The following is a 188,527-nucleotide window of genomic DNA, read 5'->3' on the forward strand; positions in this document are numbered from 1 at the left end:
CGAGCCTGACCTATTGGATGTCGGTCAACGGCCGCTCGCTGCCCGCCGGCGCCACGCCACCCGAGCACGACCTCGCCTGGTACAAGGCGCAGCGGTTCGACTATGCGCCGGGTCATCCGGAGTGACGCCCCTTGCGGCGGTGACATACGCCGCCGTAACGTCCCGCGCGAAAGGATTTTCATGAAGGAAAGCCGCGGTTCGCGTCGTCAGCGCAATGCCCCCACGATCAGCGACGTCGCGCGTCACGCGGGCGTCTCGCCGATGACGGTGAGCCGGGTCATCAACGCCGAGAGCAACGTGCGCGCCGAGACGCGCCGCCGCGTGCAGGAGGCGATCGCGACGCTCCATTACGCGCCGTCCGCCGCGGCGCGGACTCTGGCGGGCGGCGAGGAGTTCCGCCTCGGCGTGCTCCACACGAACACCAGCCTGTTCTACTTCAGCGAGTTCCTGGTCGGCTGTCTCGATCAGGGCAGCCGCCAGAACTGCACGATCGTGATCGAGAAATGCGAGGAGGGCACCGAGCTGGCGGCGATCGAGCACCTGCTGCGCGGCCGGGTCGACGGCGTGCTGCTGCCACCGCCGCTCGGCGATTCCGCCACCGCGCTGGAGGCATTGCGCGCGCGCGACGTGCCGGTGGTGGCGGTCTCGACCGGGCGCGCGCCCGAGTGGGCGCTGTCGGTGAGCATCGACGATCGCAAGGCGGCCTACGAGATGACGCGCCACCTCGGCGCGCTCGGCCATCGTCGCATCGGCTTCATCACCGGTGCGGCCAACCAGACCGCGAGCGCCGAGCGGCTCGCCGGCTACCGCGACGCACTCGCCGAGATGGCGCTGGCCGCGGACGAGGAACTGGTCGCCGAGGGCTGGTTCACCTACCGCTCCGGGCTCGACGCCGCCGAGCAGCTGCTCGAGCTCGCCGAGGCGCCGAGCGCGGTCTTCGCCGCCAACGACGACATGGCCGCCGCGACCGTCGCGATCGCGCACCGCCGCGGGCTCGACGTGCCGGGGGACCTCACCGTCGTGGGGTTCGATGACTCAGCGCTGGCGACGACGATCTGGCCCGAGCTGACGACGATCCGTCAGCCGGTCAGCGCGATGGCACGCACCGCGGTGGACCTGCTCGCGCGCGAGATCCGCGCGCGCAAGACGAGCGACGCCGGCCTCGACCACCCGCACCTGCTGGCGGACTATCAGCTGGTCCGCCGCCAGTCCGACGCCGCACCGCGCCGTCGGCCCAACGCCGCACCACGGCGCGTGCGGGCGGGAGCGGTTTAGCTCAGGCCTCGTCCCCAGCACCCCTCTTCTCGCACCATTCGTGCTGAGGAGAAACTGAGCTTGTCGAGGTGCCGTCTCGAAGTACTTGGCGGAACGTCCGCGGCGGCGCTTCGCGACGAGGCTTCGACAAGCTCAGCTTCTCCTCAGCGCAGACGGGGACGAGTAGCGCACGACGAGCGAAGAGATAGCGGCACGAAAGCGGCCGGCCGCCCCCAGGGGCAACCGGCCGCTCTCACACCGATCTCGGCGCCGCCTGCGAAGGGGCGACGCCGAGTCGCTCACCCCACCATGTCCTCGAGCTCGCGCCCGCGCGTCTCGTGCACCATCTTGCGGACGAAGAAGAACGACACCGCCGCGAAGAAGGCATAGCCGGTGTAGGTCACCGCCAAGCCCGGCGAGACCGCCAGCGCCGGGAAGCTCACCGAGATCGCGGCATTGGCGATCCACTGCGCGAAGCCCGCGACCGCCAGCCCCGACCCGCGGATCTGGTTCGGGAACATCTCGCCCAGCATCACCCACATCACCGGGCCCCAGCTGGCGTTGAAGAAGATCACGTAGAGGTTGGCCGCCACCAGCGCGATCACGCCATTGTTGCCCGGCAGGCTCACCGCGCCCGCGGCGTCCGTCACCGCGGTGGAGAAAGCCCAGGCGACCACCGCCAGCGTCACCGCCATGCCGGCCGAGCCGACCAGCAGCAGTGGCTTGCGCCCGATCTTGTCGACCGTGAGGATCGTGAACAGGCACGCGCCGATCGACAGCACGCCCGACAGGATGTTGGTCTGCAGCGCATAATCCTCGGAGAAGCCGACCGCTTCCCACAGCGTCGCGCCGTAATAGAAGACGACGTTGATGCCGACGAGCTGCTGGAACACCGCCAGGCCGATGCCGGCCCAGACGATCGGGCGGATCTTGCCCGAGCCGCGGTCGACCAGATCGGACAGCTTGGGGCGGTGATGGTCGCCCGCGAGGCTGGCGCGGATCTCGCCGACCTTGCGGTCCGCCTCCGCGCGGCCGAACAGCCGGGTGAGCACCGCGTGCGCCCGGTCATCGTGACCCTTGGCGACGAGATAGCGCGGGCTCTCCGGGATGATCAGCAGCGCGAGCAGATAGACCAAAGCCGGGATCGCCTGCAGCCAGAACATCCAGCGCCACGCCGAGAAACCGAACCAGAAGTCGGCGGTCGACCCGCCGGCGTAGCGCGCCAGCGCGAAGTTGGCGACGAACGCGCCGGTGAGCCCGGTGATGATCATGATCTGCTGCACGCTCGACAGGCGCCCGCGCACCGCGGCGGGGGTCACCTCAGAGATATAGACCGGCGAGATCACGCTCGCGGCGCCGACGCCCAGACCGCCGATGATGCGCGCGAAGATGAAGATCGCCGAGGTCGAGGCCGCGCCGGCCAGCAGCGCGCTGAAGAGGAACAGCGCCGCCGACAGCATCATCACGCTGCGCCGCCCGATCCGATCGGCCAAGCGCCCCGCGCTGAACGCACCGATCGACGAGCCGATCAGGATCGCGCCGACGTTGACGCCGATCCCGAGCTTGCCGAGATCGAAGGCGGCCTCCAACCCCTTTTGGGTGCCGTTGATCACCCCCGAGTCATAGCCGAACATGAAACCGCCGATCGTCGCCACCGCCACGATCGCGGCGATGAAGCCCATGTTGACGCGACCCGCGTCACCCTCACCTAAAGCCGTTGCCATCCTCACCCGCTCCCACTCGTATCTTTTCCGTTATACTGTCGCCTCGACCGTCGCGACGCCGGCCACCCCCGGCTCGAACGCGAACAGGTCGCCCGCGAGCGGCTGGTCGGCGAGCGCCGCCGCGTCGAGCCCCTTGCGCGCCGTCGTCGCAAAAGCGGTGCGCAGCCCCGCGCCGCCGAACGCGATCTTGGTCACGTTGGCGCAGGGGAAGCGCACCGTCGTCATCAGTCTGCCCGTCGGGTCGTAGCGCCGCACGCCCCAGCCGCCGAACAGGCCGACCCACAGGCAATCTTCTGAGTCGAGCGTCGAGCCGTCGGGATAGCCGCCGCCGTCCTCGATCGTCACGTGGTGCTCGGGCGTGCCCAGCGTGCCGTCGTCGCGCAGCGGCACGCGCCAGATCGTCTTGCCCAGCGTGTCGGTGTGATACAGCGCGGTCGCGTCGGCGCTGATCGCAGGGCCGTTCGTGATCACCACCGGCGCGAGTCCGCTGTCGGCGCAGGCCTCGCCCGCGTGGCAGTAGAGGCGGCCGGTCTCGGCGCCCTCGTCGTCGTCCATCGAGCCGAACCACAGCCGCCCCGTCGCGTCGACCGCGGCGTCGTTGAGCCGGTTGCCGGTCAGATGCGTCTCGGGTGCGTGCAGCGGCGTGAACGTGCCGGCGGCAGGATCGAAGCGGTGCAGGCCAGTCTTCACGCCAGCGATCAGGTCGCCGCGTGCGCTCGGCAGCACCCAGCCGACCTGGTCGGGCGCGGTCCAGCGCTCGTGCGCGCCGGCGGCGGGATCGAAGCGGTGAACGTGGTGCTGCTTAATGTCGACGAACCACAGAGCGTCGCGCGCCCACACCGGCCCCTCGCCCAGCGTCGCGCCGACCCGCAGGACCGACCGCGGCACCATCTCAGCGCCAGCCCGCGTCGACGAAATAGTCGTGACCGGTGCACATCCGCGCGTCGTCCGAGGCGAGGAACAGCGCCAGCGCGGCGACGTCGGCGGGCTGGATCCGCCCGTCGAGACACTGCGCCGCGACGATCTCTGCCTCACCCTCGGGCGTGTACCATTGCTCCTGGCGCGGCGTCTGGACATTGCCGGGCACGATCGTCGTGACCCGGATGTTGTCGCGCCCGAGGTCGCGCGCCATGCTCCGCGTCATGCCCTCGATCGCGGCCTTGGCGGTCTGGTAGAGCACCAGGTCGGGCAGGCCGAGATGCCAGCTGATCGAACCGAAGTTGACGATCGAGCCCCCGCCCGCGCGCCTCATGTGCGCCACCGTCGCCTGCGCGACGAAGAAGAGGTGGCGCAGGTTGACCGCCATCCGCTCGTCCCAATAGGCCGGGGTCACCTCGGCGATGGTGTGACGGTCGTCGTTGGCGGCGTTGTTGATCAGCACGTCGAGGCCGCCCAGCGTCGCGGCGATCTCGTCCACCATCGCGGGCAGCGCGGCGACGTCGGTGAGGTCGCAGCCGCGGAACAGCGGGGCGCCCTCCAGCCTGGCGGCGAGCGCCTCCCCCGCGGCAGCGTTGACGTCGACGAAGGCCACCTTGGCGCCCTGGCGTGTGAACGCCTCGACCAGTCCGGCGCCGATCCCGGTAGCGCCGCCGGTGACCAGAACCTTCTTGTCGCGCAGCGACGGGTAGATCGCGCGGTGATTCACGCGGCAGTCCCCAGCAGCCCACGCGCCGCAAGGTTGCGGATCAGGCCGCCGATGCCGAGCTCCCATGGGGCGGCGTCCTTCGAGGTCACCACGCGGTTGGTCAGCCGGCCGAGCCGCTCGCTCTCGATCGTCACGCGATCGCCGACCTTGTGGGTGAAACCGCGGCCGGGCTCGTCGCGGTCCTGTACCGGCGCGAACAGGGTGCCGAGAAACAGCACGAAGCCGTCGGGATATTGGTGCTCGGAGAGCGTCTGGCGCACCAGGTCCAGCGGGTCGCGGCTGATCTCGGCCATGTTGCTCTTGCCGTCGAGCACATAGCCGTCCTCGCCCTCGATCCGCAGCCGCACCTCGGCGCCACGCACGTCGTCGATCGTGAAGCTGTCGTCGAACAGCCGCACCAGTGGGCCGAGCGAGCAGGACGCGTTATTGTCCTTGGCCTTGCCGAGCAGCAGCGCCGAGCGCCCCTCGAAGTCGCGGAGGTTAACGTCATTGCCGAGCGTCGCGCCCAGCGCGATGCCGCGGCTGTCGACCAGCAGCGCGACCTCCGGCTCGGGGTTGTTCCAGCTCGAGTCGGAGCGGATGCCGATCTCGGCGTCCGGCCCGACGGTGGCGAGCACCGGCGCCTTGGTGAACACCTCGGCATCGGGCCCGATCGCCACCTCGAGATACTGCGACCAGAGCCCGTCCTCGATCAGCGCCGCCTTGAGCGCCGCCGCCTCGGCGGTGCCGGGCACGACCGAACGGATCGAGCCGCCGACGCGCGATTCCAGCCGGCCGCGGATCTCGGCCGCGGCCGACCAGTCGCCGCGCGCGCGCTCCTCGATGACCCGCTCGATCGCCGACACCGCGAAAGTGACGCCGCACGCCTTGACGCATTGGAGATCGACCGGGCTGAGCAACGCGAGCCCGGCGGCGTCGAGCCCGCCGAGCGAGCGTCCGCCCGCGCCGGAGAAGTCACCGGCCTCGACCAGCATCGCCACGGTGGGTGCCACCGCCGACATGTCGAACGCCTCGCCGCGCACCACGAGCAGCGGGATCGGGCCTTCGGCGGTCGCCGCGCGGCCGATGAAGCGGCCTTCCTCCCAGTCAAGCGGCAGACTTGACGCGGTCGCGTCCTGTTCGAGCGCCATCACCCCTCCCCAACTCATCGGCTATCTTGATAGCGCTACCAACACGCTTGCGAGGGAAGTGTCAAGACGGTGCCCACGCGCCCCGGCGGGGCTCCGCGAAGCGGGCGTCGAGGCTAAGCGATCATTCCCGCATACGCGGCCGAACGCAAGACCGTTTCGAGGCGCTCGGGGCGGCCGAGCAGATAGCCCTGCACCTGCGGGAAGCCCCAGCGGCGCAGCAGGGCGAGCTGCTCCTCGGTCTCCACCCCCTCGGCCGTGACCGGCACGCCGAGGCTTTCCCCCAGCGCGGCGATACTGCGGACGATCGAGGCCGAGGGCGCGTGGTCGAGCATCGCCGAGACGAAGCTGCGATCGACCTTGAGCTTGTCGAAGCGGAAGTCGCGCAGATTGCCGAGCGAGGAATAGCCCGTCCCGAAATCGTCCATGACGATGCGCGCGCCGCGATCCTGCAACGCGCGCAGCGCCTCCAGCACCGCGTCGCGGCGATGACCGAGCAGCGTCGCGCTCTCGGTCACCTCGAACTCCAGTCGCTCGGGCGCGAGACCGTGGCGTTCCGCGAGCGCGAGCAGGTCGGCGGCGAGATCGGCCTGGCGGAACTGCACCGGAGACAGATTAAGTGCGACGATAGCGTGGTCGGGCCATCCCCGCGCCGCCGCCATCGCCTGTTCCGCCACCCACAGCCCGAGCGAGTCGATCCGTCCGCTCGACTCGGCCAGTGGGATGAACTGGTCGGGACGCACGTCGCCCAGCTCGGGGTGGCGCCAACGCAACAGCGCCTCATAACCGATGACGCGCAGCGTCCGCGCGTCGGCCATCGGCTGATAGACCAGTGACATCTCGCCGCGCTCGACCGCACCCTCGAGATCGCGCGACAGCCGCCAGCGCAGCCGCGTCTCTTCCTTCAGCGCCTCGTCGAAAAAGCGGGCGGTGTGGCGACCTTCCGATTTGGCACGATACATCGCCATATCGGCGAGATTGTACAGCTCCTCACGTGCCTGATCCGCGCCCGAGAGCGCGACGCCGACGCTCATCTGCACCGGCACCTCGTCGCCGGCGGTGGCATCGCAGGCGCGGAAGATCCGCATCAGCAGCGCCTCGGCGGCACGCGGCTGATCCGGAGCGACCTGGATGATCGCGAACTCGTCGCCGCCGAGCCGCGCCACCATGTCGCCCGACCGGACGCAGCCGGTCAGCAGCTCTGCGGCGTGGTTCAGCGCGCGGTCGCCGCCGGCATGGCCGAAGCGGTCGTTGACGGACTTGAAGTCGTCGAGATCGATCGCGAACACCGCGACACGCTGGCCAGTCCGCGTCGCACGCGCGAGGTCCTGCGCCAGCCGCTCCTCGAACAGCAGTCGGTTGGGCAGTGAGGTGAGCATGTCATGGTGCGCGAGGAACTCGATGCGCCGCTCGGCACGACGGCGCTGCTCCACCGCGTCGCGATACTCGCCCAACCCGCGCGCGAGGTCGCCGATCTCGTCGGCACGGTCGCACCCTGGAACGCGCATCTCACCGTCCGCGGTGCCGAACTGGCGCAGCTGGTCGGCGATCGCGACGATCGGGTGCAGCACCTGGCGCCGCAGCCATAGGAAGGAGGCGAGCAACAGCAGCAGCACGCCGAGCACGCCGAAGACGATGCGCGAGATGCTGGCATATAGCTCGCGCGAGCTGCGCGCCACTGCGGCGTCGATGCGGTCGACCAGCCGGCGCCGCGCCTCGGCGCGCTCGCGTTCCAGCAGGCGCAGCGCGGCGAGGAACTGCGGCATGTCGTGCGCGATCTGGCGCGGCTCGGCGCGCGCGTCGACGATCAGGTTCGCCGCCAGTCGCGCGAAGGCGATCGCCGCCGCGTCGCGCGCCGGACCGGCCGCAGCCGGCGCGCGGTAGCTCGCTCGGAAGGCGGCGAGCGTCTGCTCCACGCGCGTCCACTGCGCCGGGGTGACCTGGCGCGGCTGCTCGGCCGCGCGGGTCACCTCGCCGATCGCGAGCCGCAGCTGCTGCTGCGCGCGGTCCTGCGCGTCCTCGACGCGGAGCCGCTCGCTCAGCAGCCGCACCGACTGATTGGCGTGGCGCACGTCGCCCGCGACCATCCAGCCGGCGGCGAGCAGCAGCAGCACCACCGTCACGACGGTTCCGAACGCGGCAATCACACGGGTCGAGATCGAGGTCGGCAGCACAGCTCCTCCGGGGACAAGCACATTATACGTCAAGGCTTACTCAATGATGAGCGGCGCCGATCGCTTGCTTACCCCGCCTCGCCCCGTCACACACGCGGAGCATAGGGAGAAGCTCTTGATGAACAGGCGTGATTTCATCGGCGGGGCGGCCGCCGGTGCGGCCATCGCGGCGCTGCCGGCCGTGGCCGTGACTCCGGCCGGCGGCGACGCGGCGCTGCGCGCGACGCTCGACCGCTTCTTCTACGCACGGCTCGATGAGAGCCCCGAGCAGGCGACGCGGCTCGGCCTCGACAGCGGCGCGCGCGCGGGGCTCAAGCGCCGGCTCGACGACGGCTCGTCCGCCGGTCAGGCCCGCGCCCTGGTCCGCGCGAGACAGGAACTCGCCGAGCTTCGGCGCTTCGATCGCGCCGCGCTCTCGCCCGCGGCGCAGCTCGACCTCGACGTCGTCACCTATCAGCTCAGCCGCGCGATCGGCGGCAGCGAGCGCTTCCGCTACGGCGCGACGATGGGACGGTTTGCGCCCTATATCCTGAGCCAGCTCACCGGCGCCTATCGCGACGTGCCTGACTTCCTTGAGTCGCAGCACCGCGTCCGCGATGCCGCCGAGGCCGACGCCTATCTCGCGCGGGTCGAGGCGCTCGCCGGCGCGATCGAGGACGACACCGCGCGCCAGCGCGCCGACGCCGCGCGCGGCGTGTTCGCGCCCGACTATATCCTCGACACGACGCTCAAGCAGCTCGCCGCCTTCCGCGACCAGGCACCCGAGCAGACCGTGGCGGTAGTCTCCTTCACCGCCAAGCTCGCCGCGGCGGGGCTGCCGGCCGAGCGCGCCGCGCGGGCGCGCGCGCTGGTGGCGGAGAAGGTCTTCCCCGCGCTCGACCGCCAGCGCGCACTCGTCACCGAGCTGCGCGCGCGCGCCACGCACGACGCCGGCTGCTGGCGCCTGCCCGACGGCGACGCTTATTACGCGGCCGCGGCCGAGGCGGCGACCACGGTGCCGATCTCGGGCGACGAGATCCACCGGCTCGGCCTCGCCCAGGTCGAGGAGATGTCCGGCCGCATCGACGCGATCCTGAAGGCGCAGGGCATGACGCAGGGCAGCGTCGGCGAGCGGCTGGTCGCGCTCAACAAGCGCCCCGACCAGCTCTTCCCCAACACCGATCCCGGGCGCGAGGCGCTGCTGGCGCAACTCACCCGCCAGATCGCGGCGATGCAGAAGCGTCTGCCCGAAGCCTTCGCCTCACTGCCCAAGGCGCCGGTCGAGGTGCGGCGGGTGCCCGCCTCGATCCAGGCGGGCGCGCCGGGCGGCTATTATGAGAACGCCTCGCTCGACGGCTCCCGCCCCGCGATCTACTATATCAACCTGCGCGACACGTTCGATCGGCCCAAGTTCGGGCTCGCCACGCTGACGCATCACGAAGCGGTACCGGGACACCACCTCCAAGTGATGCTGGCGCTGGAGAGCGAGGACATCCCGCTGATCCGACGCCGCGGCTTCTTCTCGGGCTATTCGGAAGGTTGGGCGCTCTACGCCGAGCAGCTCGCCGACGAGATGGGCATGTACGAGGGCGATCCGCTCGGCCAGGTCGGCTATCTCCAGTCGCTGCTGTTCCGCGCCACGCGGCTGGTGGTGGACAGCGGCATGCACGCCAAGCGCTGGAGCCGCGAGCAAGCGACCGACTATCTGATCGCCACCACCGGCATCGCGCGCGGGCGAAGCCAGGGCGAGATCGATCGCTACACTGTCTGGCCCGGCCAGGCATGCAGCTACAAGATCGGCCACACCGTGTGGACCCGGCTGCGCGACGAGGCGAAGGCGAAGCCGGGGTTCGACCTGAAACGCTTCCACGAGGTGCTGCGGCTCGGCGCGATGCCGCTGACGGTGCTCGAGCGCGTGGTGCGCGAGCGCTTCTCGTAATTCACTGCCGTCATCCTGAGCTGGTCTCAGGATCCACCGTGCCGCGAACTGAGGCGTGCTGGCTCCAGCGGCACGGTGGATTCTGAAGCAAGTTCAGGAAGACGGCGGGTACGAGTAAATAGCGGCGCCTTGCCTCACGCCGCCCCCGCCGCGGTCACGCGGCCGCTGCGCTCGAGCTTGCCCCAGCCGACCAGCCAACCGCCGATCGCCGCCGCGATCGCGCGCAGCACCACCCAATACATGATCTGGCGATACACTAGCCGCTGCGCCACCAGCAGGTGCGCGGGATAGCGCGCGCGATGGCCGTCGAGGCGATAGGCGATCCAGCCGCACAGCACGTCGATCGCGGTGAAGGCGATCCAATAGAGCCCCATCCGTGCGACGTCGCCGCTGGTCTGCGCCCAACCGTGCTGCGCCACGCGGAGCGCGGTTCCGCCGATCGAGACGAGCAGCGCGAGGTCGATCAGCGGCGAGATCGCGGCGAATGCAATCTGGAACAGCCACGCCTGCGGCAGACCCACCAGCGCCAGTCCCGAGGGCTTGCGCGTGCGCAGCACCGCGCGGTGCTTCCACAGGCATTGCAGCGTGCCGAAGGCCCAGCGGAAGCGCTGCTTGGCGAGCGAGCGGAAGCTCTCGGGCGCCTCGGTCCAGGCGATCGCGCTCGGATCATAGGTCACCCGCCAGCCCGCGCGCTGGATCGCGATAGTGAGATCCTGGTCCTCCGCCAGCGTGTCCTCGGGATAACCGCCGACCGCGTCGAGCGCGGCGCGCCGCCAGGCGCCGACCGCGCCGGGTACCACCGTCATCGCGTCGAAGCCCGCGAGGGCGCGACGCTCGAGGTTCTGCGCGGTGATATATTCCACCGCCTGCCAGCGGGTGACGAGGTTGACGCGGTTGCCGACGCGCGCGTCACCCGCGACCGCGCCGATACGCTCGTCGGCGAACCAGCGCGCGAGGCGGCGGATCGTCGCCGGCTCGAACTGCGTGTCGGCGTCGAGCGCGATCACCACCTCGCCGGTCGCCGACAAGAGCGCGCGGTTGAGCGCCGCCGCTTTGCCGCCGTTGACCAAGGTGAGGAGCCGCACGCGCGGGTCGTTCGCGAAGGCGGCCTGGACCACCGCGCTGGTGCGGTCCTTCGATCCGTCATCGGCGACGATCACCTCGAGCTGGGGATAGTCGCTCGCCAGCACGCGCTCGATCGACGAGACGATCACGCGTTCCTCGTTATAGGCGGGAATCACCACCGAGACGCTGGGCGCGAATACCGGCGGCTCGGGCCGCTTGCGCCGCGCCTGCACCCAGGCGAGCCCCGCCAGCAGCACCGCGCGCGCGATGCCGAGCGAGATGGCGAGGTAGAACAGCCAGGCCAGCGCCGCCGCCAGCGCGGCGAGGACGACGAAGACCGCCACGTCGGTCCGCACCGCCCAGAGATCGCCCTCGGCCACCGGCGGCATCGCCTGCGCTGGGCTGGCGCCGACCAGCTGCGACGCGGTGACGAACGTATAGCCCTCGCCGCGCAGCTGGCGGATGATGCGCGGCAGCGCCGCCACGGTCTGGGACCGGTCACCGCCGCCGTCGTGGAGCAGGATGACGTTGCCCGACTTCTCCGGCGTGGCCGAGTGGACCTGATCGAGCACCTGCTGGACGATCGCGTCCTCGCCCGGCCGCTGCCAGTCGTTCGGGTCGACGTGGAGGCCGACCACCGTGTAGCCCGCCTGCTGCGCCTGCAGCGCGGGTTCGAGCTCGTCGGTCGTGGTCGGCTCGGCGTCACCGAAATAAGGCGCGCGGAACAGCGTCATCGAGCGGCCGGTATAGGCCTCCACCAGCCGCTGCGTGGCGTTGAGCTCGAGCGCGGTCTCGCGCGGCCCCAGCCGCGCCATGTTCGGGTGCGTGTAGCTGTGATTGCCGATCTCGTCGCCGTCGCGCACGATGCGGTTGAGCAGCGCGGGGTGCTGCAGCGCGTTGCCGCCGATCACGAAGAAGGTCGCGGGTACGCGCGCCGCCTCGAGCACGTCGAGGATGCGCGGCGTCCAGGTCGCGTCGGGACCGTCGTCGAAGGTCAGCGCGAGCTTCTTCGGGTCGGCGGCGCCGGCGCGGCGGACGACATAGGGGGTCGGCAGCGCGTCGTAGCGCTCGCGCCGGATCAGCCCCTGCGGGTCGGCCCAGAGCGTGCGCTGCCCCGGCGTCGGCGTCGCGGTGATGCGCAGGATCTCGCCCGAGCCCTCGATGTCGGTGTTGAGCAGCGAGGACGGGCGGCGCAGGTCGGGGCGGCCGCCCGTGCGCATCGCGACGAGGGCCGCCCAGAAGCCCTGGTCCTCGCTGCCCAGCCGCCACAGCGCGACGCCGCCGATGTTGAGCTGGCGCAGCACCTGCATCTCGTTCCAGCTGGTCGCGGCGTCGAGCATCCAGATGGTGTGGCGCTGGCCGTCCTCGTCATAGGCGAAATTGGCGTTTCCGCTCGCGGGATCGAAGCTGATCGGCGCCTCGCTGTCGTGCGCGGCGAGCCATGCCTCCTCGATCGACAGCGCGTCGGTCGAGTCCCCGTGCCAGTCATAGGCGTAGCTGCCGAGCGCGACGATCAGCTTGTCGGCCGGCACGACGCGGCGCGCCGCCTCGACCTCGCGGATGAACCAATCCTGGGCCGCGATCGGCCCCGCCGTGCCGCCCTCCCAATGCTGGTCATAGGCCATCAGGATGACCTTGTCGGTCGCCTGCGCGATGGCGGCGAGCGGCCAGCTGTCATCCTCGGCGGGCGCAGTCACCGCCAGTGTCGTGCCCTTCGGCATCGCGGCGTGGAGCGTGCGCAGGAAGGCGAGATAGGGGCGCATCGCGGTTTCGGGCAGCGACTCGAAGTCCATCACCAGGCCTCCGGCGCGGCGCTGCGCGACATAGGCCGCGAGCCGCTGCGCCAGCTCGTCCCGCGCGCGCGGGTCGGCGAGCAGCGCGGCGCTGCCCTTGCCGTCCCACTGCTCCTCACCGAGATTCTGCACCATCGGGAGCACCTTGGGCGCGTGCGGCAGCGCCGCGAGGCTGCGCTCGAAGGCGCCGTCGCGCTCCACGGTGACGCGATGCTGCGGCCCCGCGACGCTGATCAGCGCCGGCACGACCCAGTCGAGCGCGGCGGCGTTGCGGCGGAAGGAGGCGAGGCTGTCGTCGTTGCCCGGGACGTAGAAAGCGATGCTGAGCGGCGCGTCGCCCGCTCTCTTCGCCGCCGCGCGGCGGTGCGGCAGCCAGGCGGCGAGGCCGTGGCGGTGCTGCTCGCCGCGCGCGGCGGCGGCATGCGCGCGCGGTAGCGGCAGGCGCAGGTCGATCCCGCGCGGCACCGCCACCAGCGTGGTGGCGAATGCGATGGCCGCCGCGATCACCGCGATCAGCAGTGCCGCGATGACGCGCTTGGAGCGGCGGCTGCGGCGACCGGTGGGATCGAAGAAGACGGGGGCGGACATGGGCAGGCCTTCATGGGCGCGCGACGCGCGGGAACGATCGCCCCCTACCCAAGCCCGGATAATCGCCGCGTGGGCCGAGGCTTACAAGTTCGTCATGATCCAATTCGGCGGGGTCCCACGCCCGCCTCATGGTCGCCGTGCTAGCCTAAGATGCCCGAGCGATACCAGCGCCGGATCGCGGGCAATCGCGTCAACTCGCACCCGCAGCGCCGGCAGCGCGTGTGTGCGGCGCCGTTGCCGTCGATCGTCACGCGGCGATTCGGCAGGTGTCGGCCGGCGCGGCACTCCGCCGGCATCGGCTCGTCCCCTGCGCCGGCCTGCGCGCCACCGCTCGCACCCAGCCCGGCGGGTCTCACGACGACGCCAGGTTGAGCAGGGCGTCGACCGGGCGTGGCGGCGTCACCTGGAAGCGCGCCATCATCCCGCCCGCACGCGGCGCCGCGCTCGCCGCCGCGGACGGCTTGCCGACCAGCAGCGAGAGGTCGCGCAGCGCCTTGATCATCGCCAGTCCGCGCGGCGCGGCGATGTAGCGGGGCTCCCACTCGGGCGCGAACTTCTCTTTGTAGGTGCGCAATCCACGGAAGCCGTAGAAACGCTCGCCGTGGTGGAAGATCAGCGCCGCCGCGCGCGCCCAGGCGGGGGCGAGCCGCCGCCCGGCGATGCCGGAGAGCGGCGCGATGCCGAGCGAGAAGCGGCGGAAGCCGCGCTCGCGCGCCCAGTCGATCAGGTGCACGAACAGGAAGTCCATCGTCCCCGCCGGCATGTCGTCGCGGTGGCGCATCAGGTCGACCGAGGCCTCGCTCCGCCCCTCGGTGAGCCAGAGGTTGGCGAAGGCGACGATCTGGCCCGCGACGCAGACCAGCGCCACGTCGAAATGGCTGAGATAGTCGCGATCGAAGCGCCCGAGGCTGAAGCCCTTCTCATGGTGCCCCTTGGCGCGCATCCACTCGTCCGAGATGGCTTCGAGCTCGTCGATGATCACCGGCACCGCCGCGGCGGGAACGATGCGGAACTCGGCGCCCTTGCGCGCGGCGGCGCGCTCCGCCTTGCGCACCGAGCGCAGCCGCGGCACGTCGAGCGCGAAGGACGGCAGGTCGACGATCGCCTCTTCGCCGTATTTCACGATCTGCAGCCCCATGCCGATCGCGAGATCGAGCACCAGCCCGGTGACCTGATAGAGCAGCAGCCGGCCCTGCGCGCGGTCGGCGAGGTCGCGGATCCGCCACAGCAGCTCGCCCCAGGTCTCGGCCGGGCCGATCGGGTCGCCCATGATGATCCAGCTGGTGCCGCGCACCTGATACATCAACATCGCGCGCCCGTCCTCGGAGAGCAGGAAGCGCTTGTCACCGGTCAGCGCCAGCATCGCGTCGGTGCGCTCGGCGTTCGCGAGCACGCGCGTCACCGCGGCGGGATCGACGGGGACGTCGGGGACGCTGCGGGCGGGCCCGAGCAGCCGCCACAGGGCCACTGCCGCGAGCATCACCGCGACCGCCAGCGTGGCGCGCAGGAAACGCGGCGCATCGCCGTGCAGCGCGAAATGCCACCACAGATCGTCGTCGTACGGCACGTGGCGATAGGCGATCAGACCGGCCCAGGCGGCGACACCCACCGCCACGGCGACCGCCACCAGCCACGCGCCCGAGAGCGGTGCCTGCGTCAGCGCGGTGCGCCGATAGAAGGCGCCGCGGGTCCATTGCAGCAGCGCGGCGAGCGCGAGGCACACCGCGGCCTCCTCATAGTCGACCCCCTTCGCCAGCGAGAACACGGCACCGGCGAGCAGCAGCGCGCGCGTCGCGACGAAGGCGCCGTCGAGCCGGCGGTACAGACCAGGCGCGAGCAGCAGCAGCCCGGTGCCGACCAGGCTCGCGGCGACGTGGCTCGCCTCGATGAAGGGCAGCGGCAATAGTGCATGAAGCGCACCGATACGCGGCGCCAGCGCGGGCAGCGAGCCCGAGAGCAGCAGCATCGCACCGCCGGCGAAGCTGGCCGCGGCGAGCACCAGCGGTGCCACCTCGCTCGCCAGCGCGCTCGAGTCGCGCAGCAGCCGCGGCAGGCCGTGCTGACGGCGTCCCTCGTGCCACGCCAGCAGCGCCACGCCCAGCGCGAGCGGCAGCACGTAATAGGCCAGGCGATAGGCGATCAGCGCCGCCACCAGCGCGGTGCGGTCACCCGGCACCACCGCCAGCACCACCGCCTCGAACACGCCGATGCCGCCGGGGACATGAGTTATCAGCGCGACGACGATGCCGAGCGCATAGGCCAAGACGAAAGCGGGGAGCAGGGCGAGCGGCGCGTGCGGGATCAGCACGAACAGCGCGGCCGCGGCCGCGGCCGTGTCGACCAGCGCGATCGCGATCTGCGCCGCCGCCTGCGAGGCGCTCGGCAGCGGCAGCGTGAGTCGCCATATACGCAGCGGCCCGCGCGCCATGCCGCAGGCGACGACCAGCGCGACGACCCCGGCGAGCACCGCGGCACCGATCGCGTGCGCCGCGGCGGCGCTCAGCGTCACGTCCGCGAGCACGATCGGGCCGTCGCGCAGCGTCAGCGCCGCACACGCGACGGTAATGACACCGAGCCAGAAGGTCGCGCTGGCGATACCGACGACTCGCGCCACGTCCGGACCATCCAGCCCCGCGGCGGTATAGACGCGGTATCGCGCCGAGCCGCCGGTCAGCAGTCCCAACCCTAGATTGTGCGACAGCGTGTAGCTGGTGAAGGAGCCGAGCGCAGCGACTCGCCAAGGCAGCGGTCGCCCGATCACGCGCAGCGCCATCGCGTCGTAGAGCGTCAGCGCGAGATAGCTGAGCGCGGTGAAGCCGAGCGCCGCGGCGATCCGCGCGCCCGACAGTCCGTGGATCGCCGCGCGCACGTCCGCGAGCCGGATCTCGCGGGTGAGCCGCTCGACCGCGGCGAAGCCGAGCCCGAGCAGCAGCACCACCGCCGCCACGGTGACAGGGGTGCGATAGCGTTCGAGACGGGCGCGCAGCTCAGGCATGGGGCGGCTGCGCGACGCGGTGCCACAGCTGCGAGCGACACACGAGACCGTGGAGGATGCAGCCCTTCACGCGCAGACCGTCGCTGCCGACCGGCTCGATCTTCGAGTAGAAGCGCCGCCCCATGTCGGGGACGAAGACGGTGCCGACCCACCCACCCGAGGTCGGGCGGTAGTTCTCCAGCAGCTGGGTACCGATCAGCCCGGTGACGCCGCCCTCACGCGCGTCGGCCTGCGCCTCGGCACTGGCCCAGACGATCCAGCCGCACAGCCGGTCGCCGCAGGCGCCCGTCCGCACCGCCACCGATCCATAAGGGTTGAGCCACGTCCCCAGCGGGCTCGCGGTCGGCGCAGCCACCGCCGCGGCCGGGAGCGCGAACGCCGCCGCCACCGCGATCGTCGTCGCCAACACCCCGCGCATGCTTCTCACGTGTACAATCCCCTGCTCTGTTTGAGCGACCGTGTAGGACGGCGCGCATTGCGGGAGCTTCGTCGTCGACTGAATAATCGGTAATGTGGCGCTCAGCGGCCCTGGCGGACCGCCCGCCACACCGTCGCGCACAGCCGATCCGGGTCATGGTTGAGGTAATGGTCGCCGGGCAGCGCCACGGCGCGCACGTTGCGCTGGCGCCATAGCGGGCACAGGCTGTTCGCCTCGGTCGCACCATGGACGCAGAGCACGGGTACCCAGTCAACGCGGCGCGCGCTCGGCAGCGCGGCACGGTCGGGCGGTCCGTCGAACAGGCCGTTGGGGGTGGCGCGGAACAGCAAGGTGTTGCCGGGAACCGCGAGGATCAGCTGCGGCACGCGCGCGCGCAGCGGCAGTGGCAGCAGGCTCGCGCCATATTGCAGCATGTCGGCGCCGAACGATTGGCCGACCAGCAGCACCCGCTCTGCCCCCGGCAGCGCGAGCGCGCGGCGGGTCACCTCGGCGACCAGCGCGGCGGCTTCCGCAGGAGTGCGTCCCTCGCGGAAGGCGGTCAGCGAGTTGATCTCGAGGACGGGGATACCGTGCGCCGCCAGCGTACGCCCAATATGCGGGGTCATCCCGGCGTCGAAGCCGGAATCGCCCGAGAGCAGCACCGCCACCAGCCCGCGCTGCGCCGGAGAGGGCGCCCGTGCCGCCGGCACCAGCCGGTACATCGAGGCGTTATAGTAACCGAGCGAACCGAGATAGCCGAGCACCAGCAGCGCGATCCCGGCGAGCAGCGCCAGGGCGACGCCGAGCGGGTTGCGACGGCGCGGCGGCGCGGGGAAGTCAGTCATGGCTCAGGCACTCAGCGCGTAGGTGATGACGAAGCACGCCGCGGTGAGCAGCAGCATGGCGAGGATGAAGCAGGCGTCGGCGAGCTGCTCCATCAGGTGCAGCCGGCGGCGCGACGCGCCGCGCAGCGCCACGTAGGACGTCAGCGTCGCCACCAGGAACAGCAGCGAGTCGATCGCGAGCAGATCGTCCGCCACGCCGGCGCGCCGACCACCCGCGATGCCGAGATGGAGCAGGCCGATGCCGGTGAGGCACACGCCCACCATCGCCGAGGCGATCGGGCAGATCAGCCGGCAGATGCGCTCGTCCAGCGCGGCGCGCGGGGAAAGCGGCGGCTCCATGTCCTCCCCCCTGCCCGCCGCCGCCTGCCAGCGCGCTGACAAAAACATTAGCGATTCGTCATCTTATGCTCATCGCTCGAACAGCCCGGCGCGGGCACAAGAGGCTCGACGCCCCGCGCCGCGGCGTCAGCGGAGACCGTCGCGCATGGCCAGCCACCCCGTCCACGCTTTCGCCGCCCGGCTGCTCGGCAAGTCAGCGACGGCGCTGGACGCGGAGGAGCGCCGCGTCCTGACCAAGATCGAGGAGCGGCTGCCGATCTCGCGGGACGCCGGCGACGTCGACGAGGAGACAGCGACGCTCGGCGACCGGCTCGCCGACCGGGTCGCGGCGGTGGGCGGCTCCTGGGGCTTCATCCTGGCCTTCACGCTGCTGCTGGTCGGCTGGATGCTGCTCAACAGCGGCGTGCTGCCGCGGCTCGGCCACGCCTTCGACCCCTATCCCTACATTTTCCTCAACCTGATGCTGTCGACCCTGGCAGCGATCCAGGCGCCCGTGATCATGATGAGCCAGAATCGTCAGGCGGCGAAGGATCGGCTCGCAGCACGGCTCGACTATGAGGTGAACCTGCGCGCCGAGCTCGAGATCCTGCGGCTGCACGAGATGATCGAGCATGTCGTCACGGCGCGACTCGACGCACTGCTCGAGCACCGGCGGGAGGCGTCGTGACCCGGCTGCAACCGCTCGACCGCGCGGTGCTCGCCTCGGCGGTGCTCGCCGCGCTCGGCTCCGCGCTGGCGCTGCGCGGTGTCCACCAGCTCCATCACGCGCGCGGCGACTCGGTCGGCGCCACCTTCGTCTCCACCGCGCCCCCGCGCGGCGTATTGCCGATGGTGACCAGCCTGCGCGCGGGCGGCCCGGCGGAGCGTGCCGGCCTGCTGGTCGGCGACCTCGTCGAGAGGATCGACGGCCGCGCGCCCGCGACGCTTGCGGAAGTACAGCGCGAGATGGCAACACACCCGCTGGTGAAGCTGGTGGTGCGGCGCGGCGCGCGCGACCTGCCGATCGAGGTCCGCGGGCGATGAGAGGTACAGCGTGTCGCAGAAGATCCTGCTGATCGAGGACGATGCCACCACCGCCGACTTCGTCGCCAAGGGGCTGAGCGAGGAGGGCTTCGTGGTCGACCGCGCTGATAACGGGCGCGATGGCCTGTTCCACGCCACCGACGGCAGCTACGATTGCGTCGTGCTCGACCGCATGCTGCCCGGCATCGACGGCATGGCCGTGCTGGCGGCGATGCGCGGCGCCGGCATCGAGACGCCGGTGATCGTGCTCTCCGCGCTCGGCTCGCCCGAGGACAGGGTCAAAGGGCTCACCAACGGCTCCGACGACTACCTCGTCAAGCCGTTCGCCTTCGCCGAGCTGCTCGCGCGCATCCGGCTGCTGGTCCGTCGCGGCCGTAGCGCGCCGGCGGTGGAGACGGTGCTGCGCTGCGACGACCTCGAGGTCGACCTGCTCGCGCGCCGAGTCAGGCGCGCCGGCAAGACGATCGAGCTGCAGCCGCGCGAGTTCCGGCTGCTCGAGTTCATGCTGCGTCACGTCGAGCAGGTCGTCACCCGCACGATGCTGCTCGAGGGCGTGTGGGACTATCATTTCGACCCGGGCACCAACGTGATCGACGTGCATCTCAGCCGGCTGCGCAAGAAGGTCGACGAGGGCTTCGCGCGACCGCTGCTGCACACCGTGCGCGGTTCCGGCTACCGGCTCGGCGTGAACCCCTGAGATGCGCGCGCGCTGAGGTGCACTGGCGCTCGACCACGGCGCGCTTCGCCGCGCTGGTTTTCCTGCTGCAAGTCGCCGCGGCGGCGACGCTGCTGCTGACGCTGCGCGCGATCGTGCGCGGCCAGGTCTACGATCGCGCGCTCGCCACCGAGGAGGTGCTGCGCCAGGACCTGCTCGCGATCCAGAGCGACGCGGGCACCGCCGGCCTCGCGCGCGCGATCGAGCTGCGCGGTCTGCGGCCCGCGCGCGCGGGCGCGGTCGTGCTGTTGGCGGACGCGGCGGGCAACCGGCTGGCGGGCAATCTCTCTGCCTGGCCACCCAACATCCTCCCCGACGACGGCACGATCGCGGTGGAGCTCTACCGCCGCCGCCACGACGCGCCCGAGGCGATGCTGGTGCGCGCGACGCGGCTGCCCGGCGGCGCGCGGCTGCTCACCGGCAGTGTGGTGGAAGGCGAGCGTCGCACCGTGCGCCTGCTCGAGGCGGCGATGCTGGTCGCCCTCTCGCTCGCGATCGCCTTCGCCGCGCTGGCCGCCTGGCTGGCAGCGCGGATGATCGTCACGCGGCTCGACGACACGGTGGCGACATTGCGGGCGGTGCGCGGCGGGGACCTGTCGCGCCGCGTCGCCGACGATCGCAGTGGCGACGCCTTCGCCCTGCTCGCCGACTCGGTGAATTTGACGCTCGACCGCCTCGACATGCTGGTGAGCGAGCTGACGATCGCCACCGACACGCTGGCGCACGATCTCAAGTCGCCGCTGACGCGGTTGCGCTCGGCGCTCGAGCGCGCCGCCGCGCAGGTGAGCGAGCCCGCGGCGCAAGAAGCGGTCGACCGCGCGCTCAGCGAGGGCGAGCGGGTGCTCGCGCTGGTGGAGACCGCGCTGCGGATCACGCGCGCCGAGGCGGGGATCGGGCGCGAGTCCTTCGCCCCGGTCGATCTCGCCAACGAGCTCGAGCAGCTGGCCGAGATCTACGGTCCGGTCGCCGAGGACGCCGAGCGCGCGATCCGCGTCGTCGCGCCGATGCCGTTGACGATGCCGCTGCACCGCGAGCTGATCGCCCAGGCGCTCGGCAATCTGATCGACAATGCGCTGAAATATGGCGCCGGCACGATCACGCTGTCGCTCGCGGCGACGCCGCAGGCGGCGATCGTGAGCGTCGCCGACGAAGGCAGCGGCATCGCACCCGAGCATCGCGCGGTCGCGCTGAGTCGCTTCGGTCGGGTCGACGAGGCGCGCGGCGGCAACGGTGCCGGGCTGGGGCTCTCGCTGGTCGCCGCGGTCGCACGGCTGCACGGCGGGAGCGTCACGCTCGACGACGCCGCGCCCGGGCTGGTGGTGGCGCTGGAGCTGCCGCTGCGGTCGTGAGGTCAATCACGGGCGCGGAAGCCGTTGGGACCGGCAGGTCCGGTCGTGCAACCAAGCGAAGAGCAACACGACGTCGAGGCTCTACGTTTTCCCCGACTGTCCGCCCCCCCGCCTATCCCTGCCCGGAGGTGATCTTGGCGATCTCGCGCGCGACCATCTGCTCGACCAGCCGCGGCAGGTTGTGGTCGAGCCAGTCGCTCAGCATCGGGCGCAGCATGTCGCGCACCAGGCCTTCCAGCGTACCGTCGCTGTCCGGCTCGGGCTTGACCACCAGCCGCGACAAGGCACCGAGCGCGCCGCGCGTCGCCTCGACCGTCGCCGGTGAGACCGCCGGCTCGGGCGCCGCGGCGGCCACCGTCGCCGCCGGCGCGGGAACCGGTGACGGAGGCGGCGTGAAACTCGGCTCGGCCTGGGCGAAGGTCGGCACCGGCGGCTCGGCAGCGCGCTGCTCGGCCCCACGCTGCTCCGGGAAGCGCGAGGGCTCCGGGGGTGGCGTCGGCGCCGCCAGCGAGTCGTTGAGCTCGAGCACATGGTCGCGATCATGGCCGCCGAGCGGGCGCGGTGCCGGCCGGCGCGTCGGCTGGGTCTCACCCTCCTTGATCACGCGCTTGATCGAGGCGAGGATGTCCTCCATCGAGGGCTCGGCGTTCAGATCCGCCATCAATCGGTCCCCACAGCGTGTTTTCCCGCGCTAGATCAAGGGCGCGGTCGGTCCACACCTGTCGTCAACGCGGGCGATCTGTCAACATTGCTCTCGAGCAGAGGATCCAGCTGGCGCGTGACCGTGGCGTCCTGCGCGCCGATCGCGGCGGTGCTGCCGGCGACCGGCTCCGCCGCCCGGGTGCGCGCGAAATCGTTGAAGCGCCCGCGCGTGGCGCGATAGTTGACGGTGGGGTCGTACAGCGCACCGCCGTCGAGCCCGAGGTCCGCGGCCTCGGCGTGGCCCATCGCCGCGAGCAGCGAGAAGCCCGCGACATAAGCGTCGCGCCGCGCACTCACGAGCGTCACCTGGCTGTTGAGCAGCTCCTGCTCGGCGTTGAGGATGTCGAGGATGGTGCGCGTGCCGACGCTGTTCTCGGCGCGCACGCCCTCCAGGCTGAGCTTGTTGGCGTTGACCGCCGCCTCGGCCGAGGCGATCACCTCGAGCGACGAGCGCCAAACGGCATAGGCGGAGCGCGCCTGCGCCACCACCTGGCGCTCGGCGCCGGTCGCCTGCTCGATCGCCTGGCCGCGCAGTTCCTGCGCCTGACGCAGCTGCGCGGCGACGCGACCGCCTTGGAAGATCGGCAGGTTGATCGAGGCGCCGATCGCGGTGGCGGTGCCGGTCTGGCCGACTCCCAGCCCGGCGGCGTTGCCGCGCCCGAGCGTGCCGAGATAGTTGAAGTAGTTTTGCCCGACGGTGGCGCCGAGCTGCGGCAGGCGACCCGCGCGCGCGACCTTGACGTCATAGTCGGTCGCCTCACGCACCTTGCGTGCGGCGAGCAGGTTGGGATTGTCCTGCAGCGCGATCTCGACCGCGGCATCGGCGCTGTCGGGCAGCTTGGGGAGCGCGGGCGGCTGCTCGAGCGTGCCCGGGGGAGCGCCGACTAGCCGGACGTAATTTTCACGGCTGGCGATCAGCGTCGCCTGCGCCGACTGGAGCTGCGCGCGCGCGAGGCTGAGCCGCGCCTGCGACTGCGCCACGTCGGTGCGGGTGAGGTCGCCCACCTCGAACCGGTCGCGGCTGGCGCGCAGGTTGGTCTCCAGCACGCGCACGTTCTGCGCGTTGAGCGCGACGATCGCCTCGTCGCGGATCACGTTGTTATAGGCGCCGACCACGTCGGTGAAAGTGCTCGCCTCGACCCCGCGCAGGTTGGCCAGCCCGGCCTCGACCCGCGTCTCCGCGGCGCGGACGCCATATTTCACCCGTCCGCCCTGGTAGATCGGCAGCGTCACCCCGGCCGAAGCGCTCAGCTGGCGCTCGGGCGTGGTGAAGCTGTTGCCGCCGCGCAGCAGGTTCTCGTTGACCCCGGTCGAGGTCGACAGCACCGGCCGGCCGCCGGCGCGCGCGATCGGCACATTCTCGTCGTTGGCGCGCTGCGCCGCGCGCTGCGCGGTCAGCGTCGGGTTGTTCTCATAGGCCTTGGCCAATGCGTCGCGCAGCGTCTCGGCGGAGAGCGGCGCGCTCGCCAGCGCGAGCAGCGGGAGCAGCGGCAGCGAACGTCGGCGCAAGCGGATACCTCGATCAGAAGCTGAAGCTGCGCGGTTTGTCGAAACCGGGCAGGCGGACGGAGTCGATGTCGGCGAACGGCGTCAGCGCGGTCGCGGCGCCCCGGTGCGCGCCGGCGGCGAGGCGGAACACGCCGCGCTCGATCAGACCGGTCGCGATGCGACCGCCGTCGACCACCTGGGTGAGCAAGGTCGAGGGCAGTTCCTCGACCGCGCCGTCGACCAGCAGCACGTCGTACGGGGCGCCCGCGGCATGACCCTGCGCGAGCGGCGCCTCGACCAGCGTCATGTTGCGCTCGTCGCCGAGCGCGGCGCGCGCGTGCGCGACGAGATCGGACGATTCCTCCACCGCCACGACGTCCGCGACGATCCGGGCGAGCACCGCCGCGGTATAGCCCGCCGCCGCGCCGATCAGCAGCACGCGGTCGCTCGCGCGCAGCCGTGCCTCCACCAGCAGCCGCGCGGTGGCGAGCGGCGTGTTGAGCGCGCGCCCCTGCCCCAGCGCGATCGCGGTGTCGCGATAGGCCATCGCGGTCGACTGCGCGGGGACGAAGCGCTCGCGCGCCACCTCCGCCATCGCCGCCACCACGCGCGGATCGGTCACCGCGACCGTGCGCAGCTGACTCGCCACCATCGCCTGGCGCATCGCGGTGAAGTCGTCGTCACGAAGGGTGGCTGCGGCGGTCATCGGACGTTCCTGTGACATAGCTGTTTTAGTAATGCAACACACGTTGCGCGTGGCGGGCTTGTATCGCGCGGCGGCCGCTTCGCCAATCACTTTGCCGCGCGGCGGCGCTTGACAGCCGGCGCCGCTGCCCGCAGATGCGCGCCTCCACGGCATCGAGGCGCGATGGCGGAGTGGTGACGCAGAGGACTGCAAATCCTTGCACCCGGGTTCGATTCCCGGTCGCGCCTCCAGATGCAGTAGCTCAAACCCGCCCTACCGGCACGATATACCGCTCGCCCCGCGCGGTGACCCCCACCTCCACCGCCACCCCATAGGTCGCCGCGATCGCCTCGGGCGTGAGCACCGCCGCGGTGTCGCCCGCCGCCACCACGCGCCCGGCGCGCAGCAGCACGACCGAGTCCGCCAGCCGCGCCGCGAGGTTGAGGTCGTGCACCACCAGCACGACGCCCGCCCCCGCCGTCGCGACCGCGCGCAGCCGCGCGCCGACGTCGAGCTGGTGCGCCGGGTCGAGGCTGGCGAGCGGCTCGTCCGCCAGCAGCCACTCGGGCTCGCCCGCCAGCACGCGCGCCAGCAACGCGCGCGCTCGCTCGCCGCCGGAGAGCTGCTCGACCGGCCGCCCCGCCAACGCCGTCATCGCCGTCGCCTCCAGCGCCCGCTCCACCGCGGCGCGGTCCGCCGCGTCCGCCGCGCCGCGCCCGCGCCACGGCAACCGGCCGAGCGCCACCAGCGCGCGCACGTCGACGTCCCAGTGCACATCCGCCTGTTGCGGCAGGAAGCCGATGCGGCGGGCGCGCTCGCGCGCCGGCAGCGTCGCCACGTCCTTGCCGTCGAGCGTCGCCGCCCCCGAGTCGGGCCGGCGCAGCGCGGCGAGGCAGGCGAGCAGGCTGCTCTTGCCCGCGCCGTTGGGCCCGAGCAGCGCGGTGACGCGCCCGGGTGCGAGCGTGAGGGTCACCTCCTCGAGCACGCGCCGCCCCCCGAGCGACAGCGTCAGCGCCTCGGTCGTCAGCGCGCTCATGCCAGCCGCCGGCGCAGCCGCAGCAGCAGGTAGAGGAAGAAGGGCGCGCCGAGCAGCGACATGGCGATGCCGAGCCGCAGCTCGCTCGCGCTCGGCACCAGCCGCACCAATGTGTCCGCCACCGTCACCAGCAGCGCGCCCGCGAGCGCGCTCGGCCACAAGGTCGCGCCGGGCCGGTGGCGCGCGAGCGGGCGGACGAGATGCGGCACCATCAGTCCGACGAAGCCGATCACCCCCGCGGTCGCCACCGTCGCGCCGACCGTGAGCGCCACGCCGAGCACGATCGCGCGCTGCAGCCGCCGCGGCTCCACCCCGAGCGAGCGCGCCGCCGTCTCGCCCAGCGTCAGCGCGTCGAGCGCGGGGGCAGTGCGCGCCAGCACCGCGAGGCCGATCGTCACCAACGGGAGCGCGAGCCCGACGTCGTTCCAGCTGCGATCGGTCAGCGCGCCCATCAGCCAGGTGACGATCTCGGAAGCGACGAACGGCGTCGGCGCCAGGCTGATCGCCAGCGCGGTGAGCGAGCCGGTGAGGCTGGTCAACACCATCCCCGCGAGCGTGAACACCACCAGGCTGGCCGAGCGTCCCGCGATCAGCGCGAGCGCCGCCATCGTCGCGGCCGCTCCTGCCAGCGCGAACAGCGGCAGCAGCCAGGCCTGGGCGGCATAGCCGAAGAAGAGCGCGCAGACCGCGCCCAGCGCCGCGCCCGACGAGACGCCGAACAATCCTGGGTCGGCGAGCGGGTTGCGCAGATAGCCCTGCATCGCCGCGCCCGCGACGCCCAGCGCGGCGCCGACGATCAGCGCGAGGATCGTGCGCGGCAGGCGCAGCTCGACGATGATGATCGAGCGCGGGTCGGCGCTGGTCCAGGCGTCGAGCGGCACCCATACCTTGCCCGCGGCGAGCGAGCCCGCCGCGGCTAGCAGCAGCGCGAGCAGCAGCCACAACGTCGCTCGGCTCATCGTCCCTCTCCGAACTGTGTCCGCGCACCGCGCAACAGCGTCATGGCGTCGACGATCGTCGGCCCGCCGCAATTCATCAGCCGCGCCGGGAAGGGCACGGTGGCGAGCCGCGGCGCGAGCCGACGCAGCGCGGGATGGTGCTCGGCGCGCTCGCCCCCACCCTCCGCCGCGGCGACCGAGAAGAGCACGCGCGGCGGCGCGGCGACGAGATGCTCAAGCGGCAGTACGTCCCAGCGCGCTAGCCCGTAGGCGGCGCTGGCGTTGCGGAAACCGGCGCGGGTCAGCAGGTCATCGGGCAGCGTCCCCGCGCCGGGCACCAGCCCGCCCGCGCCGAAGATCAGCGCGGGCAGCGGCGTGACGTGCGCCGGCCGCGCCGCCGCCTCGATCCGCGCCGCGAGCGCCGCGCCGCGCCCCGGGTGGCCGACACGCGCGGCGAGGTCGCGCACCTGGGCGACGCTCTCCTCCACCGTCGCGGGCACCGCGAACTGCGCGAGCGGCACGCCCAGCCGCGCCAGCGCCGCGACGGTCGCGGGGGCGACATGGCCGCCCGCGACCACAAGATCGGGGCGCAGCGCCACCACCTCCTCCGCGGTCCCCGCGTTGGCGGGAAAGCGCCGCGCCAGCGCGAGCGGGATCGAGCTGGAGCGCGCGTCCTGCGAGTAAGCGCTGATCGAGGCGATCTGCGCGGGGTCGGCGACTCGCACCAGCACGGCGTCGAGGCAGGGATTGATCGAGACGATGCGCGGCGCGCGCGGCGTCGCGGCGGAGACCAGCGCGGGTGCCGCGAGCAGCAGCAGGAGAGCGCGCGCGCGCATGTCAGTAGCGCAGCCGCACCCCGCCGTAGGCGGCGCGCTTGGGATTGCCATAGTCCGCCGCCACCACGTAGCGCTGGTCGAAGGCATTCTCGAGCCGCGCGTACAGCTCGATGTTGTCGGTCAGCGGCAGCGCGGCGCGCAGGTCGGCGAGGACATAGCCGTCGAGCCGTACCTGGCCGACGTCGTAGCTGTCACCGACCGCGGTGAGCGTCACCCCGGTGGAGAGGCCGAACGGCCAGCGATAGTCGGCGTTGACGGTGGTGCTGTCGCGCGGGCGGCGCAGCAGCGGCAGGCCGAAGCTCGCGCCGGGCGAGCGGTTCTCGCCGTCGAGATAGGTGTAGGCGGCGGCGACGGTCAGCGCCTCGACCGGGCGCAGCGTGAGCGCGAACTCCAGCCCCTGCGCGCGGGTGCGCGCCACATTGTCGTAGATGCCGAACGGCCGCGTGTCGCAGATCGGCCCGTCCACCGCGGGGCTGCATGCGCGCGTGTTGATCAGGTCGCGCGAGACGCGGCGGAACCATGTCGCGCTCGCTTCCAGCGCGCCGTCGAGCGCGCGCTGGGTCACGCCGGCGTCCCAACCCTCGGATCGCTCGGGGCGCAGGTTGGGGTTGCCGGTGCTGCCGTTGAGCTGGAACAGCGTCGGCGCCTTGAAGCCCTGCGACCAGCTGCCGCGTAGCGAAGTGGCGCCGCCGTTCGGCGTCCAGGCGAGGCTCGCCGCGCCCACGGTAGCGCCGCCGAAGCGATCATGGTCGTCGTGGCGCACGCCGCCGGTCGCGGTCACGCCGGCGAGGGGGGTGAGCGCGAGCTGGCCGTAGAGGCTGAACAGCCGCGCGCGCCCACGATCGGTGCTGCCATAGCCGCGCGTGTAAAGCCGCGAGATCTCCCGCTCGGCGCCGAAGGTCGCGCGCGCGACCCCGCCGAGATCCGCGACACCTTGATAGTCGAGGCGATGGTTCTGCCCCTGCGAGCGATACGTCTCGCGCGGGGTGAGGTCGCGGTCGTAGCTGGTGCGCGCGATGTCGGTGCGCGCATAGCCCAGCCGGTTGCGCAGCGCGCCGTCGAACAGCGCGACGTTGACGCCGCCATAGCCGACCCACTGCTCGGCGTCGCTATACTCGCGCGTGTCGCCGAACGTGTAATTCGGCGGTGGGAAGCCGTCGAACTCGGTGCGACCGCTGGCGTAGAAGCCGCGCAGGTCGACCGAGACGTTGCTCGCCAGCGTCGCGGTCACGCTGGCATTGCCGCCGTAGTGGCGGAAGCCGTCGCGCTCGCTACCGCGCGCGTAGGACGAGATGCCGTCGGTGGTGTAATAGCCGCCGCCCAGGCTCGCCGCGATCACGCCGGCACGGCCCGACACGTTGGCGAAGGCCTGGGCGGTGCCCATCGATCCGCCCTCGGCGCGCGCGTTGACGCTCAGCCGCTCGGTCGGCTGGCGCGTGATCATGTTGACCACGCCGCCGATCGCCTGGCTGCCCCACAGCACCGAGGAGGCGCCGCGCAGCACCTCGACCCGCGCGATATTGCCGACCAGCAGCTCGCCGAAGTTGAAGCCACCGCCGGGCGCGGACGGGTCGTTGATCTTCACGCCGTCGATCAGCGCCGCGGTCTGGTCGCTCTCGGCGCCGCGGATGAACACCGAGGTGACACCGCCGACGCCGCCGGTGCGCGCCACCGCGATGCCAGGAGTCTGGCGCAGCAGGTCGGCGAGCACCACCGTCTGGCGCCGCTCGATCGTCGCGGTGTCGAGCACCGTCACCGCCTCGGCCACGCTGCCCGCCGGCGTGGCGGAACGCGCGGCGGTGACGATCACGTCGTCGCCCGCGCGGGTCGCCTGCTCCAGCGCCTCGGTCGACTGCGCGCTTTGCGCGTGCGCCGCGGGCGCGAGCAGCAGCAGCGGCAGCGCGGTCGCGATGCGGCGATAGGATATGGTCACGTCGTCCCCCACACGGTCGCGGGCGGACGCGCGGCACCGTGCCGCGGCGCTGCCGCCCGATCGTCGTCACGCGAGGACAAGACCTCGATCGCCCGGCACACCCCGTCCGCGCGAAGGACAACGGCGACGGGCAGGTCTCCTGGCTCCCGGGTCAGCGCCCCGGCTCCGGCCTTCCCGGACCATCGGTCCAGTGGCACGCGCGGGAGAGGGGCTCGCCGGTCACAGTTGCGGGGGCAGCGCCGGATCGCGTTCAAGCTACCGGCTTCCCTCTTACTTCCCCTCGCGGGGAACCTGTCGCGTCGGCGCCCCTAGGCCAGCGCGTCGCCGCGGGCAAGCGACTCGCGCAGCACGGCGAGCAGGGGGACGTCGACCGGCGGCATCGGCAGCGCGGCGAGCGCGTCGGGCTCGTCCCAGCGCAGCGCGGCGGCGGCGAGCGGGCGTGGCTCGCCCAGCCAGGCGCGCGCCACGTAGAGCAGCATGACCAGCGGGCACGCGTCGGGCGCCGCGTCTGCGGCGAAGGACAGCGGCATGAGCGCCGCGGGCTCCACCGTGACGGCGAGCTCCTCGGCGAGTTCGCGCACCAGCGCCTCGACGGGCGACTCGCCGGGCTCGACCTTGCCGCCCGGGAATTCCCACAGACCGCCGTGGCGTTTGCCGGCCGGCCGCTGCTGCATCAGGCAGCGCCCCGCCGGATCGAGTAGCGCCGCGGCGACGACCAGCATCGTCATCGAACCGATCCTTAACTAATTATGCACTAGGATCGCGCCATGGCACGCCCTCGACACCGACGCCCGCTCTTCTCGCGCCTCGGCCGCGACGGTCGTGGCGCGACAGCGGTGGAATATGCCCTGATCCTGGCCGCGATCGCGCTGGCGATCTCCGCGGGCCTCGGCCGCGTGTCCACCGCGCTCAGCGACGTTCTCACCACGGTGTCGACCAACCTGCGCGTCGGCCGCTGAGACTTGACCTGAACTAATCTACGTAAATTTCTGCGATCATTGGAACAGACTTAAGTCTTTCTCAACCGTCCCGGAGCTACACCGGACATCGCTGGAGCCCCAGAGGCTCATCGGCCGGGTAACTGAAGCCAATTTGTCTCGGAGATCGACATGCAGAAGATTCGCGCTTTCGTTAAGAACAACAAGGCCGCCACCGCGATCGAGTACGGCCTGATCGCCGCGCTGGTCGCCGTCGCCGCCATCACGGCGATGAAGGGCCTGGGCAACCAGCTGACCAACACCTTCACCAAGGTGCAGACCACGATGAGCACCAACGGCGCGTAATCCGCCGGTCAGCTCTTGTGTTAAGGGCGGCGGGACCTCGGTCCCGCCGCCTTTTTCTTGCTCGGGGCAAAGCGGCGTGGTCGTGCTCTCGCGAGAGCCTTCGAGCCAGGCCGTGCGCTGCCAAGCACTGACGTCACGCTGAACTCGCTTCAGGATCTACCGTCCCGCGAGCGCCTCACGCATGATGTACGCGGCACCGTGGATCCTGAAACGAGTTCAGCATGACGGAAGAAGTTGATACGAAAGCGGGCAGCGTCAGCTCAGCCGGCCCATGCGGAGGAACTTGTCGCGCCGATCCTGGCGCAGCGCCTCCGGCGTGAGCGGCGTCAGCTCGCCGAGCGCGCGCTCAAGCGAGTCACCCAGCGCCCGTATCGCTCCCGCGGGATCGCGGTGCGCGCCGCCGAGCGGCTCGGGAACGATCGAATCGATCACACCGAGTCCCTTGAGATCCTGCGCGGTCACCTTCATCGCCTCGGCGGCGTCGGGAGCGCGATCGGCGGTGCGCCACAGGATCGAGGCGCAGCCCTCGGGCGAGATCACCGAATAGACCGCGTGCTCGAACATCAGCACGCGATTGCCGCTGGCGAGCGCGATCGCGCCTCCCGAGCCGCCCTCGCCCACGATCGACGCGACCAGCGGCACGCCGAGCGCGAGGCACGCCTCGGTCGAGCGCGCGATCGCCTCGGCCTGGCCGCGCTCCTCCGCCTGGATGCCGGGGAAGGCGCCGGACGTGTCGACCAAGGTCACGACCGGCAGCCCGAAGCGATCGGCCAGCTCCATCAGCCGGATCGCCTTGCGATAGCCCTCGGGCTTGCCCATGCCGAAATTATGCTTGAGGCGGCTGGCGGTGTCGTCGCCCTTCTCATGGCCGAGCACCATGACCCGCTGGCCGCGGAAGGTGGCGAAGCCGCCGAGGATCGCCTGGTCGTCGCCGAACGCGCGATCCCCCGCGAGCGGCACGAACTCGTCGAACAGGCCGGCGACATAGTGGCGGAAGTGCGGGCGCTCGGGATGGCGCGCCACCTGCGTCTTCTGCCACGGCGTCAGCTTGGCGAACGTGTCCTTGAGCTGTTTGTCGGACTTCGCCTGGAGCTTGGCGATCTCCGCGGAGATGTCGATCGCGCCCTCGGCGCCGGTGTCGCGCAGCTCGTCGATGCGCGCCTGCAGCTCGGCGATGGGCTTCTCGAAGTCGAGGAAACTAGGCATCGGCCGCAGCTAGTCGCGGTGACGCAACGCGTCAACGAGCGGGTGCCGCTCGTTGACCAGCGCGACCAGTCGGCTGCTGTCGACATGCGTGTAGATCTCGGTGGTGGCGATGTCGGCATGGCCCAGCATCGTCTGCAGCGCGCGCAGGTCGGCGCCGCCCTCCAGCAGGTGAGTCGCGAAGGCGTGGCGCAGCACATGGGGGCTGATCCGATCGGGCGGGATCCCCGCCTCGGCGGCGAGCGCGCGCACCAGCTGGAACAATCGCACGCGCGACAGGTGAGTCGCGCCGGAGGGAAAGAGGAAGGCGCGATCGGTCGCGACATGCGCGCGCCACGCCGCCACCGCGGCGCGCGCACGATCTGAGAGGGGCACCAGCCGCTCCTTGCCGCCCTTGCCGCGCAGGATCAGGAACGGCCGGTCGGGGTGGATCGCGTTGCGCGGGAGCGACACCAGCTCGCTCGCTCTCAGCCCCGACCCATAGAGCAGCTCGATCAGCGCGGCGAGCCGCAGGTCGGTCGGGATCACGGGATCGCGCGCGAGTCGCTCGGCGATCGCGGCGAACAGCCGGTCGACGTCGGCGTGGCTCAGCGTGCGCGGCAGCGCGCGGCGCGCGGGGGGGCGCGGCAGCGCGGCCGAGGGATCGTCGGCACGCGCGCCCTCCTCCGCGAGGAAGGCGAAGAAGCGCCGCAGCGCCGAGGCCTTGCGCGCGACGCTGGCGCTGGCGAGCGCGGTCCAGCCGTCCGCGAGCCGGCCCAGCGCGACGGCGTCGGCGCGCGCCAGCCCGCCGTCGAGCGCCTGGGACGCGAGCGCGAGGTCGCGGCGATAGGCGGCGAGCGTGTTCGCGGCCGCCCCGGCCTGTGCCGCCAGCATCTCGAGGAAGCGCTCGATCGCCTGCCGGTCCTCCGCCGAGGCGCCCGCCCCAGTCGTGAGCCCGCGCCCGGCCATCAGAGCCGCGCGAGCGCCTCGGCCGCGATCATCCGCGCCTCGCCGTCGAGGCCGACCGCGCGCAACGCGGCGACGACGCGGTAGAGCGACGCCGCGGGCACCGTCTCCCAGCCGCGCGCCTGGAGACCGACGGCGGCAAGCAGCAGCACCGTTCCCTGCTGGCGCGCGGTCACCGCCTGGTCGAGCGCGCGCGTCCAGCTGTCGACGCGCGTGACCGGTACGCCGAAGCGCTCGCCCTCGTCCGCGAGGTCGGCGGCGGGCACCTCGCCCAGGCCGGCGAGCCCGGCGAAGAACAGCTGCTTCTTGCGCTCGGCATTGGCGCCGCTGGGGGCATAGTCGCGCGGGTTGGCGCCGCGCGCGCCGCCGTCGGGGTCGGCGAGCAGCAGCATCGCCCAGGCGTCGCTGCCGGCGCGGACGTGGCCGCGCCAGCGCTGCGCGGTGCGGTCCAGCCCCGCGCTCAGCATCGAGGCGACGAGCCGGTCGGCCTGCGCCACCTCGCCCGCGGGCAGCAGCCGCGCCGCGGCGCGCGCGGTGAGGATCAGGCGGCCGTAGCGTGCCGCCGGCGTCTCGGCCGCGTCCCACAGCCGCGCCATCGCCGCCAGCCGCGTGTCGAGGCTGTCGCCGACATAGGCGTCGCGCAGGTCATTGGCGATTCGCGCCAGCGGCGCAGGCACGTCGTCGCCATCGGCCAGCGCCGAGTAGAGATCGACCAGCGCCGCGCTCGACAGCGCACCCATCGCCGCGGCGCGGTCGGCGACCGCGGCGCGTTCGGCGAGCGGGATCGCCGGCGCGAGCGCGCGCCACGCGGTCACCTGCGGGCCGACCGTGCCGTACAGCTCGCCGGGCACCGCAACGCCAGTGGCGGTCGCGAGGCCGAAGCGCCACGCGGTGAGCTGAGTCACCGGCGCCCACTCGATCGTGATCGCCTGCCGGCTGTCGAGCCCGGCGCCCATCACCTTCTGCGCGAGCTGCAGGTCGATCCCGCTGGCGACACGACGGCGGCGCATGTCGGCGAGCAGGGGCTGCGTCTTACCGGTGCCGGTGAGGCCGGCGCACATCGCGCGCGCCACGATCCAGCCGGGCTCGCTGTCGCCCGCTCCCGGCGCCAGCGCGCACAGCGCGGCGGGGTCGGCGGTGGCGAGCGCCGCCTGCATCCACACCTGGCGCAGCTTGGGGGTGACGCGGTCGAGATCGACCGATTGCGCCACGGCGCGCGCGGTGATCGACTCGCCCATGCGCAGCAGCAGCCAGGCGCGCTCGGCGGCGAAATCGGCGCCGTTCACATGCGCGGGCGTGACCAGTTCGGCGGCGAGCAGCCGGCGCAGCGCGATCTGGAGCCAGCGCGACGGCAGCGGCGCGGACAGCCGCCGCATCAGCCGCTCGACGTAGCGGCCGTCGGCGCCGGCGAAGGCGTCGGCGGCGAAGCTGTCGCTGGGGCCGAGCTGTGCGAGCGAGCGCCGCGCGAAGGCGGGCATCTCATAGCGCGGCGCGGCCGGCGTCGGGGTCGCACCCGGCGTCGGCATCGCCAGCGGCGGGAGCGGCGGCAGCGGGCCGGCCGGCGTCGTCGCGGTGACGCGCGGCGCGGTCGGGGGCGCCGCGCCTGATCCAGCCACAGCAGGCGCCGCCGCGGCGGGCGCCGGGGACGGCGTCGGCGCGTTGTCGCTGAAGCCGGGCGGCAGCAGCGATTCGGGGCTCTGCTGCGCGGCCGCGGCGGCACCGATCGCGAGCGCGGCGGCGCCCGCGACGAGCGCGCGCCTAGTTCGCGAGGTTGCCAAGCTCGACCGCCTTCTCGACCCGGGTCGTCGGCTGCTCGGTCGCGCGCCCGGCGAGGAAGAACAAGGCGCCGAGCACGATCACCAGCAACACCACCACCGAGACGATCAACCGAGACATGGATACCCCATCGCGCACGCGCCCTACCGCCCCGGGAGAAGCGCGCGGCGCGCACGCTGTTGCCGGGGCATGAAGGCGCTGTATAGCCCTGCCGACGATGTTGCAAAGCCCGCCTGCCCCGCGCGAACGAGGAGCCGCCTGGATCGGCCAGCCGATCGTGCTGGTCGGGCTGATGGGCGCGGGCAAATCCACCGTCGGTCGTCGGCTGGCGACGCGGCTCGGCCTACCCTTCGTCGACGCCGACACCGAGATCGAGTCCGCCGCAGGTATGTCGATCAGCGACATCTTCGCGCAGTTCGGCGAGGCCTATTTCCGTGACGGTGAGCGCCGCGTGATCCAGCGCCTGATCGACGGCCGTCCGAAGGTGATCGCGACGGGTGGCGGCGCCTTCGTCAACGAGGAGACGCGCGCGCTGATCCTCGCCGAGGCACTGGCGATCTGGCTCGACGCGCCGGTGGAGGTGCTGGCCGAGCGCGTGCGCCGTCGCGACACCCGCCCGCTGCTGCGCGGGCGCGACCCGGCGGCGGTGCTGCGCGACCTCGCCGCCGTCCGCAACCCGCTCTACGCGCTGGCGCATCTCCGCATCGCCAGCGCCAACGCCCCGCATGAGACGACCGTGCGCGCGATCCTGGAGGCCCTGGGCAGATGAATATCGAACAGACCGGCGCTCGTGCGACCGTCCCCGTGCGACTGGGCGAGCGCAGCTACGACGTGGTGATCGAGCCCGGGCTGCTGAGCCGCGCCGGCGAGCTGCTGGCGCCGCTGGCCGGCCGGCGTCCGCTGGTCATCGTCGCCGACGTCAACGTCGCCGACCATCTCGCCGCGCTGGGCGGCGCGCTCGACTCGGTCGGGGTCGGGCATCGCTCGATCGTGCTCCCCGCCGGCGAGGCGTCGAAGAGCTGGGCCACGCTCGAGAAGCTGACCGACCAGCTGCTCGCGCTGGGGGTCGAGCGCGGCGACCATGTCGTGGCGCTCGGCGGCGGCGTGATCGGGGACCTCGTCGGCTTCGCCAGCGCGATCCTCAAGCGCGGCTGCCGCTTCGTCCAGATCCCGACCACCTTGCTGGCGCAGGTCGATTCCTCGGTCGGCGGCAAGACCGGGATCAACGCGCGCGCGGGCAAGAACCTGATCGGCGCCTTCCACCAGCCCCGCCTCGTCCTGATCGACCCCGACGTGCTCGACACCTTGCCCGCGCGCCAGGTGCGCGCCGGCTATGCCGAGGTGGTCAAATACGGGCTGATCGACGACGCCGACTTCTTCGCCTGGTGCGAGCGCCACGGCGCCGCGCTGCTCGCCGGCGACCCGGCGGCGCGCACCCACGCCATCGCCCATGCGGTCGCCTCCAAGGCGCGGATCGTCGCCGAGGACGAGCATGAGACCAATGGCCGTCGCGCCTTGCTCAATCTCGGCCACACTTTCGGCCACGCGCTCGAGGCGGAGGCGGGCTTCTCTGACCGGCTGCTCCACGGCGAGGCGGTCGCGGCGGGCTGCGCGCTCGCCTTCGCTTTCTCGGCCGCGACCGGGCGCTGCCCGACCGCTGACACCGAGCGCGTCGCGGCGCACTGGCGCGCCAGCGGTCTACCCGACGGGCTCGCCGCCGCGGGTATCGATGCCCCGGCCGAGCGTCTGGTCGATCATATGCGCCATGACAAGAAGATGGAGGCGGGCACCCTGCCCTTCCTGCTCGCACGCGGGATCGGCCAGACCTATCTCGATCGCGAGGTGACGCTCGGCGACGTGACGACGTTCCTCGCCGCCCAGCCGCGCGCCGCGGCCAACGTCCCCGCCGACGCGACCGGCTGAGCGGAACGGCGGCGCTGGGCAGAAGTTAACGTGGCTTAGTTTCCGATGGAGTGAGCCCTATGCCTTACGTCAAGACGCGCGACGGCACCGACCTCTACGTCAAGGACTGGGGCGAGGGTCGCCCGGTGGTGCTGCTGCACGGCTGGCCGCTCTCGTCGGACAGCTGGGATCCGCAGATGAAGGCGCTGGCCGACGCCGGCTTCCGCGCGATCGCCTATGACCGCCGCGGCTTCGGGCGGTCGGGCCAGCCGTGGTCGGGCTATGATTACGACACTCTGACCGACGATCTGAGCGATGTGCTCGAGGCGGCGGGTGCGACTCAGGACGTGACGCTCGTCGGCTTCTCGATGGGCGGCGGCGAGGTGGCGCGCTACCAGTCGCGCTACGACGGCAAGGGCGTGATCTCGGCCGCGCTGATCAGCTCGGTCGTGCCCTATATGCTCAAGACCGACGACAATCCCGACGGCGTGCCCGAGGACACGCTGCAGGGCATCGCTGACGGTATCGCGAAGGACCGGCCGAACTTCTTTCGCTCATTCTTCAAGGACTTCTTCGGTGTCGGCTATGTCACCAGCCCAGTCAGCGAGGCGACGCTCGACTGGGCATGGCGGCTCGCGATGCAGGCCGGTCTGCAGGCCACGCTGAAATGCGCGGAAAGCTTCGGTCACACCGACTTCCGCGGCGACCTGCCCGCGTTCCGCGTCCCCACGCTCGTCCTGCACGGCACCAGCGACAAGACGGTGCCGATCGACACGAGCGGGCGCCAGGCCGCGCGCGGCATCCAGGGCGCGCAGCTGGTGGAATATGACGGCGCCCCGCATGGCCTGTTCGCGACCGAGGGCGAGCGCCTGACGCGCGATTTGCTGACGTTCCTGGGGCGGTGAGAGGAGGGCGAGCGCGAGTTATCGGACACGCTCCCCATTCCGGCAAGGCTTTGTGCCCCGGCGACGGCCGGGGCGCAGTCGGGAGAGCCGAAGGGATGACTCACAACGGTCACCCACCTTGGCCCCGGCCTTCGCCGGCGCACCTCGTTGGGGCGCAAATGCCGCCCCACTCACGCCATCGTTCCTCAGTGGAGCGGGACGATCACCTCGTCGGGATGCGCCACGTTGAGCTGCTTGCGCACGAGTTCGTCGACCATGTCGGGGTTGGCGTGGCGCGGGTCGAGCAGCGCGACGCGGTTGCGCAGCATCTCGCGGCGCGCGTCGAGTGCCGAATATTGCCGCTCGCGCGTCGCCAGCTGGCGCTTGTAATCGCCCAGCGCCAGCACGCCGTTCGGCCCCAGGATCGCATAGGCCCCGAAGAACAGCATGATCGTCACCGCGAGCGCGGGCAGCGCGGCGGAGCGGAGAATGGTCCGGAGACGATCGGGTTTGCGGGCGGGCATGACGGCGCGATTCTCGCGCGCCGCCACGCCCTTGGCAAGCCCCCTCAGCGCGTGCGGAGCACGTCGCGCCCGGCGTAGCGCGCCACGTCGCCCAGTTCCTCCTCGATGCGGATCAATTGGTTGTACTTGGCGAGCCGGTCCGAACGCGCGAGGCTGCCCGTCTTGATCTGGCCGCAGTTGGTCGCGACCGCGAGGTCGGCGATCGTCGAATCCTCGGTCTCGCCCGAGCGGTGCGACATCACCGCGGTATAGCCGGCGCGCTCGGCGACGCGGATCGCCTCCAGTGTCTCGCTCAGTGTACCGATCTGGTTGACCTTGACCAGCAGCGAGTTGGCCAGGCCCTGGCGGATGCCGTCGCGCAGCCGCTTCGGGTTGGTGACGAACAGGTCGTCGCCGACCAGCTGCACCTTGTTGCCGATCGCCTCGGTCAGCGCCTTCCAGCCCGCGAAATCATCCTCGGCCATGCCGTCCTCGATCGAGAAGATCGGGTAGCGCGCGGCGAGATCGGCGAGATAGTCGGCCATCGCCTCCGGCTCGAGCGTGAGGTTCTCGCCCGAGATGACGTACTTGCCGTCCTTGAAGAACTCGGTCGCGGCGCAGTCGAGCGCCAGCATCACGTCGTCGCCCGGCGTGTAGCCGGCGCGCTCGATCGACGTCATGATGAAGTCGAGCGCGTCGGTGGTGCTGGCGAGATTGGGCGCGAAGCCGCCCTCGTCGCCGACCGCCGTGGCAAGCCCCTTCTCACTCAGCCCCTTCTTGAGCGTGTGGAAGATCTCCGATCCGCAGCGCACCGCCTCGGCGAGCGAGTCAGCGCCCACCGGCACCACCATGAATTCCTGGAAGTCGATCGGATTGTCGGCATGCTCGCCGCCGTTGATGATGTTCATCATCGGCACCGGCAGCACGTGCGCGGCGACGCCTCCGACGTAGCGGTAGAGCGGCAGGCCGCGCGCGTCCGCCGCCGCCTTGGCCGCCGCGAGGCTGACGCCGAGGATCGCGTTGGCGCCGAGCCGTCCCTTGTTCTCGGTGCCGTCCAGCTCGATCATTGCCTGATCGATCTCGAGCTGGTCCTCGGCGTCGAGCCCGACGATCGCCTCGGCGATCTCGCCGTTGATCGCCTCGATCGCGCGGTCGACGCCCTTGCCCGACCAGCGCGACTTGTCGCCATCGCGCTTCTCGACGGCCTCGTGCGCGCCGGTCGAGGCGCCCGAGGGAACCGCGGCCCGGCCGAAGCTGCCGTCGTCGAGCAGGACGTCGACCTCGACGGTCGGGTTGCCGCGGCTGTCGATGATCTGGCGGCCGTGCAGGTCGATGATTGCGGTCACGTTACGATCCTCTTAGCTTGCTGCCTCAACGGCGACGTCGCCGCGTGTAGCGATCACCGCGTTAGGCTGCAACGCGAGGGAACCCCCGCCAGCGGCGCCGGTTGTTCGACTTCGATCACGGAAGGATGGATCATGGCCGACCAGCAGGACCGCGATGCCGCGCAGCCGATCAGCGACGGTGACATCACCCCGCCGCCCGCCGACGCGAGCTTCACCCCCGCCGCCCCGCTCAAGGACGCAGGCGTGGATTTCTCACCCGAGAGCGGCTTGAGCGACAACACCGCCGAGCCCGGTAGCACTGTGGCGGGGGCGAAGCAGGCACTGCGTGACAATGTCGCCAAGGGCCGCGAGCAGGCCGTCGACAAGGCACGCCTCTTCGCCGAGGATGGCAAGGCCAAGGCGAGCGACGCACTCGGCCAGCTGTCACAGCTGCTCCGCGACGCCGCGCAGCAGGTCGACGACAAGTTGGGCGCGCAATACGGCGAATATGCACGCGGCGCCGCTGATCGCGTGCAGGGCCTCACCAGCGCGATCGATGAGAAGAGCGTCGACGACCTGCTCGCCGACGCGCGCGAGCTGGTGCGCAAGAGCCCTGCGGCGGCGGTGGGCGTCGCGGCGGGGCTAGGCTTCGTCGTCGCGCGGCTGCTGAGCGCGGGCCTCGACCAGCGCGACGCCTGACGCGATGGACCTTCGTGAACCGGTGATCGGGGAGCCCAGTATTCCCCATCTCGTCGCGCGGCTCACGCACGACGCGCGCGACGTGGCGCGTGCCGAGATCGCGCTCGCCAAGGCCAGGGCGGGCGCAGCGGCGACCCGATACAAGAAGGCGGCGGTGCTATTCGCAGCGGCGGGCATCCTCGCGCTCGCGGCGCTGATCACGTTGCTCATCGGCCTGGTGCTGACGCTGGCGACGTTGATCGGACCTGGTCTCGCGACCGGCGCGGTCGTAGGCGCGGCGCTGGTGGTGGCACTGGTGCTCGCGCTCGCGGGTCGGTCACGGCTGACCGCTAGGCCGGGGGCATGAGCGGCGCGGACGTCACTGCCGCCGAGGCGCGCGCGGCCGAGGCGCGCGCGCGGCTTAATGGCACTGTTGAGTCATTGCAGGCCGAGCTGGAGCCGCGCCGGCTCGTCACCGTCGTCAAGGGAAAGGTACTGGATGACGGCAATCGCGCCGCCCGTGCGGGCCTCGAGGCCGCGCGGCGCAACCCCGCCACTGTCGCGGGCGCAGGCGCGCTGCTGTTCGCTTTCCTCAACCGGAAGCGGATCGCGCGCGTGCTGAGCAGGAAGAAATCGTGACATCAACATCGTCCGCCAGGCCGAGAGGATAGAGACCATGACCGACCATCATCAGCATGATCATGACGATACCCACGGCCGTCTGCGCGACGGCGTGGAACAAGCACGCGACGTGGCGTCACACGCTTACGAGAGCGCACGCGACCGGGCGAGCGAGGCGGCGCACGCCACCGCCGAGACGCTCGAGGCCAACCCGCTCGGGCTCGTCGTCGGCGGGCTCGCGCTCGGCGCCCTGGTGGCGGCGGTGATCCCGCGCGGCCACCGCGAGAAGGAGCTGCTCGCGCCGGTGGGCAAGAAGGTGAGTGCGGCCGCAAGCGCGGCGTTCGCCGCGGCCAAGGAGGCCGGGCGCTCTGAGATCGAGCAGCTGGGGCTCACGCCGGATGGCGCGCGCGGCCAGGCCAAGTCGCTTTTCCAGGGCGTCCTCAAGGCGGCCACCAGCGCCGGCACCGCGGCCGCCAGGGCGGGCAAGGAGCAGGTGAAGACCGCCAGCTGACCCCTTCTATCGCGCGACGCGTGGCGCTAAGGCCGTATCACAACAGGTGACCGGCACCGCGGCATCGACAGCGCACGGGAATCAGGAGAGCAGTCTGGCGCGCCGCGTCGGCTGCTCTCTCCTGTTCGGGTCGCGCGGCGGCAGTCGGTCGCCGCTCACCCTCTCAGGAGCCGCCCCATGAGCAAGCTGCACCTCGTCTTCGGTGGACGCGTGACCGACCCGCGCACGCTCGACTTCGCCGACCTCTCCTCGATCGACATCGTCGGTGTCTTTCCCGACTACGCCAGTGCGGAGAAAGCGTGGCGCGCTGCCGCGCAGCGCACGGTCGACGACGCCGAGATGAAATACGTGGTAGTGCACCTGCACCGCTTGCTGGAGCCTGATCTCACCGCGTGAGCGAAAATGGGCTGAGGTCGGTCCTCGCCGACCTACCGAGCCGCTCGTATCGGCCGCGTCACCCGGTCGAGGGCGCAGGCGCGATCCTCGTGGCCTTCATCCTCACGGGTGGCAGCGGCATTCGGAATGCTCCTGTTAATCTTCACCTGCGAGGAGACGAGGCGAGACATGGCAGTCTGAAGGGGTGAAGAAGAGGTCTCACGCGCGATTTAGGCCGCCAATCCTCGCCTAACGCGACTCCCTAGGCCGCGCTGCTCGCGCGCCCCTACAAGTAAGGGATGATCCCCCGTCGGACGATCAGAGCCGTTCGATCTGGCTATTGACGTCCGCCCGCGCACAGCTCGGCGCGCGTCGCGCAGACAACGTCATCAACAATACTTGGTACGGGCGGTCGGACTCGAACCGACAAGGATTGCTCCGGCGGATTTTGAGTCCGCTGCGTCTACCATTCCGCCACGCCCGCGTGACGCGCGCGCCTTGGCACGACCTGGCGCCCGCGTCTAGAGTATGACCACTCAGCCCGCGCCGGGCTCCGGCGCACGCCGGGGCCCGGGGCCGCAAGGACAAGGTTAGTGCCTCCGGGCTCCTGCTTTCGCGGGAGCACATGGCGAGCCGTGTCTCCCTCGGCTCGTCGGCTACGTCAGTGATGGATGATCGCGGCCGGGTCGATCAGCTCGTCGAAGGCGATGCCGGCGCGCCGGTCGATCTGCCAGGCGATCCGTCCCGCGACCCAGCCCAGACCGGCGAGCTCGATCTCGACCGCGCTGTCGGGGGCGAGCGGGTGCGGCAGCTCGGCCATCAGGCCGCCACCCGAGACGTTGCGCACGCTGACGTCGAATCCGTCCGCCTGGCCCGCGAGCCGCAACCGCGCGAACATCGCGACCTCGTCGCGCCCGCGCAGGTCTCGCCGCTTGTCGGGCTGACTGCCCAGCGCCCGGATCTCGTCGTCTCGTCCGCTCATGCCACCCACCGTCGCCAGTCGCCCGTAATGCTCCATCCCGCCCACCACCTGCTAAACCCCGCCGAGCCTAGCCGGCGAACAGTTAAGCAGCCGTTAGCGCGCCGAGCCGAGGGGCGCGGCTCAGTCGTCGCGCGAGACCTTCTCGTTGCGCTCGTGGCGCTCCTGCGCCTCGACCGTCATCGTCGCGATGGGACGGGCCTCGAGCCGGCCGAGACTGATCGGCTCGCCGGTGACCTCGCAATAGCCATACTCGCCCTCGTCGATACGACGCAGCGCGGCCTCGATCTTGGAGATCAGCTTGCGTTGGCGGTCGCGCGTGCGCAGCTCCAGCGACCAGTCCGTCTCGCTCGCGGCACGGTCGGTAAGGTCGGCCTCCCGCAGCGAGTCGAGCTGGAGCTGCGACAGCGTACCCAGCGACTCCCGCAGGATCGCGTCCTTCCAGTCGAGCAACTTGCGGCGAAAATACGCCTGCTGCCGCGGGTTCATGAACGGTTCGTCGGGGCTCGGGCGATAGCCGTCGCTCGCCCCCCCGACCTCAGCCTCGTCATTCGCTGCCGCCAGTTTACCGGGCCCTTCACCGAAACGATTGATCGCCGTCGCCATCGACTTACTCCCGCTGCGCCCAGGATGTCGTTAGCACCGCTGTGCGCCCCCTGGGGCGCCTATAGTCACGCGGGACGGCCACCACAAGCGAACACGCGCGCTTAGCCGCGCCGCCCTGTCCTCGTCATGAACAGGGTAGCGCGGCATATGTGCAGGGATGGGAGGGCGCCGCGGCCGGCGCCGGTGCGCTCAGGCCGAGAGCAGCGCCTGTTCGATGTCGGGGATCGTATGCCCGGTCAGGTCCTTGCTCAGCTCGCCGGTAAGCCGCTGGCTGACCTCCTTGTGATAGTGTTTGCGCAGCTCGCCCAGCGTCTTGGGCGGCGCGACCACGATCAGCGACTCGAAATCGTTGGCGAGCGCGCGACGCTTCAGCAGGTCGGCGGCGTCGGCGGCGAAGCGGTCCTCCTCGAGCTGGTGGAAGTCGGTCTCCTCCATGCTGCCGCGCGAGGGTGCGAATTGCGCGCCGCCGCCCCGCGCATGGCCCGAGCCGCCCTGCGCCACGCGCGGCGCGCCGGCGCCGCTCTGCGTCGACGAGCTGCCGCCGGCGGCGTCGGTCTTCTGGTCGCGGTTGGCGGGGTTCACGCGCTCCTCGGCATGCTCGACGGTGAGGTTGGGGTGAACGTCGTCGCCCTCGTTGCGCAGGAACAGCAGCTTGCGCCCATCGGCGACCAGCACCACCGAGTCATGGGGGACCTGCATCGCTCTCTTCTCCTCTGTTCGTGCGGGGGTGGAGCATGAACGCGGCGGACGTGCGCCGGGTTGCCTCACCGCGACGCCCCCGCCATAGCGCGGCGCATGCACGACATCCGCCTGATCCGCGACGATCCCGACGCCTTCGACGCTGCGCTGGCGCGGCGCGGTGCCGCCCCCTCGGCCGCGGCGATCGTCGCGCTCGATCGGCGCCGGCGGGAGCTGATCACCGAGGCGCAGGCAGCGCAGGCACGGCGCAACGAGGCATCGAAAGCGATCGGCGCGGCCAAGGCGAGCCGCGACGAGGCGGCGGCACAGGCACTGATGGCCGAGGTCGCCGCGCTGAAGCAGCGGCTGCCCGAGTTGGAGGCCGAGGAAGCGCGGCTCGCCGCCGAGCTCGAGACCTTGCTCGCGGCGCTGCCCAACCTGCCCTATGCGGACGTGCCCGACGGCGCCGACGAGGACGACAACCAGCTGGTTCACGCGCGCGGCACGCGCCCCACCTTCGGCTTCGCGGCGCGCGAGCATGACTCAATCGGCCCGGCGCTCGGGCTCGATTTCGAGACCGGCGCGGCGATCGCGGGCTCGCGCTTCACGCTGGTGCGCGGCGCGGCGGCGCGGCTCCAGCGCGCGCTCGGCCAATTCATGCTCGACCGGCTGACGCGCGAGCACGGCTTCGAGGAAGTCGCACCGCCGCTGCTGGTGCGCGACGAGGCGGTGTTCGGCACCGGCCAGCTGCCCAAGTTCGCCGAGGACCTGTTCCGCACCACCGACGGGCGCTGGCTGATCCCCACCGCCGAGGTGTCGCTGACCAATATCGTGCGCGAGCAGATCCTGCCGCACGACGTGCTGCCGCTGCGCTTCGCCGCGCTGACGCCCTGCTTTCGCTCCGAGGCGGGCGCGGCGGGGCGCGACACGCGCGGCTACATCCGCCAGCACCAGTTCGACAAGGTCGAGATGGTGTCGATCGTCGCGCCCGAGGCGAGCGAGGAGGAGCACGAGCGAATGACCTCTTGCGCCGAGGACGCCCTCGACGCGCTCGGGCTCGCCTATCGCCGGATGAAATTGTGCGCGGGCGACATGGGCTTCACCGCGGCGCGCACCTACGACCTGGAGGTGTGGCTGCCGGGTCAGGCGCGCTACCGCGAGATCTCGAGCTGCTCGACCTGCACCGACTTCCAGGCGCGGCGGATGAACGCGCGCTACCGGCCGGAGGGGGAGAAAGCGACGCGCTTCGTCCATACGCTCAACGGCTCGGGGCTGGCGGTCGGGCGGACGCTGGTGGCGGTGCTGGAGAACTACCAGCAGGAAAATGGCGCGGTAGCGGTGCCCGAGGCGTTGTGGCCGTACCTCGGTGGCCTGACGCTGCTGGAGCCGCGGGCGTGAGGGCGGTGACGGGCGAAATCCTCCCCGGCACGGGGAGGATCTAGTTTCATGCGCATCCTTCTCAGCAACGACGACGGCTATCATGCCCCCGGCCTCGCCGTGCTCGAGCGCATCGCCGCCCGGCTCTCCGACGACGTCTGGATCTGCGCCCCCGCCGACGAACAGTCGGGCACCGGCCGCTCGCTCTCGCTGACCAAGCCGCTTCGCGTGCGTCGCTTCGACGCGCGCCGCTACGCCGTCGGCGGCACGCCCACCGACGCGGTCATGTTCGCGCTCGCCGAGGTAATGCGGGAGACGCCGCCCGATCTGATCCTCTCCGGCGTCAACCGCGGCGGCAATCTCGCCGAGGACGTGATGTACTCGGGCACCGTCTCGGCCGCGATGGAGGGTGCGCTCGCGGGCATCCGCTCGGTCGCGCTGAGCCAGAGATATAGCACCCGTGCGCCGGGCGAGGATGTCTCCTTCGCCGCCGCCGAGGACTGGGGCGAGCGCGTGCTGCGCCCGCTGCTCGACGCCGACTGGGCGCCGCGCACGATGGTCAACGTCAACTTTCCCGCGCCTGACGCGGGCGAGGTGCGCGGCATCCGCGTCGTGCCGCAGGGCCTGCGCGACTATGGACGGGCGCGCTTCGAGACCCGGACCGACCCGCGCGGCTACGACTATCACTGGCTCGCGCTCGGCAAGGTCGCCGCCGCGGCGCCGGGCGAGAGCGACCTCGCCTCGGTGACGGCGGGCTGGATCACGGTCACGCCGCTCCATCTCGACCTCACCCGTCACGCCTCGCTCGAGCCGCTCGCGCGCGCTTATGGCTGAGCCGGGTGCGTGAGCCGGCCGTGACTCGCGCGGCGGTGCTGCCGCTGCTGCTGGCCGGGTGCATCCCCGCCGCCGAGCGCCCCGCGCCTATCGTAGCGCCCGCGGTCACGTTCCCCGCCGAGCCGGTGATCGGACCCGCGCCAAAACCAGACCATCAGCGGCCACCGACGGCGCCACCGCAACGCGCTCACCGTGACGTGTCGAAGCTCCCCGCGCCGCGCCCCGCCTGGGAGGCACGCCAGGTTACGCCCGACGCGCGTTCGATCGCCGCGCAACGCTATACCGTCCGCCCCGGCGACACGCTCGGCGCGATCGCCGCGCGCACCGGCGCGGGCGCCGACGCGATCGCGCGCGCCAACGCGCTCGCCCCGCCCTTCCCCGTTCGCGCCGGTCAGACGCTCGCCATCCCGGGTGGTCGCTACCACCTCGTCCGCGCCGGCCAGACCGGCATCGCGATCGCGCGCGCTTATGGCGTGCCGTGGCGCGAGGTGATCGCCGCCAACGCGCTGGACGAACCCTATCTGCTCCGCGCCGGCCAGCGCGTGCTGATCCCGCACACGCCGGGCGGCGCGATCAGCGCGGCCGAGCGCGCCGCCGCCTTCACGCTCGACGTCGACACGATCCTCACCGGCGGCGAGCCCGCGGTGGTGGCCGGTCAGGCGCCCGCGACGCCGGTGGCGAGCCCGCGTCGCGTGCTCGCGCCGAGCGCCGCGACGGTGGCACCCGCCGCGCTGCCGGGCCGCTTCGTCTGGCCGGTCGACGGCACGATCGTGCGCCGGTTCGGCCCGGGCGCGACCGGCGAGCGCAACGACGGCATCAAGATCGCCGTCGCGCTGGACACGCCGATCCGCGCGATCGCCGACGGCACCGTCGCCTATGTCGGCTCGGAGGTGCCCGCGCTGGGTGGGCTGGTGATCGTGCGCCACGGCGGCGGCTGGACCTCGGTCTACGGTCACGCCGGCGCCTTGCTGGTCCAGCGCGGCCAGGCGGTGAGGAAGGGCCAGGTGATCGCGCGCAGCGGCGAGAGCGGCTTCGCCGACCGCCCCGAGCTCCACTTCGAGCTGCGTCGCGGCCGCACCCCGGTCGACCCGACGACGCAATTGCCGCACCGCTGACGCGCGTGTAACGCCCGCGGCACCATGACCGACTATCAGTCCGACCTGCTCCGCTTGCTCTCCGAGCGCGGTTATCTCCATCAGCTCACCGACGCCGGCGCGCTCGACGCGCTGGCGCGGCGCGAGGTGGTGCCGGGCTATATCGGCTTCGACCCGACCGCGCCCTCGCTCCACGTCGGCAATCTGGTGTCGGTGATGCTGCTGCGGCGCTTGCAGCAGGCCGGGCACAAGCCCATCGTGCTGATGGGCGGCGGCACGGGCAAGATCGGCGACCCCAGCTTCAAGGACGAGGCGCGCAAGCTCGCCGGCGAGGACGTGATCGCCGCCAATATCGCGAGCATCCAGCGCATCTTCGAGCGGTTTCTGACGTTGGGCGACGGCCCCAGCGACGCGGTGATGGTCAACAACGCCGAGTGGCTCGACCGGCTCGAATACATCCCCTTCCTCCGCGAGGTCGGGCAGCATTTCAGCGTCAATCGCATGCTCAGCTTCGACTCGGTCAAGCTAAGGCTCGACCGCGAGCAGTCGCTCAGCTTCCTCGAGTTCAACTACATGATCCTGCAGGGTTACGACTTCCGCGAGCTGGCGCGGCGGCAGGGCGTGCGGCTGCAGATGGGCGGCAGCGACCAGTGGGGCAATATCGTCAACGGCGTCGAGCTGGCGCGGCGCATGGACGGCACCGAGGTGTACGGCGTCACCACCCCGCTGCTCACCACCGCCGACGGGCAGAAGATGGGCAAGACCGTCGCGGGCGCGGTGTGGCTCCACGAGGATCAGCTGCCGCACTTCGATTACTGGCAGTTCTGGCGCAACGCCGACGATCGCGACGTCGGCCGCTTCCTGCGGCTGTTCACCGATCTGCCGCTCGACGAGATCGCGCGACTGGAGGCGCTCGAGGGCGCCGAGATCAACGACGCCAAGAAGGTGCTCGCGAACGAGGCGACCGCGCTGTGCCGCGGCCGTGCCGCCGCGGAGGAAGCGGCCGAGACCGCACGCCGCACCTTCGAGGAAGGCGCGAGCGGCGCGGCATTGCCGTCGATCACCGCCAGCGGCGCGCTGCCGCTGGTCGACGCGCTGGTGGCGCTCGGCTTCGCCGCCTCGAAGGGCGAGGCGCGGCGGCTGATCAAGGGCGGCGGCGCCCGCGTCGACGGCGAGAAGGTCGGCGACGAGGCCGCGGTGATCGCCGTGACGGACGCACCGGTGCGGGTCTCGGCAGGCAAGAAGCACCATGGCCTGGTGAATCCGGGCTAACCTTCTTCCTTCGCGTACCGCTCATCCTGCATTAACCGCGCGCCGGTACACCGCGAGGCTGGTAGAGCGGGAGAAGCCGGATGGTCGCGCGTTCAGCGATGATGGCCTATGAGGATCGCGTCGAGCCGCGCGACGAGACGTTGTGCCGCAGCTGGCTGTTCGACGCCACCGGCGCGCGCCACGCCGTGACGGTCGTCAACCTCTCGCTCAACGGCTTCATGGCGCGCACCGATGCGCCGCTGGCGAATGGCGAGCGGGTCGTGCTCACCCTGCCCGTGGTCGGCGACCGCACCGCCGAGATCCGCTGGTCGCTCGGCGGCCGCGTCGGTGCCAAGTTCGCGCAGGAACTGCCCGCCGCGCTGTACCCGTGCGCGCTCGCCGCGATGCGTTGAGCGGGGGCGGCTCAGCCGCGCCGCAGCAGCAGCGCGCCCGCGAGCACCAGCGCCACCCCGCCCAGCCGCGCGGGTGACAGCGGCTGCTGCGGCAGCCCGAGCCAGCCGAAGCGATCGACCACCAGCGCGGTGACGAGCTGGCTCGCGACCGCGATCGTCAGCGTCACCGCCAACCCGAGCCGCGGCGTCGCGAACGCCAGCGCGGCGACGAAGGCGGCGCCGTACACGCCGCCGAGCCACGCCCACCAGGGCGCACCGCGCAACGCCGCGAGCGGCGTGCGATCCGCCGCCGCCCAGACCGTCAGCAGCACCGCCACGCCGGTGGCGAAGGAGACCAGGGCGGCGAGCCACACCGAGCCGCCGGCCTTCGCGAGCGCGGCGTTGGTCGGCGGCTGCGCGGCGACGCCCACGCCGGCGAGGACGACTAGGAGGAGCGGGAGGAAGCTGGGCATGAGCGACAGGGCCTTCTGGTGATTCCGCCTGTAACAGGCCGGCCCGCCACGAAGTGCCGTGCGCGCTCACGCGGGCCGACCTTGGACCTGCGGAGCGACACCATCTGTCCATCGACCCATCGCGGTGAGTCTGCGCGCTGACGCGAAATTTCGCTAACGCAAGTATTTAGCACGACGAATCCATCGGCGCGCTAAACAAATTTCCAGCGAGATCACGTTTTTACCCGTCCTGATGATTGGCATTGACCGACGCGGGCACGCCCCACGCCTACCTTCATCACCTCTATATTGGAGCGGTGCTTACTGGTTTATCGAAAAGGAGAACGACATGCGCGAGGCCATTTACCCGCGGAGACGCCTGCACACGTTGGCGAGCCGCGGCAGTGCTCTGGCCCTGATGGTGGCGCTTTCCGGCACGTCATCGGCACAGGCACAGGACGCCTCGCCGAACTCACCGACGTCGCTGCCGGCGATCCGTTCGCTGGACAACAAGGGTGACGTGACCTTCTCGAACGATAAGGACATCCTGGTCGACCGCGGTGACGCCCTCGTGCTTGGCACGGAGGGCGGGCAGATCACGGCGCGCAATTCCGGCACCATCACGGGCGCGGTGGGCTTTCAATCCTTCTCGGGCGAAGGCGATGCCGCAACCCATCCGGTTGGCGTGACATTCGTGAATGTCGGATCGATCTCCAGCGCATCGGACGAGATCGTCGACGTCTCGGTCGGTGATCGAACGGGTGCGCCGGCCGTCCTCAATGTCACGAACGGCGGGACGATCAGCGCCTCTGCCGCCAACGCGGCCGCTTTGCACATCGTATATCCGAACGATAAAACTGCCGCGATCCCCCAAGACAGCCGGTCTATCAACATCATCAACAGCGGTCGGATCAGCAGCAACTCAGGCGCCCAGTACTTCGATAAGAACGGCGACGCCGGCAAACCATCGTCAGCGATCAGGATCGAATCGGGTGGAAATTATACTGCCGCTATCGACAACTCTACGACGGGCGTGATCGAGGCCACTGGCGAGCTATCAAGCGCGATCATATCGGCCGCGGCCTTGCGCCTCTCGAACGCAGGAATAGTCCTCGGCGGGGCGGGAGGAGCCATATGGTTGGGCGAGGAAGAACGTCGAGCTCAAGGGGTTGACTATATCGACCTGCCCGGCGCGATCCTTGGCTGGGACGGCGACGACCAGATCGTCAACACCGGCAGCATCGTCGGCGCGATCGACCTGCGCGACGGCGACAACCGCATCGACAATGCCGGCCTGATCGACGGCGACGTCACGTTCGGCAAAGGCGACGACATTTTCGCTGCCACGGGTCCGGGTCGTGTCACCGGGCTGATCGACGGCGGCGCCGGTACCAACCAGTTCCTCGTCAGCGGCGGCACCGCGGGCGCGCCCGCCGCGCTCACCGCCGTCCAGAACTTCCAGTCCTTCGTGGTAAGCCAGGGCTTCGCGACGATCGCGCGGCGCGCGGACGTGGGGCGGATCGAGCTCACCGGCGGCCTACTCGTCGGCCTGTCGGGCTCGACGATCACCGCCGGCGAGATCCTGGTCGGCAAGGACGCGACGTTCGGCTCGGCCGGCGTGGTCAACGCCAACATCACCGTCGCGGGGACGCTCAGCCCGGGCGCCTCGCCCGGCACGATGGTCGTCAACGGCGATGTCGCACTGGGCAAGGGCTCGGTCTCCCTGTTCGAGCTCGGGCCGGTCTCGGACAAGCTCCTGATCAACGGCAAATTGTCGATCGTGCCCGGGGCGACGCTGAAGCTCGTCGCGGTCGGGCCGGTGCGCCCTGGCCGCACCTTCGTATTGATCAACGCGTCGAACGGCACCACCGGCAGCTTCACCACCATCGACAAGGCCGCTGACGTCCCCGGCGCGCTGGTCGTCGGACCGCAGGGCCTCGAGTTGATCACGCTGTTTGAGGCGCCCAAGGGGGCGAACCGCGCGGTGAGCAGCACGATCGGCTACCTCAACACCCTGCTCACCGGTGATGCGAGCGACCGGCTGGTCGACGCGATACCGAAGCTGCTGACCGCCTCGGGTGAGGCCAACGCGGCTGCGCTCGCCCGGCTCACGCCCGAGCCCTACGCCCAGGCGACGCAGATCGGCACCGACGACGCGCTGCTGCTGATCCAGGCCGCGCGCGGCGCGGCGCTCGCGCCATACGGCGAGGACGCGGGCCTGTTCACCTTCGGGCAGGCACTCGGGCAGTGGCACAGGCTGCGCGGCTATGCCCCGGCAGGCAGCGCCAATGCGGTCGGCCAGACCTTCGGTACGATCGGCGGCCTCGGCTTCGCCGATCATGGCTGGGTGGTCGGCGCCTTCGGCGGCAATCTGACCAACCGCCAGCATGTCGTCGGTCGCGGCGCGCAGACTCGTGTCGAGAGCCTGATCACCGGCATCCATGGCCGCTTTGCCAGCGAGCAGGGCTTCGGCTTCTCCGCCGCGCTGATGTTCGACGGCGGCCGCGCCCGCACGCATCGCTGGCTGCCAGACGAGCGGCAGGTGTGGAGCCGGTACAAGCTCAACAGCGTCACGAGCGACCTGTCCGCCTACTACGCCGCCGACATGGGGCATGACTGGACGCTGACGCCCCGCCTCGGGCTCACCTATGTGCGCACTATCCGCGGCGCGCTGAGCGAGGACGGTGGCAGTGTGTTCGCGCTCGACGTCGCGCGCGAGCGCCACGTCGCAGGCTTCGCGGACGGCGGCCTCAGCTTCGCGCGCAGCGAGCGGTCGAGCGAGGCATGGCGCCCTTATGTGACGCTCGGGGCGCGGTACCAGCTGCAGGGGCAGCGCGTGCGAGCGGTCGGCGGGCTGGACGAGGGCGATCTCGACCTGATCGGCGTCGGGGCCAGCCGCGCGCGGCTGGTCGGCACCGCCCATGCCGGCGTGGGCTATCGCCCGAGCGACGCGATCGAGATCTTCGCCGGGGCCGCGGCGCAGACCGGGCGCGACGATCACCAGGAATCGATCACCGCGGGCGTTCGCGCTCGCCTCTGAACCGGACAAGCGGGTACGCGTCGAGGCGCGTGCCCGCCCCTCACGCGGTCGCTGCTCCGGGCCGCGCGGCAGCCTCCACGGCGCCCGCGACAACTTAGCCGGCCCGCGACAGCCTGTCGGCCCTGACCTCGTGACCCGATGCGATGGGCGGTATGATCGAGATCACGCCGGCGCCTCGAGCCACGCTCTGCCGCCGATGGGAGCGGCAGCGGCTGATGGACAAGCGGCGGTCATCTCCGCTCAGCCGGCGGGCGGCACTCGGCCCCTCACCCCGATCGCAGCAGCGCCACCCCCGCCTCGCGCTCGAACAGGTAGAGCGCCACCCGCGCGGCCTGCCCCCTCGTCCCCTCCAGACCGCCGTCGCGATCGATCAGCAGCCGCGCGTCGTCGGTCGCCGCGGGGAGTAGCTCACCCAGCAGCTCGGGGGTGGCGAGCCGGAACATCGCCTCACCCGACTGGCGCGTGCCGAGCAGCTCGCCCGCGCCGCGAAGGCGCAGGTCCTCCTCGGCGAGGCGGAAGCCGTCGTTGCTCTCGCGCATCAGCGCCAGCCGCGCCCGCGCGGTCTCGCTCAGCGACCCGCCGCGGAGCAGCAGGCACACCGACTTGCCCCCACCCCGCCCGACTCGCCCGCGCAGCTGGTGGAGCTGCGCCAGACCGAAACGGTCGGCGTGCTCGATCACGATCAGCGTCGCGTTGGGCACGTCGACGCCGACCTCGATCACCGTCGTCGCCACCAGCACGCCCGCCGCGTTGGCGGAGAACCGCGCCATCACCGCGTCCTTCTCCGCCCCGCGCATCCGGCCATGGACCAGCGCGACGCGGTCGCCGAAGCGCGCCTGCAACGAGGCCGCGCGCGCCTCCGCGGCCTGGAGGTCGCTGGTCGCGCTCTCCTCCACCAGCGGACAGACCCAATAGGCCTGCTTCCCGTCCGCGAGATGACGGCCGAGCGCGTTGACCACCTCGTCGATCCGCTCCTCCGAGACGACGCGGGTCTCGATCGGCTCCCGCCCCGGCGGCATCTCGTCGAGCCGGCTCTGGTCCATCTCGCCGTGAAGCGCGAGCGTCAGCGTGCGCGGGATCGGGGTCGCGGTCATCGCCAGCACGTGCGGCGGGGTCTGGCCCTTGGCCTGGAGGAGCATCCGCTCCGCCACCCCGAAGCGGTGCTGCTCGTCCACCACCACCAGCGCCAGGTCGCGGTAGCGCACCGCCTCCTGGAAGATCGCGTGCGTGCCGATCAGCAGCTGGATCGAGCCGTCCGCCAGCCCCATCAGCGTCGCCTCGCGCGCGCGACCCTTGTCGCGCCCGGTCAGCACCGCGATCTCGACCGGCAGCCCGGCGAGCAGTCGGCGCAGCGTGTCATAGTGCTGGCGCGCGAGGATCTCGGTCGGCGCGAGCAGCGCCCCCTGTGCCCCCGCCTCGATCGCGATCAGCAGCGCCATCGCCGCCACCAAGGTCTTGCCCGCGCCGACATCGCCTTGGAGCAGCCGCAGCATCGGCGCGCTCTGCGCCAGGTCGCCCTCGATCTCGCGCACGCTGCGCGCCTGCGCGCCGGTGAGCTGATAGGGCAGCCGCAGCAGGTCGCGCAGCCGCCCGTCGCCCTGCAACGAGCGCCCGCGGCGCTTGCGCGTGTCGGCGCGCACGAGCGAGAGCGCGAGCTGGTTGGCGAACAGCTCGTCATAGGCGAGCCGCGCGCGCGCCACGGCGTCCGCCGGGTCGGCGTGGATCCGCTCCACCGCCGCGCGCCAGTCGGGCCAGTCGTGCCGCGCCTTGAGGCTGGGCTCGATCCACTCGTCCAGCGCCGGCGCGCGCGCCAGCGCCTGCTCGACCAGCGCGGCGAGCCGGCGCGAGGTCAGCCCCTCGCTCAGCGGGTAGATCGCCTCGCGCGCGCGGAAGCCCTCCTCCTCGCCGCCGATCTCGGGATGAACGATCTGAAGCGCGTCGCCGTAGCGGTCGAGCCGGCCCGAGACTCGCTTGGGCTCGCCCAGCGGCAGCTGCTTGCGCGCCCAGCCCGAGCCGCCGCCGAAGAACACCAGGCTCGCGTGGTTGCCCGCCGCGTCGGTCGCCTGGACGCGGGTCGGCGCGCGCGGGCTGGAGCCGCTGCGATAATCGCGCGGGGTGAGCGTGATCGCGATCGTGCGGCCGACGTCGGCCTCGTCGAGCTCGTCGCGCGCCACCCGGTCGACCCAGCCCGAGGGCAGGTGGAACAGCAGGTCGACCGCGCGCGCGATACCCAGCCGGTCGAGCGGCTTGGCCAGCGCCGGGCCGACGCCCTTGAGCACGGCCACCTCGGCGAACAGCGGATTGAGGATCTCGGGTCGCATGACTATGTAGCGCCCGACTATTCTGCCTCCCGCCGCGGCGCCAGCGAAAGCTTGCGGCGGCGTCGTGGCAGCGCTCCGCTATGGCATAGACGGGCCGCGCGCGGCCGACGGGAGATCACGTGGACCAGGACATCCGGCTCAAGCGCCTGCGTTTCCGCGCCTGGCACCGCGGCACGCGCGAGGCCGATCTGATGATCGGCGGCTTCTTCGATACCCACGCCGCGAGCTGGACGCGCGAGCAGCTCGACTGGTTCGAGCGGCTGCTCGAGGAGCAGGACGTCGACATCATGGGCTGGGCGATCGGCTCGCTGCCCTGCCCGCCCGAGTGGGACGGCGAGATGATGGAAGTGATGCGGCGGGTGGATTTCGTGACGATCCCGTGAGGCTCGTCTCACGTGCTGCCGGACCCGACCGAGTCTCCCTCCCCCGTCATGCCGGGCTTGACCCGGCATGACGGTGCAGTGTGAGGCGACCGCCGTCTGAGACGGCGACGCCTCACAGCGGAGCCGTGAACCATCGACCGACCGCCCGACCAAGGACCCGAATGCCCGACCTCAGCAAGATCCTCCGCGCCACCAACCCGCTGACGCTCGCGGGCGTGCCCGCCGGCTTCCTGCCCGCGCTGCTCGCCGACCTCGCGCGCGCGGCGCCGCTGCGGGCGGTATTCGTCGCGGCGGACGAGGCGCAGATGCGCGGGCTCGCCGCCACCGCGCCCTTCTTCGCGCCCGAGCTCGAAGTGGTCCAGCTCCCCGCCTGGGACTGCTTGCCGTACGACCGCGCCTCGCCGACGCTGCGCGTGATGGCGGAGCGGATCGGCGCGCTCCACCGCCTCCAGCAGAAGCCGCGCGCGCCGCAGCTGGTGCTCACCACGGTCAACGCGCTGACCCAGCGCACCCTCACGCCCTTCCGCCTTCGCCAGCTCGTCGCCGAGCTCAAGCCGGGCGCGCGGATCGACCGCGACCGGCTGGCCGCGTTGCTCCAGGCCAACGGCTACGTCCGCACCGACACCGTCCACGACCAGGGCGAATATGCGGTGCGCGGCGGTATCGTCGACCTGTTCCCGAGCGGCGAGGAACAGGCGCTGCGGCTCGACTTCTTCGGCGACGAGATCGAGAGCGTCCGTAGCTTCGATCCCGCCGACCAGCGCACCACCGGGCGACTCGACGGCTTCGTGCTGCTTCCTGCCTCCGAGGCACTGCTGGACGAGGACAGCGTCAAGCGCTTCCGCGCGCGCTACCGTGAATCCTTCGGCGCCACCGCGACGGGCGACCCGCTCTACCAGGCAGTGAGCGAGGGGCGTCGCCTCGCGGGGATGGAGCATTGGCTGCCGCTGTTCGAGGAGAAGCTGGCGACCGTCTGGGATCATCTCGGCGACGACGCGATCGTGCTGCGCGACAGCGGCACGCCCGCGGCGGCCGAGAGCCGGCTCGACTCGATCGCGGACTATTACGAGAACCGCAAGCGCGCCGAGGCGGCCGAGCCCGGGAGCTATCGCGCGCTCCCCGCCAAGACGCTCTACCTCGACGCCGACGAATGGTCCCGCGAGGTGGCGGCGATGCCGGCGCATCTCACCACCGCCTTCCACGAGCCCGAGTCCGCCGCCGTGGTCGACTTCCAGGTCGACGGCCCGCGCGACTTCGCGCCCGAGCGCGCGGCGCAGGCCAACGTCTACGAGGCGGTGGTGGCGCATGTCGCCAAGTTGCGCCGCGACGGACGCAAGCCGGTGCTCGCCAGCTACTCGGTCGGCGCGCGCGAGCGGCTGCGCTCGCTGCTCGAGGACCATGGCCTCACCGGCGCGCGGTTGACCGAGACGTGGCAGGAGTCGCTCGGCGCCGCCGACCGCGGCGTGGCAATGGCGGTGATCGGGCTCGACCACGGCTTCACCGCGCCCGACGTGGCGGTGCTCACCGAGCAGGACATGCTGGGCGATCGGCTGGTGCGTCGCGCCAAGCGCCGCAAGTCGGCCGACGCCTTCCTCGCCGAACTGGCGACGCTGTCGCCGGGCGACCTCGTCGTCCACAGCGATCACGGCATCGGCCGCTACGTCGGGCTGACGCAGGTGCCGGTCGCGCGCGCGCCGCACGACTGCGTCGCGCTCGAATATGCCGGGGGCGACAAGCTCTACATCCCGGTCGAGAATCTCGAGGTTCTGTCGCGCTACGGCTCGTCGGAGGAGGGCGCCGCGCTCGACCGGCTCGGCGGCGAGGCGTGGCAGCGGCGCAAGTCGCGGATGAAGGAGCGGATCCGCGAGATCGCGGGCGAGCTGATCGCGGTCGCGGCGGAGCGCGCGTTGCGCCCCGGCGAGATCGCCGAACCCGACAGCGCGGGCTATCCCGCCTTCGTCGACCGCTTCCCCTATACCGAGACCGACGATCAGGACCGCGCGATCGAGGAGGTGCTGGCCGACCTGTCCGCGGGCAAGCCGATGGACCGGCTGATCGTCGGCGACGTCGGCTTCGGCAAGACCGAGATCGCGCTGCGCGCCGCCTTCGTCGCCGCCATGGCGGGGATGCAGGTCGCGGTAGTCTGCCCGACGACCTTGCTGGCGCGCCAGCATTACAACAACTTCACCGCGCGCTTCGAGGGCTTCCCGATCAACATCGGGCGGCTCTCCCGGCTCGTCCCCGCGGCCGAGGCGAAGCGGGTCAAGGACGGGCTCGCCAGCGGCGGGATCGACATCGTCATCGGCACCCACGCGCTGCTCGCCAAGACGATCGACTTCAAGCGGCTGGGCATGGTCATCGTCGACGAGGAGCAGCGCTTCGGCGTGACGCACAAGGAGCGGCTCAAGACGCTGCGTGCCGACGTCCACATGCTCACGCTGACCGCGACCCCGATCCCGCGCACGCTGCAGATGGCGATGAGCGGGCTGCGCGAGCTGTCGGTGATCCAGACCCCGCCGGTCGACCGGCTCGCGGTGCGCACCTATGTTATGCCATGGGATCCGGTGGTGCTGCGCGAGGCGCTGCTGCGCGAACATTATCGCGGCGGGCAGAGCTTCCTCGTCACCCCGCGCGTCGCCGACCTGCCCGACATCGAGGATTATCTGCGCCGCGAGGTGCCCGAGATCCGCTACGTCGTCGCGCACGGCCAGATGGCGCCGAGCGAGGTGGAGGAGCGGATGAGTGCCTTCTACGACAAGAAGTTCGAGGTGCTCGTCTCGACCACGATCATCGAGAGCGGGATCGACATCCCCTCCGCCAACACGATCATCGTCAATCGCGCCGACCGCTTTGGGCTGGCGCAGCTCTACCAGCTGCGCGGGCGCGTCGGCCGCTCCAAGACGCGCGCCTATGCCTATATGGTCGCGCCGCCGGAGCGGCAGATGACTGACGCCGCGGAGAAGCGCCTCAAGGTGCTGAGCGACCTCGACTCGCTCGGCGCGGGCTTCCAGCTGGCGAGCCACGACCTCGACATTCGCGGCGCGGGCAACCTGCTCGGCGACGAGCAGTCGGGGCACATCAAGGAGGTCGGCTACGAGCTCTACCAGTCTATGCTGGAGGAAGCGATCATGGAGGCCAAGGCCGGCGGCATCCGCGAGCGCCAGCGTGACTTCTCCCCGCAGATCAGCGTCGACGCGCCGATCCTGATCCCGGAGGAATATGTCCCCGACCTCGACCTGCGCATGGGCCTGTACCGCCGCCTCAACGAGATCGACGAGGTCGGCGGGCTGGAGAGCTTCGCCGCCGAGATGATCGACCGGTTCGGCGCGCTGCCCGAGGCGACCGACAATCTGGTCAAGGTCATGGAGATCAAGCTCAACGCGCGCACGGCGTGCGTGGCCAAGCTGGACGTCGGACCGAAGGGAGCGCTGGTCACCTTCCACGACGACAAGCCGCCCAACGTGCCGGGGCTGCTCGCCTATGTCGACCGGCTCGGCGGCGTGGCCAAGCTGCGGCCCGACAGCAAGCTGGCGCTGTCGCGTGCCTGGGGCGATCCCAAGGCGCGGCTGCACGGCGCGCTGCAATTGTCGAAGGGGCTGGCGAAGGCGGCGGCGTGAGGTTGACGGCGTGAGGGGCGGCGGAGCGCTCCTGTCGTGGGTAACCTCCCGCCTCTCCTCGCCGGCGGCGCCCAGCTGGGAAGGTCGTCGTGAGTTCCTCGACGGTCTTCCAACTGGACCGCGGGCGTTCGTCGGACTGGTAAGCTTTAGGTGAAGGCGTCCGACTGACGATCGATGAACTGCGCGCCCCTAACTTCCTTCGTTCCCCGGCGTAGGCCGGGGAACAGTTGGGAAGGTCCTGGTGAGACCGGCTGCCGTCACCCAATTGGACCCCGGCCTACGCCGGGGAACAGAGAGGGTGAGCGACGGAAACAGCCCCCTTCTCAGCTGCTGTGATCCGAGATGATCCGCCACCCCTCCCTGCGCCGCTCGAACAGCAAGGTCGTCAGCCCGGTCTGCGGCGCGGCGCCGTCCGGCGGCGTCAGCGTCCAGCGCGCGACATGGAGCAGGTGGACCGCGCTCAGCGGCCGCCACATAACGGGCGTGAAGCTCAGCCGCCCCCGCACATTGCCGCCCCCGACGAAGCTCTTGGCGTAGCGCGCCGCGATCGCCTCCCGGCCGCGCGCCACCTCGCCGCCGGCGACATAGACCGCGTCGGGCGCGTAGATCGCGGTGAAGCGCGCGAGGTCGCCCGCGTTCCAGCCGGCCGCGCTGTCCGCCATCACCGCCTCGACCTGCGCCTGCGGCGTCGCCGCCGCGACCGCCGCGGCCCAGATCAACATCGCCGCGCTCATCGTGCCACCTCCGCCCCGTCGCCGACCGCCTCGGCGAGTTCGTCCGCGTCGAACTGCTCGCGCGTCATCGCGAAGGTGCCGACATAGGTCGCGAAGGACCAATCGCCGCGCACCTCGGTGCCGCGCGCGTCCACGGTGCCGCGATAGTCGACCGCGTGCACCAGGACCTCGCCGTCATATTGCTTGACGAACGTCACCGCCGCGCCGTCGCGCCGGCCGCTCACCAGCGCGCGCCGCACCGGCTCCAGCCCCAGATCGTCGGGCTCGCTGATCGTCCCGCCGAGCTGGCCGCCGCGCTCGGTCAGGCGCGCGATGAAGCTGTTCGGTTGGCTGCCCCCGCCCTCGTAGCGCCCGTACCAGGTGCCGCCGAGGTCGCGCGGGTCGCTCACGCCAGCCGCGCCTGCAACGCGCCGTCCTCGAGCGGCCCCGCCCAGAGGAACCCCTGGTAGAAGGTGCAACCGCGCTGCGCCAGCAGCACGCGCTCGCGCTCGCTCTCCACGCCCTCGGCCACCGTCTCCAGCCCCAGCCCTGCGGCGATCGCGATCACGCCCTCGACGACGACGCGGTCACGCGCGTCGCCGGTGACGGTCTGCACCAGGCTGCGGTCGATCTTGAGATAGTCGAGCGGCAGACGGGTGAGATAGGACAGGCTGGAATAGCCCGTTCCGAAATCGTCGAGCGCGACGCGGCAGCCCGCGGCGCGCAGCGCGGTGAGCGAGGTCGCGGCGCCGTCGAGGTCGTCGATCAGCCCGGTCTCGGTGACCTCGGCGGTGACCCGCTCGAAGGCGATGCCCGAGGCGCGCACCCGCGCGAGGAAACGCTCGACGAAGGGCGCGCGCGCCATGTCGGCGGCGGTGACATTGACCGCGATGCGCAGCTCACCCATTCGCGCCGGCCAGCGCGCGGCGCGCTCGAGCGCCAGCGCCTGCACCTGATCCGACAGCGCCACGCCCAGGTCGGCGCGGTGCGCCGCCGCGAGCAGGGTCTCGGCGCCGAGCACGCCCAGCCGCGGGTGCTGCCAGCGCGCCAGCGCCTCCACCCCGGTGACCGCGCCGTCGACGAGCCGCACCTGCGGCTGGAAGCGCACGTCGATCTCGCCGCGCTCGATCGCGCGGTGCAGGTCGGCGGCGAGCGCGGCGAGCGGCACGCCCTCATGCTCGGCCGCGACCCGCGTCGTCGCGCCGTCGCTCGCGCGGGCGCGCGCCAGCGCCTCGGCGGCGCGGCGCAGCAGGTGCTCGGCGGGCTCGTCCTCGGTCATCCGCGCGACACCGATGCGCGCGCCGACGTGGATCGTCTCGCCGTCGATCGTGAAGGGTCGCTCCAGCGCGCGCTCGATCCGACTCACCGCGGCGTCGCCGGTCGCGGCGTCGCCCGCGACCACGATCGTGAAGGTGGCGCCGCCGCGCGCCGCCGCCATCACATGGCCGGCAAGCTCCTGGGCGAGCCGCTCCGCCATCGCCTCGACCAAATGGTCGCCCGCGGCGCGGCCGTAGGCAGTATTGACGATCTCGAAGCTGGTCGGCGCCGCGACGATCGCGGTGATGCCGCCGACCGCATGAGCCTCGACCAGGCGCAGCTGCTCGGCGCTGGCCGCGCTCTCTCCCGGGCGTCGCCCGCCCCGCTGCATCGCCCGTGACCGCCGCTCCATCCCGCGCTTGGTAGGCGCGGTCACGGCGCGCGGCAATCATCTTGCTCTGCCGTGAACGACTCCCTAGCTCTCTGCGTTGTGCCAGTCATGGATCTAGAACGCGCGCCTGCGCCCCTCGTCGACTCGTTCGGCCGTGCCATCCGCTATCTCCGCGTCTCGGTGACCGATCGCTGCGATCTGCGCTGCCGCTATTGCATGGCGGAGCACATGACCTTCCTGCCGCGCGAGCAGATCGCCTCGCTCGAGGAGCTGGCCATCATCGCCGAGCGCTTCGTCGCGCGCGGGGTGCGCAAGATCCGGCTGTCCGGCGGTGAGCCGCTGGTGCGGCGCGACGTGATGATGCTGGTGGAGCGGCTCGGCCGCCATGTCGGCGGCGCACTCGACGAACTGACGATGACGACCAACGGCACGCGGCTGCGCCGCTATGCCGCCGACCTGGTCGACGCCGGGGTGCGCCGCGTCAATGTCAGCCTCGACACGCTCGACCCGGAGCGCTTCCGCTACATTACCCGCCACGGCGACGTCGCCGAGGTGATCGACGGCATCACCGCCGCGCGCGACGCTGGGCTCGCCGTCAAGATCAACATGGTCGCGCTCAAGGGGCTCAACGAGGACGATATCGCGCCGATGCTGCGGTGGTGCGCCGCCGAGGGTCACGACCTCACGCTGATCGAGACGATGCCGCTCGGCGCGATCGACGAGGACCGTGCCGACCGCTTCCTCCCGCTCACCGCGGTGAAGGAGCGGCTCGATGGCGTGTTCGCGCTGACCCGGGATGTCGAGGGCACCGGCGGCCCGGCGCGCTACTGGCAGGTCGACGGCGGACGCACGCGGCTGGGGCTGATCTCGCCGCTCACCGCCAATTTCTGCGACGGCTGCAACCGCGTGCGGCTGACTACCGAGGGTCGGCTCTATACCTGCCTCGGCCACGACGACCAGCGCGATCTGCGCGCGGCGCTGCGCGCTGGCGGCGTGGGCGCGCTGGATGCCGCGATCGAGGACGCGCTGCTCACCAAGCCGCGTCGCCACGATTTCCGCATCGCGCGCGACGCGGCGCCCGCGGTGGCGCGGCACATGAGCGTCACCGGCGGATGAGCCGCTATCCGCGGCGGGCGCTGGTCGCCTCGCCTACCGCCCCGGCGCAGGCGGCACGTGCCGAGCTGGCCGATACCTGGGACTGGTGCGCGCTAGACGAGGCCGACATGGTGGTCGCGCTCGGCGGCGACGGCTTCATGCTGCAGACGCTCCACAACCTGCTCGAGCGCCGGCGCGCGATCGTGCCGGTGTTCGGGATGAATCTGGGCACGGTCGGCTTTCTGATGAACGAGTGGCGTCGCCACGACCTCGACGGACGGATCGAACGCGCGCGCGCCTTCCAGGTCACGCCCCTGACCGCCACGGCGACGGGCGTGGACGGGCGCGTCCGCACGCTGCCCGCGATCAACGAGGTGTCGCTGCTGCGCGAGACCCGCCAGACCGCCAAGATCGAGGTGAAGATCAACGACCGCATCGTCATGGACGAGCTGTCGTGCGACGGCGTGCTGGTCGCCACGCCGGCTGGCTCGACCGCGTACAATCTCTCCGCGCACGGGCCGATCCTGCCGCTCGGTTCGCAGATGCTAGCGCTGACGCCGATCAGCGCCTTCCGCCCGCGCCGCTGGCGCGGCGCGATCCTGCCCGACCGAACGCGCGTGTCGCTCCGCGTACTCGATTCGAGCAAGCGCCCCGTGTCAGCGGTGGCGGACCAGCGCGAGGTGCGCGACGTGGCGCAGGTCGACATCGCGATGGACCGCGCGCGCGAGCTGACGCTGTTGTTCGATCCCGAACACGCGCTCGACGATCGGATCGCGATGGAGCAGTTCGTCGCCTGATCGCCGATGCGGCACAAAGGGGATTGCGCCGCGCGATTCCGCGGCTATAGACGCCCTCCACAGCGTTCCCCGATAGCTCAGCGGTAGAGCTCTCGACTGTTAATCGAGCGGCCGTTGGTTCGAATCCAACTCGGGGAGCCACTCTCTTATATCGCTGAACCAAGGCCGATGCGCCGGATGCGCTGCGAGGCACGCGTTGCCGCGCGCATGGCGCCTGATCCGCCCTTTGGGATATATACGGTAACGCTACCACCTTGTGCGGGCGCATGCTGGAAGCACGATGTCGCCGCACCAGTAACTTCCTGAGAGGCGGAACACCCGAAGAGTCGTGCACCATAAATTGGCAGCCTTTGTCATGCCCTTCATTAGCGGCCGCGGGCCTGAGTGCGTCACAACGCGCGGCTAAAACTTTGCCGATACGAAAGGGGAAAGCGGTTACATCGCTTTGCTGTTCCAAGCGCCGGAAGTTTCACATTGATCGGACAAACCGGACGAGCTAAATACCGCATGGTAGCGCTCATCAAGGCGCACCACGAAGGCTCGCCGGTCAGCGGCGGCATTAGGGGGGATGATGGAAGACGGCGTTCGACTCTCGCGCTTTGTTAACGTTCACCGGCGCTCGTTGCGGGCGGGCGCTTCGCTCGCGGCGCTGCTCGGACTCGGGCTGAGCGGCTCCGCCTGGGCACAGGCCGAGGTCCAGCCGATCGCCCCCGACGCCAGCCAGGCGGCCGCTCCCGGCCAGGACCAGGGCGAGCCCGGTGCAAGCGACGCGGGCGACGTGGTCGTGACCGGCCGCCGCGCCGCACTCCAGGCCGCCGACGATCGAAAGCGCCGCAGCGAGACCATCATCGACTCGGTCGTCGCCGACGACGCCGGCAAGCTGCCCGACAACTCGATCACCGAGGTGCTCCAGCGCGTCTCGGGCGTCTCGATCGTCCGCTTCGCCGCGCTCGGCGATCCGGACCATTATTCCGTGCAGGGCTCGGGCGTTCAGGTGCGCGGCCTGACCGGCGTCGCCTCGCGCCTTAACGGCCGCGAGATCTTCAGTGCCAACAACGGCCGCGCCATCCTGTGGAGCGACGTCACCCCCGAGCTGATGGCCGCGGTCGACGTCTACAAGGCCTCTACCGCCGACCTGATCGAGGGCGGCACCGGCGGCCAGATCGACCTGCGCACCAAGCTGCCGTTCGACTTCGACGGCGGCTTCCACGTCGCCGGCACCGGCGAGCTGGCACTGGGCGACATGGCAAACAAGGCCGATCCGACCGGCTCGTTCCTCGTCACCAAGAGCTTCGACACCGGCATCGGCCGCATCGGCGTGCTCGCCGACCTCGCCTTCAGCCAGTTCAGCTCACTGTCGCAGTTCCTGCGCACCAGCCCCTATTTCCTGACCAAGCTGAGCGACGGCACCGAGAAGTACGTGCCGAGCGGCTTCGCCTACGGTGACGAGGCGTTCCAGTATCGCCGCTACGGCATCTACGGCGCGGTGCAATGGGCGCCGAGCGACTCGCTGACCTTCACCGGCACCTTCTTCCAGTCGCGCTACAAGAGCCAGTCGAGCGACTATGGCACCCAGCTCGACTCACAGACGCTGACGGTCAATCCCGCCACCAGCACCTTCGACAGCGATGGCCTGCTGCTGTCGAGCGACGCGCTGTACAACCGCAACACAGACACTTTCGCGCCCACCAACGCGGCGATCACCAGCAGCGGCAACAAGGGCTTCGTCCAGAGCAACACGGTGACGCGCGACTATTCGCTGTCGTTCGCCTGGGCGCCGGACGGCGGTCCGCTCTCGATCAAGGGCGCGATCCAGCGGGTCGACTCGCACCAGATCTATGACCGCATCGACATCTTCCGCGACACCGGTTTCGGCAACAGCTACGGGATCGACCTCACCGGCGACCTGCCGCTGATCAGCGTCGGCGCCGACACGCGCGCCGCCTTCGCCGACCCGTCGACCTATTTCTGGTCGGCGTCGATGCCGCACAATGAGAACAACAAGGGCCGGCTCGACAGCGCCCAGGTCGACGCCGAGTACACGTTCGACGACGGCTTCTTCCGCTCGGTAAAGCTGGGCGCCCGCGCCGCCGAGCGCAAAGAGCGCGACTTCGCCAACGGCTACAACTGGACCGCGCTGGGGCGCGGCTGGAACGGCGACCCGCAGCTCACCTACGCCAACGCGGTGCCGGGCGACGTCGCGGTCCACACGTTCGACGACTTCTTTCGCGGCAACACCGCGCTGCCGGGCAACCTGATGTTCGCGACCCAGGCGCTGGCGTCGCGCTACAATCGCGACCGCACCGGGCTGGTCCAGTCGCCGCCGGCCGGCTTCTGCCCCGCGGGAACCGAGTTCAACTGCTCCGCATCCGGCCCGCTCCCGGCGGGCAGCGGCTACGGCGGCGCCGCGGGTATCCGCCCGGTCGGCTTCGTCCTGCCGGGCGACCAGGTCGATAACCGCACCCGCAACATCGCCGGCTACGCGCTGCTCCGCTTCGGGCCGCAGGACAACATGCCGGGCATCGCGGGCAACATCGGCCTGCGCGTCGTCAACATCCGCAACCGGGGCAGCGGCTACGTCCAGCAGAACGGTGGGACCGTCTATCTCCGCAACGGCGTGCCGCAAACCTTGGCGAACACCTTCGTGCCGCGCGGCGGGGAGGCCGAGTTCACGCGCTTCCTGCCCTCGATCAACCTCGAGTTCTCGCCCAGCGCCAAGGTGAAGCTGCGCGGCAGCTACAACGTGACGCTCGACCTGCCGAGCTTCACCGCGCTGCGCTCCTCAGGGTCGGTCGGCGTCGCCACGATCACCAACCCGGGCGGGACGGCGCTGACCCCGCTCTTCGCCAACTTCACCGCGGACACGGGCAATCCGCTGCTGAAGCCGACGCTGTCGAACAACTTCGACATCTCGATGGAATATTACGCGCGCGCCGGCACGTCCTTCCACGTCGCGCCCTTCTACAAGCGCCTGACCAACCTGCCGATCTTCTCGATCACGGAGCGGCAGGTAAACGTGATCTTCACCGACGGTACCAACGAGACCGTCACCGCGACCGCGTCGGATTATATCAACTCGACCAAGGCCGCGACGGTGAAGGGCGTCGAGGTCGGCGGCCGCTTCTTCCTCGACATGCTGCCGGGCTTCCTCAGCGGGTTCGGCTTCGAGGGCAATTACACCTTCATCGAGAGCAGCAACCCGGGTGACCTGTACCGCGACATTCGCGGCCAGCTGCGCAACGACGCGCCGCTGGTCGGCCTGTCGAAGCACAACGCCAACGCGACTCTGCTCTATGAGCGCAATCCCTTCTCGCTGCGCGTCGCTTACTCGTGGCGCTCCAAGTACCTGCTGTCGACCAACAGCAACGGCACCAACGGCACGTACAATTACTATAGCGCGCCCGGCGTGCTGACCGACCTGGACGGCGGTGCCAACACCAGCACGCAGATCGCGCTGCCGATCTACGGCGGCAACTACGGCTCGCTCGACGCCGGCATCCGCTTCAAGGTGACGGACAATTTTTCGTTCGGCGTGCAGGGCACCAACCTCACCGCGTCGACCCAGCGGACGCTGATGGGCGGCTATCCCAATGACCGGCTGGTCGGGCGCAGCTGGTTCCAGTCGGACCGTCGCATCAGCACGGGTATCAACCTGTCGTTCTGATAGGATGCGCTGCCCCGCCGGTCCGCGGCGGGGCAGCGGGGGGACGGCCATGAGGAAGCGCGTGCTGATCGTCGGCGGAGGCACCGCGGGGTGGCTCACCGCCGGCTATCTCGCGAAGCGGCTGGGCGCCGACCTGGCCGAGGGCGTCGCGATCACACTGGTCGAGTCGAAGGACATCGGCGTGCTCGGTGTCGGCGAAGGCACCTTCCCCACGATCCGCCGCACGCTCGCCACGATCGGCGTCGACGAGGCCGATCTGGTGCGCCGCTGCGGCGCCACATTCAAACAGGGCGCGCGCTTCGTCCATTGGCAGCGCGCGCCGGGGACGTCCGGGCGCGACCATTACATGCACCCGTTCCAGGTCGCCGAGGCGCCGGGCGGGCTCGAGCTACTGCCCTATTGGCTCAGCGGCGCCGCGGGCGACGCCGAGTGGGACGAAGTTTCCACCCCGCAGAAGGCCGCCGCCGACTCGGCGCGCGCGCCCAAGCTGCCGACCCACCCCGATTATATCGGGCCGCTCAACTACGCCTTCCACTTCGACGCGGTCGCGCTCGCGGGGCTGCTGCGCGAGCGCGCGGTGGCGAACGGCGTGACCCATCTGGTCGACACCGTCACCCATGTCGCGCTCGACGACGCCGGCGCGGTCGAGCGGGTGGAGACCGAGCGTCACGGCACGCTCACCGCGGACCTCTACGTCGACTGCACCGGCTTCCGCGCCGAGCTGATCGGCAAGGCGATGGGCGTGCCGTTCCGCTCGTGCCGCGACGTGCTGTTCTGCGACCGGGCGCTCGCCGCGCAGCTGCCCTATGACGCGCCGGACGCGCCGATCGCGTCGCAGACCATATCCACCGCGCAGGAGGCGGGCTGGATCTGGGACATCGGGCTGGACCACCGCCGCGGCATCGGCCACGTCTACTCGTCCGACCACAGCGACGACGCGGCCGCCGAGCGCGCGCTGCGGCGCTATCTCGGCGCGCGCGGGGAGCAGGCGGAGGTGCGCCGCTTCCGCTTCGAGGCGGGTTTCCGCGAGGTTAACTGGCGCCGCAACTGCGTCGCGGTGGGGCTGTCGAGCGGCTTCTTCGAGCCGCTGGAGGCGACCGGCATCGCCTTCGCCGAGGTGTCCGCCGCGATGATCGCCAACCTCTTCCCGTGGAGCGGCGACTACGAGACCTCAGCGCGGCAGTTCAACGCGAACCTGCTGCGCCGCTACGAGCGCGCGCTCGACTTCATCAAGCTGCATTACTGCCTGTCCGAGCGGCGCGACACCGACTTCTGGCGCGACAATGTCGCCGACTCGTCGAACACCGCCAGCCTGCTCGAGCTGCTCGACCGCTGGCGCCATCGCTGGCCCAACGAGCTCGACATCGACCCGCAGGTCGACATCTTCACCGAGGCGAGCTGGCAGTACGTCCTCTACGGCATGGGCTGGCGCACCGACCTGAGCGCGCGCGCCGGTGCGCTGCGCTACCGCGACGACGCGCGCCGCGCGTTCGGCGAGGTCCGCCGGCAGGTCGGGGTCGCGCTCGCCAACCTGCCGTCGCACCGCGCCCTGGTCGAGGCGGCGCAGCGGCGCGGCTTCGGCGGCGCCGCCGCCTGAGCCCGCGCTAGAAGCTGACGCCCGCGGTGCGCATCGCCGCCTCCGCGGCATCGACGCTGCTGCCCTCCCCCGCCGGTATCGCGATCGCGCGCGTGTAGCCGGTCAGCACGAGCGCCGCGAAGCCCTCGCGCCGCGCGTCGAGCGCGGACCAGCTGACGCAGAAATCATAGGCGAGGCCGACCAGGACGCAGCGCCGCACGCCCTTGTCGCGGAGATAACCGGCGAGGCCGGTGGGCGTGGCCCTGTCGTTCTCGTAGAAGGCCGAGTAGGAATCGACCGCCGGGTCGGCGCCCTTGCGCAGGATCAGCCCGGCGCGCGCGACCGCGCCGGCGACGTCGGGGTGAAAGTCGGCGCCCGCGCAACCCTGAACGCAATGGTCGGGCCACAGCACCTGCTCGCCGTAGGGCAGGCGGATCACGTCGAAGGCGCGCCGGCCGGGATGGCTGCTCGCGAAGGACGAGTGGCCCGCGGGGTGCCAGTCCTGCGTGACCACGACGTGGCGGAAGCGCTCGGCCAGCGCCGCGATCGGCGCCATGACCGCATCGCCGTCCGCCACCGCGAGCCGACCGCCGGGGCAGAAGTCGAGCTGCGGATCGACCACGATCAGCACGTCCTCGGCGGTAAAGTCGTCGGTGTCGTCCATCGGCTGCTCCCTCACGTGGGCCCTCTCGGGCAGATGACGATACGCCTTACCGTGCTCCTGCGCAGGCAGGAGCCCAGGGCCACGCTGGCGCGACGTGTTGTCTTGCTCGGCTCTGGGTTCCGGCTTTCGCCGGAACACGGGTCTGCAACACGAACGTTGAGCGATATCGCAGCGAGTCCTTGTCAGCAGAGCGGCGCGTCTACTCGACATCGCCGCTCACATCGCTCGGCCGCAGCGTCCGAAGCGTCTCGTGCGCGGATACGAGGCGCCTCCGCCACACACACTCGGCACGCCTCGCCGCCCCCTTGGCGCACGGAGCGTTTCCGTTCATCGCACGTTCCACTCGCCTCGGCTACACGACGCCAGTCGTGCCGCCCTGGTGCGATTGGAGTGACTCGCCATGTTGAAGAAATGGGGCCGCACCGCCGCTGTCGTGGCGCTGGCGGCCAGCACCACGTTGGTCGCGGCGTGCGCGACCGAGACTGCTTATCGCCCGGCGACCGGATCGGGCTTCTATCGCACCGGCTACAGCGACACTCGCATCGAGCCGAATCGGTTCCGCGTCACCTTCGCGGGCAACACCGTCACCGACCGCGACGTGGTGGAGCGCTACCTGCTGTTCCGCTCGGCCGAGCTGACGCTGCAGAACGGCTTCGACTATTTCGTGATGGCGGACCGCGACACCGATCGCCAGGCGCGCACCTATTCGACGCCGGGCTACGGCGGCTTCGGTCCCGGCTTCGGCGCATTCGGCGGTGGGCTGTGGGGGCCGCGCTGGGGCTTCTACGGCCGCGGTTTCGGCTATCGCGCCTGGGATCCGTTCTGGGGTGGCCCGTGGGGCGGCTTCGGTGGCGGTGCCGACATCCGCACCGTCGACCGCTACGAGGCCTCCGCCGAGATCGTGATGTTCAAGGGCTCGCCCGAGCCTGGCAACGTCCGTGCCTTCAACGCGCGGCAGGTGGTAGAGACGATCGGGCCGTCGATCAGGCTGCCCAAGGCGTCCTGACCCCTCGATCGATGAGGACAACGGGGCTGCGACCGGCGAGGTCGCAGCCCTTCTCACGTCTGGATCGGTGCGCTGAGCTTACGCCCACGCGCGTCTCAGTCGCGCAGCAGTTCGTTGATGCTGGTCTTGCTGCGGGTCTGCGCGTCGACGCGCTTGACGATCACCGCGCAGTAGAGCGCCGGCTTGCCTTCCCCGCCGCCGATCGAGCCCGGCACCACCACCGCATAGGGCGGGACTTCGCCGCGGAAGGTCTCGCCGGTCACGCGATCGATGATCTTGGTCGAGGCGCCGAGGTACACGCCCATCGACAGCACCGCACCCTCGCCGACGCGCACGCCCTCCGCCACCTCGGCGCGCGCGCCGATGAAGGCGCCGTCGCCGATGATGACGGGGTCGGCCTGGAGCGGCTCGAGCACGCCGCCGATCCCCGCCCCACCCGAGAGGTGGACGTTGCGTCCGATCTGGGCGCAGCTGCCGACCGTCGCCCAGGTGTCGACCATCGTGCCCTCGCCGACATAGGCGCCGATGTTGACGAAGCTGGGCATGAGGATCGCGCCCTTGCCGACGAAGGCGCCGCGCCGCACCACGCTGCCCGGCACCGCGCGGAAGCCCGCGGAGCGGAACTCGGCCTCGCTCCAGCCCGAGAATTTGCTCGGCACTTTATCGTACCAGTGGCCAGCACCGGGGCCGTTGTCGATCAACGCATTGTCGTTGAGGCGGAAGCTCAGCAACACCGCCTTCTTGAGCCACTGATTGACGCGCCAACCGCCCGCCCCATCGGGCTCGGCGACGCGCGCCTCGCCCGCGTCGAGCAGCGCGAGCGCGCGATCGACCGCGACACGGATCTCGCCCGCGGTGGTGAGGCCGAGCTCGGCGCGCTGCTCCCAGGCGGCGTCGATGGTGGCGGCGAGGTCGGTCGTCATGGGGTCTCCAACAGGGTCTCGAGCCAGGCGGTGAGATCGGTCACGCGATAGTCGACGTAGGAGCGGTCGTCATCGTGGTCCTGCTCGGACCCGTTGTCGACCCACACCGTCGCCATGCCGATCGCCTTGGCGGGTCTTAGGTTGCGCGCCATGTCCTCGACGAACAGGCCGCGCGCAGGATCGATGCCGAAGGCGTCGCACAGCCCCTGATAGGCGGCGGGCGCGGGCTTGGGCACGAGGTTCATCGCGGTGATATCGTGCACCGCCTCGAAGCTGGCGCCGAGCCCGAGCCGATCGAGCACCTTGAGCGCATAGGGCTTGTCGCCGTTGGTGAACACCAATTTGCGCCCGGGCAGACGCGCCAGCGCGGCGGCGAGCGGAGCGTTCTCCTCCAGCGCGTCCATCTCGATGTCGTGGACATAAGCGAGGAAGGCGGCGGGATCGATCTCGTGATTGGCCATCAGCCCGGCCAGCGTGGTGCCGTGGCCGAGGAAATAGTCCTTCTGTACGCGCCGCGCCTCGACCGGATCGAGCCCTAGCAGGTCGCCGACGAAGGCGGTCATGCGCCGGTCGATCAGCGCGAACAGGTCGGCGCTGGCCGGATAGAGCGTGTTGTCGAGATCGAAGATCCAGGTGTCGATGTGCGCGAGCGCTGGCAGCATGGCGCTGGGCTGTAGTGGCTTTACCGCGGCGCGTCATCCCTTCGGCTGTTTAAGGCGAGGGGATCTTCGCTCCGATCATCCGAGCCCACCCTTTTATCCGCTTCGTCATCCCGGACTTGTTCCGGGATCCGCCCGTCCGTGAGAGCAACGCGACTTGAGGTTGCGGCACGGTGGATCCCGGCCTTCGCCGGGATGACGGAAGCGAGAGGAAGCGGCTAGCGACGAACGAGTGACGAGTCCGTGATCCACGAACATGTCGCGCGCGAAAGTCGATCGGAACCGCGCGCGCTGAACCCGCCCCAAGCCACGCTTCGCCCACACCAAGCCACACTCGGGTGGCGAAGCGCCCCCCGCCTCCCCACCTCTCACACATGACGCTCTACTCGCTCCTCGATCTCGTCCCCGTCACCGAGTCCGGCTCGGTCGCGGAGTCGCTCCGCAACGCGGCCGATCTCGCGCGGCACGCCGAGGCGCTCGGCTACAACCGTTACTGGGTCGCCGAGCACCACGGCATGACCGGCATCGCCTCGGCCGCGACCGCGGTGGTGATCGCGCACGTCGGCCAGGCGACCAGCACGATCCGCGTCGGCTCGGGGGGAATCATGCTGCCGAACTCGGCGCCGCTCCAGATCGCCGAGCAGTTCGGCACGCTCGACGCGCTCTTTCCCGGTCGCATCGATCTGGGGCTCGGTCGCGCGCCCGGCTCCGACCAGCGGGTCGCGCACGCGCTGCGCCGCAACCTCAGCAGCGACGCGAACGAGTTTCCGCGCGACGTGGTCGAGCTGCAGAGCTATTTCGCCGACGACGGCCGCACCGGCATCACCGCCACGCCCGGCGCAGGCGCCAAGCCGCAGATGTGGATCCTGGGATCCAGCCTGTTCGGCGCGCAGCTCGCCGCGATGCTGGGCCTGCCCTATGCCTTCGCCTCGCATTTCGCGCCCGACGCGCTCGACCAGGCGCTGGCCATCTACCGCCGCGATTTCCGCCCGTCCGCGACGCTGGAGCGGCCCTATGCCATGGCGGGCTTCAACGTTTTCGCCGCGGACACGCATGAAGAAGCGGAGCTGATCGCCAGCTCGCAGCAGCAGCAGTTCGTCGCGCTGCGCACCGGCAATCCCGGCCGAATGAAGCCGCCGGTGCCGGGCTATCGCGCCTCGCTGCCGCCGCAGCATGCCGCGATCCTCGACCAGGCGCTATCAGCGAGCGCGATCGGCACGCGTGACGAGGTCGCACGCGGCATCGCCGCCTTCATCGCGCGCACCGGGGTGGACGAGCTGATGATCACCAGCGCGGTGTACGATCACCAGGCGCGCCGACGGTCGATCGCGCTGGCGGCGGACGCGATGCAGGAGCTCAAGCTCGCGGCATAAATCCGCGGTTTGCCGCCCACGCGTGCCCTTGCCGCGCCGCCATCGCGCCGCTAACCGCACGCGATGGCGCGCGTCGGCATTATCATGGGATCCACCTCCGACTGGGAGACGATGCGGTACGCGAGCGAGACGCTCGACGCGCTCGGCATCGCGCACGAGGCCAAGGTCGTCTCGGCGCATCGCACCCCGCAGCGGCTCTACGACTATGCCAGCAGCGCCGCCGGTCGCGGCCTCCAGGTGATCGTCGCGGGTGCGGGCGGCGCGGCGCATCTCCCCGGCATGGCGGCGTCGATGACACATCTGCCGGTACTCGGCGTGCCGGTCGAGTCCAAGGCGCTCAAGGGCATGGATAGCCTGCTCTCGATCGTGCAGATGCCGGGCGGCGTACCGGTCGGCACGCTCGCGATCGGCAAGGCGGGCGCGATCAACGCCGGCCTGCTCGCCGCCTCGATCCTGGCACTGGGCGATGAAGAGCTGTCCGCGCGGCTTCAAGCGTGGCGTGCCAAGCAGACCGATGGCGTAGCGGTCGACCCGGCATGAGCGTCTGGCCGATCCCGCCCGGCAGCACGATCGGCATCCTCGGCGGCGGCCAGCTCGGGCGCATGATCGCCAGCGCCGCGGCGGATCTCGGCTATCGCACGCACGTGCTCGCGCCTGATCGCGAGAGCGTCGCGGCGCAGACCGCCTCCTCGCTGACTCGCGCGGACTATCACAACAAGGTGGTGCTCGCCGACTTCGCCGCGCAGGTCGACGTCGTCACCTATGAGTTCGAGAATGTCGCCGCCGGCCCGGTCGAGTGGCTGGCCGAGCGCGTGCCCGTCTATCCCGCGCCGAAGAGCCTCGCGGTGGCGCAGGACCGGGTGAAGGAGAAGAGCTTCGTCGAGCAGGTCGGCGGCCGCCCGGCGCGCTGGCAGGCGGTGACCTCGCGCGAGGAGCTCGACGCCGCGATCGCCGCGATCGGCTGCCCCGCCGTGCTCAAGACGACTCGCTTCGGCTATGACGGCAAGGGTCAGGCGCGGCTCGCCTCGCCCGCCGACGCCGACGCGGCCTGGGAGGCGATCGGCGGCCCGGCGGTGCTCGAGGCGTTCGTCGCGTTCAGCCATGAGTTCTCGATCGTGCTGGTGCGCGGCCGCGACGGCGCGATGACGAGCTACCCGCCGCCGTGGAACGAGCATCGCGACGGAATCCTGCACCGCTCCACTCTCCCCGCCCCGCCCGAGATCGCACGCCAGTGGACCGAGGCGGCCGCGCTCACCGGGCGCATCGCCGACGCGCTCGGCCATGTCGGCGTGCTCACCTGCGAGTATTTCGCGAGCGCCGACGGCCCCGTCTTCAACGAGATGGCGCCGCGCGTCCATAACAGCGGCCATTGGACGATCGAGGGCGCGGTGACCTCGCAGTTCGCCAACCACGTCCGCGCGATCTGCGGCCTGCCGCTGGGCGATACCGGGCTGACCGCGGCGCGGGTGGCGATGGAAAATCTGATCGGCGACGAGTGGGAGCGCTGGCCCGAACTCGTCGCCGAGCCGGATGCCTACCTTCATCTCTACGGCAAGCGCGAGAGCCGCGCCGGGCGCAAGATGGGGCATGTCACGCGCGTGACGCGCTGACGATAAGCGGAGCAAAGCCGCCCCCGGGGGGTTGCAGTGGCGTAACGATCCCCGAGGTTCACCGAATGACGATCCCGCGGCGCCGTGTCGAGAACGGCGGCTTGCTCCTGTTCCTGCTGCTCATTAGCGTCGCCTTGGTCGCGGTGGTGTCGAGCTTCCTCGGCGCGCTTCTCTGGGCCGCGCTGGCGGCGCTGCTGTTCCAGCCGCTCTACCAGCGGCTGCTCGAGCGCTGGCCGGAGCGGCGCAACATGGCCGCCGCGGTGACGCTGCTGATCATCACCGTCGCGGTGGTGATCCCGGCGCTGATCGTCGGCAGCCTGGTGGTCGACCAGGCGGCGGGCGTCTACACCCAGATCCGCGGCGGACAGATCAACTTCGCGACCTATTTCCAGCAGGTCCATGACGCGCTGCCGCAGCGGCTCCAGGGACTGCTCGACAATCTCGGCTTCAACAGCTTCGAGCGCGCGCAGGCACAGCTGAGCTCCGCGGTGAGCAATAGCGCGAGCACGCTGACTCGGCGCGCGCTGTCGATCGGCGCCAACGCGGCCGCCTTCCTGCTGGCGTTCGGCGTCGGGCTCTACGTCACCTTCTTCCTGCTGCGCGACGGTGACCGCATCGGTTCGGCGGTCGTGCGCTCGCTGCCGCTCGAGCCCGCGGTGGCGGCCAAGCTGGCGGACAAGTTCGTCGCCGTGGTGCGCGCGACGATCAAGGGATCGGGCGTGGTCGCGATCGTGCAGGGTGCGCTCGGCGCGGTGACCTTCTGGATCGTCGGGCTGCCCGCGGCGCTGCTGTGGGGCATCCTGATGGCGATCGCGGCGCTGCTCCCCGCGGTCGGGCCGGCGATCATCTGGGCGCCGGTCGCGCTCTACCTCTTCGCCACCGGCGCGATCTGGCAGGCGGTGGTGGTGATCCTCTCGGGCGTGCTGGTGATCGGTCTCGCCGACAATATCCTGCGCCCGATCCTGGTAGGCCGCGACACCGGCATCCCCGACTGGCTGGTGCTGGTGACCACGCTAGGCGGGATCGACCTGGTGGGGCTGAGCGGGATCGTGGTCGGGCCGCTGGTCGGCGCTTTGTTCATCACCGGTTGGCAGGTGCTGACCGAGCAGCGGGCAGCGCAGCGGGTCGAGAACGATACGTAACTCTCCCTCCCCTTCAGGGGAGGGTCGGGGTGGGACGTCGCCGTCTCACCGAGATCGGCGCGTTCGAGAAACCGCCCCACCCCAACCCCGCCCCTGAAGGGAGAGGGTCTGAAGCGTCACCTCACGCCGTACGCGTGCCCGACAGCGGGAAGCTGCCGAACGCGCCCGCGCCGACGCTGCCGGTGATCGCATCGCCGTCGACCGTCGCGGAGATGTCGAGCGTCATCGGCATCGGCGAGGTCATCTGCTGCTTCCACGCCAGCGTGTCGCCGTTCACCGAACCCTGCACGTCCGAGGCGCCCATCGCGCCCGAGGCCTGGCCGGTGAAGCTGTCGCCCTGCGACGTTACCGTCAGCGTGAGCTTCTGATCGCCCAGCGGCGACTTCACGGTGCAATCGTAGGTCCCGTCGACTCCGGCCATCACGCTCTCCTCACTTCGTAGCGGCGGCAGGCGTCGCCGCGGGCGGCGCGCCCGCGACCGCGGATGCCGCCATGACCTCCACCGGCAACCCCAAGGAGTCAAGCTGCGGCTTCACCTTGGCGGCCTCTCCCACGACCACCCAGACGAACCGCGCCGGATCGATCGCGGCTTTGGTCGCCGCGGTCACCTGCGGCAGCGTCAGCGCGCGGTACTTCTGCGGGAGCGTCGCGTAATAATCGTCGGGGCGGCGATACAGGTCGTTCGACTGCATCGCGTCGAGCACGTTGTCCGACGTCTCGAACTCGCCCGAGAGCGAGCGCGTGCCGCCGTTGACCGCGCGCTCGAACTCGGCCTGGGTCATCGGCTGCGACGTGAGATAGTGCGCCATGTCGCCGCGCAGCGCCGCGAGCGCCGGACCGGTCTGGTCGGCCTGTACCGGCGCGGAGACCACATAGGGCGCCGCGAAGGCGTTGCGGCTGAAATTGCCGCCGACGCCGTAGGACCAATGCTTGCTCTCGCGCAGGTCCATGTTGAGCCGGCCGAGGAAGCTGCCGCCGAGCGCGTCGTTGCCGACCTCGACCGGCAGCAGATCGTCGGTGCCCTTGAGCCCGGTCTGCACGCCGCCCGCGATCAGCGACTGCGGGCTGTCGGGGCGATCGATCACGACGATGCGCGGGCTGACCGAGGTGACGCGCGCCGGGAAGCTCTTGGTGCCAGCGGCACCGTCGGCGCGCCAGTCGCCGAAGCGCGCCTCCATCACGCGCTGCACCTCGGCGAGCGGGCGATCGGACACGACGAAGATCTTCGCCTTGTCGGGTCGCAGCCACGCCTGGCGAAAGGCGAGCAGGTCCGCGCGAGTGAGCGACGCGACCGCCGCGGGATCGCCCGAGCCCTGCGCCTTGGCATAGGGCGAGCCCGGCGACACGAGCTTGGGCAACACGCGCCGCGCCAGCCCGTTGGGGCTGGTCAGCTCCTGCGCGATCGCGGTGAGTTGCTGCGTCTTGACGCGACCCAGCTCGGCCTCGGCGAAGGAGGGCTCGCGCGCGATGCTCGCCCATAGCGCGGCACCCGCGTCGAGGTTGGCACTCGGCACGCGTAGCCCCAGCGAGGTGCGGTCGGCGCTGCTGCCGCTCGAGATCGACGCGCCGAGCCGCTCGCGCGCCTCCGCGATCTGGATCGAGTTCAGTTCGCGCGTGCCCTCGTCCATCATCGCCAGCGTCAGTTGCTGCGTGCCGAGCTTTTCGGCGACGTCGGCGGCGACGCCCGCGTCGAAGCTGAGCACCGCCTGGGTGACCGGCACCGCGGTGCGCTGCGCGTAGACCAGCTCGATCCCGTTCGACAGTCGCGCGCGCTCCACCTTGGGGAAGCTGAGCGCGCCGATCGGGCCGACGTCGGGGAGCGGCCCGCGCGTGCCCTTGGGCGGCTGCTCGGGCGCCTCCTTCACCGGCGCGGGCGGCGGCACCTTGCTCTCGGCATAAGCGTCGCGCTGGCCGTTGACGATCTGGAGCGAATAGGCCGGGCGCGTGAGCCACTTGGCCGCGGCCGCGCGGACGCTCGCCGGGGTCTGCGCGGCGAGCGCGGCGAGCTGCTTCTTGTAGAAGCCGGGATCGTCCGAGTAGAGCGCGCCCTCGGCGAGCGCCACCGCCTTGCCGCCGAACCCGCCGATCGCCTCGAGCCCGCCGATCCGCGATGACACCGTGCTGGTGACGTAGCGCGCGACCTCGTCCGCACTGGGGCCCTTCTTCACGAAATCGGCGACGAGCTGGTCCATCCGCGCCTGCACCTGCGCCGCGTCGACGCCCGGCCTGACCATGGCGATCAGCTGGAAGGTCCCGACCTGCGCGAAGCTCTCATATTCCGCCGACGCCTGCACCGCGAGCTTCTCGCCCTTGACCAGCACATTGTCGAACCGCGAGCTGGCGAGCCCGCCGAGCACGCCGGCGGCGACCTCCAGCGCGGGGGCGTCGCGGTCGTTGAGGCCGGGGACCGCCCATTCCTTCATCACCAGCGTCGCGGCGACGCGGTCCTTCATGATCTCGCTGGCCTTGCCTGGCAGCGACGAGGGCACCGGCGCGGGCAGCGCGACGCTCTTCGGGCCGGCGGCAATCGCGCCGAAATATTTCTCCACCTTGGCGCGCGCGGTGGCGAGGTCGACGTCGCCGGCGAGCACCAGGACGGCGTTGTTGGGGCCGTAATGGCTGCGGAACCACTCCTTGACGTCGGCGAGGCTGGCGGCGTCGAGGTCGGCCATCGAGCCGATCGTCGTGTGGCCGTACGGGTGGCTCGCGGGGAACAGCCCCTCGGTCGCCTTGTAGCGCAGCAGGCCATAGGGCTGGTTGTCGCCCTGGCGCTTCTCGTTCTGGACGACGCCGCGCTGTTCGTCGAGCACGCTCTGCGTGATCGCGCCGGTGAGATAGCCCATCCGATCCGACTCGAGGAACAAGGCGCGGTCGAGCGCGGCGGTCGGCACCGTCTCGAAGTAATTGGTGCGATCGAAATAGGTCGTGCCGTTGAAGTCGGTGGCGCCGACCTGCTGGAGCGGCTCGAAGAAGTCGCCGGGCGCGTTCTCGCTGCCGTTGAACATCAGATGCTCGAACAGATGCGCGAAGCCGGTCTTGCCCTGCGGCTCGTGCTTCGAGCCGACATCATACCACACGCTGACCGCGACGATCGGCGCCTTCCGATCGGTGTGCACGATCACGCGGAGGCCGTTCTTGAGCGTGAACTGCTGGTAGGGAATGTCGATCGCCTTCACCAGCTCGGACACCGGCGCGGCGGCGGGAAGCGGCGCGGTCGAGTGCGCGGGCGCCTGGGCATGAGCGGACGCGGAAAGGACCGCCAGCGCGGCGCCGGTGGCCAGGAACGCACGATAGGTCAACGGTTGATGCTCCCGCGGGGTGGTGATGGCCGCGACCATAGCGGTCGAACGATCGCCCGCAAGCACGCGCACCAGCAATATGGCGACACATAATATTGACTGCGTAGGCAATGGTTGCTAAGGCAACGGAATGTCGTTCTACAACCGTGACAATTTCATGCCGGACGGGTCGGCGGGCTATCTGATCAAGCGGTGCAACCAGCTCAACCTGGCGCTGCTCGACCGAATCTTCGCCGAGGAGGAGCTGACCGCGTCGCAATGGTCAACGCTGCTCACGATCCACCTCGACTCAGAGGCGACCTGCGCCTCGCTGGCGCGCGACCTCACCTATGACAAAGGCGCGATGACGCGCATGATCGACGTGTTCGAGGCGCGCGGCCTGGTGGAGCGCACGCGCAGCGAGGACGACCGCCGCGTCGTCAACCTGGCGCTGACCGACGCCGGGCGCGACGCCGCGATGCGCTGCCGCGACAAGGCGATCGAGTGCTGGAACCTTTATCTCGCCGACTGGAGCACCGCCGAGATCGAGCAGTTCCTCGCGCAGCTCCGCAAGCTGCGCCGCACGCTGGAGGAGACCGACGCATGCGCCGACTGATCCCGCTCGCCGCCGCGCTGCTCGCCAGCGCCTGCGCGGTCCCCGGCTCGCCGCCGGTGACGGTCGCCAAGACCGCGCCCGAGCTCGCGCTCGCCGGCCCGTCAGTGACGCTCGCGCCCGACTGGTGGAGCGCGATCGGCGACCCGCAGCTCGACCGCCTCGTCGCGGACGCGCTCGCGGGCAACCCCTCGCTCGACGCCGCCGCGGCGCGCGTGCGGCAGGCCGAGGCATCACTCGCGCGGCAGGACGCCGAGCTGCGCCCCGACGCCGCGCTCGACGTCAACGTCCAGGGGGAGCGGCTGTCGAGCAACTACATCATTCCCCCGCCCTTCGCCGGCACGGTGCGCGCGCTCGGCACCGGCCAGGCCGGGCTCAACTGGAACCTCGACCTGTTCGGTCGGCAGAAGGCCGCGATCGCGGGCGCCGCGGCGCAGCTCCAGGCGGCCGAGTACGACCGCGCCGCGGCGCGGCTGATGCTCGCCGGCGCGGTGGTGCAGAGCTACGTCGAGCTGGCGCGCGCCGAGCGCCAGGCGACGATCGCCGAGCGCACCATCGCGACGCGGCAGCAGTCGCTCGGGCTGGTTCAAGTGCGCGAGCAGAACCGGCTCGCCAGTCGTATCGACATCACCGCGGCGCAGACGCTCGTGTCGCAGGCGCAGCTCGCGCTGGTGCAGGCGCAGGGCGCGCGCGCGCTCGCCGCCGACGCGCTGGCGGCGCTGGCAGGGCGCGGCGGCGACTATGCCCGCGCCCTCCAGCCGACCCGGCTCGCCGCCGACGCCGCGCTGCCGGTGCCGGCGACGCTGCCCGCCGACCTGCTCGCGCGCCGCCCCGACGTCGCCGCGGCGCAGGCGCGGATCGCCGCTGCCGCCGCGCAGCGCCAGGTCGCGCGCCGCGCTTTCTATCCGAACATCAACCTCTCGGCGCTGGTCGGACTGCAGGCGATCGGCTTCGGCAACTTCGTCGACCTGTCGTCGGGGATCGCGGGGGGCGGCGCCGCCATCCATTTGCCGCTGTTCGACAGCGGGCGACGCACCGCCGAGCTGCGCGGCGCCACCGCCGCGGTCGACGTCGCCACCGCGCAATACAATGAGTCGGTCGTCGCCGCCGCGCGCGACGCCGCCGACGCGATCGCGCGCGTTCAGGCCGCCGACGCCGCGCGCGTGCGCCAGCGCGAGGTCGTGACCGGGCTGGCCGAGACCAACCGGCTCAACGGCGTGCGCGTTCAGAGCGGGCTCTCGAGCCGGCTCGACCTCGTCAACACCGACATCCGCCTGCTCGACGCCGAGCTGGCCGACGCCAATCTCGCGATCGACTCGCTCGCGGCGCGCGCGCAGCTCGCCACCGCGCTCGGCGGCGGCTTCGCGCTGCCGACGCCCGCGACACCCCTTCCCGCCACCGGCGCCCAGGACCTGTCCCGATGACCGACACCGCCGCCCCCACGCCGTCGCCCGCCCCCGCCCAGACACCCACGCCCACGGGTAAGCCGAAGGCGCGCCGTCGCGCCTTCCTGATCCTCGGCGCGGTGCTGCTGGTGGTGCTGATCATCTGGGCGATCATGCACTTCTTCTTCGCCCCGCCGGAGGAGGAGACCGACGACGCCTATGTCGCCGGCGACGTGGTGGCGATCACCGCGCGCGATCCCGGCACGGTGACGCAGCTCCACGCCGACAACACCCAGTCGGTCACCGCGGGCCAGCCGCTGATCGACCTCGACCCGACCACCGCCGACGTCAACGTCGCCGCGGCCGCCGCCGAGCTGGCGCGCGCGGTGCGCTCGACGCGCGCCGACTTCACGCGCGTGGGCCAGTCCGACGCCGGCATCGTCCAGGCCGAGGCCGAGCTCAACCGCGCGCGAGACGACTACGCGCGCCGCCGCGGCGCCGCGCAGCAGGGTGCGATCTCGGGCGAGGAGCTGAGTCACGCCGCCGACGCGGTGAAGGTCGCGACCGCCAACCTGCGCCTCGCGCGCGAGCAGCGTCGTCAGGCGCAGAGCACGGTGCAAGGCACCGACGTCAACACCAGCCCCGCGGTACTCGCCGCGATCGCCAACTACCGCCGCGCCGCGGTGGCACGCGGCCACATGCACGTGATCGCACCGATCGCGGGCGTGGTGGCGCAGCGCACCGTCCAAGTCGGCCAGCAGGTCAATGCGGGGACGCCGCTGATGGCGATCGTGCCGCTCGACCGGCTGTGGGTCGACGCCAACTTCCGCGAGACCCAGCTGAAAGATCTGCGCATCGGTCAGCCGGTCAAGCTGACCGCGGACATGTACGGCGGCGACATCGTCTATCATGGCCGCGTGATCGGGCTCGCCGCGGGCAGCGGCAACGCCTTCGCGCTGCTGCCGCCGCAGAACGCCAGCGGCAACTGGATCAAGATCGTCCAGCGCGTGCCGGTGCGCGTCGCGCTCGACCCGCGCGAGCTGCGCGCCAATCCGCTGCGCGTCGGCCTCTCGGTCGACGTCACCGTCGACACCGCCGACCAGCGCGGAGCGCGGCTCGCACAGACCGCGGCGTCGCCCTATCGCGGCGACACCAATGTCGGGACCGACCCCAAGGTCGAGGCGGAGATCCGCCGCATCGTGGCGGCCAACCGGTGAGCGGCGTCGCGAAGCGGCTCGCGGCGGTGGCCGCGCGGCTCTTCCCGCGCGGCACCACCCGGGTGGGCGCGGGACTGCGGCATGATCCGCTTGCGTTCCCTTCTTCGTCATCCCGGACTTGTTCCGGCATCCAGCGTGCCACGGGCCTCACGCCCGCTGGGTACGCGGACGGGTGGATCCCGGACCAAGTCAGGGATGGCGGTCGCGAGTGGGACGACGTTCTTTCCCGTGCTCCTGCACAGGCAGGAGCCCAGGGCCACGCACGCCGGCGCTCGCAGCTCTGGGTTCCTGCGTGCGCGGGAACACGGTTGAGGCACCCCTATCATGGCTAGCGGCGCGCCGCAGGAACAGGCGCCGATGACCGGCGTCCAGCTCGGCGTCACCGCCTTCGCGCTGGCGCTCGGCACCTTCATGATGGTGCTCGACAGCACCATCGCCAACGTCTCGCTGCCGACGATCGCGGGCAACCTCGGCGTGTCGAGCGACAATAGCACCTGGGTGGTCACCGCCTTCGCGGTCGCCAACGGTGTCGCGGTGCCGCTCACCGGCTGGCTGATGCGACGCTTCGGCGTGGTGCGCGTGTTCTGCACCTCGGTGGTGCTGTTCACCATCGCTTCCTTCCTGTGCGGCGTGGCGTGGGACCTGCCCTCGCTCATCATCTTCCGCGTGCTTCAGGGCGCCGTCTCCGGGCCGATGATGCCGGGCAGCCAGGCGCTGCTGATCTCGATCTTCCCGCACGACAAACGCTCCACCGCGCTCGGCATCTGGTCGATGACCACGCTGGTGGCGCCGATCATGGGGCCGATCCTAGGCGGCTACATTTCCGACAACTACCATTGGTCGTGGATCTTCCTGATCAACGTGCCGTTCGGCGTCGTCACCGCTTTGGTGTGCTGGTTCAACCTGCGCAGCCGCGAGACGCCGACGATGAAACTGCCGATCGACACGGTCGGGCTAGGGCTGCTGGTGCTGTGGGTCGGCTCGCTCCAGGTCATGCTCGACCTCGGCAAGAACGCGGACTGGTTCAACGACCCGCTGATCGTGGTGCTGACGCTCACCGCGGCGGTCGCCTTCGTCGCCTGGGTGATCTGGGAGCTGACCGACGCCAATCCGACGGTCGATCTGACCTTGTTCGCGCGCCGCAACTTCTGGATCGGGAATCTCTGCTTCTCGCTCGGCTACGCGGTGTTCTTCGCCAACATTCTGATCCTGCCGCTGTGGCTCCAGACCCAGCTGGGCTATACCGCGACCTGGGCCGGCCTGGTGGCGGCGCCGAGCGGCGTCGTGGCGGTGCTGCTGACGCCGCTGGTGGCGCGGCTGTCGGGGAAGGTCGACGCGCGCGTGATCGCCACCGTCGCTTTCGGCGGCTTCGCGATCAGCTACTGGATGCGCTCCGGCTATACCGCGCAGGCGACCTTCGGCGACCTGGTGCTGCCGCTGCTCGTCCAGGGCGTGTCGATGAGCACCTTCTTCCTGGCGATGCTGACGATCTCGCTCGACAAGATCCCACCGCAGCGACTGCCCTCCGCGACCGGCATCTCGAACTTCTGCCGCATCACCGCGGGCGGGTTCGCCGCCTCGCTGATCTCCACCGCCTGGGACCGGCGCGAGGCGCTCCACCAGAGCCGGCTCGCCGAGGCGATCGGGAACGGCATGCCGTACCAGATGGCGGCCGAGCAGATGCAGCGCATGGGGATGAGCGCGCAGCAGGCCGCCGGCGCGGTGACTCGCCAGATGGTGGGCCAGGCCTATCTGCTCGCCTCGGTCGACCTGTTCCGCCTCTCGGCGTGGCTCGCCGCGGGGCTGATCCTGCTGGTGTGGACCTGCCGCCGGCCGAGCGCGCCGTCCGGGCCGGTCGCGGCGGACTGAGGCGCGGTGCTGGTGCCCCGCGGAGGCCGCGGCCCAGTTGGGAGACGCTGGTGAGACCCACTCCCGCCGTCCCGACTGAGCCCCTGCTTTCGCCGGAAAACGGTGGGGCGATGTGTCATACCGACATCGGCCCTCGCCCCTTCCGCTGCCACCCTGGCGAGCGCCCGGGTCCAGTTTCGCAGGCTCTCGTGAGAAACACCATCGTCCCCCGAGGGGGGCCCGGCGTCCGCCGGGGCGGTAGCGAGCGCGGAGCAGTGGCGAGAACGTAGCCGCGGCGGCGGCGGGCAGGCGCCTACTTCGAGCCGATTGGCCCGCCACCTCCCTCACGCTAAGACCCGGGAATGACCGACTTCGCCGCCACCCGCGCGCTGTTCCACCTGCCACCGGGCGTGATCTACCTCGACGGCAACTCGCTCGGCCCGCTGCCGCGCGCGGCCGAGGCGCGCGCCGCCGCGGTGATCCGCGAGCAATGGGGCGAGCGGCTGATCCGCGGCTGGAACGACGCCGGCTGGATGGCGCTGCCGACGCGCGTCGGCGACCGCATCGCGCGGCTGGTCGGCGCGCCGGCGGGCAGCGTCATCACCGGCGACACGCTCTCGATCAAGCTGTTCCAGGCGCTCGCCGCCGCGCTCGCGCTCCGCCCCGACCGCCGCGTGGTGCTGAGCGACAGCGGCAACTTTCCGAGCGACCTCTACATCGCCCAGTCGCTGCTCGAGTCGCTCGGCCAGGGTCACGAACTGCGCGTCGTCGCGCCCGAGAAGGTGGCGGGCGCGATCGACGACAGCGTCGCGGTGACGATGCTGACCGAGGTCGACTATCGCACCGGCCGCCTCCACGACATGCGCGCGCTCACCGCCAGCGCCCACGCCGCCGGCGCGGTCGCGCTGTGGGACCTGGCGCATTCCGCCGGCGCGCTGCCGGTCGACCTCGCAGGCGCCGACGCCGATTTCGCGGTCGGCTGCACGTACAAATACCTGAACGGCGGCCCCGGCGCCCCCGCCTTCCTCTACCTCGCGCCGCGCCACGCCGAAACCGCGCGGCCTATCCTGAGCGGCTGGCTCGGCCATCGCGCGCCGTTCGCGTTCGAGCGCGACTATTCGCCCGCGCCCGGGGTCGAGCGGATGCGGGTGGGCACGCCGCCGGTGATCGCACTGGCGGTGCTCGACGCCGCGCTCGATGTCTGGGACGGGGTCGACATGGCCGACCTGCGCACCGCCTCGATCCGCCTCGCGCAGCGGTTCATCGCGGAGGTGGAGGCGCGCTGCCCGCAGCTCACGCTCGCCTCGCCGCGCGATCCGCAGGCGCGGGGCAGCCAGGTGAGCTTCGCGCACCCCCAGGCCTATGCGGTGATGCAGGCGCTGATCGCGCGCGGCGTGATCGGCGACGTGCGCGCGCCCGACCTGCTGCGCTTCGGCTTCACGCCGCTATACCTCGGCGAGGAGGAGGTGCTGCGCGCCGTCGATATCCTCGCCGACATCCTCGCCACCGACGCCTGGGACCGCCCCGAGCATCACCTCCGCGCCGCGGTGACGTGATGGGCGAGCATCACGACGCCGAGCTCAACTTCGCCGAGCGCATGGGCTATGGCGACTATCTCGCGCTCGACCGCGTGCTCGACGCGCAGCACCCGCTGAGCGACGCGCACGACGAATTGCTGTTCATCATCCAGCACCAGACCAGCGAGTTGTGGATGAAACTGGCGGTCCATGAGCTGGAGAGCGCGCGCGACGCGATCCTGGCCGACCGGCTGCCGCAGGCGTTCAAGCTGCTCGCGCGGGTGGCGCGGATCCTCGAGCAGCTCAACGGCGCCTGGGACGTGCTGCGCACGATGACGCCGTCCGACTATACCACCTTCCGTGACGCACTGGGGCAGTCGTCGGGGTTCCAGTCGTGGCAGTATCGCGCGGTGGAATATCTGTGCGGCAACCGCGTTTCCGCGACACTCGGGCCGCACCGCCACCGCGCGCCGACGCTGGCGCGGCTAGAGGCGATCCTCGAGGCGCCGAGCGTCTACGACGCCGCGCTGGTCCGCCTCCACGCCGCCGGGCTGCTCGCCGACCCGGCGCGCGACTGGCGTGCGCCGCATCTCGCGAGCGAGGCGGTGCTGGCCGCGTGGGAGCAGGTGTATCGCGCGCCCGAGACGCACTGGCCGCTCTACGAGCTGGCGGAGAAGCTCGTCGACCTCGAAGATTATTTCCGGCGCTGGCGCTTCAATCACGTCACCACGGTGGAGCGCGTGATCGGGCTCAAGCGCGGCACCGGCGGCACCGCGGGCGTGTCGTACCTGCGCAAGATGCTCGAGGTCGAGCTGTTCCCCGAGCTGTGGCAGGTGCGCACGCGGTTGTGAGGGGGCTAGTGCCCCGGCGAAGACCGGGGCCCAGGTGGGGCACGCTGTTGAGACCCACGACGACCTTCCCGCCTGGGCCCGGCCTTCGCCGGGGAGCGGTAAGCATATGTGCTCCACGAGTGTTCCGCTCATCAGCGTTCCGTCCTACGCCCGCGCAACCAGAACGAAGGTCGCGCCTCATGAGACTCCCGCTGCTCGCCTCCACCGCCCTCTTCCTCGGCGCCCCCGTGCTGGCGCAGCAGGCCCCTGCCCCTAGTCGCGCAGCTCCCACCGCCGCCCCCGGAGAGGTCCCGCTCGGCCAGCTGCCCGACACCGCGCGCCCGAGCGCCTATCGCATCGACCTCACCGTCCGCCCCGAGCAGGAGCGCTTCACCGGCCACGCCGAGGTCGACGCCGAGCTCCGCCGCGCCACCTCCTCGCTCTACCTCCATGGCAACGGCCTCGCGGTCGCCAAGGCGGTCGCGCGCTCCGGCGGTCGCACCGTCACCGCGCGCTACACCCAGGTCGACGCCTCGGGGGTGGCGCGGCTCGATTTCGCGACGCCGCTCCCCGCCGGCCGCGTCACGCTCGCCTTCGACTATGACGCGCCCTTCATGACCGGCGCCGAGGGGCTGTACCGCGCCAAGGTCGGCGACGACTGGTACGCCTGGACGCAGATGGAGCCGATCGACGCGCGACGCATGTTCCCCGGCTTCGACGAGCCCGGCTTCAAGACGCCCTTCACGCTCAGCGTCACCGCGGCGAGCGGGCAGAAGGTCTTCGCCAACACGCCCGAGACCGCCGCCACGCCAGCGGGCGCCGGACTGATCCGCCACGTCTTCGCCCCCTCCAAGCCGCTGCCGACCTATCTCGTCGCGATCGCCGTCGGGCCGTTCGACGTGGTGCCCGGCGACGCGCCGGCCAACGCGGTGCGCTCCACTGCGCTGCCGTACCGCGCGATCGCCACCAAGGGGCAGGCCGAGCGGCTCGGGCTCGCCGCGGCCGAGGGGCCGAAGATCCTCGCGCTGCACGAGCGCTATTTCGGCATTCCCTACCCCTACGAGAAGCTCGACCAGATCGCCGGCCCGGTGATGAGCGGCGCGATGGAGAATGCCGGCCTCGTCAGCTACAACGACACTTTGCTGCTGCTCGACCCCGACGCGCCCGCGTCGCAGCGGCGCGGCTTCGGCACGGTGGTGGCGCACGAGCTGGCGCATCAATGGTTCGGCGACCTCGTCACGCCGCGATGGTGGACCGACATCTGGCTCAACGAGAGCTTCGCCGAATGGGCCGGCAATCGCGTCGGCGAGATCTGGCAGCCCGGGCTCGGCACCGACGTGGCGCAGCTCGCCGAGGCGTTCGCGGCCATGGATACCGACAGCCGCGCAGTCGGGCGCCCGATCCGCCAGGAGATCACGCGCAACGACCAGATCGCCAGCGCCTTCGACTCGATCACGTACCAGAAGGGCGGCCAGGTGCTGACGATGGTGGAGCGCTATCTCGGCGCGGAGAAGTTCCGCAAAGGCGTGCAGTTCCACCTGAACCGCTTTCGCTACGGCACCGCCGCCGCGGACGACTTCTTCGAGTCGATGGCGACCGGCTCGGGCGATCCCGGCATCGTCCCGGTGTTCCGCAGCTTCGTGACGCAGACCGGCGTGCCGGTGGTTCGTATCCGCGCCGACGCGGCCGGACGGTGGCAGCTCAGCCAGCAGCGCTACCGCCCGATCGGCGTCGCCGCACAACCGACGCCGCAGACCTGGACGGTGCCGGTCTGCGCGCGCCAGGGCGAGACGCGCAGTTGCACCCTGCTCGGCGGCGCGACCGGCACGCTCGCGTTGCGCGGCAACGGCCTGGCAGTGCCCAACGCCGACGGCGCGGGATATTGGCGCTACAGCCTCGACGACGCCGGCTGGGCGCGGCTGCTACAGGGCGCCGAGACGCTGCCCGCGCGCGAGGCGATGGCGGCGGCGGACAGCCTCTGGGCTGACTTCCTCGCGGGCAACGCCGGCTTCGCGCGCGTGATCGCGGGAGCACGCGCCTTCGCCGCGCATCGCGAGCGCAGCGCGACGCTCCAGCTGCCGCAGGCGATCGCCGAGGTCGAGCTGCTCGACCTGTCGCTCGCCGCGAGCGCGGGGCTGCGCCGGCTCGCGGGCGAGCTGTCGCTGCCGCGGCTGCGCGCGCTCGGCGCGGTGTCGTTCGCGCCGGGCGCCTACGCCGGCGAGGAGACGGGGCAGAGCCTGCTGCGGCAGAACCTCGTCGACTATGCCGCGCAGACCGCGCGCGACGCGGCGCTGCGGGCGCAGCTCGCCGAGGCGGCCGAGGGCGCGCTCGCCGCGACGCCGCGGCCGGTCGATCCCTCCTATCGCGAGCTGGCATTCGCGGTGGCGGTGGAGGACCGCGGCGTCGCCTTCATGAACCGCCTGCGCGACTCGCTCGCGGCGAGCGGCGACCCGCTGTTCCGCTCGCACGCGGTGCGCGCGCTCGGCCAAGCCACCAGCGCCGTCGAGGTGGCGCGCGCGCTCGAGCTGACGCGCGACCCGGCGCTGCAATCCACCGAGCGGCTGACCCTGATGACACGGCTCGCCTACCAGCCGCTCGGGCGCGACGCGCTGCTGGCGCTGTTCACGCGCGACTTCGACGGCGCGATCGCCGGGGTCCCCGCCTTCGCGCGCGCGCGCATCCCGACGCTGTTCGGCGGCTATTGCAGCGCGGATAAGGCGAATTCGGTCGAGGCGCTGTTCCGCCCCCGGCTGGCGACGCTGGGCGGTGGCGCGCTGGAGCTGAGCCAGGCGCTCGGCGCGATCCGCCAGTGCGTCGCGCTGCGCGCGGCCAAGCGCGCGGAGGTGGAGGCCGCGCTGCGGTGAGGCGGTGGCCCGCTGAATAGCTGCGCTCCTGCGGACGCAGGAGCCTAGGGTCACGAGTACTGTCTCATGTGGCTCTGGGCTCCTGCGGTCGCAGGAGAACGTCCATGGATAGGTCGCGCTTATGTCTGTCTTCGGTGAGCAGGCGCCGCTTCGGTCATGCGACAACCGCCACCCTCCCCTACGCCCCCCGCAGCATCCGGATAATGCCGGAGAAATCCTCCCCACCATGGCCGCCCTCGCCGAACGCTCGGTACAGGTCGCGCGCGTGGGCGCCGAGCGGCAGCGTCGCGCCGCCGTCCGCCGCCGCATCCATCGCCAGCTCCAGGTCCTTGAGCATCAGCGCGCCCGCGAAGCCGCCGCGATAGTCGTTGTCCGCGGGCGACGACGGGCCGACGCCCGGCACCGGGCAGTAGCTCGTCATCGACCAGCTCTGCGCCGTCGCCTTGCTGGCGATGTCGTAGAACACTTGCGGGTCCAGCCCGAGCCGCTCGGCGAGCACGAACCCCTCGCAGGTCGCGATCATCGTCGCGCCCAGGATCAGGTTGTTGCACAGCTTGGCGGCCTGACCGGTGCCGCTCGCGCCGGCGTGGATCACCGCCTTGCCCATCGCCTCGAGGAACGGCCGCGCCCGCTCGAACGACTCCGCCGGGCCGCCGACCATGAAGGTGAGCGTGCCCGCGGTCGCCGCGGCGATCCCGCCCGATACGGGCGAGTCGACCGCGGCGACGCCGCGCGCGCGCGCCTCTTCGGCGACCGCGCGCGCGGTGGCGACGTCGATCGTCGAGCAGTCGATCAGGATCGCCGCGGCGTCGACCAGCGGCAGGATCTCGTCATAGACCTGCGCGACGTGGCGCCCGGCGGGCAACATGGTGACGACCGCCTCGGCCCCCGTTACCGCGGCTGCGGCGCTCGCGGCGGCGAGGCAGCCCGCCGCTTCGGCGCGGGCCAGCGCCTCGGCGGAGAGATCATAGGCGCGCACGTCATGGCCGTGCTTCGCCAGGTTGGCGGCCATCCCTCCACCCATGTTGCCCAGCCCGATGAACGCGACGCGTGCCATGTTGCCTCTCCTCGTTATCGTCACCACGCTCGCCGCTCGTCCGTTCGCGCTGAGGAGAGGCTGAGCCTGTCGAAGCCTCGTCTCGAAGCGCTGCCGCGACCGTGGCGCCAGGTGCTTCGAGACGCCGCTTCGACGAGCTCAGCGGCTGCTCAGCACGAACGAAGGGCGATCTGACGCCGCGTCACCCCTCAGCGCCCGCTCCACTGCCCGGCACGTTTTTCGACGAACGCCGCCATCCCCTCTTTCTGGTCAGCGGTACCGAACAGAGCGTGGAACAGCCGGCGCTCGAACTGGACGCCCTGCGCCAGCGTCGTCTCGAACGCGGCGTTGACCATCTCCTTGTTCGCGATCGCGGCGAGCGGCGCCATCTCGGCGATCGTCGCGGCGGTGCGCAGCGCCTCGTCGAGCAGCTCGGCGGCGGGCACGACGCGGCTGACCAGCCCGGCACGCTCCGCCTCGTCGGCGTCGATCATCCGGCCGGTGAGCACCATCTCCATCGCCTTGGCCTTTCCGACCGCGCGCGCGAGCCGCTGCGAGCCGCCCATGCCGGGCGATACGCCGAGCTTGATCTCGGGCTGGCCGAACCTCGCCGTATCCGCCGCCAAGATGAAGTCGCACATCATCGCCAGCTCGCAGCCGCCCCCCAGCGCATAGCCCGCCACCGCCGCGATCAGCGGCTTGCGCGTGCGCGTCAGCTGCTCGTAGCCGGCGAAGAAATTGCCCGCGTACATGTCGGCGAAGCCCTGCGCCGCCATCTCCTTGATGTCGGCGCCGGCGGCGAAGGCGCGCTCGCTGCCGGTGAGAACGGCGCAGCGCTGCGCCGGATCGGCGTCATAGTCCGCGAGCGCGCGCAGCAGCTCGGCGAGCACCTGCGAGTTGAGCGCGTTGAGTGCCTTGGGACGGTTGAGCGTCAGCAGCGTCACCGCGTCGCGTCGCTCGACCAGGATCGTCTCGTAATCGGCCATCAGTCGGTCCCTCAATCGTGCGGAGTCCAGGCCTCCGCCTCGGGCAGCGGGGCGAAGATCTGGTCGATGACATGGTCGCTGACGCCCTCGGGCGTGGCGGGTTCCCAGCGCGGCGCGTTGTCCTTGTCGACGATCACCGCGCGCACGCCCTCGAGGAAGTCGTGGCGCTGCACCACGCGCGTGGCGACCGCATATTCCTGCCGCATCTCGTCGGCGAAGTCGGCCATGCCCGCGCCATGCTTGAGCAGCTTGAGCGAGACCTTCATCGTCTGCGGCGACTTGGTGCGCAGCGTCGCCAGCGTGGCACGCGCGAAGTCGCCCGCGTCGGCCTCGAGCGCGGCGAACACCTCCTCGACCTCGTCCGAGGCGAACAGCCGGTCGATCGCCTCGCGCTGGTCGAGCAGGGCGGCGTGGCCGGGCGCGACATGCGCGGCGTCGAGCATCGCACGCAACTCGCCCGGACGTGCGGCGATGTCGCGCTTGAGCGCGTCGAGCCGAGCGCTCTCGACGTAGTGCGTCGCCAGCCCGAGCGCGTGGCACGCCGCGCCGTCGACGCGCGCGCCGGTGAGCGCGAGATACTGCCCGATCCGCCCCGGCAGGCGCGAGAGGTACCAGCCGCCGCCGACGTCGGGAAACAGGCCGATGCCGGTCTCCGGCATCGCCAGCCTGGTATTCTCGGTGGCGACGCGGTAGCGGCACGGCTGCGACAGGCCGACGCCGCCGCCCATCGTCACCCCGTCCATGAACGCCACCACGTCCTTGGCGTAGGTGAACAGCCGGTGGTTCATCCGGTACTCGACGTGGAAGAAGGCACGCGCGGCGCTGCCGTCGCCCGCGCCGCTCGCGGCGAGCAGGCGGATGTCGCCGCCCGCGCAGAAGCCGCGGCCCGCGGCGTGGTCGATGGTAACGCAGCGGATCATATCGTCGCCGCGCCAGCACTCGAGCGAGTCGAGCACGGCGGCGCACATCTCGGCGGTGAGCGCGTGGAGCGCCTGCGGTCGATTGAGCCGCAGCTTGGCCACGCCGCCCTCGATCTCGGCGATGAGGTCGGTCATGCGATCCTCCCCGACACTGCCAGGGCAATCGGACGTGACCGCATGGCGAACCCTGCACCGCACCACACCGTCATCCCGGCCTTGAGCCGGGACCCATGCCTTGGCAAGCGTGACGATGGCAGCGTACGCGGCGCGATGGATCCCTGGTCAAGCCCGGGATGACGGCGGAGCATGTGGCTAGCACCAGTACGCGAGATCTGGCCCACCTCCCTCACTGCCGGGTCAACTCGCGGCCGACGATCATGCGCATCACCTGGTTGGTCCCCTCGAGGATCGAGTGGACACGCAGGTCGCGCCAGAAGCGCTCGATCGGATAGTCCTTGAGATAGCCGTAGCCACCGTGGAGCTGCAGCGCGCGGTCGACGATCGAGGAGCCATTGTCGGTCGCCAACCGCTTCGCCATCGCCGAGAAACGAGACTTGTCGGGCGCGTCCGCGGTCACCTTCGCGGCGGCGAGGTAGAGCAAGGCGCGCGCCGCCTCCAGGTCGGTCGCCATGTCGGCCAGCGTGAACTGCGTGTTCTGGAAATCGGCGATCGGCTGCCCGAACTGCTGGCGCTCGCGCGCATAGCGGATCGACTCGTCGAGGCAGCGCTGTGCGCCCCCGAGCGAGCAGGCGCCGATGTTGAGTCGGCCGCCGTCGAGTCCCGCCATCGCGATGCGGAACCCCTCGCCCTCCGCGCCGACCAGGTTGGCGGCGGGCACACGGCAATCCTCGAAGATCACCTGCGCGGTCGGCGATGCGTTCCAGCCCAGCTTGCGCTCGGGCGCGCCGAAGGACAGGCCGGGCGTGCCCTTCTCGACCACGATCGCGCTGATGCCGCGGCTCTTCTCCTCACCCGTCCGGACCATGCAGACGTACAAGTCGTTGTAGCCCGCGCCCGAGATGAACTGCTTGGTGCCGTTGAGCACGTAATCGTCGCCGTCGCGCCGCGCGCTGGTCTTCAGCGCTGCCGCGTCCGAGCCCGAGCCGGGCTCGGTGAGGCAGTAGCTGCCGATCGTCTCCATCGTGACGAGGCCGGGCAGGAAGCGGTCCTTGATCTCGGCGGAGCCGAAGCGATCGATCATCCACGCCACCATGTTGTGGATCGAGATGAACGCGCTGGTCGCGGGGCAGCCATAGGCCATCGCCTCCATCACCAGCGCCGCCTCGAGCCGCCCGAGCGCGATGCCGCCCGACGCCTCGCTGACGTAGATCGCGCCGAAGCCGAGCTCGCCCGCCGCCTTCCACACGTCGACGGGATAGTGATGCGTCTCGTCCCACTCGGCCGCGTGCGGGGTGATGCGGTCGGCGGTGAAGCGGCGCGCGAGCTCCTGGATCTCGCGCTGGTCATCGGTGAGGTCGAACTGGTCGATCATGTCCTGCCTTGCGGTCAGCAGCGCCGGTAGCGCTGGACGTTGGGTGCCTCGCTGCGGACGAGGATGGTGCCGCCCTGCTCGAGCGTGAAACGGTCGCGCCGCTCCCACGACGGACCGCCCGCGCCGTCGAAGCGGAGGTCCGCCACAACCTCATAGGGCGAGTGCTGCTCCAGCCGCTGCACGCGTGCCTTCGCCTCGTGGAAGCGGATCGTGTCGGCGTCGACGCTGATCCGCCCGGTGGCGTCGGTGTTGGCGAGCAGGCAGTCGTCGTAGCTGACGCCCCAGTAACCGAGGAACTCGGTCGGGAAGGCGCGCGCTCGCGCCGCGGTCTCGGGCGGCGCGGCGATCGGCACCCCGGCGCGCGCGGTGGTGGCGACGCCGTTCTGCGCCGCTGCGCGCTCGATCGCGGCCTGCGCACGCGCCTCGTCCTCGGGCACCTCGTGGCGGTTATAGTCCGCCGTGTCGGGTGAGCACGCGGCGAGCATCGCCGCCAGCCCCACCGTCATCGCCATCCGTCCGCTTCGCCGCATCTCGTCACCCCATCGTCGGGATCACGAACGCGTCCTGCACGCGCGAGGGTCCACCGTCCTCGCTGCCGCCGGGGAGCGCGGAGCCGTCGGGCCAGCGCTGCGTCACTGTCTTGACCTTGGTCCAGAAGCGCACGCCCTCGGTGCCGTGCTGGTTAACGTCGCCGAAGGCGCTGCGTTTCCACCCGCCGAAGCTGTGATAGGCCACCGGCACCGGGATCGGCACGTTGATGCCGACCATGCCGACGTTGACTCGCGCGGCGAACTCGCGCGCGGCATGGCCGTTGCGCGTGAAGATCGCGACGCCGTTGCCGTATTGATGCTCACTCGGCAGCCGCACCGCGGTCTCGAAGTCGGGCGCGCGAACGATCTGAAGCACCGGGCCGAAAATCTCCTCCTGGTAGGAGCGCATCTGCGGCGTGACGCGGTCGAGCAGCGTCGGGCCGACGAAGAAGCCCTGCTCATGGCCCTGGAGCGTGAAGTCGCGACCGTCGACGACCAGCTCCGCGCCTTCCTCGACCGCGGTGCCGATCCACTCCTCGACGCGCTGCTTGTGCGCGGCGTTGACCACCGGCCCGTAATGCGCCTCGGGGTCGGTGGAGACGCCGACGCGCAGCGCGCGGATCGCCGGCACCAGCTTCTCGCGCAGGCGGTCGCCGGTCTGCTCGCCGACCGGCACCACGACGGGCAGCGCCATGCAGCGCTCACCCGCCGAGCCGAAGGCGGCGCCGGCGAGATCGGCGACGACCTGATCCAGGTCGGCGTCTGGCATGACGATGCCGTGGTTCTTCGCGCCGCCCATCGCCTGGACGCGCTTGCCCGCCTCGACGCCGCGGCGATAGACGTAATGCGCGATGTCGGAGGAGCCGACGAAGCTCACTGCCGCGATCGCGGGATGGTCGAGGATCGCGTCTACCATCTCCTTGTCGCCGTGGACGACCTGGAGGATGCCCTCGGGCGCGCCGGCCTCGAGCATCAGCTCGGCGAGTCGCACCGGCACGCTCGGGTCGCGCTCCGACGGCTTGAGCAGGAAGGCGTTGCCGCAGGCGATCGCGACGCCGAACATCCACATCGGGATCATCGCGGGGAAGTTGAACGGCGTGATGCCCGCGCCGATGCCGAGCGGCTGGCGCATCGAATAGACGTCGATGCCCGGACCGGCACCCTGCGTATACTCGCCCTTGAGCACGTGCGGGATACCGCAGGCGAACTCGATTACCTCGAGCCCGCGTTGGATGTCGCCCTTCGAGTCGGCGATCACCTTGCCGTGCTCGGACGAGAGCAGCCGCGCCAGCGACTCCATCTCGCGCTCAACCAGCTCCTTGAAGCGGAACATCACGCGCGCGCGGCGCTGCGGATTCGTCGCGGCCCAGCCGGGCTGCGCCGCCTGCGCCGCCGTCACCGCACGATCGAGGTCGGCGGCGGTGCCGAGCGCCACACGCGCCTGCACCTGGCCGGTGTTGGGGTCATAGACGTCCCCGCTCCGCACCTGATCCCGGGCAGCGCCACCGCCGGACGCGACCGCGTCGGCGATGTGATGGTCGATGGTGCGCATCGCCTCTCCTCTATCTGTTGGCCCCGCTGTGCGGCGCGGCGCAGTTGCAGGCAAGCAGCAATTCTGCAACCGCAGCCTGCGATGATGCAGCCAATCGCCTGGAACGACCTGCAGGATTTCCTCGCGGTGGCGCGCACCGGTCAGATCGCTCGCGCCGCCGCGCTGCTCAGCGTCGACGCCACGACGGTCGGCCGTCGGCTGCGCCGGCTCGAGGCGCGGCTGGGGCGAACGCTGTTCGAGCAGACCCGCGAGGGGCAAATGCTGACCGAGGCGGGCGAGTCGCTGCTCGCGCAGGTCGAGCAGATGGCGAGCGCGGCGGAACGGATCGGCGAGGGTGCCGACCCGCCCGGCGCGCTCACCGGTACGCTGCGGGTGAGCGTGTCCGAAGGATTCGGCGTCTGGCTGGTGGCGCAGCACCTCGACTCGTTCGCGGCGGCGCATCCGGCGCTGACGATCGATCTGGTGGCGAACTCAGGCTTCCTGAGCCCCTCGCGGCGCGAGGCCGACGTGGCCGTGCTGCTCGCGCGCCCGCGCCACGGCCCCGTGGTGGCGAGCAAGCTCTCCGACTATGCGCTGCACCTCTATGCGGCGCGCGCGCTGGTCGAGCGCGACGGCATGCCGACGCGGGAGACCTTGGGAAAACGCCATCGGCTGGTCGGCTATATCCCCGATCTGTTGTACGCGCCCGAGTTGCGATACCTCCACGAGATCGATTCGGCGCTGGCGCCGACGTTGCGCAGTTCGAGCATCAACGCGCAGGCCCGGCTGATCGCGGCGGGCGCCGGTGTGGGCGTTCTGCCACACTTCATCGGTGGCCACGATGAGTCGCTGCTGCGCGTGATCCCTGATGTGGCGGTCACGCGCGGCTTCTGGCTGGTCACACACCGTGACACACGACAGTTGCGGCGAGTCCGCGCGTTCCGCCAATGGTTAACACAATTGATCGATCAGCAGCGTGATCGACTGCTGCCCGCTTGCAACACTGTCCCATGATAAGGTCTTAACACAGGACATTTTTCTGGACTCATGCGGCTGCATTCGTAGAGAGGGAGCATCGCGCTTCCTTAACCGTTGGTCGGTTCGGAAACAGGGATAGGTCTCATCGATGATTAGCGTGCGTCGACCGCTCACTGTGCTGTGGCACCTCACGATCGCCCGCGTGGCGATCGGCGGACTGGTCGGCGTGGCCGCGGTCGGCAGCTATGGTGCGCTGGGCGGCACGATCGGCGGCCTCGGTATCGCCGAGGCGTCCGCCAAGGTCGCGCGCCTGATCGACCTGCCCGATCCCTCCGCGATCCTCGGCGCCCGCTCGCCCGGCGGCCGGGAGGCCGGCGCGATGTTCACCACCAAGCCCGCCAAGCAGCGGCTGGCCGCGCGGCCGCGCGTGCCGGTGCCCGGCGCGCCGCGCGAGCGCGTGCTGAGCGCCGTGCGCGAGCGGCCGAGCATCGGTTGGGCTCCCCCCTATGTCGAGCTGCCCGAGACGCCGCTCGCCTTCGGTCCCGGCATACCCGTCGGCGACGTGCCGCTCACCCCGGCCGCGCTCGGTCCGCTGCCGCCGGGCGGCGGCTTCACCCCGACGACCCCGTTCATCCCGGGTGGCGGCGGCGGTGGCACCGGCGGCGGTGGCGGAGGCGGCGGTGGCGGAGGCGGCGACGAGGTCGTGCCGCCGCCCGCGGTGCCCGAGCCGGCGACCTGGGCGACGATGATCCTCGGCTTTTTGATGGTCGGCGGCGCGCTGCGTCGCGTCGCGCGCCGCCGCGTGGCGGAGGTCGACGCGGCCGCATGAGCCGGCTCGCCGGCGGAGCGGTCGCGCTCGCCGCGGCCGGCGTCGGCGCGCTCGGCATGGCGTGGTGGAGTCGCCCCGCGCCGCCCCGCGTCTCCGCTCCGGTCGTGTCGACCGTGCCGGCCACCACGGTCGGCAGCTATGGCACGCGGGTGAGCTACCCCGCCGGGCGTGAACCGTCGCTGCCGGCGTCGAACGCCGCGCCCCTGCTGGTGCACAGCCTCCTTCGCGTCGACCGGCCGATGCACTTCGGCGACTATGTCTGGAACGAGAGCGGCGTACCCGCCGAGGGCGACACGCGCATCCGCGTCGATCTGTCGCGCCAGCTCATGTCGGTGTTCCGCGGCGGGCACGAGATCGGCACGGCGGTGATCCTCTATGGCACCGACCACAAGCCGACCCCGACGGGCACCTTCCCGATACTGGCGCGGGCACGGCTTCACCAGTCGACGCTGTACGACGCCGAGATGCCCTACATGCTGCGGCTCACCAACGACGGCGTTGCGATCCACGCCAGCGCGGTGCGGCGCGGCTACGCGACGCACGGCTGCGTCGGCATTCCCGAGGATTTCGCGCGCCGCGTCTTCGCCGCTAGCGCGCGCGGCGACCTGGTGACGATCACCGCGTAAACATAGCTTACCCGCCGTTAACTTTTTTTGACGACCGCTTGGCAACTCGGCAGCCGTTAGACCGCTCTCCTGGATCAAGTATCAGGAAGGGTTCCGGACATGCCGCGCGCCCACGCGCCCCGTCGGCTGATCGCCGCTTTGGTCGCGATGTTGGCTGCCCCGCTGCTGAGCGGCGCGGCGAGCTTCTCGCAGACCTTCGACGCGCGCGTGCTCGCGGCGCACAATTACGAGCGCGCCTCGGCCGGCCTCGCGCCGATGCGTTGGAACCGCGAGCTCGTGCAGTCGGCGCAGCGCTGGGCCGACTATCTCGCCAGCACCGGTCGCTTCGAGCACGCGCCCGAGCGCCACTATGATCCCGAGGGCGAGAACCTCTGGGCCGGCACGCGCGGCTATTTCACCCCAGAGGCGATGGTCAACGGCTGGATCCGCGAGAAGCGCTACTTCCGCCCCGGCGTGTTCCCGTACAACAGCGTGACCGGCAGCGTGGAAGATGTCGGCCATTATACGCAGCTGATGTGGCACGACACCGACGAGGTCGGCTGCGCGGTCGCGCGCGGGCGCGAGGAGGACGTGCTGGTGTGCCGCTACAAGAACGCGGGCAATTACCTCGGCGAGCGGCCCTTCTGAGGCGCCGGGGTGGCCCGCCCCCTCACCCGAGCCGGCTGGTGAGCACCCAGCGGCGGTCGGCCTCCAGCCCCAGCACGGAGAGCCGGTCCGAGGCATAGGCGCCCGTGTCCACGCCGATGCGGTTGGGCCGCATATCCACCTTCTCACTCACGGTGTGGCCGTGCACCACCATCACGCCGTGATCCACGCGGCTGTTGAGGAAGTCGCGCCGGATCCAGCGCAGGTCGCGCTCGCTCTGCTCGTCTATCGGGACGCGCGGGCGAATCCCGGCATGGACGAAGAGATAGTCGCCGAGCCGGACCATCGGCACCATCCGCCGCAGGAACCCGAGGTGGAGCGACGGGATCGAGTCGCGTATCGCGCGGCGGAAGGTCTCGGGATCACGCAGGTGCAGCGCCGGGTCGACACCGTAGCTGACCAGCGTCTCGACACCGCCCACCGCGAGCCAGTCGTCCAGCCGCTCCCACGCACCGTCGAGGATGTCGAGTAACGCCTGCTCGTGATTGCCGCGGATGAAGTGGCGCTGGCCGAACGCGGCGCGGCCGCTGGCGAGCATACTCACCACCGCCGCGGAGGTTGGACCGCGATCGATCAGGTCGCCGAGGAAGACGACATGCACCTCGGGATAGCCACCGCGCGAGTCGCTGTCCTCGCGTATCCAGTCGAGCATCGGCGCGAGCAGGTCGGCGCGGCCATGGACATCGCCGACGGCATAGGCGCGCACGCCCTCGGGCAGGCGATAGCCCCGCTCGCGATCCCGGCCCAGCCATCGCCCGATCATCGCCGCATCGCTGCCTCACCTATATACCGCCGCGCCTCGCCGGCGCGGTGAGCCGACGTCGAACAGCAGCGCGTCGATGCGGTCAAGCATGGGATACGAGAACGGCGGCCGCCCACTGGGGCAGCCGCCGTCCTACGATGTGCTTCACCGAACCGCGGGGCAAACCGCCCCGCGCCGGATCAGACCGCCTGCGAGAAGCGGACGGCCGGGCGGCGGCGCATCGAGTAGCCGACCACGCCGAAGCCCAGGATCATCAGCGCCCAGGTCGCGGGCTCGGGCACCGCGGCGAAGCTGACGTTGGCGGTGTAGCTGCCACCGCCCGACGAGTTGCCGCTGATGAGCAGCTTCTGCGGGTTGGCGATCGAGGGGATGCCCGCTGTCGGGAGCGCCAGCGTGTACACATAGTCGCTGACCTTGCTCAGCGTCAGCGCGGTACCGTTGAGGGTGCCCGAGATCAGCTGCAACCCGCCCGTCATCGACAGCGAGATGACGCTGGCACTGACCGAGCCGGCGGTCGGCACGGCGAACTCATAGGCGTCGTTGAAGGGGCCGACCATCGGCGTCACCGACCCGGTGGTCCCCGAGTAGGTGCCATCCGTGCCCTGCGACAGCGTGATGGTGGTAGCCGCCATGGCAGGGGTTGCCGCCACGAAGGCGGCGGCGACGAAGGCGGATGCGACGAACTTGTTCATGCGGATAACTCCCTGAGATCTCTGAAACACCACGACCCGGACGGTTGAATGACGAGGCTGATCGACCACCCGTTGGTCCGCCAGATACCCGTTTACGGAAACTACACCATCGCCATTCTGAGGCACTTCGGACTGTTTCGGGACATGTCCTCGGTGTAACAAAAGGGAGAATGGGGAAGAGCCGCCTCATTTCGTCCTGCAGAACTAAAAGCGCACAGCGCGGCGCGAGGCAACGCTCGGCTTTTCCAAGAACGGGACGAGCAAGTCACTATCGACGAAGGGAAACTACGATCAAGCCGCTTCGGATGAATGACCGAGGCCGCTCAGGAGTGCGCGATCTACTTGCGGTCTATGGTTAACGACGGCGATGTGCGCGACGCAGCGCGAGTATCGCGCCCGCCGCCACGATGACGATCCCGCCAATCTCAATCATCCAATTGAGACGAACGCAGAAGATCGTCTGGCTCAGCGCCCAGTCGACGTGATGGAACGACGAAGCGCGCACTAGGATGAAGCAATACAGGAAGACGAGACCCGCCAGCGCGATGTTCCGCGCGCCGGGCTGACGTCGCATCACATATGGCAGTGCAGCAGAAAGCAGTGCCCCGATCGCCGCGATCGCGGAGATGAAGAGCGCCTGGTACTCGCGGCGCTGCTCGTACCAGCCGTGGCTCTTGGCACGGTCGCGCATAACTTGGGTCAAGAGCGATTGCAGATCGAGCTGCTTGTTGATCCCGAGCAAGACGAGCAGCAGAGTGACCGCGAGCCAGAAGAAGCGGGGGGCGGGCCCGTCCCTGTCGCGCCGCTGTGCCGCTGCGCATAGCAGCGCGGCCCCGGCATAGGCCAGAACGGTGATCCAGCCGATCGCGGTGGGATCGCCGATCTGCGGATGCCAGCGATCGTCCACGTCCTCAGTCCGGGGCGAAGGAGCCGCGCCCGGCCCGCCACGACCGCGCCAGGCGGAAAATGCGCGGCCCCTCGACCAAGTAGCGCCGCCACAACCGACGCGGCTGCGAGCCGAGTCGATGCGCCCATTCCAGCCCGAGCCGCTGCAGCCAGCGCGGCGCCCGCCGCTGCCGCCCGACGATGAAATCGAGCGATGCGCCGATGCATAGCGCGACGCCGCTGGTGCCCGGCAGCGCCGCGATCCGGGCGGCCACGATCTCCTGCTGCGGCGAGCCGACGGCGAGCAGGAGGAAGCGCGCGCGCGCATCGCGCCCGAACGCCGCCGCCGCCGCGAGCGCAGCCGGGTCGCGCAGCAGCCCCATCGGCGGGATGTGCTGGACGATGTCCAATGCCGTGAATCGCTGCCGTAGCGCGGCCAGCAGAGTCGAGTCGCCACCGATGATGGCGATGCGGTCGCCGGGCTGCGCCACCTCGTCGAACAGCCGCACCGTCAGGTCGCTCCCCGGCGCGACCGGCAGCGTCACGCCGCACCATCGCGCCAGCCGCGCGAGCACGCGGCTGTCACATAGGGTCAGCGTCGCTCCCTCATAGGCGTCCCACAGCGCCGTCCCGGTCGGATCCTCGCGCCCGACGGCGTCGAGTCGAACGATATGATCGACGTTGGGCGTCACCACATAGGCGAAGGGTGCGGTCGCGCGCGCATCGCGCAGCCATGCGACCGCGGCGTCGGTGTCGAGCGGGTCGAAGCGCAGGCCGAGGAAGCCCCGCGACGCATCGGGCTCAGTACGCATTCTTGTCGAACAGGATGTTGGCGACCGTCTGGAAGATGATCTTCACGTCGAGCGTGAGCGACCAGTGATCGATGTAATAGCGGTCGAGCTCGATGCGGCGCTTGGCACGCTCGATCGTCTGGATCTCGCCGCGCAAGACGTTCCAGATCTGTGGCAGCTCGTCGATGCTGAGCTTGCGGATCAGCCGCCCCACGGGCGTGATCCGCGGGTCTCCCTTGCGCGTCCGCTCCGCCCCGGAGACGTCCTGTCGGTCGACGTACATCGAGCGGAACTTGTAGACCATGATCTCGCGGTTGTTGAAGCCGAAGCGCGGCTGCTTGAACAATACCGGACCGCGACTGGTCGCCTTGATCGCCAGCGCGGTGACGAGCAGCAGCGGCGAGAGAAACACCAGCGCCACCGCGGCGATGAACAGGTCCTCGGCGTCCTTGAGCAGCGTGTCGCCGTCGCGCATCGGGCGCTGCCACAGCGTGAGCACCGGGATGGCGCCCACGAAGTTGACTCGATAGTCCGGCGCCAGCGCGATCGCCTCGCGCGGGATCAGCGAGATGTCGATCGCCACCTCGCTCAGCTTGTCGAGTATCAGGTCGAGCCGGTCGCGCGTGAGGTCGGCCAGCGCGATCAGCACCTGGTCCACCTCGCCGTCGCGCGCCATCGTCAGCAGCTCGGAGAAGCCGCCGATGAACGGCAGGTCGCCGACCGTCTCGTCGCGCGAGCGGCGCGCGTAATCGTCGGCCACGCCGACCAGCAGCAGCTGCGGCAGCGCCTGGAGATCGAGCATGCGGCAGGTCCGCTCGACGATCTCCGTGTCGGCACCGTACAGCACCACCCGCTGCCGGATCCGGCCGCCGACCGCGAGGCGGTGGAGCAAAGCGCGCAGCACGAAGCGGCTGACCAGCAGCGAGCCGACGCAGGAGCCGACGTACCAGAGCGTCAGCCCGCGCGAGAACTCGTCGACCAGGCCGAACTGCCAGACGATCGCACTGCTCAGCAGCGCCGCGAAGACATAGTCGAGCGCGACCGCGGCGTCGCTCGAGCGCAGCATCGCGAGCGACTGGCTGTACACGCCGCGCGATTGGCGGATCAGGAAGAACGCCACGCCGGCGATGAACGCCGCCGCGGTGTGCACCCCCGGCACCACCGTCAACCCGACCGAGAACTCGTACAGCAGCAGCGCCGCCGGCATGCTGACGAGCAGGCAGAGCAGGTCGACCACGAAGATCAGCGACGGAATCACGTTGGACGTGAACCGTCTCACCCTAGTGGGCCGCACTATCGTCGCCACTCGCTCACGCCCCGCCGTTCCTTCCCGCGCGAAATTATCTCACCACTGCGCCCGTGCTAACCGCTGCTGCTCTACAAATTGTTGACCCAGTTCGTCGAGTTCGTCGCTTCGCCCTGAGGACGCGAGATATTTCCGCAGCTCACCGTAGAGCAGCGGGTCACCCTGGATGTCCTGAAGACCGCCGCGCAGCGCGTTCTCGGCCAATTGCGGCTGCCCCGCCCGCTGGTACGCACGCGCGAGTCGCACCCGATCATCGGGCGCCCGCGTTTTCTCCGCCACCAATTTCTGCGCGTCGAACACCGCCTGGCGACCGCGCCCGGTACGCAGGTACAGATCGGTGCGCGCGCGGAGCGCGACCACGTTGCTCTGATCGAAGGCGAGCACCTGGTTGAGCAGCGACTCTGCCTCGCTGTCACGCCCCCTGGTCGCGCGGATCTGCGCCAGCAGCGCCAGCACCGAGGCGTTCGCCGCGGTCACCGGCGGCCGCGCCATCGGCGCCACCAGCGACTCGGCGTCGTCGGCGGCGCCGGTCAGCATCAGGAAATAAGCGTAGCGTAGGCGGTCGCGCGGCGACGCCGCGCTGGCGAGCGCACGCACCGTCGGCACGCTCCAGTCACGCGGCTCGTAGCGCCGCCACAGCGCGAGCACGTCGACCAGCGAGTCGCCGTACTCGCCGCCTCGGACCAACCGCTCGGTGAGCGAGCGCGCGCGGTCGTGCTGGCCGAGGGCGTAGAGCGACCCGGCGTATGCGACTCGCAGCGCGGCGTCGTGGGGGCGCAGCGCCACCAACTTCTCCTGCGCCGCCGCCAGAGGGGGGAGGCGATCGAAGCGCCGCGCCACCGTCACCATCGTGTCGAGGGCGGCACCGTCGCGCGGGTGAGCCGCCGCATAGTCGGCCAGTAGCTTGAGCGACGCCTCGGGATCGTTCTTCGACGCCAGCGCACGTGCCTTGAGGATCGTCGCGTTCGAATCGTCCGGGCGGCCGGCGAGCACCGTGTCCGCGCGCTTCAGCGCGGTATCGAAATCGCGGTCGTGCAGCGCGACGAAGCCCAGTGTCGCCTGCGGCGCCGGGTCGCTCGGCAGGAGCAGCAGCACCTGATTGGCGTATTTGCGCGCGTCCTCTGCCCGCCCGCTCAGCGCGGCGAGATCGGCCAGGGTCTGAATCACGTTGGCGTTGGAGCGATCGAGCTCATTGGCGCGGACGTAAGCCGCATAGGCGCCCGGATAGTCGCCCAGCGTCAGCTGCACGCGGCCCAGCGCCGCCCAATATTGCGGGTTCGAATCGTCGATCGCGACCGCTCGCTGCATCGCCAGCCGCGCGGTCCAGGGGTCGTTGCCCGCGAGCGCCGCCTCATACATGCCCGCGTAGCGCGCGGCACGTTCCTCCGGCGCGCGGCAAGCGGCCAGGGTAATCAGCGATAACAATAGCGCCGCGCGGCCACACCGCTTGGTTCGACGCACCAGAATGCTGCACATACTCAACAATCTCGTGCGTACATGGAAAGGAAAATGCGGTAAGGCGGCTGACGCTGCGCCCGTTACTCGATATGGGACGAGCGATCAAATAAACTCGTGGCGCGCGCCGATCGATTTGTGGATCAGGCTTCAGTAGTTGGGGGTCAAGGGAATGGTAAATAAGCTACTGTCCGGGGCGGCGATGGCCTTGGCGCTGATCGGGGCCGCGCCCGCGTCGGCGCAGGCGGGGCCCGGCGGCTCGGCCACCGCGCTCGCGGCCTATCGCATCAACCCGGGGGACGAGCTCGACATCTTCGTCTGGGGCGAGGATCGCCTGCAGCGCACGGTCCGGGTCTTGCCCGACGGCACTTTCTCTTTCCCGCTCGTCGGCAAGGTCGACGCGCTCAACGCGCTGCCCAGCGAGATCGAGGCGCGCATCACCAAAGGCCTGGAGAGCCAGTATCGCACCGCGGTGCCGCAGGTGACGGTGTCGGTGAAGACGCCGGCCGGGCTGCAATTCTCCGTGCTGGGCAAGGTCCGCTCGCCGGGCTCGTTCAACCCGGGTCGCTACGTCAACGTGCTGGAGGCGCTGAGTCTCGCCGGTGGGCCGACCGAGTTCGCCTCGCTCGGCAACGTCGTGATCCTGCGCAAGACGCCGACCGGCGCGCAGGCGGTGCGGGTGCGAATCAGCGACCTGATGCGCGGCTCGACCGACAATCTGTCGAACGAGTCGCTGCCGCTGGTGCGCGGCGGTGACACGGTGATCGTCCCGTGAGTGGTCTGACCCATCGTCTCCGCGCCGGCGTCGCGCTGCCGTTCGGCGCTGCGCTGGCGATGCTGCCTGCCGCGTTGGCGGAGGCGCAGACGACGCGCCTCATCGTCGACGGCCAGGCTGGTGTAGGCTATTCCACCAACCCGTTCCTGGTCACCGGCGATGACGCGGGCAGCGCCTTCACCGAACTGTCGATCACGCCGCAGCTCGTCCGCCTGGATGAGAAGGGCGAGGCGGCGCTGAGCGCTTACTATCGCCGCACCGACTATTTCACCCGCTACGACTCGGCCGACAGCTACGGCGTGGAGGCGCGTGCGCGGCGGCAGCTCAGCCAGACGTTCAACGCGCACGCGGTGGTGAGCTACGACAGCTCGATCATCGGGCAGAGCAGCTACGGCCTGGTCGGCGTGCTCGACCCGGCACTGCCGCCCGACCTCGGCACGCCCGATATCGCGCTGCTCGGCCTGCGCCAGCGTCAGAAGAGCCTGTCCGCGGCGATCGGCGGCGACCTGCGAGTCAGCCAGCGCGACACCGTCAACGGCGAGCTGCGCGCGAACCGGATCAGTTACGCGGATAACGGCATCCTGACCTCGTCGACCACCAAGTCGGCGACGCTGGGCTGGTCCCATGCGGTCTCGGCGCGTACCAGCGTCGGCCTGCAGGGCTCAGGCTCGTGGAGCAACTTCGACCGCGATCGTACCTCCGGCGCCTTCTACCAGCCGCAGGTCACGGTGAATCACCAGTTCAGCTCCTCGGTGACCGTCTCGGCCGCGCTCGGCGCGCTGTTCATCACCTCGCGGACGCCGCTGGGAACGGTCCACTCGACCGGCATCTCGGGCAACGTCTTCGCATGCAAGGCGGGGCAGCGCAGCAACACCTGCTTCCGCGCCTATTCGGACGCGCAGCCGACCGGCTTCGGAGACGTGTCCAAGCGGCAGGGCGCCGGCCTGGACTATTCCTATCAGGTCCGCGAGAACGACGTGGTGCGCGCCTCCGTCGATTACTCACGCGTGCAGGAAACATCGAATCTTCTGCAAGCACGCAACGCCTCCTTCATCACTGGCGGTGCAAGCTACGAACACGGCTTCTCGCGGCGACTCTTCGGCGGCGTCGCGGGCGGCTATCGGCGGGCGAGCGGCGGCGGGCGTGACTGGCCGTCGGATCTGAACGTCAAAATTTTCGTGCGAGCGAGATGGGGCGATACGCAGTGAGTGACGTCGACACGAATGAGGAAGAGGGCGGCGCCGGCTTCTTCGGCTACATCCCCACGATCCTGTGGCAGCGCCGCTGGCTCATCATCATTCCCTTCGTGGTGCTCTCCACGATCGGGGTGGCGCTCGCGCTGCTGCTGCCGCCCATGTACCGCTCGTCAGCGACGTTGCTGGTGGAATCGCAGGAACTGCCCTCGACGCTGGTGAGCTCGCCGCTGACGACGATCATCGACCAGCGCATCGCCAAGATCCGCGAGCAGGTGCTCAGCCGGGGCGACCTGATCGCGCTGATCGAGCAGAACAATCTGTACGAGAAGGAGCGTCGCTCCAAGCCGCTCTCCGAGATCGTCGAGACGATGCAGAAGGCGACCGCGGTGCAGGCGGTGAGCGGCGACATCGGCCAGGGGCAGCAGGCGCAGAACGGCGGCACCAGCACGATCGCGTTCACGATGAGCTTCGACTACGCCGACCCTGCCAAGGCACAGGCGGTGATGCAGAGCATCGTCAGCCGCTTCCTCGAGATCGACGCGACCAGCATGGCGGCGCAGGCGACCAACACGGTCGACTTCCTCCAGGATCAATCGCGCAAGCTGCAGGATCAGATCGGCCAGATCGAGGGCCAGATCACCCAGCTCAAGGCGCGTAACGGCAGCGCCCTGGCCTCGGGCGGCATCGTCATGCCGTCGAACAGCAGCGGCTACAGCGCGCAGATCGCCCAGCTGCAGAGCGAGAATCGTGCGTTGCTCGCGCAGTCGCGCAAGTCGGGCGGCAAGGACCCGCTGGTGCAGCAGGCCGAGCAGGCGCTGATCGCCGCCCGCGCGGTGTACAACGAGAGCCATCCCGACGTGATCCGCGCCAAGGCGCGCGTCGCACAGGCGAAGGAGATCGCCAACGCGCAGGGCGACACGTCAGACGCCTCGCTGGTGCAGAGCCAGATCCAGGCGAACAATGCGCAGATCGCACAGCTCGAGTCGTATCGGGCCAGCGACAATGCGCGCGCCTCGGCGAGCATGGCGAATTCGTCGCGCGCCCCGGTGGTGCTGGAACAGGTGAGCCAGCTGGAGGCGCGCGCCAACGGTCTGCGCGATCAGCTGAAGGACATCACCGGCAACGTGCTGCGCGCGCAGAACTCGGCGCGGATGGCGCAGGAGCAGAAGGGCGAGCGGCTCACCGTGGTCGATCCGCCCGCGGCGCCCGATCGCCCGGTCTCGCCCAACCGCCTGCTGCTGATCGGCGGCGGTGTGGCGGGTGGCCTGGGTCTCGGCCTGGTGCTCGCGCTCGCGCTCGAGTTCCTGATGCGCCCGATCCGTGGCGTCGACCAGCTCAAGGCGCTCGGGCTCGAGACGCTGACCGTGGTGCCCACCTTCACCCCCGACATCGCGCCGGGACAGAAGCGCCGCCGCTGGCTGCCAGGCCTGCCGTTCCGCCGCAAACCCCGTTTGGCCGCCGACGCCGGCGGAGCGATGTGAAGATGACCGACATGCTCAAGGCCATTCCCATGACCAAGCCCGACATCGCACCGTTCGCGGGCGAGACCATCCCCGAGCTGGACCAGAGCGCCGAGTTCGCCTGGTCGAGCGCGGAGGCGAAGCAGCGCGGCATCTACGGCTTCGACAGCCGCGACGTGCGCTCGCGCCCGTTCAACATGCTGCGCTCGCGCCTGCTCAAGTTGCAGCGGCACAAGGGCTGGCGGCTGTTCGGCATCGTCTCGGCGACGCCCGCGGTCGGCAAGTCGTTCTGCGCCACCAACTTGGCGGCGGCGCTGTCGCGCACGCCGGGGCTCGACACCTATCTCGTCGATCTCGACCTGCGCCGCGGCTCGATCGCCTACAATTTCGGCGTGCCGGTCGAGCAGGGTATGCGCCACTATCTCGAGGGCGAGGTCGACACGCTCGGCGCGTTCGCCTGCCACCCGCAGGGCGAGCGGCTGGTGATCCTGCCGACCGATCGCGCGCCCGCGCACTCGGCCGAGCTGCTCGCCTCGTCGCGAATGGAGCGCGTGATCGCGTCGATGCGCGCGGTCACCGCACCCTCGATCTTCCTGTGCGACCTTCCCCCTGTCTTCGCCAACGACGACGCGACGATCGTGACGACCAAGCTCGACGCCTTCATCATGGTGGTCGAGGAAGGGCGCACGACCAAGAAGCAGGTCAAGGACGCGCTCCACGTGCTCGACCAGGCGCCCTGCGCGGGCGTGGTGCTCAACCGCTTCGACGGCGGGCTTCTGGCCGACAGCTATGGCTATGGCTACGGCGCCGGCTACGCGGACTATTATAAGTAAGCGACCGCGCTGCGGCGCGGCGAGTGCTTGATCCTGACTGGCGGCGGATCGTCGCGATAGCTTCGTTGTCCCGGCTCTGAGCCCGGACGAAGGTTACCGCGCGATCCGCCCGCTTGGCTTGGTCGGGGCCATCGAACCCGGCTCGGGGCAGCGACGGCGATCGTCGCGAGCGCGATGTCGGCGTCAGCGCAGGGCTCGCCGCGATCGAGAGAATAAACAAGCAGTGCCACGGGCGTGGATCGACACGCGTGGCCCCCAGCGTGCTACCGCGAACGCAGGGCCCGAGAGCGATGAGCGGCGTACCCACCCGACCCCTCGTCTGACAGGGCGGCAAGATCGACGGAGCGGCGGCGCCCGATGACGCCGCCGCCCTCGCCTCACTTGGCGGCGGCGGCCGGCGCGCCCGAGCCCGTCGGCGGCGGGGCGTAGCCCGGCTGGTACTCGATCTTGGCGGTCGAGCGCAGCTGCTTCACCTGATCGTTGAGGCCCTTGTCCTCGCCCTGCTTGCGCAGCGCCGCGACCGCCGCCTTGCGCATGTCGTCCGCCGACATCGCCACTGGCTCGCGGCCGACGATCACGTTGGCGAACAGCTTGCCGCCGGCGGGCAGCACGAACGGCTCGGTCGAGGGCAGCGCGAAGATGCGCTTCAGCACCTCGGGCGGCACGCTGGCGGTGTCGAGTCGGCCGCTGGTGCGAGTGAACGGGATGTTGAGCTTGGTGAGCGTCGCCGCGACCGCGTCGAGCGAATGCGCGTCCTTGAGCGGCTCGAGCACCTTGGGATCGCTCGGCGGCTCGATCGCGACCTGCTGGAGCGCGAGCACCTGGCGCTGCGCGAAGGCCTGAGGGTTGGCCGCGACGAACTGGTCGATCGCCTTCTGGTCAGGCAGCTTCTGGCTGCCGTTCTGGCGCTCGACATTCATCGCGATGAGCAGTTCGTCGGTGAGGCGGCGCTGGCGGCTGAGGAACTCGGGCGTCTTGTCGACGCCGTTCTTGCGCGCGTCCTGCGCCAGCAGGCGACGGCTGATGATATTCTGCAACAGCTGCGCGCGCACCGCCTTCTGGTCGGCGCCCTGCGGCACATTGGCCTGCTGCAGCTCGGCATTGAGCTCACCGATCGAGATCTCATCCCCATTCACCACCGCGACCGTCTGCCCGGTCGGCTTGCGATCGCACCCCGCCGCGAGCAGCGCGAGCGAGCTCGCCGCGATCAGAGTCCCACGCCTGAACATCTCAATCCCCTTTTCACTGATGGCGGTCTACCTAGCACAAGCTGCGGATATGCTGTACCGCTAGCTCGTCAAGGATTGGACCGCCGGATGCAAACTGCTTACGATTGGGTGACTTTGGCCATTTTCGCCGGCCTTGTCGTGCTGTTTCTGCAACGATCTGTTTCCAGCGACCGGCAGGATTCGATGCTTGCCTATCTGGCCGGCGCGGTGATCTGCGGGCTCGCCAATTATCTCGGCAATTCGGGTCAGCATCTGCTCGCGATCGCGCTGATCGTCGCCAACCTGATCTTCATCTTCCTCGTCCTCAAGCCGATCGACCTGCCCAGCCGTCGCTCCTGAGCCGGCTCAGCCGGCGGCGCTGTCGAGTACGCGGCGGACGTCGGCGGGCACCGCCGCGAACAGTGCACGCGTGAACGCGGCCAGTGTCGCCATGCCGGCCTCGCGGTCGTTCGTCAGCGTCGAGATACGCACCAGGATCGCATCGGGCACGTCGCCGCGCAGGTTCGCGCGGGCGACCGACCAGCGCTGCTGCGCCCAGCTAAGCGGCATGTCGCGGCCGACGCGGGTCCAGTACATCAGCTGCTCGACGCGATTGTCGGCGCGCGCCGTCATCACGGTGGCGTCGAGCTGTCCGCCGGGCAGCGGCACCGAGCGCACCGCCCGGTCGGTCAGCTTGAACCCGCCCGCCGGATAGCAATATTCCGGGCGGTGCACCTGGAGCACGCCGGTCTGGCCACTGCTCTGCGCCATCAGCAGCATGATCGGCAGCTCGTCCGGGGCGAGATACACGCGCGTGAGCAGCTGCGAGTAGAGCAGGTCGGAGAGCTGGTCGGGCGGCGGCGTCACCAGCCCGCTCTTCGAGTAGAAAGACCAGGGCCCCACCCGCGCGGGGATCAGCGGGTCGAGCTTGCGCTTGCCGAGCAGATCGATGTGATGGCCTGGCACGCGCGCCGCGGCGACGCCCGCTGTCAGCAGGAAGGCGCCCCCCAGCAGCGCGCGGCGCCGGTCGAGCAGGCGGGTCTCGGGCAGCGCGGAACCGCTCGACTCAGTCATGGCCGTTCCCCAGCGCGCGGCGTAGCGGAGTCGCCACCGCGTCGATCGCGAAGATGGTGAGCACCGAGACCAGAAACATGACCAGCCCGGCGAAATCGTGCGCGAAGCCCTGCGCTGCCGCATCACCGAAATAATAAGTGATGAGGATCAGCAGGATCACGCGGATGAAGTTGGCGAAGATCGCGATCGGCACGATCGTCAGCATCAGCAGCGCGGCGTAGCGCCAGTTCGCCTGATGCCGCACGTAGATGTAGAACAGGCAGATCGCGGTGAGGCTGATGATCGAGTTGAGGCCCGCACACGCCGCCGCCACCAGCAGGTCATATTGCGCGATCTGGATCGACACGCCCGAGCTGCCGATCGGATAGCCCAGAGCATAGAGCAGGTTCACCGCCTGCTCCGAGATGGCGATCTTGAGCGGCTGGGTGATGACCGCGACCACCTGATCGGGTGGCGGGAAGACGAAGCCGAGATACAGGATCGGGAACCACAATTCGCGCAGCACCGTGCCGCCGAGCAGCGCATAGGCCGCGACGATCAGCGCGCCGTAGAGCGCGAACCCCTCGATCTCGATGATGCCGGTGATATGCGCCAGCAGATAGAACAGCAGGCAGATCGGCAGCAGCAGCGCGACCACCAGCGCGGAACCGGGCCGCCGCAGCGGCCACACGCGGGGCACCTCGCGCCACAGCAGCCACAGCCCGGTGGCGAGCACCAGCGGGCCATGGCCGCCCTGCTCCGTCGACCAGCTGAAGCGCGCCACCGTGATCATCGTCGGCGTCGCCAGCGCGATGCAGCCGATCAGCAGCAGCCAGGCCGACCGCGACAGCGAGGGGAGACGCGGCGTGGGTCGGCCGCGTGGCCGATTGAGCTCGGCCGCGGTCGACATGGTCGCACTATGCTGACTATTCACCTGTATCGAACTCGACGAGCGGGCACATACCGACGCGGCACCGGCGACCCCTTCCGGCGGACCTTGGCATAAACATCAAACCACCCGCTCGCAACTGACCGAGGCGATCATGCGCCGGCGCTGATTGACGAAAGTGGCACGGTATAGGGCAAACGCGCCGTTTACCGGACACTCACGAGCGACAAGCTAGTGGTCAGCGCGCGCGGCGCTGCGCTACAGCCGCGGCCGCCGCCGGTCGGCGTTGTTCAAGGGGTAAGCGGGTGACAGCAATGGCAGTGATCGCGACCGTGCTCGCCGTGCTCGTCGCGGCGCCGCTGCTGGCGCTGACCGCGGCCTTCGTGATCGAGGTGGCCGCGGGGTTGCACTCGCCCGCCTCCCCCGCGCCGGACGGCATCGCGCCGCGCGCGGTGATCGTGATGCCCGCACACGACGAGGGCCCGATCATCGCCGCCACGGTGGCGCGTCTGCTCCCCGAGCTGCCCACTGGGTTCGAGCTACTGGTGGTGGCGGACAATTGCCGCGACGACACCGCCGCCGTCGCCGCCGCGGCGGGCGCGCGCGTGACACGCCGCGACGATCCGGCGCGGCGCGGCAAGGGCTATGCGCTGGCGCACGCGCGCGACCAGATCGCGGCACGCTCGCCCGCCGACCAGCCCGCGGTGGTGATGGTGCTCGACGCCGACGGCGCGACCGACCGCGCCTCGCTGGTCGCGATGGCCGCGCGCGCCACCGAGCGGCCGGTGCAGGCGACCAACCTGCTCGCCCCCGACCTGACCGCGGCGCCGATGGTGCAGGTCTCCAACTTCGCGTTCGTCATCAAGAATCTGGTGCGTCAGGGCGGACTCGCCCGGCTGGCCGGGCGCGCCAATCTCACCGGCACGGGCATGGCCTTCCCCTGGCCGATCTTCCGCGACGCGCCGCTCGCCACCTCCGACATCGTCGAGGACCTCGCGCTCGGGCTCGACCTCGCCCGCCGCGGCAAGCTGCCGCGCTACGTCCCGGAGGCGACGGTGTGGAGCGCGGCGAGCAGCGCCGAGGGCACGCTGCAGCAGCGCCAGCGCTGGGAAGGCGGCTTCCTCGCCACCTCGCTTACCCGCGCCCTGCCCGCGATGGGAGCGGCGATGCGCCGCGGCGACGCACGCGCGCTATGGGCCGGGCTGAGCCTCGCGATCCCGCCGCTGACGCTGCTGCTGATGCTCGACCTCGCCGCCCTGCTCCTCACCGGGCTGCTCGTCCTCGCCGGCGCGTCGCCCTGGCCCGCTGTGCTGCTCGCCGCCGCGCTGACCGCCGCGGCGATCGCTCTGTGGGTCGCGTGGCGTCGGGTCGGGCGCCCGTTCCTCTCGGCGGGGGCGGCGGCGCGGCTGCCGCTCTACGTGCTATGGAAGATCCCGCTCTACCTCAAGTTGCTCGGCGGCCGCCCGACGTCCTGGCTGCGCGCACGCTGAGCCAGCGCCGCTCGACCCGCTTGCCGAGCCCGATCATCGGCCGCTCGAAGCGGAAGGTGGAGAGATGGGCCGCGGCGAAGGTGGCGGCGAACAGCAGCGGGCGCTTGGCATAGCGTACCAGCGTGTCCCCGCTGCCCAGCCACGTCGCCGCGAACATCGCGTGGAAGACGTAGACCGCGTACGAGACCTCGGCGATGTAGCGCGCCGGCGCCGAGCCGAACAGCGCGCGCAGCCATGCCGGCGCGGCATAGATCGAGCTGCCCACCGTCGCCGCGGCGAGATAGGGGCGCAGGTACATCAGCGCGCCGGCCCCCTCGTGCGCCGAGGCGAGCAGCAGGGGCAGCAGCAACAGCGGTAGGAGGCGCGGCAGCGACGCGGTCCAGCGTGGCGCGCGCGCGTGCAGCAGCGCCAGCGTCGCGCCGGCCAGGATCTCGTCGACCCGCTGCCAGGTGAAGATGCTGATGGGCGCGTGCTGCGCCACCCGCGTCAGCGTCACCGCGACGCACAGCGGCGGCAGCAGCCACAGCGCACGCCGCCCGCCCAGCGCCACCAGCAACGCGACGCCGACGTAGAATTGCACCTCGACGCACAGGCTCCACAGATGCTCGCCGCCGGGCAGCAGACGCGTCGGTGGCAGGTTGGCCACGAACAGCAGGTTGGCACCGAGCGACTCGGCGTCGGTGCGGCTCGCCAGCGCCAGCGCGACCATCGCGCCCCAGCCGAGCGGCACGATGCGGAACAGCCGACGGATCAGGAACGGTACGATCTCCGGCCGGTGCAGCAGGAACTGCGTGATCAGGAAGCCTGATAGCGTGAAGAACAGCGCCATGCCGCTGGCCGCGACCGCGCCGTTGAGCCCCCAGCGATGCGGCCCGAGCGGCAGCAGATGCCCCGCGAGCACCAGCAGGATACTCAGTGCGCGCCAGCCGTCGAGGATCGGAATGCGCTGCATCAATGGTCCCTTAGTCATTCGCCGCCATGCTTGGCCAGCGTCGACGACGTGATGACGGCTTTGTCTGAAAGCTTCCTTGTCGCCGCGCAGGATCATTGGCACAAGCACGCGCCCGGCGGTCGGTCGGGCGCCGGCCGGCGTTTTCAGGGAGTTTCACGGTCTATGTCGCGCAATTATCAGTCGCGAAAGCGCGTGCTCGTCACCGGCGGCGCCGGCTTCCTCGGCTCGCACCTGATCGACCGGCTGCTCGATCGCGGCGACGAAGTGGTGTGCGTCGACAATCTCTTCACCGGCGCCAAGCGCAACATCGATCATCTGCACGGTAACCCGCGCTTCGAATTCCTGCGCCACGACGTGTGCTTCCCGCTCTACGTCGAGGTCGACGAGATCTACAATCTCGCCTGCCCCGCCTCGCCGATCCACTATCAGTACGATCCGGTGCAGACCACCAAGACCTCGGTGATCGGCGCGATCAACATGCTGGGCCTGGCCAAGCGGCTGAAGTGCAAGGTGTTCCAGGCTTCGACCAGCGAGGTCTACGGCGATCCCCATGTCCACCCGCAGAAGGAGGATTACTGGGGCAACGTCAACCCGATCGGCATCCGCTCCTGCTATGACGAGGGCAAGCGCTGCGCCGAGACCTTGTTCTTCGACTATCACCGCCAGATGAACCTGGACGTGAAAGTGGTGCGCATCTTCAACACCTACGGCCCGCGCATGCACCCGGCGGACGGTCGCGTGGTGTCCAACTTCATCATGCAGGCGCTCAAGAACGAGCCGATCACGCTGTACGGCGACGGCTCGCAGACGCGCAGCTTCTGCTTCGTCGACGACCTGATCGAGGGCTTCCTGCGGCTGATGGACAGCGAGCCGGGTTTCGCCGGCCCGGTCAACATCGGCAACCCCAACGAGTTCACGATCCGCGAGCTGGCCGAGCTGGTGATCGAGCTGACCGGCTCGTCCTCGACGCTCGACTATCGCCCGCTGCCGCAGGACGACCCGATGCAGCGCAAGCCCGACATCACCCTGGCGCAGTCCAAGCTCAACTGGGAGCCGACGGTGCAGCTGCGCGAGGGGCTGCAGCGCACGATCGACTATTTCCGCGACTTCGCCGCCTGAGGTGATCGAGCGCCGCGGAGAGGGGCTTTCCCCGCGGCCATGCTGTGCGGCGACGTGGGGTGACCAGCCAGTCAATCCGTTAGCTGCAGGGTCGGTGTGCGCCGGCCCCGCCTTCGCCGTCATCCCCGCGAAGGCGGGGATCCAGACACGCTGACGTGGCCGCTCCTGCCGTGAGGTCCACGCGTCTGGATACCCGCCTTCGCGGGAATGACGGAGGAGGCTAAAGACGACGGGCCTCGCTCATGGTCCGGGAGGCCGGTCCCGCCCCCTCACCCCGCCGGCGCGGCGCGGTTGTCCGGTTCCTCCGACGGCGTCGGCAGGTCCATCTCTTTCTGCTCGTGCGCGCGCTCGCGCTCGTCGCTCGTCACCGTGCCGTCGCGGTTAAAGTCCTGCTGGTCGAAGCGCCCCAGCATCCATGCGCTCCACTCGTCGTTGGAGATGCGGCCGTCCTTGTCGCGGTCGATCTCGGCGAAGCGGTCGGCCAGGCGCCTCGGCAGTTCGTTGGGGGTGAGATGATCGTCGTGGTTCACGTCGAGCCGGCGGAAACGCCGCTCGACCACCCCGCCATAGTCGAGCCGCGACATCACGAAGGGCGGCACGTAATTGGCCAGCACCGCGGGATCGGCCGCTTCTTCCGCATTCTCCTTCGAGCAGGCGGCGAGCAGCACAGCTCCCGCCACCATCATCTGCCACCGCATGCGACCCGAAACTCCCGTGTTCAACACCCGCGGCGTGTCACGCCTCGAGCTCGACGTCCCAGTAGAGCCAGTCGCGCCAGCTTTCATGCAGATAATTCGGCGGGAAGCGGCGGCCGTGCTCCTGCAGCTGCCAGCTGGTCGGGCGGATCGGCTCGATTGCCAGCGGCATATGCGCCTGGCGCGGGGTGCGGCCGCCCTTCTTCAGATTGCACGGTGCACAGGCGGTGACGACATTTTCCCACGTCGTGCGCCCGCCCTGCGCGCGCGGCACGACGTGATCGAACGTCAGCTCGCGCGCGTTGCTGCCGCAATATTGACAGGCGAACGTATCGCGCAGGAACAGGTTGAAGCGCGTGAAGGCGGGGAATTGCGACGGTCGCACGAACTGCTTGAGCGCGATCACCGAGGGCAACCGCATCACGTGATTGGGGCTGCGCACCTCGCGCTCATAATGCGCGACGATGTCGACGCGATCGAGGAAGACCGCTTTGACCGCGGTCTGCCACGGCCAGATGCTGAGGGGATAGTAGGACAGCGGCGTGTAATCGGCGTTCAGCACCAACGTCGGGCAGCTGTCCGGATGCCGGATCAGGTCGGGATGGAACACGCTTGAACGTCTCCCTTACCTCTTACTCGCGCCGGCGCTGTCGCGCAGCGGCGTGACGGCATGATGACAGCCCGATTCCGCGGCTTCAAGACTGGTCGCCACGCCGCGGCTGTGGCACCCCACGCGGCTTCGCCTCTTCACCACCGGATCCCGATCATGCCGACCCCCTCCGCGCGCCTCCGCGCGCTCCGCGACCAGCTCGTGCGCGACCAACTCCACGGCTTCGTCGTGCCGCTCACCGACGAGCATATGAGCGAATATGTCGGCGACTATGCGCAGCGGCTGGCCTGGCTCACCGGTTTCGAGGGCTCGGCCGGCACGGCGGTGGTGCTGGCGGACGAGGCCGCGATCTTCACCGACGGCCGCTACACGATCCAGGTGCGCGAGCAGGTCTCGCACGCGGACTGGTCGTTCGTGAGCGTGCCCGAGAGCAATGTCGCCGCGTGGCTCGGCGCTCATACCAGCGCGGGGATGCGCGTCGGCTATGATCCCTGGCTTCACACCCGCGGCTGGGTCGAGGAGGCGCGCGCCGCGCTTGCCGCGATCGGCGCCGAGCTGGTCGCGGTCGAGCGCAACCCGATCGACTCGATCTGGGCCGACCGCCCCGCCCCCTCCCCCGCGCCGCTCGCGGTCCACCCCGAGCGGCTCGCCGGCCGCGGCGCCGCCGCCAAGCGCGCCGACGTCGCCGACTGGCTCGCCGCCGCCGGGGCGGACGCCACCGTGATCACCGCGCTCGACTCGATCGCCTGGCTGCTCAACCTGCGCGGCACCGATGTCGCGCGCACCCCGGTGGCGCTCGCTTACGCGGTGGCGCACGGCGACGGCACCGCCGACCTCTATGTCGCGCCCGAGAAGATGACCGCCGCGGTCGCCGAGCATCTCGGCAACGCGGTGCGGGTCCATGATCGCGCCGCTTTCGCCGCGTCGCTCGACTCGCTCGCCGGCAAGCGGGTCGCGATCGACCCGGCGCTCGCGGTCGCGGCGATCGCCGACCGCGTCGAGCGCGCCGGCGGCACCGTGCTGCCGCTACGCGACCCGACCGTGCTGCCGCGCGCCACCAAGAACCCGACCGAGGTCACCGGCCACCGCGCCGCCTCGCTGCGCGACGGCGCGGCGCTGACCCGCTTCCTGCGCTGGGTCGCGGACGCCGCGCCGCGCGGCGGCGTCACCGAACTGTCCGCCGCCGAGCGGCTGCTCGCCTTCCGCGCCGAGGGCGGGTTGCTGCGCGACCAGTCGTTCGACGCGATCTCGGCGACCGGCCCGCACGGCGCGATCCCGCACTATCGAGTCACGCCCGAGTCGAGCCTGCCGATCGAGTTGGGACAGCTCTACCTGATCGACTCGGGCGGCCAATATGAGGACGGCACCACCGACGTCACCCGCGTGGTGCCGATCGGCGCGCCGAGCGACGAGATGCGCGACCGGTTCACGCGCGTGCTCAAGGGGCATATCGCGCTCGCCACCGCGACCTTCCCGCACGGCACCAACGGCGGCCAGCTCGACTCGCTCGCGCGCCGGCCGCTGTGGGACGCGGGTCTCGACTATGCGCACGGCACCGGCCACGGCGTCGGCAGCTATCTCTCGGTGCACGAGGGGCCGGCGCGGATCGCGAAGCCGAGCTATCCCGGTGGCGGCCCGGCCGAGCCGCTGCTCCCCGGCATGATCCTCTCGAACGAGCCCGGCTATTACAAGGCGGGGGCGTACGGCATCCGCGTCGAGAACCTGCTGCTGGTCGTGGAGCGTGAACTGGCCGACGGCGACTCGCCGATGCTCGGCTTCGAGACGCTGACGCTGGCACCGATCGACCGCGACCTGATCGAGCCCGCGCTCTTGACCGACGCCGAGCTGACGTGGATCAATGCCTACCATCACCGCGTCGCGGCGACGCTCGCGCCGGTGCTGGGGGGAGACGACGCGGCATGGCTCGAGGCAAGGTGTATGCGCATCACGCGCTGATCGTGGCAGGCGTCGGCGCGCTGTTCGGCGCGGCGTCGATCAGCGTGTGGCAGATGCTGTCGCTCGCCTTCACGCTGGGTCATCGCGCCGCGGGGGGCTGATCGGCGCGCCCGGCTCGGAGTCAGCGGCCCGACCGGCGCGCGCCTGCGCCTTGCGCCGCCGCAGGTTGAGGCGCAGCTGCTCGGCCAGACGGGCCGCCCGTTCGTCGCGGTCGCTCATGAAAAGCGCGCTAGTGCGAGCGAGGCACCTTGACAATCACCGGCGGCTCGTCTCTTAGGCGCCCTCCGCCCGACGAGGTCGGAAGTGCTGCCGTAGCTCAGTGGTAGAGCGCATCCTTGGTAAGGCTGAGGTCGTGAGTTCAATCCTCACCGGCAGCACCATTCTCTTCTACATCTCGACGCCTCACTCGGCTGACCCCGCCAACCGCTCGACGAGGAAGTCGACGAACACGCGCACCCGCGCGGGCAGATGCGCGCCGCCGACGAATACCGCGTGGATCAGCTCGACGTCGCGGGGATTATACTCCTCGAGCAACGGCACCAGATGGCCATCGGCGATCTCGCGCTCGACGCTGAAGCGCCCCACCCGCGCCACCCCGACGCCCGCCGCCGCCAACTGACCCAGCGTCTCGCCATTGTTGGCGACGATCCCGCCCTCGACACACAGAGCGAAATCGCCGCCGTCGCGGCGGAACGGCCAGGTCGGCTCGGCGCGGCGAAAGCTGAAGTTGAGGCAATTGTGCGCGTGCAGGTCCTCCGGCACCATCGGCGTGCCGTGGCGTGCGAGGTAATCGGCCGAGGCGACGATGACGCGGCCGCTCTGGCCGAGCTTGCGCGCGGTCAATGCACTCTCGGCGAGCGGGCCGAAGCGCACCGCGACGTCCGCCTGCCCCGCGGCGACGTCGACCAACGTGTCGGTCAGCGCGACGTCGATCAGGATGTGCGGATAGGCCTGCGCGAAGTCGCCGAGCAGCGGCACGACGCACAGCCGCCCGTGCGCCAGCGCCGCCGAGACGCGCAGCCGCCCGCGCGGGCTGCCCTGGTCGGCGATCTGCTGCTCGGCGTCGTCGAGGTCGGCCAGGATTCGCCGCGCCGCGAGTAGATAGGCCTGCCCCTCCGCGGTCAGCGTCAGCGCGCGGGTCGAGCGCAGCAGCAGCCGCACGCCGAGCCGCGCCTCGATCCGGTCGACCGCGCGCGCCACCGCCGAGGGCGTCAGCGCCAAGGTGCGGGCGGCGGCCGAGAAACTCCCCGCCTCGACCACGGTGACGAACAGGGCGAGCGCGCGCGCCCGGTCGCTGCCACCCGCCAGCTTTGCCTCCATCGCACAGATCCTTCGAGTCTTACGGCGCTTCTCCACCGTGGTGCCCTCTGCCACCTAGTCGCTTCGGAACGGATCGCAAAAGGTGGATAATGGACTATCGGCAATTGGGCGCATCGGGATTGCGCGTCCCAGCTCTGTCCTTCGGCACCGGCACGTTCGGCGGCAAGGGGCCGCTGTTCGGCGCCTGGGGGCAGAGCGACGCCGCCGCGGCGCGCCGGCTCCTGGACATCTGCCTCGATGCCGGCGTCACCCTGTTCGACACCGCCGACGTCTATTCGGACGGCGCGTCGGAGGAGGTGCTCGGCGCGGCGATCAGGGGCCGACGTGACGCGGTGCTGGTGTCGACCAAAACCGGCCTGCCGATGGGCGACGGCCCGCAGGACTGGGGCGCCTCGCGCGCGCGGCTGATCCGCGCGGTGGAGGACTCGCTGCGGCGGCTCGGCACCGATCACATCGATCTGCTCCAGCTCCACGCTTTTGACGCTCACACCCCGGTCGAGGAGCTGATGGCGACGCTCGATCGCCTGATCGCCGTCGGCAAAGTCTGCTACGCCGGCGTCTCCAACTACCCCGGCTGGCAGCTGATGAAGGCGCAGGCCGTGGCGGATCGTCACGGCTGGCCGCGGCTGGTCGCGCATCAGGTCTATTATTCGCTGATCGGCCGTGCCTATGAGTGGGAGCTGATGCCGCTTGCCACCGATCAGGGCGTCGGCGCTTTGGTGTGGAGTCCGCTCGGCTGGGGCCGGCTGACGGGCAAGATCGGCCGAGATCGCCCGATCCCCGCGGGCAGTCGCCTGCACGACACCGCCGCCTTCGCACCGCCGGTCGCCGACGAGCACCTCTACCGCGTCGTCGACGCGCTCCAGGCGGTCGCCGCAGAGACCGGGCGGTCGGTGCCGCAGATCGCGCTCAACTGGCTGTTGCAGCGGCCGACGGTCTCGTCGGTGATCATCGGCGCGCGCGACGAGGCGCAGCTTCTGGACAATCTCGGCGCGGTCGGCTGGGCGCTCAGTGAGGAACAGATGGCGGCGCTCGACGCGGCGAGCGACCAGCTCCCGCCCTATCCCCACACGCCCTATCGCCAGCAGGAGGGCTTCGCCCGCCTCGCGCCACCTCTCGTCTGAGCGGAGACAAAACATGAAGCTCAACCCCGGCCTGTTCGCGCTGGCGATCGGCGCCTTCGGCATCGGCGTCACCGAGTTCGCGCCGATGGGCATGTTGCCCGTCATCGCCGCCGACCTGCACGTCTCCATCCCCTCGGCCGGCCTGCTGGTCAGCGCCTATGCGCTCGGTGTATTGGCCGGCGCGCCAGTGATAACGCTGACCACCGCGCGGGTCGACCGCCGCACCTTGCTGATCGCGCTGATGGCGATCTTCACGCTCGGCAACGCGCTGTCCGCCGCCGCCGGCGGCTATGCCTGGCTGATGGCGGCGCGGGTCGTCACCGCGTTCAACCACGGCGCCTTCTTCGGCGTCGGCGCGGTGGTCGCGGCCGGGCTGGTGCCGCCAGAGCGGCGCGCCGGCGCGGTCGCGGCGATGTTCACCGGGCTGACGGTGGCGACTATCGGCGGCGTGCCGCTCGCCACCTGGGCGGGTGAGACGATCGGCTGGCGCCCCGCCTTTGCCGGCATCGCCGCGATCGGCGCGGTGGCGATGCTGGCGCTTCGTCTCGCGCTGCCGCCGCTGCCCGCGCCGGCGGGGGCGGACCTCGCCGCCGAGCTGCGCGTGCTCGGCCGCCCGCGCGTGCTGCTGGCACTGGCGCTGACCACGCTCGGCTTCGGTGGGGTGTTCACCGTCTTCACCTATATCGCGCCGATCCTGCGCGACGTCGCCCATGCCTCGACCGCGATGGTCACCGTGTCGCTGATGCTGTTCGGCGTCGGCGCGACGATCGGCAACACGCTCGGTGGCCGGCTCGCCGACCGCTCGGTGACGCGCGCGCTCGCCGCGATGCTCGGGCTGCTCACGCTCGTGATGCTCGCCTTCGCCTGGCTGATGCACGCGCCTTTGCCCGCGGCGGCGGCGATCCTGGTCTGGGGCATCGCCAGCTTCGCGACCGTGCCGCCGCTGCAGATGCAGGTGATGGCGGCGGCGGGCGAGGCGCCCAACCTCGCCTCCGCGATGAACATCGGCGCCTTCAACCTCGGCAATGCGATCGGCGCGGCGCTGGGCGGCGGAGTCATCGCCGCCGGGTTAGGCCTGCCCGCGGTGGCGCTGGCCGGTGCGGCGATGGCGGCGGCGGCGCTGGCGCTGCTGCTCGTGGCGGCGCGTCAGCCGCGCCGGCTCGCCCGCGCCGTATAAAGGGTCGCGAGGCGCCGCTCAGGCGCGTCACCGCATCTTACCCCCGACACCCACGCGCGCTAGGCTGCCCTCGGGCGCGCGAGGCGCCGCGGGAGCCGCTAGCATGCCGACCGGAGCCGACCGCGCACCGCTCGAGTGCGACCTGGTCATGAAGGGCGGCGTGACGAGCGGGATCATCTACCCCGGTGCGATCGCAGCCGTCGCTGCGACGTACCGGCTACGCTCGATCGGCGGCACGTCGGCGGGAGCGATCGGCGCTGCCGCCGCGGCCGCGATGGAGTTCGGTCGGCGGTCGGGGCGCGAGCCCGCCGCGCGCGAGCGGCTCGAGGGGCTGGCGCTCGAGCTGGGCGAGCGCCACGGCGGCGCGCCGCTGCTGCAACATCTGTTCGAACCCGACGCGGCGACCGCCCCGCTGTTCCGCCTGCTGCAGCGGCTCCAGGCGGCGGCGAGCGCGCGCGGCGTTGCCGGCGCACTCGGGGTGCTCGCCCTGCCGGCGCTCTGCTGGGCAGCGATCGCGCTCGGACTGGTCGCGGCGGCGTTGCTGTGGTCGGAACCAAGCCGCGGCGCGGTGCTCGCGTTCGCGCTGCTGCTGCTCGTCGTCGTCGGCGTGCCCGCGCTGGCGCTGCTGCTCGCGATCCTCTCCTGGTGGCCGGTGCTGCGCGCCGGGCTGCGCGCGCTCGCCGCCAACGGCTACGGCTTCTGCTCGGGCATGGCGCAGGCGCGCGTCGACGGTGAGACGCTGCCCTCGCTGACGGAATGGCTGCATGCGCGCTTCCAGGACCTCGCCGGGCTGCCAGCGGACGAGCCGCTCACCTTCGGTGATCTCTGGGCGGCGTCGCACCGTGGCGTGGGAGCCACCCGTGACGAGGCGCTGGCCGCGGCGCTGCGCGCCGCGCAGGACCCACGGCGGCCGCCCGCGACCCTCGCGACGATCGCCCGCGATATCGAGCTCGTCCTGGTCGCGTCCGACGTCAACCGCGCCCAGTCGGTGCAGCTGCCGTTTCTGCGTCGCGAGGATCTGCTCTACGCGCGGCGCGGCGACCTGCTCGCGCTGTTCCCGCCCGAGATCGTCGCGTGGATGGAGCGCCATCAGCGCGCACCGACCGACCCGCGCGATGATCTCGCCGGCGTCGGCCTGCACGGCATCGACGCGAGCGAGATGCTCCGACTTCCCCGCGCCGAGGACCTGCCGGTGCTCGTCGGCGTACGCATGTCGCTGAGCTTCCCCTTCCTGTTCCGCGCGGTGCGGCTCTACGTGCTGCGCGAGCGCGCCGGCGCGCTGGGCGGCGGGCGCGAGCTCGCGGAGCTGTGGATCACCGACGGCGGGATCACCTCCAACTTCCCGCTCCACCTGTTCGACGCGCCGATCCCGACGCGCCCGACCTTCTGCCTCAACCTGCTCTACCACGACGACGAGCTGCAGCCGGAGCGCGTGCCCGCCGAGGGCGAGAGGCCGGATGCCGGCCTCGCCCCCGCCGACGCGCCCCCCGAGGAAATGGTGTACATGCTGCGGTCCAATCGCGGCCGGCTGGCGAGCTATACCCGGCTCGCCGGCGGGTCGCCCGCGGCGCAGCTGCTGCGCTTCGCCGGGCGGATCGTCACCACCGCGCGGCAATGGGGCGACAATCAGCTGATCGACGTGCCCGGCTACCGCGACCGCATCGTCCATGTCCGGATGCGCGACGGCGAGGGCGGCTTCAACGTCGCGATGGATTCGGCGACGATCGCCGACCTGCAACGCCGCGGCGCGCGCGCGGGCGAGGTGATCGCGACGCGCTTCGTGCCCGACACGCTCCTCGACCCGCTGTTCGCGGGCGAGCCGCTCGTGCTCAACTGGGCCAATCACCGCTTCGTCCGCTTCCGCGCTTTTCTCGCAGGGCTGGAGGTGAGCGCGTCTCGCTTCGCCGCCGCCTGGGACGACGATCGCGCCCGCGCCGAGCTGCCTGCAACCGACCCGTTGCACCAGTCGCCGAGCATCGAGCATATGGCCGCGGAGGCGGGCACAGCCGCGGAGGACAGGATGCCGACCAAGCCGGGCTATCCCTTCGCCAACGCGGCGCAGCGCGAACTAGCGCTCGACATGGCGGCGGCGATCGAGTCGCTCGCCGCGCTCGCACCGGCTCCCGCGCGGGACGGCGTCGACCGCGCCAACGACCGTCCCGGCGCGTCGCGGCCCAAGCAGGCGCTGCGGCTGCGCCCCAGCATCGACTCGGACCCGCGCGCCGAGCTGCCGTGATCCGGGGCGACGTGGCCGCGGCTCTGTGGCAGGTTGGAGCGATGGTCCAGCGCGTGCATATCCTCGTCGACGCCGACGCCTGCCCCGTGAAGGAGGAGATCTACCGGGTCGCCTACCGGCTAGAGGTACCCGTCGCGATCGTCAGCAACGCGCACCTGCGCGTCCCCGCACACCCGCTGATCGAGCGCGTGACCGTGAGCGACAGCTTCGACGCGGCCGACGACTGGATCGCCGAGCACACCGACGAAGGCGCGATCGTCGTCACCGCCGACATCCTGCTCGCCGACCGCGCGATCAAGGCGGGCGCGGCGGCGGTGATCGGCCCCAATGGCCGCCCCTTCACCGCCAGCTCGATCGGCAGCGCGGTGGCGGTGCGCGCGATCATGAGCGACCTGCGCGCGGGCGGCGATCGTGTCGGCGGCCCGCCGCCCTTCGCCAAGGAGGATCGCTCGCGCTTTCTCTCCGCGCTGGACGAGGCGATCCAGCGCGCCCGCCGGCGATCAGGCTAACTATACGACATCACGGGCGATTGCGCCTGGACGCGCGCTGACGCAGTCTCGTGCCGGCGACGCCTCCCGCGCCGCCCGGCCCGGATCCCGGCGCCGATCGTCCAGCGGAATTTCTGCCCCATGCCGATCCGTCCCGCGCGTCACCTCGCCGCCCTGCTCACTGCCTCCGCCCTCGCCGCGCCCGCGCTCGCGGCGCCGAAGCTCGACGGCGCGATCGGCGAGCATGCGGTGCTCCAGCGCGACCGACCGATCGACGTGCGCGGCACAGCGGCACCGGGCGAGACGGTGATGATCAGCCTCGCCGGCCATAGCGTCAGCGCCACCGCGGCGCGTGACGGTCGCTTCGCCGCGCACCTCCCCGCGCTGCCCGCGGGTGGCCCCTACGAGCTGTCGGTCGCAGCGCCGAGCGGCGCGACGCTGCACGGCGACATCCTGATCGGCGACGTCTTCCTCTGCTCGGGCCAGAGTAACATGGAGCTGACCGTCGACGATGCGCAGACCCTGTTCGCCGATGCGCACGCGCCACTCGACCCGCAGCTGCGGCTGCTGACGATCGCCAAGAATGCCAGCGCCACGCCGCTCGATCGGCTCGCCACCGCGCCGCACTGGCAGGCGGCGGGGCCGGACAGTACGGGGAGCTTCTCGGCCGCCTGCTTCTACATGGTGCAGTCACTGCGGCGGACGCAGAAGGTGCCGATCGGCGCGATCCACTCCAGCTGGGGTGGGTCGCGGATCAGCGCCTGGATGAGCGACGCCGCGCTGCGTGCCGGCGGCCAGGCGGACGCCGCGACACTGATCGCGCTCTACGCGCGCGACCCCGCCACCGCGGTACGACGCGCGATCGGCCAGTGGGAAGACTGGTGGCGCGGCGCCAGCGGCGACTCGCGCGGCAAGGAGCCGTGGCAGCCCGCGGCCGCGCTCGACTGGCGCGCGGTTCCGGCGCTGACCAACTTCGAGACCTGGGGCGTGCCCGAGCTGACCGATTACAACGGCATGATCTGGTACCAGAAGACGGTCGACCTCACGCCGGCGCAGGCGCGCGGGCCGGCGACGCTGTCGCTCGGCACCGTCGACGACGCCGACACGACGTGGGTCAACGGCGTCGGCGTCGGCTCGAGCAGCCTCGCCGCGCAGCCGCGCGTGTACGCGCTGCCCGCGGGCACGCTACGCGCGGGGCGCAACGTGATCACCGTCAACGACGACGACGTCTACGCGCTCGGCGGCATGACCGGGCCGACCGAGCGGATGCGGCTGACCTTCGCCGACGGCAGTAGCGTCCCGCTCGACAGCGGCTGGCGCTATGCCGTGGCCAAGCGAGTCGCCGGCGGCGCGCCGCGCGTGCCGTGGGACGACATCAACGGCGCGGGCACGCTCGACAATGCGATGATCGCGCCGCTCGCGCCGCTCCAGCTCGCCGGCATCGCTTGGTACCAGGGCGAGTCGGACACCGGCCTGCCCGGCTATGACAAGCGCCTCGCCGCGCTGATCGCCGACTGGCGCCGGCGCATGGGCACCCCCGAGACCGGCTTCGCGGTGGTACAGCTCGCCGACTACGGCACGCGCGCCAAGGCGCCCGCGGAGAGCGGCTGGGGCACGGTGCGCGACGCGCAGCGCCGCGTCACCGCGGCCGACCCCCACGCCGGGATGGCGGTGGCGCTCGACCTCGGCGACGCGCTCGACATACACCCGGGCGAGAAGCGCGAGGTCGGGCTGCGGCTCGCGCGCGCGATGCGCGCGGCGCGCTACGGCGAGCCGGTCGCGCCCGCGGGGCCGGCGATCGCGGGGGCGAGGCGCGGCCCCGACGGCGGCGCGGTGCTGCGCTTCACCGGGGCGACGGGGGCGCTCAGCGCGCGCGGCGCGGCGCAGGCGATCGGCTTCGAGCTGTGCGGCGCGGCGACGGGATCGTGCCGCTTCGCCGCGGGGACGGTCGCCGGCGACACGCTGACGCTGGCGGGCGACGGTCAGCCGGTGACGCATGTCCGCTACGCCTGGGCCGAGACACCGGTGATGAATCTGTTCGACGAGGCGCAGCTTCCGGTCGGGACCTTCGACGTGCCGGTGGAGTGAGCGGGGCGGGCGTCGGAGAAGGCGGGTACACGATCAGCGTCTACGGACGAGACGTTGAATAAGCTCAGCCCTCCCCTTCAGGGGAGGGGACGGGGGTGGGGCTTCTGCCCAGGCGCTGCGTCTGCGGATGCGCCCCACCCCAACCCCTCCCCTGAAAGGGGAGGAGCTCACCGATCGCCGTGAGACCGGGCTCTCTACCGCCGCGCGCCCTCGCCCGCCGCTACCGGCGACAGCGTGAACGAGTCGACGTCCACCCACCCCCTGCTCTCGCCCGGCGCGTAGCAGAACAGGGCAAACTGCTCGCCCTGGAAGGTACCGGTGCGCCAGGCGAAGCGCAGCGGGAAGTCGCCGCCGAGCCCGCGCCAGCGGCGCCCGTCCTCGCTGTACGCGAGGCGGCCGGTGGATGCCTTGAAGTCCATCTCGGTACGGAGCCACAGCCGCTCGCCCGCGAGCGGCACGGTGGCGCGCGTCTCGGTGCGTGCGCCCTCGACCTGGTCCTCGGTCACCTCCATCGCCAGCGACGCACGCCCGTCCGGCCCGCGCATGGCGGTGAGGTTGGCGCTCACCTGGCCGAGCGTGCCGAAGCCGCAGCGATCGCCCGGGGCGAGATGCGCGAGGTCGAGCACCACCTCGCCGCGGCTCGCCGGCCCCTGCCCCTTCTGCGTCAGCGTGTTGCGTGCCTCCCAGAAGCGCGCGGCGCGCGTCGGGCGCAGCCGCAGCCAGCCCGCGCGCTCGGTGAGCGACCAGCGACGGTCGTCCGGGTTGTGGTTCCACTGCCACTGCACACCGAGCGTCGGTCGGTCGAACGTGTCGGACGAGGGCGGCTCGGTGAAGGCGCCGCCGGCGATCGGCTTGCGCGCGCGCATGGGCACGCGACCCGGCACCTCGGGCGCACCCCAGACTGGCCAGTCGTCTTGCCAGAACACGGGCGAGAAGTTCGTCATCCGCCCGACCGCGCCGCTGTCCTCCATCACGAAGCCGAACCAGCCGCCGCCTGGCAGATCGACCAGCGCGCCCTGATGGCCGCCGCTGTGATCGTCGATCTGGTCGCGCGTTTCCCACGGGCCGAACAGGCTGCGCGAGCGCGACACGCTCAGCGCCAGCCGCGGCGGCAGCGCGTTGAAGAGGTAGTAATAATCGCCGCGCCGGATCAGCTTCGAGCCTTCCGCGCCCTTGATATAATGGATCTTGCGCGCGTCGGTGACCTTGGAGAGCGTGCGGTCGAGCGTCAGCAGCGTGATCGTGCCGTCGGCGGTGGTCGCGGTCGCCAGATAGGCGCGGCCGTCGCGCTCGATGAACAGCCCTGGATCGAACGCCTCGCGGTCCAGCTCGTGGTAGCGCCACGGGCCGCGGATGCTTCTGGCGTAGTAGATCCGCGTCTTCTGCCCCACCGGCGTGATCGCGAGATAGAAGGTGCCGTCGTGGTGGCGCAGGCTGGCGGCGTAGAGACCCTTGCGGTAGGCGTCGCCGCCGACGAGATCGTAGCGCGGATCGCCGTCGAGCTTCGCCGCGACATGGGTCGCGATCGTCCAGTTGATCAGATCGCGGCTGTGCAGGATCGTGATGCCAGGGACGTTCACGAAGGTGGTCGAGACGAAATAATAGTCGCGCTTGACGCGTATCACGTCGGGGTCGGGGTAGTCGGCGTAAAGCACCGGGTTGCGATAGCTGCCGTCACCCTGGTCGGCGCGCCACACCTGCGCCGTCGCGGCGCCCGAGACGGCGAGCAGCAGCGCCGCCAGCGCGCGCCGCCTCACGGGAACACCAAAGCGCGCGAGAAGAAGGGAATTACCTGCTCCTGCACGCGCGCCGAGACGCCGCTGACATGGTCGCCCGGGTACACCGCGAAATCGTGTCTGATGCCGTAGCGGTCGAGCGCGGCGTGGAGCGCCTGCACGTCGTCCTTCAGTCCGTCGCGGTCGCCGACGTCGAGCCCGATCGCGCGATACTGGCGCAGGTTGCCGACATATTGGTCGAGCATCGCCAGCGGCGCGTTGGCCGCCCAGCGCGCCACCACCTCGGGGCGCGGCCGGCCGTTCTCGGTCGGCAGGTCGAGGAAGAGCGGCGGTTTGGTGGGATTGGGCGACCAGGCCGCCGCGGCGGCGAGCTGCGCGCGCTGGCCCCAGCTCAGCGTCCCAGAGTCGGCGGGCGAGCGCAGCGCGGCGAAGGTCTTCTCGTCCGCAACCGCGTCACCGCCCGGGGTGCGCGCGGAGAGGCAGCACGGGCTCATCATGTATAGCGCGCCGAACGTCTCGGGGTGCTTCATCCCGATCCGCGCGGTCCCGTAGCCGCCCATGGAGTGGCCGGCAAGCCCGCGGCTCGTCCGATCGGCCACGGTGCGATAGTGCGTATCGACGTAGCCGACGAGGTCGCGCGCGACGAAGCTCTCGAAGTCGCCCGTCGTCACCGAGCTCGAGTACATCGACCCATTGTGCGCGGTCTTGCTGTCCGGGAGCACGACGATCATCTCGCGCGCGCCCTGCGCGAAGGCACCCTCGATCGTCTGCGGCACGTGGATCTCGCGGGTCCATTGCTCCGCCCCGATCGAATAGCCGTGGAGCGCGTAGACCACGGGGTAGCGGCGCTTCGGGCTGCTCTTGTAGCTGGGCGGCAGCACGACCAACACCGCGCGGTCGGCGCTGTCACCTTCGAGGCTGCCCTCGAGCGAGCGACCATGGACGGTGATACGCTCGACGATCGCAGGCTTCGCGCCTGCCACCGCAGGAGGCGCGGTCGTGGCGACTTGGGCCGGCGCGGCGGATGCCAGTGAGGCGCCCAGCATCGCCGCAGCGGCGCACAGAAAACGACCGAGCCTCATCCACCCTCTCCCTGTTACCGCTATCGCCTATGGCAGTCGGCCTCTCGGTTGCGGACAGTAAGTAGTTGAGCCGGCGGGCGTCAATGACGTCGTCTTGATCCACGGCATATGGCGTCCACCGATGTTAGCGCTATACATCGGCCGGTGACCGGCGATCGGCCGGCGCGAGGAGGACGAGGATGAGCAAGGCGCGGATCGGCATCGGTGTATCGGTCATCGCGATGCTGCTGGCGAGCGCAGCCCCGGCGCAATCGCGCCGCGCGGCGCCGCCCGCGGGCGAGATGACGCTCAACACCAGCGGCTACTACGAGTCGCCCGGCGCCAACGTGCTGGTCTTCTCCAATTGGTACGACGGGCTGTTCGCCGACTCGAAGATCAGCGGCGTCGAGATCATCCAGCAGGACGAGCGGATCGCAACCAACGGGGACGTCCGTCTCGCCGCCACGCCGGGCCAGTGGGACCCGACCGCGCGTTTCATCGGGCGCGAGGTCGACCAACGCAGCGGCGCGGTCACGGTGACGCTGGAATACCCCGACCAGCACTGGCGCTACCGGATCCGCTCGGAGAGTGCGGGCGGCGGCGTGAAGGTCTCGGTGCTGCTCGACCAGCCGGTGCCCGAGGCGCTGGCGGGCCGCGCCGGCTTCAATCTCGAATTCCTGCCCGCCGCCTACTTCCATCACGGCTATCTCGCCGACGACCGCACCGGCACCTTCCCGCTCTACCCCGCCGACGCGATGACGCGCACGCCCGAGCGCAACGCAGCGAGCGGCCGGGCCGAAGGCCCGGGCGCCGAGCCGCAGCCGATCGCCGCGGCACGCCGCTTCGTGCTCGCGCCCGAGGACGCGACGCGGCGCGTGACGATCGAGTCGAGCGAGCCCGTGGAACTCTACGACGGGCGCAACCAGGCGCAGAACGGCTGGTTCGTGCTTCGCTCGTTGCTGCCGACGGGGAAGACCGGCGCGGTGCTCGAATGGACGGTGCGCCCGACCAGCGTGCCGGGATGGCGCCGCGCGCCGGTGATCGCGCACTCGCAGCTCGGCTATGCGCCGGGCGGCCGCAAGGTGGCGACGATCGAGCTCGACCGCGCCGACACGCGCGCGCTGACGCCGCGGCTGCTGCGCGTCGGTGGCGACGGCGCGATGACGCCGGTGACGATCCCCGCCGCCACGCGCTGGGGCGACTATCTGCGCTATGCCTACCTGCGGCTCGACTTCAGCGCGGTGCGCCAGCCGGGGCTCTACGTGCTCGAGTACGGCACCACCCGCACCGCGCCGTTCCGCATCGCCGACGACGTCTATGCCGGCGCGTGGCACCCGACGCTCGACGTCTATTTTCCGGTGGCGATGGACCATATGTACGTCAACGAGGGCTATCGCGTGTGGCACGGTGAGGCGCACCGTGACGACGCGCGCCAGGCGCCGGTCAGCCACGAGCATATCGACCTCTACGCGCAGGGCCCGACCACCGACAGCAAGTACAAGCCGGGCGAGCACATCCCGGGTCTGAACACCGGCGGCTGGTTCGACGCGGGCGACTTCGACGTCCGCACCCAGTCGCAATATCAGGTGATCCGCTCGATGGTGGACAGCTGGGAACGCTGGCGCCCGACGCGCGACACCACCGCGGTGGACGAGGCGCGCCGCCGCACCGAGATGCACGTGCCCGACGGCACGCCCGACCTGCTCCAGCAGATCGCGCACGGCACGCGCCAGCTGGTCGCGCAGTTCGACGCGATCGGCCACGCGATCCACGGCATCGTCGAGCCGGACGTCGCGCAATATACCCACCTCGGCGACGCCTCGACCAAGACCGACGGGCTGATCTACGATCCATCGCTCAAGCTCGGCGAAGAGAAGGGCGGCCGCAGCGGGATGCCCGACGATCGCTGGGCCTTCACGACCAAGGCCTCCGCGCTCAACTACGGATCGATCGCTGGCCTGGCCGCGGCGTCGCGCGCGCTGCAGACCGCCGATCCCGCGCTGGCGCAGCGCGCGCTCGCGCTGGCCGCCGCGACATGGGCGGAGGAGCAGTCGCACCCGCCCGACCTCTACCAGCACGGCAACACCACTGGCGGGCCGCTCGAGATGGAGCGCTTCTCCGCCGCGGTCGAGCTCCTGCGCACCACGCGCGATCCGCGTTACGTCACCGCGGTCGAGTCGCTGTACCCCGAGGTGGAGAAGCGCTTCGCACCGAGCCTGCGCGACGCGGTCGCGGCGATCCCGTTCATGCCCGCCTCCTATCGCGCGCGCCTCGTGCCGACGGTTCGCGCCTATGCGGCCGAGGCGGACAAGGCCGCGGCCGCCAACCCCTTCGGCGTGCCGATCACGACGGGCGGCTGGGCCGGCAGCGGCACGGTGATGGGCTATGCCCTCAACGCTTACGCGCTGCACAAGGCCTTTCCCGAGATCGTCCCCGCCGACGCGGTCTTCCGCGGTGCCGAATTCCTGCTCGGCCACCATCCCGGCTCGGATCGCTCGTTCGTCTCGGCGGTGGGAACGCTGTCGAAGGAGGTCGCCTACGGCAACAACCGCGCCGACTTCTCCTTCATCGCCGGCGGCGTCGTCCCCGGCGTGCTGGTGATCAAGCCGGACTTCCCCGAGAACCACGAGGACTGGCCGTTCTTCTGGGGCGAGAACGAATATGTCATTCCCGAGGGCGCGATGTGGATCGAGCTGGCGCAGGCGGTCGACGAGCTCGCGCGCGAGCGGCGGTGATGCGGCAGTGACGCGCCCTACACCGCCGTACCGCTCGCCGCGGGCGCGGGCGCGGGCACGCGCCGGCGCGATCCCGCCAGCACGGCGGTGGCGAGCAGCGGCAGCAACCAGATGACGCGGCTCTGATAGCGGTCGTGCGGCTTCGAGAAGGCGCCGCACACCGCGGCGTTGAGCAGGATGCCGGCGAGAACGATCGCGACATAGCCGCGCGTCGCTGCGGGCATCGTGTCACGCCGTACCGCGCCCAGCGCGAGCAGGGCGGCGAGCGCGAGCAGCGTGACCGGCGCGGCCAGCAGGTCGTAATAGACGCTCGGGAATTCGCCCTGTGCCGCGCGGGTTGAATCGAACGTGGCGCGCACCGCCGGGGGCAGCTTATCCCGGTTGATCCCACCCAGTCGCGCGTCGGCGATATCATCCACCTGCCAGCGCAGCAGCTGCCCGCCGATGTTGCGCAGCGAGGTGCCGATCACCGTCAGCGGCTGGTCGGCCAGCACCGCGAGGACGAAGCCGCGCTCCTCGGCGGCGACGCGGCGCCGATCCTCGGGCGGCATGCCCATGAAGCTGCCGCGGCCGCTCGCCCAGAGGAAGGAGTCGCTGTCCTCCGGGATGGCGTCGCGATACTGGCAGAGCGTCAGCGTCGAGCCATTGGCGCAGGCGCGATCGAGATAGTCGCGCCCCGGTCCGTCGGCGATCAGCCGCGCCGCCACGAAGGGAGGCCGCACGGGCGGGAAGCCGGTCATCTTGCGCACCGCCGCGCCGAACGCTGCCTCGCCGCCCGCGCCGACCAGCAGCGCCAGCGCGATCGGGGCGAGACACAGCGCGGTGCGGGTCCTCATCCGCCATATGAGCAGCAGGCTCACCAGCAGGCCGATCACGAGCAGGTTGCCGCTGTGGAACAGCGCCGCGGCGGCGAGCAGCACCGACCAGAAGGCACGCTCGCCGCGCGCCATGGCGCGCCAGTAGAGCGCGATCTGCGCCGTCGCCAGGATCGCGAGTGGCGCGAAGATGTCGGGCATCAGCAGCGCCACCTGAAGCCCGACGCTGGTCACGGCCGCCACCACGAGGACGGGCCACAGCCGCTCGGGCGAGTCGAGGCGGCATGCGACCCGGCGCGCGGCGAGCAGCGCCGCGGTGGCCGTTACCAGCGCCTGAACGATGGCGACCCACCAGAAGCTGCCGAGCCAATCGGCGGCGTAGAGCAGAGCGCCGTAGAAGACCGACCGCCCCGACAGGACGACCGGGAAACTGGCCGCGGGCGTTGCCGGGCGCTCCGCCAACTCCTCGCCGCCGGCCGACCGCGCGGCAGCTGCCGGGATGGCGCGCGCCGAGAGTGCCCGCTTCGCGTTCTCTGACCAGGCCGAGCTGTGCCCCGTCGCCGCGACCATGGCGGCGTCGACGCCGCGGATGTAGGTGGTGGTATCGGGAAATTGCAGCACGCCGCGGTTCACCGCCGCCGGCAGCAGCAGCAGCAGCGCGAGCAGCGCGATGAGGCCGGCGAGAACGCCCCGACCCTGCATATGTCCCCCTGGTGATCCGCCCTCCGCTTAGCTCTTCGGGAATAGCTCGGTAAAGCGGTGATCGGTGCCTGGAACGGGACGGTTCACGCGGGCGCGAAGACCTGCATGCTCTTCGGCACCTCGACCCCGCGCTCGCCCGTCGCGATCCGATAGGCCGCCTCGACGGCTCGGCTCAGCGCGGCAGTGGCGAATGGCTTGCCGACGCAGCCGATGATCAGCGGGTGATCCGCGGCGGTCGGGCAATTGCCGCTGACATAGAGGCACGGCACCCCGCGCAGCGACAGCTCGCGCGCGACGGTCACGCCGCTGTCGTTCTCCGCCAGCCGCACGTCGCATAGAGCCAGGTCGATCGTCTCGCGCGCGGCGATCGCGAACGCCTCGCTTGCGCTCTCCGCCACCCCGACGACGACATGGCCCGCCATGGTCAGCGCGTCCTCGACGAGCATCGCGATGATCGCCTCGTCCTCGACGACGAGCAGCCGGAGCGAGCGGGTGTCGGTGTCAGCCGGCATGAGCGAGTGGGAACCTCAGGTGGATCGCGCCGGCTTCCTCAGAGAGGCTGGCGTTGAGTTGACGCAGCAGCGAGCTGGCGAGCCGGTCGAGCGGCGGCGCGGTCGCCGGCTCGGCCGCGACGGTGATCCGCGCCTCCAGCGTGGTGCCGCGGAGGACGACGGCGACCCGAGCGCAGGAGCGGCCGCCGCGATCGAGCAGCGCGTGGACGAGGAGCGAGAAGGCCACCGCCTGCTCGATCGGGATCATCACGCGCTCCGCCGCCTCGACGCGCCCGTCACCGCCGGTGGTGAGCTCGACCGCGGCGTGCAGGATCTCGACCGCGTCGACTGCCAAGGTGGCGCCGTCCGCCTGATACAGTGGCCGATGCGCCAGCGCGATCAGCTCGAGCCGCTCAGCGACGGTGGTCAGCGCCGGCGGCACTGGCTCGACGCCGCGGAGCTCGTTGCGCACCACCCCGACCGCCATCTGCAGATTGTTGCGGACGCGGTGGTTGAGCTCGGCGAGCAGTCGATCGCGCTCGGCGATGTTGCAGCGCAGCTCTTCCTCGTGGCGCAGCCGCAGCTTCGCCAGCGCGACATAGTGGCACAGCGTGTGGAGCAGCTGCAGCTCTTCGGCGGTGAAACACGGGCTGTCGCGGCGCCCGAAACCGAGCGTGCCAAGCAGCCGCTCGCCGTCGAGCAGCGGCGTGCAGGCGTAACAGTCGAGCCCGATCGAGCGGACGAACGCCAGCTGCGGCGAGTCGGAGCGCTGCACCCCCTTGGCGTGGATGCGGCGACGCTCCAGCGCGGCACAGCCGCACACCGCTTCGCCCAGCCGCAGCTCGGCGCCGTCATGCGCCTGCTGCTCCGTCAGCCCGGCATAGGCCTCGAGCCGCAGCAGGCCGCCGTCGTGGCGGTAGTTGAAGAAGACGTCGAGCCGCAGCTCGGCGCGGATCAGCGCGAACAGCTCGTCCACCATCCGCGCCGGATCGGTCGCGGCGAGCAGCCGGTCGGCCGCCTCCGCGGCGAGCGCGAGGTAGCGGCGCGACAGGTCCAGCGTCGCCGCGGCGTCGTCGACCGGATACGTGGGTGGGCGCTCGCGCTCGACCTCCGACATGGCGGCTGGTTACCCCCCGCGTGTGAAAATTTACAGGGCCAATCCACTTGCTTAAGTGAATACCGCGCAGGTCACTGACCTACATCGGCGAGGCGTAGAGCGCGTGATGGGTCAGGATGTACAAGGTACGACGCCCGGCGCCGCCGATCAGCAGCTGAAGTGGCCGCTCGGGTACGTCGATCCGCTTGGTCTCGCTGCCGTCGGGCGCGTAGACGAAGACCTGGCCATTGGCGACGTAGAGGTTGCCGGCGTCGTCCCGCGCGACGCTCTCGCCGCCGCGCTCGGCCACCACCTTGAGGTCGGTCACTTGCCCGCTCGCGCCGACGAGGCCGCTGTAGGTGCGGTTCTCCGAGGCGTTGGTCAGCATTACCCGGCTGCCCGGCGCCGCCCCGACGAGCCCGTAGGAGTCGAGCGTGTCGGACCAGCGCCAGCCGCTGTGATCGTCCGGCCCCTGGTTCCAGACGCGAAAGGCAGGGAGCACCAGCGAACCGTCGGGCGAGACATATTCCTGCGGCTTGGCCTCGCCCATCTTGCTGGTGAAGAAGGCGGCGATCGGCGGGAACTCGTAGGTCTTCGGGTCGATCCGGTCGGCGAACTCGCCGTTGGCCCAGACATTGACCGGCAGCAGCGTGGCGGCGCCGGGATGCGCACGCGCCGCTGTCGGTGCGATGACGCGCACGTCCTCAGGCTTGGCGGGATCGATGCTGTAGACCGTGCCGTCGCGCCCCGCCGAGGACTGGACGAGCAGGTCGCCCGATCGCGCGACCGCCAGGTTGACGGGATCGAGCGGAGCCTGCGCCACGGTCGACAGACCTTCCTCGCGCGACCAGCCGTGGATGCGGTGGAAGAAGCGGTCGATGAAGTAGAGCTTGCCGGCCTTGTCCACGGCGCCGCCCGCGATCGAGTAGAAGCCATCGGCCAGCGTCTCGATCCCTGGCGACACCGGCACCGCGGAGACGGTCGCCGCGTTCGCCGAGATGGCGGGCACGTCAAGCCGCGCGAACTCGCGCTCGCGCACCTCCTGCCGACGAGTCATGTCCTTGACCGCGTTCTCAAACGGGAATTTGCTCGCGCGCAGATAGGTGCCACAGCCCTTGGCGTCGCAGCTGGCGAAGCCGCTCTCCGCGTTGACGTGGACGTTGCGAAAGTGGATGTCGCCCGACTGGTACAGCCTCACCGCCGCGTCCATCGGCTTGATCGTCCGCGTCACGCGATAGCCGTGGTAATTGGCGAAGAGGATGTTGCGCGAGTGGTGGATCTCGGTCGAGACCGCGTTGACGCCGTCGCGCACCTCCTGCTCGGTCTGCGGCGCGAGGAACTCCCAGTTCTCGACGTGGTCGAGCACGATCTCCGCGCGATAATGATGCTCTGCGGAGAGCTCGTAGACGTGACCCGACGTCTTGGTGCCGGAAACGTAGAAGCCCGCCGACGCCAGGGTGTTGGGCGACCAGATCGCGGCGAAGGTGCCGCCGCCCCCGTCGGTGACCCAGATGCTCGGATGCTGGCCGTCCTGACGCGCCTGCGGGTCGTTGGGCTTGATCGCGCTGCCCTTGGTGAGCACCGTCCCGCCGCCGCCCTGGATCTTGACGTCGTTGACCATCGAGGGGGCGCCGGCGCGCCACAGCAGAGCGGTCGCGCGCGGGTTGACGCTGCCGGTCCACAGCCCGATGCCGTGGACGATCGCCCTGCCGCCCTTGGCGCTCTCCAGCAGCGCGCGCGCGCCGCCGACACCCGCGTAGTTGGGCGCGTTGTCGGGCAGATAGAGGTGCGTGAGGCTGGGGTGCAGCGCGATCAGCACGCTGTCGGGGCGAAGCTTGAGCGTGTCGGCGACCCGATAGCGCCCCATCGGCAAATAGAGCACCCGGTGCGTGTCGATCGCGCGCTGCAGCGCCGCGGTGTCGTCGGTGGCGTCGTCGCCCTTCACGCCCAGCGTGCGGACGTTGACCCACTGGCTAACGGGCGGCAGCGGGGCGATCGCCGGCGCGGGCGCGGGCGACGTGTGGGAGAGCGGGGTGATGTCGAACGTGGTCGCGGTCTTGCCGATCTCGCCGAGGCCGGCGAGCGCGAGACCGTGCGAGAAATCGGCGACCTGGTAGCGCTTCCCCTTGCCCACGATCGTGCGTCCGCTGTCGCGAAAGCGCGCGAACACCGGCGTGTCGCTCGCCACCGCATGGTCGAAGCCGATCTGGGTGAAGACGCTGCTTTCCTCCGAGATCACCACCGCCGCCTGGCGGACGCGCTCGAAGCGCACGTCCTTGCCCCAGAGCGAGTCGGACCAGCCGCGGTCGATGTCGATGCCGATCGGCGTGTCGCGGATCGCGACGTTGACCAGCGTGAGATCGACCTCATGCTCGCGGATCGCGGCGTCGCGCTGGCCCTCGAACGCGGAGTCGATCAGCGTGAACTGCCACGCCGGCGAGGTCTTCTCGCTCAGGATGCCGTACCGCCCGCCGTAGAAGCGCAGGTCCTCGAACTCGTTGCCCGCCTGGTAGACGCCCGCCAGCGCCGAGCCGAGATGGAAGTCGGCGTGGCGGACGTAGCCGTGCTGCGCGACGCGGAAGCGCACCGCCACCGCGCCCTCGTTGCCCGCGCCGACCCGGAAGTCGACGTTGGCGATGGCCGAGTAGAAGGTGCTCGACGTCGCGTCATAGACGCCGGGATCGAACGGCACCGTGGTGGGCGGCGGCACCGCGACCTGACCGACGCGATATTGGTCCTCCCCGGTGAAGGCGAGCATCGCGGCGACGCCGCTGCCGAAACCGGGGGTCGAGTCGCCCAGCACGATCTCGGGCCGGGTCTTGCCGACGCCGAAGACCCGCACCGCGGGCCGCACCAGGATCGTGCGCGTGACGCGGTAGCGGCCCGCCGGCAGGAAGACGATCCCGCCGCTCCCGCTCGCCGCAGCCTGGTCGATCGCTTGCTGGATCGCCGCGCTGTCGTCGGCGCGCCCGTCGCCGACGCCGCGTACCGTGATCGCGCGCGGATCGTCAGGCTGGGTGAGATAGACCGAGGTCGAGCGCGCCGCCGCGGGCGCCGCCGTTCCCGCCGTCAGCGCTACCGCCGCGACGCCCAGCCACCACTTCGCCTGCATCCCGCGCCTCCCCAGGTTTTCTTATATTACATCGACTGACAAAGGATCGGCGGACCGCGCTAGCCGGCGCGAGCGGCGAGCGCCTCGGCCGCGACGGCCACCTGCGTGCGATTTCGGACGTTGAGCTTGCGCATGAGCGCGGTCATGTGCGCCTTCACCGTCGCCTCGGCGATGCCGAGGTCGAAGGCGATCTCCTTGTTCAGCCGCCCAGAGCGCACGCCGTGCAGCACCTTCACCTGTGTCGGGGTGAGGTGCCCCAACGTGTCAACGCCGCTGGCCACTTCGTTGGGGATAGCGCCCGTGGTCATCCTGCTCCTCCTTCGCGGTCGTCGCCGCGCACCCTTGACGTCTCGTCCACCTGCGATCGGTTGGACAGCTTTATTCGATCTGAGCTCGTTTTTACCCGCTGAGCAAGCGATTTTGCCTCGATCCGCGCGCACCTGTCTGACAGGCAGCATACTCGCCACGGTCGTCACGCTCGGTTATGCCAGAGGCGAGGAGAGGATCGTGAGCGAGGGACGGCTGACCGATCGGGCCTATGCCGCGATCGTGCGCATCATCAACGACGAGGCACTGGCGGTCGGCGACCGGCTGCCATCCGAGGCGCGGCTGGCGGATAGTTTCGGCATGTCGCGCGCGATCGTGCGCGAGGCGCTGGCGCGGCTGGCGTCGGACGGGATCACCGAGGCGCGCCGCGGTGCCGGCTCCTACGTCAAACGTCGTCCCTCGGCGCGGCTCGACACGCACATGCCGATGGACACCTTGGCCTCTGCGATGGGTACCTATGAGGTCCGCTTCGTGCTCGAGGCCGAGGCAGCGCGGCTGGCGGCGCAGCGCCGATCGCCCGCGCAGATGGAGGCGATCGAGCGCGCCCTGGCGGCGCTGCGAGCGGCGTTGCTCTCCAACGCGCCCGCGCACGACGAGGACTGGCGGCTGCACCGCGCCATCGTCGAGGCCACCGCCAACGTCTCCTTCCCGCTGGTGTTCGATCAGCTCCTGGACGGCGTGATGCGCGTGCTGCGCGCGGGTGTCGACATCTCGCGCTCGCGCCCGCCCGCGGTGATCGGCGCGATGATGGAGGAGCATGACGCGATCGTCGAGGCGATCCGCGCGCAGGACGCCGAGGGCGCCGCGCTGGCGATGCGCTGGCATCTGTCGCAGGGACGACGACGGCTGATGCCGTGAGGAACCACGATCCTTCCCGCTCACGTGGAGGGGAACCGCTCGCGAAGCGAGTGGTAAGGGGGTTTCCGCCAGCGCTACGCTGCGTGGAGAACCCCCTCCACCACCGCGCGATGCGCGGCCGCCCCTCTCCGCCATGCGGGGAGAATTTTGTCGCACTCACCTCATCCCGTCGCTGCTCTCAGCCTACCTCCAGCCACCTGCGCACCGCCGCCACCAGCTCGTCGGGCGGACGGGTCGAGTCCAGCGTCAGCGCGCGCTCGTCCGCGGTGGGTGGCTCGAGCGTGGCGAGCTGGCTGTCGAGCAGCGCGACGGGCATGTAATGGCCCGAGCGGGTCGCCATGCGCCGCGCGAGCGTGTCATGGTCGAGCGCGAGCAGCACGAACGCCGGGCGAAGCCCCGATGCCGCACCGAGCCGCTCGCGATAGGCGCGTCGCAGCGCCGAACAGGCCGCGACCGCACGACCTCGCGCGCGCGCAGCATCGCCCAGCGCGGTGCCGAGCCGGTCCAGCCAGGGCCAGCGATCGTCGTCGGTCAGCGGGTGACCCTCCCGCATCTTCGCGATGTTGGCCGCGGAGTGATAAGTGTCGCCCTCCAGCATCGGGCAGGCGAGCGCGTGCGCGAGCGCGGTGGCGAGCGTCGTCTTGCCGGTGCCGCTGACCCCCATCACCACGATGGCGAGCCCCGCCTCCTCGCCCCTGCCTACCTGCCCGATCGCTCGCAATGCCCACCTCATTTCCGACCGGGCCCGAGCGGGCCCCTTCCGTCGCTATCCCGCGTCTGCCACGCCTTGGCCAGCGCGACTTTCATCGGCAACGGTCGGGGTTCTGGCGGCCTTTCGGCGTCATCCTGAACTTGTGTCAGGATCCAAGGCTACGCGATTCTCGAACAGTCCTAGTGCGTGGCACGGTGGATCCTGAAACGAATCCAGGATGACGCCGATGGGGAAGGCGGCGGCTCGACACCTTGGTGTTGCTTGCCCCCTACTCCGCCCGTGCCCAGCCTGGCGCTGCCGGCTCAAGCGTCTCCAGGAACGCGTGCGCACTGTCGCGATACTCGGCCCGGCGCGCGTCGTCGAACCGCCGCCACGTCGCGTAGACGTTGCGCATCCGTGGGTTGCGAGCGAAGCGCTGCTCATGGCGCGCGACGAAGTTCCAGTAGAGCGCGTTGAACGGGCACGCTTCCTCACCCGTCTTCTTCTTCACGTCATAGCGGCACCGTCCGCAGTAATCGGACATGCGGTCGATATAGGCGCCGCTCGCGACATAAGGCTTGGACGCGATCACGCCGCCGTCGGCGAACTGGCTCATCCCGACGACGTTGGGCAGCTCGACCCACTCATAGGCGTCGAAATAGACCACCAGGAACCAGTCCGAGATCGCCGACGGCGCGATCCCGGCGAGCAGCGCGAAATTGCCGAGGACCATCAATCGCTGAATATGGTGCGCATAGGCCTCGCGCCGGGTCTGGTCGACCGCCTCGGCGAGGCAGCGCATGTCGGTCTCGCCGGTCCAGTAGAAGTCGGGCAGCGGCCGGGTCGCCTCCAGCGCGTTGCGCTCGGCGAAGGCGGGCATGTCCCACCAATACATGCCGCGCATATATTCGCGCCAGCCGATGATCTGGCGGACAAAGCCCTCGACCGAGTTGATCGGCGCACGCCCGCGCTGATAGGCGCGTACCGCCGCCTCGCACACTTCCACGGGCCCGAGCAGCCCGAGATTGAGGCACAGCGAGAGGCTGGAATGGAACAGATAATCCTGGCCCGCCACCATCGCGTCCTGGTAGCGGCCGAAGTCGGGCAGCGCCTCCTCGACGAACTGGTCGAGCGCCTGCAGCGCCTGTCCGCGGGTGACCGGCAGCGCGAAGGGCTCGAGTGCGCCGAAATGCTCGCCGAAGCGCTTCGCCACCAGGGCGAGGACGTCGCGCGTCGTCTCGTCGGGGGCGAAGCGTAGCGGCGCGGGATAGTTGCGGCCGGCGGTCGGGCCGGCGCGATTGTCGTGGTCGAAGTTCCACTGGCCACCCTCGGGTTTGCCGTCCGCGTCCATCAGCAGCCCGGTGCGGCGGCGCATCTCGCGGTAGAAGAACTCCATCCGTTTCTCGCGCGAGCGCTGCGCCCAGGCGGAGAAGTCGGGCAGCGGGCAGACGAAGCGGTCGTCCTCGAGGATCTCGACCGGCAGGCCGGTGCGCTCGGCCCAGTCGTCCTGCGCCCGGCGGACGCGATACTCGCCGCCCGCGACGGTGCGGATCGCGCTGGCGCGGTGACGCCGGGCGGCGCGCTCGACCTCGCCGGTGAAGCTCTGCGTGTTGCCGCGCGCGTCGAGCGCGACATAGTCGACCGTCCAGCCGTCGTCGCGCAGCGCGTCGGCGAAATGGCGCATCGCCGAGAAGATCAGCGCGATCTTCTTCTTGTGGTGGCGCACGTAGGTGGCCTCGTCCCACACCTCCATCATCAGCACGACCGCACCACCGCGATCGACGTCGCGCAGGCTGGCGAGCGTGGCGGTGAGCTGGTCGCCCAGCAGCGGGATCAGCAGCGTCATGCCAGCGCCAACGCGCGGAAGGCGCAAAAGCAACGTGGGTTAGCGGGGCGTTGTCCGCGTCGTCCGTTCGTCGTTCTCGCCCCTCCCCGTCATTCCCGCGGGACGGGGATCCAGACACGCTGACGCTCATGATAGAGCCACCGCTTCAGCGGTCATGAATTCCCCCCCTGCGCGGGGACGACGGGAAGGATGGGTCTGCCCCGGCTATCCGCGGTGCACTAGGCCGCCACCCTCACCAGATCTTCACACGGTCCTTCGGCGCGAGGTACAACTTGTCGCCGGGCTTGACCCCGAAGGCGTCGTACCAGGCGTCGACGTTACGCACGATGCCGTTGACGCGGTAGAAGGCCGGCGAGTGCGGGTCGGTCAGCAGCCTTGCGCGCAGCGCGCCCTCGCGGATCTTGCTCCGCCACGCCTGGGCGTAGGCGAGGAAGAAGCGCTGATCGCCGGTCAGCCCGTCGATCACCGGCGCCTTGCCGTGCTCGGCTTGGTAGCGCTGATAGGCCGAATAGGCCGCCTCGATCCCGCCGAGATCGCCGATGTTCTCGCCCAGCGTCAGCGCGCCCTTCACCTTCACGCCCGGGATCGGCTCATATTGGTCGTATTGGCCGACCAGAAGTCCGGTGCGCTTGGTGAAGGCCTGCCGGGTCGCTGGCGTCCACCAATTCTCGAACTTGCCCGAGGCGGAGAACTGGCTGCCCTGATCGTCGAAGCCGTGGCCCATCTCGTGACCGATCACCGCGCCGATCGCGCCGTAGTTCACCGCCACGTCGGCCTTGGGATCGAAGAAGGGCGGCTGCAGGATCGCGGCAGGGAAGGTGATCTGGTTCGCGAGCGGATCGTAGTAAGCGTTCACGGTCTGCGGGGTCATGCCCCACAGGCTACGATCGACCGGCTTGGGGAAGCGGCTGAGCTCGAGTTGATGGTCGAACTCGGCCGCGCGCAGGTTGTTGCCGAGCGGATCGCCGCGCACGACCTTGAGCGCGCCATAGTCGATGTACGTCACAGGATGGCCGGTGCGCGGCTCGAACGCGGCCAGCTTGGCCAGTGCGGCCTGCTTGGTCGCGGCGTCCATCCAGTTGTTGCCGTCGATCCGCTCGCGATAGGCGCCGCGCAGGTTCTTGATCAGCTCGGCCATCTTGGCCTCGCTCTCGGGCGGGTAGAAGCGCGCGACATAGACCTTGCCGACCGCCTCGCCCATCGCGCCGTTGACCAGCGCCACGCCGCGCTTCCACCGCGCGCGCTGCTCGGGCTGGTCGCTCAGCGTCTTGCCGTAGAAGGCGAAGCTCGCCTCGTCGAACGCCTTGGGCAGCACCGCCGCCTGGCTCGACGCGAAGCGGAACTTCATCCAGTCCTGCCAGCTGCTCACGGGCGTCGCGGCGAAGATCTTGCCGAGTGCGGTCAGCGCGGTGTCATCGCTGACGATCAGCACCGGCTGGTTGCCGTAGCCCGCGGTCGTCTCCATCGCGGCGAAGTCGAACTCGGGCGCGAGCGCGCGGCGCTGCGCCACCGTCATCGGCTTGAGCATCTTGGCGAGGTCGCGCTGCTCGACCGGCGACCATTGCACCTTGGCCATCGCGGTCTCGAGCGCGACGATCCGGTCGGCGCGCGCCGCCGCGTCGCCGATCCCGGCGAGCGTCAGCACCTGCTCGACATAGCGGCGGTAGGCGGCGCGATAGGCGTCGTACTTGGCGCCGGGCAGCAGGTAATAGTCGCGCCCGCCCATGCCGAGCGAGCCCTGCCCCCAATTGGCGACGTAGCGCGTCGGATCGGACGGGTCAGGCAGCTGGCTGATCTCGACCGGCGAGGCATAGCCGACCGTGGCGAACAAGCGCTGGAGCTGGGCGCGGTCGCGCGCCGCGTCGATCGTGGCAAAGTAGGGCTTGAGCGGCGCGGTGCCGGCGCGCTCGATCGCGGCCTGGTCCATGAAGCTGGCGTAGAGCGCGCCGATCTGCGGCGCCGCCGGGCCGATCGCGGCGGGGTCGCTGGTCGCCTCCTCGAGGATGTGGCGGACCTGGAGCTCGGCCTCGTCGCTCAGCACCACCGCGGGGCCGGCGGACTGGCGGTCGGCCGCGATCGGCGTCGTCTTGTCCCACTGGCCGTTGGCGTAGGTCCAGAAATCGTCGCCGGGCTTCACCGCCGAGTCACGCGCGCTCAGGTCGACGCCGAACGTGCCGTAGCGCGCGCCGGCCGGAGCGGTCGCGGCGGTCGGCGCGGGCGCCGTCTGCGCCGCCGCTGGCACCGCGGCGAGCGAGGTAATAAGCGAGAGTCCCAGCAAGATCTTCGAAGTCATCGGGGCAGGCGTCCTCATCGAGTCACTGTGTGACACGATTAAGGCACCGCGCTGACACGCGCAATCGCGCGTCGCCGGCCAGGGTCAGCCGCCGCAAGTTCTTCATCCTGTAGCTGAACCCTCGCGGCCGCGGCTCGTTCGCCGTACGTGGCGCTCGCGACCGACCTCCCCCGCCCCGTCGTCTGGCGTCCCCGTCGGCTGCTGATCACGCGCGCCGCGCGCGGCTTCGCTCACGGCCGCGCGATCGCCGCGCGCGCGAGCGCTGCGGGCGTTGACGTGGTCGAGCTACCGAACGACCGGCTCACGCTCGACCTGCCCGACGACCCGCGTCGCGCCTATGCGGCGGCGAAGGCGACGCTGGCGGTCACGGTGGCGCCGCCGTCGAAGCGGCGGCTCCAGCCGATCGCGCCGAGTGCGGACTGGCGCGTCGATCTCGCCGAGGGCTGTCCGGCGCATTGCAGCTACTGCTATCTCGCCGGCTCGCTCCAAGGGCCACCGATCACCCGCGTCTACGCCAACCTCGAGGAGATATTGGCGGTGCTGCCCGACCATCTCGGGCGCGGCACCGTGACCTCGCGCCAGCGCGCCCGCGCCGGTGAGGGCACCACCTTCGAGGCGTCCTGCTACACCGACCCGCTCGCGCTGGAGCCGCTGACCGGCTCGCTCTCGGCCGCGATCGCCTGGTTCGGGCGCTGGCAGGCCGAGGCGCAGCTGCGCTTCACCACCAAGTTCGCCGATGTCGCACCGTTGCTCGCGCTCGACCACGGCGGCCGCACGCGGATGCGGGCCTCGATCAACCCGCCCGCCTTCGCGCGCTTCGAGGGCGGCACCGCGCCGGTCGCGGCGCGGCTGCGGGCGCTGCGGCAGATGGCGGACGCGGGCTATCCCGTCGGTCTGACGGTCGCGCCGATCATCGCCGCTCCCGGCTGGGAGAGCGCCTATGGCACGCTGATCGACGACTGCGCCGCCGCACTGGCCGACACGCCCGGGCTCGACCTGACGGTCGAGCTGATCACGCACCGCTACACCGCCACGTCGCGCGCGGTGCTGGAGAGCTGGTACCCCGGCTCGTCGCTCGACATGAGCGGGCGGGACCGCGCCACCAAGCGGACCAAGTTCGGCGGCGAGAAGCAGGTGTACGACGCGGCGACGATGCGCGCGCTACGGGCTTTCTTCGAGGCGCGGCTGGCGGCGGCACTCCCCGCGGCGCGGCTGCTCTACTGGACATGACGGTCTGGTTCACCGCCGACACGCATCTCGGCGACCATCGCACGATCAACATCTGGCGCCGCCCCTTCCCCGACGTCGGGGCGATGGACGCGCTGCTCGTCGAGCGCTGGAACGCCACGGTCGCTCCAGAGGACACGGTCTGGCATCTCGGCGACGTCGCGCGCCGCGCCGACGCGGTCGCGCCGCTGCTGGCGCGGCTGAACGGCACCAAGCACCTGCTGCGCGGCAACAACGATCCCCCGGCGACGCTCGGCGCTCTGGGCTGGGCGAGCGTCGGTGATTATGCCGAGATCGAGCTCGAGGGACGGCGGCTGGTGCTCGGCCATTACCCGTTCCGCAGCTGGAACGGACAGCACCGCGGCGCCATCAACCTGCACGGTCACAGCCATGGCCGGCTCGCGCCGATGAAGCGGCAATATGACGTGGGGGTCGACGTGCACGAGTTCGCGCCCGTCTCGCTGGATCAGCTGCTCGCCACCACCCCGACGCGCATGGGCGAGCGGGCGTGACGTCGTCGCGCCACGCCCACCGTCCGCTCAGAAATCGAGCCGCACTGTCGCCGACACCGTGCGGCCATTCAGCACCCGTGCGCGCAGGATCCCGCTCGTCGGGATCGCCACGTCGTCGAAGGCGGTGATCGCCGCGACGTCGAACAGGTTGCTCGCGTTCAGTCCGAGCGATAGCCGCTCCGCCGCGCGGACCTGCACGAACGCGTTGGTGGTGACATAGCCTGGCACGCGCAGCAGGTTGTTGTCCTGCGCGTAACTGCCCGTGGTGCCGATGAATATCGCGCCCAGGCTGAACCGCTCGGTGACGAGCTGCGGGGTCGCCTGGAAGGTCAGCTTGGCCTGGTGGCGCGGGATGTTGCCCTCGAAGCGCGGGTTGACCGCGTCACGCGTGATCTCGGCGTGCGTCAGCGTCGCGCCGCCGTTGAGCGCGAAGATGCCGTGCCGCACGCCGCCCTCGATCTCGATGCCGTGCGCCCGATAGTCGCGCTCGATCGGCTCGGTTGTCACCTGATTGACGTTGCTGTCCTGGGCCGCGGCCCAGAAGCCGGTGGCGTTGAAGGTCAGCCCGTCCTGGCGGAACTTGGCACCGACTTCCGCCTGGCGCACCGGATCGTAGGCGGCCCGTGGGAGGGTCAGCGTCCCCGTCGCCGAGTCGACGATCGGGCTGAACAGCAGGCGATCGGCGTTGGCGCGCGCGCCGCGGCTGTAGCGGGCGAACAGCGCGAACGGCTCGGCGACCCGCCAGTTGATCCCGGTCGAGTAGGACAGGTAATGGTAGCGATAGCCGAGCGGCGCGGGCGCGTTGATCGGGGTGAAGCCCACCTGGGTCTCGGGCGCGGAGATGACGCCGTTCCCGTCCATGTCGCGCGTCACGGTGCCGACGCGTCCGCCGCCGAGATCCGAACCGTATAGGCGGCCGCTGGCGCTGCCGGAATCGTAGCGGAGGCTCGCGCCGAGCGCGACCGCGCCGACGTGATAGTTGGCCGAGGCGAAGGGGGCGTTGACCGCATAATCCAGGTCCATGCTGCGCCGCCGTTTGCCGGGCAGCAGGGTGAACTGGTAGGCGAGCACGCCCTTGTCGGTCAGTCGCGCGCCGCCGGCGGTGCTGACGTCGATCAGCGCCGCCTGGCCGTCGCCGCGCACGTCGGAGAGCATCGTGCTCCACAAGATGTCGCGATCGAGCGTCTGGCGCGCGGCGTAGAAGCCGCCGGTGAGCGTCAGCTCGCCGTCGCCGAGGCTCAAGACGCGGCTCGCCCGCGTGTCGCTGGTGACATTGCCATAGTCGCGGACGCGCGAGTCGATGACGCTGAGCAGCCCGATCAGCCCGTTGCCGTTCAGATGGTTCACGTCGACGATCGGCTGCCCGGCGTTCGGACCGGTGGCATAGGACAAGTGCCCGCCGTCGCCGGCCAGGCCGGTCACGCGCGCGGCCGGTAGGAACTGGGTCGCGAAGGGGCTTACCAGCGCGCCCGAGACGCCGCTGACACGGAAGCGCTCAGTGACGGTCCAGTCGGCGACGTCGATCTGCGCCTCCAGGCCGCCGCTCAGCGAGCGCGTGCGCTGTCCGTCGCCGATGTCGTGCACGACCGGTCGGTTGCCACCGTCTAGGACAAGGACGTCGCGGACCGAGCGCGACAGCAGCACGCCCGAGCTGACGTCGAAGCCCGCCACCGCGCGCGGCGCCGGATGCCGCTCGAACCCGGTCGCGCGCATCGGCACGACGTCGTAGAAAGGTGCGCGATCGTCGAGATACTTACCGTATAACCGCACGTAGCCGCCCTGAAACGTCTTGGTGAGGTTGACCTTGACCTGCCCGCCGTGCTGCGCGTCATAGCCAGCGGTGCGCGGCCCCTCGCCGCGGCGGTAGAAGCCGCCGACATGGTAGCGCCACGTCTCGCCGAGTTGCCCGCCCTGGTCGGCGTCGATCCGATAATGGTCATAGTCGAGCCCGGCGGTCAGCGCCACCGCCCCGCCCGCGGTCTCGCCGGTCTTGGAGAGGAAGTTGATGACCCCGCCCGGCGAGTTGGACGCGAAGGTTGAGGCCGAGCCGCCGCGGATCACCTCGACCTGGGCGAGATTGAGGTCGGCGCGCACCAGCCCGTCCGAGCCGAGCCCCTGCATGTCGCCGAACTCGAGCACGGGCAGGCCATCCTCCTGCAGCTGGACGAACTTGATCCCCGACGAGGCGAGCGGCAGGCCGCGCACGCTGAGGCTGATCAGCCCCTCTCCCGTCGACGACTCGGACCGGATCCCGGGAATGTCGCGGAGCAGGTCGCCGATCGAGCGCGGCGCCAGCTTCTCGATGTCGGCCTCCCTGAGGCTACTGGTCGAGGTGGCGCTGTCGAGCCGGTCGCGCCCCTTGGCGACGCCGGTGGTGACCGTGTCCGACGACGGTGCGCTCGGCGGTTCGCTGGCGTCCGTCATCGGCGCGACGAGTGCGGTAGACGACATCGCTGCCGCCAGGAAAATCGAGATCAATGTGTCACCCCCCAAGGACGACGAGGGATCGCCGTCGGTCGGGGCGGATAGGGTTAGGCGAAGTGCAGCCTCAATCGCGGGCGTGACGCATTACGGCGAGGACGTGCCGGCGGAGCAGTCCGGGCGGACGCGCCCTCTTCCAACCTAACGATCTGATTCGGCTATGTTGCGCGACGTCCTTCCGATCCACGGAGCGGTTCCGGCGGCGCCGTCACTCACCATCGCGGGTCAGTCTCTCGGCGCTCAAGGCAACCTCGCAACCCGCGGGCATGCACCTTATCTACGTGCCAACGGAGGTTGCATGACGAACTATCGCAAGACCGAAGAGGCGATCGCGCGGCTCACGCCGGAACAGTATCGCGTCACCCAGCAGAGCGGCACCGAGCGGCCGGGCACCGGAGAGCTGCTCTACAACAAGGAGCCCGGCATCTACGTCGACGTGGTCTCGGGCGAGCCGCTGTTCGCCAGCGCGGACAAATATGAATCGGGCTGCGGCTGGCCCAGCTTCACCAAGCCGGTCGAGCCCGCCAATGTCGCCGAGCTGGTCGACCGCTCGCATTTCATGACTCGCACCGAGGTGCGCTCTGCAAACGGTGACAGCCATCTCGGACACGTCTTCGACGACGGTCCGCGCGATCGCGGCGGGCTGCGCTATTGCATCAACTCGGCCTCGCTCCGCTTCGTCCACCGCGACGATATGGAGGCCGAGGGCTATGGTGCCTATCTGCCCCAGGTCGAGGACGCCCGCTGACGCTCGCGCGGCGGCTCGCTCACCACAGCACGCCGTTGTCGGGCTTCATCGGCTCGGGCGCGTCCTCGCCGATGGACTGAAGCAGGTCGATCTCGATCGTGCGGCACATCGCCGTGAGCGGCAGGTCGTGGACGGTGTTGGCGAAGGGGTCGACGAGGTCGTCACCGATCGCCAACACCGCCAGGAACATCAGCCCGGCCACGGTCGAGCCCAGCGGCGTGGCAAAGCCCAAGGTCTCCACCAGCCCGATCGGCAGCAGGATGCAGAACAGGTGCGTGAAAACCATCGGGAAGAAGCGGTATTGATTGGGTAATGGGGTATTCTTGAGGCGCTCCATGCCGCCCTGGGCGTTGGCGATGTCGATCAGCACGCCCTCGATCGAGGCCTGCTGGATCGTGTCGATCCAGCCGTTCTCGCGCGCGAGATTGACGCGCCGGCCGGTGCCATCGACGATCCCGTTGGCGATGTTGGTGCGCGACAGTGCGAAATCGGCCTCGCCCTTGGAGAGGAAGCGCAGCACCTCGTCGTCGGCCTTCTGCTTACGCAACTGGCATCGCAGTGCGTTCACATAGGCGATCTGGCGCAGCACGATCGTCCGCTTCATATCGCGCGCCTCGGTGTCGGGCAGATAGTTGCGCGCCTGACGCGCGAGGTTGCGGCTGGCATTGATCATCAGCCCCCACAGCGACCGCCCCTCCCACCAGCGCTGATAGGCCGAGTTGCTGCGGAAACCGAGGAACAGCGCCAAGGCCGAGCCGAACAAGGTCAGCGGCAGTTCGGGTGCCCTGAATGGCAGGACGTAATAGGTCACGGTGACGATCACGTCCCAGACGAACAGCAGCGTCAGCGGCTTCCAGACTTCGCGGACGATCTGAGTGAGACGAGGAACAGCGGTGACGATCATGCGCCGCTAACGCGTGTTCGGCGAGGCCGTTGCACGTACGAAACCAAATGTTACAGAGTCATATGAAGACGAGAACCGCAGCCTGTAGGCGGCACCCGTGCTCCGGCGAACGCCGGAGCTAAGGGTTGGGGCGCGGGTGTTGGCGGGCGCTGGGCTCCTGCGTTCGCGGGAGCACGTGCCCTCACCCCACCAGCGCGCGGTCACGCAAGCCGCGCCAGACGCGAACCGCCTGCACCGTCTCGGCGACGTCGTGGACGCGCAGCAGCTGCACCCCCGCCTCCGCTCCCTTGAGCGCCAGCGCGACCGATCCGCCGAGCCGCTGCTCCACCGGCGCCTCGTTGCTGAGCGCACCGATCAGCCGCTTGCGGCTCGCGCCCAACATGACCGCGCAGCCGAGGCCGTGGAACATCGCCAGGCCGTTCAGCAGCGCGAGATTGTCCGACAGCGACTTGCCGAAGCCGATGCCGGGGTCGACGATGACACGCGCGCGCTCGACCCCAGCGGCCACCACCGCTTCCACCCGCGCCTCGAGCCAGTCGAACACCTCCCCGACCACGTCGTCGTAGGTCACGCGCGCGTGACCGCCGCCCTTGGGATCAGGCGAGTGCATCAGGATCACGGGCGCCGCGCTACGCACCACCAGGGGGAGCGCGCGCTCGTCCCACAGCAACGCCGAGACGTCGTTGACGATCCTCGCCCCGGCGGCGAGCGCGGCCTCCATCACCGGCGCCTTGCGCGTGTCGACCGAGACCAAAGCGCCCGCGCGCGCGAGCCGCTCGACTACCGGCGCGACGCGGCGCGCCTCGTCCTCCTCCCAGACGAGCGCGGCGCCGGGGCGCGTCGACTCGCCGCCGACGTCGATCAGCGCGGCGCCTGCCCCGGCCATCGCCATGCCCGCCGCGGCCGCGGCCGCGGGGTCATCCAGGTGAGCGCCGCCGTCAGAGAAGCTGTCCGGCGTGACGTTGAGGATCGCGGCGACCTGCGGCTGGTCGAGCCGCAGCACGCGCTCACCCAGAGCGAGCGGCGCGCGCGGCGACGTGCAGCGCGCGTGCAGCAGCGCGGCGCGTTCGCCGAGCTGCGGGATTTCGGCGACAGGGACGATGTGGCGCGCGCCGTCGCCGCTCACCTCATAGGCGGCGAACCACTGCAGCCCACCGGCGAGCCGCGCCACCGTCCCGCCGGGGTAAGCGAAGGGCGCGTCGACGAAGTGGACGGGGCGGAGGCGCATCGGACGGACCTTCTGCTGGGCGGGTGCGGCCTGCTAGCGCGGTTCGGAGCGACGCCCAAGCGCGGCTAGTGACAGAGCCGACGGTTCCGCAGGATTGCCGACATCCCACTGCCCCTCTCCCGCAAGGGGAGGATCAGCGATCCCGTGTTGGACGGCGAACGACTTACGGCTGCGTCGCCAGCAGATAGGTCTGGCGCACGCGGTCGATCGGCTCGAGCGCACCGTCGACCTCGCGGTGCCAGAAGGTCCAGCCGTTGCACGCGGGCGCCTGCTGCACGGTCGCGCCCACCTTGTGGATCGAGCCGCTCGCGCCGCACGCGCTCGCCAGCGAGCCGTCGGCGCGCACCGTCGCGCTGTGCCGCCGCTTCGCGTCGACCAGCACGGTGCCGGGGGTGAGGTAGCCGTTCTCGACCAGCACGCCGAACGCGACCTTGGGTGCGCCGCGCGGGCTCTGCATCGTCGCCAGCGCCGATTCGTCGAGCGGCAGCGCGGCGGCGATCCGCTCGGCCGCGGCGTCGATATAGGCCAGCTCACGCTCGATCCCGATCCAGCGGCGGCCCAGCCGCTTGGCCACCGCGCCGGTCGTCCCGGTGCCGAAGAAGGGGTCGAGCACGACGTGACCCGGCTTGGTGCAGGCGAGCAGGATGCGATAGATCAGCGCCTCCGGCTTCTGCGTCGGATGGACCTTGACCCCGCCCTTCTTGAGTCGCTCCTGGCCGCCGCAGATCGGGAATTCCCAGTCGGAGCGCATCTGCAGCTCGTCGTTGAGCGTCTTCATGCTGCGATAGTTGAAGGTGTACTTCGCCTTCTCGCCCTTGGACGCCCAGATCAACGTCTCGTGCGCGTTGGTGAAGCGCGTGCCCCGGAAATTGGGCATCGGGTTGGCCTTGCGCCATACGATGTCGTTGAGGATCCAATAACCCAGGTCCTGCACCGCGGCGCCGACCCGGAAGATGTTGTGGTAGCTGCCGATCACCCAGATCGTGCCATCGTCCTTGAGGATCCGGTGCGCTTCCGCGAGCCAGGCCCGCGTGAAGGCGTCATAGGCGGCAAAGGTGTCGAACTTGTCCCAGTCGTCGGTCACCGCGTCGACGTGGCTGCCGTCGGGGCGGAACAGCTCGCCGCCGAGCTGGAGGTTATAAGGCGGGTCCGCGAAGACCATGTCGACCGACTTGGCCGGGAGCGCGCGCATCGCCGCGATACAGTCGCCCATCACGATCTGGTCGAGCGGGAGCGGCGAGTCCGCCGCCTCCGCCGCGCGTCGCGACCGCGCGACCTTGTCCATCACCCCCATCGATCAGCTCCCCTTTGCCCGCGCAAGAGGCCGCCGAAACACCGTTCCGTCAAGCCGGCTTTTACCACGCGACTCGCGGACCAAAGCCGAGTCGCTAGCGGAACAAGATGAGTCCACATCCATATGTTGAGTCGTCGGCGGCGGCGTTGACTCGATATATGGTGGTGTGACGGAAAAGACTCAGAACGGCAGAACCGCCTGGGCCACGGGTGCGAAGCTGCGACGGTGGAGCGGCGACGGGCCGTGCTCGCGCAGCGCGCGCAGGTGCGCGGGGCAGCCGTACCCCTTGTTCGAGTGCCAGCCGTACTGCGGGTGTGATTCGGCGGCGGCGATCATGATCTGGTCGCGCGTGTGCTTAGCGACGATCGAGGCGGCGGCGATCGAGCGGCTCCGCGCGTCGCCGCCGACGATCGCGGTGGCGGCATAGCCCCAGCGCGGGAGCCGGTTGCCGTCCACCAGCACGTGCCCGGGCACGTCGCCCAGCGCGCGTGCCAGCTCGTCCACCGCGAGCGTCATCGCCTTCATCGTCGCCCAGTAGATGTTGAGCGTGTCGATCTCCGCGGGCTCGACGATGCCGACGCCGACGATCGCGCAGTCGCGCAGTCGCGCGTACAAGCGCGCGCGCTCGCCCGCGGGCAGCTTCTTCGAATCGTCGATGCCGCGCGGCACGCCCTTGGCGGGCAGCACCACCGCGGCGGCGACCACCGGCCCGGCGAGCGGCCCGCGCCCGGCCTCGTCCACCCCCGCCACCGGCGGCAGGCAGCGCTTCTCGTGGAGCAGCCCGGGCATCAGAGCCGCCACGGCGGGAAGCGGCGGTTCTCCCCGGCCTGGTAGAGGCACACAGCGTTGCCCGAGGGATCGCGCAGCCGCGCCTCGCGCCAGCCCCACGGCCGGTCGCGCGCCTCGTCCGCGACGACGCCGGCGGCGCGCGCGTGCGCCACCGCCGCGTCGACGTCGGCGACTTCGAGGAAGACCACAGGCGCGCCGGCGATCTCGTGCGCCGCCTCGATCGACAGCGTCGTGCCGCCGGCGCTCTCGAAGCGCGCGTAGCGCGCGCCGCTGGCGACGATCGGGGTCAGCCCGAGCCCGCGGTAGAAAGCGAGCGTGGCGGCATGGTCGGTCATCGGCAGCGTGACGTGGTTGAGCGTCGGCGCCGCCGCGGCGACGTCGAGCCGGACGCGTGCGTGCCCCATCGGCCCGTGTCCGGCGCCCAGCCCAGGCGCCTCGCGCAGCGCGACCCGGACGAAGACTCGCGCGCGCTCGATCGCCTGCGACAGCGCGAGGCCCCGCGCGAGCCCCTCGGCGATCGCGCTCGCCAGCGTGCAGCCGGTACCGTGGTGGTGGCGCGTGTCGATCCGCGGCGCCTCCCAGCGCAAGATCTCGCCGGCCGGGCCGATCAGCCGATCGACCACCAGCGCTCCCTCGGCATGGCCGCCCTTGACCAGCAGCGGCGTCCCGATCGCGGCGGCATAGTCGCGCGCCGCGGTCACCACCTCGTCCGCAGTGAGCGTGTCGCGCCCGCACAGCGCCGCCAGCTCGGGCAGGTTCGGGGTGACCAGTGCGCTCAGCCGCGCCAGCCGCTCGAACGCCGCGATCGTGGCAGTATCGGCGAGCACCGCGCCGCTGCTCGCCACCATCACCGGGTCGAGCACGATCGCGCTGCCGTAGCGCCCGTCCGCCAGCTCGTCGGCGACTGCGGCGGCGATGTCCGCGCCACCGAGCATCCCGATCTTGACCGAGTCGACGCCGAGGTCCGCGACCACGCTGGTCATCTGCTGGCGCACCATGTCGGGCGACAACGCCGCGACCGCCTGGACGCCGAGCGTGTTCTGCGCGGTGATCGCGGTGATCGCGGTCATGGCATGGCCGCCCAGCATCGTGACGGTCTTGATGTCGGCCTGGATCCCCGCGCCGCCGCCCGAGTCCGAGCCGGCGACGATCAGCACGCGCGGCATCATCCGCGGCGGCGCCGCTCGGCCGCGGCAGGATATTTCTTCAAGGTCGCACCGACCCGCGCCGGGCGGTCGAGCAGCTCGCCGCCGCAGCCCGGGCAGCGCTCGTCGAGGTCGTCGGCGCAATCGGCGCAATAGGTACATTCGAGCGAGCAGATGAAGGCGCCGCCCGCGTCGGCGGGCAGGTCGACGCCGCAGCGCTCGCACTCGGGACGCATCTCCAGCATGCGCGCGCCATAGCGCCGCCCGCGCGCGAGGTCACGCGGGATGAGGCGGGCAGACAGGGCGTGACGCCGACCGCACCACTCGCGTCATCCTGAGCTCGTCGCAGGATCCACTGTGCCGCGAACTCCTCAGCACGTGAGCTTGCGGACAAGTGGATCCTGAAACGAGTTCAGGATGACGCCGGTAAGGAGATGACGCTAGTGAGAGGCGGTGAGCACCCCCTCAGGCCGCGGCGCGCACCGCGTCGCAGATGCGGTCGACCACGCGCTCGACCTGCTGCGGATCGTCACCCTCGGCCATCACGCGGATCACCGGCTCGGTGCCGGACGGCCGGATCACCAGCCGGCCACTGCCGGCCAGCTCGGCCTCGGCCTCGGCGATCACCGCCTTCACCCCCTCCTGCTCCAGCGGCTTGCCGCCGGCGAAGCGCACGTTCTTGAGCAGCTGCGGCAGCGGCTCGAACCGGTGGAGCACCTCGCTCGCCGGCGCGCCCGCGCGGCACAATTCGGCGAGCACCTGGAGCGCGGCGACCAGGCCGTCGCCGGTCGTGGCATAGTCGGACAGGATGATGTGCCCCGACTGCTCGCCGCCGACATTATAGCCGCGCCGTCGCATCGCCTCGAGCACATAGCGGTCGCCCACCTTGGTGCGGATCAGCCCGAGCCCCTGCGCCGACAGATGCCGCTCCAGCCCGAGATTGGACATGACCGTCGCGACCAGCCCTCCCCCGGCGAGCCGCCCTACGCGTGCCCAGCCCGCCGCGATCGTCGCCATCAGCTGGTCGCCGTCGATCACGCGGCCGCGCTCGTCGACCACGATCAGCCGGTCGGCGTCCCCGTCGAGCGCGATCCCGATCGCCGCGCCATGCTCCACCACTGCCGCCGACAGCGCCTCGGGATGGGTCGAGCCGATCCGATCGTTGATGTTGAGCCCGTTGGGGCTCACCCCGATCTGGACGAGGTCGGCGCCGAGCTCCCACAATGCCTCGGGCGCGACCTGATAGGCGGCGCCGTTGGCGCAATCCACCACCACCTTGAGGCCGTCGAGGCGGAGATCGTTGGGGAAGGTGGATTTGGCGAAGTGGATGTAGCGACCGCGCGCGTCGTCGATCCGCTTGGCGCGGCCGATCTCGCCCGCGGCCGCCAGCGCCACCTCGCCATCGATCGCCGCCTCGATCGCCTCCTCGTCCTCGTCGGAGAGCTTGTAGCCGTCAGGGCCGAACAATTTGATCCCGTTGTCGGCGAAGGGATTGTGACTGGCCGAGATCATCACGCCCATGTCGGCGCGCATCGACTTGGTCAGCATCGCCACTGCCGGCGTCGGCATCGGCCCGACGAGCGTGACGTCCATGCCGACGCTGGTGAAGCCCGCCTGCAGCGCGCTCTCGAGCATATAGCCCGACAGCCGCGTGTCCTTGCCGATCACGACGCGGTGGCGGTGCGCGCCCCGCAGGAAGTGGCGACCGGCGGCCATGCCGACCTTCATCGCCATCTCCGCGGTCATCGCGCCGGTGTTGGTGAGCCCGCGAATGCCGTCGGTGCCGAAATATTTCCTTGCCATCGCCTCTTACCTTCGCTCCGCTGACGGGCTTCCATAAACGATGACACACGAAGGGCGAAGAGCGCGCTGATGTCGCAGGCCACCCGTATTCTCCTCGCCCTGATCGCGGGTCTCGCCGCCGGGATCGCGCTGGCGCGCGTCGCGCCCGGCGCGGTGTCGCAGGTGGTGGCGGTGGCGGAGCCGCTCGGCACCGCCTGGCTCCATGCCTTGCAGATGACGATCGTGCCGCTGGTGGTCTCGCTGCTCGTCACCGGCGTCGCCGCGACGGCCGAGGCGGCGCGCGCCGGTCGGCTGGCGGCGCGCGCGATCGCGCTCTACGTCGTGCTGCTTGCCAGCTCGGCGACGATCGCGGCGCTGCTGACGCCGCTGCTGCTGGCGCTCGTCCCGCTGCCCGCGGCCTCGGCCGCGGCGCTGCGCGGCGCCTTGTCCGACGCGGGCGCGGTGCCCGCGGTGCCGCCGCTGGGTGAGTTCTTCGCCGGCATCGTGCCCAAGAACGTGATCCAGGCGGCCGCCAACGACGCTTTCCTGTCGCTGATCATCTTCACGCTGGTGTTCGCCTTCGCCATCGCGCGGATCGAGCGCGACCAGCGCGACTTGCTGGTGCGCCTCTTCACCGCGCTGCGCGACGCCATGCTGGTGGTGATCGACTGGGTGTTGTGGATCGCGCCGCTGGGCGTGCTGGCGCTCGCACTGGTGGTGGGCGCGCGCGCGGGCACCGGGGCGTTCGGCGCGTTGATCCATTACATCCTGATCGTGAGCGCCTCGGGCGTCGCGGTGATGCTGCTGGCCTACCCGATCGCGCGACTCGGCGCGCGGCTGCCACTCGGCGCCTTCGCGCGCGCGACCTTGCCCGCGCAGGCAGTGGCGATCAGCACGCAGAGCTCGCTCGCCTCGATGCCGGCGATGATCGAGGGCGCGCGCGATCTCGGCGTCGCGGTGCGGGTCGCCGGCGTGACGCTGCCGCTGGCGGTGGCGATCTTCCGCGCGACCGGGCCGGCGATGAACCTGGCGGTGGCGATCTACGTGGCGACCTGGTTCGGCGTCACGCTGTCACCGGCCACGCTCGCGATCGGGGTGGTAGTGGCGACGCTGACCTCGCTCGGCTCGGTCAGCCTGCCCGGCACCGTGAGCTACGTCAGCGCGATCGCGCCGATCGCGGGCACGATCGGGGCGCCGATCGCGCCGTTGGGCCTGCTGGTAGCGGTGGAGACGATCCCCGACATCGTCCGCACCGTCGGCAACGTAACGATGGACATCGCCACCACCGCACTGCTCGGACGGCGCGGTGACTCGGACGGCGGGTCGAACCCGCCGGCGCCGGACGCTTGACGACGTACCGCCATCTCCGTTATTGACAGGCGTGTCAGTAACGGAGTTTTCCCGTGACCCGCATGCCTCCCTACCCCGGCACCAGCGGACGGCGCGACTGGCGCGGCGCGCTCGACGCGGTGCGGCGACTGATGCGCGATCCCGACGACACGCGGCAGGTCTTCCGCATCATGCGCGCGCTCAACACCGGCAATGCCCCGACCAATTACGCGCGCCTGATCGCTTCCTCGGCCGGCGGCCTGATCGCCTATGAGCGCGCCGAGCTCGCCGCGCTGCTCGCCGATCCCGAGGCGGTGGCACGCCACGCGCCGGGCACGGTCGGCGCCGCTTATCGCGACTTCCTCGCCGCCACCGGCTATACCGCCGACGGGCTGGTCGCGGTCAGTGAGGCGGACCATGCCGACGCCTGGCGCGCGGAGCATCCCTACGGCTGGATGGGCCGTCGCATCCGCGACCTGCACGATCTCTGGCACGTGCTCACCGGCTACCAGGCCGACGACCCGCTCGGCGAGGCGGCGCTGGTGGCGTTCAGCTTCGCCCAGGTCGGCGGGCTCGGCTGGGCGCTGATCGCGGTCGCCGCCGCGTTCAAGAGCCTCGCGGAGACCCGCAGCACGTTGTTCGCGCGCGCGGTGTGGGAAGGCTATCGCCACGGCCGCGCGGCCGCCTGGCTGGTGGCGGAAGATCCGCGGGCGCTGCTCGACGAGCCGCTCGCCGCGGCGCGCGCGCGGCTGGGAATCGGCGAGCCGCACGCCTACCGCCGCGCGCGCCGCCAGCTGGGCGCCGCGATCGACTCATTCGGGCGCGCGCGGGGCGGCGGCATGAGCGTGCCTCTCGCTCACGCCGGCTCACGCACGACCTGAACTGCTGTGTTCTCCGGCGAACGCCGGAGCCCAGGATGGCGGGCTGGACGCTCGTGGCTCCGGACTCCTGCCTGCGCGGGAGCACGGTTTAAGCGCAGATCGCGCGGCTCAGCTTTTCTCGCCCGCCGCCGCGCGCCAGCCAGCCACGGCGTAGAGCGCGCAGGCGAGCCAGATCAGCGCGAAGCTGAGCAGCTGCGCCGGGCGCAGCGGCTCGCCGAAGATCAGCACCGCCTCGAGGAATTGCAGAGTCGGCCCGATATATTGCAGCAGCCCCAACGTGGCGTAGCGCAGCCGTCGCGCCGCCGCGGCGAACATCAGCAACGGTGCCGCGGTCACCGCGCCGGCGAGCACCAGCAGCACGTCGATGCGCGTGTTCTGACCGAAGGTGCCGCTGCCGTGCGCCTGCGCCCAGCCGACGATCGCGACCGCGGGCAGCAGCAGCAGCGCGGTCTCGATCAGCAGCCCGCCGAGCGCGTCGATCGCCACCACCTTGCGGATCAGCCCGTACAGCCCGAAGCTCACCGCGAGCGCGAGCGAGATCCACAGCGCCCCGCCACCGTCGAGCGCGAGTAGCACCACACCGACGCCTGCGATCGCGACTGCCCCGGCCTGCACCCGCGTGATCCGCTCGCGCAGCACCGCGACGCCGAGGAGCACGTTGAGCAGCGGGTTGATGAAATAGCCGAGGCTCGCCTCGAGCACGTGGCCGTTCTGCACCGACCAGATGTAGACGAACCAGTTGATCGCGATCAGCAGCGCGGTCGCGCTGAGCAGTGCGAGCGTCCGCCCGCGCGCCTTCCGCAGGATCGCGCGCCCGCGCCCCAGCACGGCGACGACCGCGACGAGCAGCAGCAGCGAGAAAATCACGCGATAGGCCAGCACCTGCAGCGCCGGCACCGTATCGAGCAGGTGCAGGTAGAGCGGCAGCAGCCCCCAGCACACGAAGGCACCGACGCCGAGCAACAGGCCGGTACGGATCGAGGCGGGATGATCGGACATGCCGCGCCATTGCCCGCCGGCTCGCCCGGCGCAAGTCGTCACGCGGACGTCATGACCCGAGCTGGTGGCGCGGCCTTGCGCGCGTCCCAAGCGCCACGGTATGATGAGGCACGTTGCCGCTCCCGCCCGCACCGCCTACAGCCGCGCGCGATGCTCGCGCGCCTGGTTCTCACCGATGTCCGCAACCACGCCGCGCTCAGCCTCGCTCCCGCGCCGGGGTTCGTCATCCTCACGGGAGCCAATGGCGCGGGTAAGACCAACGTGCTCGAGGCGGTGTCGCTGCTCGCGCCGGGCCGCGGGCTACGCCGGGCCGCGTTGTCCGAGATCGCGCGCGCCGACGGGCCGGGGGGCTTCGGCGTCGCCGCGACGCTGGACGACGGGGTCGAGCTCGCCACCGGCGCGCTGGCGGGCGCGCCCGAGCGGCGGGTCGTGCGAGTGAACGGCGCCGCCGCGGGCGCGGGCGCGCTGGCCGAGCGGGTCGCCGTGCTGTGGCTCACCCCCGCGATGGACCGGCTGTTTACCGAGGCGGCGGGCGAGCGCCGCCGCTTCCTCGATCGGCTCACGCTGGCGCTCGCCCCCGAGCACGCGCGCCACGGCACCCGCTACGAGGCGGCGATGCGCGACCGCAACCGCCTGCTCGCCGAGCCCGCGCCCGACCGCGACTGGCTCGCGGCATTGGAGGCGCAGATGGCGCAGCACGGCGCCGCGCTCGACGCCGCGCGCCGCCGCACCGTGGCCGCTCTGGGCGAGGCGCTGGCGGCACAGCCCGCGGGCGCCGTGCCGCGCGCCGCCCTCGCGCTGGCCGGCTGGAGCGGCGACGCCGGGACGCTCGCCGCCGAGCTCCGCGCCGGCCGCGTGCGCGACGCCGCGTCGGGGCGCACGCTCGCGGGACCGCACCGCGCCGACCTGCTCGTCACCCACGTCGACAAGGCCCGGCCCGCGGCCAGCGCCTCCACCGGCGAGCAGAAGGCGCTGCTGCTCGGCATCGTACTCGCCCACGCCGAGCTGGTCGCGACCGCGACGGGCCGCGCGCCGCTGCTGCTGCTCGACGAGATCGCCGCTCACCTCGATCCCGCGCGTCGCGCCGCGCTGTTCGAGCGGCTCGCCCCGCTCGGCCAGGTGTGGATGACGGGGACCGAGCCCGGGCTGTTCGCCGCGGCGGGCGAGGCGACACGACTGGCACTGTGATCGCAGGCGCCTGTTCGCCACGTCGCAGCGGCGTTGCGTCACCCGACAAAAGCGCGCAGGCCGCAGTGACCATCCGGCGCCCGCGCGCCGTTCGCAGGAACCACGCCGCTGACCGAGCCAGCCTCTCCCGCCGCGACCGAGCGCGCCCCGTCGACGGGTGCGGGTGAGTGGCGACGGGGGTGGCCGCTGGTGTGGGCGGCGATGCTGGGCGCCGGGCTCGGCCCCGGGCTCTACCAGAATCTGTCCAGCCTGTTCACGCCGGGGCTGGAGCGCAGCTTCGGCTGGTCGCGCGGCGAGATCGCCACCGCGGCCGGGCTCGCGCTGCTCGGCGCGCTCGCGGCCCCGCTGATCGGGCGCACCGCCGATCGCTTCGGCGTGCGGCCGGTGATCACCGCCTCGATGCTGCTGCTCGGCGTCGCCTATCTGTGGCTCGCCTCGATCGGCGGCGCGATCTGGCGCTATCAGGTCGGGGTGCTGCTGCTGGTGCTCACCATCCCGGGCACGAGCAGCCTCGCCTATGGCAAGCTGATCGCCGCGGCGTTCGAGCGGCGCCGCGGGCTCGCGCTGGCGCTCGGCACCTCGGGTCTGGCGCTCGCCACGATCGTCGCCGCGCCGGCGCTCGGCTGGGTGATCGGCCGCTACGGCTGGCGCTACGGCTTCGTCGCGCTCGCGGCGGGGAGCGCGCTGCTCGCGCTGCCGCTGATCCTGCTCGCGATCCGCCGCGCGCCGTGCGCGATCGTCGCGCCGCGCGCGCCCCCGAGTGAGGCGAGCGGCGTGTCGGCGCGCGACGCGCGGCGCGACCGGCGCTTCTGGATCCTGGTCACCTCGGCGCTGCTGATCAACGGCGCGACCACCGGGCTGGTGACCCAGCTGGTCCCGATCGGGATCGAGTTCGGCCAGAGCGCGGCGCAGGCGGCGCTGTTGCTCACCGCCTTCGCGGCGAGCGCGATCGCGGGGCGGCTGCTGGTGGGTGTGCTCGTCGACCGGCTGCGACCGCAGCCCGTGGCGGCGGGGTTCGCGCTGGTGTCGGCGGTGGCGTTCGTGCTGCTCGCGCTCGCGCCGCAGGGTCAGGCGACGCTGCTGCTGCTGGTGTTCCTCGCCGGGCTGATGAACGGGGCGGAGAACGACCTGCTCCCCTTCTTCGCGGCGCGGCTGTTCGGGCTGCGCGCCTATGCCGAGATCTACGGCACCGCGATGCCGCTGGCCCTGTCGGGCACCGCGGTGGGGATCATCGGCTTCGGCCGGCTGCACGATGCCACCGGCACCTACACGCCCGCGCTGGCGTGCGGCGCGGGCGCACTGCTGCTCGCCTGCGGTTGCTTCCTGCTGCTGCCGGATCGCGCGCTGCCGGGGCGCGGCGAGGCGCTCTGACCTGAGAGCTGGCATGCGCGTCGTGGGAACGTTGCTCAAAGGCGAAGCAGCGACAGGGCATGCCTGCTCGTTCATGCTGAGGAGCCGCTGAGCCTGTCGAAGCGGCGTCTCGAAGCGCCTGCCACCCAGCGTGGGCGCTTCGAGACGAGGCTTCGACGAGCTCAGACACTCCTCAACGCGACCGGGAGAAGCGAGGCCGATCTGTGTCGAGCGGGCCAACCAGTCATCGCTTCTCGCCGGACGAGCGTGATTCCGTCGCAGCCCCACATCACATCCCGCCCGACATTCGCCCCGAGACGGACCAGAATTTACTATGCCGCTGCTGGTCGCCGCGCGGCCAACCGTCCTAGGACTCGACCCAGATGGGTATACCGAATCACCGCGCCGGCGCCGAGTGGCGCGCGGGCTGGCCGCTCGTGCTGGGCGGGCTGGTCGGCATGGGCGCGGGACCGGGGCTCTTCCAGAACCTCTCCAGCCTCTTCATTCCCGGCCTCATCGCCGAGTTCGGCTGGACCCGCGGCGAGATCGCCACCGCGGCAGGTATCGGCCTGCTCGGTTGCGTCGTCATTCCCTTGTTCGGCCGCGCCACCGACCGTGCCGGACCGATCCCCGTCATCACCTTCTCGCTGCTGCTGCTCGCCGCCACCTATCTCGCCTTCACCCATATGGCGGGCGAGCTGTGGCACTATCAGATCCTTGTCCTCTGTCTCGCGCTGGGCGTGCCGGGGACCAGCGCGGTCGCTTACGGCCGGCCGATCGCGGCCCGCTTCGTGGCGCACCGCGGGCTGGCGCTCGGTGTTGCCACCTCCGGCCTGTCGATCGCGACGCTGCTGATGCCACCGATCGTCGGCGCCGCGATCACCCGACACGGCTGGCGCAGCGGCTTCGCGGTGCTCGCGGCCTATGCCGCGCTGATCGCCCTGCCGGTGACACTGCTCGCGCTGCGCCGCGCCGCATCCGCGACGACCGACCACGTTCCGCCCGGCCCGAGCGCACGCGCGTCACGGCGGGAGGGGCGCTTCTGGCGGCTGGGGCTGACCGCCTTCTGCGTCAACTTCGCCACCGTGGGGCTGGTCACCCAGCTCGTGCCGTTAGGGCTGGAGCGCGGGCTGGGTACCAGCGAGGCGGCGCTGCTCGTCACTGCCTTCGGCAGCGCGCAGCTGGTCGCGCGCGTCGCGATCGGCGCGCTGGTCGATCGGCTCGCTCCCCATCGCGTCGCCGCCGCGGTGGCGCTGCTGTCCGCGGCGGGCTTCGCGCTGCTCGAGCTGCGCGCGCCCGGTCTCGCCGCTCTGTGGCTGATCGTCTTCCTCGCCGGGCTGATGAACGGCGCCGAGAACGACCTGCTCCCCTTCTTCGCGGCGCGGCTGTTCGGAGTCGGCGCCTACGGCGAGACCTATGGCTCGCTGCTGGTGATCGCGCTGCTCGGCACCGCCGCCGGCGTGATCGGCTTCGGGCGACTGCGCGACGCGACGGGCGCCTACGACCTCGCGCTCGCGCTCGGGGCCGGCGCGATGCTGGCAGCGGCGGTGCTCTTTCTATCGTTGCGCCAGCGCCCGGAGGGCTGAGCGATGCTCGATCGCCGCCGCCACCCGCCCGACCTCGCCTTCACGGCGTGGCGCGCGCGCGACGGCTGGCACTTGCGCGCCTATGACTGGCCCGCGCCGGCGCCGCGGGGGCGTCTGCTGTTCCTCGGCGGGCGCGGCGACTTCGCCGAGAAATACCTGGAGGCGATGGCGCATTGGCGCGGCCGCGGGTGGAGCATCACCGGCTTCGATTGGCGCGGCCAGGGCGGCTCGGGACGGATCGGGGGCGATCCGCTGGTCAACCATCTCGACAGCCTCGACCCGCTGCTCGACGATCTCGCGGAGTTCGTGGCGGCGCGACCGGTGTCGGTCGTGGTGGCACATTCGATGGGCGCGCACCTGCTGCTGCGGCTGCTCGCCGAGAAGCGTGTCCGCCTCGACGCCGCGGTGCTGTCGTCCCCCATGCTGGGGCTCCGCGCCGGACCACTCGGCACGCCGGCGATCGCCGCCCTCGCCGCCGCGGCCTCACGCGCGGGGTGCAGCGAGCGGCGGGTGTGGGAGGGCGACGCCGGCAACGTCGGCGGGCGTATGACCTCCTGCCCCGAGCGTCAGGCGGACAAGGTCTGGTGGAAGACGAACCACCCGCAGATCGCCTCGGGCGCGCCGAGCTGGGGCTGGACCCGCGCCGCCTGCGCCTCGATCGCCCGGCTGCGCCCCGCCGCGCTCGCCGCGGTGGACACGCGCGTGCTGCTGCTGGTGTCGCGGCGGGACCCGATCGTGTCGCCGCGTGCGGTGACGCGCGCCGCCCGGATCCTCCCGCTCGGCGAGATCGAGCTGCTGCCCGGCCGCGGCCACGAGCTGCTGCGCGAGGCCGACCCGATACGCCACCGCGTGCTGGCGCGGATCGACCAGTTCCTCGGCTGAGCGGCCGCCATTTCGCTTCCGTTAGGGGGGCGCCATGCCTATATGCCCGCTATGGCAGAACAGCAGAATTCCAGCGAGTATGGCGCCTCCTCGATCAAGGTGCTGAAGGGCCTGGACGCGGTGCGCAAGCGTCCCGGCATGTACATCGGCGACACCGACGACGGCTCGGGCCTCCACCACATGGTGTTCGAGGTGAGCGATAACGCGATCGACGAGGCGCTCGCCGGCCATTGTGACCGGATCGACATCACGCTCAACGCCGATGGCTCGGTGTCGGTGACCGATAACGGTCGCGGCATTCCCACCGGCATCCACCCCGAGGAGGGCGTCTCGGCGGCCGAGGTCATCATGACCCAGCTTCACGCCGGCGGTAAGTTCGAGAACACCAGCGACGACAATGCCTACAAGGTCTCGGGCGGGCTGCACGGCGTCGGCGTATCGGTGGTCAACGCGCTCTCGGAGTGGCTCGACCTGACGATCTGGCGCGACGGCGAGGAGCATTACATGCGCTTCGCCCACGGCGACGCGGTCGCGCCGCTCAAGGTGGTCGGCAAGGCCGAGGGCATGAAGGGGACGCGCGTCACCTTCCTTCCCTCCCCCGCCACGTTCAAGATCACCGAGTTCGACTTCGACAAGCTCGAGCACCGCTACCGCGAGCTGGCCTTCCTCAACTCGGGCGTGCGGCTGTTCCTCACCGACGCGCGGCACGAGGAGCCGAGGCAGGTCGAGCTGTTCTACGAGGGCGGCATCGCCGCCTTCGTCCGCTATCTCGATCGCAACAAGCAGCCGCTGTTCCCCGATCCGATCTCGGTCGCTGGCACCCGCGATCAGGTGACGATCGAAGTCGCGCTGGAGTGGAATGACTCCTATTACGAGAACGTCCTCGCCTTCACCAACAACATCCCGCAGCGCGACGGCGGCACGCACATCGCCGCCTTCCGCGCGGCGCTGACCCGCACGCTCAACAATTACGCGGAGAAGTCGGGGCTGCTGAAGAAGGAGAAGGTCAGCCTCACCGGCGACGACATGCGCGAGGGGCTCACCGCGATCGTCTCGGTCAAGCTGCCCGATCCCAAGTTCAGCTCGCAGACCAAGGACAAGCTGGTCTCGTCCGAGGTGCGCCAGCCGCTCGAGAGCCTGATGGCCGACAAGATGGCCGAGTGGCTCGAGGAGAATCCGCAGCACGCGCGCGCGATCGTCGGCAAGATCATCGACGCCGCCGCGGCGCGCGAGGCGGCCAAGCGCGCGCGCGAGCTCACTCGGCGCAAGGGGGTGATGGACATCGCCTCGCTGCCCGGCAAGCTGGCGGACTGCCAGGAGCGCGATCCCGCCAAGTCCGAGCTGTTCCTGGTGGAGGGTGACTCCGCCGGCGGCTCGGCCAAGCAGGGGCGCGACCGCCACTTCCAGGCGATCCTCCCGCTGCGCGGCAAGATCCTCAACGTCGAGCGCGCGCGCTTCGACCGGATGCTGGGATCGAAGGAGATCGGCACGCTGATTCAGGCGATGGGCACCGGCATCGGCCGCGACGACTTCAAGCTCGAGAAACTGCGCTACCACAAGATCGTCATCATGACCGACGCCGACGTCGACGGCGCGCATATCCGCACGCTGCTGCTGACGTTCTTCTACCGGCAGATGCGCGAGATCATCGATGCCGGCCATCTCTACATCGCGCAGCCGCCGCTCTACAAAGCGACGCGCGGGCGGTCGGAAGTGTACCTCAAGGACGACGCCGCGCTCGACGAATATCTGGTCGAGGCCGGCCTCACCGCCATGGCGCTCGATCGCGGTGCCGAGGCGCTGACCGGCGCGCACCTGCGCCCGCTGGTGGAGCATGCACGCCGGATGCGCACCCTGATGCGCTACGTGCCGCGGCGCTACGATCCGGTCATCATCGAGACGCTCGCGCTCGGCGGCGCGCTCGCGCCCGAGCTGACGCGCGAGGCGCGCGCCGCCGCGGTGGCAGAGGTGACTCGCCGGCTCGACCAGGGCGACAGCGAAGCGACCTGGAGCGCGCGACTCACTGACGAGGGTGGCATCCACTTCGAGCGCTTGTGGCGCGGCGTGACCGACCACCATATCGTCGAGCCCGCGTTCCTTGCCTCGACCGAGGCGCGCAAGCTCCACACGCTCGCCGCCGAGCAGGCCGACAGCTTCGCGCACGCCTCCAAGCTGATCCCCGTCAAGGGCGGCGCGGTCGAGACGCCCGCCGACGCGATCGCCACCGACGAGGAGGGCGAGGAGACGGTGACGGTCGGGCGCGGCGAGTCGCTCGTCGCGCGGCCGTCTCAGCTGCTCGACGCGATCCTGGCGGCGGGGCGCAAGGGCCTCGCGATCCAGCGCTACAAGGGTCTCGGCGAGATGAACGCGGAGCAATTGTGGGAGACCACGCTCGATCCGTCGAACCGCTCGATGCTCAAGGTGGCGATCGACCAGGCCGACGTGGCCGACGAGATCTTCACCCGGCTGATGGGCGACGTGGTCGAGCCGCGCCGCGAGTTCATCCAGGAGAACGCGCTCAGCGTCGCCAACCTCGACGTCTGAGGCGCCGTCAGAGCGCGTCGGCTCAGTGATGAGCAGTGCTCCGGCGGACGCCGGAGCCCAGGTTCGCGCCTCAGACCAGCGGGATCAGTGGCTCGGCCTTCTCGGTGCAGACCAGCTGTGCCGCGCTGCCCCGCTCGGCGAAGCGGAGCGTGAAGCCGTGCAGGTCCGCGATCGCCTTGACCAGCGCTAGCCCGAGTCCCGTGCCGCGGATCGCGCCGCGGCCGCGGTAGAAGCGCTGGGTCACCAGCGCGCGCTCGGCTGCGGCGACACCCGTACCCTCGTCGCCGACGGTGACGGTGACGCCCGCGTCGTCGCGGTCGAGCGCGACCGTCACCTTCCCAGGGGCGGGGCCGAACTTGATCGCATTGTCGATGAGGTTGGCGACCGCCTCCATCAGCAGGCTGGCGTCACCGCGCACCGTCGCCGCCGCGCGAACCTGGCAGAGAAGCGCGATGCCGCGATCCTCCGCCAGCGGGCGGTGCAGGTCGCACGCGTCCTCGATCAGCCGAGCGAGGTCGACCGCGGCGAAGCGGCTGCGGCGCTCGTGATCCTCCAGTTCGCGCAGCCGCAACAGCGCGGCGACGACACCCAGCAGCGAGTCGATCTCGGCCAGAGCGCGCTCGATCACCGCCGCGAAGGCGCGCGGATCGCCTGCCTCGCGCAGGCCGCGCTCGAGGCCGGCACGCAGCCGCGTCAGCGGGGTACGCAGCTGGTGCGCGATATCGTCGCCGATGCCGCGCACGTCGGCGACGAGCAGCTGGAGCCGGTCGAGCATGGCGTTGACCTGCGCCCAGAGCAGCCCGACGCTGTCGGGACGGCGACCGACCGGCAGCCGCTCGCGCAGATCGCCCGCGACGATCCGCGCCGTCAGCCGCCGCACCGCGTCGACCTGGCGCGCGGCGCGGCGCCCCAGCATCAGCCCGACACCGAGCGCGAGCAGCAGCCCCGGCACCAGTGCCAGCAGCAGCGAGCGCCACACCAGCCGCAGCGCCTCCTCGGCGTCGTCGAGGTCGACTCCGGTGAGCAGCCGGGTACCGTCGGGCATCGCGCAGACGGTCAGCCGCGCGACGTCGCTGGTCCGCCCGGGCAGCTCGGTCGGCGCCACCGCGGCGACGATCGAGCGCCCGACGCCGCTTGCCGCCGGCAGCCGCGCGACATTGCCCGCGATCAGTCGCCCGCGCGGATCGAACAACGCGAGGAACTGTTCGCGGTGGATGTCGCGGCTGAGCCGCTCGCGCAGCTCCTCGGGGCGCTCCTCGGAGGGGGTCAGCGCGAAGAAGGTGCAGTCGTCCGCCAGCCCGTGTTCGATCGCGCGCCGGTGATTGTCGTTGGCGAAGCCCCAGAAGATCGCGGTCAGAACGAGCGACTGGAAGACCAGCATCGCCGCCAGCGCACCGCCCCAGCGCCAGCCGGTGCGCGCGACCGGGTCAGCCCGGAACATCGAACACATACCCCTGCCCGCGCACGTTGCGAATCAGTGCGGGCTCGCCATCGCCGTCGACCTTGCGGCGGAGCCGGCCCATATGCACGTCGACGACGTTGCTGTTGGGCTCGAACGTGTAACCCCACACGTCCTGCAGCAGCATCGAGCGCGTGACGATCCGCCCCGGCCGCCGCGCCAGATAGTCGAGCAGCTTGAGTTCGCGCGGCAGCAGCCCCAGCGATCGTCCCGCGCGCGTGGCGGTGCCGCCGAGCAGGTCGAGGTCGAGCGGGCCGACGATCAGCCGCGTCGCGCGCCCTTCCTCAGGGCGGCGCAGCAGCGCCTCGAGCCGCGCCACCAGCTCGACCAGCGCGAACGGCTTCGGCAGGTAATCGTCACCGCCGGCGCGCAGCCCGCGCACGCGGTCGTCAAGGCTGCCGAGCGCGCTCAGCACCAGCGCCGGCGTGCGCCGGCCCTCGGCGCGCAGCGCGGCGATCAGGTCGAGCCCGTCCCCGTCGGGCAGCTGCCGGTCGACGATCATCGCGTCGATCGCGCTCTCCCGCATCGCCTCTCCCGCCCCCGCGAGCGTGCTGCGGTGGAGCGCCTCATGGCCGGCGGCGGCGAGCTCGAGCAGGATCTCGGTCGCCGTGCCGGCGTCATCCTCGAGGAGCAGGATCCGCGTCACCTGCCGGGTGTGCGTCCGACCGGCACAGTGAATCAACTGAATAGCAGTTCAGATCCTGAACCGGGATTTAGTCGACGACGCCCCCGTCGCGCCGCTAGCAGGGAGCGGGGCGAGAGAACGGAGGTCATCGATGCGCCGTGTCGCGCCCGCAATGCTGCGCTGCCTGGCCCTGCCCGCGCTGGCATCCGGCGCGCCCGCAGCGGCGCAGACAGTCGCCGCGACGGCATTGTCGCTCGACGCACTCGCGCGCGACGTCGTCGCCAACAACCCCGAGCGGCAATATTACGAGCGCCAGATCGCCGCGGCGCGGATCGAACAGCAGGCGGCGGGCCGCTGGGCCGATCCCGAGGCAGTGGTCGAGTTCGGCCAGCGCCGTGCGCAGGATCTGACCAGCGGCGCGCTCACCGGTGAGGGCGTCACCTACGCGGTCTCGGTGGTGCAGCCGATCGAGTTCGGCGGCCGGATCGCACTGCGCCGTGCCATCGCCGAGCGCCAGCTCGGGCTCGCCGAGCTCGGGCTGCGCCAGTTCGATGCGACGCTGGCGGCGCGCGCGCGCGCGCTCGGCTACGGCCTGTTCGCCGCCGACGAGAAGGCCGCGGCGGCGCGCACCGTCGCGACGCGGATGCGCACGCTGGCGCGCGTGATCGTGTCGCGCGATCCCGCCGGCCCCTCGCCCGTGCTCGAGGCGACCGCGCTGGAGGCCGGCGCGGTGAGCGCCGAGCGCACCGCCGCCGGCGCGGACGCCGAGGCCAACTCGATCCTGTACGAGCTCAATCAGCTACGCGGGCAGCCCTTCGCGGCGCGGCTGCGGGTCGTACGGCCCGACATGGGCCTGCCCGCGCTGCCCGCCGGCGCGACGCTGGCCGCCGCGGCGAGCGAGAACAACTTCGAGCTTCGCGCGCTCCGCGCCCAGCTCGAGCAGCAGGGGCTGCGCGTCGATCTCGCGCGCAAGGCGCGCGTGCCGGTGGTGAGCGTCGGCCCCTATTATGATCGCGCGCGCTCCGACATCCGCGAGACCAACTATGGCGTGCGGCTGTCGACCACGATCCCGCTGTGGAACCGCCAGGCCGGCGAGGTCGCCGCCGAGCAGGGGCGCCAGGCCCAGGCCAATGCCACGCTGGTCAGCGCCGAGCGTCGCGTCGCGCGCGACGTGTTCGACCAGTCCGCGCAATATGAGGCCAAGCGCGCGGCGCTGGCGCGCTGGGACGACGAGGCGCCGCGCCGCTTCGCCGCCGCGGCCTCGGACGCCGATCGCAACTATCGTCTCGGCGCGATCCCGCTGGCGACCTACACGCAGATGCAGCAGGCCTATGTCGACGCCACCGCCGCGGTGCTCGACACGCGGCGCGAGGCGATCGAGGCATTGCTCCAGCTGCGCGCGCTCAACGGCGGCGACCCGCTGCCGCGATGAACCGGCTGCTCCGCTGGGTGACCCACCACCGCCTCGCGGTCGCGCTGCTCGGCGCGGTCGTCGCCGCGCTGGGGCTATGGTCGTTCGCCAGCCTGCAGATCGACGCCATCCCCGACATCACCGGGGTGCAAGTACAGATCAACACCCAGGTGCCCGCGCTCGCGCCCGAGGAGATCGAGCGGCTGGTGACGTTGCCGGTCGAGCGCGCGATGGGCGGCCAGCCGGGCCTCGACCAGACCCGTTCGCTCACCAAGACCGGGCTCAGCCAGGTCACGCTGCTGTACAAGGACGGCACCGACCAGCTGCGCGCGCGCCAGCTCGTCACCGAGCGACTCGCCGCGGTGCGCGACCAGCTGCCCGCGGGCAGCACGCCCCAGCTCGCGCCGATCACCACGGGGCTGGGCGAGATCTATTATTACACGCTCGAGTGGCGTCACCCTCCTGCCGGCATGTCGCCGCAGCAGCAGCTGATGGAGCTGTACGAGGCGCAGGAATATACCGTCCGCCCGATGCTGCGCTCGGTCGCGGGAGTCGCCGACGTCAACTCGAACGGAGGACTCGAGCTCCAGTTCGTGGTCGAGCCCGACCCGCGCCGGCTGACGCTGCACGGGGTCACCGCCGCCGAGCTGGCCGAGGCGGTAGGGCGCAACGTCGAGAATGCGGGCGGCGGCGTGGTCAGCCGCGGCGCCGAGCGCTTCACCGTCCGCACCGACGCGCGCGTCATGGACGCGACGCAGATCGGCTCGATCCCCGTGAAGTTCGCGGGCGGCGTGCTGCCGCTACAGGTGCGCGACCTCGCCGACGTGGTGATCGGCGCCGCGCCGCGGCAGGGCGCGGCGACGCAGAACGGGCGCGAGACCGTGCTCGGCACGGTGATGATGCTGGTCGGGCAGAACAGCCGCCAGGTCGCGCTCCGTGTCGAGGACGCGCTGCCCGGCGTCAGTGCCGCGCTGCCGCGGGGCATGGTGATCGACCGCCAATACAGCCGCGCCGACCTGGTCGACCGCACGATCCACACCGTCGAGCGCAACCTCGGCGAAGGGGCGCTGCTCGTCGCGCTGGTGCTGCTGGTGGTGATGGGCAATTGGCGCGCGGCGCTGATCGTGGCGCTGGTGATCCCGCTCGCCTTCCTGGTGACCGTCACCGGGATGCACGCGATCGGCGTGTCGGGCAATCTGATGAGCCTGGGCGCACTCGACTTCGGGCTGATCGTCGACGGCGCGATCGTCGTCGTCGAGAACAGCCTGCGCCTGCTCGCCGCGCGGGGCCGCGACAAGGGCGAGGAACTCACCGCGGAGGAGCGCCGCGAGACGGTGGCCCATGCGGCCCGGATGGTGGCGCGGCCGACCTGTTTCGGCATCGCGATCATCGCGTTGGTCTACGTGCCCGTGCTCAGCCTGGGCGGGGTCGAGGGCAAGCTCTTCCAGCCGATGGCGCAGGCGGTGATGCTGGCGATCGTCGCCGGTCTCGCCTGGACCTTCACCATCGTGCCGGCGCTGTCGGCCTGGCTGTTGCGCGCGCCCGCGCGCGGGGACGGCGACGAGCGCGCGCCCGGAGGCGTGATCGGCTATGCCCGGCGCGGCTATGCGCCGCTGCTCGAGCGCGCGCTGGCGCACCCGCTGCTGCTGGTGCTCGCCGCGCTCGCGCTGCTCGGCGGCACCGCGCTGGCGTTCCGCTCGCTCGGCTCGCAGTTCACGCCCCAGCTCGATGAGGGCGCGATCACCGCGATGGTGTACCGCCCGGTCGGCCTCTCGCTCGAGCAGAGCCTCGCGATCGAGCAGCGCACCGAGCTGGCGATACGCCGCGCCTTCCCGCAGGTGACACACACTTTCTCGCGGATCGGCACGAGCGAGGTGGCGACCGATCCGATGCCGCCGAATGAGAATGACCTCTACGTCTTCTACGCGCCCGAGAAGGATTGGCCGCAAGGTGATGGCAAGCCGCGCACCAAGCCGGAACTGATCGCCGGGATCGAGCGCGTCGCGCGGCGGGTCTACGCCGGCCAGAACTTCGAGTTCGCGCAGCCGATCGAGATGCGCTTCAACGAGATGCTCGAGGGAGTCCGCGCCGATGTTTCGGTCAAGTTCTACGGCGACGACTATGACGTGCTCGAGCGCGCCGCCGTCCGGGCTAAAGCCATCCTGGCGCGGCTGCCCGGCACCGAGGGCGTCGAGTTCGAGACCGCCGGTCGGCCGCAGACGATCGTGGTCGAGCTCGACCGCGCCGCGCTGCTGCGGCTCGGGCTTGGCACGCAGGAAGTCAACCGCGCGATCACCGACGCGATCGCGGGCGCCGAGGTCGGTTTCATCCCGCACGACGCCGCGCGCCACGCGATCGTGATCCGCATGAACGAGACGCTGCGCGCCGACCCGGCGGCGATCCTGTCCTTGCCGCTGCGCGTCGGCGACTATGGCCTGGTGCCGCTGTCACGCGTCGCGCGGCTGCGCCAGACGCGCATGGTCGAGCCGATCCTGCACGATGACGGCAACCGCCGCGCCGCGCTGATGGTCAATCTCTCCACCAGCGATCTGGAGGGCTATGTCACGCGCGCGCGCGCCGCGCTGGGCGGCAAGGTGGGGCTGCCACCCGACTATCGCGTCGAGTTCGGCGGGCAATATCACCAGCTCGAGGCGGCGCAGCGGCGACTGGCGATCGTGGTGCCCGCCGCGCTCGTGCTGATCTTCGCGCTGGTCTACGCCGCGCTCGGCAGCGTGCGCGAGGCCGCGATCGTCTACACCGGCATCCCGTTCGCGGTGACCGGCGGGGTGCTGGCGCTGTGGCTGCGCGGCATGCCTTTCTCGATCACCGCTGCGATCGGCTTCATCGCTCTGTCGGGGATCGCGATGCTCAACGGGCTGGTGCTGATCGACCATATCAATGCGCTGCGCGACGGTCGCGAGGGCGAGCCGGTCGACGTCGAGGAAGCGGTGCGGCATGGCGCGCGCGACCGGCTGCGGCCGGTGCTCTCCACCGCGCTGGTCGCCTCGATCGGCTTCGTGCCGATGGCGATCGCGACCGGTGCGGGCGCCGAGGTGCAGCGGCCGCTCGCGACCGTGGTGATCGGCGGCATCGTCACCTCGACGATCCTGACGTTACTTCTGCTCCCCAGCCTTTACGCCTGGGTCGAGCGCCGCCGCGCGGCGCGTGTTGAGAAGGAGAGCGGATGAGCGACGCGATCGAACACCATCTCGTCCACCGGGTCGGCTGGCTGCGCGCCGCGGTGCTCGGCGCCAACGACGGGATCATCTCGGTGTCGAGCCTGATCGTCGGCGTCGCCGCGGCGCCGGGCGCGAGCGCGCCGGGGGTGCTGCTCGCCGGGGCGGCGGCGCTCGCCGGGGGCGCGCTGTCGATGGCGGCGGGTGAATATGTCTCGGTCAGCTCGCAGGCGGACACCGAGCGCGCCGACCTCGCGCGCGAGGCGGCCGAGCTGGAGCGCGCACCCGCGGCGGAGACCGCAGAGCTCGCCGCGATCTACGTCCGTCGCGGCGTCGAGGCGGGGCTGGCGCGGCAGGTGGCGGAGCAGATGATGGCGCATGACGCGCTCGGCGCGCATCGCCGCGACGAACTCGGCCTCGCCGACGAGAGCGGGTCGCGCCCCGGCCAGGCGGCGCTGTTCTCGGCCCTGGCCTTCACGGTCGGCGCGGTCGCCCCCGTGCTGACCGCGGCTCTGGTGGGGCGCGAGCGGGTGACCCAGGCGGTGCCACTCGTCGCCCTGCTGCTGCTCGCGCTGCTCGGCGCCGTCGGCGCGCGCGCGGGCGGCGCGCCGATCGGCCGCGGTGTGGCACGCGTCACGCTGCTCGGCGCGCTGGCGATGAGCGTCACCGCCGCGATCGGCCGCGCGATGCCGGTGGGCGGCGTCTGAGCGATCCATAGCCAGGCGTTCGCTCGCTCCTGCACTGCTGACCGATCGCCGGCGCCGTCGAGGGCGATGTTCTTGACGTCTATGAAGCGTCGAGGTGTTGGCACTATGCCGCCAGCACCGCGTGCCACGATGGAAGGTGGTACACCTGGCCGCACGAGAGTGGCACGCGCTGTTCCTCACCGTCTGACGCTTGCATGAAGTAAAAAGACGAGCCAACCGGTGCATAACTACCAGGAAACAATCTAGGTTAACGTGGTTCTTCCCCCAACAGGGGAGATGTACCATGAGAACATTCGTATCCACCGCGCTGTGCTTGGCCCTTCTGGGCACCACCTCGGCGTGCGTCGATCCGTCGGCGCGCATCGCGTCGTCGCTGGAAGGATACGGCTTCGCTCCCGACCAGTCGAACTGCGTCGGCGAACACCTCGAGAAGAATCTCTCGCTCGGTCAGCTCCAGCAGCTCGGTCGCGCCGCGCGCGCCGCGCGCGAGGGCGATACCACGCCCGGGCGCTTCACCGTCAGCGACTTCACCCGGGTCGCCGGTCAGGTGAAGGATCCCAAGGTCCCGTTCGAGGTGGCCCGCGCCGCCGCGGGCTGCGGCATCGTCACCTCGCCGCCTGCGCTCTGACGCGGCAATTCCGTTTCACCGAAGGGGGTTCTAACCCATGAATGACGTCACCTACGCGGGCGGCCAGGTCGTGTCGAACGGCCGGGAGATCGGCTCGCGCCTGCTCTATTATGTCGAGGATTGGGGACCGCGCATCGTCGCGGCGCTCGTCATCCTGCTGATCGGCTGACTCGCCGCACGCGCGATCAAATGGGCGGTGGCCAAACTGGTCAATCGCACGCCGCTGGCGCGCCACGCCAACGCCGCCGACCTCGGCGAGCGCCATCCCGACAGCATCGGCGTCCAGGTCGGCGACGCGGCCTATTGGGTCGTGCTGCTGATCGCGCTGTTCCTCGCCGTCCAGCCGCTCGGGCTGACCGGCGCCACCGGACCGCTCGGCGACATGCTGCGCGGCTTCGGCCAGGCCGTGCCGCACATCATCGGCGCGAGCCTGATCTTCTTCCTCGGCTATGTGCTCGCCAAGGTCGCACGCAAGGCAGTCGAGGCGGTGGTCACCGCCAGCCACGTCGAGCGCTTCTCGACCAGCCTGGGTGACAGCGCCCCGACCGACCCGTCGATGCTGCCGCGCACGCTCGGCGCGACCGTGTTCGCGCTGATCATCATCCCGGTCGCGATCGCCGCGCTGGACACGCTCAACATCGCCGCGATCTCGCAGCCCGCCACCGCGATGCTGCGGCTGATCCTGGACGCGATCCCGCACGTCATCGCCGCCGCGCTGATCCTCGCGGTCGCTTACGCCATCGGCAAGTTCGCGTCCCGACTGCTGACCCAGTTCCTGGGCACCACCGGCTTCGATCGCGCGATCGGTGCTACCGGCCTTTGGTCGCAGGCGACCGCGAGCGAGCTGGGTGCGGCGAGCGCCGATCTCCGGCCGTCCGCGCTCGTCGGCAAGGGCGCTTTCGTCGCAGTGCTGATCTTCGGTCTGATGGAGGCCTTCCGCCAGCTCGACTTCGCCTACGGCTCGCGCATCATGGCCGAAGTGCTGACGCTGTTCGGTCAGGTGGTGTTCGGCTCGATCATCATCTTCGCCGCGGTGATCATCGCGCGCCTCGTCGCCCGCGTCGTCGAGGGTCAGGGCCAAAGCGGCGCGCGCGCCGCCGCGCCGCTGGTGCGGGTCGCGATCATCGTGCTCGGCACCGCGATCGGGCTGCGCTTCATGGGGCTGGCCGACGACATCATCAACATGGCGTTCGGGCTGCTGCTCGGCGCGGTCGCGGTCGCCGCGGCGCTCGCCTTCGGGCTGGGCGGTCGCGAGGCGGCGGGGCGCGTCGTGGCGCGGCTGCTGGAGCGAGGCCCGATGGATCACGACCTGACGAGGGGACCTGCCACGGAGCGCACCGCGGCACCGCGTCCTGCGCCGTTCAACCCGCACTTCAATGAAGGAGACGACCGATGAACACGGATACCCTCGCCGGCGCCGCGACCGACCTCGGCGGCAAGATCAAGGAAGGCCTGGGCAGCGCCATCGGCGACAGGAGCCTGCGCGCCGAGGGCAAGGCCGATCAGCTCGGCGGCCAGGCGCGGCAGAGCTTCGGCGAGGCCAAGCATGCGGTGGAGGATACGATCCGTCCAGCGATCGACTACGCGCGGCAATTCATCCACGAACGGCCGTTCACCGCCGCGGCGCTGGGCGGGGTGCTCGGGATCGCGCTGATCAACACGCTGCGCGGCAAGTGACCGCGCGGGGCGAGGCGCCCCGCGCGCGCCTCGCCCCGCCCTCTTCTCGCTTCCCCGCTTTTCTTCTCTCGTCCGCGGAGACCGCCATGACCGTCACGCTCGCTCGCCGGCCCCGCCCGATCGCAGCCGCGCGACGGCTCGCGGCCGAGGCATTCGGCACCTTCTGGCTCGGCGTCGGCGGCTGCGGCGCAGCGGTGCTCCCGGCCGGCAGCGCGGTGCCCGGCTCGATCGGGCTCGTCGGCGTCTCGCTGGCGTTCGGGCTCACCGTCTTCACCATGGCCTTCGCCGTAGGCTTCATCTCCGGCGGCCATCTCAACCCCGCGGTGAGCGTCGGCCTGGCGGTGGCGGGACGCTTCGCGGCGCGCGACCTGCCGGGCTATGTCGCGGCGCAGCTGGTGGGTGCGACGCTCGGCGCCGCGGTGATCGCCGCGATCGCCTAGGGCGTACCCGGCTTCGACCTCGCCGCGGGCGGGCTCGCCGCGAACGGTTACGGCGCACACTCGCCCGGCGGCTATGATCTCGCCAGCGCCTTCCTCGTCGAGGCGCCGCTCACCGCGGGTTTCCTCGTCGTGATCCTCGGCGCGACCGACGCGCACTCGCCCGCGCCTTTCGCCCCAGTCGCGATCGGACTGGCGCTGACCCTGATCCACCTGATCTCGATCCCGGTGACCAACACGTCCGTCAATCCCGCGCGTAGCACCGGCCCGGCGCTGCTGGTCGGCGGCTGGGCGCGGCAGCAGCTGTGGCTGTTCCGGGCCGCGCCGCTGCTCGGCGCGGTGGTCGGCGGTCTGGTCGGCCGCTGGCTCTTCGCCCATGAGGCGCGCGACCAGTCGCCCGGCCCGATCGGCGACATGCCGATCGAGCGTCTAGTCGACGCCGATCGCGCCGCGACGCCGCGATGTATCGCTCAGAACGCGGGTCACCGCCGGCAGCTTAGCGTAACGGATTGACGAAGCGCGTCATTTCGGCTCCTACCGACATAGGGGCTGGGGAGAGGACAGAATGACGCAGGCGATCCAACGACGCTCGCTGCTGGCGGGCGCTGCCATCGGCGGCATGACGCTGGCCAGCGGCGCGGCGAGCGCGCAGCGGCCCGCCGCGTCGACCGCGCCGGAGTTATACGAGCTGCGCACCTATCACCTGGTGCGCGGGCCCATGCGCGAACGGCTCGACACCTATCTGCGCGACGCCTTCATCCCCGCCGCGCGCCGGGCCGGCTGCGGGCCGATCGGCGTCTTCACGGTCGCGATCGGTTATGGCACGCCGGGGCTCCAGGTGCTGGTGCCGCACCCGACGATCGCCGACTTCGCGGCGCTGCCCGACCGGCTTGCCGCCGACGCTCGCTACACCGCAGCGGCGGCGCCTTTCCTCGGCACCACGCCGGACGCGCCGCCTTTCGTCGCGCTCGACGTCAAGCTCATGCGCGCCTTCCCGCACTTCCCGCGCGTGGAGCTGCCGGCAGCGACGGCGGGCAACAAGGCGCGGATCTTCGAGCTGCGTACCTATTACAGCCACAACCAGCGCGCGGGCACGACCAAGATCGACATGTTCGACACCGGCGGCGAGATCGACATCTTCCGCCGCACCGGGCTTGCCCCGGTCTTCTTCGCGCAGGATCTGACCGGTGCCCACCTGCCGAGCCTGACTTACCTGCTCACCTTCCCCGATCTGGCGACGCGCGAGCGCAACTGGGCGACGTTCGGCTCCGACCCGGCCTGGCGCAAGCTGATCACGACGCCCGGGCTGACCGACCCCGAGATCACCTCGGCCGCGGACAACCAGATCCTCAGCCCGACGGCTTACTCGCAGATCTGAGGCGACGGCACGAGGAGCGCTGACGTCGTTGATCGCTCGCTGGGTAGAATGCGTTGTGGGTAGCGACGGGCGGCGATGTCCGGTGAAGCCGCTCCCCTCCCCTTCAGGGGAGGGGTTGGGGGCGGGGCGCTTCCAAACACGCGACGCTGCTGGATGGGCCCACCCCACCCCCGCCTGACAGGGAGGGGCTTGCCTGCGTGACGACGGCGGCTCGCCCTAGTCCGGCGACAGCGGCAGCACCGCGGTGAACATCACACCCTCGGGACGATAGTCGATGTCGGCGCTGCCGCCCGTCTCGCTCGCGAGCACGCGGCGGATCAGCTGGGTGCCGAAACCGCTGCGCTCGGGTGCGACCACCGGCGGGCCGGCGCGCTCGATCCAGCTCAGCCGCAGCAAAGCGGGCGAGGCGCGATCGATCCGCTCCCACTTCACCTCCACCACGCCGGCGGCGTTGGAGAGCGCGCCATATTTCGTCGCGTTGGTGGCAAGCTCGTGGAGCGCCAGCGCGAAGGCGACGACGAGGTGCGGCGGCAGGCTCATCGCCGGGCCGTTCAGCACGAAGCGCTGGCCGTCTTCGATGCCGAACGGCGCCAGCGTGCGCTCGAGCAGGTCCCGCACCGACGCGCTGGCGAACGCCTCGCTGACGAGCAACTCGTTGGCCGCGGCCATCGCCTGGATCCGCGCGGCGATGGACTCGCCCGCGTCCTCGAGCGAGCTGGCGCGGCGGATCGTCTGCGCTACCACCGCCTGCAGCGAGGTGAGCGTGTTCTTGACGCGATGACTGAGTTCGCGCGCCAGAAGGGCGCGATGACCCTGGTCGCGCCGCCGTTCGGTGATGTCCTGCGTGGTGCCGACGAGCGCGATCGGCGTGCCGTCGGCGCGATGATTGGCCTGGCCGCGTACCTGCACCCAGCGCTCCTCACCCGACGGCAGCGTGAGGCGATATTCCGCGTCGAGCATCGTGCCCTCGGTGATCGCGCGCTCGATCGCGGCCGCCTGCATCGCGCGATCGTCGGGGTGGATCGTCGCCTGCAACTCCTCGAGGCTGAGCGAGTCGCCGGGAGCGCGGCCGCAGATCGCCTTGCAGCTGTCCGAGGCGATCAGGTGCCGCGTCTCCAGGTTGAGGCTCCAGGTGCCGAGCCGCCCCGCCTCCAGCGCCAGTCGCAGCCGCTGCTCGCTCGCCTGCAGCTCAGCGGTGCGGCGCGACACCTCCGCCTCCAGCTCGTCACGGTCGCGTTGGAGGCGGACGAGCTGCTCGCGCTCGTGGGTGACGTCGAACTGCGAGGCGAAGAAGAAGGTCAGAACGCCGTCGTCGCTGAACACGGGAGACACCAGCAGGCGGTTCCAGAAGGTCGTGCCGTCCTTGCGATAGTTGAGCAGCTCGAGCTCGACGGGCTTGCGCAGCTCGATCGCGGCGCGCAGACGCGCCACCTCACCGCGATCGGTCGCGGGACCCTGGAGGAAGCGGCAATTCCTGCCGATGATCTCGGCGCGGTCATAGCCGGTCAACCGTGCGAAAGACGCGTTGGCGAAGACGATCGGATTGTCCGGCTGGCGCGGATTGGTGATGAGCATCGGCATGCGCGTGGTGCGCACCGCCGAGGAGAACGGGTCCGGCCCATTCCCCGCGCGCACCAGCTCACGAATGATGCGCGCCTCTTCCTTGAAGTCGGGCAAAGTCTCGATGTCCCCTAGCGGCATCGAGTCGACGCCGTGAAATCCTTAATATGGGTTAGAAACCCGCGGGGAAAGTGTTCGTTACGCGCGGCCGTCCCGCGGTAAGGTGTGCGCCGGCGGTCTGCGAAGATCGCTCCAGTTGTCGCCTGGAGCGGCCGCTACCGCCGGCGCTCAAGCTCCCGCTCGAAGGTCAGTGCCGCAGTGTCCCGTCCGCAGGTGAGCAGCGCGGACGCCGGTTCCGCCCCCTCAGCACGCGATCGTGAAGACCGAGCCGGAATCGACGCGAATGCCGGCACCGTTGATGAAGCTCGCGCGCTCGGACACGAGGAAGGCGACGGCCGCCGCGACCTCCTCGGGCTTCCCGCGCCGCTTCAGCACCATGCCGGGCCGCTCTTCCTCGAGGAAACTGGCGATCGCCTCGTCGAAGGAGGTGCCCCTCTCCTCCGCGCGTTTGCGCATCATCGCGTCGGTCATCGGCGTCGCGACGAAGGCCGGAGACACCGTGTTGACGAGGACGTTGTCGCCGCCATAGGCCTTGGACAGGCCCTTCGCGAGGCTGAGAATGCCCGCCTTGGACGCGCAGTAGGCGAGCTCGTCGACATAGGGCTGTACCGCGTCCTCGGACGCGAACAGCACGATCCGGCCCCAGCCCCGCCGCCGCATCGCCGGGATCGCCTCGCGGCACATGCGCACCGCACCCATCAGGTTGATGTCGAGCGTCTCCAGCCAGCCGGCGTCGTCGACCTCGAGGAAGTCGCCGGTCGCGCCGGTGACGCCCGCGGCGTTGACGTAGATGTCGGGCTCACCGAGCCTCTCACGGACTTTGCGCCAGATCGCCGTGACCTCGTCCGGCTTGGTGACGTCGCCGGTCACCGCGACGATCTCGCCGAGCGGCGACAGCTCGCCGACCGCCTCGTCCAGCGTACCGTCCGGCTTGTCGGTGATGGCGACGCGCGCCCCCGCCTCGAGCAGCAGCCGCGCGGTCTCCTTGCCCATGCCCGAGTCCGCCCCGCTGATCAGCGCGATGCGACCTTTGATCCCCAGATCCATGTCTCTCTCCTTCAGCCCCGCGTCGCGAGGAAACGGTCGGCGGTGCGCAGTGACAGCGCCATGATCGTCAACGCCGGGTTGGCGGCGAGTGCGCTGGGGAACACCGAATTGTCGCAGATGAAGAGGTTATCGATATCGAAGCTGCGCCCGTCGGCGTCGACCACGGCGCGGTCGCCGTCGCTTCCCATCCGGCACGTGCCGATCGTATGGGCCGAGCGATCGACCGCGAAGATGTCGCGCGCGCCCGCCGCCTCCCAGATCGCCGTCATCGTCCGCCGGGCGTGCCCGTCGATCGCGCGCTCGTTCGGCCCGTAGCTGAAGTCGATCCGCGCCTTGCGCAGCCCGAAGGCGTCGGTCTCGTCCGCCAGCGTCAGCCGATTGTCGTCGGACGGCAGGCATTCGCCGTTGATGCCGATCCCGCCCAGCCGGTTATAGTCGTCGAGCAGGTCGACCAGCGCCTGCCCCCACAAGCCGGCGCCGCGCGCGAGATTGGTGGCGAGCGTCACCGGCATCACGCCCAGGCTCTGGATGAGATAGCCGCCCGCGTGGTCGACACCCGCGGCGCGCATCAGATCCTCGGTGATCAGCGACGAGGGATAGCCGCGATTCATCCGCATGTCGGCGTCGAATCGGCCCCAGACCTGTGTCGCGACGTGCGCCATGAAGTTGCGCCCGACCTGCCCGCTCGAGTTGGCGAGATCGAGGTTGAGCAGCAGCCGCGGCGTCTCGACCCCGCCCGCGCAGAGGAACAGCGCGCGGCACGCTTGACGTCGGCGCTCACCGTGACGGACATAGACGACGCCGGTCACCCGGCCGCTGCCATCACGCTCGATGTCGACGACGCGACACTCCGACCGCACCTCGGCGCCGTGCGCGACGGCGAGCGGCAGCCAGCTCGTATCGGTGGTCGCCTTGGCGCCAGTTCGGCAGCCCTGGTGGCAGGTACCGCAGTTGATGCAGGCCCGGCGCTCGCCCCAATGCGGCTGTACCCGATCGCGAGAGACCAGAGCGGCGGGGGCGTCGGTGGCAGCGATGCCGAGCGCCGCGCAGCCCCGCGCCATCGCGTCGGCTGGCGCGTTGCGAGCGACCGGTGGCAGCTCGTAGCGCCGCGCCTGGTCCCACGGATAAAGCTCTGGGCCGGACACGCCGATGACGCGCTCGACCGCATCGACATAGGCGATCAGTTCGTCATGCGCGATCGGCCAGTCCTCGCCCTGCCCGCTCTCGCTGCGCAATCGCAGGTCGCGCGGGTCGGGGCGCGGGCAGAAAGCGCCCCAGTGCAGGGTCGAACCGCCGACTCCCATGCCCGAATTGTTGGCGCCGAAGGCGGTGGCGTCGGTGCCGCCGCTCAGCCGCTCCTCCATCCAATAGATGTCGGCGGCGAGCTCATCGGGGACATGGTCGTCCGGACGGAAGGCGCGCCCCGCTTCCAGCACGACGACCGAGAGGCCCGCCTTCGCCAGTCGCGCGGCGAGCGGTGCACCGCCCGCGCCGCTGCCGACGATGACGACGTCGACCGTATCGGCCGCCCCGCTCATGACGGCGTCTCCAGCGTCTGCCAGTCCTCGATCGTGTCGGCCGCGGTGCGTCGGTAGCCCTGCTTGCGTGGGCCATCGCCACCGACCGCGAAGCCGTCATAGCCGATCCGCGCCATCGTCGCCGGCAGCGCCATCCACTGGCGCGCGATCTCGGCGCGCGCCTCCGCGAACCACAGCCGCATCTGGCCTGCGTCGAACATTGCACCATCGGCGCTGCGGGAAGCGTCGTTCACGGCATGCAGGAGTTGGTCGCGATCCGCCGACGTCTGATCGGCGAAGCCGCCGGCGAGACGGTCGAGCGTGTCGAGCCCCGAGGTCCAGGCCTCGGCGTCGGCGGGCAGATCGGCAGAGCGCCAGCCATCGCCGATGCCGCTGGTCAGCATCGCATCGATCCTGCCGGCGAGATCGACGGGGTCGGCGCCCCCCGGCAGCACGGTCTCGACCAGCGCGGCGAGCACGGCCCGCTGCTCAGGCGACAACACGTTGCCCGGCGGCGGCGCGGCATGGCGCTCCATGATCACGGCGCGCGTCCGGCGACTGACGCGATCGGAGGCGAGCAGCGCGGCGAACGGGGCGGGCAAGGCGCGGCCGAACGCGGGTAGGACATGCTCCCGGATCAGGGCCGCGACCGCCGCGGGCTGTTCGTACGGCAGCAGATGCGCCGCCCCGGCGACCACCTCGACCCGCGCGTCGCGATAATGGGGCAGATTGAGCCGCCGCTGGGCCTGTTCGCCGAGATCGCCGTCCTCGCTGCCAGCGACGATCAGCGCCGGCACCGACAGCGTTCCCGCCGCCCTCTGCCAATCCTCGCGGCTGCCGCGCTCCAGCCAGCCCTTCCAGGCGAGACGGCCGGACCGCTCGACGTCGCCCGTCGCCTGGGAACGCAGTGGCTCGGGCAGCGGCGTCGCGGTGTTGGCGTCGACGAAGGTCGCGGCCTCATCGGCGCTGATGTGGCCGTCGTCGAACCATCCGATCATCTCGGCGCGACGCTCCTCCGCCATGGGCTCGGGCGCAGGTGGCGACGCGGCGAGCAGCACCACCGCGGCGAGACCGGCGAACGCCGGGTCGCCGTCGCGGGCGCGCGCGGCGGCGAGCGTCGCGACCTTGCCGCCCATGCTGTGGCCGACGACCGCCCAGTTCTGCGGCTGCCGCGCGGCGACCTGTCCGGCGAGCCAGTCGACCAGTCCCGCGACGTCGAGGTCAGCGTCTGCAGAACCGCCGAAGCCGGGCAGATCGAGCGCGACGCACTCGCCCACATCCTCCAGTTCCTCGATCACTCGATCCCATTCGCGCGCACTCGCACCCAGCGCGTGGAGGAAAAAAAGTCTCGTCACCACGCACCTTTACCTGGATCATTGATCCACCGCTAAGTGCGTGTGGTGCGCGTCAGTTCCGCTTGTCGCCGGATTTCGTCGTGCGTCAGCGCTGCATCGTGACGGGACGGCCGCCGTTGAGCGCCGCGCCGTCGTTGGTGTCGGTCGGTGTCGGCTGGATCATCGCCCGCATCTGCCACTGATATTTGTCGATGGCGTGCTGTACCTCCTGGAGCAGGTTGGAGGTGGTGGGATCGCCCTCCTCGCTCGCCTTGATGCCCTGGCCCACCTCGTCGCTGACGACATGATAGTAGCGCGCGAACCAGGTGATCACCTGCGCGTCGTCGACGAAGCCGCCCGTGAACTCGGGCACGCGGCTGGTGCGGACGATCGTGTTGGCGCGGCCATCGGCGGAGGCGCCGATCGCGAGCAACCGCTCGGCGACCTCGTCGGCATATTTGCCGACGCCCTCATAATGGTCCTGGAGCAGCTCGTGAAGGGGGTAGAACAAGGCGCCCGAGACGTTCCAATGCGCCTGCTTGGTCTGGAGTTGAAGCTGCTGCAGCTCGGTGAGCGTCTGCTGGAGCGCCGCGATCGACGCGCGCTGCGCCTGCGCGCTCGGGCCGCCATGCTCGCGGTCCGAGACGTCGTTGCGCGGGAATGCGCCGGCGGGCGCCGCCGTCTGCGCGACGGCGGGAGCGGCGAGGAGGCAGGTGGCGGTCGCGAGCATGAACAAACGCATCGGCGGTTCTCCGGCGAGGAGACGCCGGCCGGCCTCTCCTGATCTAGGTTACGGCCGAACGCCGATGGTGCCGCTTGGTTGTCTAAACTCGCGTTCAGCCTCGCCCCGTCAGGCCGACGCGAAGAATTTGGTGCCCACCACGCCGACGATGATCAGCGCGATGAAGCCGACCTGCGCGAGGTTGAGCGTCTCGCCGAACAGTACCACACCGAGCAGCGTCACGCCGACCGCCCCCAGCCCGGTCCACACCGCGTAGGCGGTGCCCGCGGGCAGGCCGCGCATCGCCAGCGCGAGCAGCCCCATGTTGACGAAGCTCAGCGCGACCGGGAGGACCGCGACGAGCAGTCCGGGACGCATCGCCGCCCATTTCACGCTGAGCGCCCACATAATCTCGGTGACCACGGCAACGCCGAGGATGAGCCACGCCATGAGGAACTTCCTTCTCACGGGCTCGATCGAAGAGTTCGCGGCCGGAAACCCGGAAGAGGCCGCGAAGGCGCGCCCGATAGGCGGCGTCGGGGGGCGTGTCCAGGGCGGCGCATCCCTTGTGGAAGGAGCGTTGCTTCGCACGTCCCCTCCATGCTCCTTGACGACCCGAAGGAAGGAGGCAGAACCGCCATGGCGAAGAGAAAACGATATCTGACTGCCACGCTCTCCGACGGCTATGTCAAGACGATCGGGCCGACCGCGGCACCGCTGACGCACTATTGGCGTATCGTCGCCCAGCTCCACAACGGCCGCACCGAGGTATTCTGGGGGCACGAACCGTCGCACCGCGCAGCACTGGCCAAACGCTCGCCCGCCGCGGAAGCGGCGAAGCAGCGCGGATGGCGATCGTTCGACCTCGAGGTGGTCGCGTTACAGGAAGATGACGGTCGAACCATTGCGGAGGCATAACAGCCACAGCATCCACGAGCGCTCCGGGATATTCTTCTCATGCAGCAACCGGCTGCACCAGAAGAGGAAAACACCATGACTGCCGAATATCCGCCGGTCGTCCCCGGGTCGCGCCATCGTCTCCGGCACGCCGATTCGGTCGACTCTGCCGCGCGTCCGCTATTCGAGATCGAGCAGCTCGAGGTGAGCTTCGATCCCGCGCTGGACACCTTGTGGACCTATATGCGCCCCCGCACGCGGCCGAGCTTCAACCCCGACCTGCTGCGTGATTTCGTCTCCTGGCAGGACGACATCGCGCTCGCCTGTGAGAGTGGCGCCATGCCGATCCGCTATATCGTGCTCGGCTCCCGCTTTCCCGGAGTCTTCTCACTAGGCGGCGACCTCGACCTGTTCGCGCAGCACATCCGCGCGGGCGATCGCGAGGCATTGGTGCGCTACGGGCGCGCCTGCGTGCAGATCCTCCACCGCAACATGACCGGGTTGGAGCGCCCGATCGTCACGATCGGGCTGGTCGAGGGTGACGCTCTGGGCGGCGGCTTCGAGGCGCTGCTGTCGTTCAACGTCGTCATCGCCGAGCGCGGCGCGAGCTTCGGCCTGCCCGAGACGCTTTTCGGGTTGTTCCCGGGCATGGGCGCGCACTGCTTCCTGTCGCGCCGGCTCGGCGCCGCGCGCGCCGAGCAGATGATTCTGAGCGGGCGGACCTATCGGGCGGAGGAGCTGTACGAGATGGGGCTCGTCCACGCGCTCGCGGAGCCGGGCGGCGGACGCGGCATGGTCGCGGACTATATCCGCCAGAACCGCCGCCGCCACAGCGCGCATTGCGCCATCTACGAGGCATCCCGCGCCGTGAACCCGCTCCCGCTCGCGGAGCTGGAGGCGGTGGTCGACCTGTGGGCCGACGCCGCCCTGCGGCTGAGCGAGTCGGATCTCAAGCTGATGCGGCGGTTGACCGGCGCGCAGACCCGCCTGCTCGAGCGTGCCGCTGCCTAGCCGGTCCCGGCGCGCAGCCGCGTGCCGGCGAACATGGCGGCGACCATCTCCGCCGGCATCGGCCGCGCGAGCAGATAACCCTGTACCGCGTCACAGCGCGTGCGGCGCAGCTGATCGAGCTGCGCCACCGTCTCCACGCCCTCCGCGACCGTCCGCATCCCCAGCTTGGCGGCGAGATCGACCACGGTCTGCACGATCGCGATCGACGCGGGGCTGCGGTCGAGGTCGGTGACGAACGATCGGTCGATCTTGAGCGTCTGGAAGGGGAAGCGGGTGAGATAACTGAGCGCCGAATAGCCGGTCCCGAAATCGTCGAGCGTGGTGTTCACCGCCAGCCGGTTGAGCGCCTTGAGCGCGGCGAGCGAGGAGTCGACATCCTCGAGCAGCACCGACTCGGTCACCTCCAGATGCAGCCGCTGCGGGGCCAGCCCCGTCGCATCCAGCGCGCTGATCACCACCGCCGGCAGATTGCTCGCGCGCAGCTGCACGGGCGACAGATTGACCGCGATCGAGACATGCGCGGGCCATTCGCTCGCGGTGCGGCAGGCCTGGTGGAGCACCCAATTGCCGATCGCGACGATCTGGCCATTATCCTCAGCGATCGGGATGAACTCGGCCGGCGACACCGCGCCGTGGCGGCGATTGGTCCAACGCAGCAGCGCCTCGCACGACGTGATCCGCTCTCCCGCCAGATCGTAGATCGGCTGGTAGACGAGGTGGAACTCGCCGCGCTGGAGCGCGCCGTGCAGCTCGGCGGCGAGCTGGCGACGGCGCTCGATCTTCTCGTCCATCGCCGGTTCGTAGAGCGACATCTGCCCGCGCCCGCTCTCCTTGGCGCGATACAGCGCGAGGTCGGCGTTCTTGAGCAAGGTGTCGGCGTCGGCACCGTCGCGAGGCGCCACCGCGACCCCGACCGAGACGCTGGAACGCAGCTGATGGCCATCGCACTGCGCCGGCTCTCCCACCACCCCCAGCAGGCGCCGCCCGATGGCGACTGCTTCGTCGGGATGATCGAGCGCGCAGACGATGGCGAACTCGTCGCCGCCCAGCCGCGCGACCGTGCCGCTGCCGGTGAAGGTGCGCCGCAGCCGCTCCGCCACCGCGATCAGCAGCGCGTTGCCGGCGAGATGTCCGAACGTGTCGTTCACCTCCTTGAAGCGGTCGAGGTCGAGCCAGAGCAAAGCCAGCGCACCACCGCTCGCCTCCATAGCGGCGAGCCGAGCCTCGAACTGCTCGCGAAAGGCGGTGCGATTGGCCAGCCCGGTCAGGTCGTCGCGCCGTGCCATGGCGGCATGGTGCTCGGCGAGCGCGGCTTTCTCGTGCGAGACGACGACGGCGCGCAGGATCGCCTCGTAGGTCTGCAGCGTGATTTCCATCATCGCCACCACGAACAGCAGGATCACCGCCGCGAGCACCGCCTTGAGCGGGTCGAGCGCGATGAGCAGCCCCACCACCAACGGCAGCGAGGCGCCGCACAGCTGAGTCAATGCGATCGACGGTCTCGCCGCGTTGCGCCCGGCGATACCGGCCGCGTAGCCGATCGCGGTGGTCACCGCGAGCAGCTGGAGCACGCCGTCGGCGGTGCGCGTGAGCGTGAGCAGCCCGAACAGCCCGAGCAGCCCGGCATAGCTCAGCGCGCCGAGCCGGTAGCCACGCTCCTGGCGCCGCACGGTCGCGCCCACCATCGCCTGGCGTTGCAGCCGCACCGTGTCCGCGATGCGCACGACGGCGACCAGGCCGATCATCGTCGCGCAGGTGGCGAGCCAGTGATCGCGGCTGACCGCCGCCACCACGGCGGCGATCACGGTGCTGGTCAGCGCGCCGATCACCAGCGATCGTGGCGAGGCGTAGAGCGACTCGACCAGCGTGGCCCGTACAGCCGCGGTGATCCGCTCGTCCGAATGTCGCAGCTGCCGCAGCCGGTGGATCAAACGCGCCATAACTTCCTCATGCGCAGCAACTATCTACCTTCCCTAAAGACCCACCTTAACCGGCGTTGGTATCCAGCGGTGAC

The 188,527-nt window shown here is 70.8% G+C and carries 164 protein-coding genes, 4 tRNA genes, 1 pseudogene and 1 riboswitch; of the genes and pseudogenes, 84 read left to right on the forward strand and 85 right to left on the reverse strand.

Features of this window, described 5'->3' with window-relative positions; genetic code table 11:
• Positions 1–180 precede the first annotated feature (180 nt).
• On the forward strand, positions 181–1,275 hold the full coding sequence (locus K7957_RS16635; RefSeq protein WP_223013400.1) for a LacI family DNA-binding transcriptional regulator: 1,095 nt from the start codon (positions 181–183) through the stop codon (positions 1,273–1,275).
• A 278-nt stretch (positions 1,276–1,553) separates the two neighbouring features.
• Here K7957_RS16635 and K7957_RS16640 read toward each other — a convergent pair whose 3' ends face one another.
• The 5 genes from K7957_RS16640 to K7957_RS16660 form a co-directional block, all read right to left on the reverse strand.
• Positions 1,554–2,978: a sugar porter family MFS transporter gene (locus K7957_RS16640; RefSeq protein ID WP_223013402.1), complete on the reverse strand. Its 1,425-nt coding sequence runs from the start codon at positions 2,976–2,978 to the stop codon at positions 1,554–1,556.
• Positions 2,979–3,008: 30 nt separating this feature from the next.
• Positions 3,009–3,869, reverse strand: coding sequence for an SMP-30/gluconolactonase/LRE family protein (locus tag K7957_RS16645; RefSeq protein ID WP_223013405.1), 861 nt, complete (start codon positions 3,867–3,869; stop codon positions 3,009–3,011).
• 1 nt (position 3,870) lies between these two features.
• Positions 3,871–4,623, reverse strand: coding sequence for a D-xylose 1-dehydrogenase (xylB, locus tag K7957_RS16650; protein WP_343228440.1), 753 nt, complete (start codon positions 4,621–4,623; stop codon positions 3,871–3,873).
• Positions 4,620–5,753, reverse strand: coding sequence for a fumarylacetoacetate hydrolase family protein (locus K7957_RS16655; protein WP_223013409.1), 1,134 nt, complete (start codon positions 5,751–5,753; stop codon positions 4,620–4,622). The genes xylB and K7957_RS16655 overlap by 4 nt, the downstream gene beginning before the upstream one ends.
• A 113-nt stretch (positions 5,754–5,866) precedes the next feature.
• Positions 5,867–7,924: a putative bifunctional diguanylate cyclase/phosphodiesterase gene (locus tag K7957_RS16660; RefSeq protein WP_223013411.1), complete on the reverse strand. Its 2,058-nt coding sequence runs from the start codon at positions 7,922–7,924 to the stop codon at positions 5,867–5,869.
• Between the two features lie 118 nt (positions 7,925–8,042).
• On the opposite strand from K7957_RS16660, the gene K7957_RS16665 reads away from it, so the two are divergent.
• Positions 8,043–9,842, forward strand: coding sequence for a DUF885 domain-containing protein (locus tag K7957_RS16665; protein WP_223013413.1), 1,800 nt, complete (start codon positions 8,043–8,045; stop codon positions 9,840–9,842).
• 134 nt (positions 9,843–9,976) lie between these two features.
• Here K7957_RS16665 and K7957_RS16670 read toward each other — a convergent pair whose 3' ends face one another.
• The 5 genes from K7957_RS16670 to K7957_RS16690 all read right to left on the reverse strand — a co-directional run bounded on the left by K7957_RS16670 (position 9,977) and on the right by K7957_RS16690 (position 17,885).
• Positions 9,977–13,288 (reverse strand): trifunctional glycoside hydrolase family 18/polysaccharide deacetylase/glycosyltransferase family 2 protein, encoded by a 3,312-nt coding sequence (locus tag K7957_RS16670; protein WP_223013415.1) that lies wholly within the window; start codon positions 13,286–13,288, stop codon positions 9,977–9,979.
• Between the two features lie 352 nt (positions 13,289–13,640).
• Complete coding sequence (gene mprF / locus K7957_RS16675; protein ID WP_223013417.1) at positions 13,641–16,283, reverse strand: bifunctional lysylphosphatidylglycerol flippase/synthetase MprF; 2,643 nt, start codon at positions 16,281–16,283, stop codon at positions 13,641–13,643.
• A complete protein-coding gene (locus K7957_RS16680; RefSeq protein WP_223013697.1) occupies positions 16,276–16,701 on the reverse strand; it encodes a DUF2147 domain-containing protein in 426 nt (141 codons plus the stop codon). Before K7957_RS16680 ends, mprF begins: the two co-directional genes overlap by 8 nt.
• Positions 16,702–16,802: 101 nt before the next feature.
• A complete protein-coding gene (locus K7957_RS16685) occupies positions 16,803–17,546 on the reverse strand; it encodes a virulence factor (RefSeq protein ID WP_223013419.1) in 744 nt (247 codons plus the stop codon).
• Positions 17,547–17,549: 3 nt separating this feature from the next.
• A complete protein-coding gene (locus K7957_RS16690; protein WP_223013421.1) occupies positions 17,550–17,885 on the reverse strand; it encodes a hypothetical protein in 336 nt (111 codons plus the stop codon).
• A 145-nt stretch (positions 17,886–18,030) separates the two neighbouring features.
• On the opposite strand from K7957_RS16690, the gene K7957_RS16695 reads away from it, so the two are divergent.
• Genes K7957_RS16695 through K7957_RS16710 form a run of 4 tightly spaced genes read left to right on the forward strand, consistent with a single transcriptional unit; the run spans position 18,031 to position 20,972 of the window.
• On the forward strand, positions 18,031–18,552 hold the full coding sequence (locus K7957_RS16695) for a DUF1003 domain-containing protein (RefSeq protein ID WP_223013423.1): 522 nt from the start codon (positions 18,031–18,033) through the stop codon (positions 18,550–18,552).
• Positions 18,549–18,908, forward strand: a complete 360-nt coding sequence (locus K7957_RS16700) for a PDZ domain-containing protein (RefSeq protein ID WP_223013425.1) — start codon at positions 18,549–18,551, stop codon at positions 18,906–18,908. Before K7957_RS16695 ends, K7957_RS16700 begins: the two co-directional genes overlap by 4 nt.
• Before the next feature lie 10 nt (positions 18,909–18,918).
• The gene (locus K7957_RS16705; RefSeq protein WP_223013427.1) at positions 18,919–19,605 is read left to right on the forward strand and encodes a winged helix-turn-helix domain-containing protein; all 687 of its coding nucleotides are present in this window, start codon (positions 18,919–18,921) and stop codon (positions 19,603–19,605) included.
• Positions 19,606–19,622: 17 nt separating this feature from the next.
• Complete coding sequence (locus K7957_RS16710) at positions 19,623–20,972, forward strand: HAMP domain-containing sensor histidine kinase (protein WP_223013430.1); 1,350 nt, start codon at positions 19,623–19,625, stop codon at positions 20,970–20,972.
• A gap of 112 nt (positions 20,973–21,084) precedes the next feature.
• Here K7957_RS16710 and K7957_RS16715 read toward each other — a convergent pair whose 3' ends face one another.
• From K7957_RS16715 to K7957_RS16725, 3 genes are read right to left on the reverse strand one after another with little or no spacing between them, the layout of a single operon-like run.
• Positions 21,085–21,633 carry a DUF2497 domain-containing protein gene (locus K7957_RS16715; RefSeq protein WP_223013432.1) on the reverse strand — a complete coding sequence of 183 codons (549 nt, stop codon included), beginning with the start codon at positions 21,631–21,633 and terminating at the stop codon, positions 21,085–21,087.
• A 35-nt stretch (positions 21,634–21,668) separates the two neighbouring features.
• The gene (locus K7957_RS16720) at positions 21,669–23,183 is read right to left on the reverse strand and encodes a TolC family outer membrane protein (RefSeq protein ID WP_246617206.1); all 1,515 of its coding nucleotides are present in this window, start codon (positions 23,181–23,183) and stop codon (positions 21,669–21,671) included.
• 13 nt (positions 23,184–23,196) lie between these two features.
• A complete protein-coding gene (locus K7957_RS16725; protein WP_223013434.1) occupies positions 23,197–23,868 on the reverse strand; it encodes a protein-L-isoaspartate O-methyltransferase family protein in 672 nt (223 codons plus the stop codon).
• 156 nt (positions 23,869–24,024) lie between these two features.
• Between K7957_RS16725 and K7957_RS16730 the strand changes: the two genes are divergently transcribed.
• A tRNA-Cys gene (locus tag K7957_RS16730) sits at positions 24,025–24,098 on the forward strand.
• An 11-nt stretch (positions 24,099–24,109) separates the two neighbouring features.
• Here the strand turns inward: K7957_RS16730 and K7957_RS16735 are convergent.
• The 5 genes from K7957_RS16735 to K7957_RS16755 form a co-directional block, all read right to left on the reverse strand.
• Entirely contained in the window at positions 24,110–24,883 is a 774-nt protein-coding gene (locus K7957_RS16735; protein ID WP_223013436.1) for an ABC transporter ATP-binding protein, read from the reverse strand.
• Positions 24,880–25,842, reverse strand: coding sequence for a FecCD family ABC transporter permease (locus tag K7957_RS16740; RefSeq protein WP_223013438.1), 963 nt, complete (start codon positions 25,840–25,842; stop codon positions 24,880–24,882). The genes K7957_RS16735 and K7957_RS16740 overlap by 4 nt, the downstream gene beginning before the upstream one ends.
• Positions 25,839–26,657, reverse strand: coding sequence for an ABC transporter substrate-binding protein (locus K7957_RS16745; RefSeq protein WP_223013440.1), 819 nt, complete (start codon positions 26,655–26,657; stop codon positions 25,839–25,841). Before K7957_RS16745 ends, K7957_RS16740 begins: the two co-directional genes overlap by 4 nt.
• 1 nt (position 26,658) lies before the next feature.
• Entirely contained in the window at positions 26,659–28,590 is a 1,932-nt protein-coding gene (locus K7957_RS16750) for a TonB-dependent receptor plug domain-containing protein (RefSeq protein WP_343228441.1), read from the reverse strand.
• Between the two features lie 112 nt (positions 28,591–28,702).
• Positions 28,703–28,900, reverse strand: a riboswitch (cobalamin riboswitch).
• A complete protein-coding gene (locus K7957_RS16755) occupies positions 28,899–29,312 on the reverse strand; it encodes a (deoxy)nucleoside triphosphate pyrophosphohydrolase (protein WP_223013703.1) in 414 nt (137 codons plus the stop codon). Its footprint overlaps the riboswitch before it by 2 nt.
• 45 nt (positions 29,313–29,357) lie before the next feature.
• Between K7957_RS16755 and K7957_RS16760 the strand changes: the two genes are divergently transcribed.
• On the forward strand, positions 29,358–29,549 hold the full coding sequence (locus K7957_RS16760; RefSeq protein ID WP_223013442.1) for a Flp family type IVb pilin: 192 nt from the start codon (positions 29,358–29,360) through the stop codon (positions 29,547–29,549).
• A 150-nt stretch (positions 29,550–29,699) separates the two neighbouring features.
• A complete protein-coding gene (locus tag K7957_RS16765) occupies positions 29,700–29,873 on the forward strand; it encodes a Flp family type IVb pilin (RefSeq protein WP_223013444.1) in 174 nt (57 codons plus the stop codon).
• 255 nt (positions 29,874–30,128) lie between these two features.
• Here the strand turns inward: K7957_RS16765 and K7957_RS16770 are convergent, their stop codons facing one another.
• Genes K7957_RS16770 through K7957_RS16785 form a run of 4 tightly spaced genes read right to left on the reverse strand, consistent with a single transcriptional unit; the run spans position 30,129 to position 33,917 of the window.
• Entirely contained in the window at positions 30,129–31,079 is a 951-nt protein-coding gene (locus K7957_RS16770) for an acetyl-CoA carboxylase carboxyltransferase subunit alpha (RefSeq protein WP_223013446.1), read from the reverse strand.
• A 9-nt stretch (positions 31,080–31,088) separates the two neighbouring features.
• Complete coding sequence (locus K7957_RS16775; protein WP_223013448.1) at positions 31,089–32,024, reverse strand: tyrosine recombinase; 936 nt, start codon at positions 32,022–32,024, stop codon at positions 31,089–31,091.
• Complete coding sequence (locus K7957_RS16780) at positions 32,024–33,799, reverse strand: hypothetical protein (protein ID WP_223013450.1); 1,776 nt, start codon at positions 33,797–33,799, stop codon at positions 32,024–32,026. Before K7957_RS16780 ends, K7957_RS16775 begins: the two co-directional genes overlap by 1 nt.
• Positions 33,780–33,917: a hypothetical protein gene (locus K7957_RS16785; protein ID WP_165926994.1), complete on the reverse strand. Its 138-nt coding sequence runs from the start codon at positions 33,915–33,917 to the stop codon at positions 33,780–33,782. The genes K7957_RS16780 and K7957_RS16785 overlap by 20 nt, the downstream gene beginning before the upstream one ends.
• A gap of 97 nt (positions 33,918–34,014) precedes the next feature.
• On the opposite strand from K7957_RS16785, the gene K7957_RS16790 reads away from it, so the two are divergent.
• Genes K7957_RS16790 through K7957_RS16800 form a run of 3 tightly spaced genes read left to right on the forward strand, consistent with a single transcriptional unit; the run spans position 34,015 to position 36,604 of the window.
• The gene (locus tag K7957_RS16790) at positions 34,015–34,566 is read left to right on the forward strand and encodes a shikimate kinase (RefSeq protein WP_223013452.1); all 552 of its coding nucleotides are present in this window, start codon (positions 34,015–34,017) and stop codon (positions 34,564–34,566) included.
• Complete coding sequence (gene aroB / locus K7957_RS16795) at positions 34,563–35,720, forward strand: 3-dehydroquinate synthase (protein ID WP_223013454.1); 1,158 nt, start codon at positions 34,563–34,565, stop codon at positions 35,718–35,720. Before K7957_RS16790 ends, aroB begins: the two co-directional genes overlap by 4 nt.
• Positions 35,721–35,779: 59 nt before the next feature.
• Positions 35,780–36,604, forward strand: a complete 825-nt coding sequence (locus K7957_RS16800; protein WP_223013456.1) for an alpha/beta fold hydrolase — start codon at positions 35,780–35,782, stop codon at positions 36,602–36,604.
• Between the two features lie 185 nt (positions 36,605–36,789).
• On the opposite strand, the gene K7957_RS16805 is transcribed toward K7957_RS16800, so the two are convergent.
• Together K7957_RS16805 and eno are read right to left on the reverse strand one after the other, a co-directional pair.
• Entirely contained in the window at positions 36,790–37,107 is a 318-nt protein-coding gene (locus tag K7957_RS16805) for an FtsB family cell division protein (RefSeq protein WP_246617207.1), read from the reverse strand.
• Positions 37,108–37,151: 44 nt separating this feature from the next.
• Positions 37,152–38,432, reverse strand: a complete 1,281-nt coding sequence (gene eno / locus K7957_RS16810; protein ID WP_223013457.1) for a phosphopyruvate hydratase — start codon at positions 38,430–38,432, stop codon at positions 37,152–37,154.
• Positions 38,433–38,564: 132 nt separating this feature from the next.
• On the opposite strand from eno, the gene K7957_RS16815 reads away from it, so the two are divergent.
• The 5 genes from K7957_RS16815 to K7957_RS16835 all read left to right on the forward strand — a co-directional run bounded on the left by K7957_RS16815 (position 38,565) and on the right by K7957_RS16835 (position 40,617).
• Entirely contained in the window at positions 38,565–39,110 is a 546-nt protein-coding gene (locus K7957_RS16815; protein WP_223013458.1) for a hypothetical protein, read from the forward strand.
• A gap of 4 nt (positions 39,111–39,114) precedes the next feature.
• Positions 39,115–39,456 (forward strand): phage holin family protein, encoded by a 342-nt coding sequence (locus K7957_RS16820; protein ID WP_223013459.1) that lies wholly within the window; start codon positions 39,115–39,117, stop codon positions 39,454–39,456.
• Positions 39,453–39,728, forward strand: coding sequence for a DUF3618 domain-containing protein (locus K7957_RS16825; RefSeq protein WP_223013461.1), 276 nt, complete (start codon positions 39,453–39,455; stop codon positions 39,726–39,728). Before K7957_RS16820 ends, K7957_RS16825 begins: the two co-directional genes overlap by 4 nt.
• Positions 39,729–39,765: 37 nt before the next feature.
• On the forward strand, positions 39,766–40,221 hold the full coding sequence (locus K7957_RS16830) for a hypothetical protein (protein WP_223013463.1): 456 nt from the start codon (positions 39,766–39,768) through the stop codon (positions 40,219–40,221).
• 177 nt (positions 40,222–40,398) lie between these two features.
• The gene (locus K7957_RS16835) at positions 40,399–40,617 is read left to right on the forward strand and encodes a DUF4170 domain-containing protein (RefSeq protein WP_132907437.1); all 219 of its coding nucleotides are present in this window, start codon (positions 40,399–40,401) and stop codon (positions 40,615–40,617) included.
• Positions 40,618–40,996: 379 nt separating this feature from the next.
• Here the strand turns inward: K7957_RS16835 and K7957_RS16840 are convergent.
• The 4 genes from K7957_RS16840 to K7957_RS16855 form a co-directional block, all read right to left on the reverse strand.
• A tRNA-Leu gene (locus tag K7957_RS16840) sits at positions 40,997–41,080 on the reverse strand.
• A gap of 177 nt (positions 41,081–41,257) precedes the next feature.
• Positions 41,258–41,578 (reverse strand): PilZ domain-containing protein, encoded by a 321-nt coding sequence (locus tag K7957_RS16845; protein WP_223013465.1) that lies wholly within the window; start codon positions 41,576–41,578, stop codon positions 41,258–41,260.
• A 120-nt stretch (positions 41,579–41,698) separates the two neighbouring features.
• Positions 41,699–42,181 (reverse strand): RNA polymerase-binding protein DksA, encoded by a 483-nt coding sequence (gene dksA / locus K7957_RS16850; RefSeq protein WP_223013467.1) that lies wholly within the window; start codon positions 42,179–42,181, stop codon positions 41,699–41,701.
• Between the two features lie 189 nt (positions 42,182–42,370).
• Positions 42,371–42,880 carry a host attachment family protein gene (locus tag K7957_RS16855; RefSeq protein ID WP_223013469.1) on the reverse strand — a complete coding sequence of 170 codons (510 nt, stop codon included), beginning with the start codon at positions 42,878–42,880 and terminating at the stop codon, positions 42,371–42,373.
• A gap of 96 nt (positions 42,881–42,976) precedes the next feature.
• Here K7957_RS16855 and serS point away from each other — a divergent pair, with 96 nt between their 5' ends.
• The 5 genes from serS (at position 42,977) to K7957_RS16880 (ending at position 47,828) form a co-directional block, all read left to right on the forward strand.
• Positions 42,977–44,257, forward strand: a complete 1,281-nt coding sequence (gene serS, locus K7957_RS16860; RefSeq protein WP_223013471.1) for a serine--tRNA ligase — start codon at positions 42,977–42,979, stop codon at positions 44,255–44,257.
• A 48-nt stretch (positions 44,258–44,305) separates the two neighbouring features.
• Positions 44,306–45,070: a 5'/3'-nucleotidase SurE gene (surE, locus tag K7957_RS16865; RefSeq protein ID WP_223013474.1), complete on the forward strand. Its 765-nt coding sequence runs from the start codon at positions 44,306–44,308 to the stop codon at positions 45,068–45,070.
• An 89-nt stretch (positions 45,071–45,159) separates the two neighbouring features.
• Positions 45,160–46,185 carry a peptidoglycan DD-metalloendopeptidase family protein gene (locus K7957_RS16870; protein ID WP_425517217.1) on the forward strand — a complete coding sequence of 342 codons (1,026 nt, stop codon included), beginning with the start codon at positions 45,160–45,162 and terminating at the stop codon, positions 46,183–46,185.
• Positions 46,186–46,209: 24 nt separating this feature from the next.
• Positions 46,210–47,436: a tyrosine--tRNA ligase gene (gene tyrS / locus K7957_RS16875; RefSeq protein WP_223013478.1), complete on the forward strand. Its 1,227-nt coding sequence runs from the start codon at positions 46,210–46,212 to the stop codon at positions 47,434–47,436.
• Between the two features lie 80 nt (positions 47,437–47,516).
• Entirely contained in the window at positions 47,517–47,828 is a 312-nt protein-coding gene (locus tag K7957_RS16880; protein WP_223013481.1) for a PilZ domain-containing protein, read from the forward strand.
• Between the two features lie 11 nt (positions 47,829–47,839).
• On the opposite strand, the gene K7957_RS16885 is transcribed toward K7957_RS16880, so the two are convergent.
• Entirely contained in the window at positions 47,840–48,280 is a 441-nt protein-coding gene (locus tag K7957_RS16885) for a DMT family transporter (RefSeq protein WP_223013483.1), read from the reverse strand.
• A gap of 232 nt (positions 48,281–48,512) precedes the next feature.
• Here K7957_RS16885 and K7957_RS16890 point away from each other — a divergent pair, with 232 nt between their 5' ends.
• Complete coding sequence (locus K7957_RS16890) at positions 48,513–51,299, forward strand: autotransporter domain-containing protein (protein ID WP_223013485.1); 2,787 nt, start codon at positions 48,513–48,515, stop codon at positions 51,297–51,299.
• 266 nt (positions 51,300–51,565) lie between these two features.
• On the opposite strand, the gene recG is transcribed toward K7957_RS16890, so the two are convergent.
• On the reverse strand, positions 51,566–53,620 hold the full coding sequence (gene recG / locus K7957_RS16895) for an ATP-dependent DNA helicase RecG (protein WP_223013488.1): 2,055 nt from the start codon (positions 53,618–53,620) through the stop codon (positions 51,566–51,568).
• A gap of 119 nt (positions 53,621–53,739) precedes the next feature.
• Here recG and K7957_RS16900 point away from each other — a divergent pair, with 119 nt between their 5' ends.
• Positions 53,740–54,003 carry an FAD assembly factor SdhE gene (locus K7957_RS16900; RefSeq protein WP_223013490.1) on the forward strand — a complete coding sequence of 88 codons (264 nt, stop codon included), beginning with the start codon at positions 53,740–53,742 and terminating at the stop codon, positions 54,001–54,003.
• A gap of 161 nt (positions 54,004–54,164) precedes the next feature.
• Entirely contained in the window at positions 54,165–57,620 is a 3,456-nt protein-coding gene (gene mfd / locus K7957_RS16905; RefSeq protein ID WP_223013492.1) for a transcription-repair coupling factor, read from the forward strand.
• 323 nt (positions 57,621–57,943) lie between these two features.
• On the opposite strand, the gene K7957_RS16910 is transcribed toward mfd, so the two are convergent.
• The 3 genes from K7957_RS16910 to K7957_RS16920 are packed head-to-tail and all read right to left on the reverse strand — an operon-like array spanning position 57,944 to position 60,026.
• Positions 57,944–58,342 carry a YybH family protein gene (locus K7957_RS16910; RefSeq protein ID WP_223013494.1) on the reverse strand — a complete coding sequence of 133 codons (399 nt, stop codon included), beginning with the start codon at positions 58,340–58,342 and terminating at the stop codon, positions 57,944–57,946.
• A gap of 8 nt (positions 58,343–58,350) precedes the next feature.
• On the reverse strand, positions 58,351–58,743 hold the full coding sequence (locus K7957_RS16915; RefSeq protein WP_223013496.1) for a hypothetical protein: 393 nt from the start codon (positions 58,741–58,743) through the stop codon (positions 58,351–58,353).
• Positions 58,740–60,026: an EAL domain-containing protein gene (locus K7957_RS16920; protein WP_223013498.1), complete on the reverse strand. Its 1,287-nt coding sequence runs from the start codon at positions 60,024–60,026 to the stop codon at positions 58,740–58,742. The genes K7957_RS16915 and K7957_RS16920 overlap by 4 nt, the downstream gene beginning before the upstream one ends.
• 63 nt (positions 60,027–60,089) lie before the next feature.
• Here K7957_RS16920 and moaA point away from each other — a divergent pair, with 63 nt between their 5' ends.
• The 5 genes from moaA (at position 60,090) to K7957_RS16945 (ending at position 67,134) form a co-directional block, all read left to right on the forward strand.
• Positions 60,090–61,097, forward strand: coding sequence for a GTP 3',8-cyclase MoaA (gene moaA, locus K7957_RS16925; RefSeq protein ID WP_223013500.1), 1,008 nt, complete (start codon positions 60,090–60,092; stop codon positions 61,095–61,097).
• Positions 61,094–61,873, forward strand: coding sequence for an NAD kinase (locus tag K7957_RS16930; protein WP_183944276.1), 780 nt, complete (start codon positions 61,094–61,096; stop codon positions 61,871–61,873). Before moaA ends, K7957_RS16930 begins: the two co-directional genes overlap by 4 nt.
• Before the next feature lie 66 nt (positions 61,874–61,939).
• A tRNA-Asn gene (locus tag K7957_RS16935) sits at positions 61,940–62,014 on the forward strand.
• A 481-nt stretch (positions 62,015–62,495) separates the two neighbouring features.
• On the forward strand, positions 62,496–65,537 hold the full coding sequence (locus tag K7957_RS16940; protein WP_223013502.1) for a TonB-dependent receptor: 3,042 nt from the start codon (positions 62,496–62,498) through the stop codon (positions 65,535–65,537).
• Between the two features lie 49 nt (positions 65,538–65,586).
• Positions 65,587–67,134 carry a tryptophan halogenase family protein gene (locus K7957_RS16945; RefSeq protein ID WP_223013504.1) on the forward strand — a complete coding sequence of 516 codons (1,548 nt, stop codon included), beginning with the start codon at positions 65,587–65,589 and terminating at the stop codon, positions 67,132–67,134.
• A gap of 7 nt (positions 67,135–67,141) precedes the next feature.
• Here K7957_RS16945 and K7957_RS16950 read toward each other — a convergent pair whose 3' ends face one another.
• Positions 67,142–67,777 (reverse strand): nicotinamidase, encoded by a 636-nt coding sequence (locus tag K7957_RS16950; RefSeq protein WP_223013507.1) that lies wholly within the window; start codon positions 67,775–67,777, stop codon positions 67,142–67,144.
• A gap of 400 nt (positions 67,778–68,177) precedes the next feature.
• On the opposite strand from K7957_RS16950, the gene K7957_RS16955 reads away from it, so the two are divergent.
• Positions 68,178–68,783: a CC0125/CC1285 family lipoprotein gene (locus K7957_RS16955; RefSeq protein WP_183925124.1), complete on the forward strand. Its 606-nt coding sequence runs from the start codon at positions 68,178–68,180 to the stop codon at positions 68,781–68,783.
• A gap of 95 nt (positions 68,784–68,878) precedes the next feature.
• Here the strand turns inward: K7957_RS16955 and dapD are convergent, their stop codons facing one another.
• Both dapD and K7957_RS16965 read right to left on the reverse strand, forming a co-directional pair.
• Positions 68,879–69,706 (reverse strand): 2,3,4,5-tetrahydropyridine-2,6-dicarboxylate N-succinyltransferase, encoded by an 828-nt coding sequence (gene dapD / locus K7957_RS16960; protein WP_223013509.1) that lies wholly within the window; start codon positions 69,704–69,706, stop codon positions 68,879–68,881.
• Positions 69,703–70,368 carry a pyrimidine 5'-nucleotidase gene (locus K7957_RS16965; RefSeq protein WP_223013511.1) on the reverse strand — a complete coding sequence of 222 codons (666 nt, stop codon included), beginning with the start codon at positions 70,366–70,368 and terminating at the stop codon, positions 69,703–69,705. Before K7957_RS16965 ends, dapD begins: the two co-directional genes overlap by 4 nt.
• A gap of 371 nt (positions 70,369–70,739) precedes the next feature.
• Here K7957_RS16965 and K7957_RS16970 point away from each other — a divergent pair, with 371 nt between their 5' ends.
• From K7957_RS16970 to K7957_RS16985, 4 genes are all read left to right on the forward strand, one after another.
• On the forward strand, positions 70,740–71,738 hold the full coding sequence (locus tag K7957_RS16970; RefSeq protein WP_223013513.1) for an LLM class flavin-dependent oxidoreductase: 999 nt from the start codon (positions 70,740–70,742) through the stop codon (positions 71,736–71,738).
• Between the two features lie 63 nt (positions 71,739–71,801).
• Positions 71,802–72,278, forward strand: a complete 477-nt coding sequence (gene purE / locus K7957_RS16975; RefSeq protein ID WP_281422887.1) for a 5-(carboxyamino)imidazole ribonucleotide mutase — start codon at positions 71,802–71,804, stop codon at positions 72,276–72,278.
• Positions 72,275–73,348: a 5-(carboxyamino)imidazole ribonucleotide synthase gene (locus tag K7957_RS16980; protein WP_223013517.1), complete on the forward strand. Its 1,074-nt coding sequence runs from the start codon at positions 72,275–72,277 to the stop codon at positions 73,346–73,348. The genes purE and K7957_RS16980 overlap by 4 nt, the downstream gene beginning before the upstream one ends.
• A 65-nt stretch (positions 73,349–73,413) precedes the next feature.
• Positions 73,414–74,490 carry an AI-2E family transporter gene (locus K7957_RS16985; protein ID WP_223013519.1) on the forward strand — a complete coding sequence of 359 codons (1,077 nt, stop codon included), beginning with the start codon at positions 73,414–73,416 and terminating at the stop codon, positions 74,488–74,490.
• 121 nt (positions 74,491–74,611) lie between these two features.
• On the opposite strand, the gene K7957_RS16990 is transcribed toward K7957_RS16985, so the two are convergent.
• Together K7957_RS16990 and K7957_RS16995 are read right to left on the reverse strand one after the other, a co-directional pair.
• Positions 74,612–74,911, reverse strand: coding sequence for a hypothetical protein (locus K7957_RS16990; protein ID WP_223013521.1), 300 nt, complete (start codon positions 74,909–74,911; stop codon positions 74,612–74,614).
• A 10-nt stretch (positions 74,912–74,921) separates the two neighbouring features.
• Positions 74,922–77,789, reverse strand: coding sequence for a M16 family metallopeptidase (locus K7957_RS16995; RefSeq protein ID WP_246617208.1), 2,868 nt, complete (start codon positions 77,787–77,789; stop codon positions 74,922–74,924).
• 130 nt (positions 77,790–77,919) lie between these two features.
• Between K7957_RS16995 and K7957_RS17000 the strand changes: the two genes are divergently transcribed.
• From K7957_RS17000 to K7957_RS17030, 7 genes are all read left to right on the forward strand, one after another.
• A complete protein-coding gene (locus K7957_RS17000) occupies positions 77,920–78,384 on the forward strand; it encodes a MarR family winged helix-turn-helix transcriptional regulator (protein ID WP_223013525.1) in 465 nt (154 codons plus the stop codon).
• A complete protein-coding gene (locus K7957_RS17005) occupies positions 78,372–79,805 on the forward strand; it encodes an efflux transporter outer membrane subunit (RefSeq protein WP_223013527.1) in 1,434 nt (477 codons plus the stop codon). The genes K7957_RS17000 and K7957_RS17005 overlap by 13 nt, the downstream gene beginning before the upstream one ends.
• Positions 79,802–80,983 carry an HlyD/EmrA/EmrK family protein gene (locus tag K7957_RS17010; protein ID WP_223013529.1) on the forward strand — a complete coding sequence of 394 codons (1,182 nt, stop codon included), beginning with the start codon at positions 79,802–79,804 and terminating at the stop codon, positions 80,981–80,983. The genes K7957_RS17005 and K7957_RS17010 overlap by 4 nt, the downstream gene beginning before the upstream one ends.
• Positions 80,984–81,307: 324 nt before the next feature.
• On the forward strand, positions 81,308–82,852 hold the full coding sequence (locus tag K7957_RS17015; RefSeq protein ID WP_223013531.1) for a DHA2 family efflux MFS transporter permease subunit: 1,545 nt from the start codon (positions 81,308–81,310) through the stop codon (positions 82,850–82,852).
• Positions 82,853–83,193: 341 nt separating this feature from the next.
• Positions 83,194–84,387: a kynureninase gene (gene kynU / locus K7957_RS17020; protein WP_223013534.1), complete on the forward strand. Its 1,194-nt coding sequence runs from the start codon at positions 83,194–83,196 to the stop codon at positions 84,385–84,387.
• Positions 84,387–85,199, forward strand: a complete 813-nt coding sequence (gene kynA, locus K7957_RS17025; protein WP_223013536.1) for a tryptophan 2,3-dioxygenase — start codon at positions 84,387–84,389, stop codon at positions 85,197–85,199. The genes kynU and kynA overlap by 1 nt, the downstream gene beginning before the upstream one ends.
• A 179-nt stretch (positions 85,200–85,378) precedes the next feature.
• Positions 85,379–88,042, forward strand: coding sequence for a M1 family metallopeptidase (locus K7957_RS17030; RefSeq protein WP_223013538.1), 2,664 nt, complete (start codon positions 85,379–85,381; stop codon positions 88,040–88,042).
• 178 nt (positions 88,043–88,220) lie between these two features.
• Here the strand turns inward: K7957_RS17030 and mmsB are convergent, their stop codons facing one another.
• The 6 genes from mmsB to K7957_RS17060 form a co-directional block, all read right to left on the reverse strand.
• Positions 88,221–89,099, reverse strand: a complete 879-nt coding sequence (mmsB, locus tag K7957_RS17035) for a 3-hydroxyisobutyrate dehydrogenase (protein ID WP_223013541.1) — start codon at positions 89,097–89,099, stop codon at positions 88,221–88,223.
• A 188-nt stretch (positions 89,100–89,287) separates the two neighbouring features.
• Complete coding sequence (locus tag K7957_RS17040) at positions 89,288–90,064, reverse strand: enoyl-CoA hydratase (RefSeq protein WP_223013543.1); 777 nt, start codon at positions 90,062–90,064, stop codon at positions 89,288–89,290.
• Positions 90,065–90,075: 11 nt separating this feature from the next.
• The gene (locus K7957_RS17045) at positions 90,076–91,119 is read right to left on the reverse strand and encodes an enoyl-CoA hydratase/isomerase family protein (protein WP_223013545.1); all 1,044 of its coding nucleotides are present in this window, start codon (positions 91,117–91,119) and stop codon (positions 90,076–90,078) included.
• A 211-nt stretch (positions 91,120–91,330) separates the two neighbouring features.
• Positions 91,331–92,476 carry an acyl-CoA dehydrogenase family protein gene (locus K7957_RS17050; protein ID WP_223013547.1) on the reverse strand — a complete coding sequence of 382 codons (1,146 nt, stop codon included), beginning with the start codon at positions 92,474–92,476 and terminating at the stop codon, positions 91,331–91,333.
• A 14-nt stretch (positions 92,477–92,490) separates the two neighbouring features.
• A complete protein-coding gene (locus tag K7957_RS17055) occupies positions 92,491–92,988 on the reverse strand; it encodes a hypothetical protein (RefSeq protein ID WP_223013550.1) in 498 nt (165 codons plus the stop codon).
• Between the two features lie 22 nt (positions 92,989–93,010).
• Complete coding sequence (locus tag K7957_RS17060; RefSeq protein WP_223013552.1) at positions 93,011–94,558, reverse strand: CoA-acylating methylmalonate-semialdehyde dehydrogenase; 1,548 nt, start codon at positions 94,556–94,558, stop codon at positions 93,011–93,013.
• Positions 94,559–94,642: 84 nt separating this feature from the next.
• Between K7957_RS17060 and K7957_RS17065 the strand changes: the two genes are divergently transcribed.
• The 4 genes from K7957_RS17065 to K7957_RS17080 all read left to right on the forward strand — a co-directional run bounded on the left by K7957_RS17065 (position 94,643) and on the right by K7957_RS17080 (position 97,597).
• Positions 94,643–95,551, forward strand: a complete 909-nt coding sequence (locus K7957_RS17065) for a LysR family transcriptional regulator (RefSeq protein ID WP_223013707.1) — start codon at positions 94,643–94,645, stop codon at positions 95,549–95,551.
• Positions 95,552–95,672: 121 nt separating this feature from the next.
• Complete coding sequence (locus tag K7957_RS17070; RefSeq protein WP_343228443.1) at positions 95,673–96,344, forward strand: PEPxxWA-CTERM sorting domain-containing protein; 672 nt, start codon at positions 95,673–95,675, stop codon at positions 96,342–96,344.
• Positions 96,341–96,970: a L,D-transpeptidase family protein gene (locus K7957_RS17075; RefSeq protein WP_246617209.1), complete on the forward strand. Its 630-nt coding sequence runs from the start codon at positions 96,341–96,343 to the stop codon at positions 96,968–96,970. Before K7957_RS17070 ends, K7957_RS17075 begins: the two co-directional genes overlap by 4 nt.
• Before the next feature lie 99 nt (positions 96,971–97,069).
• Positions 97,070–97,597: a CAP domain-containing protein gene (locus K7957_RS17080; RefSeq protein ID WP_223013556.1), complete on the forward strand. Its 528-nt coding sequence runs from the start codon at positions 97,070–97,072 to the stop codon at positions 97,595–97,597.
• Between the two features lie 22 nt (positions 97,598–97,619).
• On the opposite strand, the gene K7957_RS17085 is transcribed toward K7957_RS17080, so the two are convergent.
• The 6 genes from K7957_RS17085 to K7957_RS17110 all read right to left on the reverse strand — a co-directional run bounded on the left by K7957_RS17085 (position 97,620) and on the right by K7957_RS17110 (position 103,477).
• On the reverse strand, positions 97,620–98,378 hold the full coding sequence (locus K7957_RS17085; RefSeq protein ID WP_223013558.1) for a metallophosphoesterase: 759 nt from the start codon (positions 98,376–98,378) through the stop codon (positions 97,620–97,622).
• Between the two features lie 179 nt (positions 98,379–98,557).
• On the reverse strand, positions 98,558–99,070 hold the full coding sequence (locus K7957_RS17090) for an FxDxF family PEP-CTERM protein (protein ID WP_223013560.1): 513 nt from the start codon (positions 99,068–99,070) through the stop codon (positions 98,558–98,560).
• A gap of 355 nt (positions 99,071–99,425) precedes the next feature.
• Positions 99,426–99,977, reverse strand: coding sequence for a hypothetical protein (locus K7957_RS17095; RefSeq protein ID WP_223013562.1), 552 nt, complete (start codon positions 99,975–99,977; stop codon positions 99,426–99,428).
• Positions 99,978–99,981: 4 nt separating this feature from the next.
• Complete coding sequence (locus K7957_RS17100) at positions 99,982–100,767, reverse strand: WecB/TagA/CpsF family glycosyltransferase (RefSeq protein ID WP_223013564.1); 786 nt, start codon at positions 100,765–100,767, stop codon at positions 99,982–99,984.
• Complete coding sequence (locus K7957_RS17105; protein WP_343228444.1) at positions 100,757–102,025, reverse strand: sugar transferase; 1,269 nt, start codon at positions 102,023–102,025, stop codon at positions 100,757–100,759. The genes K7957_RS17100 and K7957_RS17105 overlap by 11 nt, the downstream gene beginning before the upstream one ends.
• A gap of 66 nt (positions 102,026–102,091) precedes the next feature.
• Positions 102,092–103,477 carry a tetratricopeptide repeat protein gene (locus K7957_RS17110; RefSeq protein WP_223013566.1) on the reverse strand — a complete coding sequence of 462 codons (1,386 nt, stop codon included), beginning with the start codon at positions 103,475–103,477 and terminating at the stop codon, positions 102,092–102,094.
• Positions 103,478–103,709: 232 nt separating this feature from the next.
• Here K7957_RS17110 and K7957_RS17115 point away from each other — a divergent pair, with 232 nt between their 5' ends.
• Genes K7957_RS17115 through K7957_RS17130 form a run of 4 tightly spaced genes read left to right on the forward strand, consistent with a single transcriptional unit; the run spans position 103,710 to position 107,771 of the window.
• Positions 103,710–104,282: a polysaccharide biosynthesis/export family protein gene (locus K7957_RS17115; protein ID WP_223013711.1), complete on the forward strand. Its 573-nt coding sequence runs from the start codon at positions 103,710–103,712 to the stop codon at positions 104,280–104,282.
• On the forward strand, positions 104,279–105,490 hold the full coding sequence (locus K7957_RS17120; RefSeq protein WP_223013568.1) for a hypothetical protein: 1,212 nt from the start codon (positions 104,279–104,281) through the stop codon (positions 105,488–105,490). The genes K7957_RS17115 and K7957_RS17120 overlap by 4 nt, the downstream gene beginning before the upstream one ends.
• Positions 105,487–106,959 carry a GumC family protein gene (locus tag K7957_RS17125; RefSeq protein ID WP_223013571.1) on the forward strand — a complete coding sequence of 491 codons (1,473 nt, stop codon included), beginning with the start codon at positions 105,487–105,489 and terminating at the stop codon, positions 106,957–106,959. Before K7957_RS17120 ends, K7957_RS17125 begins: the two co-directional genes overlap by 4 nt.
• 2 nt (positions 106,960–106,961) lie before the next feature.
• A complete protein-coding gene (locus K7957_RS17130; RefSeq protein ID WP_223013573.1) occupies positions 106,962–107,771 on the forward strand; it encodes a CpsD/CapB family tyrosine-protein kinase in 810 nt (269 codons plus the stop codon).
• A 377-nt stretch (positions 107,772–108,148) separates the two neighbouring features.
• Here K7957_RS17130 and K7957_RS17135 read toward each other — a convergent pair whose 3' ends face one another.
• On the reverse strand, positions 108,149–109,000 hold the full coding sequence (locus tag K7957_RS17135; protein WP_223013575.1) for a SurA N-terminal domain-containing protein: 852 nt from the start codon (positions 108,998–109,000) through the stop codon (positions 108,149–108,151).
• An 87-nt stretch (positions 109,001–109,087) separates the two neighbouring features.
• On the opposite strand from K7957_RS17135, the gene K7957_RS20700 reads away from it, so the two are divergent.
• A complete protein-coding gene (locus tag K7957_RS20700; RefSeq protein ID WP_223013712.1) occupies positions 109,088–109,339 on the forward strand; it encodes an XrtV sorting system accessory protein in 252 nt (83 codons plus the stop codon).
• A 6-nt stretch (positions 109,340–109,345) separates the two neighbouring features.
• Here K7957_RS20700 and epsI read toward each other — a convergent pair whose 3' ends face one another.
• Together epsI and xrtV are read right to left on the reverse strand one after the other, a co-directional pair.
• Positions 109,346–110,053 (reverse strand): exosortase-associated protein EpsI, V-type, encoded by a 708-nt coding sequence (gene epsI / locus K7957_RS17145; protein ID WP_223013577.1) that lies wholly within the window; start codon positions 110,051–110,053, stop codon positions 109,346–109,348.
• Positions 110,046–110,942 carry an exosortase V gene (gene xrtV, locus K7957_RS17150; protein WP_223013580.1) on the reverse strand — a complete coding sequence of 299 codons (897 nt, stop codon included), beginning with the start codon at positions 110,940–110,942 and terminating at the stop codon, positions 110,046–110,048. Before xrtV ends, epsI begins: the two co-directional genes overlap by 8 nt.
• A 293-nt stretch (positions 110,943–111,235) precedes the next feature.
• Here xrtV and K7957_RS17155 point away from each other — a divergent pair, with 293 nt between their 5' ends.
• Complete coding sequence (locus K7957_RS17155; protein ID WP_246617212.1) at positions 111,236–112,411, forward strand: glycosyltransferase family 2 protein; 1,176 nt, start codon at positions 111,236–111,238, stop codon at positions 112,409–112,411.
• Here K7957_RS17155 and K7957_RS17160 read toward each other — a convergent pair.
• Positions 112,365–113,363: an acyltransferase family protein gene (locus tag K7957_RS17160; protein ID WP_223013582.1), complete on the reverse strand. Its 999-nt coding sequence runs from the start codon at positions 113,361–113,363 to the stop codon at positions 112,365–112,367. The genes K7957_RS17155 and K7957_RS17160 overlap by 47 nt on opposite strands.
• Before the next feature lie 162 nt (positions 113,364–113,525).
• Here K7957_RS17160 and K7957_RS17165 point away from each other — a divergent pair, with 162 nt between their 5' ends.
• Positions 113,526–114,482 (forward strand): UDP-glucuronic acid decarboxylase family protein, encoded by a 957-nt coding sequence (locus K7957_RS17165; RefSeq protein ID WP_223013584.1) that lies wholly within the window; start codon positions 113,526–113,528, stop codon positions 114,480–114,482.
• Between the two features lie 269 nt (positions 114,483–114,751).
• Here K7957_RS17165 and K7957_RS17170 read toward each other — a convergent pair whose 3' ends face one another.
• Together K7957_RS17170 and K7957_RS17175 are read right to left on the reverse strand one after the other, a co-directional pair.
• Positions 114,752–115,180, reverse strand: a complete 429-nt coding sequence (locus K7957_RS17170) for an EF-hand domain-containing protein (RefSeq protein ID WP_223013586.1) — start codon at positions 115,178–115,180, stop codon at positions 114,752–114,754.
• Positions 115,181–115,217: 37 nt separating this feature from the next.
• A complete protein-coding gene (locus tag K7957_RS17175; RefSeq protein WP_223013588.1) occupies positions 115,218–115,787 on the reverse strand; it encodes an HNH endonuclease in 570 nt (189 codons plus the stop codon).
• Between the two features lie 156 nt (positions 115,788–115,943).
• On the opposite strand from K7957_RS17175, the gene K7957_RS17180 reads away from it, so the two are divergent.
• From K7957_RS17180 to K7957_RS17190, 3 genes are all read left to right on the forward strand, one after another.
• Positions 115,944–117,743: an aminopeptidase P family protein gene (locus K7957_RS17180; protein WP_223013590.1), complete on the forward strand. Its 1,800-nt coding sequence runs from the start codon at positions 115,944–115,946 to the stop codon at positions 117,741–117,743.
• On the forward strand, positions 117,707–117,844 hold the full coding sequence (locus K7957_RS17185) for a hypothetical protein (RefSeq protein WP_223013592.1): 138 nt from the start codon (positions 117,707–117,709) through the stop codon (positions 117,842–117,844). Before K7957_RS17180 ends, K7957_RS17185 begins: the two co-directional genes overlap by 37 nt.
• A gap of 204 nt (positions 117,845–118,048) precedes the next feature.
• Positions 118,049–118,123, forward strand: a tRNA-Thr gene (locus K7957_RS17190).
• Positions 118,124–118,145: 22 nt separating this feature from the next.
• On the opposite strand, the gene K7957_RS17195 is transcribed toward K7957_RS17190, so the two are convergent.
• Positions 118,146–119,063, reverse strand: a complete 918-nt coding sequence (locus tag K7957_RS17195) for a LysR substrate-binding domain-containing protein (RefSeq protein ID WP_223013594.1) — start codon at positions 119,061–119,063, stop codon at positions 118,146–118,148.
• An 89-nt stretch (positions 119,064–119,152) separates the two neighbouring features.
• Between K7957_RS17195 and K7957_RS17200 the strand changes: the two genes are divergently transcribed.
• The 5 genes from K7957_RS17200 (at position 119,153) to K7957_RS17220 (ending at position 126,176) form a co-directional block, all read left to right on the forward strand.
• Positions 119,153–120,187 carry an aldo/keto reductase gene (locus K7957_RS17200; protein ID WP_223013596.1) on the forward strand — a complete coding sequence of 345 codons (1,035 nt, stop codon included), beginning with the start codon at positions 119,153–119,155 and terminating at the stop codon, positions 120,185–120,187.
• A 13-nt stretch (positions 120,188–120,200) separates the two neighbouring features.
• Positions 120,201–121,364, forward strand: a complete 1,164-nt coding sequence (locus K7957_RS17205; protein ID WP_223013598.1) for an MFS transporter — start codon at positions 120,201–120,203, stop codon at positions 121,362–121,364.
• Positions 121,365–121,467: 103 nt separating this feature from the next.
• Positions 121,468–123,600, forward strand: a complete 2,133-nt coding sequence (locus K7957_RS17210; RefSeq protein WP_223013600.1) for a patatin-like phospholipase family protein — start codon at positions 121,468–121,470, stop codon at positions 123,598–123,600.
• 53 nt (positions 123,601–123,653) lie between these two features.
• Positions 123,654–124,109 carry a YaiI/YqxD family protein gene (locus K7957_RS17215; RefSeq protein ID WP_223013716.1) on the forward strand — a complete coding sequence of 152 codons (456 nt, stop codon included), beginning with the start codon at positions 123,654–123,656 and terminating at the stop codon, positions 124,107–124,109.
• Between the two features lie 120 nt (positions 124,110–124,229).
• Entirely contained in the window at positions 124,230–126,176 is a 1,947-nt protein-coding gene (locus K7957_RS17220) for a sialate O-acetylesterase (RefSeq protein ID WP_223013602.1), read from the forward strand.
• A 194-nt stretch (positions 126,177–126,370) separates the two neighbouring features.
• On the opposite strand, the gene K7957_RS17225 is transcribed toward K7957_RS17220, so the two are convergent.
• Together K7957_RS17225 and K7957_RS17230 are read right to left on the reverse strand one after the other, a co-directional pair.
• Entirely contained in the window at positions 126,371–127,933 is a 1,563-nt protein-coding gene (locus tag K7957_RS17225; RefSeq protein WP_223013604.1) for a glycoside hydrolase family 43 protein, read from the reverse strand.
• Positions 127,930–128,994, reverse strand: a complete 1,065-nt coding sequence (locus tag K7957_RS17230) for an alpha/beta hydrolase (RefSeq protein ID WP_223013606.1) — start codon at positions 128,992–128,994, stop codon at positions 127,930–127,932. Before K7957_RS17230 ends, K7957_RS17225 begins: the two co-directional genes overlap by 4 nt.
• 179 nt (positions 128,995–129,173) lie before the next feature.
• Here K7957_RS17230 and K7957_RS17235 point away from each other — a divergent pair, with 179 nt between their 5' ends.
• Entirely contained in the window at positions 129,174–131,708 is a 2,535-nt protein-coding gene (locus tag K7957_RS17235; RefSeq protein WP_246617214.1) for a glycoside hydrolase family 9 protein, read from the forward strand.
• A 17-nt stretch (positions 131,709–131,725) separates the two neighbouring features.
• Here the strand turns inward: K7957_RS17235 and K7957_RS17240 are convergent, their stop codons facing one another.
• The 5 genes from K7957_RS17240 to K7957_RS17260 form a co-directional block, all read right to left on the reverse strand.
• Positions 131,726–133,225 carry a hypothetical protein gene (locus tag K7957_RS17240; RefSeq protein WP_223013608.1) on the reverse strand — a complete coding sequence of 500 codons (1,500 nt, stop codon included), beginning with the start codon at positions 133,223–133,225 and terminating at the stop codon, positions 131,726–131,728.
• Positions 133,226–133,308: 83 nt separating this feature from the next.
• Positions 133,309–133,737: a response regulator gene (locus K7957_RS17245; protein WP_223013611.1), complete on the reverse strand. Its 429-nt coding sequence runs from the start codon at positions 133,735–133,737 to the stop codon at positions 133,309–133,311.
• Positions 133,727–134,833, reverse strand: coding sequence for a GAF domain-containing protein (locus K7957_RS17250; RefSeq protein WP_223013613.1), 1,107 nt, complete (start codon positions 134,831–134,833; stop codon positions 133,727–133,729). The genes K7957_RS17245 and K7957_RS17250 overlap by 11 nt, the downstream gene beginning before the upstream one ends.
• 79 nt (positions 134,834–134,912) lie before the next feature.
• Positions 134,913–137,924: a glycosyl hydrolase family 28-related protein gene (locus tag K7957_RS17255; protein WP_223013615.1), complete on the reverse strand. Its 3,012-nt coding sequence runs from the start codon at positions 137,922–137,924 to the stop codon at positions 134,913–134,915.
• 59 nt (positions 137,925–137,983) lie between these two features.
• Positions 137,984–138,232: a helix-turn-helix domain-containing protein gene (locus K7957_RS17260; RefSeq protein ID WP_223013617.1), complete on the reverse strand. Its 249-nt coding sequence runs from the start codon at positions 138,230–138,232 to the stop codon at positions 137,984–137,986.
• 199 nt (positions 138,233–138,431) lie between these two features.
• Here K7957_RS17260 and K7957_RS17265 point away from each other — a divergent pair, with 199 nt between their 5' ends.
• Positions 138,432–139,109, forward strand: coding sequence for a FadR/GntR family transcriptional regulator (locus K7957_RS17265; protein WP_223013619.1), 678 nt, complete (start codon positions 138,432–138,434; stop codon positions 139,107–139,109).
• A gap of 178 nt (positions 139,110–139,287) precedes the next feature.
• On the opposite strand, the gene K7957_RS17270 is transcribed toward K7957_RS17265, so the two are convergent.
• From K7957_RS17270 to K7957_RS17280, 3 genes are all read right to left on the reverse strand, one after another.
• Positions 139,288–139,830 carry a gluconokinase gene (locus K7957_RS17270; protein ID WP_425517216.1) on the reverse strand — a complete coding sequence of 181 codons (543 nt, stop codon included), beginning with the start codon at positions 139,828–139,830 and terminating at the stop codon, positions 139,288–139,290.
• A 259-nt stretch (positions 139,831–140,089) separates the two neighbouring features.
• The gene (locus tag K7957_RS17275) at positions 140,090–141,646 is read right to left on the reverse strand and encodes a cryptochrome/photolyase family protein (protein WP_223013621.1); all 1,557 of its coding nucleotides are present in this window, start codon (positions 141,644–141,646) and stop codon (positions 140,090–140,092) included.
• Positions 141,647–141,878: 232 nt separating this feature from the next.
• Positions 141,879–143,939 (reverse strand): M13 family metallopeptidase, encoded by a 2,061-nt coding sequence (locus K7957_RS17280; protein ID WP_223013623.1) that lies wholly within the window; start codon positions 143,937–143,939, stop codon positions 141,879–141,881.
• 147 nt (positions 143,940–144,086) lie between these two features.
• Here K7957_RS17280 and K7957_RS17285 point away from each other — a divergent pair, with 147 nt between their 5' ends.
• Entirely contained in the window at positions 144,087–145,169 is a 1,083-nt protein-coding gene (locus tag K7957_RS17285) for an SPL family radical SAM protein (protein WP_223013625.1), read from the forward strand.
• Positions 145,166–145,678 (forward strand): metallophosphoesterase family protein, encoded by a 513-nt coding sequence (locus K7957_RS17290; protein WP_223013627.1) that lies wholly within the window; start codon positions 145,166–145,168, stop codon positions 145,676–145,678. The genes K7957_RS17285 and K7957_RS17290 overlap by 4 nt, the downstream gene beginning before the upstream one ends.
• A gap of 27 nt (positions 145,679–145,705) precedes the next feature.
• Here K7957_RS17290 and K7957_RS17295 read toward each other — a convergent pair whose 3' ends face one another.
• The gene (locus K7957_RS17295) at positions 145,706–148,129 is read right to left on the reverse strand and encodes a TonB-dependent receptor (protein WP_223013629.1); all 2,424 of its coding nucleotides are present in this window, start codon (positions 148,127–148,129) and stop codon (positions 145,706–145,708) included.
• A gap of 328 nt (positions 148,130–148,457) precedes the next feature.
• Between K7957_RS17295 and msrB the strand changes: the two genes are divergently transcribed.
• Positions 148,458–148,907, forward strand: a complete 450-nt coding sequence (gene msrB, locus K7957_RS17300) for a peptide-methionine (R)-S-oxide reductase MsrB (RefSeq protein ID WP_223013631.1) — start codon at positions 148,458–148,460, stop codon at positions 148,905–148,907.
• A gap of 19 nt (positions 148,908–148,926) precedes the next feature.
• Here msrB and K7957_RS17305 read toward each other — a convergent pair whose 3' ends face one another.
• From K7957_RS17305 to glmM, 7 genes are all read right to left on the reverse strand, one after another.
• Entirely contained in the window at positions 148,927–149,811 is an 885-nt protein-coding gene (locus tag K7957_RS17305) for a bestrophin family protein (protein ID WP_223013633.1), read from the reverse strand.
• Positions 149,812–149,992: 181 nt separating this feature from the next.
• Positions 149,993–151,039: a dihydropteroate synthase gene (gene folP, locus K7957_RS17310; RefSeq protein ID WP_223013636.1), complete on the reverse strand. Its 1,047-nt coding sequence runs from the start codon at positions 151,037–151,039 to the stop codon at positions 149,993–149,995.
• Positions 151,040–151,202: 163 nt separating this feature from the next.
• On the reverse strand, positions 151,203–152,333 hold the full coding sequence (locus K7957_RS17315) for a site-specific DNA-methyltransferase (protein WP_223013638.1): 1,131 nt from the start codon (positions 152,331–152,333) through the stop codon (positions 151,203–151,205).
• 180 nt (positions 152,334–152,513) lie between these two features.
• On the reverse strand, positions 152,514–153,122 hold the full coding sequence (locus K7957_RS17320) for a ribonuclease HII (RefSeq protein WP_223013640.1): 609 nt from the start codon (positions 153,120–153,122) through the stop codon (positions 152,514–152,516).
• Positions 153,122–154,291 (reverse strand): bifunctional hydroxymethylpyrimidine kinase/phosphomethylpyrimidine kinase, encoded by a 1,170-nt coding sequence (gene thiD, locus K7957_RS17325; protein WP_223013642.1) that lies wholly within the window; start codon positions 154,289–154,291, stop codon positions 153,122–153,124. Before thiD ends, K7957_RS17320 begins: the two co-directional genes overlap by 1 nt.
• Positions 154,288–154,512 (reverse strand): DUF1272 domain-containing protein, encoded by a 225-nt coding sequence (locus tag K7957_RS17330; RefSeq protein WP_223013644.1) that lies wholly within the window; start codon positions 154,510–154,512, stop codon positions 154,288–154,290. Before K7957_RS17330 ends, thiD begins: the two co-directional genes overlap by 4 nt.
• Before the next feature lie 220 nt (positions 154,513–154,732).
• Entirely contained in the window at positions 154,733–156,070 is a 1,338-nt protein-coding gene (glmM, locus tag K7957_RS17335) for a phosphoglucosamine mutase (protein ID WP_223013646.1), read from the reverse strand.
• Between the two features lie 69 nt (positions 156,071–156,139).
• On the opposite strand from glmM, the gene K7957_RS17340 reads away from it, so the two are divergent.
• Positions 156,140–157,399: a dicarboxylate/amino acid:cation symporter gene (locus K7957_RS17340; RefSeq protein ID WP_223013648.1), complete on the forward strand. Its 1,260-nt coding sequence runs from the start codon at positions 156,140–156,142 to the stop codon at positions 157,397–157,399.
• Between the two features lie 62 nt (positions 157,400–157,461).
• Positions 157,462–158,259, forward strand: coding sequence for a Coq4 family protein (locus K7957_RS17345; RefSeq protein WP_246617235.1), 798 nt, complete (start codon positions 157,462–157,464; stop codon positions 158,257–158,259).
• A 108-nt stretch (positions 158,260–158,367) separates the two neighbouring features.
• On the opposite strand, the gene rarD is transcribed toward K7957_RS17345, so the two are convergent.
• Complete coding sequence (gene rarD / locus K7957_RS17350) at positions 158,368–159,258, reverse strand: EamA family transporter RarD (RefSeq protein WP_223013652.1); 891 nt, start codon at positions 159,256–159,258, stop codon at positions 158,368–158,370.
• A gap of 150 nt (positions 159,259–159,408) precedes the next feature.
• Here rarD and recF point away from each other — a divergent pair, with 150 nt between their 5' ends.
• From recF to gyrB, 5 genes are all read left to right on the forward strand, one after another.
• Positions 159,409–160,446: a DNA replication/repair protein RecF gene (recF, locus tag K7957_RS17355; protein WP_223013654.1), complete on the forward strand. Its 1,038-nt coding sequence runs from the start codon at positions 159,409–159,411 to the stop codon at positions 160,444–160,446.
• Between the two features lie 189 nt (positions 160,447–160,635).
• Entirely contained in the window at positions 160,636–161,817 is a 1,182-nt protein-coding gene (locus K7957_RS17360; RefSeq protein WP_223013656.1) for an MFS transporter, read from the forward strand.
• 362 nt (positions 161,818–162,179) lie between these two features.
• Positions 162,180–163,382, forward strand: coding sequence for an MFS transporter (locus K7957_RS17365; RefSeq protein ID WP_223013658.1), 1,203 nt, complete (start codon positions 162,180–162,182; stop codon positions 163,380–163,382).
• 3 nt (positions 163,383–163,385) lie between these two features.
• Complete coding sequence (locus tag K7957_RS17370; protein ID WP_223013660.1) at positions 163,386–164,264, forward strand: alpha/beta hydrolase; 879 nt, start codon at positions 163,386–163,388, stop codon at positions 164,262–164,264.
• Positions 164,265–164,315: 51 nt separating this feature from the next.
• Entirely contained in the window at positions 164,316–166,808 is a 2,493-nt protein-coding gene (gene gyrB, locus K7957_RS17375; protein WP_223013662.1) for a DNA topoisomerase (ATP-hydrolyzing) subunit B, read from the forward strand.
• A gap of 70 nt (positions 166,809–166,878) precedes the next feature.
• Here the strand turns inward: gyrB and K7957_RS17380 are convergent, their stop codons facing one another.
• Positions 166,879–168,249: a sensor histidine kinase gene (locus tag K7957_RS17380; RefSeq protein ID WP_223013664.1), complete on the reverse strand. Its 1,371-nt coding sequence runs from the start codon at positions 168,247–168,249 to the stop codon at positions 166,879–166,881.
• Complete coding sequence (locus K7957_RS17385) at positions 168,236–168,913, reverse strand: response regulator transcription factor (protein ID WP_223013665.1); 678 nt, start codon at positions 168,911–168,913, stop codon at positions 168,236–168,238. Before K7957_RS17385 ends, K7957_RS17380 begins: the two co-directional genes overlap by 14 nt.
• A 130-nt stretch (positions 168,914–169,043) precedes the next feature.
• Between K7957_RS17385 and K7957_RS17390 the strand changes: the two genes are divergently transcribed.
• The 9 genes and pseudogenes from K7957_RS17390 (at position 169,044) to K7957_RS17425 (ending at position 178,306) form a co-directional block, all read left to right on the forward strand.
• Positions 169,044–170,324 (forward strand): TolC family protein, encoded by a 1,281-nt coding sequence (locus K7957_RS17390; protein WP_223013667.1) that lies wholly within the window; start codon positions 169,044–169,046, stop codon positions 170,322–170,324.
• On the forward strand, positions 170,321–173,491 hold the full coding sequence (locus K7957_RS17395) for an efflux RND transporter permease subunit (protein WP_223013669.1): 3,171 nt from the start codon (positions 170,321–170,323) through the stop codon (positions 173,489–173,491). The genes K7957_RS17390 and K7957_RS17395 overlap by 4 nt, the downstream gene beginning before the upstream one ends.
• Positions 173,488–174,186 (forward strand): VIT1/CCC1 transporter family protein, encoded by a 699-nt coding sequence (locus tag K7957_RS17400; RefSeq protein ID WP_223013671.1) that lies wholly within the window; start codon positions 173,488–173,490, stop codon positions 174,184–174,186. The genes K7957_RS17395 and K7957_RS17400 overlap by 4 nt, the downstream gene beginning before the upstream one ends.
• 283 nt (positions 174,187–174,469) lie before the next feature.
• Positions 174,470–174,814, forward strand: a complete 345-nt coding sequence (locus tag K7957_RS17405; protein WP_223013673.1) for a hypothetical protein — start codon at positions 174,470–174,472, stop codon at positions 174,812–174,814.
• A 37-nt stretch (positions 174,815–174,851) separates the two neighbouring features.
• Positions 174,852–174,983 carry a hypothetical protein gene (locus tag K7957_RS20600; protein ID WP_281422888.1) on the forward strand — a complete coding sequence of 44 codons (132 nt, stop codon included), beginning with the start codon at positions 174,852–174,854 and terminating at the stop codon, positions 174,981–174,983.
• A 15-nt stretch (positions 174,984–174,998) separates the two neighbouring features.
• Positions 174,999–176,210 carry a mechanosensitive ion channel gene (locus K7957_RS17410; protein ID WP_343228446.1) on the forward strand — a complete coding sequence of 404 codons (1,212 nt, stop codon included), beginning with the start codon at positions 174,999–175,001 and terminating at the stop codon, positions 176,208–176,210.
• On the forward strand, positions 176,207–176,491 hold the full coding sequence (locus K7957_RS17415; protein WP_223013677.1) for a CsbD family protein: 285 nt from the start codon (positions 176,207–176,209) through the stop codon (positions 176,489–176,491). Before K7957_RS17410 ends, K7957_RS17415 begins: the two co-directional genes overlap by 4 nt.
• An 86-nt stretch (positions 176,492–176,577) precedes the next feature.
• Positions 176,578–177,441: pseudogene (aqpZ, locus tag K7957_RS17420) on the forward strand (aquaporin Z).
• A 52-nt stretch (positions 177,442–177,493) separates the two neighbouring features.
• A complete protein-coding gene (locus K7957_RS17425; RefSeq protein ID WP_223013679.1) occupies positions 177,494–178,306 on the forward strand; it encodes an NIPSNAP family protein in 813 nt (270 codons plus the stop codon).
• 216 nt (positions 178,307–178,522) lie between these two features.
• On the opposite strand, the gene K7957_RS17430 is transcribed toward K7957_RS17425, so the two are convergent.
• The 6 genes from K7957_RS17430 to K7957_RS17455 form a co-directional block, all read right to left on the reverse strand.
• Positions 178,523–180,007, reverse strand: coding sequence for a PAS domain-containing protein (locus K7957_RS17430; RefSeq protein WP_246617215.1), 1,485 nt, complete (start codon positions 180,005–180,007; stop codon positions 178,523–178,525).
• 222 nt (positions 180,008–180,229) lie between these two features.
• Positions 180,230–181,033, reverse strand: a complete 804-nt coding sequence (locus K7957_RS17435) for an SDR family NAD(P)-dependent oxidoreductase (RefSeq protein ID WP_223013681.1) — start codon at positions 181,031–181,033, stop codon at positions 180,230–180,232.
• Between the two features lie 11 nt (positions 181,034–181,044).
• Positions 181,045–182,571 (reverse strand): GMC family oxidoreductase, encoded by a 1,527-nt coding sequence (locus tag K7957_RS17440; RefSeq protein ID WP_223013683.1) that lies wholly within the window; start codon positions 182,569–182,571, stop codon positions 181,045–181,047.
• The gene (locus K7957_RS20705; protein WP_223013685.1) at positions 182,568–183,905 is read right to left on the reverse strand and encodes an alpha/beta hydrolase; all 1,338 of its coding nucleotides are present in this window, start codon (positions 183,903–183,905) and stop codon (positions 182,568–182,570) included. The genes K7957_RS17440 and K7957_RS20705 overlap by 4 nt, the downstream gene beginning before the upstream one ends.
• Before the next feature lie 85 nt (positions 183,906–183,990).
• Positions 183,991–184,626, reverse strand: coding sequence for a Dps family protein (locus tag K7957_RS17450; RefSeq protein ID WP_223013687.1), 636 nt, complete (start codon positions 184,624–184,626; stop codon positions 183,991–183,993).
• 108 nt (positions 184,627–184,734) lie between these two features.
• A complete protein-coding gene (locus tag K7957_RS17455; protein WP_223013689.1) occupies positions 184,735–185,055 on the reverse strand; it encodes a DMT family transporter in 321 nt (106 codons plus the stop codon).
• A 189-nt stretch (positions 185,056–185,244) separates the two neighbouring features.
• Between K7957_RS17455 and K7957_RS17460 the strand changes: the two genes are divergently transcribed.
• Entirely contained in the window at positions 185,245–185,523 is a 279-nt protein-coding gene (locus tag K7957_RS17460; protein ID WP_223013691.1) for a hypothetical protein, read from the forward strand.
• Positions 185,524–185,598: 75 nt separating this feature from the next.
• The gene (locus K7957_RS17465) at positions 185,599–186,513 is read left to right on the forward strand and encodes a crotonase/enoyl-CoA hydratase family protein (protein WP_223013693.1); all 915 of its coding nucleotides are present in this window, start codon (positions 185,599–185,601) and stop codon (positions 186,511–186,513) included.
• Here the strand turns inward: K7957_RS17465 and K7957_RS17470 are convergent.
• On the reverse strand, positions 186,510–188,453 hold the full coding sequence (locus K7957_RS17470; RefSeq protein ID WP_223013695.1) for a putative bifunctional diguanylate cyclase/phosphodiesterase: 1,944 nt from the start codon (positions 188,451–188,453) through the stop codon (positions 186,510–186,512). The genes K7957_RS17465 and K7957_RS17470 overlap by 4 nt on opposite strands.
• Positions 188,454–188,527 lie beyond the last annotated feature (74 nt).

It is taken from the genome of Sphingomonas yunnanensis (genome assembly GCF_019898765.1).
GTDB classification, from domain to species: Bacteria; Pseudomonadota; Alphaproteobacteria; order Sphingomonadales; family Sphingomonadaceae; genus Sphingomonas; species Sphingomonas yunnanensis.

Excerpts from the sequence above, each read along its gene's own strand:
- K7957_RS16845 (WP_223013465.1), bottom strand. The coding sequence starts at position 41,578 with ATGAGCGGACGAGACGACGAGATCCGGGCGCTGGGCAGTCAGCCCGAC.
- K7957_RS17405 (WP_223013673.1), top strand. The coding sequence starts at position 174,470 with ATGAGAACATTCGTATCCACCGCGCTGTGCTTGGCCCTTCTGGGCACC.
- K7957_RS16970 (WP_223013513.1), top strand. The coding sequence starts at position 70,740 with ATGACGCTCTACTCGCTCCTCGATCTCGTCCCCGTCACCGAGTCCGGC.
- K7957_RS17030 (WP_223013538.1), top strand. The coding sequence starts at position 85,379 with ATGAGACTCCCGCTGCTCGCCTCCACCGCCCTCTTCCTCGGCGCCCCC.
- K7957_RS16695 (WP_223013423.1), top strand. The coding sequence starts at position 18,031 with ATGGCCAGCCACCCCGTCCACGCTTTCGCCGCCCGGCTGCTCGGCAAG.
- K7957_RS16735 (WP_223013436.1), bottom strand. The coding sequence starts at position 24,883 with ATGAGCGCGCTGACGACCGAGGCGCTGACGCTGTCGCTCGGGGGGCGG.
- K7957_RS17185 (WP_223013592.1), top strand. The coding sequence starts at position 117,707 with ATGGCTCGAGGCAAGGTGTATGCGCATCACGCGCTGATCGTGGCAGGC.
- K7957_RS16835 (WP_132907437.1), top strand. The coding sequence starts at position 40,399 with ATGAGCAAGCTGCACCTCGTCTTCGGTGGACGCGTGACCGACCCGCGC.
- K7957_RS17260 (WP_223013617.1), bottom strand. The coding sequence starts at position 138,232 with ATGACCACGGGCGCTATCCCCAACGAAGTGGCCAGCGGCGTTGACACG.
- K7957_RS17460 (WP_223013691.1), top strand. The coding sequence starts at position 185,245 with ATGGCGAAGAGAAAACGATATCTGACTGCCACGCTCTCCGACGGCTAT.
- K7957_RS16685 (WP_223013419.1), bottom strand. The coding sequence starts at position 17,546 with ATGACTGACTTCCCCGCGCCGCCGCGCCGTCGCAACCCGCTCGGCGTC.
- K7957_RS16890 (WP_223013485.1), top strand. The coding sequence starts at position 48,513 with ATGATTGGCATTGACCGACGCGGGCACGCCCCACGCCTACCTTCATCA.
- K7957_RS17425 (WP_223013679.1), top strand. The coding sequence starts at position 177,494 with ATGACGCAGGCGATCCAACGACGCTCGCTGCTGGCGGGCGCTGCCATC.
- rarD (WP_223013652.1), bottom strand. The coding sequence starts at position 159,258 with ATGTCCGATCATCCCGCCTCGATCCGTACCGGCCTGTTGCTCGGCGTC.
- kynU (WP_223013534.1), top strand. The coding sequence starts at position 83,194 with ATGACCGACTTCGCCGCCACCCGCGCGCTGTTCCACCTGCCACCGGGC.
- aroB (WP_223013454.1), top strand. The coding sequence starts at position 34,563 with ATGAATATCGAACAGACCGGCGCTCGTGCGACCGTCCCCGTGCGACTG.
- K7957_RS17220 (WP_223013602.1), top strand. The coding sequence starts at position 124,230 with ATGCCGATCCGTCCCGCGCGTCACCTCGCCGCCCTGCTCACTGCCTCC.
- K7957_RS17245 (WP_223013611.1), bottom strand. The coding sequence starts at position 133,737 with ATGCCGGCTGACACCGACACCCGCTCGCTCCGGCTGCTCGTCGTCGAG.
- K7957_RS17100 (WP_223013564.1), bottom strand. The coding sequence starts at position 100,767 with ATGCGTACTGAGCCCGATGCGTCGCGGGGCTTCCTCGGCCTGCGCTTC.
- K7957_RS17090 (WP_223013560.1), bottom strand. The coding sequence starts at position 99,070 with ATGAACAAGTTCGTCGCATCCGCCTTCGTCGCCGCCGCCTTCGTGGCG.
- K7957_RS17280 (WP_223013623.1), bottom strand. The coding sequence starts at position 143,939 with ATGACTTCGAAGATCTTGCTGGGACTCTCGCTTATTACCTCGCTCGCC.
- gyrB (WP_223013662.1), top strand. The coding sequence starts at position 164,316 with ATGGCAGAACAGCAGAATTCCAGCGAGTATGGCGCCTCCTCGATCAAG.
- K7957_RS16635 (WP_223013400.1), top strand. The coding sequence starts at position 181 with ATGAAGGAAAGCCGCGGTTCGCGTCGTCAGCGCAATGCCCCCACGATC.
- mmsB (WP_223013541.1), bottom strand. The coding sequence starts at position 89,099 with ATGGCACGCGTCGCGTTCATCGGGCTGGGCAACATGGGTGGAGGGATG.
- K7957_RS17135 (WP_223013575.1), bottom strand. The coding sequence starts at position 109,000 with ATGTTCAGGCGTGGGACTCTGATCGCGGCGAGCTCGCTCGCGCTGCTC.
- K7957_RS16950 (WP_223013507.1), bottom strand. The coding sequence starts at position 67,777 with ATGGACGACACCGACGACTTTACCGCCGAGGACGTGCTGATCGTGGTC.
- K7957_RS16930 (WP_183944276.1), top strand. The coding sequence starts at position 61,094 with ATGAGCCGCTATCCGCGGCGGGCGCTGGTCGCCTCGCCTACCGCCCCG.
- K7957_RS16800 (WP_223013456.1), top strand. The coding sequence starts at position 35,780 with ATGCCTTACGTCAAGACGCGCGACGGCACCGACCTCTACGTCAAGGAC.
- serS (WP_223013471.1), top strand. The coding sequence starts at position 42,977 with ATGCACGACATCCGCCTGATCCGCGACGATCCCGACGCCTTCGACGCT.
- K7957_RS17160 (WP_223013582.1), bottom strand. The coding sequence starts at position 113,363 with ATGCAGCGCATTCCGATCCTCGACGGCTGGCGCGCACTGAGTATCCTG.
- K7957_RS17390 (WP_223013667.1), top strand. The coding sequence starts at position 169,044 with ATGCGCCGTGTCGCGCCCGCAATGCTGCGCTGCCTGGCCCTGCCCGCG.
- kynA (WP_223013536.1), top strand. The coding sequence starts at position 84,387 with ATGGGCGAGCATCACGACGCCGAGCTCAACTTCGCCGAGCGCATGGGC.
- K7957_RS17085 (WP_223013558.1), bottom strand. The coding sequence starts at position 98,378 with ATGATCGGGCGATGGCTGGGCCGGGATCGCGAGCGGGGCTATCGCCTG.
- K7957_RS17345 (WP_246617235.1), top strand. The coding sequence starts at position 157,462 with ATGCCTCCCTACCCCGGCACCAGCGGACGGCGCGACTGGCGCGGCGCG.
- K7957_RS16790 (WP_223013452.1), top strand. The coding sequence starts at position 34,015 with ATGTTGCAAAGCCCGCCTGCCCCGCGCGAACGAGGAGCCGCCTGGATC.
- K7957_RS16765 (WP_223013444.1), top strand. The coding sequence starts at position 29,700 with ATGCAGAAGATTCGCGCTTTCGTTAAGAACAACAAGGCCGCCACCGCG.
- K7957_RS17200 (WP_223013596.1), top strand. The coding sequence starts at position 119,153 with ATGGACTATCGGCAATTGGGCGCATCGGGATTGCGCGTCCCAGCTCTG.
- K7957_RS16665 (WP_223013413.1), top strand. The coding sequence starts at position 8,043 with ATGAACAGGCGTGATTTCATCGGCGGGGCGGCCGCCGGTGCGGCCATC.
- K7957_RS16980 (WP_223013517.1), top strand. The coding sequence starts at position 72,275 with ATGAGCGTCTGGCCGATCCCGCCCGGCAGCACGATCGGCATCCTCGGC.
- K7957_RS16985 (WP_223013519.1), top strand. The coding sequence starts at position 73,414 with ATGACGATCCCGCGGCGCCGTGTCGAGAACGGCGGCTTGCTCCTGTTC.
- K7957_RS17340 (WP_223013648.1), top strand. The coding sequence starts at position 156,140 with ATGTCGCAGGCCACCCGTATTCTCCTCGCCCTGATCGCGGGTCTCGCC.
- K7957_RS16815 (WP_223013458.1), top strand. The coding sequence starts at position 38,565 with ATGGCCGACCAGCAGGACCGCGATGCCGCGCAGCCGATCAGCGACGGT.
- K7957_RS17060 (WP_223013552.1), bottom strand. The coding sequence starts at position 94,558 with ATGCGCACCATCGACCATCACATCGCCGACGCGGTCGCGTCCGGCGGT.
- K7957_RS17295 (WP_223013629.1), bottom strand. The coding sequence starts at position 148,129 with ATGTCGTCTACCGCACTCGTCGCGCCGATGACGGACGCCAGCGAACCG.
- K7957_RS17450 (WP_223013687.1), bottom strand. The coding sequence starts at position 184,626 with ATGCGTTTGTTCATGCTCGCGACCGCCACCTGCCTCCTCGCCGCTCCC.
- K7957_RS16830 (WP_223013463.1), top strand. The coding sequence starts at position 39,766 with ATGACCGACCATCATCAGCATGATCATGACGATACCCACGGCCGTCTG.
- dksA (WP_223013467.1), bottom strand. The coding sequence starts at position 42,181 with ATGGCGACGGCGATCAATCGTTTCGGTGAAGGGCCCGGTAAACTGGCG.
- K7957_RS17380 (WP_223013664.1), bottom strand. The coding sequence starts at position 168,249 with ATGTTCCGGGCTGACCCGGTCGCGCGCACCGGCTGGCGCTGGGGCGGT.
- K7957_RS17315 (WP_223013638.1), bottom strand. The coding sequence starts at position 152,333 with ATGGGGGTGATGGACAAGGTCGCGCGGTCGCGACGCGCGGCGGAGGCG.
- K7957_RS16885 (WP_223013483.1), bottom strand. The coding sequence starts at position 48,280 with ATGCCCAGCTTCCTCCCGCTCCTCCTAGTCGTCCTCGCCGGCGTGGGC.
- K7957_RS17195 (WP_223013594.1), bottom strand. The coding sequence starts at position 119,063 with ATGGAGGCAAAGCTGGCGGGTGGCAGCGACCGGGCGCGCGCGCTCGCC.
- K7957_RS17045 (WP_223013545.1), bottom strand. The coding sequence starts at position 91,119 with ATGACCGACCTCATCGCCGAGATCGAGGGCGGCGTGGCCAAGCTGCGG.
- recF (WP_223013654.1), top strand. The coding sequence starts at position 159,409 with ATGCTCGCGCGCCTGGTTCTCACCGATGTCCGCAACCACGCCGCGCTC.
- K7957_RS17275 (WP_223013621.1), bottom strand. The coding sequence starts at position 141,646 with ATGACGCTGCTGATCCCGCTGCTGGGCGACCAGCTCACCGCCACGCTC.
- K7957_RS17130 (WP_223013573.1), top strand. The coding sequence starts at position 106,962 with ATGACCGACATGCTCAAGGCCATTCCCATGACCAAGCCCGACATCGCA.
- glmM (WP_223013646.1), bottom strand. The coding sequence starts at position 156,070 with ATGGCAAGGAAATATTTCGGCACCGACGGCATTCGCGGGCTCACCAAC.
- K7957_RS16770 (WP_223013446.1), bottom strand. The coding sequence starts at position 31,079 with ATGCCTAGTTTCCTCGACTTCGAGAAGCCCATCGCCGAGCTGCAGGCG.
- K7957_RS17055 (WP_223013550.1), bottom strand. The coding sequence starts at position 92,988 with ATGGCGATGACGGTGGGGCTGGCGGCGATGCTCGCCGCGTGCTCACCC.
- K7957_RS16955 (WP_183925124.1), top strand. The coding sequence starts at position 68,178 with ATGTTGAAGAAATGGGGCCGCACCGCCGCTGTCGTGGCGCTGGCGGCC.
- K7957_RS16755 (WP_223013703.1), bottom strand. The coding sequence starts at position 29,312 with ATGCTGGTCGTCGCCGCGGCGCTACTCGATCCGGCGGGGCGCTGCCTG.
- K7957_RS17050 (WP_223013547.1), bottom strand. The coding sequence starts at position 92,476 with ATGATCGACCAGTTCGACCTCACCGATGACCAGCGCGAGATCCAGGAG.
- K7957_RS16855 (WP_223013469.1), bottom strand. The coding sequence starts at position 42,880 with ATGCAGGTCCCCCATGACTCGGTGGTGCTGGTCGCCGATGGGCGCAAG.
- K7957_RS16990 (WP_223013521.1), bottom strand. The coding sequence starts at position 74,911 with ATGGCCGGAGTCGACGGGACCTACGATTGCACCGTGAAGTCGCCGCTG.
- K7957_RS17165 (WP_223013584.1), top strand. The coding sequence starts at position 113,526 with ATGTCGCGCAATTATCAGTCGCGAAAGCGCGTGCTCGTCACCGGCGGC.
- K7957_RS17330 (WP_223013644.1), bottom strand. The coding sequence starts at position 154,512 with ATGCTGGAGATGCGTCCCGAGTGCGAGCGCTGCGGCGTCGACCTGCCC.
- recG (WP_223013488.1), bottom strand. The coding sequence starts at position 53,620 with ATGCGACCCGAGATCCTCAATCCGCTGTTCGCCGAGGTGGCCGTGCTC.
- K7957_RS16945 (WP_223013504.1), top strand. The coding sequence starts at position 65,587 with ATGAGGAAGCGCGTGCTGATCGTCGGCGGAGGCACCGCGGGGTGGCTC.
- K7957_RS17115 (WP_223013711.1), top strand. The coding sequence starts at position 103,710 with ATGGCCTTGGCGCTGATCGGGGCCGCGCCCGCGTCGGCGCAGGCGGGG.
- K7957_RS17080 (WP_223013556.1), top strand. The coding sequence starts at position 97,070 with ATGCCGCGCGCCCACGCGCCCCGTCGGCTGATCGCCGCTTTGGTCGCG.
- K7957_RS16740 (WP_223013438.1), bottom strand. The coding sequence starts at position 25,842 with ATGAGCCGAGCGACGTTGTGGCTGCTGCTCGCGCTGCTGCTAGCCGCG.
- purE (WP_281422887.1), top strand. The coding sequence starts at position 71,802 with ATGGCGCGCGTCGGCATTATCATGGGATCCACCTCCGACTGGGAGACG.
- thiD (WP_223013642.1), bottom strand. The coding sequence starts at position 154,291 with ATGATGCCGCGCGTGCTGATCGTCGCCGGCTCGGACTCGGGCGGCGGC.
- K7957_RS17170 (WP_223013586.1), bottom strand. The coding sequence starts at position 115,180 with ATGCGGTGGCAGATGATGGTGGCGGGAGCTGTGCTGCTCGCCGCCTGC.
- K7957_RS16680 (WP_223013697.1), bottom strand. The coding sequence starts at position 16,701 with ATGCGCGGGGTGTTGGCGACGACGATCGCGGTGGCGGCGGCGTTCGCG.
- moaA (WP_223013500.1), top strand. The coding sequence starts at position 60,090 with ATGGATCTAGAACGCGCGCCTGCGCCCCTCGTCGACTCGTTCGGCCGT.
- K7957_RS17440 (WP_223013683.1), bottom strand. The coding sequence starts at position 182,571 with ATGAGCGGGGCGGCCGATACGGTCGACGTCGTCATCGTCGGCAGCGGC.
- K7957_RS17365 (WP_223013658.1), top strand. The coding sequence starts at position 162,180 with ATGGGTATACCGAATCACCGCGCCGGCGCCGAGTGGCGCGCGGGCTGG.
- K7957_RS17235 (WP_246617214.1), top strand. The coding sequence starts at position 129,174 with ATGAGCAAGGCGCGGATCGGCATCGGTGTATCGGTCATCGCGATGCTG.
- dapD (WP_223013509.1), bottom strand. The coding sequence starts at position 69,706 with ATGACGACCGACCTCGCCGCCACCATCGACGCCGCCTGGGAGCAGCGC.
- K7957_RS17455 (WP_223013689.1), bottom strand. The coding sequence starts at position 185,055 with ATGGCGTGGCTCATCCTCGGCGTTGCCGTGGTCACCGAGATTATGTGG.
- K7957_RS16745 (WP_223013440.1), bottom strand. The coding sequence starts at position 26,657 with ATGCGCGCGCGCGCTCTCCTGCTGCTGCTCGCGGCACCCGCGCTGGTC.
- K7957_RS17470 (WP_223013695.1), bottom strand. The coding sequence starts at position 188,453 with ATGGCGCGTTTGATCCACCGGCTGCGGCAGCTGCGACATTCGGACGAG.
- K7957_RS17065 (WP_223013707.1), top strand. The coding sequence starts at position 94,643 with ATGCAGCCAATCGCCTGGAACGACCTGCAGGATTTCCTCGCGGTGGCG.
- K7957_RS17015 (WP_223013531.1), top strand. The coding sequence starts at position 81,308 with ATGGCTAGCGGCGCGCCGCAGGAACAGGCGCCGATGACCGGCGTCCAG.
- K7957_RS17155 (WP_246617212.1), top strand. The coding sequence starts at position 111,236 with ATGGCAGTGATCGCGACCGTGCTCGCCGTGCTCGTCGCGGCGCCGCTG.
- K7957_RS16690 (WP_223013421.1), bottom strand. The coding sequence starts at position 17,885 with ATGGAGCCGCCGCTTTCCCCGCGCGCCGCGCTGGACGAGCGCATCTGC.
- K7957_RS16670 (WP_223013415.1), bottom strand. The coding sequence starts at position 13,288 with ATGTCCGCCCCCGTCTTCTTCGATCCCACCGGTCGCCGCAGCCGCCGC.
- K7957_RS16725 (WP_223013434.1), bottom strand. The coding sequence starts at position 23,868 with ATGACCGCCGCAGCCACCCTTCGTGACGACGACTTCACCGCGATGCGC.
- K7957_RS17400 (WP_223013671.1), top strand. The coding sequence starts at position 173,488 with ATGAGCGACGCGATCGAACACCATCTCGTCCACCGGGTCGGCTGGCTG.
- epsI (WP_223013577.1), bottom strand. The coding sequence starts at position 110,053 with ATGACTGAGTCGAGCGGTTCCGCGCTGCCCGAGACCCGCCTGCTCGAC.
- K7957_RS17395 (WP_223013669.1), top strand. The coding sequence starts at position 170,321 with ATGAACCGGCTGCTCCGCTGGGTGACCCACCACCGCCTCGCGGTCGCG.
- K7957_RS17005 (WP_223013527.1), top strand. The coding sequence starts at position 78,372 with ATGCGCCGACTGATCCCGCTCGCCGCCGCGCTGCTCGCCAGCGCCTGC.
- K7957_RS20600 (WP_281422888.1), top strand. The coding sequence starts at position 174,852 with ATGAATGACGTCACCTACGCGGGCGGCCAGGTCGTGTCGAACGGCCGG.
- K7957_RS17010 (WP_223013529.1), top strand. The coding sequence starts at position 79,802 with ATGACCGACACCGCCGCCCCCACGCCGTCGCCCGCCCCCGCCCAGACA.
- K7957_RS16880 (WP_223013481.1), top strand. The coding sequence starts at position 47,517 with ATGGTCGCGCGTTCAGCGATGATGGCCTATGAGGATCGCGTCGAGCCG.
- K7957_RS16965 (WP_223013511.1), bottom strand. The coding sequence starts at position 70,368 with ATGCTGCCAGCGCTCGCGCACATCGACACCTGGATCTTCGATCTCGAC.
- K7957_RS17040 (WP_223013543.1), bottom strand. The coding sequence starts at position 90,064 with ATGGCCGATTACGAGACGATCCTGGTCGAGCGACGCGACGCGGTGACG.
- K7957_RS16775 (WP_223013448.1), bottom strand. The coding sequence starts at position 32,024 with ATGGCCGGGCGCGGGCTCACGACTGGGGCGGGCGCCTCGGCGGAGGAC.
- K7957_RS16640 (WP_223013402.1), bottom strand. The coding sequence starts at position 2,978 with ATGGCAACGGCTTTAGGTGAGGGTGACGCGGGTCGCGTCAACATGGGC.
- K7957_RS17250 (WP_223013613.1), bottom strand. The coding sequence starts at position 134,833 with ATGTCGGAGGTCGAGCGCGAGCGCCCACCCACGTATCCGGTCGACGAC.
- K7957_RS17240 (WP_223013608.1), bottom strand. The coding sequence starts at position 133,225 with ATGCAGGGTCGGGGCGTTCTCGCCGGCCTCATCGCGCTGCTCGCGCTG.
- K7957_RS16760 (WP_223013442.1), top strand. The coding sequence starts at position 29,358 with ATGGCACGCCCTCGACACCGACGCCCGCTCTTCTCGCGCCTCGGCCGC.
- K7957_RS17305 (WP_223013633.1), bottom strand. The coding sequence starts at position 149,811 with ATGATCGTCACCGCTGTTCCTCGTCTCACTCAGATCGTCCGCGAAGTC.
- K7957_RS17230 (WP_223013606.1), bottom strand. The coding sequence starts at position 128,994 with ATGAGGCTCGGTCGTTTTCTGTGCGCCGCTGCGGCGATGCTGGGCGCC.
- K7957_RS16805 (WP_246617207.1), bottom strand. The coding sequence starts at position 37,107 with ATGCCCGCCCGCAAACCCGATCGTCTCCGGACCATTCTCCGCTCCGCC.
- K7957_RS16645 (WP_223013405.1), bottom strand. The coding sequence starts at position 3,869 with ATGGTGCCGCGGTCGGTCCTGCGGGTCGGCGCGACGCTGGGCGAGGGG.
- K7957_RS16785 (WP_165926994.1), bottom strand. The coding sequence starts at position 33,917 with ATGTCTCGGTTGATCGTCTCGGTGGTGGTGTTGCTGGTGATCGTGCTC.
- K7957_RS17415 (WP_223013677.1), top strand. The coding sequence starts at position 176,207 with ATGAACACGGATACCCTCGCCGGCGCCGCGACCGACCTCGGCGGCAAG.
- tyrS (WP_223013478.1), top strand. The coding sequence starts at position 46,210 with ATGACCGACTATCAGTCCGACCTGCTCCGCTTGCTCTCCGAGCGCGGT.
- surE (WP_223013474.1), top strand. The coding sequence starts at position 44,306 with ATGCGCATCCTTCTCAGCAACGACGACGGCTATCATGCCCCCGGCCTC.
- K7957_RS17180 (WP_223013590.1), top strand. The coding sequence starts at position 115,944 with ATGCCGACCCCCTCCGCGCGCCTCCGCGCGCTCCGCGACCAGCTCGTG.
- K7957_RS17290 (WP_223013627.1), top strand. The coding sequence starts at position 145,166 with ATGACGGTCTGGTTCACCGCCGACACGCATCTCGGCGACCATCGCACG.
- K7957_RS20700 (WP_223013712.1), top strand. The coding sequence starts at position 109,088 with ATGCAAACTGCTTACGATTGGGTGACTTTGGCCATTTTCGCCGGCCTT.
- K7957_RS17435 (WP_223013681.1), bottom strand. The coding sequence starts at position 181,033 with ATGGATCTGGGGATCAAAGGTCGCATCGCGCTGATCAGCGGGGCGGAC.
- msrB (WP_223013631.1), top strand. The coding sequence starts at position 148,458 with ATGACGAACTATCGCAAGACCGAAGAGGCGATCGCGCGGCTCACGCCG.
- K7957_RS16910 (WP_223013494.1), bottom strand. The coding sequence starts at position 58,342 with ATGTTGATCTGGGCCGCGGCGGTCGCGGCGGCGACGCCGCAGGCGCAG.
- K7957_RS16820 (WP_223013459.1), top strand. The coding sequence starts at position 39,115 with ATGGACCTTCGTGAACCGGTGATCGGGGAGCCCAGTATTCCCCATCTC.
- K7957_RS16655 (WP_223013409.1), bottom strand. The coding sequence starts at position 5,753 with ATGGCGCTCGAACAGGACGCGACCGCGTCAAGTCTGCCGCTTGACTGG.
- K7957_RS16715 (WP_223013432.1), bottom strand. The coding sequence starts at position 21,633 with ATGGCGGATCTGAACGCCGAGCCCTCGATGGAGGACATCCTCGCCTCG.
- mfd (WP_223013492.1), top strand. The coding sequence starts at position 54,165 with ATGCCCGACCTCAGCAAGATCCTCCGCGCCACCAACCCGCTGACGCTC.
- folP (WP_223013636.1), bottom strand. The coding sequence starts at position 151,039 with ATGCGCCTCCGCCCCGTCCACTTCGTCGACGCGCCCTTCGCTTACCCC.
- xrtV (WP_223013580.1), bottom strand. The coding sequence starts at position 110,942 with ATGTCGACCGCGGCCGAGCTCAATCGGCCACGCGGCCGACCCACGCCG.
- K7957_RS17210 (WP_223013600.1), top strand. The coding sequence starts at position 121,468 with ATGCCGACCGGAGCCGACCGCGCACCGCTCGAGTGCGACCTGGTCATG.
- K7957_RS17320 (WP_223013640.1), bottom strand. The coding sequence starts at position 153,122 with ATGCCCGGGCTGCTCCACGAGAAGCGCTGCCTGCCGCCGGTGGCGGGG.
- K7957_RS17255 (WP_223013615.1), bottom strand. The coding sequence starts at position 137,924 with ATGCAGGCGAAGTGGTGGCTGGGCGTCGCGGCGGTAGCGCTGACGGCG.
- mprF (WP_223013417.1), bottom strand. The coding sequence starts at position 16,283 with ATGCCTGAGCTGCGCGCCCGTCTCGAACGCTATCGCACCCCTGTCACC.
- K7957_RS17370 (WP_223013660.1), top strand. The coding sequence starts at position 163,386 with ATGCTCGATCGCCGCCGCCACCCGCCCGACCTCGCCTTCACGGCGTGG.
- K7957_RS16825 (WP_223013461.1), top strand. The coding sequence starts at position 39,453 with ATGAGCGGCGCGGACGTCACTGCCGCCGAGGCGCGCGCGGCCGAGGCG.
- K7957_RS17430 (WP_246617215.1), bottom strand. The coding sequence starts at position 180,007 with ATGCCGCTAGGGGACATCGAGACTTTGCCCGACTTCAAGGAAGAGGCG.
- K7957_RS17075 (WP_246617209.1), top strand. The coding sequence starts at position 96,341 with ATGAGCCGGCTCGCCGGCGGAGCGGTCGCGCTCGCCGCGGCCGGCGTC.
- K7957_RS17465 (WP_223013693.1), top strand. The coding sequence starts at position 185,599 with ATGACTGCCGAATATCCGCCGGTCGTCCCCGGGTCGCGCCATCGTCTC.
- K7957_RS17205 (WP_223013598.1), top strand. The coding sequence starts at position 120,201 with ATGAAGCTCAACCCCGGCCTGTTCGCGCTGGCGATCGGCGCCTTCGGC.
- K7957_RS17000 (WP_223013525.1), top strand. The coding sequence starts at position 77,920 with ATGTCGTTCTACAACCGTGACAATTTCATGCCGGACGGGTCGGCGGGC.